Source organism: Streptomyces roseoviridis (assembly GCF_039535235.1).
GTDB lineage: Bacteria > Actinomycetota > Actinomycetes > Streptomycetales > Streptomycetaceae > Streptomyces > Streptomyces roseoviridis.
This window is the reverse complement of sequence record NZ_BAAAWU010000001.1, coordinates 6,578,262-6,805,353: the sequence shown is the minus strand read 5'-3', so window position 1 is coordinate 6,805,353 and position 227,092 is coordinate 6,578,262. Positions and strand designations below refer to the sequence as shown.

Genomic DNA, 227,092 nt, shown 5'->3' with positions numbered 1-227,092 from the left:
GCCGTCGAACGCGTCACCGGTCACGTGCGGCCCGTGGCCGTCGCTCCCGCCGGCCCCGGCCCGGCCGGGCACGAACTGTTCCTCGCCCTGGAGTTCCTCCAGCACACGGGGTCCTTCAAGGCGCGCGGCGCGTGGAACTTCCTCCAGGGTCACCTGCGGTCCGGCGCCCTGCCGGCCGCCGGGGTGACCATCGCCTCCGGCGGCAACGCGGGGCTCGCCTGCGCCTGGGCCGCACGGGAGCAGGGTGTACCGGCCACGGTGTTCCTGCCGGTGACGGCGCCCGGGGTGAAGGTGGACCGGCTCCTCGGCTACGGCGCCGACGTCCGGCTCGTCGGCTCGGAGTACGCCGAGGCGCTGGCCGCCTGCGAGGCGTTCGCGGCGGAGAGCGGGGCGCTGGCCTCGCACGCGTACGACCATCCCCTCATCGCCGCCGGAGCCGGCACCCTCCTGGAGGAGATCCGCGCGCGGATCCCGGACCTCGACACGGTGGTCGTCTCGGTCGGCGGGGGCGGCCTGTTCGCGGGGGTCGCCACGGCGGCGCGGCACCACGGGATCCGTACCGTCGCCGTCGAGCCGGAACGCTGCCGGGCGCTCAACGCCGCCCTGGAGGCCGGAGCTCCGGTCGACGTGCCGGTCGACTCGGTCGCCGCGGACGCCCTCGGCGCGCGGCGCGCCTCCGCCACGGCCCTGCACGCCGCGCTCCAGGACGGCGTCCGCTCGGTCCTGGTACCGGACGACGAGATCGTCCGTGCCCGCCGGACCCTGTGGGACGACCATCGTCTCGTCGTCGAACACGCCGCCGCCACCGCCCTCGCGGCCCTCCCCCACGCCTACCGCCCGTCCCCCGGCGAGAAGGTCTGCGTGGTCCTCTGCGGCGCCAACACCGACCCGACGGACCTGGTGACCACGGGCTGAGGGCAGGCCGCGGGGTCCGGGCACACACCAGGGCGTGGTGGCCGGGCCCGTCTCCGACTCAGGTCACTGGACGGGGGACCCGAACTCGTCGATCTCGACGACGGTCAGGTCCACGTCCTGGGCGAGCCTCAGTCGGTGACGGCCGGGCCACAGGCGGGTGGGGCCGTGGATCCGCTCGCCGTCGACGAAGGTGCCGTTGCTGGAGCGGGTGTCGCGGATGTACAGCTGGCCGGACTCCCAGTACAGCTCGGCGTGTTCGCGGGAGATCTGGTCGAGCCGTTCGAGTCCGCTCACATGCGCGCACTCGGGTGCGTCGCGGCCGAGCCGGGTGGGCGCCTCGCCCTCGCCGCGCAGGGGGACGAGCGTGCCGGCCAGGACGAGGGCGAGCCGCGCCGGTGCGGAACGCACCGTCGGTTCGATCGGGGGCACCCGCCCGGCGCCCTCGGCCTCGCCGCCGCTCCCCCGCCCGGCGGCCCGGGTCGGGGCCTCGGCCGGCCCGCGGTCCCGCGTCGGGCGCCGCTCCAGTCCCGTGCCCTGCCCCTGGGCCTGCGGCGGCGCCGCCTGGTGGCGGCCCGGCTCGGACACGACGCGCTGCACCGCCGTCTCGTCCACCTCGTCGGCCAGGAAGACCCGTGCGGGTACGAGCTGTTCCCGTTCGTGCATGGGGCAGAAGCCGGGGGTCGTCGAGGTGGGGCACTCGTCCGGTGTCACCGGGCAGCGGTAGCGGATCACGGTCGCCATGCGTTCTCCCGAAGGTCACTGCGCGGGAGGCCGACTCCCGTTGCGCCGATCCTAGTTCGACACGGGTGGCCGCGATGGTCTGCCGGCCGCCGGGTCGATGACCGGCTGCGCTCCGGCCTCGACCGGCGGGACGACCGGGTCGTCCGCCTCCGCCGGCCCGGCGGGGATCAGCCGCCCGGCGCCCGGCGGTGTGAGACGAGGATGCTGAGCGCGTTCGCCGTGACGACGGCCCCGATCGCGGCCCCGTCGGCCCAGCCGAGGCGCTGGCCGAGGCCGAGCCAGCCGACGAGGGCGGCGAGGACGGGGTTGACGCTCATGAAGAGCCCGAAGGCAGCCGGCGGGACGTGACGCAGGGTGAAGAGGTCCACGAGGTACGGGACGGCGGAGGCCAGTACGCCGGCGGCGACGGCGTACCCGAGGGAGGCGGCGGTCGGCGGATGGCGCAGTGCGACGACGACGCCGACGGGCAGGAAGGTCAGCGCGGAGAGGGCCGCCGCGGCCGCGCTGCCCTGGGCGCCGGGGATACGGCTGCCGACGGTGCGGTTGAGCAGGATGTAGGCGGCCCAGCAGACGGCGCCGAGGAGGCCGAAGCCCATGCCGAGGTAGTCGGTGGTGGGCTGGGGGCGCATGAGGGTGACGACTCCGGCCGCGGCGAGGACCGCGCAGCAGGCGTCCACGCGGCGGCGGGTGGCGGCGAGGGCGATGGCGAGGGGGCCGAGGAACTCCAGGGTGACGGCGAGTCCGAGGCCGACGCGGTCGATGGCCGTGTAGAGGGAGAGGTTCATGGTGCCGAACACGACGGCGAGCAGGATCACCGGCTGCCACTGGCGGCGGGTGAAGTCGCGCACGCGGGGCCGGGCCATGGCGAGCAGGACGATCGCGGCCACGTACTGGCGGACAGCGACGACTCCGACGGGGCCGAGGACGGGGAAGGCGAGGGAGCCGGTCGCGGCGCCGATCTGGTTGGACAGACCGCTGCCGAGCATGGCGGCCACTCCGGCCGGGGAGGTGCGGTGCGGGATGTCGGCGAGGGGGGCCGGGGCGGCTTCGGCGGGGGCTGCGGACATGGGCCGATCGTCCTCGGCGCACCCGGTTGCGCAAAATGCATGGGCGTACGCGATCCATACGATTGGCGTATGGATGTGGAACTGCGGCAGCTGCGGTGTCTCGTCGCGATCGTCGACGAGGGCACCTTCACGGACGCTGCGCTCGCACTCGGCGTCTCCCAGGCCGCGGTCTCACGGACCCTGGCCTCGCTCGAACGCGCCCTGGGGGTGCGGTTGTTGCGCCGCACCTCCCGCTCGGTGACGCCGACGGGCGCCGGGATGCGGGTGGTCGGGCACGCCCGGCGGGTGCTGGCGGAGGCGGACGAGCTGGTGCGTGAGGCGATGTCCGGGGAGCGGGTCCTGCGGATCGGGTACGCGTGGTCCGCGCTCGGGCGGCACACGCCGGCGTTCCAGCGCCGCTGGGCCGCCGCCCACCCGGGTACGGAGCTGCGGCTGGTCCGCGTGAACTCGCCGAGCGCGGGGCTCGCGGAGGGCTCGTGCGATCTGGCCGTGCTGCGCAGGCCCCCCGCCGACCGGCGCTTCGATTCGGCGATCGTGGGGCTGGAGCGGCGGCTGTGCGCCATGGCCGCGGACGATCCGCTGGCCCGACGCCGTTCGGTGCGGCTCGCGGATCTGAGCGGGCACACACTGCTGGTCGACCGGCGCACGGGGACGACGACGCCCGAGCTGTGGCCGCCCGACTCCCGGCCGGCGACGGAGGAGACGTACGACGTGGACGACTGGCTCACGGCAATCTCGACGGGCCGCCGGATCGGGATGAGCGCGGAGGCCACGGCCAGTCAGTACCGCCGGCCCGGGGTCGTCTACCGGCCGGTGCGCGACGCCGAGCCGGTCGCGGTGCGGCTGGCCTGGTGGCGGGACGACCCGCATCCCGCCGCGCAGTCGGTGATCGAGCTGCTCACCGCGCTCTACCGGGGTCAGGACGGGGTCAGATGACGTTCCCCGCGCGCAGGGCGTCGACGTCCGCCGGCCCGTAGCCCAGCTCGGTGAGGATGCCGGCGGTGTGCTCGCCGACGGCGGGGACGGCGTCCATGCGCGGGCTGGTGCCGGACAGGTCGGCCGGCGGCAGCAGGGCCGGGACGTGGTGGCCGCCGGGTATGCGGACGTCCCGCCAGCGCTCGCGGGCGTCGAGGACGGGGTGGGCCAGGAACTCCGTCATGTCGTTGACGCCCGCGTTGGCGATGCCGGCGTCGTCGAGGAGCTTGCCCGCCGTCGCGCTGTCGACGCGGGTGAACCGCTCGGCCACCAGGGCGTCGAGCTCCTCGCGGTGGGCGACGCGGTCGGAGCCGGTGGCGAACCGGGGGTCGGTGGCCAGCTCGGGCCGCTCCAGGAACCGCTCGCACAGGGCGACCCACTCGCGCTCGTTCTGGATGGAGAACAGCACGTCCCTGCCGTCGGCCGCGGTGAAGGCGCCGTAGGGGGCGATGGTGGCGTGGCGGGTGCCGATGCGCGGGGGCTGGGTGCCGCCGTAGCGGGTGTAGTAGGCGGGCTGGTGCATCCACTCGGCGAGCGCCTCGAACAGGGAGACCTCGACGGCACGCGCGACGCCGGTGGTGGCGCGCGTGAACAGGGCGGTCAGGATGCCGCTGTAGAGGTACATGCCGGCGGCGATGTCGGCGACGGAGACGCCGGCACGGGCGGTGCCGTGCTCGTTGCCGGTGAGCGAGACCAGGCCGGTCTGGCACTGGACGAGGAGGTCGTACGCCTTGCGGTCGGCCCACGGCCCGCTCGTCCCGTACCCGGAGAGACCGGCCGCGATCAACGAGGGGAAGCGCTCGGCGAGGGCCTCGGGGGCGAGGCCCAGTCGCGCGGCGGCGCCGGGCGCCAGGTTCTGCACGAACACGTCCGCCTCGCCGAGCAGCCGCTCCAGCACCTCGCGGCCCGCGTCGCTCTTCAGGTCGAGGGTGATCGACTCCTTGGACCGGTTGAGCCACACGAAGTAGCTCGACTCGCCGTGCACGGTGGTGTCGTACCGGCGCGCGAAGTCGCCGTCGCCCGGCCGCTCGACCTTGATCACCCGGGCGCCGAGGTCGGCCAGCTGGCGGGTGGCGAAGGGAGCGGCGACCGCCTGCTCGACGCTGACGACGGTGATGCCGGCGAGCGGCAGGTCTGCGGGACGACCGGACATCGGGCGACCTCCTGGGCCTCGGTTTCGGCGGTGCGGGACGGATCGGGCGGACCGTCCCGGGGCGGGCTGCTCGGCGTGGGCGGTCGGCCGGGGCCCCGGTCAGCGTATGACGGCGTCCGAGAGGGCGTGCAGGCGGAGGGCGAGCTGGATCTCCAGGGCGCGGGCCGGGGACTGCCAGTCGGGGCCGAGGAGCCGGCCTATCCGCTCGATGCGCTGGGCGACGGTGTTGACGTGGACGTGGAGGTCGTCCTTGGTACGGGCGGGGCTCATCCCGCTGGCGAAGTAGGCGGCCATGGTGCGGACCAGGTCCGTGCCGCGCCGGCGGTCGTAGGCGATGACCTGGCCGATGGTGCGCTCGACGAAGCCCTCGATGTCGCGGGTGTCGGCGAGCAGCAGGCCGAGGAAGCCGAGGTCCTCGGCGGCGGCGCCCTCGCCCTGCCGGTGCAGGAGCCGCAGGGCCTCCAGGCAGCGGCGCGCCTCCTGGTAGGCGGGGGCCACCCGGTCGGGGTGGGCGAGGGGTGCGGCGACGGGGGCGGAGGCACCGACGGTGACGGGCTCGCGCAGGGCGCCGCCGAGGTGTTTCGCGGTCTGCCGGGCCACTTCGGCCGCGCTCTCGCCGGGTCCGAGGGGCAGGAGCAGGACCGTGCCGCCGTCGCGGGCGGAGGCCAGGCCGTGGCGGGTGGCGGCCAGGTGGGAGGCGGCCGAGCGCAGTCGTTGGCGGTCCGCGCTCTCCCGGCCGCCCGGGTCGGGGTCGGGCCCGGCGTCGGGCCGGTCGATGCGGGCGGCGAGCACCACGTGGGGGGCGTCGGTGTCGGTGTGGAGCCGGGCGGCGCGCTCGCGCAGCAGGCGCCGGTCGCGGTCCGGTGCGTCGAGCAGGTCGTCGAGGAGTTCGCCGCGGACGCGCTGCTCGGCCTCGCCGGCGGAGCGGCGGGCGAGCAGCAGCAGGGAGGTGACGAGGGCGGCCCGCTCGAGGGTGCGCAGGTCGACGGGGTCGAGGTCGGGCCGTTCGCGCAGGACGAGGGCGCCGAAGGTCTCCCCGCCGGCGGAGACGGCGGCGATCCAGTCGTCGCCGTCCCGGGTGGCGTGGCCTTCGGAGATCCTGGCGGGCCCGGGTCGCTCCTCGACGAACTCGACGGTCCCGCCGAGGACTTCGGAGACGGCGGCGGCCACGTGGTGGACTCCGCCGCCGCGCAGGACGAGTTCGGTGAGCCGGTCGTGGACCTCGGAGGCCCGCTCGATGACGCCGCTGTGCTCGCGGATGATGTCGTTGGCCCGCTCCAGCTCGGCGAGGGCGGAGCGGGTCTCGGCGAGCAGGTTGGCGGTGTCGATGGCGACGGCGGCGTGGGCGGCGAAGGAGCCGAGGAGGGCCACCTGCTCCCGTTCGAAGACCCGGGCCCTGCGGTCGGCGGCGAAGAGGACTCCGATGACCTGGCTGCCGAGGGTGAGGGGCACGCCGAGGATGGCGACCAGGCCCTCGTCGCCGACGGCGCTGTCGATGGCCTCGGTGTGCTGGAAGCGTTCGTCGCGGAAGTAGTCGTCGGTGACGTAGGGCCGGGCGGTCTGGGCGACGAGCCCTCCGAGGCCCTCCCCCATGCCGAGCCGGACCTGCTGGAACCGGGCCGAGACCGAGCCCTCGGTGACCCGCATGTACGTGTCGCCGCGCACCGGGTCGTTGAGACTGAGGTAGGCCACCTCGGTGCCGAGCAGGGAGCGGGCGCGCTGGACGATGGCGCGGAGCACGTCGTCGAGGTCGCGCAGGCCGGCGAGGTCGTGGGCGGTCTCGAACAGGGCCGAGAGCTCGGCCTCGCGGCGTCTGCGGCCCTCCAGCTCGGCCCGCACCCGCAGTGCGAGCTGCTTGGCCTGCTCCAGGCCGGCCAGCTCCTCGGGCCCCGCGCCGCTCGCGCGGGCGAGCAGCACGGGGCGGTCGTACGCCTCGGGTGCGGCGCCGCGGGCGAGGAGCTCCAGGTAGACGGCCTGTTCGTGGGTCATGGTCACAGGGATACCTGCCGTACGGGGGCTCGCACCAGCCCTGTGGAAAACCGTCTGTGTGGACAAGCGGCGCGGGCGCGTCGGCGCTCAGTGGGCCGTCCAGCCGCCGTCGAGGGTGAGCGAGGCGCCGGTGACGAAGGACGCCTGCGGGGTGCAGAGGTAGAGGACCGCCTCGGCGACCTCCTCGGGTTCGAGCAGGCGCTTGAGCGCGGAGTCCTTCAGGAGGACTTCGGACAGGACCCGTTCGGCGGGGATGCCGTGGGCGGCGGCCTGGTCGGCGATCTGGCGCTCGACGAGGGGCGTGCGCACATAGCCGGGGTTGACGCAGTTGCAGGTGACGCCGTGCGGGGCGCCTTCGAGGGCCGCGGTCTTGGACAGGCCCTCCAGGCCGTGTTTGGCGGCCACATAGGCGGACTTGTAGGGGGAGGCGCGCAGCCCGTGGACGGAGGAGATGTTCACGATGCGGCCCCAGCCGCGTGCGTACATCTCCGGCAGGGCGCCCCGGATGAGCCGGAACGGTGCCTCCAGCATCACGGTGAGGACCGTGTGGAAGACGTCCGGCGGGAAGTCCTCGATGGGGCGGACCAGTTGGAGGCCGGCGTTGTTCACGAGGATGTCGGCGCCCGCCGCGGCCGCCTCGGCGGCGTCCAGGTCGGTGAGGTCGAGCAGCCGGGCCTCGACCGGTCCGGGCAGGCCGTGCGCGGCGCGGGTCAGGGCGTCGAGTCCTTCGGCGGCCCGGTCGACCGCTCTGACCCGGGCTCCGGCGGCGGCGAGCCGCAGGGCGCAGGCGCGGCCGATGCCGCCGGCCGCGCCGGTGACGAGCGCGGTGCGCCCGGAGAGGTCGAGGGTGACGGACCCGGGTGCGGGCCGGGGCTCGGGGGCCGGGGCCGGGAGGGGCCCTGATGTGGTGGGGGCGCTCATGCTCCGCACCTTATGAAGCACCCCATCCCCGACCGATGTGTGCCGGGCACACAGTTCAGCCCAGGGGCGTGGTGTCGAACCATGTGGGTTCGTCGGCGAGCGCCCGCTCGATGCGGAAGTGCGAGAAACGCTTCATGTCCGGCAGCGCGTCCAGCTCGAACCAGCCGACCTCCGTCGACTCGTCGTCGTTCACCCGCGCCTCGCCCCCGACGGCCCGGCAGCGGAACGACACGTCCATGAACTGGCACTGGTCCCCGTTGGGGTACACGATCGGCTTGCGCAGCGTCTGGACGAGCACGACCCGCTCCACCTCGCAGCGCACGCCCGTCTCCTCGTACACCTCGCGCACGGCGCAGGCGGCCGGCTGCTCGCCCGGCTCGACGATGCCGCCGACGATCGCCCACATCCCGGTGTCGGCCCGCCGGCCGAGCAGGACGCGCCCGCGGTCGTCGAAGACGACGGCGGACACACCCGGCAGGAACAGCAGCTGGTGGCCGGCGGTGGCGCGGAGGTCGCGGATGAAGTCAGGGGTGCCCATGCCTCGACCCTAGATGATCATCCGCGGGCGCCCGGCGGGGCCTCGGACCGCGAACGGCCCGCCGCCGGCGCTCAGGCCCCTCGGGCCCGGCGGGCACGCAGGGCGCGTGCCGCCGACCAGCCGAGGCCGGCCGCGGCGACGGCGACGAGCAGCGCCTCGGGCAGCGTGCCCATGCGGGTGGCCGGGGTCAGCGAGGAGCGCAGCGGCACCTTCTCCACCAGCACGTCCGGGGTGAAGAGCTTCGTCTGCGCCGTGATCGTGCCGTCCGGCCGGATGACCGCGCTGACACCGCTGGTGACCGGCACGACCACGCTGCGGCTGTGCTCGACGGCACGCACCCGGGACATGGCGAGCTGCTGGTAGGTCATCTCGCTGCGGCCGAAGGTGGCGTTGTTGCTGGGCACGCTGATCAGCTGGGCGCCGTGCGTGACCGTGTCCCGCACCGCCCAGTCGAAGGCCGCCTCGTAACAGGTGGCCAGGCCCACCTTCGTACCGGCGAGCTCGAAGACGCCGACCTCGGTGCCCGCGCCGAAGTCACGGCGGACCCGGTCGACGTCGCTGTTGAAGATGCGCACGAACGACCGCATCGGGATGTACTCGCCGAAGGGCTGGACGTGCCGCTTGTCGTACTCGGCGACCGGGCCCCTGCCCGGCTCCCACTCGATCAGGGTGTTGCGCAGCTTGCCCGTCTCGGGGGCGATGACGGCGCCGATGACGGTCGGCGCGTTCACGTCCCGTACCGCCTGGTCGATGACCCGGTAGGCGTCGGGGTTGGCGTACGGGTCGATGTCGGAGGAGTTCTCCGGCCACAGGACGAGGTCGGGCCGCGGCGCGCGGCCCGCCCTCACGTCGGCGGCCAGCTCCCTGGTGCGGTTGGCGTGGTTGTCGAGGACCGCGCGCCGCTGGGCGTTGAAGTCGAGGCCGAGCCGGGGCACGTTGCCCTGCACCGCGGCGACGGTCGCCGTGCCGTCCTCGGGGGCGTCGGACACCAGCGGCAGCGCGGCGAGCGCTCCCGCGACGGGCATGAGCGCGGTGAGGCCGGCGGCGACCAGCGGGCCGGTCCGGCCGTCGCCGGCGCGGCGGGCGCGGAGCCGGCGCAGCAGCTCGTACAGGCCGAAGCCGCAGAGCACGACGGCGAAGCCGACCACCGGGGTGCCGCCGACCGCGGCGAGCGGCAGGAAGAGGCCGTCCGCCTGCCCGAAGGCGATCTTGCCCCAGGGGAATCCGCCGAACGGCACGCGCGCGCGTGCCGCCTCGCCGAGGATCCACACGGCGGCCGCGAACACCGGCCAGGCCGGCAGCCGGGACGCGGCGCTGACGCCGAGGCCGACGGCCGCCACGAACAGCGCCTCCACGGCGGCCAGGGCCAGCCACGGCACCGGGCCGACCTCCTCGCCGGTCCACACGAGCAGCGGCAGCAGGAAGCCGAGACCGGCCAGGTACCCGAGGCCGAATCCGGCCCGCGGCCGGCGGCCCCGCAGGGTCCAGCCGAGCAGCGCGAAGGCGGGCACGGCGAGCCACCACAGCGGCCTCGGCGGAAAGCTGAGGAAGAGCAGCACCCCGGCGAGCACGGCCGCGGCGGGCCGCGCGGGCCAGCGGGGCCGACGGCCCCGCTCCGGTACGGCGGGGGTGTCGGGCACGTCGGCGGGGGCGATGGTGGTGCTCACGTGCGGGAGTCTACGGCGCGCGGGGGACGGCGCAGCAGTACGGGCCGGGCCATCGGGGCGCCGCCCCGACCGGCTCCGGCCGCGGCCTTCGCACGGCCGCGGGCGGCGCGGACGGGCTGCCCGCGGGTGCGACCCGTACGTTCCCCCTGCTCGGGGTCCGGGTCCGGGCACGGGTGCGGAACGCCCCGGCAGGGCGGACCTCGGCGAGCCGCCCCGGTCCGTCGCTCACAGCCCGCCCGGCGACCCCGTCGGCGTCGCCGGTGGCGTGCGGTGGAGGAGGAGGGTGCGGATGGCGTGGACGGCGGACTCGGCGTCGTCGACGGTCACCGTGAAGGTGCGGCCGTCACCGAGGCGCAGGACGACGCCCTCTCCGCGGCGGACGACGACCGCCGTGCCCATCTCCGGGCGCCAGCGGTAGCCCCAGCCGCCCCACTGGCGGGGGGTGACGAAGGGGGCGAAGTCGGCGCCGACGACGTGGGAGAGCGGGATGCGGCGGCGGGGGACGCCGATGTGGCCGCAGCGCACCTCCATGGCGCGGTGGTCGACGCGCACGGCGACGTGGACGAAGGCGAGCGTGCCGAAGAGCACCAGGAGGCCGGCGGCGACGCAGCCGATCACGGCCATCAGGAGCGGGGCGATGCCGGAGGTCCAGGGGGAGGCGACGGCGAGCGTGACGCCGAGCGCCATGCAGGCGAGCCCGCCGATGGCCGGCAGCCATTGCATCCGGTTGGTCGCGCGACCGGTCCAGACCGGGGATGCGGGTCCCTCGGGACCCTGGTTCTGGGATTGGTCCCTCATGGTGGCAGCCTACGCACGTTCGGTGGCGACGGCTCTCCGAGAGGAGCGGGCCGGTGACGTTCAGTGCGCGGCGGCCGCCGCCGTCAGCAGGCGCCCTTCGGCGTAGCCGAGCGCGGCGTGCGGGAGCTCGCCCTCGCGGCCGCTCAGGAGCACGGTCAGGGCGCCCGTCGGGGCCGCCGCGGGGTCGGTCTCGGCGCCGATCCGCCGGAACGCCTGTGCGGCGACTGCCCCGGCGGAGCCGTGCAAAACGACCGGCGGCCCGTCGGTGCGGTGCAGGGCCGACCGGATGAGTCCGGCAACGAGCTCGTAGTGGGTGCAGCCGAGGACGACGGCGCGTACGTCCGGGGGCGTCAGCGCGGCCGCGGCGGCGACGGCCCGGCGCACGGCCTCGGTGTCGGCGTGCTCGACGGCGTCGGCGAGGCCGGGGCAGGGCACCTCGGTGACGTCCGCGCCGTCCGCGAAGTCGCGGATGAGTCCGCGCTGGTAGGGGCTGCCGGTGGTGGCGGGGGTGGCCCAGATGGCGACCTTGCCGCCGCCGACCGCCGCGGGCTTGATCGCGGGGACGGTGCCGATCACGGGGATGCGGGGCTCGAGCTCGGCGCGGAGCGCCGGGAGGGCGTGGACGGTCGCGGTGTTGCAGCCGACGATCAGGGCGTCCGGCCGGTGCGCGGCGGCGGCCCGGGCGACGGCGAGGGCACGCTCGGTGAGGTCCTCGGGGGTGCGCGGACCCCACGGCATGCCGTCGGGGTCGGAGGAGAGCACCAGATCCGCGTCGGGCCGCATGCGGCGGACGGCCACCGCTGCCGGGAGAAGGCCGATTCCGGAGTCCATGAGGGCGATCTTCACCCGGTCACCCTAGCCGACCACCCTTGATTCCCCGGCAATCTGGGGCAGACTGCGGCGAATGAGCCCGCTTGCCTGGATCGCGTTCGCGTCGCTGGCCGCCTGGGGTTGGCTGCTCCTGGGCCAGGGATTCTACTGGCGCACGGACCAGCGCCTGCCCGCCCGGGCCGGTGGCGCCGGCGGGCGGCCGGACGGTTCCGCCGGCCCGGACGACGCCCGCGGCCGCCCGGACGGTGCGGCGGGGAGCTCCCCCCGGGTCGTGGTGGTCGTGCCCGCCCGCGACGAGGCCGAGGTGCTGCCGGTCAGCCTGCCGTCGCTGCTCGCTCAGGACTATCCGGGCCCCGCGGAGGTGATCCTCGTGGACGACGGCAGCACCGACGGGACCGGCCGGCTGGCCGGGGAGCTCGCGGCCAAGTACGGCGGGCTACCGCTGACGGTGGTCTCGCCGGGCGAGCCGGAGCCCGGCTGGACGGGCAAGCTGTGGGCCCTGCGCCACGGGATGGCCCTGGCACGCGCGCGCGGGCCCGAGTTCCTGCTCCTGACGGACGCGGACATCGCGCACGAGCCGGACAGCCTGCGGCTGCTGGTCGCCGCCGCGACGGGGCACCGCCTCGACCTGGTGTCGCAGATGGCGCGCCTGAGGGTGGCGAGCGGCTGGGAGCGCCTGATCGTGCCGGCGTTCGTCTACTTCTTCTGCCAGCTGTATCCCTTCCGCTGGATCAACCGGCCGCGCCCGCTGGCGACGGCGGCGGCGGGCGGGTGCGTGCTGCTGCGGGCGAAGACGGCGGAGCGGGCCCGGGTGCCGGAGGTGATCCGGCAGGCGGTGATCGACGACGTGTCGCTGGCCCGAGCGGTGCGGCGGGCGGGGGGCCGGGTGTGGCTGGGGCTGGCCGAGCGGGTGGACAGCGTCCGCCCGTACCGGGGACTGGGCGAGCTGTGGAGGATGGTCTCGCGGAGCGCGTACGCGCAACTGCGGCACCGTCCGCTGGTGCTCGCGGGCACGGTCGCGGGCCTCGCCCTGGTCTATCTGGCGCCGCCCGCGGCCCTGGTGGCCGGTCTCGCGGGCGGGGACGGCCCGGCGGCGTGGGCCGGGGGGCTGGCCTGGGCGGTGATGGCGGGCACGTACCTGCCGATGCTGCGCTACTACCGTCAGCCGCCCTGGCTCGCTCCGCTGCTGCCGTTCACGGCGCTGCTCTATCTGCTGATGACGGTGGACTCGGCCGTCCAGCACTACCGGGGCCGGGGCGCCGCCTGGAAGGGGCGGACCTATGCCCGCCCGGAGGCGGCGCCCGACCGGTGAGGGGCCTGCGGGAGGAACCGGCCGGCCCGTCCCGGTCGGCTCAGCCCTGCGGGAGGGCGAGGCGGCCCATCCACCAGTTGCCGGGCGCTTCCGGGTCCGGGCTGGACCAGAACTGGACGACCGCCTCGGTGAACTCGGCGGGTGACAGCGACCCGTCGCCGTCGGTGTCGAGGTGCCTGAACGCCTCGGCCGCCTCCTCCTCGGCGAACCGGGGGAAGTGTCCGCGCTGGAAGGCAAGGAACTCGTCCGGGCTGATCCGGCCGTCCTGGTCGATGTCGGCGATCTTCAGGTAGGTCTCGGCGAGCCGGCCGAGGGTCGCCCTCGCGACCTCGGGGTGCTCCGCCAGCGTCAGGGTCGAGGCCACGAAGCGGCTCTTGGGGATGCCCTGGCCGCCGGCCGGGACGAACGGCAGATGCACCTCGCGCCAGATGGCCGTGTAGGCGTCGACGATCCGCTCGGCCTCCGGGGAGTCCTCGGCGTGCCCCAGTGAGGACGCCACCCGGCGGCCCATCTCCACGTGGTCGTCCTCGGTGAGCACGCCGTTGCCGTTCACGTCGAGCTGGTCGAATCCCTGCTCGATCTTCGCCGTCAGAAAGTCCTTGTCCACCATGACCGCTCCTCGCAGCTGTCCGCACACCATGACGGGACGTCGCGTCCGCCCCGCCCGGGGAACGACGCGGGTGATCGGATGGAAACGGTCTCGTCGTACGGACGACGGGAAGTGTCCGGAACCGATCCGCCGGGGGTTCCGTCCTGAGCGGCGAGGTCGGGCGGAGGAGGCCATGGTGGGCGGAGCGGCGGTCCGGGGGGCGCGACGACGGTCCGCGCGCCCCGAGGCGGGCGGGGGCACGAAGCGGGACCGGCGCGGCCGGCCCCCCTGGCGGAGGGGACGGGTGCTCGCCGTCCTCGCGGTGCTGACGGCCGGGCTCATGGCCTTCCCCGGGGCGGTGCCGAACTCCGTGGGGCGTCTGGGCAGTCTGCTGGAGACCTTCCTCCCGTGGCTCGGTCTGGTGACCGTGGTGCTGTTCCTCCTGGCCCTGAGGCGCCGTCCGGTGATCGCGCTGGTGGCGCTCCCGCTGCCGGCCGTGGCCTGGACACTTCTCTTCGCCGGGCTGCTCGGGTCGGATCCCGGCCGGGCCGACCTGGTCGTGACGCAGCACAACGTCAGCGACGAGAACGCCGACCCGGCGGGCACGGCCCGGGCACTGGCCCGCGCCGAGCCCGATCTCATCGCGCTGGAGGAACTCGTCTCCCCGGCGCTGCCGGTGTACGCGCGGACGCTGGCGGCGACCCACCCGCACCACGCGGTCCGGGGGACGGTCGGGCTCTGGTCCCGGCATCCGCTGAGTGATGTCCGGACGGTGGACATCAAGCCCCGGGGGATCACGGAGGGCTGGAGTCGCGGGCTGCGCGCCGTGGCCCGGACGCCGCACGGCGACGTCGCCGTCTACGTGGCGCACCTGCCCTCCGTGCGCGTGGGGGCGAGCGGCCTCGCGTCCTCGTGGCGGGACGAGAGCGCGGAACTGCTGGGCAGGGCGATCGCCGCCGAGGGGCGGAGCACGGTCCTGCTGCTGGGCGACCTCAACGGAACCGTCGACGACCGTGGGCTGGCTCCGCTGACCTCGCGGTTGAACACGCCGGAGCGGGGCTTCGCGTTCAGCTTCCCCGCCTCCTTCCCGGTGGCCCGCATCGACCAGGTCATGGCTCGCGCGGCGACGGTCGGCCACATCCGCACGCTGCCCGCGACGGGCAGCGACCACCTGCCGGTGAGCGCCGGGATCACGCTGGACCGGGAGCCGGCCGAGGCCGGCTCCGCACGGCGGCCGTAGCCGGGACCGGGGGCCCACGGACACGCGATTGGGAATGGGATCCATTTTCATATAGCCTCCCCACGTCACGCACCGGACCGAGGAGTCTCACGATGGCCGTTCCCAAGCGGAAGATGTCCCGCAGCAACACCCGCCACCGCCGCGCCCAGTGGAAGGCGACCACGCCCCAGCTGGTGGCGGTCACCGTCGACGGCGTCGTCCACCAGGTCCCGCAGCGGCTGGTGAAGGCGTACGAGCGCGGCCTGATCCGACCGGAGGGCTGAGCGCCCGTGACACGCGCCGACCGGCTGCCCGTGACCGTGCTCTCCGGGTTCCTCGGAGCCGGGAAGACCACGCTGCTCAACCATGTGCTGGGGAACCGCGCAGGACTGCGGGTCGCGGTCATCGTCAACGACATGAGCGAGGTCAACATCGACGCCGCGCTCGTGCGCGGCGGCGGGGCGGCCCTGTCCCGCACGGAGGAACGCCTGGTCGAGATGACCAACGGGTGCATCTGCTGCACCCTGCGCGACGACCTCCTGGAGGAGGTCGACCGGCTCGCCCGAGAAGGCCGCTTCGACCACCTGCTCATCGAGTCCAGCGGCATCTCCGAACCCCTGCCGGTCGCGGCGACCTTCTCCTTCCCCCGGGACGACGGCGCCACCCTCGGCGACCTCGCCCGCCTGGACACGATGGTGACCGTCGTGGACGCCGCGAACTTCCTGGCCGAGCTCGACGCCGGCGACGAACTCGCCGCACGCGGCCTCGCCCCGTACGAGGACGACGAACGGACCGTCAGCGACCTCCTCGTGGACCAGGTCGAGTTCGCGGACGTCATCGTGCTCAACAAGCTCGATCTGGTCGGGCCCGAGGAGGCGGGCCGGCTGCGTGCCGCGCTGTCCCGGCTCAACCCGGAGGCGCGGATCGTGCCCTCGGTACGCGGGCAGGTCCCCCTGGAGCACGTCCTCGGCACCGGTCTGTTCGACGTGGAGAAGGCGCAGCAGGCCCCGGGCTGGGTCAGGGAGCTCAACGGCGACCACGTGCCGGAGACGGAGGAGTACGGCATCTCCTCGCTGGTGTTCCGCTCCGACCGGCCGTTCCACCCCGGACGGCTGTGGGCGTTCGTCACCAAGGGCCTCGACAGCGGGACGTTCGGGCGGGTCCTGCGTTCCAAGGGATTCTTCTGGCTCGCCTCCCGGCCCCGGGTGACCGGTCTGTGGTCCCAGGCCGGTGCGGTCGCGCGCTTCGAACCGTCGGGCGCCCGCGACGGGGACACCGCGCAGGGTCAGGAGCTGGTCTTCATCGGCACCGGTCTGCGTGCCGACGCCCTCCGCGCGGCCCTGGACGCCTGCCTGCTCGCGCCCGGCGAGCCGGTTCCCGTCGACGACGACTTCCCCGCCTGGGAGACGTACGGCGTCGCGGACGCCTGCGAGCACGAGCAGGCGGCCTGAGAACCGGCCTCTCGCTCCGGGCCGGACGGTGGTCGCAGCCACGGCACCGTCCGGCCCGGCCCCTTTTCCCGACGCCTTTTCAAAAGAGGCGGAGCGGTCGGCCGATCCCCGGAAAAGGGCCGCCCATTACCATCCGTCCACTTCTCGTTGCCGTGAGGCACTCCCGCGGGAATCCACACCCCGCCGACAACGGCCTCCTGAACCGCGTTTTGGCAGGTCAGCGGGAGAAAACCTGTCCAAAACGGATGACCCCGAGATTGGGTCTCCCCAACCAGCACATCGTGGGCTTAACTTATGGCCATGACCTCCCCGCGCTCCACCTACGGAGGCGGTTACTACACCGCGCCGTCGTTCCCCGACACCCCGATCTACGACTCCCTCGTCGCAGAACGGGGCACGCCTCAGATCGCCCCGATCCGAGTGCCCTCCGCGTACGACACCCCCGGCGGCTTCTCTGGAAGCGGCAGCCACCTGCCGGCGCTGCCCGCAGCCCTGCCCGCCCTCCCGGCGGCGCCCAGCCCGCAGCCCGCCCCGGCCTACGCCGGGCACGGCGGCGGATACGGCTACCCGCAGGCCGCACCCCAGATGGCCCCGGCCGCGCACATGCCGCCCCTGCCGCTGCAGCACACCGGGCCCACCCCGTACATCCCGCAGCAGCCCACCGCCCCGCGCGGCTACCCGGGCCCGCAGGCGCCGCAGCCGCCGCGCCCGATGGCCGGCGGGTACGAGGCGATGCGCCCCGCGGCCCCGCGGCCGACCCCCGCGCCCTCGGGCGCGCCGTACGACGACCCGTACAACCAGCCGTACCAGAGCCGGGGGTACTGACCCCCGGGGGCGGCGGCGCGGCTGGCAGGATGAGGGCATGCCGATTCCTGTCTTGCGCTCCGTCCATGTCCACCCGGTCAAGGCACTGCGCGGGTTCGCCCCCGCCGAGGCGGAGGTCCAGCCATGGGGACTGGCCGGTGACCGCCGCTGGACCGTGGTGGACACCGAGGGCAAGGTCGTGACCCAACGCCAGCACGCACGGCTGGCGTTGGCCTCGGCCGCGCTCCTTCCGGGCGGCGGGGTCATGCTGACCGGGCCCGGCCGCGAGCCGCTCGCCGTCGAGGTGCCGCGCCCTTCCGGCGCGGACGGCACGATCGCGGTGGACGTCTTCGGCACGAGGGTGGAGGCCGTCCCGGCCGGTCCCGCCGCCGACGCGTGGTTCAGCGGCTACCTGGACAGCGAGGTGCGGCTCGTCCACATGGACGACCCGGCCCGGCGCAGGCCCGTCGACCCCGCGTACGCGCTGCCCGGCGAGACCGTCAGCTTCGCCGACGGCTACCCGCTGCTCCTCACCACCACGTCCTCCCTCGACGCCCTCAACTCCCTGATCGCCCAAGGCGACCACGCCGACGAGGGTCCGCTGCCGATGAACCGCTTCCGGCCCAACGTCGTCGTCGACGGCACCGCACCCTGGGCCGAGGACGACTGGCGGCGGCTGTCCATCGGCGACGTCGCGTTCCGGGTGGCCAAGTCCTCCGGCCGGTGCGTGGTCACCACCACCGACCAGCTGACGGGCGAACGCGGCAAGGAGCCGCTGCGCACCCTGGCCCGGCACCGCAAGGACGGCAGCCGGCTGATCTTCGGCCAGAACCTGGTGCCCGAACACCCCGGCGTCATCCGGGTCGGCGACCCGGTGAAGATCCTCGACTGACGACGGCGCGCGCCTCGCCGCCTTCCGGTGTCCCGGTGCCCCTTCCGTGGCCGTTCCGTGGCTGCTCCGGCGCCCCTTCCGTGGCCGTTCCGGCGACCCTTCCGTCGGCCTCGTGTCCGCCGATTCTCTCCGACAGGCGAGGAAACCACCCCGGGGGCACACTCGTTGGGAGAGCGGAAACCGTCGACGGCTCCCGGCTTACCGTCGGCGAGACGAGGGGGTGCGGAGCGTGCGCGCGGCCATCGGACTCTGGCGCTGGCGGCACAACCCCTTGTGCCGGACCACCGACCTGATCGAGGCGTGGGTGGCTCTCGCGGCCGTCCTGCTGCTGTGTCTGGCCGTGCCGTCGGCCGGCTGGGCCGCGGGCACCTGGGCGAACGCCTCGCTGCAGCGCTCCGTGCACGCCCAGGAGCGGGAACGCGTCGCGACCGTCGCCCGGGTGGTGCGGGCCGCCGACACCGGCGAGGCCGGGCCGGCCGGGCAGCGGGCCGTCGAGACCGCCGGGGAGCGGCGGCTGAGGCCCGCCGTCGTGGCCACCTGGACCGCCCCCGACGGCACCCCGCGGACCGGCACCGTCACCACCCGGCGGGAGCTCGCCGACCCCGGCGACCGCTTCCCGCTGTGGACGGACCGGGCCGGGCGGGCCGTGGCGCCGCCGATGCGCCCGGAGACGGCCCGGGCCCATGCGCTGATCGCCGGGATCACCGTGGCCCTGTTCTCCGGATTCCTGGTCGAGTCCGCCAGGCGGGCGGTCGTCCACCGGCTGGCGCGGCGGCGGTACGCGCGGCTCGACCGCGCCTGGGCGCAGGTCGGTCCGGACTGGGGTCGTACGGGCACGGGCAGCTGAGGGCGTGACGGAAGGGCTGCGGATCCGTCAATCCGGCGGCGCCGCGCGCGCTACGGTGGGGCATCGGATCCAGGATCCAGGATCCAAGGTCGCGGATCTGTGGATCCGGGATACGGGATACGGGATCCGGGATCCGGGACCGCGGTTCAGCGGATCGGATCCGATATCCAGGATGTTGGATCCACTTCCTGGATCCGGGTTTCAGCGTCGACGCACGAGGCGGGGGCAGAGCACACCCATGGCACAGGGCACGGTCCAGGTGACGCACACCGGCACGTCGCGGTGGCGGCGCCGCACGGGCGAGTACGCCTCCCTCGCCGCCGCCCTGGAGGCCGCGGGCGACGGAGACGTCCTCACCGTGGCCCCCGGCACCTACCGGGAGAACCTCGTCGTCCAGCGGGCCATCACCCTGCGGGGCGGCGACGGCCCGGTGCGGATCGCGCCCGCCGACGGCGTGCCGCTGACGGTACGGGCCTCGGCGACCCTGCAGGACCTGCACATCGAGGGGCAGGACGCGGCGGCTCCCGCGCTCCTCGTCGAGGACGGCACGCCCGAACTGCTCGACGTGCGGATCGTGACCCGCTCGGCCGCCGGCCTGGAGGTGCGCGGCGCGGCACGGCCCACCGTCCGCCGCTGCACGGTCGACAACCCGGCCGGAGTCGGGATCGCCGTACTCGACGGGGCGGGCGGGGTGTTCGAGGAGTGCGAGGTCGTGGCCGCCGGCCAGTCCGGGATCTCGGTGCGCGGCGGGGCGCACCCGCGTCTGGAGCGCTGCCGGGTGCACCACGCCTCCGGCGCCGGGATCACCGTCAACGGCGAGGGCAGCGGTCTGGAGGGCATCGGCTGCGAGGTGTACGAGATCAAGGGCTCCGGTCTGCAGATCGCCGCGCGGGCCACCGCCCACCTCAGCGACTCCACCGTCCACCGCACCTCGGCCGACGGCATCACGCTCGACACGGACGCGGTGCTCACGCTCTCCGACTGCGACATCCACGACATCCCCGAGAACGCCGTCGACCTGCGCTCCCGGTCGGTGCTCACGCTGACCCGTTCGACGGTCCGGCGGTTCGGACGCAACGGTCTGTCCGTGTGGGACCCGGGGACCAGGGTGGACGCCAACCAGTGCGAGATCCACGACAGCACCGGCGACTACCCGGCCGTCTGGGTGAGCGACGGGGCGACCGCCGTGCTGGACTCCTGCCGGGTGCACGACGTGCCCGACGCCCTCTTCGTGCTCGACCGCGGCTCGCGCGCCGACGTCGTCGACAGCGATCTGTGGCAGGTGCGCAACACGGCCGTGTCGGTGAGCGACGGGGCGACCGCACAGCTGGACGACTGCCGGATCCGGGAGGCGTCCACCGGCGCCTGGTTCCGTGACCACGGCAGCGGCGGCACCCTCGGCGGCTGCACCATCGACGCCGTGCAGACCGGTGTCATCGTCACCAAGGGCGCCGACCCGACGATCGAGCGGTGCACCGTCACCTCCCCGGCCGAGGCCGGGTTCTACGTGTCGGCGGAGGGCCGCGGATCCTTCCACGGCTGCCGGGTCACGGGCAGCGGCGGCTACGGCTTCCACGTGATGGACGGCTGCCGGACGACCCTGCGCACGTGCCGTACGGAGCGGTGCGCGCGCGGCGGTTACGAGTTCCCCGAGGAGGGGCCGGTCGCCGAGGACTGCACCAGCGACGAGAGCCAGGTGCGGGTCCCGGGTCCGCAGAGCTCGGTGCTGACGGCCACGCAGCCGGGCGGGCTGCTCGGCGCCGTCCCCGTGCCCCGCTCCCCCGCCGTGACGCCGGCCGCGGCGGCGCCGGTCCCGGTGCCCGAGCCGCCGGCCGCACGCTCCTCGCAGGAGGTGCTCGGCGAACTGGACGCGCTGGTGGGCCTGGAGAGCGTCAAGCACGAGGTGCGCACGCTCACCAACATGATCGAGGTGGGCCGTCGGCGTCAGGAGGCCGGGCTCAAGGCCGTGTCCGCCCGGCGCCATCTGGTCTTCACCGGCAACCCGGGGACCGGCAAAACGACGGTGGCCCGGCTGTACGGGGAGATCCTCGCGTCCCTCGGCGTGCTGGAGCGCGGCCATCTGGTGGAGGTGTCCCGGGTCGACCTGGTCGGTGAGCACATCGGCTCGACGGCCCTCCGCACCCAGGAGGCCTTCGACCGGGCGCGCGGCGGCGTGCTGTTCGTGGACGAGGCGTACGCGCTGTCCCCGGAGGACTCCGGGCGGGACTTCGGCCGGGAGGCCATCGACACGCTCGTGAAGCTGATGGAGGACCACCGGGACGCGGTCGTGGTGATCGCGGCCGGCTACACGGCGGAGATGGAGCGCTTCCTGACCGTCAACCCGGGTGTGGCGTCCCGCTTCTCCCGGACCATCTCCTTCTCGGACTACGTGCCGGAGGAGCTGTTGCGGATCGTGGAACAGCAGGCCGAGGAGCACGAGTACCGGCTGGCTCCCGGCACCGCCGAGGCGCTGGTGAAGTACTTCACGGAGCTGCCGAAGGGCCCCACGTTCGGCAACGGGCGCACCGCGCGGCAGACGTTCGAGTCGATGGTGGAGCGGCACGCGGGCCGGGTCGCCGCGCTCGCCGAGCCGAGCACGGACGACCTGACCCTGCTCCATCCGGAGGACCTGCCCGAGCTGCCCTGAAACGGGCCTCGCCGAAGGGCGCCCGCCGGAACGGGGTTCTCGAAGCGGGGTCTGAAGCGGGGCCTGAAGCGGGGTCTGAAGCAGGTCTCCCGGAGCGACGCCTACTGAAGCGGGGCTTCCCGGAACGGGGCTTCCCCGAACGCGATTTCCTGGTGCGGGGTCTCCTGGCGCGGTATGTCCGGGAGCCGCGGCTCGTCGTCGCGCTGCAGCGGCAGGGCGGGCGGGAGCCGGTCGAGGAGTGCCGAGCGGGCTTCGGCGAAGGCCGGGTCGGCCTGGTAGTCGGAGTGGCCCAGGATCGGTTCGGGCAGCGGGTGCTGCCGGGTGCGGCCGTACGCGACGGGGTCGAGGAGCTCGTCCCGGTCGACGGCCGGGCGGGCGCCCTCGGCCGGAACCCGTACGGGGCCGCCGATGGGGTCGGTGGAGCGGTACAGGTTGCTCCAGCAGTGCACGGTCCGGTGCAGGTCGCGCAGCGAGGCGGGGCCGAAGTAGGCGGGGAACCAGCGCCCGTAGAGGCGTTCGAGCGGCGAGCCGTACGTGAGCAGCGCGACCCGGCCCCGGGTGACGGGCGGCAGCTGCCAGACCGCCGCGGCGGCGAGGACGCTGCCCTGGGAGTGGCCGGAGATGACCAGGCGCCCGCCGGTCTCGCGGGTCCAGGAGCTCATCCGCCAGGTGAGGTCGGGCACGGCCCGCTCGGCGTAGCAGGGCGGGGCGAAGGGGTGGGCGGCGCGCGGCCAGAAGGTGCCGACGTCCCACAGGATGCCGATGGTGCGGCGCGCGGAGGCGTCCTTGTACGCGCGGCGGCCCCAGGTGACGAAGAGCAGGAAGCCGAAGCCGATCATCCACGAGCCGAGGGCCTGGGCGGCGGTGGCGGCCGAGGCGATCGCCGGGTGGGCGCCGTCGAAGGCACGCCCGGGGACGTTGTCGCTGGCCCAGGCGCCGGCGACGGAGGCGGCGCCGAGGAGCAGGGTGGCGCCGGAGACGACGCCGACGAGGACGGGTGCCGCGTCGGTGAGCCCGGCGCGGGCCCGGCTCGCCGCGATCTGGGCGGTGCGCAACCGGTCGGGGTCCTCGGTGCCGTAGTCGGCGTCGACGACCGGTCGCAGACGGCGCGCGCGGAGGACGGTGCGGGCGAGGAGCAGGGCGCTCGGCAGGAGGAGGAGCAGGAGGAGGACCGGGATCACGGAAGCCTGCCAGCTGAGCAGCACGGGCGGTCCGATGATGAGTCCGTCGCCGGTGCCGGGGGTCCCGGGGCCGTCGAGCCAGTCCGCGACCCGCTGGGCGACGCCGCCGGACATGACGCCGCCGAGGGCGCAGGCCAGCATGGCGACGGCGGGGCCTCCGAGCCCGTACAGGACGGTGCGGGAGTGGCGGCGCGGGCGGTGCAGGAGCAGGGCGACCACGCCGAGCGCGACGACCAGGCCGCCCTGGGCGAGGGTGAGGAGGCCGAAGACGGTGTCGCCCGGCAGGGTGTCCGCGGAGCGCCAGCCGGGGCGGGCCCAGGCGGTGTGGACGGCGGTGAGCGCGAGCAGCAGCAGGGCGGTGGCGGGCAGCCAGGAGACGAGGGCGCGTTCGATCCTGAGGTCCAGCCGGTGCTCGCTGCGGCCGCGGCGGCAGATCACCCAGAGGACGACGACGGCGAGCACCCCGATGCCGCCCTGGACGGTCCAGCCGATGGTCTCGCGCGCCGACCCCGCGAGGGCCCGCTGGTCGTGTCCGGCGGTCGCCCGGGCGAGGGCGGCGGCGACCGTGAGGAACCCGGCGGCGGTGTGCGCGGCGCGCAGCCGGGCGACGAGCCGGCGCCCGTACCAGAAGCCGGGCCTGCCGAGCGCGGGCCTCAGCTCGGTGGGTGTCCCGCTGTCGGCGGCCTCGGTGTCGGAGGTCGCGATGTCTGAGGTCGCGGTGCCGGAGGTCGCGATGTCGGCGGCCTCGGTGTCGGCGGCCTCGGTGTCGGAGGTCGCGGAGCCGGTCACCTCCGTGCCGGCCGACCCGGCGTCCTCGGTCGCGGTGCCGGGCGCCGCCGGGTCCGTCTCGGCACCGGTGGGCGGGCGCTGGGCCTCGTAGGCGCTCCAGGTGCGGTTCGACAGGTACCAGAGGAGTCCGACGAGGGCGGTGGGGACCAGGGCGGCGAGTGCGAGGCGGCGGCCGGGCTGCGACCACCAGCCGGCGCGTTCGGCGGACAGGAACCCGAGCCAGGACCGCTGTCCGGCGCAGGGCCCGGAGCCCGCGCACTGCCAGGCCGTCAGGTCGAGCGCGACCTCGCAGGCCGCCGCGGTGAGCAGGACGGTGAGGCTGAGCGCGACGAGCCGGACGAGGACGCCGTAGAGCCGTACGAGACCGGCGCGGCCCTCGGTGGGCGGGCGCATCCAGTGGGCGAGGTTGGCGACCATGAAGGGCAGGAGCAGCAGCCACAGGGCGCGGGTGCCGTTGCCGGAGGTCAGGTTGGACCAGCAGTACGCCTCGGGGACCGGCCGGCCGGCGTACCGCTCGGGGTGGGCCTCGGCGTCGACGTCGTCCCTGCGGCGGTGCACCGCGGCGGTCCGGTCGCCGGTGACCCGTACCGTGCGCGGGTCGTCCAGCATGTCGGCCGCGGTGGCTCCGCCTACGCCGTGGACGAGCAGTTCGAGCGCCGCACCCCCGCTGGGCGGGTCGGGTGTGGCAGGGGACACTTCGGGGACTCGCTCTCTGGGTGGGAGGATGCGACGGCGGGCACCAGGATCGCGGACGGCCGCGCCGCACGGCACGGCCCTCACCGAATCCGACGTCCCTCTACGCCTTTACCCCTTCCTCCAGTTCCTCAGTTCCCCAGTTCCCCTTCGGAAAGGACCGGCCCCGGCGGTGAGTGACAATCAGAACCTCCTCGCGGAACAGCGGCGCGCCCTGATTCTCGACGAGGTGCGCCGGCGCGGTGGTGTACGGGTCAACGAGCTGACGCGCCGTCTCAAGGTTTCCGACATGACGGTGCGCCGGGACCTGGACGCGCTCGCGCGGCAGGGCGTCGTGGCCAAGGTGCACGGCGGTGCGGTGCCGGTCGCCGAGCCGAGCACGCACGAGCCGGGCTTCGAGGCGAAGTCGGCGCTGGCGCTGGGCGCCAAGGAGGAGATCGCCCGGGCGGCCGCCGCGATGGTCCGGCCGGGGACGGCCATCGCCCTTTCGGGTGGCACGACGACGTACGCGCTGGCCCGGCACCTGCTGGACGTGCCGGACCTGACGGTGGTGACGAACTCGGTGCGGGTCGCGGACGTCTTCTACGAGGCGCAGTACGCGGGCGCCGGCGGCGAGGCCCGGCCGGGGGCGGCGACGGTGGTGCTCACGGGCGGCGTGCGGACCCCGTCGGACGCGCTGGTGGGCCCGGTGGCCGATCAGGCGATCCGCTCGCTGCACTTCGACGCGCTGTTCCTCGGCGTGCACGGCGTCTCGGTGGAGGCCGGGTTGTCGACGCCGAACCTGGCGGAGGCCGAGACCAACCGGCGGCTCGTGCGTTCGGCCCGCCGGGTGGTGGTGGTCGCGGACCACACCAAGTGGGGGACGGTGGGCCTGAGTTCGTTCGCGAAGCTGGAGGAGGTGGACGCGCTGGTGACGGACGCCGGCCTGTCGCCACGGGTGCGCGAGGAGATGGCGGAGCACTTGCCGGGCCTGGTGGTGGCGGGCGAGGAACCGGCCGAGGGCGAGGAGAGCCCGGAGGAGCCGGGCGGTGGCGCCGGGGCACGGGGGGCGTGGGAGGCGGGGGCGCAATGAGCCGGTTCCGGATCGAGCGGACGGTGCCGCTGCCGCCCGCCGAGGTGTGGCGGCGGATCACGGACTGGCCGGCGCACGGCGCGCGCATCCCGTTCACCCGGACCACCGTGCTCACGGACGGGCCGAACGCGGTGGGGACGCTCTTCACGGCGCGGACGGGCCTCGGCCGGCTCGCCTTCGACGACCCGATGGAGGTGGTGCGCTTCGATCCGCCCGCGGCGGGCCGGCCGGGTGTGTGCCGGCTGGTGAAGCGGGGGCGGGCGGTGCGCGGTTCGGCCGTCTTCGAGGTGACGGGCGAAGAGGCCGGCGGGGCCGGCTCCCGGAGCCGCGTGGTGTGGGTGGAGGAGCTACGGCTTCGCGGTGTGCCGGCCGTCTTCGACCCCGTACTGGCTGCGGCGGGACGGTTGTTGTTCGGCCGCGCGCTCGACGGACTCCTGGGCAAGGACACGGCCGTCGGCTAGGGTGTGCGCTTCGCTCAGCCCGTCCCCACGGATCCCCCGAGTCCCCACGGAGTCCCCCGAGTCCTCACGGAGGTACGGTCCATGGCACGCCGACTGAGGCCGGTGGAGCTCGACTTCCTCGCGTCCGCTCCCGTCCGCCTGACGTTCACAGTGGAGGTGGCCGCCCCGCCCGCCGCCGTCTACCGCTCGCTCGCGGTGGAGGTGGGCAGCTGGCCCGCCTGGTTCTCGGCGGTCAGGTCCGCCGTCTCGCGGGGCGAGGGCGCGGGGCGGACGATCCGGCTCCGCGGCGGGGTCTTCTTCGAGGAGACGGTCATGGCGGCCGACCCGGAGGCGCGCTACGCCTACCGGGTCGACGCGACCAACGCGCCGGGCGTCACGGCCCTGCTCGAGGAGTGGTCCCTCTCCCCCGCCGCGGGCGGCACCCGGGTGCGGTGGACGATGGCGGCCGACGGCAGCCGCTCCTTCGCCGTGGGGCTGCGGCTGGCGCGGCCCGGGATGGGCCTGTCCTTCCGCGACGCGGTCCGCCGCCTGGACCGGCGGCTCACTCCGGCCAGACACCCGTCGCCAGGAACCGGTCGATAGCGGCGGTGTAGGGCTCGATGTCGAGGCCCTGGGAGGCCAGCCAGTCGTCCGAGTAGTACTTGTCGAGGTAGCGCTCGCCCGGGTCGCAGATCAGGGTGACGACGCTTCCGGTGCGGCCTTCGGCGACCATCTCGGCGACGATCTTCAGCGCGCTCCACAGTCCGGTGCCGGTGGATCCGCCGGCCTTGCGGCCGATCGCGGTCTCCAGGGCGCGGACGGCGGCCATGCTCGCCGCGTCGGGCACCTTCATCATGCGGTCGATGGCGCCGGGGACGAAGCTCGGCTCCATCCGGGGCCGGCCGATGCCCTCGATGCGGGAGCCGCGGTCGGAGGTGGCGTGCGGGTCGTCGTGCGTCCAGCCGTCGAAGAAGCAGGAGTTCTCCGGGTCGGCGACGCAGATACGGGTGTCGTGCTGCATGTAGTGCACGTAGCGGGCGATGGTCGCCGAGGTGCCGCCGGTGCCGGCCGTGGCCACGATCCAGGCGGGCTCCGGGTAGCGCTCCAGCTTCAGCTGCTGGTACATCGACTCGGCGATGTTGTTGTTGCCGCGCCAGTCGGTGGCCCGCTCGGCGTAGGTGAACTGGTCCATGTAGTGGCCCCCGGTGCGCCGGGCGAGCGCGGCGGCCTCCTCGTACATGGTGCGCGAGTCGTCGACGAAGTGGCACTGGCCGCCGTGGAACTGGATGAGCCGGCACTTCTCCGGGCTGGTGGTGCGGGGCATGACGGCGATGAAGGGGACGCCGATCAGCTTGGCGAAGTACGCCTCGGAGACCGCGGTCGAGCCGCTGGACGCCTCGATGACGGGCGCGCCGGGCCGGATCCAGCCGTTGCACAGGCCGTAGAGGAAGAGCGAGCGGGCGAGCCGGTGCTTGAGGCTGCCGGTGGGGTGGGTCGACTCGTCCTTGAGGTAGAGGTCGATCCCCCAGCTCTCGGGGAGCGGGAAGCGCAGCAGGTGGGTGTCGGCCGAGCGGTTGGCGTCGGCCTGGACCTTGCGGACGGCCTCCTTGAGCCAGGCCCGGTAGGCGGGGTCGCTGCGGTCGACGTCGACGGTGGCCATGGGGCTGTCGATGGTGGTCATGCGTGCGTGCCTCTTCTCATGGTGGCCACGGGGTGGCCCGCCGCCGGGGTTCCCACTGACCGACGATACCCCTCTCACCTGGGCAAACGTTCTCTTTGAGGGTCCATAGGAGTGCCTTGCACCCGGCCCTTCTGGTGCCGGGGGCGGGCGCCCGGCACACTGGGGAGAGGCAGTCTGCGCGAAGGGGGCGGAGTCCATGTCGGAGGCCATGTCGGAGCCGTTGCCAGAGACCGTGCCGGAACCCGTTCCCGAGCCCGACTTCATGGCGACGGGGGTACGGATCGACCGCTGGCCCCGGTCGCTGACCAGGGCGGGCGAGGTCCGCATCGAGGACGGTCGGCTGTCGCTGCTGACGAGTTACGGCAGTGAGATCGACAGCGCCCCGCTGGGGGCGGTCCGGGCGGGCCGGCCGTGGTTCGCGAAGCCGGACGAGGCGGTGGCGACGGTGAACGGCACGCGCTATCGGATCTCGGGCTCCGGCCGGCTCCTCGAAGCGCTCCAGAAGGCGACCGACGGGCACTGATTCCGGCCCGGACGTCGTCCCGGGCACCGGATCCGCCAGCGGTGCGGCACCACGCGCCACGGCCGACGGCTGCGGCGCGGGCGTTCCCGTCCGCGACACTCCGCTGACCTGCGGCGGGTCGCCGCGAGTTGCGGGGCGGTCACGACTGGTTCACGCTGGAACCACCTCACCGAGGGTTGACCGGCGGTGACGCTGTGATCGCAGCCCGCCGCCCTGCCACACCGTATGACAGATCCGAACCTCCGTCTTCCGGACCTACTTCGGGGAGTCGCAGCCGTGATCAGTGAGCCCAGCAGGTACTGCACGGTGGAGCTCCAGGCCCTGCCGTCGCGGATCGGACAGGTCCGCAGAATCGTTTCGGCGCACTTGCGTCACTGGCAGGTCGAGGCGTTGATCGACCATGCCACGCTCGGTGTCACCGAGCTCCTGACGAATGTGCACCGCCACGCCCAGCCCGACAAGACGTGCACGGTGGAGGTCGAGCTGCTGCTCGACCGGCTGACCGTCTCCGTCCGGGACAACGACCCGCGACTTCCGGACCTGTGCGAACCGCACGGGGAAAGCGAGGAGTTCGCCACCTCGGGACGCGGCCTCACCATCATCCAGGCGATGAGCGAGAGCTGGGGAGCCCGCCCGCACGGCGACTCGGGCAAGGTCGTCTGGTTCACCCTCCAGGCCCCGGCCTCCTCCGTCGCCCCGCCCCCGCGCGAGCTCGCCGTCTACGGCGCCACCACCACGGGCCCCTTCACCGAGCGCCCGCTGGAGACGATTCCCTTCGGCGTCCCGGACGAGCCCCTGCGCGCGCCGGCGGTGGCCCGCTCGGCGCTCACGCGCTGAGGCAGACGCGCTGCCGCTCTGACCGGCGCGGTACGAGGCGGTGCCCGGCCGGCGCGGGCGCGGCGTCACCGCCGTTCGAGGTGGCGCGGCCGTCGGGCTGGTCCAGAGGGCCAGGCACTGTCTCTGAATGAGGCGACCGACGGGTGCGTGGAAGGCTCTGGGACACTCGGCCAGTGGATGAAGCGACTGCTCTCGAACTGATCCTCCTGGCCGATGGAGACCAGGTCGTCAGCGTCAGGCTTGCCGATCGTATGCCGGCGTGGGGTCCGGACTACTACGCTGCCGACATCGTCGTCACCAGCGACTTCGTGAACGCTCAGCTTCGGATCCTGGTGACGCTTGAGGACCTGGATCATTGGACCGGAGCCCTGGACCTCATCGAGGCCGACGAGCTCCGAGCTGCCGGAGGGGACCTACTCAGCGTCGACTGGCCCCCCGCAGGCAATGACGGTTATCTGCGCTTCATCGCTGACGACCCCTATGTGGTGGAAGTCCATGACCAGCCGCAGACGCGGATCTCAGTGAGGGTCCCGCTCGACATGGACGAGGGGTGGATCGCAGAGGCGCGTCAACGGCTCCGGGCCGTGCAGACGCTTCTCGTTCCGAGCGAGTGACCTCAATAGGGCCGGGCCCGCTGGGTGTGTCGATCCGCTCCGCGATCGCCGCGGCGATCCCCGGCGCCGGAGAAGGCCCCCCAGGGCCCCTTTTTTCGGGCCCCGGCCGCGTGCTGATGTGCCCGGACCGTGGTCGAGTCGGCGCAGACGGCCGGTCAGTCCGCCTGCCCGGCGGCGTCGGAGTGCTGCTGGATGCGGTCCGGCAGCCGATCCCCAGGTGCCGTCGGCGGACCCTTGCCGGAAACGTTCGTGGACCGTCTTCCACGGCCCGTCCCACGACTCATCCGTCAGTTCGAGGCTACGCGGCTACGCACCACGAACGGAGCAACGACCGTCCACCTGACGGACACGCCCAGGAGCCGACGAAGGCCGGGACCACGCCGTGCTCCGGAAGAGGGCTTCGTCGTGCGCCCCGCACCGCGACGACCCCGGTGTGCGGCGATGGGTCCTTCCGACTGTCAGTGGCCGTGCCGGAGTCGGCGTCACCGCCCCGGGCGGTGACGCCGACTCGACGGGGCCGACCCTCAACGGGCCGTGGTCACCCGCCGATCCACGCGTTGCGGATGGACAGCGTGGAGGTGTTGCCCTGCCGGTCCGTGACCTCGGCGGCGAGCGAGATCCCCGCGCCCTTCGCCGGGTTCTTCACGACGATCCGGCCGCCGAGCACCGGCACCGCCTGCCACGTCTTCGCGTCGTCGTAACTGACCTTCACTGCCAGCGACTTGAGGTTCTGTCCGGCCGCCGAGCCCTGCACGGTCACCGGGACCGAGGCCCACGTCCGCTCCGGGGCCCGCGTCTCGAGGTCCACCGGCGCCGCGAAGCGGACCGTGGACACCGGCAGCGCCGTGGTCGCCGCGACCTGCTGCGACCGGAACGCGAACGAGGTCTCGATCCGGGTGGACGCCCCGGCGACCTCCGCCGGCCGCTCCGCCGAGGTGACGAGGCGGTACGCGGCGTCGGCGCCGTGGACCACGAAGGGCTCCGAGCCGCTCAGCGGGTCCTCGTTCGACGCGACCTTCTGGCCGTCGCGGTACAGCGTCGTCGTGGCCGAGGAGTACCGGGTGGAGCCCACGTGGCCCCGGCCGTCGGCCCACAGGGGCACCGCGCCGACGAGCCGCTGCTCGCCGGTCACCGGGTCGGGCGCCGTACGGAAGACTCCCATGCCCTCGCCCAGGAGCGGGCCGAAGACGCCGGAGTTGAACCGCTCGCCGTACGTCCGCCCCGCCTCGTACCGCTTCGGCGCGGCCGTCTCGTAGCTGCCCTCCAGGGCCGGGTAGCCCCACTCGTCGGGCGCGCCCAGCTGGTTGAACCGGGTCAGCCAGCGAACGCCGTCCGCCGTGGAGACGTGGAAGGTGCGGGTGCCGGGCGCCGGCTGCGGGGCGGAGAAGCCGTTGCCTTCGGGCGCCCCCGGCAGGTGGGCGTACGGGGAGGCGAGCGCGGACTTGCCGGGCGCGGAGGCGCCGAGCTCCACCTTCAGGGTGGCGAACTCCTCCGCCTTCACGTGCCGGGTGTAACCGGTCGCGACCGTCTCCGCCTTCCCGCCGAAGGCCACCGCGTACTGGCTGGTGGCGTCCTTGAGGAAGTGCGCGTCCCAGGTCTGGAGCAGCGAGCCGTCGGTGACGGCCGGACCCTGGTGGGCGGTCCGGAAGCCGGCGAAGCCGCGCAGCACCCAGCCGTTGCCGACCCGCCCGATCTCGGTGTCCCGCTCGTAGTAGGTGCCCGCGTAATCCGCCCGGTCGATCCCCGGCACGGTCAGGTTCACGGGCTTGGTCGTGCGCGCGTCGACCGTGACCGTGGTGTCACCGACGACGTCGAGCCTCGGCTGCGCGATCCAGTCGGTGCCCTTGGTGTAGTCCGAGGGGTCCTCGTAGACGGCCGTGTTGAGGGTGTACGACCCCTTGGGCACGCGCAGCGTGTGGCTGCCCGGCTCGTTGTCGATCCGGGTCTGGAAGCCGGCCGCCGGTCCGGCGACGCCGGTCAGGGTGTTGGCGAAGTCCCGGGCGTCGGCGCCGTCACGGCCCAGCGTGCGGACGGTGAGGTCGTACGACTCCGCCTCCCGCACGGCGACCGCGGCCGTACGCACCGACAGGCCCGCACCGGTGGCGGTGACGTACCCGGTGAAGGTGCCGTCGGTCCCGCCCACGCGGGTGTCGGCGGTGAGCTCGACCTCCGCCGTGCCGCCGGCCGGCACGGTGACCCGGGAGGCGCCGAGCGTGAAGAAGCCCTCGGGGCGGGCTTGCCCGCGGGGTCCAGGCCGGAGACCGACAGGTCGAGGGTGACGTCGGTCGTCCCGAGGTTGCGGTAGCCGACCTTCCGGGTGACCGGCTCGTCGTCGGCGTGCGGCCACCGGGCCGTGCCGAAGTTCAGCGACACCGGCCCCGGGATCACGGTCCCGGCCAGCGCCCGGTCCACCTGGACGCGGCCGGTGCCCTGCTGGAAGGCGGTGAGGCCGGCGCCGCCCTCGGCGGATCCGGTGAGGGCGCCCTTGAGTTCGGCGGCCGACCAGCCGGGGTTCCGCTGCTTCAGGAGCGCGGCCGCGCCCGCCACGTGCGGGGTCGCCATCGAGGTGCCGTCGATCTGGAGGTAGCCCGGCGCCGGGTGCGGGGTGCCGGGGCGGGTGTCGATCGCGCTGCCGGGCGCGGCGGCGGCGGTGATGGCGACGCCGGGCGCGGTCACGTCGGGCTTGACGGCGCCGTCGCCGAGGCGCGGGCCGGTGCCGGAGAAGGGGGCGAGCCGGTCGTCGTGGTCGACGGCGCCGACGGTCAGCGCGGCGTCCGCGCTGCCGGGCGAGCCGACCGTCGAGGCGCCGGCCTCGCCGTCGTTGCCGGCGGCGACGGCGAAGAGGATGCCCTTCTCGGCGGAGAGCCGGTCGATCGCGGCCTCCAGCGGGTCGACGCCGGGTCTGTCCGGGCTGCCGAGGCTCAGGTTGACCACGTCGGCGCCCTCGGCGGCGGCCCACTCCATGCCCGCGAGGACGGCGGAGTCGTCGCCGTACCCCTCGTCGTCGAGGACCTTCCCACTGATCACCTCGGCGCCCGGCGCCACGCCCTTGAACCGGCCGCCCGACCGCGCGCCGGTGCCGGCGGCGATCGAGGCGACGTGGGTGCCGTGGCCGACGCGGTCCACCGCGTCGGGGGAGGCGGAGAAGTTCTTCTCGCCGACGACCCGGGTACGCAGGTCCTCGTGGGTCTTGTCGACACCGGTGTCGAGGACCGCGATCCGCACGCCGGTGCCGTCGAAGCCGGACTCCCAGGCCCGGTCGGCGCCGATCTGCCGGACGCTGCGGTCGAGGCTCGCGCCCCGCACCCCGTCCAGCCAGACCGTGCCGATGCCGGCGGCGGCGGCCCGGACGCCGCTTGCCCGCCGGTCGGTCAGCGCCTCCCACACCCGGGCCAGGTCGTCCTGGGAGGCGAGCAGGGCGTCGGCGCCGAGCGTCGGGAAGGTGCGGCGCACCTCGGTGTCCCCGGCAGCGCGGAGCGACGCCCGCGCGGAGGCGGCGTTCCCGTCGTACCGGACGATCAGTTTCAGCCCGGAGCGGTGGCTCGCCCGCAGCCGGGGTTCGGTGAGCACGGAGAGGTCGAAGAGCCGCTGGTCGAGCCGGCCGTCCGCGACGAGGGGCCGCGCGTCGGCGGGCACCACGAGGGTGCGGTCGCCGGTGCGCCGCACCTCGACGGGTATGCGCTCGCGGCCGGGAGCGGCCTCGAACCGCACCATCCGGCCCTCGGCGTCCACCACCACCCGGTCGCCGGTGACGAGCGGGATCCGCTGGTCACCGCCGATCCGGGCCGGGTGCGGAGCCGAGGCGTCCGAGGTGCGCGGGGTGGTCGGGGTGGTCGCGATGGCCGGGCCCGTCATGCCCGCCACGAGGGCCACCGAGGTGGCCGCCGCGATCGTGAAGGCGCGTGCTTTCTGCACGGGTGCGCGCAAGTCTCCCCCAGGAGCTTGGGATGAGGTCGAGTGGTCGAATCCGGCCAGCGGCGCGAACGGCGCCCGCGGTCGGTCAGCGCAGTATCGGAGGTCACCGGCGTGGTGATCAACGACGGTGGAGGCGCGGGGCGTTGGAGCACATGGTTTCCGGCCACGCCGGAGGGTGTGAGTTCGATGGGGCCACGACGGGTGTGTGACGAGCGTGTGACACCCGTGCGATGCCTGTGCGACAGCGGCGCCGGACGGAGCGTCGTCGTCCCAGGTGCGGGGGCGTTTTCCGGTTGCGGCGCCGACGCGGGCGGAACCTCCCTCTCCGATTGGCCGTATTCGGGCCGCGGGCGGGCCGCGGGAGCCCGGTCCTGTCCGAGCCGTCGACGTCCCCGCGGTCCGGCCGCGAGCATGTCCGCCGCCGGGCCCGGAAGCGCTCCCCAGGCACGTCGAGATCCCTGCGGGCCCGAGGAGACTCCAGACACCGGCGCCGCGGGCCCGCCCCGCGAACAGACGGCGCTGCTTTCCGGCCTGCTTTCCGGCCTGCTTTCCGGCCTGCTTTCCGGACACCCCTAGGGCCGGCCCCCTCGGGCCGCCGCGGCAGGACGCCAACCGGGCAAAGCCGCACGTGACGGGCGGCTCCCCGGGATCGCCGCCCGCCACGGAGCCGGCCGGCCGCCCCGGCACCTCACCCACCACGGCCGGACGACCAACGGCACGCCGAAACCGCTCCCCTTCTGTACCTACTGGTATGTACAGTGGGTGCATGAGCGCCAACGCGTCCGAGCGACTGATCGAGGCCACCCGCTCCCTGCTGTGGGAACGGGGCTACGTCGGCACCAGCCCCAAGGCGATCCAGCAGGCGGCCGGGGCCGGGCAGGGCAGCATGTACCACCACTTCACCGGCAAGCCGGACCTCGCCCTCGCCGCGATCCGGCGGACCGCCGAGGAGATGCGGGCCGCCGCGGAGCGAGTGCTCGGCGCGCAGGGGCCGGCGTACGCGCGGATCGAGGCGTATCTGCTGCGCGAGCGCGACGTGCTGCGCGGCTGTCCGGTGGGGCGGCTCACGATGGACCCCGAGGTCATCGCGGACGACGAGCTGCGCGCACCGGTGGACGAGACGCTGGACTGGCTGCGCGGCCGGCTCACCGGGATCGTCCAGGAGGGCCTGGACAACGGGGAGTTCAGCGGCCCGATGCGCCCGGAGGAGATCGCCTCCACCGTCGTCGCGACCGTCCAGGGCGGCTATGTCCTCGCCCGTGCCTCGGGCTCCCCCGCCGCCTTCGACACCGCCGTCCGCGGCCTGCTCGCCCTTCTGTCCCCGCGCACCCCCTGACCCGAGGAGCCCGGCCGTGCACGCCATGCAGTACGAGATCACCCTGCCCGCCGACTACGACATGGGGATCATCCGCGCGCGGGTGGCGGCCCGCGGCCATCTCCTCGACGACTTCCCGGGACTCGGCCTCAAGGCGTATCTGGTGCGGGAACGGGGGGACGGCTCGCCGGTCAACCAGTACGCGCCGTTCTATCTGTGGGCCGACCCGGCGGGCATGAACGCGTTCCTGTGGGGTCCCGGATTCCAGGGCGTCGTCCGCGATTTCGGCCGGCCCGTCGTACAGCACTGGACGGCGCTCGCGTACGACGAGGGCCCGGCGGCCTCCTCGGTACCCCGGGCGGCGACCCGTCGCCGGTGGCCGCTGCCCGAAGGGGCCGAGCCGGGCGACGCGGTCGCGGAGGCGCTGGACCGCCACTCCCGCCGGGCGACGGCGGACGGAGTCGTGGCGAGCGCCCTCGCCGTCGACCCGCGCCACTGGGAGCTGCTGTCGTTCACCCTGTGGGCGGCTCCGGAAGCGCCGGACGAGGGCGAGCACTTCCAGGTCCTGCACCTGTCGGCGCCGGGACGCGGACGGCTGGGAGCGGGGCGGCTGTGGTGAGCCGGACAGCGGACGGCCGGGAGGGCGGGGGGACTGTCGCGGAGCCGGGACAGCGGACGGCCGGGAGGGCGGGGGGACTGTGGTGAGCCGGTTCAGCGGACGACGCGGGCGGCGATGAGGCGGGCGCACTCCAGCGATTCGGTACGGGTGGTGTCGACCTCCAGGTCGTAGACGACGCCCTGGTGGACGAGGTCCGCCTGCTGGGCGGCCATGCCGGGAGTGCGGTCGCCACGGGCGATCTCCCGTCCGGAGGCGACCGCGCTGTCACACCGGACGCCGACCCACAGCACGTCCGCGTCAAGGTCGCCGAGGGCCTTGCGCCACCGCTGCTGCGAGGCGGCACCGCCGAGGAAGACGTCGTCGACGACGATCCGGGCGCCGGCCCGGGCCATCGTCACGATGCCCTCCGTCCAGGCGGCCTCCAGCGTCCGGAAGTCCTCACCCACGCTCACCCCGCCGTCCTCCTCGAACACGATCCCCTCCTCCGAGGCGCGCATGGCGGCGGGCAGCGCGTCCACGAACGAGTCGCAGCCGAAGGCCAGCCAGGGGTCGGGGAGCACGGCTTGCAGACACCGTACGATCCCCGACTTGCCCGCGCTGGAACCGCCGTTGAGGATGATCATCTTGGTGGTCATCGCGTCACCGTAGGCGGCCGGCGGGGGCTCATCAACCGCTTTTCAGCCGACCGGCACCAAGGTGAGGTAGGCGATGCCGAGGACCTGGCGGTAGCCCAGCCAGGCCGCGCGCTGACGGTCGACGCGGGCGCGGGTCTCGGCGGCGAGCGGATGGTCCGGGTGGGCGGCGAGCCAGACCTCGGTGGCGTGGCGGTAGCCGGACTCGAACTCCTCCCACTCCTCCTGACTCGCCGTCTCCGTCCAGGCGGGCCGGAACCCGGCCTCGATCGCGAGGTCCACGAGGGCGTCCAGCGGAAGGTGGTCGCCGGTGTGGGCGCCGGGCCACATCCGGGCGAGCTCCTCGTTGGTGGGGGTGCGCTGCCAGAAGCCCTCGCCGAGCAGGACACGGCCGCCGGGCCGTACCAGGCGGCGCAGTTCGCGCAGCACGACGGCCGGATCGTAGGGGCCCTCCGGGTCGCACAGCGCCTGGCCCGAGCCGAGGCACAGGACGGTGTCGGCAGGTCCGTGGGTCGTGGCGAGCGCGGACTCCTCGGCGTACTCGACGCGTTCGGCCAGGCCCCGTGCGGCGGCCAGGCGGCGGCCGAGGGCGAGGTCGTCACCGTTGATGTCGATGCCGACGCCCCGGGCGCCGGGGACGGCGGCCAGGAGACGAAGCAGCAGTTCGCCCCAGCCGCAGCCGATGTCGAGGAACGTGCCGGGAGAGGCGGCGGCGAGGCGGGCGACGAACCGGCCGGCCCGGGCCTCGGACAGCGGGCCGTGGAAGGTGAGTCCGGCGCCGAGGCGCGGCGGCGGGGTGGCGGCCTCGGCGGCGGTGGCCGCGCCGGAGGCGGGGACGGTGCTCGGATCGATCATGTGACCGGACCCTACTCGGCGTCGGCCGTGCCGCCCAGCGCTTTGAGGGGGTCGTCCAGGACCGGCTGCCAGGCGAGCTCGGCGGCGCCGACCAGGCTGTTGTGGTCGAGGGTGCAGGGCAGGATCGGCACACCGCCGCTGCGGCCCCACAGGCTGCGGTCGGCGACCACGGCCCGCAGCCGGTCGGGGTCGGCGCCCAGGAGCTCGCGGTGCAGGCCGCCCAGGATGATCCGGTCCGGGTTGAGGATGTTCACGAGGCCGGCCAGACCGAGGCCGAGCCGGTCGATCAACTCCTCGGTCGCGGCCCGCACCCCCGGGTCGTCGGGATGGTCGCGCAGCAGGTCACGGGCCTGCTGGAGGAGGGAGACCTCGGGGCCGGGCGCGCGACCTGCGACGGTGAGGAAGGCGAGCGGGTCGGTCTCGACGTCGAGGCAGCCGCGCGAGCCGCAGTGGCAGGGGCGGCCCTCGGGGTTGACGGTGAGGTGCCCCACCTCCAGGGCCAGGCCCGAACTGCCGGTGTGCAGACGGCCGTCCAGGACGAGCGCGCCGCCGACGCCGCGGTGGCCGGTGGCGACGCAGAGCAGGTCCTTCGCGCCGCGTCCGGCGCCGTGCCGGTGCTCCGCGAGGGCGGCGAGGTTGACGTCGTTGCCGGTGAAGGCGGGGCCCTCGATACCGGCGGCACGGACCTGTTCGGCGAAGATCTCGCGCACCGGCGCGCCGGCGGGCCAGGCGAGGTGGAGCGGGTTGAGGGCGGTGCCCTCGGGCTCGGCGACGGCGGAGGGCGCGGCGAGCCCGGCGCCGACGCAACGGCGTCCGCTGGCGCGCAGGAGCGCGGCGCCGGCCTCGACGACGGCGCCGAGGACCTGCGCGGGGTCGGCGGAAACGGTGACGCAGCCGGGGGCGGTGGCCTCGATGGTGCCGCCGAGGCCCACGAGGGCGGCGCGGAAGCCGTCGGCGTGGACCTGGGCGGCGAGCGCGACGGGGCCCTTCTCGGCGACCGCGAGTCGGTGCGAGGGCCGGCCCTGGGAACCGGCCGCGGCACCGGGGTTGGAGTCGACGCGGATGAGGCCGAGGGCCTCCAGTTCGGCGGCGACGGCTCCGGCGGTGGCACGGGTCACGCCGAGCTCGGCGGTGAGCACCGCGCGGGTGGGCGCCCTGCCCGTGTGCACCAGTTCCAGCGCGGGGCCGAGAGCGCTGCGCCCCCTGTCCAGCCGTGTCCGCGTCGCCGTCGTCGCCTTGCCGTTCATGGGGCCGAGTCTCCCATGATCGCCCGGTCCCGGGTCGCCCGCGTACCGCTTCGGCCGGTTCCGGCCCCCGTCGTCCGGATCGGGGCGGCACGCGGGCCGCCCGCGGTCGTACGGGCCGACGACGGGTTGAAACCGCCCGGCGGAGACCCCTATCCTGAGTTTGTGCCGCTACTAAACAAAGTACGGACGGCCGCATCGGGGGAATCCCGCGGAGACACCGCGTCCCTTCCCCTGTCCCGCCTCCGCCTCGCCCTGACCCTGTTCTTCGCGCTCGACGGCTTCCTCTTCGCCGGCTGGGTGGTCCGCATCCCCGCCATCAAGCAGCAGACGGGCGCCACCGCCGGCGACCTCGGACTCGCCCTGCTCGGTGTCTCCGCCGGCGCCGTCGTCACCATGACGCTCACCGGCCGCCTCTGCCGCCACTACGGCAGCCACCCCGTCACCGTCGCCACGGCCGTCCTGCTCTCCCTCTCCCTGGCCCTGCCGCCGCTCACCCGCTCCCCGCTCACCCTGGGGCTCGTCCTGCTGGTCTTCGGCGCCGCCTACGGCGGCATCAACGTGGCGATGAACAGCGCCGCCGTCGACCTCGTCACCGCCCTGCGCCGACCCGTGATGCCGAGCTTCCACGCGGCCTTCAGCCTCGGCGGCATGCTCGGCGCCGGACTCGGCGGCCTGGTGGCCGGAAGCCTGTCGCCCACGGCGCACCTGCTCGGCCTCACCGCGGCCGGACTCCTCCTGACGGCGGTCGCCGGACCCGTGCTCCTGCGCCACCCCTCCCCCGCCCCGCCCGAGTCGCTCCCCGCGAAAACGGCCGGCCCGGCGGCCGGCCCGGCGGACCCCGCCGCCGCGCCGTCCGCCGGCTCACGCCGTACGGTGCTCCTCTTCGGCGTGATCGCACTCTGCACGGCGTACGGGGAAGGCGCGCTGGCCGACTGGGGCGCCCTGCACCTCGCACAGGACCTGCACGCCCACCCCGGCGTGGCGGCCGCCGGATACTCGCTGTTCGCCCTGACCATGACCGCGGGACGGCTCTCGGGCACCGCCCTGCTCGAACGGCTCGGCCAGACCCGCACCCTGGTCGCGGGCGGCCTCACCGCCGCCGCCGGAATGCTGCTCGGGGCCCTCGCCCCGACCGTCTGGGCCGCCCTGCTCGGTTTCGCCGTAACCGGCCTCGGCCTCGCCAATATCTTCCCGGTCGCCGTCGCCCGCGCGGGCGCCCTCGCCGGACCGGGCGGTGTCGCGACCGCCTCCACCCTCGGCTACGGCGGCATGCTGCTCGGGCCGCCGTCCATCGGCTTCCTCGCCGACTGGTTCTCGCTGCCGGTGGCCCTCACGACCGTCGCCGTCCTCGCCGCCGGCGCCGCCGTCATGGGCTACACCGCCCGTAACGCCCGGGGGTGAGTGCGGGCCGAGACCCGGTCGGTCACCCCGTGGCCCCAAGTCGGCGTCGGGGCACGATAATCCGGGTCATGGACACCCTGAGAACCGACGCCCACATCGACGCGCTCGACACCGCCGGCAAGGCACTCCTGGACGCCGCGGCGACGGCCGGGCCCGACGCCGAGGTCCCCACCTGCCCGGGCTGGCGGGTCCGCGACCTGCTGCGGCACACCACGATGGTCCACCGCTGGGCCACCGCCTTCGTCGCCGAGGGGCACACCTCCTACCACCCCGACGGCGGCGAGCCCGACCTCGACGGCGACGCGCTCCTGTCGTACGTACGCGACGGGCACGCCCGTCTGGTCTCCGCCTTGCGGGAGGCGCCCGCGGACCTGGAGTGCTGGACCTTCCTGCCGGCGCCGTCGCCGCTCGCGTTCTGGGCGCGGCGCCAGGCGCACGAGACGACCGTCCACCGGGCCGACGCCGAGTCGGCGCTGGCCGCCGGACCGGGCCCGGTGGACCCGCGGCTCGCCGCCGACGGCATCAACGAACTGCTGCGCGCCATGCACGGCCGCGACCGCAGCCGGGTCCGCACGCCCGAGCCGCGCACGCTGCGCGTGCGCGCCACCAACACCGGTGACGTGTGGACCGTACGCCTCTCACCCGAGGCGCCCCGCACCCGCACGGACGACGAGGGTCCGGCGGACTGCGAGCTGAGCGGCCCGGCCGACCTGCTCTATCTGACGCTGTGGAACCGGCTGCCGCAGGAGGCCGTGACCGTGACCGGCGACGCGTCCCTGGCCCGGCTGTGGCGGGAGAACTCCGCGATCACCTGGTCGTAGGACCGGACGCGCACGGGCGGGGGCTCGGCCGGGCGGGGCCGGGCCGGGCGGACGGGGAGCGGGGCGTGCGGGACCGGGGGTTCGGCCCGGGCGGGGCTCCGCTGGGCGGGCGCCGGGAGCCAGGACGGGCTTGCGGTCAGGGCCGAGTCGGGCCGATTCGAGGGCCGGGGCGGCGGGGGGCAGGGCCGGGTCGGGCCGGGCCGGGCGGCGGGGAGCGGGGCGGGCGGGGCAGGGGCTCAGCCGGGTGGGGCTCCGCCGGGCGGGCGCCAGGAGCCAGGACGGGCTTGCGGTCAGGGCCGGGTCGGGGCCGATTCGAGGGCAGGGGTGGCCGCGGGGTCAGGCCCGGGTGGGGTCGGCCGGGGGCAAGGGCGGCCCGGAGTCAGGGTCCGCCCCGAGTCCGAGCCGGGTCAGGGGCAGGGCCGGGTCAGGGCAGAGGCAGCCCCCGGAGTCAGGGCCGCGGGATGAGACCGGCCTCGCGGCCGAGGCGTTCGGCGGCGGTGGTGAAGAAGGCGTCGCGGTCCTCGACGATCCGGTTGAACTGGCCGAAGACCTCGAAGGAGATCAGCCCGAAGAGCTGGGCCCAGGCGAAGACGAGGGCGACGGCGAGGGCCGGCGGGAGGTCGGGGGCGAGGTCGGCGGCGAGCCGTTCGGCCTCGGGATGCAGCGTGGCGGGGAGCTTCGGCAGGGCGACACCCCGGCCGCGGTAGGCGGCGCGGGCGATGGAGACGAGGAGGAGGCCGACGCGAGAGGCGGGGGCGACGGTGTCGTGGGGTGCGGTGTAGCCGGGGACCGGGGAGCCGTAGATGAGGGCGTACTCGTGGGGGTGCTCGACGGCCCAGGCGCGGACGGCGCGGCAGACGGCGGTCCAGTGGGCGAGGTGGTCGTCGGGGGCCGTGGCCTCGGCGTCGGTGTGGGCCCGTTCGGCTGCGGCGCCGACGGCGTCGTAGGCGTCGATGATGAGCGCGGTCAGGAGGTCGTCGCGGCTCGGGAAGTAGCGGTAGAGCGCGGAGGAGACCATGCCCAGTTCGCGGGCGACGGCGCGCAGGGAGAGTTTGGCGGCGCCCTCGGCGGCGAGCTGACGGCGAGCCTCGTCCTTGATGGCGGCGGTGATCTCGATCCGGGCGCGGGCGCGGGCCCCTTGAACGCTGGTCATGCTGAGCAGTGTGCCAGGCCCAGGATCAGCGCACTAAAACGAGAGCGATGCTCCCACTAAAGGGGGACGGGCACCCGCCTCGCCGTGAGAGCACTGCTCTCGCCGGGACACCTCGGGCACCTCACTCTGACGCGCGAGCACCGCCCGCACCGAGAGCACCACTCACGCCAGGAAGCACCGCTCGCGCTCCGTGAGCGCCGCTCCCGCCCTGCCGGAGCCCCGCCGGCCCGCCCGCGAGCACCGCTCACCATCACGAGCACCACTCGCAGATGGGAGCCCCCATCCCGCCCGAAGCGTCGCCTCGGAAGCGCCCGCGAGCACCGCTCACGCGCTGGAGCACCGATGCCGCACTCACGGAACATCGCTCCACTTTGTGAGCACTGCTCTTGCCTGAGAGCGGTGATACGGGCACACTGATCCGGAGCGAGATCAGTGCTCACCCTTCGGAGCAGCGCTCCGCTCTGCTCCCCTTCCTTCTGGAGGCATGATGTCCGCCGCCACTACCCCGCAGCAGCCCACCAGTTCCTCCAGCCCCACAAACCCTGGTCGCCCCACTCGCCCCCCCACTTCCCCTGACCGCACCGCGCCCACCGCCACCACCGCCGCCGCCACCACCACCGCCGCCACCACCACCTCCACCGCCGCCGCCTCCACCACCCCCGCCGCCCCCTCCCACGTCCTCAAGCCCGGCTGGTTCACGATCAACGTCGTCAACCGCGCGGTGGCCTGGGTGACCCGCAGGGGCATCAGCGTCTGGGGCTCGCGGATCCTCGCCGTACGCGGCCGCAAGAGCGGCGAATGGCGTCGCACCCCCGTCAACGTGCTCACGGTGGACGGCGCCCAGTACCTGATCGCTCCGCGCGGCCACGTCCAGTGGACCCACAACATGCGGGCGGCGGGCGGCGGTGAGCTGCACCTCGGCAGGCATGTGGAGCCGTTCACGGCCGTGGAGGTCGCGGACGACGACAAGCCGGTACTGCTCCGCGCCTATCTCAAGCGCTGGAAGGCCGAGGTCGGAGTCTTCTTCCAGGGCGTCGGACCGGACTCCACCGACGCGGAGCTGCGCGCCATCGCACCCCGGCACCCCGTCTTCCGGATCAGCGCGACCTCGGCCCCCGACGCCTGAGGGCGGTACGGAGATCCCCCGCACCGCCCCCGAAAGGCACACCTCTGCCCGATTCCACACGCCTCGACACACCTCGGCCGCTTCGACACGCCTCAACGCGTGTCACGCGCGTCCACACGCCTCGCGGCACCTCAAGACGCCTCAGGACACCTCAAAGACACCTCAGGACGCCTCGGGCACCTGCGGCCCGGCCGCATCGGCACCGGTGCTCCCGCCCGTGGTCGTCGTCGCACCAGGGGTCTCATCGGCGCCCGCACCGTCGTCCTTGCGCGGCGGCACGCCCCGCCCCACCGGTCCCACGCCCGCCGAGGTGTCGATTCGGCGGTCGAGCAGGTCGAGGGCGCGGTGGGCGAGGCCGTTGCCGCGGACCAGGCCGGCCAGGGTCGTCGCACCGCGCGTGATGTCCGTGAACGCCCGCCACGCGGGCCGGAGTCCGGTGATCGCCGCGTGCAGGAGACCGGGCCGCCGCTCGAACACGGCGAGCATCCGGCGGCCCACGGCCATCTCCACGCCGAGCCCGGCCTTGATGGCGAAGGCGTAGTTGAGCGCCTGGCGGCGCGCGTCCACCGCGTCACCGGCCTCGGCGATCCGGACCGCCCATTCGCCCGCGAGCCGCCCGGAGCGCAGGGCGAAGGAGATGCCCTCGCGCGTCCACGGCTCCAGCAGTCCCGCCGCGTCGCCGCAGACCAGAACCCGGCCGCGGGAGAGCGGGGAGTCGTCGGTGCGACAACGGGTCAGATGACCGGACGAGATCGCCGGTTCGAAGCCCGCGAGACCGAGCCGGGCGATGAAGTCCTCCAGATAGCGCTTGGTGGCGGCTCCCTCGCCGCGCGCCGAGATGACGCCGACGGTCAGCGTGTCGCCCTTGGGGAACACCCAGCCGTAACTGCCCGGCATCGGACCCCAGTCGATGAGGACCCGGCCCTTCCAGTCCTCGGCCACCGACGGCGGCACCGGGATCTCCGCCTCCAGACCGAGGTCGACCTGGCCGAGCTTGACGCCGACGTGCGCGCCTATCCGGCTCGCGCTGCCGTCGGCGCCGACCACGGCGCGGGCCAGCACGGTCTCGCCGTCGGCGAGGACGACGGCGACGGTCCGGCGGTCCGGCACGGCCGGTCCGTGCTGCTCGACCCGCGAGACGGTGACTCCGGTGCGCAGCTCGGCGCCCGCCTTCTGGGCGTGGTCGACGAGCTGGGCGTCGAACTCGGGCCGGTTGATGAGGCCGAACAGCATGCGCCGGGAACGGCGGGTGCGCGCGAAGCGGCCCTGGTGGGAGAAGGTGACGGCGTGGACCCGGTCCTGCAGGGGCAGTTCGAAGCCGGGCGGCAGCGCGTCGCGCGACGGGCCGATGATCCCTCCGCCGCAGGTCTTGTAGCGGGGCAGCTCGGCCTTCTCCAGGAGCAGGACCCGGCGTCCGGCGACGGCCGCCGCGTACGCCGCGGAGGCGCCGGCGGGCCCGGCGCCCACCACGACCACGTCCCAGACGGTGCTCCCGTCCGGGCCCGTCGCCCCCGATCCGGCCTCTGCGGACCCTTCGGTCCCTTCGGCCTCTGCCGCCCCGGCGTCTGCGTTCTCGCTGCTCACGATGTGCTTCTGCTCCTGATCCGACCGGTCGTTCCTGCTCTGCACGCATCCTACGGCTCGGTAGCGGGGCCCGGCCGAGTCGCCCCGCGCCGTAGGATCGGCCATGCGTTCGCCGTACAACCGAACACGGCGTCGTCCTGACAACGTCGCACCCACCAGGAGCGTGCCCATGACCGCGAATCCGATCGCCGAGACCGTCGCATCCCTGATGCCCCGCGCCAAGGCGGAGCTGACGGAGCTGGTGGCCTTCCAGTCGGTCGCGGACGAGGCCGTCGCCCCGCGCAGCGAGTGCGAGGCCGCGGCGAACTGGGTGGCGGACGCGCTGCGCGCAGAGGGCTTCGAGGACGTGGCGCTGCTCGACACCCCGGACGGTTCGCAGTCGGTGTACGGCGTGCTGCCCGGCCCGGCCGGCGCGCCGACCGTGCTGCTGTACGCGCACTACGACGTGCAGCCGATGCTGGTCGAGACGGCGTGGGTGACGCCGCCGTTCCAGCTGACCGAGCGGGAGGACGGCCGCTGGTACGGGCGCGGCGCGGCCGACTGCAAGGGCGGCTTCATCATGCACCTGCTCGCGCTGCGCGCCCTGAAGGCGAACGGCGGGGTGCCGGTCACGGTCAAGATGATCGTGGAGGGCTCGGAGGAGCAGGGCACCGGCGGTCTGGAGCGTTACGCGGAGGCGCACCCCGAGCTTCTCGCGGCGGACGCGATCGTCATCGGCGACGCGGGCAACTTCCGGGTCGGGCTGCCGACCGTGACGGCGACGCTGCGCGGCATGACGATGATCCGGGTCACCATCGACACGCTGCAGGGCAACCTGCACTCGGGTCAGTTCGGCGGGGCTGCGCCGGACGCGCTGGCGGCGCTGATCCGCGTACTGGACTCGCTGCGGGCGGAGGACGGTTCGACCGTCATCGACGGGCTGCCGGCGGACGCGGTGTGGGAGGGCCTGCAGTACCCGGAGGCCGACTTCCGCAGGGACGCGAAGGTGCTCGACGGGGTGGAGCTGCCGGGCAACGGCACGGTCGCCGACCGCGTCTGGGCGCGGCCCGCCGTGACGGTCATCGGCATCGACGCCCACCCGGTGGCGGGGGCGACGCCGTCGATCCCGGCGACGGCCCGCGCGCAGATCAGCCTTCGCGTGCCGCCCGGCCAGGACGCGGCGAAGGCCACGGAGCTGCTGTACGCGCACATCGAGAAGCACACGCCGTGGAACGCGCGGGTCAGCCTGGAGCAGGTGGGCCAGGGGCAGGCGTTCCAGGCGGACACGTCGAGCCCGGCGTACGTGTCGATGGCGGAGGCGATGAAGGTCGCGTACCCGGGTGAGGAGATGCAGACGGCGGGCATGGGCGGCTCGATCCCGCTGTGCAACACGCTGGCCACGCTCTACCCGGAGGCGGAGATCCTGCTGATCGGCCTGAGCGAGCCGGACGCGCAGATCCACGCGGTGAACGAGTCGGTGTCGCCGCAGGAGCTGGAGCGGCTGTCGGTGGCGGAGGCGCACTTCCTGCTGAACTACGCGCGCTCGAAGGCCTGATGGGATCGCGGTCACGCTCTGGGCGGAACTCGCCCAGAGCGTAGACCGGGGCCGGGGGCGGTGCCGTGGACGTAGGTTCGCGGCATGGACCTCGTGGAGATCACACCCCGCCTGCACATGCTGCGCTTCCCCATCGGCCAGGCCTATCTGTGGCGCGACGGCTCCGGGGACGACCCGGAGCTGACCCTGATCGACGCCGGCTGGGCGGGTGCGGCCGACGAGATCGTGTCGGGGCTGAGCGGGGCGGGACTCGATCCGTCCCGCATCCGGCGGATCGTGCTGACCCACTGCCACCGCGACCACGTGGGCGCGGCAGGGCAGCTCGCGGAGCGCTTCGGCGCCGAGATCCTGGCGCACGCCCTGGATGCCCCGGTGATCCGGGGTGAACTCCCGGTCCCCGAGCCGGATCTGCTCGACTGGGAGCTGCCGCTGTACGCGCACGGGCTCACCGTCCCGGAGGCGCCGCCGACCCGGGTGGACCGGGAGGTCGCGGACGGCGAGCCGCTCGGTTTCGGCGACGGCGCCGTGGCCCTGCACACCCCCGGCCACACGCCCGGTTCGCTCGCGGTCCATCTCCCGCGTCACGGGGTGCTGTTCACCGGCGACACGGTGGCCTCGGTGCCGGACGTGATGTTCGGCGTCTTCCACGTGGACCGCGCCGAGGCCCTGTCCTCGATGCGCCGGCTGGCCGCACTGCGTCCGTCGGTGCTGTGCTGCGGGCACGGCGAGCCGGTGACCGCCGACACGGCCGAACGGCTGGCGAAGGCGGCGGGTTGAGGACCTGAGGGCTCGGCGCACGGGACCCCGGCCGGCGCCGGACTTCCTCCCGCGCGCCCGGGTCGCCGGCGACCTGAGCGTCGGCGGCAGGCCCGACCGGTCGCGGTCGACGACGCGGGCCGACCGGGGCTGTACCCGGGGCGGGGCTCCGGCGCCTTCGGCTCGTACCTCCTGATCGGTACGGGCGGCTGGGCGGGAGCCTCGGTCACCCACCGCGGGGGCCGGACCGGGGACGGCCGGGAGGACGTGGTCGCCCGCGTCGGCGGAGAACCGCGCGTCTCCCCCGACCGCGGCGGCGGGGTCCTCGCCGCGCCGGTCGTCGGCGTCGACGACCGACCACACCCGCGACGGCCACCCGGACCTCGTGGTCTCGTGCGACGACCGGCTGTGGCGGTGCGCGGGGGTGCGCGGCGCGGTCCCAGACGTGGCCGCACCCGTGCGGGTCGGCACGTCCGGGTGGAACGTGATGACGCTGATCTCGCGCGGTGACGCCGACCGCGACGCCCGTACCGACCTGCTGGCCCGTGACATCCGGAACGGTGACCGGTGGCTCTACCGGGGTTCCGACGACGGCGGTTCGACGCGCGTACCCTCCACGGCCGCGGACACGGGCACGGCCACCGGCCACCACGGCTACGGCTACGGCTACGGCTACGGCACGCTCGACCGCCTGCTGTTCCCCGGCCGCGCGGGCGCCGACCGCAACGGCGTGGCGGACCTGGGGCCACCACCGACGGACGCGGACGACGGTCGGTCCGGGCAGCTGGAAGACGATCCGTTGGATCGGCTGGCGACAGCGGATCCGAGGGCTCGGAGTCCGAGGGTCCGGGGGCCGAAGTGACCGGCTGCTGAGCGCCGCTCGTTTTCGCGGGCGGCGCTCAGGACGTGCCGTACCAGCCGGAGAACGCGGCCGGGAACCAGCCCCGGGATCAGCCCCCCGGGATCGGCCGGAGAGGGCGGCCCGGGGGCAGCTCGGACGGACGGCCGGGGATCGGCGGAAGAAGAGGGCCGGGGATCAGCCCACCGGGACGCCCGCCTCCAGGTTCAGGACGGTGCCGCGTTCGCGGGCGCGGAGGGCCCAGCGGAGACGGCGGTAGCGGACCGGGGGCAGCAGGTCGGCGGCCTCCTCCTCGGTGACGAAGCGCCAGGCGCGGAGTTCGGCGCCGGGCAGCAGGAGGCGGTCGGCGTCGGCGGCCTCCAGCCGGCCGCCGTCGAAGAGGAGGCGCAGCCCGCCGTGACCGGGAGGCTGCGGCCGCTCCCAGTCGACGAGGAGGAGGCGGGGGACGGCGTCGAGTTCGAGGCCGATCTCCTCGGCCACTTCCCGCATCCCGGCGCGGGCGGGCGGCTCGCCGCGCTCGACGACGCCGCCGGGGAACTCCCAGCCGGGCTTGTAGGTGGGGTCGACGAGCAGGAAACGGTCCTGTTCGTCGAAGAGGAGCACGCCCGCCGCCAGGGTCTCGCCGGTCGGTTCCGGGGTCTGGACGATGCCACAGGGTGCGGCGCGCCCGGCGGCTACGGCGTCGGCGACGGCCCGGGCGGTCTCGGCAGCGGTCAGCGCGGAGTTGTCGACGGCGTAGGCGTCGGCGGAGAGCCAGCCGTCGAGCGCGGCGTGGAAGGGGTCGATGTGGTCGAGGCACCAGCGGCGGGCACGGGCGACGGCCTCGGCGGCGCTCTCGCCGCCGTGCGGGGTCCCGGCACCGGTCTCGTCGGGGTCCGCGTCGTCCGCGAAGGCGGCCCGGCTGTCGATCCGGCCACGCAGGATCGTTTCGTCGGGGGTGAGCACCACGTGCCGCACGTCGATCCGCCGGGCGGCGAGCCCGCCGAAGATCTCGTCCCGGTAGTCCTGCCGGAGCAGGGTCATCGGTACGACGAGGACGCCGCCCATCTCTGCGAGCAGCGCGGCGGCGGTGTCCACGACCATGCGGCGCCAGATCGGCAGGTCCTGGAAGTCGGTCACCTCCGCGAGGCGCTTGCGCGGGAGCATCCGGGCGATGGTGCCGCCGGTGAGCTCCGGGTCGTACAGCGTGCTGTTCGGGATCAGATCGACCAGCTCGCGCGCGGTACTGGACTTCCCCGCGCCGAACGCACCGTTGATCCAGACGATCACGATTCCCCCTCTTCGGTCGGCCCCAGCGAGCCCCCAGTGGACTGCCCGCACCACCCTGCCACGGAAACCCCCCGGGGGAACCGGGCTCCCCCGCCACGGCGTAACACTTCACGAGGCGCCGTCGTTGGAAACGGCGAGCACGAGGGGGTGCGGAGATGGACCGGACGGTACTGGAGCGTTTTCCGGCGGGCGGGCCGCGGGGCAGCTGGCCCGCGGAGGAGTTCGCCAACGCGCGCCGCGAGGAGGGCCTGCCCGCGCGCGTGGTCATGGATCTGGAGTCGGATACCTTCCTGGTGATCGTGGAACAGCGCTCCCCGGAGTCGGTAGGGGCCTGAGGCCGCGGCGAACGCCAGGCCGGGGCCAGGGCCAGGCCGGGGCCAGGGCTGAGCCGGCCGGGGCCGAAACCGGTCAGGGCCAGGGCCAGGCCGGGCCATGGCCGAGCCGGCCGGGGCCGAAACCGGCCAGGGCCAGGGCCAGGCCGGGCCATGGCCGAGCCGGCCGGGGCCGAAACCGGCCAGGGCCAGGGCCAGGCCGGGCCATGGCCGAGCCGGCCGGGGCCGAAACCGGCCAGGGCCAGGGCCAGGCCGGACCGGGCCGGGGGCGTGCGACCCTGAGGCCGGTCGGAGGGCACGGCCCGCGAGGCCGGTCGGCGAGCACGGCCCCTCGGGTGGCGGTCCCGGTGGGCGACGCCTGGGAGCGGTCCGGGTGAGCGGCCCCCGCGGTCGGGCGGATGGACGGTTGCCGGGGGCGGGTGGGGGTGTTCGGTCTGCGGGGGCGTACGCCCGGCTCAGTGGACGGTGCCCCGCGGCAGCGCCGCGGCGGCGGCGCCCAGCAGACCGGCGTCCGTGCCGGTGAGGGCGGGGACCACGGTGAGTCCCCGCACGAAGGAGAGCGTGGCGTAGGAGCGGAGGCTGCGCCGCAGCGGCGCGAAGAGGACCTCGCCCGCGCCGGCCACTCCCCCGCCGATCACCGCAATGTCGACCTCGACGAGGGTGGCGGTCGCGGCGATCCCGGCCGCGAGGGCCCGGGCGGCTCGTTCGAAGGAGGCGACGGCCACGGGGTCGCCCGCCCGGGCGGCGGCGGCCACGGCGGCGGCCGAGGAGTCGCCGTCGGGTCCGGGCCGCCAGCCGTCGGCCAGGGCGCGGCGGGCGATGTGGGGGCCGCTGGCGATCCGTTCGACGCAGCCGCGTCCACCGCAGGCGCACGGGTCGCCGTCGAGGTCGACGCTGATGTGGCCGATGTGACCGGCGTTGCCGGTGGGGCCGGGGTGGAGGCGGCCGTCGAGGACGAGTCCGCCGCCGACGCCCGTGGAGACGACGAGGCACAGCGCGTTGTCGTGGCCGCGCGCCGCGCCCTGCCAGTGCTCGGCGGCGGTCATGGCGACGCCGTCGCCGACGAGGGTGACGGGCCGTCCGCCGGTGGCCCGGTGGACCCGTTCGACGAGCGGGAAGCCGCGCCAGCCGGGGACGTTGACCGGGCTGACGGTGCCGGCCGAGGCGTCGACCGGGCCTGCGCTGCCGATGCCGACGGCTCCCGCCGACGCCCACAGCGGCGAGCCGGAGAGTGCGTCGAGCACGTCCGCCACCGCGCCCATCACCGTCTCGCCGTCCTCCCGCGCGGGCGTGGGCCGCTGGGCCCGCACCCGGATCCGGCCCCCGGCGTCGACCAGCGCTCCGGCGATCTTGGTGCCGCCGATGTCGAGGGCGACGACGAGGTCAGTGCGCATGGGCTCCGTGTCTCTGTGGGGACGGTGGATGTGACGTACAGTCTTCCCGCCTCTGACAACGTTGTCCAGGCCCTATGCTCGACAGCAACGAGATCGAGACCGGGACCGGTGCGCGAGGACCTGGGCCGGGACGGACCCTGCCCGGATACCCCGCCGCGGCCGGCACCGACACCCCGCACACGACGGAGGAACCGCGCACCGTGGCCGACATCGCCCGCCGCCCCGAGCACCGTTACGGCAATCGGCCCACGATGAAGGACGTCGCCGCGCGGGCCGGCGTCGGCCTCAAGACCGTCTCGCGGGTCGTCAACGGCGAGGCGGGCGTCACGCCGGACACCGAACGCCGGGTCCAGGAGGCCATCGACGCGCTGGGCTTCCGCCGCAACGACAGTGCGCGGGTGCTGCGCAAGGGACGCACGGCGTCGGTCGGGCTGGTCCTTGAGGACCTGGCCGACCCCTTCTACGGGCCGCTCAGCCGCGCCGTCGAGGAGGTGGCCCGGGCGCACGGGGCGCTGCTCATCAACGGTTCCAGCGCGGAGGACCCGGAGCGCGAGCGGGAACTGGCGCTCGCGCTGTGCGCGCGGCGCGTGGACGGACTGATCGTCATCCCGGCGGGCGCGGACCACCGTTACCTGGAGCCGGAGATCCGGGCCGGTGTGGCCACCGTCTTCGTGGACCGCCCCGCGGGCGGGATCGACGCGGACGTGGTCCTCTCGGACAGCTTCGGCGGCGCCCGGGCGGGCGTGGCGCACCTGATCGCGCACGGCCACCGCCGGATCGGCTTCATCGGTGACCGGCCCCGCATCCACACCGCGACGGAGCGGCTGCGCGGTTACCGGGCGGCGATGGAGGACGCGGGCCTCGCGGTGGCCGACGGGTGGGTGTCGCTCGGGCCGACCGATCCGGAGCGGGTGACGGCGGCGGTCGGCGCGATGCTGTCCGGCCCGGAGCCGGTGACGGCGCTGTTCGCGGGCAACAACCGGGTGACGGTGACCGCGGTGCGGGTCCTGGCGGCGCGGGAACGGCCGGTGGCCCTCGTCGGATTCGACGACATCGAGCTCGCCGACCTGCTCGGGATCACGGTCATCGCCCAGGACGCGGCGGCCCTGGGCCGGACGGCGGCGGAACGCCTCTTCCGGCGCCTGGACGGTGGCGAGGAGGCGCCGGCGACGGTCGTCCTGGAGACGGCGCTCCTGGCCCGCGGTTCGGGCGAGATCCCGCCCCCGGCGGACGGCTGACGCCGGACCGGCGGGGACCGGCGCCCTTCCTCTCGGGGCGGGGCGAGCCGCTGGAAGCCGACCGGCCGGACAGGCCGGTCAGGCCGGTCAGGCCGACGCACCGCCGCGCCACCCGGCCGGTGGCCCGCGCCGCCGCAGCGGTGCTCGACGCGTGCCCCAAGCCGCCCGACCGCCGGGCCGCGAGGTCCACCGGCGCCTTCGCGACCGTCCACCCCGCCTGGCCGCCCGTCGCCGCCCTGCCCCGCCTCAGCAGACCGGCAGGCCCGGCAGCGGCTGGTCGTTGTCGCCGCCCTTGAGGTAGACGACGCTGAAGTACACGTTGGTGTTGCCGCTGTCGTCGTCGGTCCTGGCCCACCAGACGTTGGTCCACTGGCCGTACGTCTCGCGGCGGCCGAGGTTCGCCTGGCAGTAGAAGTAGTTCGTGCCGGCGTTGAGGACGCCCATCTGGCCGCCTCCGTGGCTGTAGGTCTTCTCGGTGCGCCACACCTGGCAGTCGTACTTCCCGTCGCCCCGCGAGAAGCAGACCGGCGCGGGGGGCGGCGCCGCCCCGCCTCCTCCGCCACCGCCGGTCGTGGTCGAGCCGCCGGTCGCCCCGCCGGTGCCGCCGCTGCCGCCGGTGCTCCCGCCCGTCGTGCCGCCGGACGTGCCGCCCGGAAGGGGCGCCTTGGAGGTCTTGGCGGAGGGCGAGGGGGAGGCGGACTTCGTGGCGTCCTTCGACGGCGAGGCGGACGCGGACGGGCTCCCGCTGCCGGTGGCCTTCCCGGCCGTTCCCGGGGCGCCGGGGTCGAGCACGCGGCCCTCGTCGGCGCCGGGGCCGGCCGGTGCCTGCCCGTCGGCGAGCTGCTCCCGCTCCGTACCGCCGCCGCCCGGTCCGACGAGGGCGTACGTGACGCCGCCGCCGACCAGCAGGACGGCGGCCACCGCGGCGGCGACCAGCGCCCCGGAACGGCGCCGCCCGGTCCGGCCGGCTCGTCGGCTCGGGACGGTGGCCCCGGCCGGGACGCCGTGCGGTGCGGCTCCGCCGGCCGCCGCGGCCGTCGCCTCGGCGGGCGCCGGAGGCCACGGACCGGGGGCCGCGGGACCCTGCGGACCGCCTCCCGTCGGCACCGTGCCCTGGCCGCCGGTCCCGTCGTGAGGGACCGGCCCGCCGAAACCGAAGCCGGACGCGGCGCCCGGGCCGGCGGCCGGGCCGGCGGCCGGACCGCCCGCCGTGCCGTACGGGTGCGGTCCCCCGAACCCGTAGGCGCCCGCCGGACCGGTGGCGCCGGCCGCCGCATGACCCGCACCGGCCCCGGGAGGCGGCGGTACGGCGGCGGGCTCGGTCGGCACCCACAGGTGCGGGGCCCCGCCGTGCCCGGCGGACGGGCCGGACGGGCCGGACGGGCCGGCGGTGACCGTGCCCGCGCCGTCCGTCAGAGGAGCCGCGGGGTCCTGGCCGTCGGCCACGGCCGTCAGCAGACGGGCCGCCGTACGGGCGTCGGGGCGCTGGGCCGGGTCCTTGTGCAGGAGCTGCCGCAGGGCCTCGGTGAGCGGTCCCGCGTTGCGGGGCTCGGGCAGGGGCTCGACGACGATGGCGTTGAGCGTGGACCAGGTGGAGGTGCGGCGGAACGGCGAGGCGCCCTCGACCGCCGCGTACAGGGTGGCGCCGAGCGCCCAGACGTCCGAGGCGGGACCGGGCTGCTGCCCCTGGGCGCGCTCGGGCGCCAGGTAGTCCAGGGAGCCGACGATCTCGCCGCTGCGCGTGAGATGGGTGGCGGACCCGTCGCCGGGGTCGTCCATGGCGGCGATGCCGAAGTCGGTGAGGACGATGCGGCCCGACCGGTCGAGCAGGACGTTGCCGGGCTTGACGTCGCGGTGGAGGACGCCGACGTCGTGGGCGGCGGCCAGGGCCTCGAGGACGGCGGCGCCGATCCGCGCGGCCTCGCGCGGTGGCAGGGTGCCGCGCTCGCCGAGGACTCCGTCGAGCGAGGGCCCGTCGACGAGCTCCATGACGATGACGGGGCGGCCCTGGTGCTCGGTGACGTCGTGGACGGCGACGACTCCGGGGTGGCGGACCCGGGCCGCGGCCCGCGCCTCGCGCTGCATGCGCAGGCGCAGGTCGTCGAGCTCGGGGCCCGAGGCGTCGTTGTAGGTGCGCAGTTCCTTGACGGCCACCTCGCGGCCGAGGACCTCGTCGACCGCGCGCCAGACGATTCCCATGCCGCCGCGCCCGAGCTGCCGCACGACGCGGTAGCGGCCGGCGAGCCGTTCGTTCTCCCCCGAAGACACCCGTGCCCCGTTCCCTGTTCGGCTGTGATGAACGCGTACAGGGTACGGGGCGGGTGTGACGGCCCCGCGCGGGGCTTCGCGCTACGGGGTCCGGCCGCTACTGGTTCGTCGCCGTCAGGTCGCCGCGGCGCGGGGCGGCGAAGCGGGCGAGGTCGGCGCGGGTGAGGCCGGTGAGGGCGTCGACCTCGGCGGTGTCGAGGGCGCCGCAGTCGATGCCGCGCAGCAGGTAGGAGCTGAGGGCCTTGGCGGTGGCGGGCTCGTCCATGACGTCGCCGCCGGCGTGGTTGGCGTAGGCGGACAGGCGCTTGGCGGCGGTCTCGAACCCCTCGCGGTAGAAGGCGAAGACGGCGGCGTAGCGGGTGGGGATGTGGCCGGGGTGCATGTCCCAGCCCTGGTAGTAGGCGCGGGCCAGGGCACGGCGGGTGAGGCCGTAGTGGAGCTTCCACGCCTCGTGGACGTGGGTGGTGGGGCCCACGGGCAGGACGTTGGTGGAACCGTCGGAGACGCGTACGCCGGTGCCGGCGGCGGCGACCTGCATGATCGCCTTGGCGTGGTCGGCGGCGGGGTGGTCGCTGGCCTGGTAGGCGGCGGAGACGCCGAGGCAGGCGCTGTAGTCGAAGGTGCCGTAGTGCAGGCCGGTGGCGCGGCCCTCGGCGGCGTCGATCATGCGGGCGACGGTGGCGGTGCCGTCGGCGGCGAGGATGGCCTGGCTGGTCTCGATCTGGATCTCGAAGCCGAGGCGGCCGGTGTCGAGGCCGTGGGCCTTCTCGAAGGCTTCGAGGAGGCGGACGAAGGCGGTGACCTGCTCGGGGTAGGTGACCTTGGGGAGGGTGAGGACGAGGCCGTCGGGCAGGCCGCCGTTCTCCATGAGGCCGGTCAGGAAGACGTCGGTGGTGCGGATGCCGCGGTCGCGTACGGCGGCCTCCATGCACTTCATGCGGATGCCCATGTACGGGGCGGCGCTGAGGTCGGCGTAGGCGTCGGTGATGATCCGGGCGGCGCGGGCGGCGTCGTGGTCCTCGTCCGTCCCCGCGTAGCCGTCCTCGAAGTCGACCCGGAGGTCCTCGATGGGCTCGCGCTCCAGCTTGGCGCGGACGCGGCCGTAGACGTCCTCGGCGAGGTCGTCGGCGAGGCCGAGGACGGCGGCGAAGGTGGCGGCGTCGGGGGCGTGCTCGTCGAGGGCGGCGAGGGCCTGGTCGCCCCAGGAGCGGATGGTGCCCGCGTCGAAGGCGTTGCCGGGGACGTAGACGGTGTGGACGGGCTGGCGGGTGCCGGGGTCTCCCGGGTAGCGGCGGTCCAGCTCGGCGTCCACGGCGGCGAGGGAGGCGCTGATGTCCTCGCTGACCGCGCCCGCGAGGCTCGTCGACACCTTCTCCTGCTGACCCATCCCACATCCTCCTGTTTTCCGCTGCACGGAATCAACAATCCGTATAGCGAAGTTAGTAGTCCGCCGGGACCTGCGTCAATGGTTGTCCGAAACGGCCCGGGGCCGCACGGCGAGAGTTCGCCGTGCGGCCCCGGGGACCGAAAGAACCGCTGGTCATCAGCCCTTGCGGGTCTTGACCTCTTCGGTGAGGGTCGGCACGACCTCGAAGAGGTCGCCCACCACGCCGTAGTCGACGAGGTCGAAGATCGGCGCCTCGGCGTCCTTGTTGATGGCGACGATGGTCTTGGAGGTCTGCATGCCGGCGCGGTGCTGGATGGCACCGGAGATGCCCGCGGCGATGTAGAGCTGCGGGGAGACCGACTTGCCGGTCTGGCCGACCTGGTTGGAGTGCGGGTACCAGCCGGCGTCGACGGCGGCGCGGGAGGCGCCGACGGCCGCGCCGAGGGAGTCGGCGAGCGCCTCGATGATCGCGAAGTTCTCGGCACCGTTGACGCCACGGCCGCCGGAGACCACGATCGCGGCCTCGGTCAGCTCCGGGCGGCCGGTGGACTCGCGCGGGGTGCGGGCGGTGATCTTGGTGCCGGTGGCCTTCTCCGAGAAGGAGACGGACAGCGCCTCGACGGTGCCGGCGGCCGGGGCGGCCTCGACGGGGGCCGAGTTCGGCTTGACCGTGATGACCGGGGTGCCCTTGGAGACGCGGGACTTGGTGGTGTACGAGGCGGCGAACGCGGACTGCGTCGCGACCGGGCCCTCGGCACCGGCCTCCAGGTCCACGGCGTCGGTGATGATGCCGGAGCCGATGCGGACCGCGAGGCGGGCGGCGACCTCCTTGCCCTCGGCGGAGGACGGGACGAGCACGGCGGCCGGGGACACGGCCTCGTACGCGGCCTGGAGGGCGTCGACCTTCGGGACGACGAGGTAGTCGGCGAACTCGGGGGCGTCGGCGGTGAGGACCTTGACGGCACCGTGCTCGGCGAGGGCGGCGGCGGTGTCGGCGGCACCGTTGCCGAGGGCGACGGCGACCGGCTCGCCCAGGCGGCGGGCCAGCGTCAGCAGCTCCAGGGTGGGCTTGCGGACGGCTCCGTCGACGTGGTCGACGTAGACGAGAATCTCAGCCATGGGACTTCAATCTCCTGCGAACGAAAAGGGGGCGGTCTGGTGGCTCTGCGCGAGCCCGCCGGTCCCGGGGCCGCGCCCCGGGAGTGCGGCTAGATGAACTTCTGGCTCGCGAGGAACTCGGCCAGCTGCTTGCCGCCCTCGCCCTCGTCCTTGACGATCGTGCCCGCGGTGCGCGCCGGGCGCTCGTCGGCCGAGTCGACCTTGGTCCAGGCGCCCTCCAGGCCGACCTCGTCGGCCTCGATGTCGAGGTCGGAGAGGTCCAGGGACTCCACCGGCTTCTTCTTGGCCGCCATGATGCCCTTGAAGGACGGGTAACGGGCCTCGCCCGACTGGTCCGTCACGGAGACGACGGCCGGAAGCGAGGCCTCCAGCTGCTCGGAGGCGGTGTCGCCGTCACGGCGGCCCTTCACGACGCCGTCCTCGAGGGAGACCTCGGAGAGCAGGGTGACCTGCGGGACGCCCAGGCGCTCGGCGAGGATGGCCGGGAGCACGCCCATGGTGCCGTCGGTGGAGGCCATGCCGGTGATGACCAGGTCGTAGCCGGTCTTCTCGATCGCCTTGGCGAGCACCAGCGAGGTGCCCATGACGTCGGTGCCGTGCAGGTCGTCGTCCTCGACGTGGACGGCCTTGTCGGCGCCCATGGACAGCGCCTTGCGCAGGGCGTCCTTGGCGTCCTCCGGGCCGACCGTGAGCACGGTGACCTCGGCGTCGTCCGCCTCTTCGGCGATCTGCAGCGCCTGCTCGACCGCGTACTCGTCGAGCTCCGAAAGGAGGCCGTCGACGTCGTCGCGGTCGACCGTCAGGTCATCGGCGAACTTCCGGTCGCCAGTGGCGTCCGGCACGTACTTCACACAGACAACGATCCTCAAGCTCACGCCGGCTCTCCTACTGCATCGTCATAACTGGGCTGCGTTGCTGCTCGCAGCATAGGCGCCTGAAGGGCGGGTTTCCGGTCGGGGCCTCCGTAGCCCCGGCCGGAAATATTACTCGTCAGTACACCCAGTTCGTTACCGGTGAGCAAGCGCTCAGCCATGTGACCTTGCCAACGCCGCCGCGAGCGCCCGTACGGGAACTCTCAGTCGCGCAGCGCGTTGAAGCGTCCCTGGTGGTACAGCAGCGGACGGCCCGGCGCTCCGGGGGCGCCGTCGCCGGGGCCGGCGGGATCGCCGGCGACGACCTCGGCTATGACGATCCGGTGGTCCCCGGCCGGGACCCGGGCCACCACCCGGCCGACGAGCCAGGCGAGGACGCCGTCGAGGACGGGAACGCCCTCCGGGCCCGGGCTCCAGCGGGTGGGCTCGGCGAAGCGGTCGGCGCCGCTGCGGGCGAAGGTGCCGGCCAGCTCCTGCTGGTGCTCGCCGAGTATGTGGACGCCGACGTGCTCGGCCTCGGCGAGCACCGGCCAGCTGGAGGAGCCGGTGCCCACGCCGAAGGAGAGCAGCGGAGGGTCGGCGGCCACGGAGTTGAGGGAGGTGGCGGTGAAGCCGACCGGACGTTCGCCGTGCGCGGTGATCACCGCGACTCCGGCGGCGTGCTGCCGGAAGACGGAGCGGAGCAGGTCGGGAGAGCCGGGGTGGGGTGCGCCGGCCGCGGGGGTGTCGGCGGGGCGGGGAATCGTCGGGAGCGTGCGGAGCTCGGGCGAGACCGTCATGGAGTCGTCCTTCAGCGGGGGCGGCGGGAGGTGGGTCGCGGGTTCCTCAGACACCCGGACAGCGCGCGCTCGCGTTGCGGGCGAGGTCCACGTGGGCCCGGCCGTGGAGAAGGAGTTCTGGCACCATTGCGCCAGCCTGACGATCGTTGACGTGTGCAGTCAAGTGCGCACGGTCGGATGGGAGGAGGGTCACCACGTCAGACCGCGCGCCCGAGGGCGGCGATGACGTCGGCCTTGCGGGGCTGCCCGGCGGCCCTGCGGACGATCCGGCCGGACCGGTCGAGGACCAGCACCGTGGGTGTGCGGACGATGCCCAGGTCCCGTACGAGATCGAGGCGCTCCTCGGCGTCGATCTCGACGTGCCCGACGCCCTCGACCATGGCGGCCACCTCGGCGAGGGTCCGGCGGGTGGCCCGGCAGGGCTGGCAGAAGGCGGTCGAGAACTGGACCAGGGTGGCCCGCTCCCCCAGCTCGGCGCCCAGCTCCGCCGCGCCCAGCACCTCGGTCATCCGTCCGCCTCCTCGATTCGTGGTCTCCCTCGTCTGAAGCGTCCCACGGGGCCGTCCGATTCCCGCCACGGCGACCGCGAGTGACGAGAATCTCCCCCTTCGAAGCCTTCAGGACTGGTTATGAGCCCCCGCATGGGGCACGATCTGCCCAAAGCCGAAAACCTACGGCCGCGTAACTTCGCCGGGAGAACCCTCCCCAGGCACAGACGAAGGGTTTCCCTCCAGATGGCAGAGCTTGTCTATCGACCGGTCATCGGCGCCGCCCTCACGATGTTCAAGGCGCTGGACCTGAAGATCGACACTCAGGGTTCGCAGCACATCCCCCGCCAGGGCGGGGCGGTCATCGTGAGCAACCACATCAGCTATCTGGACTTCATCTTCACCGGTCTCGCCGCGCTGCCGCAGAAGCGGCTGGTCCGGTTCATGGCGAAGGACGCGGTGTTCCGGCACAAGGTGTCCGGGCCGCTGATGCGGGCGATGAAGCACATCCCGGTGGACCGGGCGCAGGGCGAGCACGCCTACGAGCACGCACTGAGCGCGCTGCGGGCGGGCGAGATCGTCGGCGTCTTCCCCGAGGCGACCATCTCGCAGTCCTTCACGCTGAAGAGCTTCAAGTCCGGTGCGGCGCGCCTCGCGCAGGAGGCCGGCGTGCCGCTGATCCCGATGGCGCTGTGGGGCACCCAGCGCATCTGGACCAAGGGCCGGCCGCGCAATTTCCGGCGCAGCCACATTCCGGTCACCATCCGCGTCGGCGAGCCGGTGGAGGCGCCGGCCGACCAGTTCGCGGGGGCGATCACCCGGCGGCTGCGCGGGCGGGTCCAGGAGCTCCTGGAGGCGGCGCAGCGCGCGTACCCGGTGCGCCCCAAGGACGCGGGTGACACGTGGTGGGTGCCCGCGCACCTCGGGGGCACGGCGCCGACGCCGGAGGAGCTCAAGGCCGCCGAGCGCGGCGACGGCATCCAGTAGGGCCCGTCGGTCACTCCGGGTCGCGTACGGTGATCCGGGCTCCGGGGCTGACCTTCTGGAGCAGTTCGGCGAGTTCCTCGCCGGCGGTGCGCAGTTCGCCGGGGGTCATCGGCTCCAGGGACTCCAGCAGGAAGAGCGCGTCGGTGGTGTCGTCGTCGATGCGGGTGCGGGGGCCCTGGCGCCAGTTCCAGCGGCGGCAGGTGACGCCCGCCTCGTCGCACCAGACGACCTCGCCGGGCTCCGGGTGCTCGACGGTCTCCTCGCCCCCGGCGACGGTGACGAACTCCTCCCGGCCGGTGGCGCGGACGAGGCGCATGCCGCCCCTGATCCTGTTCAGGTCCTCGCCGCCGACGGGGACGAGATGGGCGACGCTGATCGCGTTGTAGGCGTCGACGAGCCGGTTGATCCGCGGCAGGCCGCCGTCGGCGAGGGCGCGTCGGGCGAGCGCCTCGGCGGAGTTGCGGGTGCGGGAGGGCTTGGCGCCGAAGGCGGAGTACGCGGCGCGCCAGGCGGCGACGTGCGGGTCCTGGTCCGGGGTCCGGCCGGCCAGGCGCTCGGCGAGCCGGCGGGCCGCCTCGTCGAGCAGGGCCGAACTGGTCGCGTCGCTGGGCCCGTTGACGAGCCCGTGGGCCTCGACGGCGAGGTGGGTGAAGCCGGGCACGAGGGTGCGCACCTCGTCGGAGACGGTGAGGGTCAGGGTCATGGTCCGCCGTTCAGAGTTCGCCGGGAAGCATCGTCCACAGGTGGGGCCGGTCCGGTGCGGTCCGCAGGGCGCCGAGCACGGCCGGATGCGGTTCATCATAGAGCACCGGATAGTCCACTTCATTGGACCCCGGTCGTACGGGCCGGGCCGGCCGCTCCTCGTCGGGCGGGAACCTCACGGACGTCGCGGCGCCCGTGGTCGACGGCCGCACTTGTCGTCGGGCAGGCACAGGCGTCCGGGTTCCACCGGATGAGTTCCGTGATCGGGCACACAGGAAAGCGGCCGGACGGAAGCCCATGGCTTCCATCCGACCGCATCCCCTGCATGCCTGGAGCCGGCCGCTAGCGCGCCATCTCCTCCTTCAGCGCCTGGAGGAACGCGTCCACGTCGTCCTCCGACGTGTCGAAGGAGCACATCCAGCGCACGTCACCGGCCGCCTCGTCCCAGAAGTAGAAGCGGAAGCGCTCCTGGAGGCGGCGGCTGACGTCGTGCGGGAGCCGCGCGAAGACGGCGTTCGCCTGGACCGGGTAGAGGATCTCCACCCCGTCCACGCCCCGCACGCCCTCCGCGAGGCGCTGGGCCATCGCGTTGGCGTGCCGGGCGTTGCGCAGCCACAGGTCCTTGGCGAGCAGCGCCTCCAGCTGGACCGACACGAAGCGCATCTTGGAGGCGAGCTGCATGGACAGCTTGCGCAGGTGCTTCATGTGGCTGACCGCGTCCGGGTTGAGGACGACCACGGCCTCGCCGAACAGCATGCCGTTCTTGGTGCCGCCGTACGAGATGACGTCGACGCCGACCGCGTTGGTGAACGCCCGCATGGGCACGTTCAGGGACGCGGCCGCGTTGGCTATGCGGGCGCCGTCGAGGTGGACCTTCATGCCCTTGGAGTGGGCGTGCTCGACGATGGCGCGGATCTCGTCGACCGTGTAGACGGTGCCGAGCTCGGTGTTCTGGGTGATCGAGACGACTTGGGGCATCGCCCGGTGCTCGTCCTCCCAGCCCCAGGCCTGCCGGTCGATGAGCTCGGGGGTGAGCTTGCCGTCCGGCGTGGGGACGGTGAGCAGCTTCAGACCGCCCATCCGCTCCGGCGCGCCGCCCTCGTCCACGTTGATGTGCGCGGACTCGGCGCAGATGACCGCGCCCCAGCGGTCGGTGAGCGCCTGCAGGGCGGTCACGTTGGCCCCGGTCCCGTTGAAGACCGGGAAGGCTTCGGCCGAGGGGCCGAAGTGGCTGTGCATGATCCGCTGCAGGTGGTCGGTGTACTGGTCCTCGCCGTAGGCGACCTGGTGGCCGCCGTTGGCGAGGGCGATGGCCGCGAGGACCTCCGGGTGGGCGCCGGCGTAGTTGTCGCTGGCGAAGCCCCGGACCGACGGGTCGTGGTGACGACGGGCGTCGGTCCTGGAGCCCAGGGCCGTGGTCACGGCTTGGGGGTCAGCCACAGGCGCTGTCCATTCACTTCCTCGGCGGGCCTGTCCCACAGTCCGGCGATGGCGTCGGCCAGGTCCGTGACGTCGGTGAAGCCCGCGAACTTCGCATTCGGGCGCTCGGCGCGCATGGCGTCGTGCACCAGTGCCTTGATCACCAGGATCGCAGCAGCCGCCTGCGGGCCGTCCTCGCCCCCCGCCTTGCGGAAGGAGTCCGCGAGGGCGAGCGTCCACGCCTCGGCGGCGGCCTTGCCCGCGTTGTACGCGGCGTTGCCCGCGACCGGCTTGTGCGCGCCGACCTGGCTGATCAGGGCGTAGCGGCCGCGGCCGCCGCTGCGCAGCAGACCGTCGTGGAACGCCAGCGAGGTGTGCTGGACCGTGCGCACCAGGAGCTTCTCCAGGAAGTCCCAGTCCTTCAGGTCGGTCTCCGGGAAGGAGGGGCTGCCGCGCCAGCCGCCGACGAGGTGGACCAGACCGTCGATCCGGCCGAACTCCTTCTCGGTCTTGTCGGCCCACTCGCGGGTGGCGTCCAGGTCGAGCAGGTCGACGGTGTCGCCGGTGACGGTGGCGCCGCCGTGGGCGTAGCGGGCGGCGTCGACCGCTTCGGCGAGCCGCGCCGGGTCGGCGTCGGAGGCGACGACGGTCGCCCCCGCCTCGGCGAGGCGCAGGAGCGCCGCGCGGCCCGCGGGTCCGGCCGCGCCGGCGACCGCCACGACGGCTCCGTCCAGCGCTCCGCCGTTTCCGTTGCCGATCATGGTCGTCGCCTCCTGCTCCGTCGCCTGGGTGGGCCCTGCGGACCCGTCCTTCGCCCGTGCCGCCTCGGTCACGTCGGTCACGCGGCGACCTGCTCGGTGCGCGCGGCCTTCGCGGCGGTGATGCCCTTGGTGGAGGCGATCACGCCCTTGAGCTTCTTGGCAAGGGCCTCATAGAACATGCTGAGCGGAAACTCGTCCGGAAGCACGTCGTCCACGAGCTTGCGCGGCGGCTGGGTCAGGTCCAGGGCGTCGGGGCCCTTGGCCCAGGTGGAGCCCGGGTGCGGCGCGAGGTAGGTGGAGACCAGCTCGTACGCCTTGAACCAGTGGACGAGCTTGGGGCGGTCGATGCCGTCGCGGTACAGCTGCTCGATCTCGCCGCAGAGCTGGTTGGTGACCTCGGGGGCCCGCTGCCAGTCGATCTTCAGCGTGTTGTCGGTCCAGCGCACCACGTCGTGCTTGTGGAGGTACGCGAAGAGCAGCTGGCCGCCGAGACCGTCGTAGTTGCGGTTGCGGTCGCCGGAGACGGGGAAGCGGAACATCCGGTCGAAGAGCACCGCGTACTGCACGTCACGGCCGTGCGCGTTGCCCTCGGCCTCCAGCTTCACGGCCTCCTTGAAGGCGGTGAGGTCGCAGCGCAGCTCCTCCAGGCCGTACATCCAGAACGGCTGGCGCTGCTTGATCATGAACGGGTCGAAGGGCAGGTCGCCGTGGCTGTGGGTGCGGTCGTGGACCATGTCCCACAGGACGAACGCCTTCTCGCAGCGCTCCTGGTCCTCGACCATGGCGGCGATGTCCTCGGGCAGGTCGATGCCGAGGATGTCGACGGCCGCGCCGGTGACCTTGCGGAAGCGGGCCGCCTCGCGGTCGCAGAAGATGCCGCCCCAGCTGAAGCGGGCCGGGGCCTCGCGCACGGCGATGGTCTCGGGGAAGAGGACGGCCGAGTGGGTGTCGTAGCCGGCCGTGAAGTCCTCGAAGGTGATGCCGCAGAACAGCGGGTTGTCGTAGCGGGTGGCCTCCAGCTCGGAGAGCCACTGCGGCCACACCATGCGCAGCACGACCGCTTCGAGGTTGCGGTCCGGGTTGCCGTTCTGGGTGTACATGGGGAAGACGACGAGGTGCTGGAGCCCGTCCACGCGGTTCGCGGCCGGCTGGAAGGCGAGCAGCGCGTCCAGGAAGTCGGGGACCTCGAAGCCGCCCTCGGCCCACTTGCGCAGGTCGGCGACGAGCGCCTCGTGGTAGGCGGCGTCGTGCGGGAGCAGCGGGGAGAGCCGCTCGACCGCGGCGACGATGCGCTCGACGGTCTGCTCGGCGTGGGCACGGGTCGGCGCGCCCTCCGCCGCGAAGTCGATGGAGCCGTCCGCGCTCTGCCAGGGGCGGAGCTCCTCCACGGCATTCTTGAGCTCGGGCCATGCAGGGTGGTCGATCACCGGAGCGTCGGTGGAAGTCCCCCCACCGGTCACGTCCTGCACAAGAATTTCCGTCATGCCTCTTCCTCCACAGGAGAACCTTGCGTCAAGACACCGTATGCATCCATGGTTCTTCCCCGCAAGAGGGGGTAAGAGAAATTATCCTGCGCCACCCCCCTCCTCGCCGCGAATTTTCCTGTCGAGCGGGCCCGCATGACGAGAAAAGCGGGCTTCCGCGCCAAAGCCTTCCGTTTTGCCCCCGTCCACTAGGCTGCGCCCCGAGCCGCCCCGAGCCGCGCCCGGACCGGAACAGCCGCGGCCGGCCCCCGACGGAAGCGAGAAGATCTTGAGTTTCCTCACCATCGGTCATCGCGGAGTCATGGGCGTCGAGCCCGAGAACACCCTGCGCTCCTTCGTCCACGCCGAGCAGGCCGGCATGGACGCCATCGAGCTCGACCTCCACCTCAGCAAGGACGGCGCCCTGGTCGTCATGCACGACGCCGACGTCGACCGCACCACCGACGGCACCGGGCCGATCGCCGCCAAGACCCTCGCGGAGCTGCGCGAGCTGGACGCGGGCTAAGGGGAACGCGTCCCCGTCTTCGAGGAGGTCCTGGAAGCGGTCCGGGCCCCGATCCAGGCCGAGATCAAGGACGTGGCCGCGGCACGGGCCCTGGCCGAGGTCATCAACGAGCGCGCCCTCACCCCGCGGGTGGAGGTCCTCTCCTTCCACGACGAGGCGCTCGCGGAGATCAGGGGCCTCGTCCCCGGCGTGCGCACCGCGCTCGTCGCCGACCATCAGCAGGCCGACGTGGTGGAGCGCGCCCTCGCCGTGCGCGCGGGCGCGCTCGTCCTGAACATCCGGCACCTCACCCTGGACACCGTCGACCGGGCGCACGCGGCGGGCCTGCGGGTGATCGGCTGGGTCGTGAACACCCAGGACGACCTGCGGCTCGCCCGGGCCCTCGGACTCGACGGCGCCACGACGGACCGGCCGGAGATCCGGCGCACGGGCCGCTTCACCGCCTGAGCGGCCGCCCCGGCCGGCGCTGCCCCGGTGCGCCGGGGGTCAGACCAGTTCCTTCACGAGGAGCTCGAACTCCAGGTCGTCGCGCTGCGGCACGCCGAACCGCTCGTCGCCGTACGGGAAGGGGCTCGTCCGGCCCGTACGGCGGTAGCCCCGGCGCTCGTACCAGGCGATCAGCTCCTCGCGCACCGAGATCACCGTCATGTGCATCTCGCGCACGTCCCACAGCTCCCGCACCCGGCGCTCGGCCTCGGCGATGATCCGCCGGCCGAGACCGGCGCCCTGGAGCTCCGGGCGGACCGCGAACATGCCGAAGTAGGCGGCCTCGCCGCGGTGTTCCAGCTGGCAGCAGGCGACGATCCCGCCGTCCCGCTCCACCACCATCAGCCGGCTGCCGGGCGTGGTGATGACGGCCTCGACACCCGCCGCGTCCGTCCGCTGCCCCTGGAGGATGTCCGCCTCCGTCGTCCAGCCCGCCCTGCTGGAGTCGCCCCGGTAGGCGGACTCGACGAGCGGCACGAGCACGGGGACGTCGTCCAGGACGGCGTCCCGGTAGGTGAGGAGGTCGGTGTGCCGGGGCGCGGCGGTGTCCATGGTGTGCGGGTCTCCCCTCGGGCGCTGACGATCGGCGGACGCGATCGCCCCGAGCCTAACGCGCGCCCCACGCTCCCCCTCGTACGCCTGTGCGCGTCCCTGCGCCCGCGTGGGTGCGGCGGTCGCCGGGCATGCAGTCGGTGGGACCGAGGGGAGGGGGGTGTCCGGCGTGCACGGACCGGCTCTGTCCGGCTGGCTGCTGGTGGTGCTGTGCGCGGCCAGCGGGGCGTACTGCCTGTGGCGGACGCGCGGCAGCGCCGGCGAGGACCGCGTGGCGGCCGTGAGCGAGGCCGTGATGGGCTTCGGCATGGCGGCGATGGCCCTGCCCGCGGCGGTGCTGAGCCCACCGGAGTGGGCCTGGGCGCTGTACGCGGCGGTGTTCGGAGCCGCGGCGCTGCACGGACTGGCCGGGGCGTTCCGGCGGGGGCGTCACCATCTGCACCATCTGGTCGGCTCGCTCGCGATGGTCTACATGGCCGTGGCGATGGCCGCAGCACCCGGCGGCGGGCACGGGGCGCACGGAGCGGGGCACGGCGGCCCGGCCGCCGGCTCCGGCATACCCCTGCTGACGGGCGCGCTGATCGTCTACTACGGGGTGTACGTGCTGCGTTCGGGCGCGCGGCTGGTCCCGGTGGCCGCGCCGGCGGCGGACGCGCCCGGGGCGGCGGGCGGCGTGAGCGGGCGGGGTGGGGTGCTCGCGGCGGGCGGCGTGGCCGCGCCGGGCGGAGCGGAGCTGACGCTGGTGTGCCGGCTGTCCATGGCGCTCGCGATGCTGGCGATGCTCCTCACGCTCTGAGGTGCCGGTGCGACGGGATGAAACCGTGGCGTACGTCACTTGATCTCCAAGCCCATACCCCTGTCCGTACCGCGCTCGTAGGGTGGCGCCATGCTGGTCTCCCTCGCCCTCCTCGCGCTCGGCGTCCTGACCGCCGTCGGCGCCCCGCGGCTGCTGTCCCGGGCGGACTGGGTGGAACGGGAGCCCGTGGTGGCGCTGTGGGTGTGGCAGTGCGTCGTCGCGGCGACGCTGCTGAGTTTCGCGCTGTCGATGACCTTCAGCGCGGCGGCCGCCTGGCAGGTCGTGCGGGGCCCGGTCTTCGGGTCCGCGCCGAGCGCGGTGATCGAGGCGTACGAGCTCGGCACCCACGGGCCCTGGTCGGCGGCGCTGGCCGTGCTGCTCGCTGCCGGCGGCCTGTGGAGCGGGGCGATGCTGGGCCGCGAGATCGGCCGGGCCCGGGCCCGCCGCCGCCAGCGGCGCCGGGAACTGCTGGTGCGCGCGCCCGTGTTGCCCGGCGAGGAGCCCGCCGACAGCGAGCGCCTGGTGGTCCTGGAGGAGGAACGCCCGGGTGCCTGGTGGCTGCCCGGCGGGACACCGCGCCTGGTCATCACCACCGCCGCGCTGCGCCGCCTCAAGGGCCGTCAGCTCGACGCCGTCCTCGCGCACGAGCAGGGACACGCCCGGGCGCGCCACGACTGGCTGCTGCACTGCGCGACGGCCCTCGCGACCGGCTTCCCGGGCGTCCCGGTGTTCGCCGCCTTCCGGGGCGAGATGCACCGGCTGGTGGAGCTGGCGGCGGACGACGTGGCCTCCCGCCGCTTCGGGCGGCTGACGATCGCCCTGGCCCTGGTCGAACTCAACGAGGACCGGGGCGTGTTCGGCCCGGGTCAGACCCCGGACGCCGACCTCCCGCAGCGCGTCAACCGCCTGCTGACGGCCACGCCGCGCCTCACCGCGGGCCGTCGGCTGCGCCTGACGGCCGCAGCGGCCCTGGTCCCGGTCGTCCCGATCCTGGTGGCGTTCGTCCCCGCGCTGACGGCGCTGGGATAGGGGGCTCTCCCGGCGAAGGGCCCGACCGGCCCCACGGGGCCGGCTGGCCGGGCCACGGAACGCCGGCCCGGCGGCGCGCGGGAAGGGGGCCGGGCCGCCGGGATACGGGCCGGGGTCGCCGGACGGGCGTCAGACCACAGGCGTCGCCGGACGGGCGCACACGTCAGACCACCGGGGTCGCCGGAGGGGCGCACACGTCCGACCGCCGCTGTCGCCGGACGGGCGCACACGTCCGACCACCGGCGTCGCCGGACGGGCGCACACCTTCGACAGACCCGCCGCGCGGACACGTGGAAACGCGCTGGTGGGGCAGGATCGGCCCATGCGCATCTCCGCCCTCGTCACCGGTGCCCTGGCCGTCCTGCTGCTCGTCGGGGTGGCCGTCGGGTGGTCCCCGCTGCTGTCGCTGGACCGGGACGTGAGCGGCGCGCTGCACCGCAGTGCGGTCGCCGAGCCGGGATTCACCCGGCTCAACCAGGTGCTGTCGGACTGGGTGTGGGATCCGTGGACCATGCGCACGCTCGCCGCCGCGACCGCCCTCGCGCTGTGGTGGCGCCGGGAGCGCCGGCTCGCGCTGTGGGTGGCGGTCACCAGCGTCCTGGCGTGGGCCCTCCAGCACGGTCTGAAGGTCGCGGTGGGGCGCACGAGGCCGAGCTGGCCCGATCCGGTGGACTCGGCGCACTTCCCGGCCTTCCCGTCCGGCCACGCCATGGCGGCGATGGTGAGCTGCGGACTGCTGCTGTGGGTGCTGGCGCTGCACTGGCGCGAGGGCCACAGGGGCTGGGGCGCGCTCACCGGCCTCGCGGTGGTGTCGGTGGCCGGAGTCGGCTGGACCAGGGTCTACCTGGGCGTCCACTGGCCGTCGGACGTGCTCGGCGGCTGGCTCCTGGGCTGGTGCTGCGTGGCCGTGGCCGTCGTCACGTACCGGCGCCGCGACGTCCGCAGACCGCCGACCACCGGACCCGACAAGGGGAGCAGAATGGGAGAAACACGATGAAGCCGCCTGTTCTGGACGATCCCCCGCGTCGCCCAGAACAGACGGCATGCCCCACCACCGGCCACGAGGGCACGACGGCAGGTCGCGCTGAGTATATTGGCTGCGAGCCAGTCAACGCAGGAGTCCAGCATGTCCCCGCGTAGCGCATCGGTCAATGAAGAGCTCCGGCGGCGTTCGCGCGAGCGGATCCTGACGGCCACCGTGGAGCTGGTCTCGGAGCGGGGTTACGAGGCCACGACGCTCGGCGACATCGCCGGCCGGGCCGGCTCGGCACGGGGGCTGATCTCGTACTACTTCCCGGGGAAGCGGCAGCTGCTGCAGTCCGCCGTGCACCGGCTGATGCACCTCACGCTGGAGGAGGCGCTGGAGCGCGAGCCGCGCACCGAGGACGGCCGGGAACTGCTCGCGCGGGCCATCGACGCCATCCTGGGGCTCGCCGAGGACCGGCCGGTGCTCATGCGCACGCACATGGCCGGCATCCTGCAGGCGGAGGGCTTCGTGCAGTGTCCGGAGCAGCAGCGGCTGGCCGCGCTGCTGCGCGAGACCGTGGCCCGCTACGGCACCGACGACGTCGACCGGGACTACCCGCTGCTGCGGGCCCTGCTCATGGGCGCGGTGTTCGCGGTGCTGCTGCCCGGCGCGCCGATGCCGATGCCCCGGCTGCGGGCGGAGCTGTTCCAGCGGTACGGGCTGGACTGGGAGCAGGGCGTGCCGCCGGGCGGAGGTCCGCCCGACGGCACGCAGGTGGTGCACCCGGTGTTACGCGGCCGTCCGGCCCGGGTGCCGGTCCAGCTGGGCCCGCGGGCGGTCCGGGTGCCGGACCGGCCGTGCGAGCCGGAGTGGCCGGCGGAGCAGGCCGGGCCCCCCGGACCGGATCAGTCGTCCGCGCCGGAGGCCCGGTCGAAGTCGCGGAAGTAGTCCGGCTGCGTCTGGGCGTTGAGCTCGTGCATCCGGACCCGCTGCGCCTTGTCGGTGCGCTTGTCCGAGAGCTTCAGGACGTCGAAGCCCTTGGCGATGTCGTTCGAGTAGATGTGGCCGTTGTAGTAGTAGGCGGACCAGGAGCCGCCGCCGACGGGCGTGGTCGTCGAGATCGGGCCGCGCTCGAAGTAGGCGATCTCCTTCGGCCGGCGGGAGTCGGTGAAGTCCCAGACGGAGACGCCGCCCTGGTACCAGGACTGGACCATGATGTCCTTGCCCCGGACCGGGATCAGCGAGCCGTTGTGGGCGACGCAGTTCTCGGTGTCGGCCTGGTGGCGGGAGATCTTGAAGTAGCTGCGGAAGACGAGCTTGCGCCCGTCGCCCTTGCCGACGATGTCGTAGATGCCGTTGGCGCCGCGGTTGGGGCCCACCTCCGCGTTGCAGGTGGCCGCGCCGCCTCCGCCGAGCTCGTCGGCGAAGACGACCTTGTCGGCCTTCTGGTTGAAGGTGGCGGAGTGCCAGAAGGCGAAGTTGACGTTGTCCTGGACCTGGTCGATGACCCTGGGCCTGACCGGGTCCCTGACGTCGAAGAGGATGCCGTCGCCCATGCAGGCTCCGGCGGCGAGGTCCTCCCCGGGGAGCACGGTGATGTCGTGGCAGCCGGTGGTCTTGGAGACTCCGGGGTTGGTGGGGGCGCCGGGGTTGCCGCCGCCGTCCGGGCCCTCACCGGGGAAGAGGACGGGGAACGAGACGACCGCGGCCCGCTCGGGCGCCTCGCGCGGCACCTTGATGACCGAGATGCCGTCGTGCGGCGGCCGGCAGTCCGGGAAGGCCGCGTTGGGCGCGTACGAGGAGACGTACACGTACACGTCGTCCCGCTTCGGCAGCAGGGTGTGGGTGTGCGATCCGCAGGCGGTCTCGACGGCTGCGACGTACCGCGGGTTGGAGATGTCGCTGATGTCGAAGATCTTCATGCCCTCCCACGATTCCTTGACCGTGGCGGGCTGGGAGACGCTGGCGCAGGAGTCGTCGCTGCGGGAGGAGTCGGTGGAGAGGAACAGGAGGTTGCCGGAGACGGAGATGTCGTTCTGGGATCCCGGACACAGCACCTGGGCCACGGTCTTCGGTGAGCTCGGCTCGCTGATGTCGAAGATCCGGAAGCCGTCGTAGTTGCCGGCGAAGGCGTACCGGCCCTGGAAGGCCAGGTCGGAGTTGGTGCCCTTGAGGGCGTCCTTGGGGATGTTGGCGAGGTGTTCGATGTTGGGGGTGTGGACGATCTCGTCCACACCGGGTATCTCACCGCTCGCGACGGCGGCCCGGGCGCTCGCCGCACGCTCCGCGCTGACGGTGTCCGGTACGGGGAGGTCACCCGGGCCGGGTGTGGCGGCCGCGGGTCCTGCGGCGAGCAGGCTGACCAGCATTCCGGCGGCGGCGGTAGCCACACCCAGGCTTCTGATCCGTCTGCGCGGGGTACTCGTGGTACGCAACGAAGTCACTCCGTCCTCTCTGGGACTTCCGTTCACAGCTGAACGACGGATGGACCTCGGCAGTATGGTCCTTGGCGTGCACATCTCAACAGATGGCAACACGAACGTCATGAAGTTCCGCCGCACGCTCCGACAGTCCCGAGTGACCCGTGTGACCCGAGTTGCAGCCGTTCCCGTGGAGGTCGCCTTGCCGAACCGCCGTGTCCGCCGCACCGTCGCCGTGCTGGTCAGCGCCACCGCCGTACTCGCCCTCGGCGCCTGCGAGTCGGCGCCCGGCACGGACAAGGGCGCGGGACCTTCCGGGAGTTCGGGCGGGCCGATGGTCGTGGCGCCGGGCAGGCCGGGCGAGCCGGCCCGACGCGTCTCGCCGGAGGAGGCGGCCCGGATGCTGCCGGACGAGCGGCCCAACAGCGCCGACTTCCGTTACGTCCAGATGATGATCGAGCACCACCGGCAGGCGCTCACGATGACCGCGCTGGCACCGAAGCGGGCGGGGTCGCCGCAGGTGAGGAAGGTCGCGGAGCGGATCGCCGCCGCTCAGGGTCCCGAGATCGGAGCCATGGAGGGCTGGCTGACGGCCAACGGCGGCCGGCGGCCGCTGCCCGGCCACGACCACCACACCATGCCCGGCATAGCCACCGAGGCCCAGCTCGCCGAACTGAGGGCCGCCGAGGGACGGGCCTTCGACACCCTCTTCCTGAAGCTGATGATCACCCACCACGAGGGCGCGGTGACGATGGCCGCGGAGGTACTCGGACAGGGCAACAACGTCCTGGTGGAGGAGATGGCCAATGACGTGATCGCCCAGCAGGCGGTGGAGATCGACCGGATGCGGTCGCTGTAGAGGGGGCGCTGCGGGCGGCGTTACGGGGGTGGGGCCGCGCATGGGCCCGGGTAGCGCTGCGGGAGCGGGGCCGCGGGTGGGCCCGGGTGCGAGCGGGTGGCGGAGGCGGGCGAGCTGCGGGGGCGGGGAGACGGGCGGGCGAGCTGCGGGGCCGGGCGCGGTGGGGCGAGGCGGGGTGAGAGTCGGAGGCGGACGCGGGCCGGGACGCGCGGACCGTCAGCCGAGAGCCGTCCGGGCAGGCGACGTCCACGCGGCGGCGCCCGCGCCGTGCCGGCGGAGCGGCCCGTACGCCCGCGTGCGGGCAGGATGCCTCCGCCGAGGGGTCCTGCCAGTGGGTCCGCACGGCGATCCTGCCGTCCGCCACGACCAGCGGGCAGTCCGCCTCCTCGGTGCGCAGGGCGTCCCGGGCCCCGTACGCGGCGTGGCCGGCGAGGAGGAGTCGCGGCCCGCACCGCCGGGCCGGGGACGGACGCGACGGTGCCGCAACACGCCTCCCACCTGGGGCCGAGGCGTCTCCGAGGGCCGTTGTCAGTGGTCGGGTGCAGACTGGCCCGTATCCGCGACAACGGCGTCATGGAGGTGTCGGCATGACCGACGTGCTACTGACCGTAGGCACCCGCAAGGGTCTGTTCATCGGCCGCGGGCGAGACGGCCGGTGGGAGTTCGACGACCCGCACTTCAACGCGCAGGCGATCTATTCGCTCGGGATCGATACGCGCCGCGCCACTCCCAGGATCCTCGTCGGCGGCGACAGCTCGCACTGGGGGCCCTCCGTCTTCCACTCCGACGACCTCGGTGCGAGCTGGACCGAGCCGGCCCGTCCGGCGGTCAGGTTTCCCGAGGACACGGGGGCTTCGCTGGAGCGGGTGTGGCAGCTGCACCCCGCGCCCGGCCACTCCCCCGACGTCGTGTACGCGGGGACGGAGCCGGCCGCGCTGTTCAGATCCGCCGACGGCGGGGAGTCCTTCGAGCTCGTGCGCCCGCTGTGGGAGCACCCCACCCGCGACCGGTGGGTGCCGGGCGGAGGCGGCGAGGCGGTGCACACGGTCGTCACCGACCCGCGCGACCCGGACGCGGTGACGGTGGCGGTGTCGACCGCCGGGGTCTTCCGGTCCAAGGACGGCGGCGCGAGCTGGGCGCCCTCGAACGAGGGCGTGTCGGCGGTGTTCCTGCCCGACCCGCACCCGGAGTTCGGCCAGTGCGTGCACAAGATCGCCCAGGACGCGGGCGATCCGGACCGGCTCTACCTCCAGAACCACTGGGGCGTGTTCCGCAGCGACGACGGCGGGGGCCGGTGGACGGACATCGGCGGCGGACTGCCGTCCGATTTCGGCTTCGCCGTCGCCGCCCACCCCCACCGGCCGGACACCGCCTACGTGTTCCCCATCAACGCCGACGCCGACCGCGTCCCCGCCGAACGGCGCTGCCGCGTCTACCGCACGACCGACGCCGGCAAGACCTGGGAGCCCCTCACCACGGGCCTTCCCGAGGGCGACCACTACGGCACGGTGCTGCGCGACGCCCTGTGCACGGACGGCGGCGATCCGGCGGGCGTGTACTTCGGCAACCGCAACGGGGAGGTGTACGCGAGCGCGGACGACGGCGACAGCTGGCGGCTGCTCGCCGACCACCTGCCCGACGTCCTGTGCGTACGGGCGGCGGTGATCGGCTGAGCGGCGGGCCGGTGGGGCGGTGCCGTCGGTGAGGTGGTGTGCAGCCGGCGAGGCGGAGACGTCGGTGAGGCGGTGCAGCCGGTCGGGAGCCGCGTCGCCGGGTGCGGCTAGGGAAGGCTCCAGTCGACGGGCTGGGCGCCCTGGCGCAGCAGGAGTTCGTTGGTACGGCTGAAGGGACGGGAGCCGAAGAAGCCGCGGTCCGCCGACATGGGGGACGGGTGGGCCGACTCGACCGCCGGCAGGTCGCCGAGCAGCGGGCGCGCATTGCGGGCGTCGCGGCCCCACAGGATCGACACGAGCGGCTTTCCGCGTGCCGCCAGCGCGCGGATGGCCTGCTCGGTGACGGCCTCCCAGCCGGCGCCGCGGTGCGCGCCCGGCTTGCGGGGAGCGGTGGTGAGGGCCCGGTTGAGGAGCAGCACGCCCTGCCGGGTCCAGGGGGTCAGATCGCCGTTGGAGGGGCGCGGAAGGCCGAGGTCCGTGTTCAGCTCGCGGAAGATGTTCTCGAGGCTGCCGGGCAGGGAGCGGACCTCGGGGGCGACGGCGAAGCTGAGGCCGATGGCCATGCCGGGCGTGGGATAGGGATCCTGTCCCACGATCAGCACCCGCACGTCGTCGAACGGCTGCTGGAAGGCGCGCAGGACGTGCTGTCCCGCCGGGAGGTAGGTCCGGCCCGCGGCGATCTCCGCGCGCAGGAAGTCTCCCATCTGGGCGATGCGCCCCGCGACGGGCGCAAGTGCCTGGGCCCAGCCGGGCTCTACGAGTTCACTCAACGGTCGTGCTGTCACGGGCAGTCACCCTACCGGCCCACACCGACAATCCGATCGGCGCGAGCCGGTCCTGACCGGCGAGGCACCCCCTAGGCTTCGGACCGAGGTCCGTCGCCGTGTCCGGGGAGTCGAGCCATGAGGTCATCCAGCGCGTCCGAGCCCGTGCCCGCGCCCGCGTCCCTGCCCGAGTCCGTGTCCACGTCCGCGCCCGTGTCCCTGCCCGAGCCCGAGTCCGTGCCCGTGTCCGCCTGTGGGGGCGGCCTCGTCGTCGGGGTGGATTCCGGCGGTTCGGGGCTGCGGGTCGCGCTCGCCCGGGCGGGCGCCGGGGAGGCGGAGCCGGGCGGGCGGGTGCTGGAGACGGTGACGTCGAGGGAGCCGGTGCGCACGGGCGCGGGCGGGATCGACGCGGGGCACCTGCTGGCGCAGGTGCTTCCGGCGGTCGAGGCGATGGCGGGGCGGGCCACCGGGGCCGGGGGGCGGGGTGGGGCCGGGCGGATCGTGGCGGTCGCCGTCGGGGCGGCCGGGATGGCCACGCTCGGCGACCGGCTGCGGGCCGAGCTGCCGGCCGCGCTCGAACGGGCCTGGGGCGTGCGGCGCCTCGCGCTCGCGGCCGATGCCGTCACCGCGTACGCAGGGGCGCTCGGCCAGCGTCCGGGCGCGGTCGTGGCGGGCGGCACGGGTCTGATCGCGCTCGGCACGGACCTGTCCGGCTGGCGCCGGGCGGACGGGTGGGGCCATCTCCTGGGCGACTGCGGCAGCGGTGCCTGGATCGGCCGGGCCGGTCTCGAGGCGGCGATGCGGGCGTACGACGGGCGGCGCGGTGGCTCCGCCGCGCTCCTCGCCCGCGCCGAGCGGCGGTTCGGCCCGGCCGCCGGTCTGCCGGCGGCGCTCTATCCGCGTACGGACCGCCCGGCCGTACTCGCCTCGTTCGCACCGGACGTGGCCGGCTGTGCCGTCGACGGCGACCCGGTGGCCGCGGGCATCCTGGAGCGCGCCGCCGGCCATGTCGCGGAGGCCGCCGCGGCCGTCTGTCCGGCCGGGCCTGCGGGCGCGGGCGAAGTGGCCCTGGCGGGCGGGCTGTTCCGGCTGGGAGAGCCGTTGCTCGGTCCGCTGCGGGCCGAACTGGGCGCGCTGCTGCCCGGCGCGCGCGTGGTCGCCGCGGCGGGCGATCCGCTGTCCGGGGCGGTGACGATCGCCGCCGCGCTCGCGCGGGGCGAGGTCCGGCTGCCGGAGGACCCGCGCCTGCTGCAACTCACCCGATAACCACCCCTTCCCTGCCACTTCGGACATAGGCGGGCAGAACTCTCGGGGCCGCACCTCAGCGAACCGGGCCGTGGGCAAAACCAGTAGCATGCGGCGCCATGAGCTCCCCCACTGGGCCCACTCCCGGGCTGCCTGTACGAATGCCGCGACCCCGCCAGTCCGGGCGGCACCGTCGCCCTGAACCCGTGGCGGCGCCCGAGGGCGCTCCCGCGCTGGTTCTCGCCGTCCCCGGTGCGCCGTCGGCCGCCATACGCTCGCTCGCCGACGAGGTCGTGAGCATCGCCCGCTCGGAGCTGCCCGGCCTCGAGGCCGTGATCGGCTACCTGGACGGCGACGACGCCGAGTTCCCGACCCTCACCACCGTCCTCACCCGGGTCGCCGCCCTGCGCACGGAGCGCTACGAGATCGCCGTGGCCGCGGGCCGCGAGGTCGCCGCTCCCGAGGGCCCCGCGGCGGTCGTGGTGCCGCTGCTCGCCGGCCCCGACAGCGCCCTGACCCGGCGGATCCGCCAGGCCGTGATGGACGCCGGCAACAACGCCGAGCTGACCGATGTGCTCGGCCCGCACCCGCTGCTCGCCGAGGCCCTGCACGTGCGGCTGTCCGAGGCCGGTCTGGCCCGCGCCGACCGCGCCCGGCTGTTCACGGTCGCCACGGCGGCCGACGGCATCATCCTGGCCACGGTCGGCGGCGAGGAGGCCGTGCAGGCCGCCGGGATCACCGGCATGCTGCTCGCGGCCCGTCTCGCGGTGCCGGTGATGGCGGCGGCCCTCGACCAGGAGGGCTCGATCGCGTCGATCGCCGAGCAGCTGCGCGCCGCCGGCTCGGAGCAGCTCGCGCTCGCGCCGTACCTGATCGGCCCCGAGCTGGCCGAGGGGCTGCTCGACGCGGCGGCGAAGGAGGCGGGCTGCGCGTCCGCCGAGGCGCTGGGCGCGTACCCGGCGATCGGGCGGCTGGTGCTCTCGCAGTACATGGTGGCGCTGGGGATCCCGCCGCAGCAGGCCTCGCCGGTGCACTGACACCGGTCCGACGTCGCGCGTCCGCCGTACCGGTCATGACCGGCCGGCGCTTAGCGCCCACGTCGTGCGCCGACCGTAACGGGAAGGGCCCGCACCGGATGCTTCCGGTGCGGGCCCTTCCCGTGTCCCGTCCTGCGCCTCAGCCGAAGACCACGCAGGAGGCGGCGGGGGCCGGGAGCGATCCTGCGGGGGCGGGCACGCCGGACTCCGGGTCGAGGGTGAACCAGGTGACGTCGCCGGAACGCTCGTTCGCCGCGTACAGGTGCCGCCCCGAGGGGCCGAGGGTCAGATCGCGCGGCCAGTGGCCGCCGCACGGCACGGAGGCGACCAGCCGGGCGCCGGAACCGTCCGCGTCGAGGGCGAGGACGGCGACGGTGTCGGTGCCGCGTACGGCGGCCCAGAGGAAGCGGCCGTCGGGGGCCACGACGAGCTCGGAGGGATAGGCGGGTGCGGTGCCCTCGGGGACGAGGCGGGTCTCGCCGAGGGGGGTGAGGACGCCCGTCCCGGCGTCCCAGCGGCAGACGGTCAGGGTGGGTTCGAGCTCGTTCAGGACGTAGGCGTGGGTGCCCGCCGGATGGAAGGCGAGGTGCCGGGGGCCGGTCCCGGGGCGCAGGGGGGTCAGGCCGTGCGGGGACAGGGTGCCGGTGGCCGGGTCGAGGACCGTGATGACGACGGAGTCGGTGCCCAGGTCCACGGCCAGCACCCAGCGTCCGCTCGGGTCGGGCAGCACCTGGTGCGCGTGCGGCCCGGCCTGCCGGTCGGCGACGGGGCCGGAACCCTCGTGCCGGACCTGCCCGGTGACCGGCCCGAGCGTGCCGTCGGCGGCGCGGGGCAGGGAGCTGACGCTCCCGGAGGTGTAGTTCGCGGTGAGGACGTGTCCGGCGGCCAGGGCGAGGTGGGTCGGCCCGCAGGCGTTCACGGGCACGGGCGCGCCGAGCGGCCGGGGCGCGGGACCCGTGACGTCGAAGGCCGCGACGGCGCCGGCGTCGATCTCCGACACGGCGTACAGCACGTCCCCGTCGAGGGCGAGGAACGACGGGTCGGCGACGGCGTCACTGGCCCCGGTGGGCGTCAGCGCGCCACTCCCCTCGTCCACCTCGACGGCCAGCACACCCGGCCCACCGGCCCCCGTGAACGACCCCACGAACCCCCGCACCCGGCGCTCCCCGCCGCCCCGCCCCACGTGTGTGCCACCCACGGCGCCTCCCCTTCCTGGGACGGCCGGGACCGACCGGCCGTCGTCGTCTCGTCGTCGTGGGGGCGACGGTAGCAGGCGGTCTAGACCAAGGGGGCGAGTACGGGGAGCGGGGCCGGAAGGGGCTCCGGCGAGCACGCGTCGCGGGGCGCGGTCGGGCGGCGGCACCGGAGCACCCAGGTCCGGCGCACAGGCCCGTTCCGGAAGGTGCGGGGCGGCGCTCCGCCCTCCTCGTCCGGCTCCCCCGGCGCCGGGTGCGGCGGCGGGTGGCCCGGGGCCCTCGCGTCGGCGCGGCGCCAGGAGACCGCCCACGGCTCCACGCGGCCCTCACGCCGACGGGCAGAGGGCGGCATGGCGCGCCTTCAGGCGACGCGGACGGATGCGGACGGATGCGGACGGGCGCGGGCGGGTCCGGACGGCGGCTCGGTGATCGGCCGGAACCGGCGCACCGGCGGCACCGGGCAGGGTCCGCACCGCACGCACGACGACGCCGCCGCCGCCGCAGGGGGCCAACGGCACCCACGGCGCGGCGTGCAGGCAGCGACAACGCCGGAGCCGCCCCGACCCGCACACCACGAGGGCCCGGCTAGGCCCGCACCGCACCCACGCCCCCGACACCCGGTCCCGGCAGCACCCACAGCGCGCCGACAGGCAGCGACAGCACCGGAGCCGCCCCGACCCGCGCACCACCAGGGCCCGACAGGGCCCGCACCGCACCCACGCCCCCGACACCCGGTCCCGGCAGCACCCACAGCGCGCCGACAGGCGGAGACAGCACCGGAGCCGCCCCCGGCTCCCGCGCGCCGTGAGGGCCCGGCAGGGCCCGCACCGCGCGCAGGGGCGCCGAGGCGAGGGCCCGGCGGGTGCGCGGGGGCTCCGTCCACGTTCGCCGAGCGCGGCGCGTCCCCGTGGCGCGCTCGTCCGCACCGTGACGGGCACGGACACGGGCGCGGGCAAGCCCTGCACGGGCCGCCGCAGCGGGCGGGTCGCTGCCCGCCGGGGCGGGGTGGTCAGGCCGCCGGGGCCAGAGGGGAGCGGGGGGAGGTGCGGAGAGGAGTGGCCAGGGCCGTGAGGGTGCGTTCGAGGTTGTGGAGGTGGGTCAGGGCGGCCTCGGCGCCCGGGTGGTGGGCGGGGAGGGCCGGTGCGGCGGGGCGGGCGGCGGTCGTGGCGGCAGGCCCGGACGGGACCAGGGCGTGGACGGCGGCCTCGACGCGCCAGGCCGCCGCCGCCAGGCGGGCGTCGTGGGAGGCGTCGGGGTCGGCGGCGACCGCGGCGAGGCCGCGGATCTCCCGGGCGCAGTCGTCGAGCAGCGCGAGGACCCGGCGGGCGCGGGCCTTGCGGGCGCGCAGCGGGCTCATCGGGTGGACGAGGGGCGCCAGGGTGAGGCGGGCGCGGGCGAGGAGCAGGTCGAGTTCGGCGGCGTGCGCGGCCGGGTCGGCGTCCGGGTCGCCCGCGAGGCGGCGGGCGGCGGCGGTGGTGCAGGCGTGCACGCAGGTCACGGCCCGCTGGATCCAGGCGTTGGTGGCCGCGTGCGTGGTGACCGGCAGCAGCGCGACGCCGACGGCCGCGGCGAGCGCGCCGACCGCGGTCTCCTCGAAGCGGAGCAGCAGCAGCCCCGGGTGCAGGACGCCGAGGAGCCCGTAGAGGAGGCCCGCCATGACGGTGACGAAGAACATCATCCAGCTGTAGGAGAGCGGCGCGGTGTAGAAGATGCCGAAGACGCAGACGGCGACCAGGGCGGCCGTGGGCGCGGGGGCGCCGCCCAGCGGGATCGCGATGAGCAGCCCGGCCGCGATGCCGGTGACGGTGCCGACGACCCGGCGGAAGCCCCGTACCAGCGTCTCGCCGCGCGAAGCGGTGTTGACGAAGATCCACCAGGCGGTGCCGACGGCCCAGTACCAGCGTTCCTGGGAGAGGAGCTGGCCGGCGGCGAGGGCGATGGCGCAGGCCGCCGTCGCCTGGAAGGCCTGTCGGGTGGTGGGCCGGTGGAGGCCCGTGCCGGGCAGCGGCGCGGGCGCCGCGGGCGGCGGGACCCGCCGCTCGATGCACCAGGCGACGAAGCGCACTCCGCCGGCCGCCGCGAGCGCGAGCAGCACGGCGGCGAACAGCTCGGGCAGCTGAGCGGGCACGGCGTGGAGGAACTGGGTCACGAAGAACTGCATGAAGGCGAAGATGCCCAGCGCGTGCCCGCGCGGTCCCCACCGGCGCGCGTACACCCCGGCGAAGACGACGAGGAGCCACACGGTGTCCCGCAGCAGCGGCACGCCGTGCAGGGCGGTGGCGAGCGCGAGGACGGGGAAGCCGACGAGCGGGAGGAGGGCGGTGGTGACCACCTGGCGGCGCACGGTGGGGTCGCCGACGGTGAACAGCGCGAGCAGCGCGGCGAGGCCCGCCGTGATGGAGGCGGTCAAAGAGAGACCGGCCAGTTCGGCCGCGGCGACGGCGAGAGCGACGCCGAGGACGGCGCGGCTCGCGACCCGCAGTCGTACCTTGCCCGGATCGGGAGCCACGCACGTCCGGCGCAGCACCCTGCCCACGACCACCAGGCCCCGCTTCCCCTTCTTCATGACGGTCGTCCCGCCCCCGCTTCCGTACACACACCCTCTTCACGCACACGCACGTACACATGACGAAGGCGCCGCGGGTCCGGGGGCCGGCCACCTCGCCGGTCCGGCGCGTGCGCGGCGCCAACTGTCCAACTCTTCCGAAAGGAAAGCACCCGCCCACCCAGTGGCTCAACCGGCGGCTCGCGGACTGCGCCATTGGTACAGTGGAAACAGAGGGAGTACGGCCAGAAGGGAGCCAACGGACCATGGCGGTGGACGAGCTCGACACCCGCATCCTCCGGCTGCTCATCGAGCAGCCGCGCACCAGCGTGCGGGAGTACGCGCGGATCCTCGGCGTGGCCCGGGGCACGGTGCAGGCCCGGATCGACCGGCTGGAGCGGGACGGCGTGATCACGGCCACCGGTCCCGTGCTCTCCCCCGCGGCGCTCGGTCACCCGGTGCTCGCCTTCGTCCACATCGAGGTGACCCAGGGGCACCTGGACGAGGTGGGGGACGCGCTCGCCTCCGTCCCCGAGATCGTGGAGGCGTTCTCGATCACGGGTGGCGGGGACCTGCTGACCCGGGTGGTGGCGCGCGACGCGGGGCACCTGGAGGACGTCATCCAGCGGTTGATCCAGTTGCCCGGCGTGGTCCGCACCCGCACCGAGATCGCCCTGCGCGAGCGGGTGCCGCACCGGCTGCTGCCGCTGGTCGAGGCCATGGGACGAAAGACCCTCTGATCCGGCCGGCTCCTCTGGAAGGCTGGACGCATGGACACCGCGCGCACCTCCGTCATCTTCGACCTCGACGGCACGCTCGTGGACAGCGAGCCCAACTACTACGAGGCGACCCTGCGGACGCTCGGCGCGTACGGCGTCACCCGCGAGGACTTCGGCTGGGAGCAGCACACCCGGTTCATCGGGATCGGCACCCGCGAGTCCCTGGAGATCCTCGCCGGGCACTACGGCGTCGACGCGCCGCTCGACGCGCTCCTGGCGGCGACGAACGGTCACTATCTGGAGCTGGCGCGGGCCTCGACGCCCGTCTTCCCGGAGATGCGGGCGTTCGTGCAGCGGCTGTACGCGGACGGGGTGCCGATGGCGGTGGCCTCGGGCTCCTCTCGGTCGGCCATCGAAGCGGTGCTCGCGGGAACCGGACTGGACGCGTACCTGGCCACGCTGGTCTCGGCCGAGGAGGTGCCGCGCGGCAAGCCGGCGCCGGACGTGTTCCTGGAGGCGGCCCGCCGGCTCGGGGCCGTACCGGAGCGGTGCGTGGTCCTGGAGGACGCGCCGCCGGGCGCGGCGGCGGCGCGTGCGGCGGGCATGCGGTGCCTGGCGCTGCCGTACGTGGCGGGGACGGCGGACGATCCGGCCTTCGCCGACGCCGACCGGCTCCTGCGTGGCGGGCAGGCGGACTTCACGGCCGGGGCGGCGCTGCGGTGGCTGGCCGAGGACTGACGGCGCGGACCTCGCGGATGGTCGCGGCTGCGAGGGTAGCGCCTGAGATTTGCTTGCAGACGCGAGGATCGGCCTCCTAGGCTGGCGCCCATGCACTTCTACACCATCGGGCAGGCGGCCCGCCTGCTCGGCGTGAGTCCGGACACCGCCCGTCGCTGGGCCGACGCCGGCCGGGTCGCCACGCGTCGGGACGAGAGCGGCCGACGGCTCATCGACGGCCGCGACCTGGCCGCGTTCTCCGTCGAGCTGGCGCGGGGCGACTCGGGGAACGAGGAGGAGCCGTACACCTCGGCGCGCAACGCGTTCCCCGGCATCGTGACGGCGGTCAAGCTCGGCGACGTCGCCGCGCAGGTGGAGATCCAGGCGGGCCCGCACCGGCTCGTCTCGCTCCTGACCCGCGAGGCGGTCGAGGAACTGGGGCTGGAAGTCGGCATGCAGGCCACGGCACGGGTGAAGTCGACCAGCGTGCACATCGACCGCGCCTGACCGGGGCGCCGCCGCCGGCCCCCACCGGTGCCTCCTCGGCAGGAGCCGAAAAGGTGTGGCCCGGGTGAGTCCCCTGTGCCAGGGTTCGGGACGCACGTGCCCCTCTCCCCTGGAGCGTTCGATGACGATCCCGCCCCGCCTCGTGCCCCTCCTCGAGCAGTTCGACTTCGCCCGCGAACGGCTCGTCGCCCGGCTCACGGGTCCGGTGATGGACAGCGGCAACGGGACGGACGTCGCGGTGGGACCGGTCACCGACGACGAGTACCTGTGGGAGCCGGTCGCGGACTGCTGGTCGGTGCGCCGCCGCACGGACGGCCCCGGGCCGCGCGCCACCGAGCTGGCGGGCACCGGCGCGTGGGGACGGGACACCGCCCCGCCGCCGCACCCCGAGCCGGCCCCGTTCACCACGCTCGCCTGGCGGCTCAGCCACCTCGTCGAGATGTTCGTGCTGCGCACCGACCACACGGTCGGCACCCACGCTCTGACCCGGGACGACTTCCGCAGCCGCGGCGACGCGGCCTCGGCCGTCGCCGACTTCGAGGCGGCCACGGACGGCTGGCGCAAGGCCCTGCTGTCGGCGACCGACGCCGACCTGGACACCGTCGGGCACAGCACGTACCCGCACGGCAGCGACGCCGAGGACCCGTTCCTGGACATCGTCTGGTGGATGAACCAGGAACTCCTCCACCACGGCGCGGAGATCGCCCTGCTCAGGGACCTGTACCGGGCGCACGGCGGCGGTCGCTGAGCCTGTGCCGAGCGGCCCGCGCGTGGGACGATGGGGACAGATCCGTTCCTCGCGCAGGCAAGGAGGCGACATGTCCAGGATCAACGCCTCCATCGACATCTCCCGTCCCCCCGAGGAGGTGTTCTCGTACGTCACCGATCCCTCGCACCTGCCCGAGTGGCAGGAGAGCGCGGTACGGGTGCGCCAGACCGGCGGCGGTCCCGGCAGGTCCGGCCGGCAGGTCACCGTCACCCGGCACGTGGGGCGCCGTGACGTCGACATGAACGTGGAACTCACCGAGCTGGACCCGCCCCGGAGCTGGCACGTCCACGGCGTGGACGGCCGGGTGCGCCCCGACGTGCGGGGCACCATCGAGCCGCTCGACGACGGGCGGCGCTCGCGGGTGAGGTTCTCCGTCGACTTCGAGGGCCACGGCATCGGCAAGGCCCTCGTCCCGCTCGTCGTGAAACCGCGCGCCCGCAAGGAGATGCCGCGGGACGAGCAGAAGCTGAAGGAGATCCTGGAGCGCGGCGCCCGGTGACCCGGGCCCGAACCGCCACGCGCGGCCGGCGCCGCGACCCGGGACCGCGCCACGACGCGGGAACGAGCCACGACGCGGGACCGAGCCAGGGCGCGGCGCTGAACGACGTGCGGCTGAACGACGTGGGGCTCCGGGTCAGCCCCCGGTCGCGGGGCGGTCCCGCGTCGTCCGGGCGATCAGCATCGCCACGTCGTCCTGTGCCGGCCCCTCGGGGAGGCCGGCCAGGATCTCGTCGCACAGCTCGTCGAGCGGCCGGTCCATGTGCCGCAGCGACCGGGCGAGCCGGGTCATGCCCTGGTCGAGGTCGCGGTCCCGGGCCTCGATGAGGCCGTCGGTGTAGAGGACGAGCAGGCCGCCCGCGTGCAGGGTGACCTCCTCGGTGCCGAACTCATGGGCTCCGGTGCCCAGGGGGGTGCCGGGCGGGCCGTCCAGGAAGGTGACGGCGCCGTCCGGGGTGACCACGGCGGGCGGCGGGTGCCCGGCCCGGGCGACGGTCCACACGGCGGTGGCCGGGTCGTGGACGGCGTACACACAGGTGGCCATCTCGTCCTCGCCCAGGTCGGCGATGACGGCGTCCAGGGAGCTCAGCATGCGCGCGGGCGGGATGTCGTGGCGGGCCAGGGTGCGGACGGCGGTGCGCAGCTGGCCCATGACGGCGGCCGCGTGGATGCCGTGGCCCATGACGTCGCCGATGACGAGGCCGGTCCGCCCGGCGGGCAGCGCGACCACGTCGAACCAGTCGCCGCCGACGTCGTGGTCGCTGGCCGGGAGGTAGCGGCCGGTGAGCTCCAGGTCGGGAACGTCGGGCAGGGCGTTGTTGGTGAGGCTGCGCTGGAGGGTGAGGGCGGCCTGGCGCTGGGTCGTGTAGAGGCGGGCGTTGTCGATGTTGAGGGCGGCGCGGGCCACCACCTCGTCCATGAGGACCCGGTCCTCGTCGTCGAAGGGTTCGCGGGTGCGGAGCCGGGTCACGGAGACGGTGCCGAGCACCTTGCCGCGGGCGACCAGGGGAATCAGCCGGGCGGAGCCGATACGGGCGGAGAGGTAGCGGCGCAGGGCTTCGAGCCGCGGGTCCTTGATGAGGGCGGGGACGTCGGCGTGGGTGAGATCCATGGCGCGGGCCTCGGTGATGACCTCCTCGTAGACGGAGTCGAGCGGGATCTGGAACGTCTGCCCGACGGCGAGGAGGGCGGTGGGCGCGGTGGGGTCGGGGAAACCGGCGGCGAGCCGGCGCAGCACTCCCCGGGTGGCGGCGGTGGACTCGTCGGGGTCGAGGACGGCTTCGAGGAGCTGGACGTCGGCGGAGTCTGCCAGCTGGGGCACGAGGAAGGAGACCACCTCCTCCGCGGTCTGCCGCAGGTCGAGGGTGGTGCCGATGCGTTCCCCCGCCTCGGCGAGCAGGGCGAAGCGGTGGCGGGCGCGTTCGACCTCGATGTGGGCCTGCTGGCTCTCGGTGATGTCGATGAGGGAGGCGATGACGCCGAGGGGCCGGCCGGCGTGGTCGAGGAGCGGGGCGTAGGAGTTGGACCAGATGTGGTCGTGGTCGGGGTCGGCGGCGGTGCGGCCGGCCCTGCGGGCGTCCACGACGGCGGTGCCGGTGTCGAGGACCCGGCGCATCAGCGCTTCGAGTGCGGCGGCGTTGACGCCGGGCACGACCTCGGTGAGCCGGCGGCCCACGTGCTCGGCGGGCGGGACGCCGTTCATGCGGGCGAGGGCGTCGTTGACGCGGACGAAGCGCAGGTCGGGGCCGAGGGTGGCGAGGCCGATGGGCGACTGGGTGAACAGCGATTCGAGGGCGGCGAGGGAGTCGCGCATCTTGAGGACCTGGGAGGTCTCGAAGGCGATCAGCATGGCGCCGGGCCGCCCGTCCGGGTCGGCGGCGGGCACGATCCACATCTCCATGGCGACCTGGTGGCCGTCGCGGTGCCGTACGGGAAGGGTGCCGACGACGGTCTCGCCGGCCTGGACCTGGCGGGTCAGCCGGTCGGCGAGCTCGCGGTTGCCGTCTGGCACGAGGAGGGGGGCGGCGGGCCGGCCGATGATGTCCTCGGGGCGGTATCCGAGCAGGTCCTGGGCGGCGAGCGACCACTCGACGATCCGGCCCCGCGCGTCCTCGCGCCACAGCGCGATGGGCAGCAGGTCGTTGAGCACGCCCGCGTAGCCGACGGCCGCCCGCGGCGGCTGCGGAACCCTGCTCGGCGACTGGTGAGTGTCCAACGCATCGACCTACGCATCGGCCGGGCCCCGTGGGGCGTCATCCCGCGATCTCTACCGAATCACCCTATCCGAGACGTCTCCGGCAGGCGTGGCGCAGAGGGGCCGAGCGCACCCGCTCCCGGCTCCACCCGGCTCCACCCGGCCGCACCCGGCCGCACCCGGCAGGGCCCGGGGAGGGGTCCTCCTCGGCGTTTCGGCGTATACTCAACTTTATGAATAATCTACGCGGTGAATGAGGGAGCGGCGCGTGTATCTGCGGTACGTCGCCCTCGGCGACAGTCAGACGGAAGGCGTCGGGGACGGCGACGACGCCCGCGGGCTGCGCGGCTGGGCCGACCGGCTCGCCGAACTCACCGCCCGTTCCAGCCCCGGGCTGCGGTACGCCAACCTGGCCGTACGGGGCCGGCTGGCGGGCCAGGTGCGGGCGGAGCAGCTCGGGCCCGCGCTGGCACTGGAGCCGGACCTCGCCACGGTGGTGGCCGGGGTCAACGACCTGCTGCGCCCCCGCTTCGACGCCGACGAGGTGGCCGGTCACCTGGAGGCGATGTTCGCCGCCCTCACCGCGCGGGGCGCCCGGGTCGCCACCCTCACCTTCCCCGACCTCACCCGGATGATCCCGGCGGCCCGGCCGGTCGCGCCGCGGATCAGCGCCCTCAACGACCGCATCCGGCAGGCCGCGCGGGCGCACGGCGTCGCCCTCGTCGAAACCGGCCGTCACCCGGTCGCCGCCGATGCCCGCCTGTGGAGCCGCGACCGCCTCCACGCCGCTCCCCTCGGGCACGCCCGGATCGCCGCCGCCTTCGCCGAGACGCTCGGTCTGCCGGGCAGTGACGACGCCTGGACCCGGCCACTGCCTCCGCCCGCCGTACGGCCGCCCGGCGGTCTGCGCGCGGCCGGGGCGGAAGTCGCCTGGGCGGCCGGCTTCCTCGGGCCCTGGCTGGGCCGCCGCCTGCGCGGCCGCTCCTCCGGCGACGGCCGGACGGCCAAGCGCCCCGAGCTGCTCCCCGTGACCTCCGCCTGAGCGGGCGCGACCGGGCGCGGGGCCGTACCCGGGCTCGGGGTGCTGCCGGGGCAGGCGTCCGGGCAGCGCACGCCAGCGCCGTGCCGGGCGGCCCGCCCCGCCGGCCCGTCCGGTGCGGGCGCGGCCGGCACGTGTACCGCGTGGGCGGTGAGCGGGTGCCGTCGTCCCGACGACCGCGTACGCGACGTGCTTGATGACGTCGACGCGCTCGGTGACGTCGACGTGCTCGGTGACGTCGACGTGCTCGATGACGTCGACGTGCTCGATGACGTCGACGACCTCCATGGCCGCGGCGTCCGATCCGTCCGCTTCCCCCGCAGGCCGCGCGGGGCGCACCGGCTACCCGAGCGGGCGCGCACCCCGCGCGGTTCCGCGCGGTCCGGTCACGGAAGCTCCCGGCCGGGGGCAACCGACCCGCACCCCATCCCGCGAGGGCCCGGCACGAAAAGCGGATGCGCCTCTCCGCGGCGCTTGTTACCGTCGGCCGTATGGGTTCGTACTACTTCTTTCTCTGATTCCGGCCCCGGACAGGGCCTGAGCCGCTGACGCGCGCCCGCGTCCCGGCAAGCCCGGCGCTGTCCGTCCGCGCGCCCGTGGCGGCGCACCGACCGGATCAGACGAACCCACCTCAGGGACATCACCATGCGCGACCGCGCCCAGCTCACCCTGCACCACGTCTCCAAGTCCTACGGCGACCGTCAGGTCCTCGACCGGGTCTCCTTCACCGTCCGGCCCGGGGAGCGGGCCGCCGTCGTCGGGGAGAACGGATCCGGGAAGTCCACGCTCCTGCGGCTGATCGCCGGAGCGGAGGCGCCGGACTCCGGTGAGCTCACCGTCCGGTTCCCCGGCTCCGTCGCCCGGCTCGCCCAGACGCTCGCCGACACCTTGGCCGTCGGTCCACGGGACACCGTCCAGGACGCCGTGGACGCCGCGCTGGCGGAACTCCGCGCCATGGAGGCCGAGTTGCGCGACGCGGAGGAACGGCTGGCCGAGGCCGGCCCCGAGGAGCTCGCCGCGTACGGGGCGCTGCTCGAACGCTTCGAGGAGCGGGGCGGCTACCGGGCCGACGCCGAGGTGGCGGCCGCGCTGCACGGCCTCGGCCTGGCCCACGTGACGTACGGCCGGCGCATCGGCAGTCTCTCCGGCGGCGAGCAGTCCCGGCTCGCGCTGGCCTGCGTCCTCGCCTCCGGCGCCGAGCTGTTGCTGCTCGACGAGCCGACCAACCACCTCGACCGTGCGGCCGTCCGCTGGCTGCGGGACCGGCTGCGCGCCCATCGCGGCACCGTCGTCGCGGTCACCCACGACCGGGACTTCCTGGAGGCGACGGCCACCACCGTCCTGGAGGTGGACCGGGACACCCGTACCGTGACCCGCTACGGCGACGGCTGGGACGGATACCGTACGGCCAAGGCCGCCGCCCGCCGACGGCAGGCACAGGAGCACCAGGAGTGGCGGGACGAACTGGCCCGCACCGAGGAGCTGGTGGCCAGGGCCGGGCAGCGGCTCGCCACCACCGGCCGGGACCCGCGCCAGGGCTTCGGCAAGCACCGGCGCTCCAGCGAGAACAAGCTCTCGGGGCAGGTCAGGGCGGCCCGGACCCGGCTGGAGGAGCTGCGGGCCCGTCCCGTACCGCCGCCGCCGGAACCCCTGCGCTTCCAGGCCCGGTTCACCGGGGACGCGGAGCCGGACCCCACGCTCGCGGCCGCCGAACTCAGCGGGATCACGGTCGGCGACCGGCTGGCCCTGGACGGGCTGAGCCTCGGCCCCGGCGACCGTCTGCTCGTCTCCGGGCCCAACGGGGCCGGGAAGACCACGCTGCTCAGGGTGCTGGCCGGTGAACTCGCCCCCGACACCGGGACGGTGCGGCTCCCCGCCCGGGTGGGGCACCTGGCCCAGGAGCTGCCCGCCACGGCCTCCCCCGAGCCGCTGCTCACCGCCTACGCGCAGGGCCGCCCCGGGCTGCCGGAGGAACACGCGGAGGAGTTGCTCGCCCTCGGCCTGTTCCGCGAGGAGGACCTCGTCGTCCCGGTGCGCGCCCTATCGGTGGGGCAGCGCCGCCGGCTGGAGCTGGCCCGCCTGGTGACCCGCCCGGCCGACCTGCTGGTCCTCGACGAACCGACCAACCATCTGGCGCTGTCCCTGGTCGAGGAACTGGAGGAAGCGCTGGCCGGCTTCACGGGCGCGGTGGTCGCCGTCTCGCACGACGAGCGCTTCCGCGCGTCCTTCGGCGGCAGCCGTCTGGAGCTCCGCGCGGGCCGTCCGGTGCCGGCCCACGGCTGAGCGGCCATCGGCTGAGCGGTGTCGGGCGAGCGGTGTCGGGCGAGCAGTATCGGTTGAGCCGTATTGGTCGAGCCGTATCGGGTGAGCCGTATCGGGTGATGGCCCATGTCGAGCGGCCATCACCTGCGCGGCCACCGTCTGTGCGGTCGGCGCCGGAGAACCACCGGGTGCCCGGGCCCCGGCCGGCCGTGGCGGCAGGGCGACGGCGGATACCGGCTCCGGTCGTGAGGGGCGGGGGCTGTTCAGGCGCCGTAGTCATCCATCAGGTCCCCGAGGAGCGCCAGCAACGCGTCGGCCCGCCGGCGGTCCTCCGTCCGGGTTCGCAGCGCCCGGTCGGTGTCGCGGAGGCGGGTGACGGCGGCGGGATCGCCGTCCATCAGGTCCTCGATGCCCGCGGGGCCGACGACGTCCAGGCACGCGGTGAGCAGCCGGCGGGTGGCGGGGGCGGGCGGCGCGGGGTCGGGGGCCGAGCCGGCGGCGGCCAGGTGCCGGACCGGGTCGTTCAGCCGCCAGCCGACGACCGCGCCGTGCCGGACGAGCAGGGCCACGTCCGGTGCGATGCCGATCGCCGCCTCCAGCGGCCCGGCGAGCACGTCGTGGTCGCGCAGGCAGGTGAGCGCCGTGTCGCCGGGCTCGCGGCACAGCACCCGGCACGTCTCCAGCCGGAAGTCCCGTACCTCGTCGGCGAGCAGTCCGGCCGGGCGCACCACGGGCACGGCCGGGGCCCCGGCGACGGTCTCGGCTTGGCCGGAGACGTACGGCATCCGGAACTCGGCCCCGGCGAGGCGTCGGTTGCCGGGGTCGAACCGCAGCAGGTCGGGCGTGTCCCAGAGCCAGTCCCGGCTGCCGAACGTGGCCGCCAGGAACCGCTCCCGTTCCGCCGGGCCCGCGCAGCCGGTGAGGTCCACGGCGTTGCCAGTGAACCGGGGGGCGGGGGCGGCGGGTTCGCCCGTCACCGTCGCGGACCAGTCGCCGCCGATGGTCAGTCTCATGTCGCTCCCCTCGTGCCGGGCGTCCCGCACATGGTGCCCGCCGACGGACGCCGGCCCGGGGGTGGGGGGCGTCGCCGGGCGCGCGTTCAGGTCCCGTACACGCGCACGCCGCCCACGAAGGTCTGCTCGACACGGGCCTCGGCGATCTCCTCCGGCGGGGCGGTGAGGATGTCGCGGTCGAGGACCACGAGGTCCGCGAGGTGGCCGGGGCGCAGGCTGCCCGCGTCGTCGTGGCCGCCGGCGTGGGCGGAGCCGGCCGTGTAGGCGGCGAGGGCGGTGGTGAGGTCGAGGCGTTGTTCGGGGAGGAAGATCCGGCCGTCGGTGGCGCCTGGTTCGGCGCGGTTGACGGCGACGTGCAGCCCGGCGAGCGGGTCGGGGCTGCTGACCGGCCAGTCGCTGCCGGCGACGAGCGTGGCCCCGGCCCGCACGAGATCGCCGAAGGGGTACTGCCAGGCGGCCCGTTCGGGTCCGAGGAAGGGGATGGTGAGCTCGTCCATCTGCGGTTCGTGCGCGGCCCACAGGGGCTGGATGTTGGCGAGCGCCCCGAGCCGGGCGAAGCGCGGGATGTCGTCGGGGTGCACGACCTGGAGGTGGGCGAGGTGGTGGCGGTTGCCGCGGCGGCCGTTGGCGGTGACGGCCGCTTCGACGGCGTCCAGTGCCTCGCGCACCGCCCGGTCGCCGAGCGCGTGGAAGTGCACCTGGAAGTCGAGGGCGTCCAGCGCGGTGACGTGGCCGCGGAGGGCCTCGGGGTCGACGAAGCTCATGCCGGTGTTGGTGGTGGCGCAGCCGCAGCCGTCGAGGTAGGGGCTGGTCATGGCGGCGGTGAAGTTCTCGGCGATGCCGTCCTGCATGATCTTCACCGAACCGGCGCGGAACCGGCCGTGGGTCAAGGACTCGCGGCGGGCGACGAGTTCGGGGATCTGTTCGGCGCCGCGCGTCCGGTCCCACCACAGGGCGCCGGTGACGCGGGCGGTGAGGCTGCCGTCCCGTGCGGCGGTCAGGTAGGCGTCGGAGGGGTCGGGCCGGCCGCTGAACGCGCCGAGCAGGGCGTCCTGCCAGCCGGTGATGCCGAGCGAGTGCAGCAGGGCCTGGGCGCGCAGCAGCCCGGCGAGCCGGTCGGCGGCGGTGCCGGGCGGGACGAGCCGGGAGACGAGGTCGGACGCTCCTTCCTGGAGGACGCCGGTGGGGACGCCGTCCGCGTCGCGTTCGATCCGCCCGTCGGCCGGGTCGGGGGTGTCGGCGGTGATCCCGGCGAGCTCCAGGGCCAGGGAGTTGGCCCAGGAGCCGTGGTGGTCGCGGTTGACCAGGAGGACGGGCCGGTCGGCGACGACCGAGTCGAGCGACTGCCGGGTCGGCAGGCCGCCCGCGAAGCTCTCCATGGACCAGCCGCCGCCGGTGATCCACGCGTGCTCGGGGTGGGCGGCGGCGAACTCCCCGACGATGCGGAGGTACGCGTCGGCTCCGGTGGTGCCGCTCAGGTCGCACTCGGCGAGCTCCATGCCTCCGAAGACCGCGTGCACATGGGCGTCCTGGAAGCCGGGGACGAGCAGCTTGCCCGCGAGGTCGACGACTTCGGTGCGCGGGCCGACGAGGTCGCGTATCCCGTCGTGGCCGACGGCCGTGATCCGCCCGCCCGTGACGGCGAGCGAGGTGGCCCGGGTGCGGGCGGGATCGCCGGTGAAGACGGGGCCACCGGTGAAGACCAGGTCGGCCGTGCTCATGTCGGTACTCCTGGAGGTGAGGGGACCGGCGCGGAGCCGGTGCGGGGGCGCCATGCAACCCGGCGGGCCGACAACAGGTCAAGGGTGTTGTCATAAGGGGGTCCCGGGTAGGGTCCGGCCATGGCCGAACGAGTGGTTCCGGAGGACCGGCGACGGCGGCGTCGTCCCACCAAGCAGGGCGTCGTGCTCTCCGAGCGGCTGATCGTCGAGACCGCGCTCCGGCTCGTCGCCGGGCACGGTGCCGACGCGCTGTCCGTACGGCGTCTGGGGGCCGCCCTGGGCGCCGATCCCAGCGCGGTCTACCGCTACTTCCGCAACGCCGACGACCTGCTGCTCGCCCTCGCCGACGAGATGGTCGGCCGGGCGCAGGCCGGCTGGCGGGCCACCGGGGACTGGCGGGCCGACCTGCGGGAGATCGCGCGGCGCATCCACGCCGCCTATCTCGCGCACCCGCAGGTCGCGGCCCTCGCGGCGCACCGCACGACGGGCCGCGCCCACGAGACCCGGGCGGTCGAGGCGATCCTCGGGGTGCTGCGCGGAGCGGGGTTCCCGGATCGGGAGGCGGTCCGGATCTATCACGCGCTCGCGGACCAGGCGCTGGCCTTCGCCGCCCTGGACGCCGCCGCGCTCGCCCTTCCGGAACCGGCCCGGGAGCACGACGAGCGGGTCTGGCACGCCGCGTACGGCCGGCTCCCCGCCGCCACCCACCCCAACGTGGCGGCCACGTATCCGCTGCTCGCCGCCGACATGCGGGACAGCGGCCACCCGTTCGCGCTGGAGCTGCTCCTCGACGCGGTGGGGGCACGGCTGGCCTCGTACGGCCGACGCCAGGCCCCCTGAGGAAGTCCCGCCTGCCCCGGGCGACCGGCCGTCCCCCGGCCGGTGGTTCATCGCGGCTTCACCCGCCGACCCCCGCCGCTTGGGGGCGTGTTGGTGCGCGCGTCACGGCTCCGGTGTGCGGTGGGCGGCATGCGCGGGGGACGGCGGGCCGGGTGGCGGCGACGGGGGTACGCGGCGGCGGTGGCGGGTCTGGTCGTGGCGGCCGTGGCGGCGGACGGGCCACGGGAGCACGGGCCCGGCCGTGGAGGGACGGTGCACGGCGCCTGCCGGTCCTCCGTGCCGTTCGTGTCCGGCACCGGCGGCTACGCGGCCTACCGCATCCCCGCGGTGGTCCGCACCCCGGCCGGCACCCTGCTGGCCTTCGCGGAGGGGCGGGTGCACGGCACCGGGGACGCGGGCGCCGTGGACATCGTGCTGCGGCGGTCGGCCGACGGCGGCTGCAACTGGGGGCCGCGGCGGTGGTCGCGGCCGGGGACGGGGACACCCGGGGCAATCCGGCGCCCGTGGTCGACCCGCGCAGCGGTGACGTGGTCCTGGTGAGCGCGGGCAACGACGGGGCGGTGACCGAGGGCACGGTGCTGCGCGGCCGGGCCACCGCCGCCGGGGGCCGACGGGTGTACGTGCAGCGCAGCACGGACGACGGACGCAGCTTCTCCGCACCCCGGGACATCACCTCCTCGGTGACGAAGGACGGGTGGCGCTGGTACGCGACGGGGCCGGGCCACGCCCTCGCGCTCGCCCACGGCCGGTACGCCGGCCGGCTCGTCGTCCCCGCCAACCACTCGGCCGCTCCCCCGCCGGGCTCCCCCGACACCGGTCGCGAGCCGCGCTACTACGGGGCGCACGCGCTGCTGAGCGACGACGGCGGGCACAGCTGGCGGCTCGGCTACACCGACGAGGCGTACGAGGGCACGGTCAACGCCAACGAGTCGACGGCCGCCGAACTCCCCGACGGCACGCTCTACGTCAGCACCCGCGACCAGCACGGCACCGGCCCCGGCCACCGCGCCGACAGCCGTTCCCGCGACGGCGGCGCCACCCTGGAGCGCCCTTTCGCGCCGCACCCCGGACTGGAGGAGGTGCCGGTCGTCCAGGGCAGTGTGCTGTACGTGGCGGGGCCGCCGGGCCTGCTGGTCCTCTCCGCGCCCTCGGTCCCGACCGCCCGCACGGCCCTCGCCCTGTGGACCAGCGCGGACGGCGGCCGCACCATCGGCCGCGCGCTCACCCTCTCGCACCGGCCGGCGGCCTATTCGGACCTGGTCCGGATCGACGGGCGGACGATCGGCGTGCTGTACGAGACGGGGGCGCGCGACCCGTACGAGACCGTCGTCTTCCGCCGCGTACCGCTCGCCGCGCTCACGCCTCCGGCGCGGTGACGGCGGGTGCGGTGACGGCGGGTGCGGTGACGGCGGGTGCCGGGTGCCGGGTGCCGGGTGCAGGTCGGCCGGGGTGCGCGACGAGGGCGACCCGCGCCGGTCCCCTCCGCTCAGGGGCGCAGGTCCTTCGCCTCGAAGCGGCCCTCGCCGAGGACCAGGACGAAGGACACCTGCTGGCCTTCCGAGAGGGGGTGGCCGTCCTCGACGTCATCGACGCGGAAGTAGACCGGTTCCTCCGAGTTCAGGGGGAGGACGAAGCCGTAGCCGGCCGTGCGGTCGAAGGACGTGACGAAGCCGACGCTCCTGCCTGTCTCCATGGGGAGGGCTCCCTTCCGTCGCGGGGGTACCTGTTGTCGATACCCCCCGCGACGTCGGGGATCCCACCGCTCGAGCCGCTAGATGCCGGGGATCTCGCGGGCCCGGAACGCGGTGCGCACGGCGTCCGCCGCGTCCTTGCCGTACATGCGCTGCGCCGTGTCGACCGTCTGCGCCGCCGCGGCCGCGAAGGAGGTGTCGGGGGCGAAGCCGAACTGGGCGTTGACGATGATCCGGTCGGCGGTCCGGGCGCCGAGCACGCCGCGGACGTCCCACAGCGCGCGGGACCAGATCTGGCCGTCCGCGTGGACCTGGCCCGTGCGGTCGGCGTAGGTCTTGTCGCCGTCGATCCGGCGCAGGCAGTGCGGGGCGGGGCTGTAGGACGCGGCGTCCCAGTCGGCCACGCAGGCGAGGTCGGCCCTCACCGGCCAGCCGTACCGCTCGGCGGCGTGCGCGCCGACCGTGACGGCCAGGTAGTCGCCGAACGCCTCGCCGATCGCGCCGGCCTCCGGGGAGGTGCCGAAGCCGGGTACCTGGGCATGGTGCACGGCGTGCCCGTACTCGTGGACGATCACCTCCGCGTCCTCGGCGTCGTCGACGCCGCCCTTGCCGAAGCGGATCTCGGCCTTCTTGTCGGTGAAGAAGGAGTTGTCCGAGCCCCACTGGTTGATGCGCACGGGCTGCGGCCGGTCGTTGGCGCCGGGCAGCTCGCTGCCGAAGCCGAGGCCCTGGAGGTACTCCTGGGCCTCGTTGACCCAGAAGTACGCCATGACCTGCTCGAACCGGTCGTCGTCGCGGCTGTACGAGGCGGCGTCGGCGGTCTTCGCGGAGGCGCCGGTGTCGGAGCGGACGGTCACCCAGCGTCCGGACAGTCCGCCGCTGCCGTCCAGGCCGCGCAGGGCGGCGGTGGCGTAGGCGGAGGCGGGGACCGCGCCGGCGGCGTCCTTGGCGTCGGTGAGCGTCTGGTCCCCCGAGGACTGCACGGGGTTGACCATGAAGACGCGGGCCTGCGGTCCGGTCGTGCCGGGGGCCGGGCCGGAGGCCGCGGCCGAGGCGGCACCGGCGGGGGCGAGCAGCGCCGCGGTGGCGGTGGCCGCGGCTATCAGGCCGCGGGATGTGCGGCGAACCATGGAGGTCCTCCCGTTGGGGGGTGTGCGGTGAGGGGGTGGCGTGGTGCGGGCGTGATCATGGCGCAGGACCGGGCCCCGCGTCGAGGGGCCCGGCGGCATCGAGGAGTTGCCGGCGAGGTTCTTGGCGGCGTTTACGGCGGCGCCAGGTCGTCACGTGTCCGGACCGGCGTCACAGCGGCGGACCGGCGTCACAGGGCCGGACCGGCGTCACAGGGCCGGACCGGCGTCACAGGGCCGGACCGGCGTCACAGGGCCGGGCGGGCGTCACGGCGCCGGGCGGGCGTCACAGGGCGGGGCGGGCGTTGCGGGCGAGGGTGTGGGCGAGGTCCGGCCACCAGGCGCCGGCGGGCGGGTCGACGATCCCGTACACCGGGTCCACCGTGCCGCCGGTGCCGCGGGTGCAGGAGCCGTCGGACTCGCCGATCGTCTTCACGTACAGGTACGCGTCGACGAGCGGGACGCCGGTGGCGGCGGTCGGGCGCTCCCCCATGCCGCGGCCGGGCGGGTTGCACCAGGTCTCGGGGTCGGTGTACGCGCCGGGGGCGGGCTGCCAGGGGCCGAGACCGTTGCGGCTGGTGTCGACGACGAAGTGGAGCAGTTCGTCCGTGGACGGGCTGCCGACGCTCCGGTCGTACCAGGCGTCGGTCCAGTGCCAGGTGGTCGGGTCCTCGGCGAGGACCGCGTTGCCCGGCCGGCCGTCGTTGGGGGCGGCCGAGGAGTAGTACTGGTCGGCGCACCAGTCGGTGTGGCCGCGCGCCCAGTCGGGCCCCTCGGTGGCGAACCAGACGCACTTGGCGACCCAGGTGCCGTACTGGTTGCTCTGGCCGGTGGGCTGGAAGTTGGAGACGTTCAGGGCGAAGCCGTCGGCGCGGGCGGCTCCGGCGTCGATGAGCCGCTGGGCGATGTCGCCGACGGACTTCCACTTGCTGTTGCCGGCGTCGAGGTAGACGGCGGTGCCGGGCCGGGCCTTGAGCGTGGAGACGGCGAAGCCGAGGTCGGCGAGGCGTTCGGCGGTGCGCGTGCCGTCCGGGTCGACCGATCCCGCGCAGTCCTTCGGGAGTGCGGCGAGGCCGTCGGGCTCCAGGACCACCACGGCGGGGCCGTCGCCGATGCCTTCGGCGAGAGCGGCGATCCACGCGCGGTACGCGGCGGAGGACGCGGCGCCTCCGCTGGAGTAGAGGCCGCAGTCACGGCCCGGAACGTTGTAGGCGACGGCCACGGGCACCTGGCCCGTGGCCTTGGCCGCGGCGACCAGTCCGGCGGCGTCCGCGCGGACCTCGGCGGGGGTGCCGCCGGTGAACCAGGCGGCCTGCGGGAGGCCGGCGAGCGCCCTCATGTTCGCCGCGTTCTCCTGGTCGTCGGCGGCGGCGTCGACGACGGCCTGCCGTGCGGCGCCGTTGTCCGGGTCCACGTAGAAGCGGGCGGATGCGGTGAGCGGACCCGCGGCGGGTGCCGGATCGGTGACGGCGGACTCGGCGGCGGATTCCGTGGCCGAGGATGCCGTGGCCGCGGATGCCGTGGCGGCCGGCTCCGTGGCGGCCGGTTCGCCGGCGCGGGCAGCCGGGGTGACGGCGAGCCAGGCGGCGCAGGCGGCGGCCGCCGCGGCCAGGGCGGCTGAGCGCCGCCCTCGCATCCGGTACGTCATGACAGGACCTCCCTTGGCGTGATCACGTGCAGCGTAGGACGCGTGATCATCCGCCGGGCGAGAACGGAAGGATCCGCCGGAACGCACGGCGCACGGGCGGCGCACGGGACGCCGGCCGGGGTGAAGGGCGCGTACGGCGGGAGACCGACGAGCGCGCCGAGCGCACGGAGGCGCACGGCGGACTGAGCCCCGGTCACTGAGCGCGGGGCGCACGGCCGACTCGACCCCGGTGACTGAGGGCGGGGCGCACGGCCGACTCGGCCGGGGTGACTGAGTGCGAGGCGCACGGCCGACTCCGTACCGACGGCTCAGCGCGGGGCGCACGGCCGACTGAGCCCCGGTCACTGAGCGCGAGGCGCACGACCGGACTCCGTACCGACGGCTCAGCGCGCGGCGCACGACCGGACTGCGCACCGACGGCAAGGGAGGGGCGAACGCCGAGCCCCGCACCGACGGCTGAGAGCGGGCCCACGGCAGCTCCGTTCCGAGGACTGAGAGCGGGGCCCACGGCGGGCTCGGCCCGGTGGCTGCGTGCGGGGTGCGCGGAGCGCTCAGTCCCGGCGGCTGCTCTCGTCCCTGAGCCAGGTCGCGAAGTCGCCCGACCGGACCGCCCTGCGCGCGCCCCGGCGCGCGACGAGCGCCGCCGTGAGGAAGACGACGAGGGCGGGCAGCAGGGTGGGGTCGGCGCGCAGGAGGGCGGCGAGGTCGCCGAGGCCGGTGCGGGCGGAGGGGGGCGCCGGGGTGCCGGCGGGGGCGGAACGGTCCTGGTGGGCCTCCAGCTGGGCCGTCGAGGTGGCCGCGCGGACCCGGCGGCGGATGAGGTCCGGCCAGGTGCGGGGCGGGCGGACGACGACCCGGGCGGAGGGCACCACCGTCCGTTCGGCCGGGGCGAAGGCGAGGGAGGCGGCCAGGTCGTCGGCCATCAGGGGCGGCAGGGCGGCGAGCCGGGCATGGCCCTCGCCGGACACGGCGATCACTCCGCGCCCGAACAGGCCGTCGCGTACGGCGGGCAGCCGCTGCCAGACGCGGTAGTAGGCCCGCACGGGCCAGGAGCAGCCGGTCATCGGCAGCTCCCGATCGGGTGCGGCGGCGAGGACGGCGCCGGGGCCGCGCAGCGCCGCGGTCAGGGCGCGGGCGTCGGCGGCGCCCAGTTCCACGTCGGCGTCGACGTAGATCCGGGGGAAGCCGTGGGCGTGCGCGTCGCCGAGCCGCAGGGCCTCGTGCTTGGAGGGGACGGGGGTCTCGACGACGCGGACGCGCGGGCCGTAGGAGGCGGCGACGCGTGCGGTGCCGTCCGTGCAGCCGTTGCACACGACCACGAGGTCGAACTCCCCTTCCGCCGGCCCGTCCGGGAGGTCCGCGAGGAGTCCGTCCAGGAGCCGGCCGAGGGTGCGTTCCTCGTTGTGCGCGGGGATCACGATGCTGGGACCGTCGGGCATGCGGCCAGTATGACCCTCGCGTCCGACTCTCACAGTTCCTTCGACTATCGGTAGGAGTTTCACACAACTCCTGGCTGGCCTGCCCCAGTTGGTCTAGATTGAGCGCTGCCGGATCCGCTCGGTCACGAACACACTCGTCCCGGGCGGATTCTGCGTCCTGTGCGGACCCGGCCGTGGCTGGGGAGACTTGCGACCTCGGTCCGCACCGTTCGGTCAGGCGGAAGAGCCGCGTACCCTCGTCGACCGTCGCCGCCCTTCCCCTGCCCGTGTGCCGTCGTGGTCGCGGGCGAATGGGGGGAAGGCCGCGGAGACTCGGGCGGGGTGCGCGTGAAGCGCCCTTGGGGGGAATGGATGACCGTCCTGCCGGTCACGCATGAGCGGCATCGTGTCGAATCCACACATTTCGACGTTCATCGCCTGTGGTGGCGAAGGAGACACCAGATCGTCCTGCTGGCCGCGGACACCGCCGCGGCGGTCGTCGCCGCGCTGCTCGTGCTGCGGGCGGGCGGCCACTGGCCGGTCGTCCTCGGCCTGCCGCCGGCCTGGGTGGCCGTGCTGTCCGCGCACCGCGCCCATGCCCGGGGCCCCCTCGGTTCCGGCGGTGAGGTCTACCGGCGCGTGCTGCGCGGTGCGCTGGTGCTGCCGGCCCTGGCGGCGGCCGCCGGCTGGGGGGTCGCGGGGGACCTCGGCGTGGCGCACGAGATGATGCTCGCCGCCCCGGCGGCCGCCGCGCTGTCGCTGGCCGCCCGGTTCGTGGTCCGGCGCCGGCTGCGCCGCGGCTGGGCGCGGGGCAGGAACCGTACGACCGCCGTCCTGGTGGGCCCGGCCGGCGGGGTCGCCGAGCTGCTCACCGCGCTGCTGCGCGACGGGAGGGCCGGTGCCCCGGCGGGGTCGGCGCTCCAGGGCATGGACATCGCCGGGGTCTGCCTGACCGATCCGCGAAACGCCCGGGAGGTCGACGCGTTCGGGGTTCCGGTGCTCGGCGGGGTCGACGAAGTGCCGGGCGCGATCAGGGCGTTCGGCGGCGGGACCGCCGTGGTGGTGCTGCCGGCGCCGGAGATCGAGGCGTCCCTGCTGCGTCGGCTGGCGTGGAGCACGGCCGCGGCCGGGGGCGACTTCCTGCTGGCGCCCGCGCTCGGCGACGTGGCGGCCGCCCGGCTTGAGGTCCGGCCGGTCGGCGGCGTCCCGCTGCTGCACGTCCGGGCGCCCCGGCTCTCCCGGCTCGCCCGGCTTCCGAAGGAGGTGGCCGAGCGGCTGATCGCCGCCGTGCTGCTCCTGTTGCTGTCCCCGCTGATGTGCGCGGTCGCGCTGACCGTGCGGCTCGGCAGCCGGGGCCCGGCGCTCTTCCGGCAGGTGCGGGTGGGGCTGCACGGCAAGCAGTTCACCATGCTGAAGTTCCGTACGATGCGGCCCGACGCGGAGGCCCGCAGGGCGGAGCTCGCGCACGCCAACCACAACAGCGACGGGCTGCTGTTCAAGGTCCGCGACGATCCGCGGGTGACCCGGGTCGGCGCCACGCTCCGCCGCTACTCGCTGGACGAACTGCCCCAGCTGATCAACGTCCTCGGCGGGCACATGTCGCTGATCGGGCCGCGCCCGCCGCTGCCCGAGGAGGTCGCCGGCTACAGCCACGAGGTCCGGCGCCGGCTGCTGGTCAAACCGGGGCTCACCGGCCTGTGGCAGGTCAGCGGCCGTTCCGACCTGCCGTGGGAGGAGGCCGTGCGGCTGGACCTGGCGTACGTGGACAACTGGTCGCTCGGCCTCGACGCGGTGATCCTGCTGCGCACCGGCCCGGCGGTCCTGCGCGGAACGGGCGCGTACTGAGGTGCGCGCCGTCATCACACCGACCTGGGGGGACACACGTTGAACGACGCCGACCGAGCCGACGAACGGCCGGGGCAGACCGCGCCGAGACAGCCCCTGGGGGTCGCCGTCATCGGCGCCGGCTACTGGGGGCCGAACCTCGTGCGCAACTTCCAGGCCGGTGACCGGTTCCGGCTGCGCTGGCTGTGCGACCTCGACGTCACGCGGGCCCAGCGGGTCCTCGGCGGCTACTCCACGGTCCAGGCGACGGCCGACTACGCGGCGGTGCTCGCCGACCCGGCCGTGGACGCGGTCGCGGTCGCCACCCCGGCCGGCACCCACCTGGACGTGGCGCTGGCCGCCCTGCGCGCGGGCAAGCACGTCCTCGTCGAGAAGCCGCTCGCCACCACCTACGCCGACGGGGCGCGCCTGGTCGCCGAGGCGGAGGAACGCGGCCTGACCCTGATGTGCGACCACACCTACTGCTACACCCCGGCCGTGGCGAAGATCCGGGAGCTGGTGCACGAGGGGGCGCTCGGGGACATCCACTACGTGGACTCGGTGCGGATCAACCTGGGTCTGGTGCAGAAGGACATCGACGTGCTGTGGGACCTGGCCCCGCACGACCTGTCCATCCTCGACTTCATCCTGCCCGAGCACGTGGAGCCGGTCGCCGTCGCCGCGCACGGCGCGGATCCGATCGGCGCGGGCCAGGACTGCATCACGTACCTCACGCTCCAGCTCAACACCGGTGCCATCGCCCACGTGCACGTGAACTGGCTCTCGCCCACCAAGGTCCGCACCACCATGGTCGGCGGCTCCAAGCGCACGCTGGTCTGGGACGACCTCAATCCGGCGCAGCGCGTGGCGGTGTTCGACCGCGGGGTGGACCTGGCGGCGCCCCAGGACCTGGGCGCCGACGAGCGCCGGGAGGCCCTGATCTCGTACCGGAGCGGCGACATGATCGCGCCGGCGCTCGGGGAGCGGGAGGCGCTGCGCGGCATGGTCGACGAGTTCGCCGCGGCGATCGCGGAGCGGCGGGCGCCGCTGACCGACGGGCGGGCGGGCCTGAGGGTCCTCGACATCCTGGAGGCGGCCTCGCGGAGCCTTGCCTTCCGTGGTGCGGTGGTCGGCCTGCGGACCGGCGGCGACCGGTCCCTGCGGAACGCGGACGCGAACACGAACGCGAACGGAACGGCGGGAGAACGGCGTTGAGCGACATTCGGGGCAAGCGGATCCTGGTCACCGGCGGCGCCGGCACCATCGGCTCCCATGTGACGGACCTCCTGGTCGAGGGCGGGGCGCGCGAGGTCGTCGTGCTCGACAACCTGGTGCGCGGGCGGCGGGCCAATCTGGCCGGGGCGCTGGGCAGCGGGGTCGTGGAGCTCGTGGAGGGCGACATCCGGGACGCGGCGACGGTCCGGAAGGTGACCGCGGGCGCGGATCTGGTCTTCCACCTGGCGGCGATCCGCATCACCCAGTGCGCGGAGGAGCCGCGGCTCGCCAACGAGGTGATGGTCGACGGCACGTTCAACGTGCTGGAGGCCGCCGCGGCGGCGGGCGTGGAGAAGGTGATCGCCTCGTCGTCCGCCTCCGTGTACGGCCTTGCCGAGTCCTTCCCCACCGGCGAGCGCCACCACCCGTACAACAACGACACCTTCTACGGGGCGGCCAAGGCCTTCAACGAGGGCATGCTGCGCAGCTTCCACGCCATGTACGGGCTGGACTACGTGGCCCTGCGCTACTTCAACGTGTACGGGCCGAGGATGGACATCCACGGCCTGTACACCGAGGTGCTGATCCGCTGGATGGAGCGGATCGAGGCGGGCGAGCCGCCGCTGATCCTCGGCGACGGGACGCAGACGATGGACTTCGTCGACGTCCGGGACATCGCCCGCGCCAACGTCCTGGCCGCCCGCGCGGACGTCACCGACGAGGTGTTCAACGTGGCGAGCGCCACCGAGACGTCCCTGCGCGAGCTCGCCGACGCCCTGCTCGACGTGATGGGCTCCGGCCTGGAGCCGGTGCACGGTCCGGCGCGCGCGGTCAACGGGGTGACCCGGCGGCTCGCCGACACCCGGCTCGCCGAGGAACGGCTCGGCTTCAAGGCGGAGATCGACCTGCGGACCGGGCTGAAGGACCTGGTGGCCTGGTGGCGGGCCGAGAAGGGCGCGACGGCGACGGACGCCGACAGGGCCGCCGAAGCGCCCGCGCGGATCCCGGTGATGGTGCCGTGGCTCGGCGAGGAGGAGGCGAGGGCGGCCTCGGAGACGGTGCTGTCCGGCTGGGTGGCGCAGGGCCCGCGGGTCGCCGCTTTCGAGCGGGCCTTCGCGGAGCGGGTCGGCGCCCGGCACGGCGTGGCCGTCAGCTCCTGCACGACGGCGCTGCACCTGGCGCTGCTCGCGCTCGGGCTCGGCCCCGGCGACGAGGTCGTGGTCCCGTCGCTGTCCTTCATCGCCACCGCCAACGCCGTGCGGTACACGGGCGCGGTGCCGGTCTTCGCGGACGTGGACCTCGCCACGGGCAATCTCACGGCGGCCGGTGTGGACGCCGTGCGCACCGGGCGCACCAAGGCGGTGCTCCTGGTCCACCAGGGCGGGGTGCCCGCGGACGTGTCCGCGCTGCGGGCCGCCTGCGCGGGCTGGGGCCTGCCGCTGGTGGAGGACGCGGCGTGCGCGATCGGCTCCGTCGTCGACGGCGCGCCGGTCGGCAAGGGCGCGCTGCTCGCCGCCTGGTCGTTCCATCCGCGCAAGCTGCTGACCACCGGCGAGGGCGGGATGGTCACCACCGACGACGACCAGTGGGCGGCGCGGCTGCGCCGGCTGCGGGAGCACGGGATGAACGTGTCGGCGGCCGAGCGGCACGCGAGCGGCACCCCGGTCCTGGAGAGCTATCTGGAGACCGGGTTCAACTACCGGATGACCGACATCCAGGCCGCGGTGGGGCTCGCCCAGCTGGAGAAGCTCGACGCGATGGTGGCGCGGCGCCGCGAACTGGCCGCTCGCTACGCGGCGTCGCTGGCAGATGTGCCGGGCCTGGAGCCGGTGCGGGACCCGGCGTACGGGCGGAGCAACTTCCAGTCGTACTGGGTGCTGCTGGCCGAGGACTTCCCGGTGGGGCGTGACGCGCTCCTCGGGATCCTCGCGGAGGCCGGGGTCTCGGCCCGCCGGGGCATCATGGCGAGCCATCTGGAACCCGCCTACGCGGGGCACCCGGCCGGGCCGCTGCCGGTCACGGAGCGGATCAGCCGTGACTCGCTGATCCTGCCGCTGTTCCACACGATGACCGAGGCGCAGCAGGACCGGGTGGTCGCGGTGCTGCGGGAAGCGGCAGCCCGGGAAGGGGCCGCGCGGAACGCGGCCGGGCCGGAAGCCGCCGGGCCGGAAGCGGCGGCGCGTCCGTGACCGACCGGCTGGTGATCATCGGCGCGGGCGGCTTCGCGCGGGAGACCGCGCAGGCCGCCCTGGCCGCCGGCCTGCCGCTCGCGGGCCATCTCGACGACGACCCGGCCCTGCACGGCGTCGCGCTCGACGGGGTGCCCGTGCTCGGCGGCACCGAGCGGGTGCGCAAGCTGCACGGCGCGTCCTTCGTGGTCTGCGTGGGCAACCCGCGCGACCACGCCTCCCGCGCCCGCCTGGTGCGCCGCCTCGGGCTGCCCGAGCACCGCTACGCCACGGTGGTGCACCCGACGGCCGTGGTGTCGGCGAGTTCTGCGGTCGGCCCCGGCACGGTGCTGCTCGCGCACACGGTGCTGACGGCGTCCGTGCGGGTGGGGCGCCACGTGGCGGTCATGCCGCAGACGGTCCTCACCCATGACGACGAGGTCGGGGACCTCGCGACCCTCGCCTCGGGGGTACGGCTCGGCGGCGGCGCCCGGATCGGCCGTGGCGCCTACGTCGGGGCGGGCGCGCTGGTCCGGGAGGGCGTGACGGTCGGGGACTGGTCCCTGGTCGGCATGGGCTCCGTGGTCCTGGCCGACGTGCCGCCGGGCGAGGTGTGGGCCGGCTCCCCGGCCCGCCGGCTGCGCGCCGCGGCCGCCCCGGCGCTCGAACAGCTCACGGCGGACGACGCCGCCACGATCCCGGTACGAGGAGTGAACGGCTGATGGACCAGATACCCCTGGTGGACCTGCGGGCCGCCCACGCGGAGGTCGCCGAGGAGATACGCGACGGCTTCGACCGGGTCCTCGCCCGGACCGCGTTCATCGGCGGCGAGGAGGTCGGGGAGTTCGAGCGGGAGTACGCGGAGTTCGGCGGGGTCCGCCACTGCGTGGGCGTCGCCAACGGCACCGACGCCCTGGAGCTGGCCCTACGGGCGAGCGGGGTGGGGGCGGGCGACGAGGTGGTGCTGCCCGCCAACACGTTCATCGCCACCGCGGGCGCGGTCGCCCGGACCGGGGCGCGGGCGGTCCTGGTCGACTGCGAGCCCGACACCCTGCTCATCGACCCCGTGGCGGCGCTGGCCGCGGTCGGCGCGGCCACTCGTGCGGTGGTGCCGGTCCACCTGTACGGGCAGTGCGCCGACGTCGCCGCGCTCGCCGGGGGCCTGCCCGGGCACGTGCGGATCGTCGAGGACGCGGCCCAGAGCCAGGGCGCGAGCCGGCACGGCCGTACGCCGGGCAGCGGAGGGATCGCCGCCACCAGCTTCTACCCCGGCAAGAACCTGGGCGCCTACGGGGACGCGGGCGCGGTGCTCACCGACGACGCCGAGGCCGCCGCCCTGGTGCGGGCGGTCGCCAACCACGGCGGGGTGCACAAGTACCGGCACGACGTGCCCGGTTTCAACAGCCGCCTCGACGGCCTCCAGGCCGTGGTGCTGCGGGCGAAGCTGCGCCGGCTCGCCGCGGGGAACGCGGCCCGGCGGGCGGCGGCGGCCCGCTACGACGAGCTGCTCGCCCCGCTCGCCGCGGCCGGCCGGGTGGTCCGGCCCACGACGGCCGACGGCAACGTCCACGTGTGGCACCTGTACGTGGTGCGGGTGCCCGGGACGGACCGCGACGAGGTGGTCGGCAAGCTGAACGCGGGCGGCGTCGGGGCGGGCGTGCACTATCCGTCCCCCGTGCACCTGACGCCCGCGTACCGCCATCTCGGCTACGAGCGCGGGGACTTCCCGCACGCCGAGCGCGCGGCCGGCGAGATCCTGTCGCTGCCGCTCTTCCCGCAGATCACCCACGACCAGCAGCGCCGGGTCGTGGACGTGCTGGTGAACGCCCTCGGCTGAGGGCCCGCTCCCCCACCCGGCCGCGGGCCGGGTCCTGTACTGCCCGTGAAAGGTCCAGCGATGCCCCACCACCACCGTCGTCGGGTCAGAGGCGCCGTGTTCGCCCTGGCCGCGGCGCTTGCCGCGATATTCCTGCCGCCCGCCGGGAACGCGACCGCGCTCGCCGATCCCTGCGGCCCGGACGGCAACCCGATCGTCTGCGAGAACTCCAAGCCGGGCACGCCGATGCCCGACTGGTTCGCCGGCAGCTCCTGGGGCGACATCGCGGGGTTCCCCACCAAGATGAGCCTCCAGGCCGGGGAGACCCTGCCGTTCAAGGTGCAGTCACCGGCCCCGTACCACGTGAAGATCTACCGGCTCGGCTGGTACGGCGGTGACGGCGCGCGGCTGATGTCGACGCCGGCGCAGGCCGCGCAGACCTATCCGGCCACCTACGGCACGCAGCGGCCGGCCTGTCTCAAGGACCAGCCGACGGGTCTGATGGACTGCGGCAACTGGCCCACGACGGCCAGCTGGACGGTGCCCGCCGACGCGGTCTCGGGCCTGTACATCGCCAACTTCGACCAGGCCGACGGCAACGGCCTGATGCCGTACCCGTTCGTGGTGCGCAACGACGCCAGCCGCTCCGACATCGTGGTGCAGACCTCCGACCAGACCTGGCAGGCGTACAACGACTGGGGCGGCACCAACCTCTACGACGGCCAGGGCCCTGCGCCCGACGGGCGGGCGTACAAGGTCAGTTACAACCGGCCGATGGACATCGGCGGCGAGAACGGCATCTACGGCTCCGAGTACATGATGATCGCCTGGCTGGAGCGCAACGGCTACGACCTGAGCTACATCTCGGGTCTGGACACCGCCACCCGGGGCGCCGCCCTGCTCGCGAACCACAGGATGTTCATGTCGCAGGGGCACGACGAGTACTGGACGCAGGAGCAGTTCACCAACGTCCTCAACGCGCGCAAGGCGGGCCAGCACCAGACGTACTTCGCGGGCAACGAGATCTTCTGGAAGACCCGTCTGGAGCCGAGCATCGACGGCAGCAACACGGCGAACCGGACGCTGGTCTGCTACAAGGAGACCAAGCTCAAGTTCCCGACGCCGAACGGCGTGCCGGACCCGAGCACGGTGTGGACGGGGACCTGGATGGACCCGGACAGCACGAAGGAGGGCGAGCCGTACCGTCCGCAGAACATGCTCACCGGCTCGCTGTTCCAGGTCAACGGGCCGCGCAACGACGCCATCACCGTCCCGGCGGCGTTCGCGAGGATGCGGCTGTGGCGGAACACCTCGGTCGCGGGCCTGACCGGCAACCAGGTCGCCACGTTCCCGGCCGGCACCCTCGGCTACGAGTGGAACAGCGACATCGAGAACGCGAGCCGTCCGGCGGGCCAGATCCGGCTGTCGTCGACCACGCTCGACATCACCGACGGCAACTACCTGCTCGACTGGGGCAACAACTACGGCAACGGCACCGCCACCCACAGTCTCGTCGCCTTCCGCGACCAGACGTCGAAGGCGCTGGTCTTCGGCACCGGCACCGTGCAGTGGTCGTGGGGTCTGACGAACGTGCCGACGGCCGATCCGGCCGGCGGGGTCGTCACCGAGGACAAGCGGATGCAGCAGGCCACCGTGAACGTCCTCGCCGACATGGGGCTCCAGCCGAAGACCCTTCAGTCCGGTCTCGTCCCGGCCTCGGCCTCCACCGACACCACCGGTCCGGCCGTCACGGTCACCAGCCCCGCGCCGAACGCCTCCGTCCCGGCGCAGCGGCAGATCACCGTCACCGGCACCGCCGCCGACACCGGCGGCGGCGTGGTGGCGCGGGTGGAGGTCTCCACCGACGGCGGCACCACCTGGCGGGCCGCCGAGGGCACCGGCTCCTGGAGCCACACCTGGACGCCGATGACCCAGGGCCCGGTGCAGCTGAAGGTCCGCGCGGTCGACGACAGCGTCAACATCGGCGCCGTGACCACCGTGCCGCTGACCGTGGCCGACCAGCAGTGCCCGTGCACGGTGTGGCCCGCCTCGGCCGCGCCGGCCAAGCCCAACGGCGGTGACGGCAGCTCCGTCGAACTGGGCGTGAAGGTCCGCAGCTCGGTCCCCGGCACCATCACCGGCGTCCGGTTCTACAAGAGCGCCGCCAACACCGGGACCCACAAGGGCAGTCTGTGGTCCGCCTCCGGTCAGCTCCTGGCCACCGGCACCTTCACGAACGAGACCGCGTCCGGCTGGCAGGAGCTGACCTTCGCCACCCCGGTGCCGGTGAAGGCGAACACCACCTACGTCGCCTCGTACTTCGCGCCCAACGGCGGATACGCCTTCGACGCCCACTACTTCACCGACAAGGGCGCGGGCCTCGCCCCGCTGACGGCGCTGCAGTCGGGCACCGACGGCGGCAACGGCGTCTACCGGTACGGTGCGACCAGCGGGTTCCCCTCGCAGGGCTCCTCCGGCAGCAACTACTGGGTGGACGCCGTCCTGGAGACCGGGTCCGCGAGCACCACACCGCCCGTCGTCACCGCCCGCACCCCGGCCCCGGGCGCGACCGGCGTGTCGATCACCGCCCCGCTGTCCGCGACCTTCGACCGGACCGTGGACAGCGGCACCCTGGTGTTCACGGTGAAGGGCCCCGGCGGCACCGCCGTCCCCGGCCGGGCCACCCTCGACGGCGACGGGAAGACCGCCGCCTTCACCCTCAGCAGCCAGCTCGCCCTCGACACCGCGTACACGGTGTCCGTGCAGGCCGCCGACCTGTGGGGCAACGCGATGGCCGCACCGGTGGCCTGGACCTTCACCACCAGCGCGACCCCGCCGCCGGCCGCCTGCCCCTGCACCCTGTGGAGCGCGCAGACCGTGCCGGCGAAGGCCGCCGAGACCGGCGACGCCAACTCCCTGGAGCTGGGCACCCGCTTCCGGTCGTCGCTGCCCGGGAAGGTCACCGGCGTCACCTTCTACAAGGGGGCGACGAACACCGGCACCCACACGGGCAGCCTGTGGACCGACGACGGGACCCTGCTGGCGACCGGCACCTTCACCGACGAGACCGCCACCGGCTGGCAGCGGCTGACCTTCGCCGCTCCCGTCGCCATCACGGCGGGCACCACCTACGTGGTGTCGTACCACGCGCCGAACGGCAACTACGCGGCCGACGGCGGGTACTTCGCGGGCGCCCACCTCAACTACCCCCTGTCCGCCCCGGCGGACGCGACGGGAAGCCGCAACGGCCTCTACCGGTACGGCGCTTCGACCGTCTTCCCCCACAGCTCCTACAACTCGACGAACTACTGGGTCGGCCCGGTCTTCACGACCGGCTGACCCCGACCGGAACCGGGGACCGCAGCACATGAGCTCTGTCAGTGTCGTCATCCCCTGCTACAGGTACGGCCACTTCCTGGCCGACTGCGTACGCAGCGTGCTCGACGAACAGCCCGGCCTCGACGTGCGGGTGCTGATCATCGACGACGCCTCGCCCGACGACTCGGCGGAGGTGGCCGCGAAGCTGGCCGCCTCCGACCCGAGGATCGAGGTACGGGTCCACGCCGCCAACAAGGGCCACATCGCCACGTACAACGAGGGCCTGCTGGAGTGGGCGGACGGCGACTACGTCGTCCTGCTGTCCGCCGACGACCGGCTGGTCCCGGGGGCGCTGGTGCGGGCCGTCGCCCTGCTCGACGCCCATCCGGAGGCGGGCTTCTGCTACGGCAGGCCGCTGCGCTTCCGGCACGGCGGGCCGCTCCCGGCGGCCCGCACCCGCAGCACCGGTTCGGTGGTCTATCCCGGCCACTGGTGGCTGGAGCGGCGTTTTCGCGAAGGCACGGGCTGCATCACCTCGCCCGAGGTGGTGGTCCGCACCAGCCTCCAGCGGAAGGTCGGCGGCTACGACCCGCGGCTGCCGCACGCCGGCGACATCGAGATGTGGATGCGGCTCGCCGCCCACGCGGACGTCGGCTACGTGCGCGGGGCCGACCAGGCGTACTACCGGGTGCACGGCGACAACATGTCCACGACCGACTTCGGCGGGCAGCTCGACGACATCCGGCAGCGGCGGGCCGCCTTCGCCGCGGTCCTCGACAAGTGCGGCGACCGGCTGCCGCAGGCCGACCGGCTGGCCGCCCTGGTCGACACCCGCCTGGCCCGCCAGGCGCTGCGGCGGGCGTACCGGGCGTACGACCGGGGGCGCACGGACGTCGTGCCGGTCGACGAGCTCGTGGCCTTCGCCCGTGAGTGCCGGCCCGACGCCGAGTCGCTGCCGGAGTACCGGGCGCTGCGACTGCGGCGCCGGATCGGCGCGCGGACCATGCCCTACCTCCAGCCGCTGGTGCTCTCGGCGGTGGCCGACCGGGCCCGCGAGTGGCTGTGGTGGCAGTCGTGGAAGCGCCGTGGGCTCTGAGCACCCCTCCCCCTCCCGTACCCGACGAGGAAAGGCACACCAGTGAACCACCGGATCCAGCCCACCGCCCAGGTCGACGAGAAGGCCGTCGTCGGTGCCGGCAGCAGCGTGTGGGAGCTCGCCCAGATCCGCGAGGACGCCCGCCTCGGCGAGAACTGCGTGGTGGGCCGGGGCGCCTATGTCGGCCCCGGCGTGGTCATCGGGGACAACTGCAAGCTGCAGAACCACGCCCTGGTGTACGAGCCCGCGGTGCTCGGCGACGGCGTGTTCATCGGCCCCGCGGCGGTCCTGACCAACGACCACAACCCGCGGGCCGTGTCCCCCGACGGGAGGCTGAAGCGGGGCGGTGACTGGGAACCGGTCGCCGTGCGGATCGGGGACGGCGCAGCGGTCGGCGCCCGCGCGGTGTGCGTGGCGCCGGTGACCGTCGGCCGCTGGGCGCTGGTCGCGGCCGGTGCGGTGGTGACCGCCGACGTGCCCGACTTCGCCCTGGTGATGGGGGTGCCGGCGCGGCGGACGGGCTGGGTCGGCAAGGCGGGCGCCCGGCTGACCGCGCACGCGGAGCGGCCCGGGGTGTGGGAGTGTCCGCAGACCGGCGCGTGGTACGAGGAGCGGGACGGGCGTCTCACGGAGTACGGTGCGGCGCACTGACCTCGTGGCCGGGGCGGCGACGGCGGCGCGCCGTGGCGTACCGCTCCGTCCACAGTGCCGCGAGGACGCCCGTGAGGGTGCCGAGCAGCCCCACCCCGGCGAGCGCCCGGGTCCGGTTGGGGGGCAGGGCGACGGTGCCGGGGCGGTTGACCAGGTCGACGGTGAGGAGGGTGGCGGCCGGCACGCCCTGTTCGCGCTGGAGGGCGTGCAGATGGCGGCCGTAGACGGCGATGATCGTCTGCACCACGCGGTCGGCGTCCGCCGGAGCCGGCTGCTCCGCCTCGACCTGGAGGGTGGGGATGGAGTAGTAGGGGGTGGCGCTGGTGCCGCTGTTGCGGGGGGTGAGCCGGTAGGTGCCGTGGACGCCGGCCGCGCGCAGCTCCGCGCGCCCGGCCGGGGACTGGAGCCGCTGGACGACCGCGTAGGACACCATGGCGAGCGAGGGCTGGAGGTTGGTCAGCTGGTTGGGCTGGTTGTCGGTCCGCGGCGGCTTCACCACGAGCACCGCGGAGCTCTGGTAGCGCGGCGCGGGCCGCAGCGCCGGATAGCAGGCGGCCGCGGTGACGAGCGCGGCGAGGACCAGGACGTACCAGCGGCGCAGCAGCGCGCGGGCGAGTCCCTCGGGAGTCAGCGCGTCGTGGTCCGGGGCGGCGGTCAGCGGTTGCATCAGCACCGATACTGGCAGCTCCGACGGGAACCGGGGGAGGGTTCGTGAGCATCGCCGAGATCTTCCGTGTGCTGGCCAGGCGTTGGTACGTGATGGTGCCGCTGACCCTGGTCGGTCTGGTCGCGGGCGGCTACCTCTACCGGACCGTTCCCGTGACGTACGAGTCGCAGAGCCAGCTGGCGCTGCTCAACTCCAGCCGGGTGGCCCGGCCGGCGCCCAGTTACGGCAACCCGCTGGCGTACGCGAGCGGTTCGCTGATCGGCACGGCGGACGTGCTGATCCGGGCGTTGCAGTCGCCGGAGACGGTGGTGGTGCTGCGCGGTCACGGCGTCACCGACGAGTACACGGTCGACTTCGCCGCGCAGGCGGAGGGACCGCTGCTGACCCTGACGGTCAAGGGCGAGGACCGGGCCAAGGTCCTGGAGGAGACCCGCAGGATCACCCGGTACGCCGAGGAGCAGCTCCAGGCCCTGCAGGAGCAGGCCCGCGTGCCCGAGGGGTACTACGTGCGGTCGGCGCACATCGTGCCGCCGCAGAAGCCGGTCTCGCAGCCCAAGTCCCGCTACCAGAAGGTGGCCGCCGTCGTCGTCCTCGGGGTGACCGCCGCCTTCGTGCTGTCCTTCGTGGTGGAGACCTGGTCGGGGGCGCGCCGTAGGGCCCGCGGCCTGCCGGGCCGTCACGCCACTCCCCCGGTGCCGCGGCCCGGGGCGGGCCGGGTGCGCCGGCTGCTGACCCGGCCGCTGGACGCCACGGCGGTCCTCACCGGCTATCTGGCGCTCGCCCTGTTCCTGCCGTCGAACCTGGCCCTGCCCGCGCTCGGCGGCGCCGGCACCCCGGCCAACGTCTTCGCGCTCCTGGGCCTGTTCTGGTACCTGGCGACCTGGTGCACGGGCCGGATCGCCCCGGCGCCCGGCACCCGCACGATGCGGAACGTGGTCCTGGTGCTCGCCGTCACCGTGCTGATGTCGTACGTGGCGAACCAGGACCGGATCAGCTCGCAGAAGGAGATCCTGGCGGCCGACCGGGGGCTGATCGTGCTTCTGGTGTGGGTGTCGCTGATCGTGCTGACGACGGCCGGCATCCAGGACCGGGGGCGGCTGGACGTGCTGCTGCGCCGGCTGGTCGTGATGGGTTCGGTGGTGGCCGCGCTGGGCCTGTACGACTTCGCGACCGGCACCAACATCGCCGACTGGCTGCGCGTCCCCGGACTGAACTCCAGCGTGGCGAGCGTCGCGGTCCTGGACCGCGGCTCCTTCACCCGGCCCCGTTCGCTCACCGCCCATCCGCTGGAGTTCAGCGGCATGCTGGCGATCCTGCTGCCGTTCGCCGTCTGGTACGCCTTCGACCCGGCGCGCCGGCACCTCGGCAAGCTCAGGCGGTGGGCGCCGGTGGTGCTGCTCGGCGGCGGGCTGCCGCTGACGGTGTCGCGGACCTCGATCATCGGCATCCTGGTCGTCGTCCTGGTGATGGTGCCCCGCTGGAAGCCGGAGCGGCGCTGGGCGGCCATCGGGATCCTGTTCGGGGCGGTGGCGCTGTTCAAGGTCCTGGTGCCGGGCCTGATCGGGACGATCACGGGGCTCTTCTCGGGCAGTCTCAACAACGCCGACAGCAGCACCCAGGCCAGGACCGTCAAGTACCCGAAGATCTACGAGTACTTCGTGCAGGATCCGCTCCTCGGGCGGAGCTTCGGCACGTTCACCCCGGAGCGCTACTTCTTCACCGACAACCAGTACCTGCTCACCCTCGCCGAGCTGGGCGCGCTCGGCGCCGCCTGTCTGCTGCTGCTCGGGCTCTCCGGCGTGCACAACGGGGGCGCGATCCGGCGGCTGGCCCGCAGTGAGTCCGACCGGGAGCTGGGGCAGGCGTTCTTCGCCTCGGCGATGGTCGCGCTGGTGGTCGGCGCCACCTTCGACACGCTGAGCTTCCCGATGTTCGCCGGGGTGTTCTTCCTGCTCCTCGGGGCCGGCGGGAGCTGCCTCGGCTTCGTACGGCGCGAGGCGGCCGGGAGGTCCGCGGGCGGCGGACCCGCGCCCGCGGCGCCCCCGTCGATCCCCGCCCGTACGCCCGATTCCCCTCGTCTCGTGGAGATCTGATGTCCCGCCCCGTCCTCGATGCCGCCGGTCCGGTGGTCGTGCTCGTCGTCACCTGGAACAGCGCCCCGGTGCTGCCGGGCTTCCTCGACGCCCTCCCGGCGGGGATGAAGGGCCTCGACTGGCGGCTCGTCGTCGCCGACAACGCCTCATCGGACGACACCGTGGCCGTGGTCCGCGCGCACGCGCCCGAGGCCACCGTCGTGGAGACCGGCCGCAACGGCGGCTATGCCTTCGGCGTCAACGCGGCCCTGCGCGCCGCGGCGCCGGAGGAGGGCGGCTACCGGGCCGTCCTGGTGTGCAACCCGGACGTCCGGATGGCCGAGGGCTGCGCGGCGGCCCTGGTGGAGGCCCTCGGCGCGCCGCTGCCGGACGGCAGCCGGGTCGGTGTCTCGGTGCCCCTGCTCTACGAGGAGGACGGCTCCCTCGTCCATTCGCTGCGCCGCAAGCCGAGCCTGACCCGGGCGCTGGGCGAGGCGGTCGTCGGCAACCGCAGGGCCGGGCGGTTCCTGCGCTGGAGCGAGCTGGTCACGACCCCTGCGGCGTACACCGGGCGGACGTGCGCCGACTGGGCGACCGGGGCGCTGATGGCGCTGTCCCGGGAGTGCGTGGACGCCTGCGGGCCGTGGGACGAGTCCTTCTTCCTGTACTCGGAGGAGACGGAGTACTGCCTGCGGGCCCGGGACCTGGGCTTCGCGACCCGGCTGGAGCCGGCGGCGCGGGCCACCCATCTCGGCGGCGACTCCCGGGTCTCGCCGCGTCTGTGGTCGCTGCTCGTCGCGAACCGGGTGCGGCTCTATCGGCGCCGTCACGGCCTGGCCGCCACCGCGGCCTTCCGCGGGGCGGTGCTGCTGCGGGAGCTGTCGCGGGCGGCGCTCGGCCGTGAGCCGGCGCGGGCCGCGGTGGGGGCGCTGCTGCGGGGGCCTCAGTCGCCCCACGAGGTGTAGAAGCTCGCGGGGTTCACCAGATAGCGGACCGTGGGCCGGGGCAGGTGGACCACGCGGTGGGTGCGGGCGTAGCGGCGGATCAGCTCCCAGTCCTCGCGGGGCAGCACCTCGGGGGTGCGCCGCAGTCTGCTGAAGCGCAGGGCGGGGGCACGTCGGGCGACGAAGGCGTTGGTGTCGAGGAAGGCGGCGTGGGCGGCCCGGCGCCGGTCGAAGGGCACCGACAGGACGTCCAGGTCGGTGCCGTCGGGCCGGATCCGCCGCAGGGCCGTGTACACGCCGTCGGGGCCGCCCGGTGCCTCCAGGACGGCCAGTGCCTCCTGGAGGTGGTCGGGTTCCCAGAGGTTGTCGTCGTCGAGGAAGGCGACGTACGCCGATGCGGTCAGCCGGATGCCGATGTTGCGCACGACGCCGGCCACGCCGGTGTTGCGGGCCAGCGACACGGCGAAGAGACGGGGGTCGTCGGGGAGTACGGGGAGCCCCGCGCCGTCGTCCACGACGATGACGACGTGGTCGCGGACGGTCTGCCCCAGGGCCGAGCGCACGGCTCGCAGCAGTGCCTCGGGGCGGCGGTGGGTGGCGATGACGGTGACGACCCCGGCCGAGGGACGGTGGCCGAGCCGGCGGGCGAGCCGGGCGGTCTCGGCGTCCTCGAAGCGGCGCAGCCGCAGGGCGCCGGGGGCGAGCAGGACCTTGTTGCGCAGCTCGTACAGCACGAGCCAGCCGAAGCGCCGCTTCAGCAGCTCCCAGGTGCCCCTGAGCGGGCTACGCACGCGGCGTGGCGCGCACGGCCGTCAGCGACTTGGTGAGTCCGGCGACCCGCTCGCTGAGGATCACGGAGTGGGGGAAGAGGTAGCGCATCTCGGCGCGGGTGAGCAGTTCGATGTTGATGACCGCGTCCATGCCTTCCTCCGGGGTGGCGGGCCGGCTGTGGGTGAGCGGCCAGTGCCGGACCAGCTTGGCCTGGGCGGCCAGCGGGAGGAACTGGAAGCCCGGCGCGAGGAAGTGGGGCTCCACCGGGAAGTAGCGGTAGGGCGTCTGCACCCAGTGCAGCGGGGCCAGTTGCTCGATGGCGGCGACGAAGCGGCGCCGCTGGCTGGGGCCGCCCACGTGCTCGATGGTGGAGTTCGACACCACCAGGTCGAACGTGCCGAGCTTTTTGGGGATCTCCGGGTCCGTGACGTCGGCGGTCTCCGCGGTGATCCAGTCGGGCAGCTCGGCCGGGTGCGCCTCCAGGTTGACCAGGTGGACGTGCCGGGGGCGCAGCGGGGAGCGCAGCCAGTTCTCGGCCGTGCCGCCGAGGTCCACCACCCGCATGCCGTCGATGCGGGGGAAGCAGGACCGGAAGCGCTCCCAGCGGGCCGCGCGGAACCGTTCGCCGAGGGAGTCGGGCGCGTCGACGAAACGATCGCGGAGGGCACGGATGCCGGACATCGCATCAACCACCTGGGGTTCGAAGGAGGCGGGGTGGGTGGGTCGCGGTCAACCGTAGTGGTGCGGTGGGGATTTATCAGCCGATCACATGAAATCGGGGCCGGCTTCGCGGGGCGTGGCCCGGCTCAGGGCTGGGCGGGAACCACCGGTGTCCCGTCCGCCATCCGGTTGCCGCGCCAGACGTTGCCCTCGCCGTCGGGGTTCCAGTAGGCGACGGCTCCGTACTTGCCGCCGGCCGGGTAGTACTGGGGCGAGAAGACGTTGTCGGTGACCTCGATACCGGTCGAGCCCTTGCCTCCGGCGTAGAGCGTGTAGGCCCCGCCCGCCAGCCAGTTGTCGTCGACGACGGTGTGCGTGACGGGCGCGCTGTCGGCGAAGAGGCCGATGGCGGCGGAGGCGCCCTTCTCGACGGGGGTCGGGTTGAGCAGCGTGTTGTGACGGATGATCAGTTTGCCCTTGCCGCCGCCGTTGCTGATGACGGCGTTGGTGTGCTGCCACTCCCCGTCGAGGTTCTTGTACGGGCTGATGTCGTGGACGTAGTTGTCGTGCAGGTTGCCCTGCCCCATCGAGAGGGCGTCGCCGAAGACGGAGATGTCGCAGTGGCCGACCTCGACCGAGCTGGTGCTCATGTTGGAGACCGCGTAGTCCGAGCCGCCGTTGTTGGGACCCTTGCCGGGCACGGCGGTGATGGTGGTGTGCAGCACGCGCAGTCCGGAGTAGCCGGGGCGCAGGTTGATGCCCCACCAGTTGGTGGAGGTGATGCGGCTGTCGATGACGGTGACGTCGTTGGCGTAGATGTCGAGGGAGCCGGTGATGTCCCAGCCCCGGATGACGGTGCCGTCGGTGCGGATGGCGGCGTTGCCGGTGTTCTGCGGGGTCAGGGTGGCGATCCGCGGGCCGGTGGTGGTGTCGTCCGGGTAGCCGCAGTCGCGCGGTCTCGCGCAGCCCTTGGGGGCGGGCGGTTTGCCGTCCGCGGTGCCGGGGCCGGACGGCGGCGGGGCGGTGGTGCCGGGCGCGGTGATGGCGCGGGAGTCGCACAGGGCGGCGCCGCCGAGGCAGAGCGCCTTCTGTCCGAGTCCGGTGAAGGTGAACAGGGAGAAGAGCAGGACGGCGCTCAGCAGTGCCGCTCCGAGGACCTTGCGGCGGCCGGGTCGGGTCAGGGGACTCACCTCATCGCTCGTGGGCCGGGCCGGCCGGCCGCTTCCGCGCCGGTACGGAGGGAACGGTGGACGCACCGTCCGCCACGGACGCACCGTCCGCCGCGGAGGCCGCGTCGGCCCCGTCGGACGGGTCCGCCGCCGGCGCGACCGCCCGGCCCCGGCTGCGCCGGGCGAGTGCGCCGCGCACCAGTCTGCGGCCGGGCAGCACGCACAGGCCGTGACACGCGAGCCCGATGACACTCGTGGCGCACAGGGCGGCCGGTCCCTCCCCCAGGCGCTGCCGCAGCAGGACCACGGCGGTGGCCATGAGGACGCCGCCGAGCACCGGCCGCACACAGACCCGGGCGAGCGCCCGGACCGCGATGCCGCCGTGCCGCAGGGCCAGGAGGAAGGCGGGCAGGACGACCGCTCCGGCGACGGCGACGTGCCCGGCGCCGACGGTCGCGATGCCTCCGGCGCGGGCCGCCAGGATCAGCACCGGGACGAGGGTGACCAGCCACAGGCCCTGGATGAGCAGGAGCGAGCGGCGCCGGCCGACGGCGACGAGGCAGTCGTACGTGAGCTCGGCGGCGATCCGGGCGAGGCCGAGGGCCATCAGCCAGGGCAGCGCCTCGGCGGCGGGCCGCCACTTCGCCCCGTACACCAGCTCCACGAGGGGGCCGGCGAGTCCGCCGAGCAGTACGCAGGCCGGGACGGTGGCGGTCATGAGGACGCCGAGGGCCCGCGCGAAGCCCGCGGAGAGGGCCTCGGGGGTGCCGGCGAGGCGGGAGAAGCCGGCGAAGGCGACCCGGCGGGCGGTCTCGGAGATGACGCGGACCGGCCAGCCGGCCATGTTGAAGGCGAGCATGTAGTAGCCGAGGGCGATGTTGCCGAGGACCGCTCCGACGATCATCGCGTCCGCGTTGACCACGGCGAGGGAGAGCAGGCTGGCTCCGGCGAGCGGCAGGCCGAACCGGAGCAGGGCCCTGGCCTGTGCGGCGTCCCAGCCGAAGCGCAGCATGCCGGGGGCGGCGAGCGCGCAGCCCGCGAGGGCCACCACGTTGCCGGCCACGGCGCCGCAGGCGAAGCTCATGGCGCCCCAGCCCTGGAGGGCGAGGACCAGGGTGACCGTGGTGCTGACGACGAAGTTCAGGGCGTCGACGACCATCCGGCGGCCCTGGCGGAACTCACGGGTCAGGACACCGGCGGGCACCTGGGAGAGTCCGTCGAGCACCAGGCACAGGCACATCACCCGCAGCACGGCGGTGGCCTCGGAGGAGCCGAGGAGGGCGGCGACGGCCGGGGCACAGGCGAACAGGAGGAGGTAGAGCAGGCCGCTGGAGAGGGCGCCGAGGGTGAGGACGGTGGGCGCGAACCGCCGTACGTCGCCCTCCCAGCGGACGATGGCGAGGGTGACGCCGAGTTCGTTGGCGGCGAGCAGCACCATGAGGACGGTCTGGGCGACGCCGTACACGCCCCAGGCGGCCGGGTCGAGGACGTAGCGGACCAGGACGATGCCGGTGGCGAAGTTGCCGAGCCGCATCACCATGGTGTTGATCAGGCTCCACCGGGTGGCCGAGCGGACCTTGGTCCCCAGGGACGCCTGGCCGTCGTCAGCGGCGGGGGCGGCGGCGGGCGCGGGGGCGCTGGTCTCCACGGGCGGGGTCCTCGTCACTTCACCCAGGACGGCGGACGCTTGGCGGGGCGCCGCTCGGCCACGGGCAGGACGGGCAGCTGGACGGTGGGCTGGTCGGGCTGCCGCTCCGGGGCGGCGTCGTCGTCGGCCGGGTCGCCGGGCGCTTCGGCCGCCGGGTCGTCGGCCGGGTCGTCGGCCGGGTCGCCGGTCCGCCCGTCCGTGCCCCGCAGGAGCCCGTCCGAGAGGTCACCTCCCAGGTCGGCGGGGCGGGCGGGTGCGGTCGCCCCGGGAGCCGGCCGGGAGTCCGGCACGCGGTCGGGCTCCTGGCGGTGCTTCCTCGGGGTGCGGCCGCGGCGGCGGGCCTCCGCGAAGAAGGTGGCCACCAGGCTCAGGACGATGCCGAGTCCGGCGGCCATGACCAGGTTCTGGATCTTGGACTTGAGCTGGGCCTCGGGGTTCTGCGGCGGGACGATGGTGGTGATCCGGATCATGGCGTCGGCGGGCACCGACTGCTCGGCCTGGAGGTGTTCGAGCCGCTGGGCGGTGAAGGCCATCAGCGTCGTGTTGCCCTTCAGGACGGCCGCCCTGTCCTCACCGGTCACGGTGAGCCAGAGCAGCGGCCCCTGGGCGTTGTCGGCGATCTTGGCCTCGTACTTCAGGGTGAGGCCCCGTTCCTTCAGCTCGGCCTTGGACGCGTCGGAGTTGACGTTGCGGGCGAGGCTGTCGGCCATGCCGGTCAGCGAGGGCTCCATGCTGAGGAAGGGGTTGCCGTCCGCCGCCGCGCCCTTGCGGGAGTTGAGCATGGCGACGGTGCTCTGCGACTCGTACGAGACGGGCACGAGCAGCCACGCCCCGACCGTGAGGCCGGCGGTGAGCAGCAGTCCGGGCACGAGGACGTACCACCGCCGGCACATGACCCGGAAGATCTCTGCGAGGTCCATGGCGTTCCCCCTTGCGCGCCCCGTGTGGCGGCAGCTCAACTGCCGTCCCGCAGATGAGGATAGGTGGGATCGCGTCGGGTTGTGAGCCCTTCGCGATCACCCACGTGTGCGGTTCAGCGGTGGTCGGTGGGCCGGGGGCGGGTGCCGGCGGTGCCTCCCTCCAGCAGGACCTCCGCGATGCGTTCGCCCGCCTTCCCGTCCCAGAGTCCGGGGCGGCGCGGCGGCGGCGGGTCGTCGAGGAGCCGGACGGCGGTGGCGAGGATGCGGGCGGGGTCGCGGCCGGCCAGCACGTTGGTGCCCTGCTCGACGGTGATCGGGCGTTCGGTGTTGTCCCGGAGGGTGACGCAGGGGACGCCGAGGGCGGTGGTCTCCTCCTGGACGCCGCCCGAGTCGGTGAGGACGATCCGTGCGCCGGCCTGGAGGGCGATGAAGTCGAGGTAGCCGGCGGGCGGGACGAGCCGGATGCCGCCGGGGACGCCGAGCGCGTGCAGTTTCCCCGCGGCGCGGGGGTGCACCGGCAGGACGAGGGGGCAGTGGGCGGCGACCTCGCCGAGGCCCTTGAGGAGGCCGGCGAGGATGTCGGGGTCGTCGACGTTGGCCGGGCGGTGCAGGGTGACGAGTCCGTACTCGCCCTCCGATACGCCCAGTTCGGCCAGGGCACCGGACTGCCTCGCCCGTTCCCGGTTGGCGAACAGCGTGTCGATCATGACGTTGCCGACGACGTGGATCTGGTCGTCCCGGTACCCCTCGGCGCGCAGGTTGTCGGCGGCGTCGTCGGAGGGCGCGAGGAGGTAGTCGCTGACCCGGTCGGTGGCGACCCGGTTGACCTCCTCGGGCATGGACCAGTCGCGGCTGCGCAGGCCGGCCTCGACATGGGCGAGCAGCGGGCCGGCCTTGGCCGTGACGAGGGCGCAGGCGAGGGTGGAGTTGACGTCGCCGACCACGACGACGAGGTCGGGGGCGATCTCCTCGACGAGCGGTTCGAAGGCGGTCATGACGCGGCCGGTCTGGGCGGCGTGGCTCCCGGAGCCGACGCCGAGGAAGCGGTCGGGCGGGCGCAGGCCGAGGTCGTGGAAGAAGACGTCGTTCATGGCCGGGTCGTAGTGCTGTCCGGTGTGGACGAGGAGCACCTCGGCGCCCCGGGCCTCCAGGGCGTCCATCACCGGTTTGATCTTCATGTAGTTGGGGCGCGCGCCCGCGACGCAGATGATCCGCATGGGGTCAGAGCACCTCGATCCTGGGACCGCTCAGCCGGCGCCGGCAGTCGAGCACATAGGCGGCGTGGGCCTCGACGAGTGCGTAGTCGAAGGCGTCGTGGTCGGTGAGCAGCACCACCGCGTCGGCCGCGGCGAGCTCCTCCTGGGTGAGGTCGACGCGGACGAGCCGCTGGTCGACCCGGTGGCCCTCGACCACGTGCGGGTCGGTGGCCCGGACCTCCGCGCCCATGTCCAGGAGGAGTTGGGAGATGCGCACGGCGGGCGACTCGCGGGCGTCGCCGGTGTTCTTCTTGTAGGCGAGGCCGAGGAGGAGGATCCGGGAGCCGTTGACGGCCCGCTTGCGGGTGTTGAAGGCGTTGACCAGGCGCCGGGTGACGTAGTCGGGCATGTGGTTGTTGATGTCGTTGGCGAGCTCGACGAAGCGGAAGCTCTGGCCGAGTTCGCGCTGCACCCGCCAGGACAGGTACGAGGGGTCGATGGGCAGGCAGTGTCCGCCGACGCCCGGCCCGGGGGTGAAGCGCATGAAGCCGAAGGGCTTGCTGGAGGCGGCGTCGATGGCCTGCCACACGTCGATGTCGAGGTGGCGGGCGAACATCGCTATCTCGTTGACGAGGGCGATGTTGACGTGACGGAAGGTGTTCTCCAGGAGTTTGGCGAGCTCGGCCTCCTTGGGCGAGTCGACCGGGACGGTGGTGTCGACCAGTCCGTCGTAGAAGTCCTGGACGGCCTTGAGGGAGGCCGCGTCCACGCCGGAGACGACCTTGGGGGTCTGCTCGAAGCCCCACACCGGGTTGCCGGGGTCGATCCGCTCGGGGCTGTAGCCGAGGTGGAAGTCGGCCCCGGCGACGAGCCCGGAGCCCTCTTCGAGGAGGGGGCCGAACAGTTCCTGGGTGGTGCCGGGGTAGGTGGTGGACTCCAGGATCACGGTGGCACCGGGACGCAGATAGCGGGCGAGGGCGCGGGCCGACTCCTCGATGTAGCGCAGGTCGGGGGTGCCCTCGTGCAGCGGGGTCGGCACGGTGACGACGGCGACGTCGAAGCCGCCGCAGTCCCGCACGGAGTCGCTGGCCCGGTAGGTGCCGGCCTCGGTGGCGGCGCGGATGCGGTCCGAGGAGACGTCCTCGACGTACGACTCCCCGGCGGTGAGGCTCTTGACCCGTTCGGCGTCCACGTCGTAGCCGATGACCTCGTGTCCGGCCTCGGCGGCCCGGACGGCGAGCGGCAGGCCGACGTATCCCTGTCCCACGACGACGACGCGCATCAGGATTCCCCCCTTGTCACGGTGCTGGCGGTGCCGACGGTCGGCACGGGGCGGAGCAGCTCCCGTGCCGTCATGAGGGCGAAGGAGACGTTGGTGGTGAGGTAGCGGCGGCCGAGGCGGCGCGGCTCCTGGAGGGCGCGGTAGAGCCATTCGAGGCCGAGCCGCTGCCAGCGTTCGGGGGCGCGCCGGGTGACGCCGGCGAGGATGTCGAAGGATCCGCCGACTCCGTGGACGAGGGCCACCCGGGTGCGCTCGCCGTAACCGGCGGTGAAGATCTCCTTCTTGGGCGAGGTCATGCCGAGGAACAGCATGTGGGCGCCGCTGGCGGCGATGGCGTCGGCGATCTCGGGCTGCCGGTCGTCGTCGAAGTAGCCGTTGCGGCTGCCGGCGACGCGCAGACCGGGGAAGCGGGTGGCGACCTGGCGGAGCATCTTCTCCAGGACGTCCTGGCGGGCGCCGAGGAAGTAGACGGAGAGTCCTTCGCGCTCGGCTTCGGCGAGCAGCCGCATGAACAGGTCGATGCCGGCGACGCGTTCGGGCAGCGGCCGGCGCAGCAGCCGGCCGGCCCACACGACGGCCTGCCCGTCGGCGAGCACGAGGTCGCAGCCGGAGACGGCGCGGGCGAGGGCGGGGTCGCGGCGCATGTTGACCAGCTTGGCGGCGTTGACGACGCCGATCTCGAGGCGTTCGCCGGTGCGTACGGCGTCGAGGCAGCGGGTCACGGTCTGGTCCATGGTGAGGGCGTCGAGGGTGACGCCGAACAGGTTCTGTCGTGTGGTCATCTCTGGCCGCCCTTCGGGGTGGTGCCACGGTCGCCGTCGTCGTGGACGCCGTCGTCGTGGAGGCGGGTCTGTCGGTCGCCCTCGTCGTGGACGCCGCCGTCGTGGAGGCGGGTCGGTCGGGCGCCGCCGTCGTGGACGCCGCCGTCGTGGGCGCCGCCGTCGCCGAGGCCGCCCAGCCAGGCGAAGAGCATCCAGCCGAACTCGTACGGGCGGCACTCGCGGTCCACCGCGGTGGGACGGAACACGGCGTCGAGCGGGCCGAGCCGGGCGCCGGGCAGCACGCGCGTGGTGAGACCGCGGGCGGCGCGCACCGCCTTCTTCGGGTCGCCGCGGTGGACCTTGCGCCAGGTGACGCCGAGGTCGTCATGGATCATCGGCTCGGCCGCGCCGGCGCCGGCGAGTTCGGGGACCTCGGTCATCCAGCGCAGGCCGCGGCGGACGGGCGCGGCGAAGTCGGTGCCGCCGGCCTCGGCGAGGTCGAGCAGGGCGGTGGGGGCCATCGCGTGCTGGTGGACGCTGTAGACCGGGTAGCCCTCGACGACGGTGCCGCGCCGGGCGTCGTAGTGCCACCACCACTGGCCGCCGTCGCCCTGGAGGGCGCAGATGCGGGTGGCGCAGGCGTCGGCGGCGGCCAGGGCCTCGGGGTCGTCGCCGCCGGCGTGGGCGCGGGCGAGGGCCTGGATCGGGTAGGTCTGGTCGGCGAAGCAGCCGATGTGGGCGCGGTACCAGGGGGTGAGGCCGGGCCCGGTGGCGTGCGGGAAGAGCGGGCCGCCGTCGATCCGGGCGCGCAGCAGCCGGTCCCGGGCACTCCTGAGGCGGTCCTCCACGTCGAGCGTGGCGCGGGCGGCGGCGAGCGCGGAGAGCACCCAGGCGGCCTCGACCGTGTAGCGGGGCCGGCCGGGCGGGTCGAGGGCGGTGACCCGGTCGAGGGCGTCGGACAGTTTGGGGTGGCCGGTCTCGGCGGCGGCCCAGGCGACGAGGGCGGCGTCGCCGAGGTTGCGCACCGCGGGCAGCCGCTCGATCAGCAGGCCGGTGAACTCCTCGGCGGTGCGGCCGCCGAGGACGGCGCGCTGCCGTTCGGCGGGCAGGAAGCGGGCGCCGAGCGCGGTGATGGCGGCGTAGCGGGTGCTGGTGCCGCGCTGCTCCAGGCTCCAGGAGCCGTCGCCGGTGCGGCGGGCGGCCCGGGTGAAGACGAAGCCGGTCCCCTCCGGCAGGAGCATCCGCGGGAGTCCCCGCTCGGCCACCGCGAGCAGGCGGGTGGCGAGGTCGTGCAGCGGACGGTCGGCTCGGGCGAGCTCCGTCATCCGTGAACTGCGTGGATCTTCGGGTGTGTTGGCAGGACGAACGGACACACCCACCCCCCTCGGGTCGGTCCGGGCCAGAGCGGCTGGTCCGGGTCACTGACGGAACGACTGACTGATCTACCGGCCGACCGGTTGAGTTGACGGGTCGGCCGGCTGTGGTGGAAGGGCGCTGGGCGCTCCGCGGCGTGACACGGTGCGGCACGGCACGGCGCGGCGCGGTGCGGCACAGGACGGCGCAGGGCGCGCGGGACGCAAGCGCGGCACCCTGCGGGGAGCCGCCCCGCGTGCCGGCGCGTCTATCCGGCCGACGCCCGGGGCTCGGGCGGGCCGGTGTGCGGTAGGGCCCGGGCCCCACGACCCCGGGCGCGACGAGCATGATGAGAAGGACAGTCGGCGTCGAAGCGTCGGCGCTTCGGCCTCCTGCCGGTGGAACCCCCCACGGACACCCCCTGCGCACAGCGCGAACGTTGTGCTCAACTCGCAGCGTACAACGGGAAGATAGGCGCACAACACGGTGACGATGAGGCCTTTCGCGGAATTGGTGGCAAGCGGTCGCGAAGCCGCACCGATCGCGCCGTCGCGGCGGACGTCCGGCGTTACAGTGGGCGCGCGTTCACCCGTTCACGGCAGTGGGGGTCCTTGACTGTGTACCTGGCCGATCGCTCCGCACCGCGCGGGTCGACCTCCGCGCCGGACCGCGTCCGCGGCACGGTCCGGGCGGTCTCCCCGACCGTCCTGGCGCTCGGTACGGTCAGCCTGGTCACGGACGTCTCCACCGAGATGGTCACCGCCGTGCTGCCCCTGTACCTGGTGGTGGGCCTCGGACTGAGCCCGCTGGGCTTCGGCGTGCTGGACGGGGTGCAGAACGGGGTGAGCGCCCTCGTGCAGCTCACCGGCGGTCATCTGGCGGACCGGGTGCGCGACCACAAGCTGGTGGCGGGGATCGGTTACGGCCTGTCGGCGCTGTGCAAGCCGCTGCTGCTGGTGCCGCACCTGGGCGCGCTGGGCGCGGCCCTCGCGCTCGACCGTACGGGCAAGGGCCTGCGCACCGCTCCACGGGACGCGCTGATCTCGCTGTCCGCGCCGCCGGAGCACCAGGGCCGGGCCTTCGGCGTGCACCGCGCCATGGACACGACGGGGGCGCTGCTCGGCCCGATCGTCGCGTTCCTCGTCCTCGGTGCGGCGGCGGGGGGTTACGACGCGGTGTTCGCCGTGAGCGGGTGCGTGGCCGCGCTCGGCGTGCTGGTCCTGGTGCTGTTCGTACCGAGCGGGAAGAAGTCCGCGGGCGGTGGCGGGAAGGCGGCGGAAGTCCCCGCGGCCGGGGCGCCCCGGGAGGAAGGGACCGACCTGCGGGCCGCGTTCGGGCTGCTGCGGTCCCGGCGGCTGCGGGCGCTGTTCGGCTGCGCCGTGCTCCTCGGCCTGACCACGGTCAGCGACGCCTTCCTCTATCTGCTGGTGCAGCGCCGTACGGGGATCGACGAGCAACTGTTCCCGCTGCTGCCGCTCGGTACGGCGGCGGTCTTCCTGCTGCTCGCCCTGCCGGCCGGGCGGCTCGCCGACCGGGTGGGGCGGCGTGCGGTCTTCCTCGCGGGGCACGCCGGACTGCTGCTCGCGTACGCGCTGTTGCTCTGGGCGCCGGCCACGCCCGCGCTGCCGTATCTGGTCCTGGTGCTCCACGGACTGTTCTACGCCGCCACCGACGGCGTGCTGCCGGCGGCGGTCGCCGCCGTGGTGCCCGAGCGGCTGCGGGCCAGTGGCATCGCCCTGGTCGGCACCGGTCAGGCGCTGGCCCGCTTCTGCTGTTCCCTGGCCTTCGGCGCCGCGTGGGCCGCGTGGGGCGACGGCCCGGCGCTCGCCGCGGCGGCCGCGGGCCTCGCCTGCTGCGCGGCCGCCGCCGGCGTCGCCCTGCGCCCCGCTCGCCCCGCGCGCCCGGCGCGCCTCACGGGAGATCCGCGATGACCCTCACTCCGCTGCGCCGCCTGCTGATCCTCGCCGCCGGGGTCCTGCTGCTCGCCGGCGTCGGCACCTGGTCGGTGCTGTCGGCGGCCGGCCGGGCCGCCGAGGACGACCGGCCCCGGCCGGGCGGCCCGGCCTTCACGAGCGGGCGGATCGCCCTGGACGAGCCGGGCCGCCTGGTCTTCCGCAACACGGCGGCGGGCCCGCACCGCGACCGGCTGGTCTCGGTCCCGGCCGACGCCCCGGCCGGCGCGACCCGTACGACCTCGGACGTGAGCTGTCTGCGCTTCCACGCGGCCGCCGGCACCGGGGTCTGCCTCCAGGCGACCACCCTTCTCGGCCGCCCGTCCTACCGTGCGGTGATCCTGGACGAGCGGCTGGGCACCCTCCGGACGTATCCGCTGGCCGGCATCCCGAGCCGCGCCCGTGTCTCCCCCAGCGGCCGGCTGGCCGCGTGGACGGTGTTCGTGAAGGGCGAGTCGTACGGGACGGCCTTCTTCTCCACCCGCACCGCGATCCTCGACACCCGAGGCTGGCGGCTCAGCCCGAACCTGGAGGAGTTCACGGTGGTCCTGGACGGCCGCCCGTACCGCAACCGGGACGTCAACTTCTGGGGCGTCACCTTCGCGGCCGACGACGACACCTTCTACGCCACCCTGAGCACCCGCGACCAGACCCACCTGGTCCGCGGCTCCCTCAGGGCCCGTACGGTCACCGCCCTGACCCGCAACGTCGAGTGCCCCTCGCTCTCGCCCGACGGCACCCGCGTCGCGTACAAGAAGCGCGTCCTCGGCACGGCCGCCCTCTGGCGGGAGCACGTCCTCGACCTGCGCACGATGAAGTCCACGCCGCTCGCCGAGCGCCGCAGCGTGGACGACCAGGCCGTCTGGCTCGACGACGCCACGCTCGCCTACGCGCTTCCGGCGGACACCGGCGCGCGCACCGACGACGTGTGGACGGTCCCGGCCGACGGCAGCGGAAGCCCCCGCCTCCTCCTGAAGAGCGCCCTGGCACCACCGGCCCCGGCGGCTGGACACGCCGGGTAGAGGGGCCATCGCGCGCCGCGTCCGTCGCCGGGGCGACGCGCGGAGAACGACGGGCCGGCGGGGGGACCAGCCTCGCCAGTCGACCGTGAAGCGCCACTGGGACGGGGTCGCCGGCCCACCGCTTATAGGCGTCATCCACCCAGGCGACGGCGTCGGCAGACGGATATCACATCGGAATGTCGCAGTTCAGGCCGGAGACTCACGCGACCGTGGGACTCCTTGGCCAGCCACATACGTAAGGACATCGGCAAAAGTTCTCGAAGAAGTAGCCATCCCCTTCTCCGATCCACCAGAAGTGCACGGTGGGGCTCATGTTGCCCATAAAAACGGCGACACTAGTGTCCTCATTCAGCGCCACGGGCATCAACCTCACGCTCGCATCGATCCCCGCATCATCCAGAAGACCGATATCACGGAAGTCCTTCAAGAGCCCCAAAGCAGCTTCAGCCAATCCCCCGGAGACCAATCCTTAACCCCCAGGAACACCAACTGTAGTCCGCTCATACCATCAGTGATCGAGAGGAAGTCCCGATAGCCGTCGTCCCAAACCGACCCGAGGCGACCTTCCAGTTCCTGCCGTGCCGCAGCACGGGCAGGGTTATACAGAGCCGGTGCCGGAGTGAAACCGATGGGCGACATCGAGAAATACTCCGAGGTGCAATCCATGAAGACCCGGTAGACAATATCCTTAATCCTCACAAAAGCTCCTTCTTGTCGTCCAACTGAGGGGCGACGCTGCAGGTCCCTCATCGGAAAGGCTCCCCAGACGCAGGCTTGTGACCTCGCCGACCACCGCTGGCCTCGGCCGAGGTATCACCGGCGGAGGAACGACGGGACGCCCCGTCAGGAGAAGCCCACCGCTGCTCGGGCGCATCCTCCACCATTGCAGAGGACACACCGAGCGGCTGCACGACAGCGGCCCCTCCTACCCAGGCAAGTCCCGTCCACACGAATGCGGCAGCAACGGCAACACCGTCTACACCGGACCACGGTCAGAGCTGCGGTCCATACTGCTACGGAAGGCCGTCTGGGCGCTGTTCCCACCACAGAACCCCCTGGCAGGCAGCTCACGTATGCCTAAGGGATGTCCCGTATAAGGACGTGAGCTGGGGGTTCGCCTGACAGTACGGTCGACGCGTGGAGTCGAAGGTAGTGAGCGAGTGCCCGTTGCACGGGGTCGGTGTGCGTCCTGACCTCCTGGTGGGACGCCGTCTTGAGCAAGTAGCCGCCTCGTGGCACCTGTACGACTCAGAGGCTCCGTCCGGCCCACTGGACGTGTGGCTGATCGACAGCGAAGCAGTCTCCACGCGCATCACGACCGGTTCGGATTGGTGCCTGATCGTGGAGACATCGGCCCCCCTTCGCGGGGTACGACATGGCGGAGTCAGGCCGCGTCGAGGTGGCGCCTGTCAGCGGCGAGACCCCATTCGCAGATCACCTCGGCGAGACGGTGCTGGCAGTCAGCGAAGAGAGCATCCCGGACAGTGGGCGGATCGCCCTGGAGATCACCTTCGACTCCGGCCGTGTCCGATGTGAAACCTGGTCCGGCGACCTCCGCCTGTCCAGCAAGTGATTAACGCACCAGCCACGGCGAGAACCGTGTGAGGCTCCCGCCGTGGCTAGTGTGATCACGGCGTCGCAGCCGTCCTGGATAGCCCCGTTCACCGAGTTGAGCCCCCGCTGTTTCGGCACGTTGGTGGCACAACTGCGGCACGAGGGGGCTGACGCGGTTCGCAGAGGCCGGCCGTGGAGCCTGCCGCTGGAGGATCGGGTTCTGCTGGTCACGGCCTACTGGCGTACCAACTTGACGTTGCGGCAACTCGCCCCGCTGTTCGGCGTCTCGAAGTCCGCGGCCAACCGCATCGTCAGCCACCTCGGCCCTCTGCTCGCGCTCAAGCCGCGCAGGCGATTCCGCAAGAGCACCGTCCTCATCGTGGACGGCACCTTGGTCCCCACTCGCGACCATACGGTGGCCGAGCGATCGAAGAACTACCGGTACTCCACCAACCACCAGGTCGTCATCGATGCCGACACACGGCGCGTTGTCGTGGTCGGCCGGCCGTTGCCCGGCAACCGCAACGACTGCAAGGCATGGGCACTGTCCGGCGCCAAGAACGCCGTCGGCAACGCCACCGTGATCGCCGACGGCGGCTACGGGGGCACCGGCCTGGTCATCCCGCACCGCCGCGAGGACGGGCAGAGCGAACTGCCGGCCTGGAAGGAAGAGCACAACGCTTCCCACCGCCAGGTCCGCGCCCGTGTCGAGCACGCCTTCGCCCGCATGAAGACCTGGAAGATCCTGCGAGACTGCCGGTTGAAGGGCGACGGCGCCCATCACGCGATGAGAGGCATCGCCCGCCTGCACAACCTCGCACTCAGCCGGCAGGCGCGCGGTAGATGAGGAGGACCTACCCTGCCCAGATTTCCGGCCCCTGCTTGACGATGACGAGTCCGTACGTCCGGTCGGAGGGCCAGAGATCCACCTGGTACAGGAAGTGGTCACCAGGACCGCCACCAGGGTCGACCGGTGGTGGTTCGGCCGGGATGTAGGAGACGCGAGCACGGAGCAATCCAGCGGGAACAGCCAGGCTCGGCCCGTCGACAGGATCGGTCCCGGGGCTGGACATGGTGAGCTGACCCGTGGGGGCGTCAAGGTCGGTCTCCACGATGTGCTCGGCCGCCGGGTCCGTCGTGGGCGCGGACGCGTGAACAGTGATGAGCGACTCGACCATGTCGTCCCGAGCCGTGCCGACAGAGATCGAGTGCGGTTCCACACCTATGCGGTGGACGTAGACCGCTTCGTCCGTCCAGCCGGCGGGTGCCAGGTCCCGGTCCATAGCGTGCTCGGCGATCCACGCGTCATAGGGATCAAGGTCTTGGACGTAGAACTGCCCGTGATCGGCATCGATCATGAATCTCAGTGAAGCGTCAGCCACTAGCGCAGACTATCGAAGCCGGTGTGGGCTACTGAGGCAGGTGTAATCCAGCTGGTCAGCTCAGGGCAGACGAGACCAGGTGGCCACTGAAACCCCACCTCGATCGCTCAGTGGACCACGTGTTCCAGAGCGGCACCAGACTCGTTTGCGGGACAGCCCTTAGAGGACATCTCATTTGGTTGCCCCCAGTGGGGAATATTGCTGGTAGGAGCGTCGCGGTCGCTGTTGAATGCCCCGATGAGCGACTACTGGACACCAGCCCACTTTGCGGTCGAGCACGAGGATGCGGAAACCCTGGCCCGCCTGCTCGCCCACGGCGCCGACCCCGATGAGGTCTTCAGCAACATGACGCTGCTGACGCACGCGATCGACACCGAGGGGGATGGCGCCCTGCAGAGCGGCCAGCCGTTGACGGTGCACACCACTGCCGTGCTGCTGGCGTTCGGCGCGGATCCTGAACTCGCTGATCCAGACGGTCACACTCCCCTGGACCTGGCCACTTCCTACGATCATGACCTGGCCATACAGCTGCTGCGGGACCACATCAGCAAGCGCGCCGGCGGTAGCAGATGAGGACGCAGGCGATGGTGGTGAAGGCAAGGAAGTGATCGGCTTTGCGTTCGTAGCGTCGGTGGAGCCGGCGGCAGCCGGCGAGCCAGGCCATGGTGCGTTCGACGGTCCAGCGATGACGGCCCAGCCGCTGCGAGGACTCGACGCCCCTGCGGGCGATGCGGTGGGTGATACCACGTCCGCGTAACCATCGCCGCAGGTGAGAGTAGTCATATCCCTTGTCGGCGTGAAGCTTGCCCGGCCTGCGCCGCCGGGGCCCGCGGCGGGAGCGGATCGGCGGTATGCCCTTGACCATTGGGATCAGGGCCTGGCTGTCGTGCAGGTTGGCTGCCGAGATTCCGACAGAAAGGGGCAGACCGGTCCGCTCGGTGACCAGGTGGATCTTCGAGCCGTACTTGCCCCGATCGACAGGATTCGGACCTGTCAGGTCCCCCTTTTCATGGCCCGCATGTTCACCGAGTCGATCGCGCAGCGAGACCAGTCCAGCTCGCCTCGCGAGCCGAGATCGTGAGGACCAGGCGGTAGAGCTTGGCCCACACTCTGGCCTTCGTCCACTCAGAGAAGCGTCGGTGGGCTGTCGCTCCCGACGGCCCGAACGACGCGGACGGCAACTGCTGCCACGTGCAGCCCGAAGTCGCCACAAAGACGATCGCGGCCAACACCTCCCGGTCCCCATGCCGGCGCCGGCCGCCGCCCTGAGGGCGCGATGGAGCCTCCGGCACCACTCGCTGGAACAGTTCCCACAACTCGTCCGGCACCAGCCGCTCAACAATCCCCACCACGAGCCCGCACCCTACCGGCTAGCCAAATGAGATGACCTCTTAGGTGATCGGTCCGGTGCGGACGAAACCATTTGACGGCATCGAGAGAATGCCAGGCATGGGTACAGACATGAGCGGCTTCCTCGAGTACCGGGCGCCGCAGGACGATCAGGAGCCGATCTGGTACTGCGCACACGACCTCAGGTCTCTCAACGACGTCCGTAACTACGACGCGTTCGGGTTTCTCTTCGGGGTCCGCAACCACGCGAACTTCCGCCCCGTGGCCGCAGGCCGAGGTTTTCCCGCCGACGCCTCGGCCACTGTGAGCGCGCGATTCGCACAGCTGACCGAGTGGTACGGCAAGGACGGCTTTCACGGCACCACGTGGATCACGTGGGCCGAGGTGAAGGCCGTCGACTGGGACGAGCCCGCAGAGAAGCCCGACAGCCGGCTGCACCAATACCGCCAGACGCCGAACGGGCTCCGAATGACGGGCAAGGCCTTCTGGAGTGGCCTAAAAGCTGTCCCGTAAATGATCTCCGGATCCTCCTGGGCAGGATCAGTCGCGGTGTGACCGCCGGTCTACCCCGCGAGGACGAGGTTGTGCATCCGGGCGATGCCGAGCATCGCGTGGTGGACACCGTCGCCTTTGAGGCGGCAGTCGCGGAGGATCTTCCAGGTCTTCATGCGGGCGAAGACGTGCTCGACGCGTGCGCGGACCTGCTTGTGGGACTTGTTGTGCGCCTGCTTCCACTCAGGTAGGTCTTCGCCCGCGCGTCGGCGGTGGGGCATGACGAGTCCGGTGCCTGGGTAGCCGCCGTCGGCGATGGTGAGCGTCTTGCCGACGGCGGCCTTGGCGCCGGATTCCTCCCACGCCTTGCAGTCGTTGCGGTTCCCGGCAAGCGGCCGACCGACCACGACGACCAAGCGGGTGCCGGCGTCGATGACGACCTGGTGGTTGGTCGAGTACCGGTAGTTCTTCGACCGCTCGGCGATCGTGTGGTCGCGGGTGGGGACCAGGGTGCCGTCCACGATGAGCACGGTGTCCTTGGAGAACCGCTTGCGTGGCCGGAGCGCGAGCATCGGTCCAAGGTGGTCGATGATGCGGTCCGCCGCCGACTTCGACACCCCGAACAGCGGGGCGAGCTGGCGCATGGTGAGGTTCGTGCGCCAGTACGCGGTGACCAGCAAGGTCCGGTCTTCCAGTGGAAGGCTCCACGGCCGGCCCTTGCGGGCTGTGTCCGCACCTGCGCGACGCAGCACCGTCACCAGCTTCCCGAACTGCCTTGGGCTCAGCCCGGTGAACGGGGCTATCCAGGACGGTTCCGACGCCGTGATCACACAAGACACAACAAGATCATCTCAGTTGCCGAGGTTGCCCCATGTCCTTGATCCTGTGTATTCGGCAAGCGGGGAGGGCACATGGGGCTGGTTCTTTTCCCGGGCGACGGAGACAACAACAGTCCGGATGTCGCTTGGTCCTACAGCGGCTTTGCCGTGTTCCGGCGGCGTCTGGCCGAGGCCGAGGGGTTCGCCCTCTCCGAGATGCGGGGCTTCGGCGGCGAGCGCCCGTGGAGCGAGGTGTCCACCGCTCTGGCGCCACTCCTCGATCATCCGGATGCCGGCGGTGAGGACCCCTCACCTACCGAGTGCGCGTCGGTCCTGGTCCGGCTGGAGGCGATCACCGACCAGTGGGCACGGGAGAGCGGCGATCAGCTCCACCAGCAGCACATCGAGGATGCCCGCCAGCTGGCGGGCATCCTGCGGCTCTGCATCGAGAAGGACGTCCCGCTGGCCTTCCTCTGAGGCCCACCGACCACAGAACCACTTACGGGACAGCTCTTAGTCGCCGCGGCTGTCGGTCTCGAAGCCGGTGAGGTTCGGGAGTGGCCCGAAGGAAGTGAGTGGCTCGTCGGGGACACGCTCTACAGATCCGTCACCATCCGCCGCAGAGATGCCGTCACCGAAAGCGGCGAGTGGCAACCCGTCTGGAAAGCCATGAAAGAACTCGCGGCACAGCACGGTGACGACAACGTGCGCCTTGTTGTGTGGTTCGACGACTGAGCGGGCCTCCCACGCTCCAGCGCCCTCCCGCGTGCCGGGACCGCCGTTGGGCCAGCGAACCAGCAGCTCCCCAGTGAGATGCGCCTCCACATCGTCCGGACGCAGCGACGACAGAGCGTGATGCCGGTCGGTCGAGGGGACGTCAGTGGGGCTTGTATTCGTCCCAGTAGGAACCGGTCCGGCGCTTTTCGTACGAGGCTTCAGCCCTCGCCATCCAGGCGTCGATGTCGGCGACCATCGTGGGGAACTTCTCCTTGAGGGGTTCGGCCAGTTCGACCAGCTCCTCCCAGGAGTCGGCCAGATAGGTCAGATTCTCCAGTCCGATCGCGACCTCGACCCGGAACGGGTCGTCCGACTTCAGCCACTCCTTCCCGGTCTGGAATATCTGCGCCCCGTCCTTGGGATCGATGATCCAGGAAATGGAGAGCAGCTGCTCCGCGACATAGCCAGGGGTGACATTCGGAGCTCTGTGGTCGACGAGGAAGCTCATGACGTCCCCAATGTTCACTGATCTAAAACCTCCGGTACATGCGCCACGCGAACGCGCCCTCGTGCGGTGTGATGACTCGGCCGTCGGTGTACTTCATCGTCCCCAACATCTGGGACGGGCGGACCCCCGGCCCCCTCGTCGATCAGTTCGAAGCCTGCCGCGCCCACCTCCTCCGCTGTGGCCTTCCCGAAACTTGTTGCGCTGTGCGGCCGAGACGATCGGCAGACCACCTCGCTCCATGACTCGGGCCGTCTCCGCGTTGACCGGGTTGAATCCGAACGGATTGACAGCGTGGACCGTCCTCAAGGTTCCGTCTTCGAACGGCAGGTCGCTGTGGCTGCCCTGAATGACATCGGGGTGTCGCCTGTCCTTGTCCGTGTTCGTCGCGCCGGGCATCGCGTTGGCACCCCCCGTCGGACGGTTTCACTTCATGCATCCGCCGATTCTTGACGCCGACGCTGCGTCGCACCATCGGATTCCGTGGAACGTCGTCCAGAGCTACCTCACCACAGAGGATGATCTTGATGTGGCTGGCGTGATCACGGCGTCGGAGCAGGCTTGAACAGCCCCTTTCACCGGGCGGAGCCCGCGGCAGTTCGGGAAGCCGGCGACGGTGCTGCGGCATGAGGGTGCGGACGCGGTCCGCAAGGGCCGGCCGTGGAGCCTTCCCCTGGAGGACAGGGCTCTGTTGGTCCCGGCGTACTGGCGCACGAACCTGGCATGCGCCAGCTCGCCCCCCTGTTCGGGGTGTCCAAGTCGGCGGCAGACCGGATCATCGACCACCTTGGGCCCATGCTTGCGCTTCAGCCCCGCAAGCGGTTTGCCAGGGACGCCGTGCTCATCGTGGACGGCACGCTGGTGCCCACCCGAGATCACACCATCGCCGAGCGGTCGACGAACTACCGGTACTCGACTGATCACCAAATCGTCATCGACGCCGACACCTGCGGCCGACACCCGGGACAGGCATGGCTACGGCAGTCGGAGATCATGTACGGGACAACTCTTTAGCGGATCACTGGAGCCACTCAGCACCTGGCGGCCGACGCGACTCCGATGGATACAGCGACGCATCATCACGCCCGGCGGCACCAGTGGTCGCCGCGTCGCCGCTCGTGACAGACGCGAGCGACGAAGCGGCGGCTCCGGTCCAGGGGTTGACCGGAGCCGCCGCGAGTGCACCGCGCTGAGCGCGGCGCGTGCCGTTCACACAGGAGGGCCGTCTGAGGAGGAGGGGGCGGCCCTGACGTGTTCTGTGCGGCCCGTGGGGGCGCACTCAGTAAATATACTTACTGGCGAGAAAGCAAGAGAATGAAAATTTTCATGCATCTCCGGGATCTTCGCGCCCTTCTCCGCATGCGGAGCGCGACCCTCCGACCTCAGTCGTCCAGGAAGAAGTCGTGCTGCTCGGCGGCCTGCTCGTACTTCTCCAGGCGGGTCTGCGTCCGCTCCGGGTCCGCGTCCGCCATCGCCTGGAGGATCGCCGCGGACAGCACGCCGGGCGCGGCGTAGGAGTCGAAGACGAGCCGCGACCCGGTGCCGGCGGTGAAGACCACGTCGGCCTCGTCGACGAGCGGCCCGAACGCCAGGTCGCAGATGAGCGCGACTCGCAGTCCGGCGGCGCGGGCGGCGCGGACGACGGCGAGGGTCTCCTTCGCGTGCCGCGGCATGGCGAAGGCCAGCACCCACGTACCGCCGGCCTCGCGGGCCTGGAGGAGGCCGTCGTAGGCGACGCTGCCGCCGCGCGTCACCACTCGCACGTCCGGGTGGATGCGCCGCGCGGCATAGGCGAAGTACTCGGCGAGGGAGACCGAGATGCGCAGGCCGAGGACCGTGAGGGGCACGGACCGGGCCAGCTCGCGGCCGATGTCGAGGATCCGGTCCGGGTCCGCGAAGACGCCGCGCCGCAGGGCGGTGAGGTTCTCGATCTCGGCGTCGACGGCGGACTGGAGCTCGTTGCGCAGCCGCCCCTGGCCCTCTCCCTCGCCCGGCGCGCCGGCGACCGCGCTCAGCGCGATGGGCTGGAGCGCCTCGCGCAGCGCCGGGTAGCCGCTGAATCCCAGCGACGAGGCGAAACGGGTCACGGACGGCTGGCTGACGCCCACCCGCTCCGCGAGCTCGGTGATCGACAGGAAGGCGGCCTCGGTGAGGTGGTCGATCAGGAACTGGGCGATGCGCCGCTGCCCGGGCGAGAGGCGGTGTCCGCCGAACAGCGCCCGCACCCGCTCGGCCGGAGAACCCGTCTCCGGCTGCACCTGCGCGTCCGCGTCCGCCGAGCGCCTGCCCGGTGTGATCGCGGCCGCCTGTGCGCGCTCCTGCTGCCCAGATGGCACGGGGTGCCTCCCTCTCGTCTCGCTGCCGCCCAAGATAGTTCACGGGGCGGGGCACTCCGGGCCCGAGACGCGGGCGGACGGGATGCGCGGGGGCCGGGCCCCACGGCCCGGCCCCGCGCTCCCCTCACCGGCGGTCGGGCGCCCCCTGTCCCGGGGCCTCGAAGCGGGTGAAGGCGCTGCGCTTGGGCAGCCGGTAGACCTCGCGGCCGGTGATCGCGTTGAGGATGGTGGCGTTGCGCACGGCACCGATGTCGAGGTTCGGGGACGAGACCCCGTACGCGTGGATCTCGGCGTTGGCGACGAAGATCCGCCCGGTGACGCCCTCGGCGAGCCCGACGGAGTGGTCGGCGTGGATCAGGGGCCGCCCCCGCCCGTCGCGGTCGATCAGCTCCTCGACCGGGCCCAGGAAGGACGGCGGGCGGTTGCGGTAGCCGGTGGCCGCGACGACCAGGTCCGTGACGTGCTCGAAGCGCTGTCCGGTGTCCAGGTGGCGGCAGGTCAGCACGGTCTGCCCGTCGGAGCCGACGGCCGCGTCCTCGACGGCGATGCCGAAGCGCAGCTCGACGTCGGCGAGGCCGTGCTCCAGCTGGCGGCGGTAGAGGAGTTCGTGGATCTCCTCCAGGGTGTCGGTGGAGACGCCCTTGTAGAACTGCCACTGCTCGCCGACCAGCCGGTCGCGCACCTCCTGGGGCAGGGAGTGGAAGTAGCGCATGTACGCCGGAGTGGTCAGCTCCAGGTTCATCTTGGTGTAGTCGAGCGGCGCCCAGGAGCCGGTGCGGGTCAGCCAGCTCACCGCGGGGCCGCCGTCGAGGTTGCGGGTCAGGAGGTCGACGGCGACCTCCGCGCCCGACTGGCCGGACCCGACGACGGTGACCTTGCCGGCGCGCTCGACGTCGCGGGCCCGGAAGAGGTAGTCGGAGGTGTGCAGCAGCCGGTCCTCCGGGAGCCCGGCCAGGGCCTCGGGCACGTGGGGCGCGGTGCCGATCCCGATGACGAGGTGACGGGTCCGCAGCCGCAGCCGCGTGCCGTCGCCGCGGGCCACGGCCACGTCGAAGCGCTCCTCGTCGCCGTCCCAGCGGACCTCCTCAACGCGGTGGGAGAACCGCACGCCGGGCAGCCGCGCGGCGGCCCAGCGCAGGTAGTCCTCGTACTCCCGGCGGGAGGGGAAGAAGTTCTCCCGCACGGTGAAGGCGTAGAGGCGGTCCATGTCGTGCAGGTACGCCAGGAAGGACAGCGGGTGCCAGGGGGCGACCAGGGTCACCAGGTCGGCGAGGAAGTTCACCTGCATCGAGGCGTCGCCGAACATCATGCCGCGGTGCCAGGTGAACTCGGGCCGCTCCTCCAGGACGACCAGGTCGAGTTCGTCCACGGTCGAGGCGAGGGCGGCGAGCCCCAGGTTGAAGGGGCCGCAGCCGATCGCGACGACGTCGTGCTCGGCGGTGGTCTCGGTCATGTGGGCAGGTCCTCCTCGCGGCGGGGACGGACGAGCAGCGCGGCGGTCTTGTCCGGGAGCGTGATCTCGCCCACGGTGCTGAAGCCGGCGGCGGCGAACGCCCTGAGCGAGGGCGCGTTGGTGACGTCCGGCTCGGCGACGACCCGGGTGCAGCGCGGGTCGGCGGCGAGCAGGCCGTCGGCGAGGACGCGCAGCAGGGTCCGGCCGAGGCCGCGGCCGGTGCGCGCCGGGTCGCCGATGGCGATGTGGACGCCGAGATCGTGCGGGAGATGGGCGTAGTGCGGGGCGAGCCGGTCGCGGGTCACGCGGTACACCTCGACGTACGCGACGGGCTCGTCGTCGAGGAAGACCAGCACCGGCAGGACGGCGTCGCCGGCGAGGTGCCCGGCGATCTCCTCGTACCAGCGTTCGCGCGGCCATGCCTGATGCCAGAAGGCGTCGACGTGCGGGGCCCGCATCCAGCCGTGCACCAGGTCGAGGTCGGCCCCCTCGGCCCCGGCCGCCCGGGCCGACCAGCGTCCCTCCAGGAGGGGCAGCGGCGGGCCGGGGACGGTGCGGGCGTCCTCGGGGTGTAACGAGGTCATGCGGTGGCCTCCTGGAGCGGGTTGGGCGCGTCGAGGTAGACGGACTGGGCGTCGAGCGGGGCGAGGACCTCGTCGATGCCGTGCAGGCGGGTGAGCAGGTTGCCCTTGCAGGGCAGGGTGTCGGCCGCCAGCCAGCGGCGGGCCAGGCGGTCGCCGTCGGGCCCGGCCTCGGCCAGGGCGGGCAGCGCGGCCCGCAGCCGGCCGGCGAGGACGGCGAGCAGGTCGCGCTCGTCGGCGAGTCCGTCGACGGCGAGGCAGCCGACGACGGACAGCGCCTGGTTGCGCAGCAGGTAGTAGGAGAGCCGGTCGTCGACGATCGCGTCGTCCACGACGGCCAGGGTGGAGGAGTCGGCGCCGCTCAGCTTGAGCAGCTCGGGCAGGTGGGAGGCGGCCAGGTAGTAGCCCTGGTTGTCGCGGAAGACGGCGCCGGTGACCCGGCCCCGGGCGTCCAGGCGGACCAGGGTGTTCTGCTGGTGGGCCTCCAGGCCGATGCCGGTGGCGGCGTACAGGTGGAGCATGGGCACGAGGACCCGGTCGGTGTAGTCGGCCACCCAGCGCGCGGCCGCGTCGGCTCCGCCGAGCCCGGCGACCAGGTCGCCGAGGGCGCTGCGGCCGAGGCCGGGGCGGGGTGCGACGAGGCCGACCAGGCAGCGCAGGGCGTCGATGCCGTCGGGGACCTCGCGGACGGCGACGTCGAGGCCGGTGACGGCGGGGCCCTCGGGGCGGCCCGGTTCGTCGACGGCCAGCCAGGCGGGGTCGCGGGTGATGGCGAAGCCGGGGTGGGCGCGGAAGGTGCTGCCGGCGTATCCGGCGTCGAGCAGCCGGTTGATCTCCAGGCCGCGCTTGAGTTCCGTACGGGTGGACTCGCGCCGGGAGTTGGTGAGCCGCAGGCCGAGGGAGAGCTTGAGCATGACGGGGGCGCCGGGCCGGTAGACGGTGCGCAGGCTGGAGGTGGGCCACCAGGCGGGGCCGCGTTCGCCGAGCGGTTCGAGGGCTCCGGAGGCGATCAGCGCGGCCACCCGGGGGCGGTGCAGCACGTCGCGGGCCTGCCACGGGTGGGCGGGGACGAGGATCCGGCCGTCGTCGAGGCGGTGCTCGGCGAGGTCGGACAGGAGGGCGACGGTGTCCCGTCCGGCGAGGGAGGGCGCGCCGGCGACGGCGTCGTGCGAGACGACCGCCGGGTCGGCGGCGAACCAGTGCAGCCGGAAGGAGCCGCGCAGTTCGGGTGAGAAGGCGGCCGCGTCGTGGTCGGAGATGCCGTCGCGGCTCTTGGGCGCCGGGTGGTGCAGGTGGCCGAGGATCAGGGCCTGTTCGGCGTCGAGGAAGCCGTCGGCGGCGGGCTCGGGGCGGGTGCGCCGGTGGCCGATGAAGGCGGTGACGCGGCGGACGGACTCGGCGGTGCGCTCGACCAGGTCGGCGATCTCGCCGGCCGGTACGCCGCCGGGCCGGCTGCCGCCGCGTACGGCCGCCTCGGTGGAGAGCAGGGCGACGGCCGTGACGGGGTCGGCGGTGGCGCCGAGGGGGCCGCCGGGGCCTTCCAGGCGCACGGGGCCGAAGCGGTGCCAGCCGGTGGGCGAGCGGTGGGTGACCTCGGTGAGCAGGGTGAGGCCGGCGGTCGGCAGGGTGATCCGCAGCGGTCCTGCGGTGACCTCGGTGTGGGTCTCGCGCAGCCAGCAGCGCAGCAGGGCTTCGAGGTGGGCGTGTTCGGCGGCGCCCCGGGCGTCGCGTCGGTGCAGGGGGTCGTCGTCGAGGAGGGTGTGGGGGGCGGGTGCGGGGGTGGGGTGGGTCATGCGGCGCCTTCCTCGGCGAGTCGCTCGCAGGTGCGGCCGGCCTCGATCACGGTGTCGAGGAGGCCGTCGATGTCGGTGGTGGTGGCGGTGGGGTTGAGCAGGGTGAGTTTGAGGCAGACCCGCTGCGGCGAGCCGGGGCCCGCGGTGGCGTCCTCGGTGCGTCCGACGAGTGCGGTGCCGGTCTCCAGGAGCCGGCGGCGCAGGGCGCCGTTGATCTCGTCGGCCGCGGCGGGGTCGGCCGTCCGGTAGCGGAAGACGACGGTGGTCAGCTCGGCGGGGGCGACGAGTTCCAGGGCGGGTTCGGCGCGGACGCGCCGTTCGGCGTGGCGAGCCAGGGCGTGGCAGGCGTCGACCATGCGGCCCAGGCCCTCGCGGCCGTGGGCGAGGAGGGTGGCGGCGGCCTTGACGGCGTCGGGGCGCCGGGTGGTCTGGAGGCTCCGGCCGAGGAGGCCGTCGTAGCCGGCGTCGGCGTCGTCGGCCGGGTTGAGGTAGGCGACGTGGCGGTCGAGGGCGGTGAAGGCCGTGGTGTCGGAGACGAGCAGGACGCCGCAGGCGGCCGGCTGCCAGCCGATCTTGTGCAGGTCGAGGGTGACGGAGTCGGCGAGTTCCAGGCCGGTCAGCCGGTCGGCGAGCCGGTCGGAGAAGAGGGCGCCGAAGCCGTACGCGGCGTCGACGTGGGTCCAGACGCCGTGCTCGGCCGCGATCTCCGCGATCTCGGGCAGGGGGTCGACGGAGCCGTAGTCGGTGGTTCCGGCGGTGGCGACGACGGCGACGGGGGTGTGCTCGGGGCCGAGGGAGCCGAGGGCCTGCCGGAGCGCGTCGGGGCGCATGCGCCGGTGGGCGTCGACGGGCAGCGGGCGCACGGCCGCTTCGCCGAGGCCGAGGGCGGCGCAGGCCCGGTGGGTGGAGAAGTGGGCGAGCTCGGAGCAGAAGACGACGGGCCCCGGCAGGGCGGCGATCCCGTGCCGGCGGGCGTCGATGCCGCGCCGGTGGGCGGCGGCGTCGCGGGCGAGGAGCAGGGCGAGCAGGTTGGACAGGGAGCCGCCGGGGGTGAGGACCCCGTCGGCGCGTTCGCCGAAGCGGGCGAGGCGGGTGAGGACGCCGATGAGCCAGCGTTCGACGGCGATGGCGGAGGGGCCGGAGTCGTAGGTGTCGAGGGAGGCGTTGGTGACGCCGGCGAGGGTGTCCGCGGCGACGGCGACGGCGAGCGCGGGCGGCTGCAGGTGGGCGGCGGCCCGGGGGTGGGAGAGGTCGATGCCGTACTCGACGAGGACCGTGGTCAGCAGCTCGAGGGCGGCCCGGGTGCCGAGGCCCTCGGTGGGCAGCTCCTGGGCGCCGAGGGCGTCGGCAGCGGCCTTGAGGACGTCCTCGGGGCGCCCCGCGGGTATCGGCCCGGTGGGTCGGCGGGCGGCCAGCGCGGTGTCCACGGCCCCGGCGAGTGCGGCGGTGACGTCGGCGAGGCCCTGGCGCGAGGCGGCGAGCTGTGAGGCGGGCAGGGGCGGGGCGGTGGGGGGTGCTTCCGTCAGCGGTGTCACGGTTCAGCCTTCCGCCAGCGGGTTGGGGTGGGTGCCGTTCGGGTAGAGGGCGTGCCGCAGCGCGCGGTCGCCGTAGCGGGTGACGACGAGCCGGTCCCGGTTCAGGCCGTAGCGGGGGATCTCGGGGGTGAGCAGGTCGTACTCGGCGTAGCGCTCGGCGAGTTCGGGGAAGCGCCGCTGGAAGTCCAGGATGGTCTGCCGCACCAGCTGCCAGAACCGCTTCTCGTCCACGCCCAGTTGGTCGGCGCACAGCGGCGCCAGGTAGCGGAAGTGGCCGACGAAGACCTGGTCCATGACGTGCTGGCGGATGATCGAGGGGTGCTTGCGCGGCAGGACGTGGTCGTGGCCGTCGGGCTCGGGGCCGCGCTCGGGGACATCGGTGAAGGACACGCAGACGTCGTCGACGAAGTCCTTCAGGTAGAGGCGGACCGGGACGTCGTTCCGGTCGTAGCCGATGAGGGTGTTCTGGCCGTGCGGGTTGAAGGTGACGCCGTAGCGGTTGAGTACGTGCAGGACCGGCACGAGCAGGGTGTCGAAGAGCCGGCGCAGCCACTCCTCGGGCTCCAGGCCGGAGGAGCGGACGAGTTCGGCGACGAACGCGTCGCCGGCGGAGTCGACGTGCAGCAGGGAGGCGAAGGTGCGGACCCGCTCGTCCGGGTCCTTGCGGGCGGAGACCGATTCGCGCCAGATGCAGCCCAGGGTCTCCAGGTGCTGGTAGGGGGCGTCAGGCAGCTTGGAGAGGTAGGGGTGGCGCACGGTCACGGAGGCGACCTCGCCGAGGAAGACGGTGCGGCACTCCTCGGTCAGGAACGCGTCGCGCTCCACCAGGCCGCGCAGCCACTGGGTGACCACGGGCGCGCCCATGGTGCAGTGCGGGGGTATGCCGCGCCAGACCAGGGTGTTGAGGATCTTCAGGGGCAGTTTGACGTCGTACCGCTCGGGGGCGGTGACGTTGGCCATCGTCCGGATGGACTGGCCGGGCAGGTAGGCGTCGGGGCTCTCGCCGAGCGGAACGATCCGGTTCTGCGCCACGTCGGCGGCGTGCAGCACCTGGACGGCGTGGTCCCACTGCCAGGGGTGCACGGGCATCCAGACGTACGCGTCGGGGTCGACGCCGGTCTCCTCCAGGACGGCGGTGAAACGGGCCCGGGTGTCCTGGTCCAGCTCGCGGGTGAGTATCTCGGTCTCGGAGAGCTCCGAGGTGCCGCGGAACTCGGCGAGGCCGCGGTGCACGGCGATCCACAGCAGCCGGACCTGCTGGGCCGCTTCGGGGGCGTAGGCGCGCACGTCGGTGGCGGAGAAGCCGATCCGGCCCTTGTTGGCGACGAGCAGGTTGTGTCCGGTCATCCGGCACTCCAGCTCGGAGTGGCCGAGGGCGCGCAGTTCGGCGACGGTCTCTCCGCCGTGGGTGAGGCGGGCGGCGTCGACGGCGAGGGTGGCCGAGAGCTCGGTGAAGTAGGTGGCGACGGTGGAGGGGTCGGTGCCGAGGGTGGACGCGGCTTCGAGGAGGAACTGCTGGGCGTCCCAGGCGGGTTCGGCGATGGAGTTGCCCAGCATGCCGGTCGCGGTGCGGGTGATCGACGCCGGGTCGACGCGGAGCCATCCGAAGGCGCCGGGCGTGGCCCGGAACGCGTAGGTCGTGCCGCTGTCGAGGTCGACGCGGTAGCTGCCGTCGCCGTCGTCGGCCGCCTTGAGCATGTCCTCGAAGACCCACTCGCCGATCGCCTTGGCGAGCAGGCGGCGGTTGGCCTCGCGCCAGGCGCCGGGAGTGACGTCGGCCAGCTCGGGCACGGGATGGTGGGAGGGGAAGGGCATCAGGCAGCTCCGCGTGTCTGTCCGGGACCAGGACTCGGCCGTGCGACCGAACCGCCGCCACCTTAGGTAAGGCTTACCTCACCGACAAGGTCAACTTCCAGCCACGGCCGGTATATGACTTACCGTCAGAAAGTTACTTAGGTTAGCCTCACCATGTCTATCCCGTGTGACTCCCCCGGCCGCCGCCGGGGCGACCCGTGTGTCCGAGGTGACCGCCGGTGTACTCCTCCCCCCGCCGCACGCCCTCCTCCCCCCGCTCCCCTCGCTGGACCTTCGCCCTGGTCAGCGCGGGTGGCGTGATGATGACGCTCGACGTCACCGTGGTGAACATCGCGCTCGCCGACATCGCCGCGGACCTCGACGCCGGACTCGCCCGGATGCAGTGGACCGTGTCCGCCTACTCCCTGGCCTTCGGCGCCCTCATCCTCACCGCCGGGGCGCTCTCCGACCGGCTGGGACGGCGCGCCGTCTTCACCGCGGGCATGGTCCTCTTCACCCTGGCTTCGGCCGGATGTGGTCTTGCGCCGGACGCCGCGACCCTCATCGCGGCGCGCGCGGCCCAGGGGCTCGGCGGCGCCATGGTGTTCGCGCCCACGCTCGCCCTGATCGCGGCCGCGTACGAGGGCACCCGCCGCCGGACCGCGATAGCGGCGTACGCGGTCACCGCCTCGGCCGCCGGTGCCGTCGGACCCGTCGTCGGCGGACTCCTCGTGGACGGCCTCGGCTGGCGGTGGATCTTCCTCGTCAACGTCCCGATCGGCGTGCTCGTCGTGGCCGGCGCGCTCACTCGCATGCCCGGCTCGGCGGCGCCCCCCTCCTCCTGCCGACTCGACCTGACCGGCGCGGCACTCGCCGTCGCGACGCTGCTCACCCTGCACTACCCGCTGGTGACCGGGCCGCAGTCCGGCTGGACGGCCCCCGACGTGCTGGGCAGCGCCGCCGCGTGCCTGGTGTGCGCGACGGCGCTGGTGATCAGCCAGCGGCGCGGCGACGGCCTCATCGACCCGCGGCTGCTGCGGATCCGCGCCTTCTCGGGGGCGGCGGTGCTCGGCTTCCTGGCGCGGATGGCGAACCTCGGCGTCCTGGCCTTCCTCACCCTGTGGCTGACGACCGCCCACGGGTACTCCCCGTCCGAGGCCGGGCTGCGGCTGCTGCCGCTCACCGGCAGCCTGCTGGTGGCCGGTCTGTTCACCGCCCGGCTGCAGCGGCTCCTCTCCCCCGCCGCCCTGGTCGCCGGCGGCTTCGCGGCCCAGGGCGGGGGCCTGTTGTGCCTGGCCGTCGCGGGGGCGGGCATGGACACGGGGGCGGGCATGGACACGGGGCCGGGCGTGGACGCGGGGGCGGGCGCCGGCCAAGTCGCCCTGGTCCTCGGTCTGGTGCTGCTCGGGGCCGGCGGGGCGGTCGTCTTCCCGCCCCTGATGGGCGTGGCCGTGGCGGCGGTGCCGACGGAGCGGGCCGGCATGGCCTCCGGGCTCACCAACGCCTGCTACCCGCTCGGCACCGCCACCGGAGTCGCCCTCTTCGGCGCCCTGTTCTCGGCCCACCTCGCCTCCGGCCTCGGCGACACCACGCCCGCCGCCCGGACGGCCGCCGAGACCGGCCGCTTCGACCTCCTCGACCCGGCCCTGCGCCCCGTGGCCCACCAGACCTTCTCCGACGCCTTCACCCTCGTCTGCCTGGCCGCCGCGGCGGTCTGCGCGCTCGGCCTGCTCACCGCCCGCACGCTGCGGGCCACCCCACCGGAACCGACGGCGGGGCTCCGACAGCCGGCGCCGGCACGGGCGTCGTGACGGAGGGGGCCGGAAACCCTCGGGCGCCTCGGGGCCGGAGACCCGGGGGCCCGCCCGGGCCCGGTCCGGGGGTCACAGCTCCTTCGTGCGGCGCAGCAGCCAGACCAGGTACGGCGCGCCGACCAGGGCCGTGACGATGCCGACGGGGATCTCGGTCGGGGCGAGGAGCCAGCGGCCGAGGGCGTCGGAGACAACCACCAGGACCGCGCCGAGGACGGCGGCCATGGGGACCACGCGGCGGGTGTCGTTGCCGACGACGCGGCGGGCCAGGTGGGGGGCGACGAGGCCGACGAAGCCGACCGCGCCGACGGCGGCCGCGGTGCCGGAGGCCATGAGGGCGCCGGCGGCGAGGACGAGCAGCCGGGCGCGGCCCAGTTCGAGGCCGAGGGCGCGGGGCAGTTCGTCGCCGAGCGCGAGCAGGTTCACCGGCCGCGCCACCGCGACCAGCACGGCCGCCACCAGCGCGGGCACGACGAGCCAGCCGAGCGCGTCGAAGCCGCGGGCGTAGGTGCTGCCCGCGAGCCAGCTGAGCGCCGCGGAGATGTTCATCTGCGAGCTGACCACCATGATGTTCACCAGCGCCATCGCCGTGGCGCCCGCGCCCAGTCCGACCAGCACCACCCGGGTCGGGTCGAGCCCGCCCCGTACACCGTGGCGCCGTCCGCCGGCGATGGCGACGACCAGGGCGAGCATGAGGACGCCGCCGACGCCCGCGGCGATCGGCAGGGCGACCAGCGGAGCGGACGGCACGGCGATGATGATCAGCATGGCGCCCAGGGAGGCACCGCCGGTCACGCCGACGAGACCGGGTTCGGCCAGCGGATTGCGCACGACCGCCTGCACGGCCGTGCCCGCCACCGCGAGACACGCGCCCGCCACGGCCGCCACCAGGATCCGCGGCAGCCGGTACGACACCACGGCCTCGGTGATCTGCTCGGCGGAACCGAACAGCGCCGCGCCCAGCTGGCCCCAGCTCACCTCGACGTCACCGACGCGCAGCGACAGCGCCATGGCCACGACGAGGGCGACGAGGCCGCCGCCGATGGCGACCGCGTAGACGGGTGCGCGGCGGCGGTCGGAGACCACGACGGCCGCGCCGGTGTCGGCGTCGCCCGTGCTCACCCGGCGGGCCAGCACCATGAAGAAGGGACCGCCGATGAGCGCGGTGACCACGCCGACCGGGATCTCGGAGGTGTACACCGCGGACGGCGGCACGGCGAGCTGGGCCGCCGCGTCCGCCGCGAGCAGCACGGCGGCGGCGGTCAGGGCGGCCGCCGGGATCAGCAGCGCGTGGGTGCGCAGGCCCAACTGGCGTACGATCACGGGCGCGATGAGCCCGATGAAGCCGATCGGACCGGCCAGCGACACGGCCGCAGCGGCGAGCAGCACCGCGACGAGGAACGCGGCGGGGCGGATCCGTTCCACCCGTACGCCCATCGCCTGGGCCGTCTCGTCACCGAGCGCCAGCAGGTCCAGGGGCCGGGCGAGGAGCCACGCGGGCACGGCGACGACGGCCACGAACACGCCGAGGGCGAGCGGCCGGTCGAGGCCGCTCTGCATCAGGGTGCCGTTGCCCCAGAAGAACAGCCCGCGGGTCGCCTGTACGTCCAGCATCTGCAGGAACTCGGCCCCCGCGGTGCACGCGAGCGCGACGGTCGCGCCGGCGAGCAGCACGCGGCCGGGCGCCGACACCCCTCCCCTGCTCAGCAGGTGGACGACGGCGATCGCGAGGAGGCCGCCGAGGAAGGCGGCGCCGCCGGCGGGGACCGGGCCGAGGCTGACGCCGGTGAAGGCGACGAGGACCACGGCGAGGTACGCGCCGGCGTTCACGCCGAGCGTGTCGGGGGCCGCGAGCGGGTTGCGGGTCGCTCCCTGGACGAGCACGCCGGAGACGCCGAGCGCGACGCCGACGACGAGACCGGTGAGGGTACGGGGCAGCCGGGCGCCCAGGAGCACGTCCTTGGTGTGGGACTCCCCGTGGCCCGCGAGCAGGTCCGCGATGTCCCCGAGGCCCACTCCGGACGCGCCGATGCCGAGGTGGAGCACACCGACCAGACACAGCAGCAGCGACAGGGCGCCGCCCACGAGCACGGCTCGTGAGCGGCGCCCCGGCAGCGCGACGGCGACCGCCATCAGACCTTCAGGGCCTTGCCGGTCTCGTCCAGGATCTGCACGGCGGACAGCGGTCCGCCGAACAGCCAGGTGCCGGGGTCGAGCGCCAGGGCCCGGTCCTGCTTCACGAAGTCGAGGCCCTTCCAGACCGGGTTGCCGGCGAGGGAGCCGGTGAACGGGTTGTCCGCGTCGGCGGCCACGTACAGGAAGGTGGAGCCCTTCTCGACCTTGGTGAGTCCTTCGACGCCGACCGTGGTCATGCCCCACGCGTCGGGCTGGCCCTTCCAGCCGTTCTTCAGACCCGCGAGGCCGAGCACCTGCCCGGCGAGGGAGTCGTCGGTGAGCATCCGGATGGAGGCGGAGCCGCCGGCGGTGAAGCCCTGCGCGAGCGCGTACGTGAGGCCGCCCTTGCCGGCCTTGTCGAGGCGGCCCTTGAGCTCGGCGGCCTTGGCGTCGATCTTCCCGAGGACGCCGGCGGCGGCGTCCTCCTTGCCCACCGCCTTCGCCAGCTGGGTGAAGTTCTTCTTCAGCGTCTGCATCTGCGGCTTGGTGGTGTACACGAAGGAGAGCACCGGGGCGATCTCGCCGAGCGCCTTGAGGTTGGCCTTCGATCGGTCGTCGTCGACGACGATGAGGTCGGGCTGGAGGGCCTTGATCTTCTCCAGGCTGGGCTCGTTGCGGTTGCCCACGTCGGTGACGCCCGCCGGGAGGGCCGCCCCCTCGGCGGTGATCCACGTGCCGTACCCCTTGTTGTCGGCGTTGCCGACCGGGGTGACGCCGAGCGCGACGAGCTCCTCGGTGTACGTCCACTCCAGCGCGACGACCTTCTTCGCCGGCCCCGGCAGGGACACCGTGCCCCGGGCGGTCTCGACGGAGATCGCTCCGCCGGTGCCGGCCTTCTTGCCGCCGGTCTTCTCCCCGGTCTCGCCGACCGTGCCGGATCCGCAGGCAGCGGTCAGGGCCAGGGCGACGGCCGTGCCGCCGATGGCGAGGGCGCGCAGCATTCTCCGCATGAACAGACTCTCCTTCGTGCTGTGAAAGGTGGTGCGTGGGGGCCGAGGGCCGGTCCGGGGGTCAGGAGGCGGACGCCCCGGACTGCTGCGGGAAGCAGGCGAGGTAGCCGGTCGACGGATCGCGGACGACGCTGACCCGCAGGCCGAAGGCGTCCTCGATGACGTCGGGGGTCAGCACTTCCTGGGGTGCGCCGGCGGCGGCGATCCGGCCGTCGGCGACGACCACGACCTGGTCGGCGTAGGCCGCGGCCTGCGTCAGGTCGTGCAGGACGACACCGCAGGCGATCCCGTGGTCGCGCGCCAGGCGCCGGACCACGTCGAGCACCTCGAACTGGTGCCGCAGGTCGAGGTAGGTGGTGGGTTCGTCGAGCAGCAGGACGCCCGCGCGCTGGGCCAGGACCATGGCGAGCCAGGCGCGTTGGCGCTCTCCGCCGGAGATCTCGTCGAGCCGCCGCTCGACGAGGGGGGCCGCGTCCGTGACCTGAAGCGCCCACTCGATGGCCTCGACGTCGTCGGCGGTGTGCCGGGCGAGGGCGCCCCGGTGGGCGTAGCGGCCGTGTCGTACGAGCTCGCGGACCGTGACGCCGGCGGGGGTCAGGGAGGTCTGCGGGAGGAACGCCAGCCGCTGGGAGAGGGTCCGGCGTCCGAGGGAGGCGAGCGGGGCGTCGTCGATGCGGACGTCGCCGCCGATCGGCGTCAGGAGTCCCGCCACCGTTCGCAGCAGGGTCGACTTGCCGCAGCCGTTGGGGCCCACCAGGACGGTGATCTCCCCGGCGCGCAGGGTGAGTTCCACGTCCCGGAGCACCGGACGGCCCGCGTGCCCGACGTCGAGACTCTTCGCCACCAAGCGAACGTCGCCTAAGAGCACCGCATACCTCCCACCGTCCGGGGCCGACCGCCGCCACGATACTGGTGAGGTTAGGCAATCCTAAGAGGATTGGTCTCGTTTCTGATCGTCGTAATCATGTCGAGACCTCGTGCGCGCCCCCGCGCCCCTCCTCAACTCCCTTGCGCCTGCCGGGATTCGGCGTTCACGGGTGCAGCAGCGGCAGGTCCACCCCGGCCCACAGGGAGCGCGGGACGGTGGGCTTGTCGTCCTGGTCTCCCTCCTCCGTACGCCAGACGTGGGCCGGCAGGCCGGGGCCCCCTCCGTCCACCGCCGGCCAGCCGGGGTCGCCCGTCGCGGCGAAGTCGGCCCAGGCGCGCACCATGCGGTCGGCCAGGCGGTGGTCCTCGGCGGTGGGAGCCCCGCCGATGAGGAAGGCCAGGCGCTCGTCGCCGAGGTTGCCGAAGGCGAACGGGATGTCCGCGCAGTGCCAGGCGCGTACGACTCCCCCGGGGCCGGTGCGCCGGCGGTCGAAACGCGACAGGAAGGCACGGCCGCCGGCCGCGGCGTGGCGTTCGGCGAGCCGGTTGCCGTACTCGCCGAACAGCAGGTCGCCGTAGAGGGCGAGATAGACGTCGAGGACGGGGGCGCCGGGCATCGCGGCGCGATAGCCGGCGACCAGGTCGCCGGGGAGGCCGAAGTCCGCGGAGAACCGGGCGAGTCGGTCGTCGGTGTCGACCTTGGCGCTGCTGCCGACGGCGTCGAGCAGCCAGTACTCCTCGGTGGTGTGGCAGACCAGCAGGTCGATGCCCTGGCCGGCACCGGTGTCCAGGGCCGTGAGCGGGTCGGCGGGCAGGACGTCGCCGTCCAGCACCGGGGCGTAGAGGGAGGGGTCGTAGTGGCGGGATCCGGAGGCCGGGTCGCGCCGGTAGCGGTCGACCACCCGGTCGGAGGCGCCGACCAGCTGCCCCGGAGTCAGGGAGGTCAGGCCCTCGGCCGTGGCGGGGCACCCGGCCGCCTCGGCGACCTCGCGGGTGGTCGCCGCGGCGGTGTCCGGGGTGTAGCAGGGGCTGGCCGGGCTGTGGAGGACGGCACGGTGGAAGAGGCCGCGGGCCCGCTCCATCGCCATCAGGCAGGCGGCCGAAGCGGCCCCGGAGGACTGGCCGGCGACGGTGACGTTTCCGGGGTCGCCGCCGAACGCGGCGATGTTCCCGCGCACCCAGCGCAGGGCGGCGACCTGGTCGAGCAGGCCGCGGTTCTCCGGGTACGCGTCCCCCTCCCCGGCCGGGACGTGCCCGGAGCCCTCGAATCCGAGCCGGTAGTTGAGCGTGACCACGACGAGCCCGGCGCGGGCCAGGACGGTGCCGTCGAAGTCGGGCTGGGCGGACGAGCCGAAGGCGTAGGCGCCGCCGTGGATCCACACCAGGACCGGCAGCCGGCCGCCGTCCGGGGCCGGGGTCCAGACGTTGAGGGTGAGGACGTCCTCGTCGCCCGGCGACCACCGGGGCGCACCGGGCAGCTCCGCCGACTGCGGGGCCACCGGCCCGAACGCCGTGCACTCCCGCACTCCGCTCCACGCGGCCGGGGGCCGGGGCTCGCGGAACCGGTCGGCGCCGAAGGGCGGTGCGGCATAGGGGATGCCGAGGACGGCCACGACGTCGGCGGAGGTCCTGAACCCCCGTATTGAGCCGCTCTCCGTCTCGAAGACCTCCATGTGACCGCCTCTCCCTCGCGTGCCGAACCGCCTGGTCAGGCGCCGGACTTCAGCTTCGCATCGCACGGGTCGGGGAGGCCAACACCAAGATCGTCGCGATTCACGCACCGGTGATGTCGATCCTCGGCTCGGGCCCGCCCCTCCGCCTCTGCGCCCTTCCACCGGCGGCGGCCCGCATCCGTGCCGCCCCGGAGACACGAAGACAGGAGAGAGCCCAGGAGTACGGGGAGACCGGTCCGGCGGGCGATGCGCTGGACCAGGACGACAAGGAGGTGCGCCGTGGGGACGTCGGAGGCCGGGCGGTACGACGTGGTGGTCGTCGGGGCCGGGGCGGCCGGGCTCGCCTGTGCGGGCGACCTGTGCGCGGCCGGTCTTCGCGTACGGCTGGTGGAGGCGGACGACACGGTGGGCGGCCGCATGCGCACCGACCGGATGGCGGGCTTCGTCGTCGACCGCGGCTTCCAGGTCTTCAACACCGCCTATCCGCAGGTCCGGCGGCGCCTGGACCTGAAGGCGCTCAGACTGCGGCCGTTCAGCCCGGGCGTGGTCGTCCACACCGAGGACGGCCCGCGCCGGTTCACGGACCCCACGCGTGGTCTCCGCCACGGTCGCGACCTGCTTCCCGGCCGGCTGGCGTCCGCACGGGACCTGGCGGCGGTCACCGCGCTGACGGCCCGGGACATGCTGGCACCGGCCCGGGTGCTGCGGCGGGGCCGTGACGGGACCACCCGCACCGCCCTGGCCGAGGCCGGAGTGTCACCCGAACTGGTGGAGACGTTCTTCCGCCCCTTCCTGTCCGGGGTCTTCCTGGAGGACGAGCTGGAGACCTCGGCGCGCTTCTTCCACCTGGTCTGGCGGAGCATGATGCGCGGCACCCTCTCCCTGCCGGCCGAGGGGATCGGGGCCGTTCCGGCCCAGCTCGCCTCGCGGCTGCCCCCGGGGGTGCTGCGGACCGGCAGCCCCGTCACGGCCGTCGCGGCCGACGGTGTCACCCTCGCGGGCAAGGAGGAACTGCGCGCGCGGGCTGTCGTCGTCGCGACCGGTCAGCGCGTGGCCGCGGGGCTGCTGCCGGGGCTGTCGGTGCCGGAAGGGCGGACGGTCACGACCCTCTACCACGCCGCCGCCGAACCGCCGACGACGGAACCCGTCCTGCACGTCGACGCCCGGCGCAGGTTCCTGAACACCTGCGTCCTCACCGCCCTCCAGCCCCGGTTCTCGGCCGACGGCCGGGCACTGGTGGCCACCTCGGTGCTCGGCGCCCCGGACGCGGCGCGCGCGGCGACGGTCCTGCGTGCCCTGGGCGAGGTGTACGGAACGGACACGCGGACCTGGGAGCCCGTCCACCGGGTCACGGTCCGCGACGCCCTGCCCGCCATGCCCGGCCCCGCGCCGCTGTCCCGGCGTACCCGCTTCGCCCCGGGCCGGTACGTGTGCGGCGACCACCGGGCCACCGCTTCGTTGCAGGGCGCCCTGGCCTCCGGAGCGCGCGCGGCGCGTGAGGTGACCGCCGACCTGCGGGACGGTCGCATCGGGTGAGAGCCGGCCACCGCGCCGCCGTTCAGCCAGCGCGCGCGAGGTCGCATCGTTTCCGCATCGTAAGGTGGACGCATGTCCGACACGGCTCACGGCATCACGACGGGCGCGGTCGCCCGGCGGCTCGGAGTGTCACCCACGACGGTGCGCTCGTGGGACCAGCGGTACGGCATCGGTCCGGCCGTGCGGGCGGACGGGCGGCACCGGCGCTGGAGCCCTGCGGACATCGCGATGCTGGAGGAGATGTGCCGGCTCACGGCGTCGGGCGTCCCACCCGCCGAAGCGGCGCGGGCGGCCCGGCAGGCACGGCCTGACGCGGACCCCGGCGAGCACCCCCCGGCCGGGGCCCCGGCGCCGACCGGACGGGAGGCCGCCACCGGGGCGGAGGCGGGGACGGATGCGGAGTCGGGCGCAGAGGCGGAGACCGGTGCGAGGGCGGAGTCGCGTGCAGGGGCGGAGTCCGGCACGAAAGCGGGGTCGCGCGCGGGGGCGGAGGCGGGCACGGGTGCGGAGTCGGGCACGGGCGTCGGCGATCCCGTCACGGCCTCCCCCGCACCGCTCACGGAGCGTCCCGTCCCGGGCCGGGGCCAGTCCTCGCAGGACGCCCGCGCCGGGGCCGGACGCCAGGGCCCCGGCAGCGGGCTGCCGCTGGGCGATGTGCGACCGGAATGCCGGGGCCTCGCCCGGGCCGCCGTACGCCTCGACGGTCCTGCCATGGAGGGGCTGCTCCAGGAAGTGCTGGCCACCTACGGGCTGCTCACCGCCTGGGAAGAGATCATGGTGCCGACGCTGCACGCGGTGGGCCGGAAGTGGGAGTCGTCCGGTGACCGGTACGTGGAGGTGGAGCACCTGCTGTCGTGGCACGTTTCCACGGCGCTGCGGCGGGCCGCCGTCACCGGTCGGGCGGCGGTGGCCCCCGGCGCTCCGGTCGTCCTGGCCTGCGTCCCGGGCGAGCAGCACACGCTTCCCCTGGAGGCGCTCGCGGCGGGGCTGAGCGAACGGGGAGTGCCGATCCGGATGTACGGGGCGGCCGTCCCCGCGGAGGCCCTCGACGCGGCGGTGCGGCGGTCGGGGCCCGCCGCCGTCGCCCTGTGGTCCCAGGCGCGCTCCACCGCGAACCACTCCCTGGCCCGGCACGTGGCGGGTACGGCGTTCGGGGTGCGGGGCGCACGCACGACCCCCCTGGTGCTCCTCGCCGGTCCTGGATGGCTCGGCCGGGCGGCCGGTCCCGGCATGGTGCGCCCCGCCGGACTGCGGGAGGCCGTCGCGGCCATCGCCCGCCTGTACGGGCCGGCGGCCGACGGCTCCGGACGCTGACGCCGGGCGCTGACGCCGGGGCAGGCGGTACGCGGGCGGGGACGCACGGCGGGAGGACGGAGAGACGGTCGGAGAACGGAAGAGACGGCCGGAGGACGGAGGAGACGGCCGGAGGACGGCGAGACGGCCGGAGAACGGAAGAGACGGCCGCAAGCCGGCGAGACGGCCGGGAGTGCTCGACCCCGCGCCGCCGCCTGGAAGCACGGCCGGCACTGCCCCGCGTCCGGCCCCCGAGCCGTGCCGATGTGGATGCTCGACCTGGGAGCCGGGCGCGTGAGCGGTCGGAGCCCGGGCGAATGGCGGCTGCGGGCGCGTGAGCGGTCGGAGCCGGGACGAGTGCCGGCTGTACGGTTCCGCCTGCCCGGCTGCCGCGCCCCGGGCGGAGGGGGTCGCCCCGGCGCGGAGCGGGATCGGCTCACCCGGCTGTCGCGGCGAGGGTGAGATTCTGGCGCATGCGCTGGAGGCCCCGGCGGGCGTGGCTCTTGACCGTGCCGAGCGGCATGCCGGTGCGGTCGGCGATCTGCGTCTGGGTCAGGTCGGCGAAGTACGCGAGTTCCAGGACGTCACGCTGGACGACGGGCAGCCGGGCGAGTGCCTCGGTGACGACGAGCCGGTCGAGGACCCGCTCGGGCTCCTGCTCCGCGCGCTCCCCGCTTCCCACCGTGGCGCCCAGGGCGGCCGTCAGCTCGTTGCGCCGGGTGCGGGCGGACAGCGCGTCCGCGATCTTCCGGCGGGTGATGCCGGTGAGCCACGCCGGCAGTGTGCCGCGGTCCGGGCGGAAGGTGGCCCGGCCCCGCCAGGCGGCGACGAACACCTGCTGGGTGACGTCCTCCGCCTCGCGGGGATCGCCCAGGGCCCGGGCCGCGAGGGAGTGCACGAGCCGGGCCCAGCGGTGATATGCCGCGTCCAGGCAGCGCTCGTCGCCGGCGACGAGTCCCCTGGCGATCCGGTCGTCGTCGGCGGCGTCGCCCGGCGCGCGGGACGAGCGCGGCACCGCGGGGGCGGCGAGGTGGTCGGTCATCCGGTGCACGGTCATGACGGTTCCTCCTCCGGGCGGGTGGCACGGGCGGCCACCGGATCGGACACCGCCGTTCCCGGAGCGACGGTGCGGCGGAACCTCGTCGATTCCGTGCCCCCACGTTCCGCCGGGGAGCTTCCGCCCCTCAACACGCATCGATTGCGCATCGAAATGCCGCATCGGTTCGTTCGTCGTCACCGCCGGATCCGCGCGCCTCCACCCCGCAGTGGTCCACCCGGTGGGGGACGTCTCAGACGAGCCCCCGGCCGCGACGGAAGCGCTGCAGCCCTTCGGAGAGGCCGATCACGGGCTCCGGGTAGTTCAGAGCCGTCCTGCCGGGCCCGGTGACGCGCCACGGCTCGTGCAGCTCGGGCATCCCGAGCCCGGCGAGCTCCGGGACCCACCTCCGTACGTACGCGCCTTCGGGGTCGTACCGCTTGCCCTGGAGCAGCGGGTTGAGCGCCCGGTTGGGCCGGGTGTCCGTCCCCGTGCCGGCCACCCACTGCCAGTTGAGCTGGTTGTTGGCCACGTCGCCGTCCACCAGCAGGTCGAGGAAGTGGCGGGCTCCCTCCCGCCAGTCCACGTACAGCGTCTTGACGAGGAAGGACGCGGTGATCAGCCGTCCCCGATTGTGCATCCAGCCCTCGTGGGCGAGTTGCCGCATCGCCGCGTCCACGACCGGGTAGCCGGTCCGGCCCTCGCGCCAGGCCGCCAGGTCCGCCTCGGCCTCCGGCCCCCGCCGCCACCGGTCGTGCCGGGGACGGTAGTCCTCGGTCGCCGCGGCCGGGCGGGCGGCCAGCACCTGGCGGTGGAAGTCCCGCCAGCACAGCTGCCGTACGAACGCCTCCGCACCGGCCCCGCCCCGCCGCCGCGCCCGGTGCACCGCCTCGACGGCCGAGACGGTGCCGAAGTGCAGATGGGGCGAGAGCCGCGAGGTGGCGTCGCCCGCGAGGTCGTCCTGCCCCTGCTCGTAGGAGTCGCCCTCCCCCGCCAGCCAGGAAGCGAGCCGTCGGCGGCCCTCGCTCTCGCCGCCCCGGGCGAGGCCCGGCGACACGTCCGCGACGGAGGAGCGCCGGGGCATCGGCTCCGACCGGACGTCCGCCGGCACGCGGACCGCCCCGGGAGCACGCAGCGGAGTCCGCACGGGCTCGCCGGACCAGCGCCGGTGGTAGGGCGTGAAGACCGCGAAGTGGTCCGAGCCCTGCGGGGTGACGTCCCCGGGGGCCACCACGTCCACCACCCCGTCGTGCACGTACAGCCGGCGGCCGTCCTCCTCCAGCGCGCGGCGCAGCCGCTCCTGCCTCGCGCGGGCGAAGGCCGTCGCGCCTCCCGCCATGTGCACCTCGTCGGCCTCGGCCTGTCGCACCAGCGCCCGCACCTCGGCCACCGTGTCGCCCTGCCGCAGCACGAGGCGGCCGCCCCGTTCCCGAAGCGCCCGGTCGAGGTCCACCAGACAGTCCGCGAGGAAGGCGAGCCGGTTGGGCGCCGCGAAGCCGGCCCGGTCCACGGCCGGATCGCGGACGAACACCGGCAGCACCTCGTGTGCCCCTTCCAGCGCGGCCCGCAGCGGCGGATGGTCGTGCACCCGCAGGTCGGCGGTGTACAGGACGACGGAGACGGTCATCGGGCTCTCCCTGCTCGGCCGCCGGCGCTCACCCGCCGGCGAACTGGTCTCGCACGCACTCCTACGTCCGCGGTTCCCCGGTGCCACGGATGTCGGATGCGCCCGAGGAGCCGGTCGCGCCGGTCGCGCCGGACGCGCCGGACGCGCCGGACGCGCCGGACAGCTCGCACGCGTCCGGAGAGGAGAGGTGGCGGGTCCTCACCGGTCGCTCTCCTCTCCCCGCGTCCCGGTGGCGGACCGGCCGAGTGCCGCCTCTTCCATGCGGCCGCCGTGACCGAGCAGTCCGGTCTGGTCGAACGCGTGCTCCCGCATGAGGCGTGGCAGCTCGCGCCGCGACAGGAGATCCACGGCATAGGGGTAGAACGGACGGCCGGCCTGGGCGATCCTGAGCCACGGCGGGGCGTAGACGGAGGACGAGCGGCGCTCCGCACCGCGGGCGATCCACCCCGCGACACGGTCGACGGGGTACACCCGGCGGGCCGGTGCGGGCATGTGGCCGCGCAGTTCCCGCAGGACGGCGTGACGGTCGACGTCGCGGACCATGTCGGTGTCCGTCCAGTGCAGGTAGGCCACGCCGACGGCGACGCCGAGGTGGGCCGTTTCCGCGCGCAGGGACCGGGCGAAGGCTTCGGCTCCGGCCTTGGAGGCGCAGTAGGCGCTCATCATCGGTGCCGCGCCGAAGGCCGCGGTCGAGGCGATCTGTAGGAAGTATCCGCGGGTGGCCCGCAGTCCGGGGAGGAAGGAACGCGCGGTGGCGGCGCTTCCGACGAGGTTGACCTCGACGACCCGGCGCCAGGTCGCCGGGTCGGACGTCTCGAAGGGACCGCCCTCGGCCACGCCGGCGTTCGCGACCACGACCGAGGGGTGGCCCAGATGCCGGGTCACGTCGTCCGACGCCCGGCGCATGGCGTCGTCGTCGGTGACGTCGACCTCGACGACATGGCTGCGCGTGGGAAGGGTCCTGGCGACCGCTTCCAGGGTGGCGGCCTCCCTGCCCAGCAGGGCCACCGTCATCCCCCGGTCCGCGAGGCGGTGGGCCAGGCCCGCCCCGAGGCCGCGCGCGGCCCCCGTGACGACGGCGGTTCTTCCGTTCAGGTCCCAGGAGCGGGTCACATCGGCCTCCGTGAGGGTGGGGGGGCGGCGGGTGCGTCGACGGGGGGCGGGCCCGGCGTCCGGCCGGGCCGGCAGCGGGCCCGCCCGCTCTCACTTCGGCATCAGCACGGTGTCGATGACGTGCACGGTGGCGTTGGACGTGCGCACGTCGCCGCAGAGGATGGTGGCGCTGTCGTCGACCTTGTACGTGTCCCCCGACCCGGCGGTGGTGAGCGTGCCGCCCTGCAGGGTCTTGAAGGAACCGTCGGCGAGGTCTCCCTTCTTCACGGGCTCGTCGGCCACGTGATAGGTCAGGATCTTGGTGAGCGTGGCCTTGTCGGCGAGGACCTTGTCCAGGTCCGCCTTCGGGATCTTGGCGAAGGCCTCGTTCGTCGGGGCGAACACCGTGATGTCCTTCGCCTTGTTCAGGGTGTCGACCAGTCCCGCCTTCTGCACGGCGGTGACCAGGGTCGACAGGTCCGGGTTCTTCGCCGCGGCGGTCGCCACCGGGTCGTCGGCGAGGTCGGCGAGCGAGCCGGTCCCCTGCTTCGGCACCGAGGCGCACCCCGGGCCGAACGGGGCGCCGCCGTCCTCGGCGGACGCCTGGGGGGCGAGGGCTCCGAGCGAGACCGCGAGGGCCGCGGCGGCCAGCGCCGCCGGGACACGGCGTCGGGTGAGCGTGCGGTTCATGAGGTGCTCCTCCCACCGGCCGGACACCGAGGGGTCACGGCCGTGGATCGGTTGTGCTCTCACCCTTTCTTCGCTCGGCAACGGCCGTTCGGATGGGGCCGACGGGATTTTTCCCGGTGTTTTCCGCCCGACCTCGCCGAGGGCGGCCCTCGGGCCGGCGGTGCCCGCCGTGGCCCGCCGAGATGCGCCGCCGTCCACGATCCCGGGCCCTCTCGGTCACCCCAGGAAGCTCAGCCGCACCTGCCGCTCCGGGTTGTCCTTGTTCGTGTCCACCAGGCACACCGACTGCCAGGTGCCGAGGACCAGGTGGCCGGCGACGACCGGGAGAGTGGCGTGCGGGGGGACCAGGGCCGGCAGGACGTGGTCGCGGCCGTGGCCCGGGGAGCCGTGGCGGTGCTGCCAGCGGTCGTCGGCGGGGAGCAGGCGGTGGAGGGCGGTGAGGAGGTCGTCGTCGCTGCCGGAGCCCGTCTCCAGGACGGCGAGGCCGGCGGTGGCGTGCGGGACGAAGAGGTTGAGGAGGCCGTCGCGGCCCTGGGCACTTTCGGCGAGGAAGTCCTCGCAGTGGCGGGTGAGGTCCGTGACGGTCTCGGTGGACCCCGTGGTCAGGCGGAGGATCGTCGTGCTGAACGGCATGGGCCTATCCTGCCGCGACCTGGCCGCCCGGCGCAGCCGGGAAGAACCCCGCCCCGCCCACCGTTGGTGGAATCGTGAACGATTTCGGGGTAGAGGAAGCAGGCGGCCGCCCGGCGCGCGAGGTGGACGTCGTGGTCGTCGGCGCCGGCCAGGCGGGGCTGTCCGCCGCCTACCACCTGCGGCGTACGGGCTTCGCACCCGACCGGGACTTCGTCGTGCTCGACCACGCCCCGCGCCCGGGCGGTGCCTGGCAGTTCCGGTGGCCCTCGCTCACGTACGGCAAGGTGCACGGCATGCACGCGCTGCCCGGGAAGGAGCTGACCGGTGCCGATCCGGGGCGGCCGTCGTCCGAGGTGGTCGGCGGCTACTTCGCCGACTACGAGGATACCTTCGACCTGCGGGTGCACCGGCCCGTCGACGTGCGCGCCGTCCGGGAGGGCGAGGGCGGGCGGCTGCTCGTGGAGACCTCGGAGGGCGACTACGCCACCCGGGCGCTGATCAACGCGACCGGCACCTGGGACCGTCCCTTCTGGCCGCGCTACCCGGGTCAGGAGACGTTCCGGGGCCGGCAGCTGCACACGGCCCAGTACCCGGGCCCCGAGTCCTTCGCCGGTCTGCGGGTGATCGTGGTCGGCGGCGGGGCGTCCGGGACGCAGCACCTGATGGAGATCGCCGAGGTCGCCGCCGGGACCACCTGGGTCACCCGGCGCGAGCCGGTCTGGCGCGAGGGCCCCTTCGGGGAGGCCGAGGGCCGGACCGCCGTCGCGCTGGTGGAGGAGCGGGTGCGGCGGGGGCTGCCGCCGCGGAGCGTGGTGTCGGTCACCGGTCTGCCGCTGACCGACGCCGTCCGCGCCGCACGCGAGCGGGGCGTCCTGGACCGCCGGCCGATGTTCGACCGGATCACCCCGACCGGGGTGGCCTGGGACGACGGGCGGACCGCCGACGCGGACGTGATCCTGTGGGCGACCGGCTTCCGGCCCGCGATCGACCATCTCGCTCCGCTGCGGCTGCGCGAGCCCGGTGGCGGCATCCGCGTCGAGGGCACCCGGGCGGTACGGGACCCCCGCGTCCATCTCGTCGGCTACGGCCCCTCGGCGTCGACGATCGGTGCCAACCGGGCGGGCCGTGCGGCGGTCGCCGGGATCCGGGAGCTGCTCAGGAGCCCGCAGAGCTCGCGGCAGCCCGTCGCCGTTCGTTGAACTCGGCGACGTTGTCCAGGTGTTCGGCGTAGCCTGCGGTGAAGCGGGTGTCGCCGGGCCGGACGGTGACGAAGTAGAGCCAGTCCCCCCGCGCCGGGTCGACGGCCGCGTTCATGGCCTGCTCCCCGGGGTTGCCGATGGGTGACGGGGGCAGCCCCCGGCGCTCGTAGGTGTTGTAGGGGCTGTCGATCCGGGTGTCCTCGTGGGTGGTGTCCACGGTGTCGCGCCCGAGTGCGTAGTTGATGGTCGAGTCCATCTGGAGGGGCATGCCCTGGGCGAGCCGGTTGTAGACGACCCTGGCCACCTTGCCCATGTCGTCGGCCGTGTCGGCCTCCGCCTGGACGATGCTGGCGACGATGACCAGCTCGTGGACGCTGAGCCCGTGCCGTCGCGCGCCCTCCGCGATGCGCGGGGTGCCGAAGCGTTTCCTCGCGGTGTCGACCATGTAGCGCAGCAGGCCCTCGGGGGTGGTGGCCCTGCTCACCGGGTAGGTCGCGGGGAAGAGGTAGCCCTCGGGGTTGCCGCGGGCGGCGGCCGGGAGGGCGAGGGCGGTGGCCGGCGCCTCGGCGGCCTTGCGGGTCGTACCGGCCGCGAGCCCGAGGGAGCGGTCGACGGCCGCGTACACCTCGCCGCCGCGCCGGCCTTCTGTGATGAGGAGGGTGCGCTGCTTCTCGGGTGCGGGGCGCTCGGGTCCGCCGCTGAGCAGGAGCAGGGGAACGGTGATCGCGGCGGCGAGGGCGAGGACGCCGCCGAGGATGAGGACGAGCCTGCCGCGCCGGGTGAGCCGTGCGCGGCGGCGCCGGTGTTCGGGCTGCCAGGACCGGAACGTCATGGGCGCACGCTAACCCGGTCCGGCCGCGAATCCGGGGACCCGCGGGGGTGTCTCGCCGGCCGGTCCCCTCCGCGCGGCGGCGCCGCCGGTCCCCTGGGACGGGGGGCCGACGGCGCCGCTTTCCTGCTGTGGCGTGAGGGTCAGACGAGCCAGCCCAGGAAGTGGAGGACGCCGGCGAGCAGGTTGGTGATGACGTTCATGTCGGTGCTTTCTCCTTGTGCGGAACTGCTGTGGGACTGCGCAGTCACGGTCTGCAGCCCGTCGCTTGCGCACCTTCATCCTCAACCGTCACAGGGGAGTTGGGGGCCGGAAGGTGGGACGATCACACGTTCTGGGGAACATCCGATCCCACGTTCGTGCGTTCGTCGCGGCGGACCAGTGCCGCGTATCTGCCGTCGAGGGCGAGCAGTTCCTCATGGGTGCCGCGCTCGGCTATCCGGCCCGCCTCCAGGACGACGATCTGGTCGGCGTCGCGGACGGTGGAGAGCCGGTGGGCGATGGTGATGGTGGTGCGTCCGGCGGAGAGCGCGTCGATGGCCTGCTGCACGGCGTGTTCGGTACGGGTGTCGAGGGCGCTGGTCGCCTCGTCGAGGATCAGCACGGGCGGGTCGCGCAGGATGGTGCGGGCGATGGCGAGGCGTTGCTTCTCACCGCCCGAGAAGCGGTAGCCCCGCTCGCCGACGAGGGTGTCGTAGCCGTCGGGGAGGGAGGCGATGTGGTCGTGGATCTGGGCGGTGCGGGCGGCGGCCTCGATCTCCTCGTCGGTGGCGTCGGGCTTGGCGAAGCGCAGGTTGTCGGCGACGGAGGCGTGGAAGAGGTACGTCTCCTGTGAGACGACGCCGACGGCGCGGGCGAGGGTGTCGAAGTCCAGGTCGCGCACGTCGACCCCGTCGAGGGTGACCCGGCCGTCGGTGACGTCGTACAGCCGGGGCACGAGGTAGCTCAGGGTGGACTTGCCCGAACCGGTGGGGCCGACCACCGCGAGGCTGCCGCCCGCCGGAACGGTGAGGTCGATGCCGTCGAGGGTGGGACGGCCGCCGCCCTCGGACTCGTACCGGAAGCCGACCTTCTCGAAGGCGACCTCGCCGGAGACCTTCGGCAGGCGCACGGGCTCGGCCGGTTCGGTGATCTCGACCGGCAGGTCCAGGTACTCGAAGATCCGCTGGAAGAGGGCGAGCGAGGTCTGGATCTGCACACCGGTGGAGAGCAGGCTGACGGCGGGCCGGAACAGTCCCTGCTGGAGCGAGACGAAGGCGACGAGCGTGCCGAGGGAGACGGTCGGGCCGCCGGCCTGGAGCGCGAGGCCCGCCGCCCAGTAGATCAGCGCGGGCATGGCGGCCATGACGATGCCGATGGTGGACATCCGCCACCGTCCCGCCATGGAGGAGCGCACCTCGAGGTCGACCAGACGCTCGGACTCCGCCTCGAAGGACTTCGTCAGGGAGTCGGCGCGGCCCATCGTGCGGCCGAGCAGGATGCCGCTGACGGAGAGGGACTCGGTGACGGTGGCGGCCATGGCGGCCATCTGCTTCTGCCGCCGGGTGGTGATGCGCTTGCGCTCGCGGCCGACCCGGCGGCTGATCCAGACGAAGACGGGCAGCAGGAGCAGCGAGACGAGGGTGAGCCGCCAGTCGAGCGCGAGCATGGCGGCGACGGTGGCGACGACGGCGGTCAGGTTGGAGACGAGGGAGGTGGCGGTCGAGGTGACCGTCGCCTGCATGCCGCCGATGTCGTTGGCGATCCGGGACTGGACCTCGCCGGTGCGGGTGCGCGTGAAGAAGGCCAGCGGCATCTTCTGGAGCCGGCCGTAGACCGCGGTGCGCAGGTCGTGCATGACGCGCTGCCCGACGGTGGTCGAGATCAGGGTCTGGAGCACGCCGAAGACGCCGGAGGTCACCGCGGTGAGGATCATGCCGAGGGCGAGCAGGCTGAGCAGCCCGGTGCGGCCCTGCGGGATGGCGGTGTCCAGGATCTCCTTCAGGAGGAAGGGCGAGGCGACCGTGACCAGCGACGAGGCGCCGACGAGCAGACCGACGACGGCGAGTCGGCCCCGGTAGGGACGGAAGAGCCGCAGGATGCGCCGCAGCTGGGCGGGCTCCTCGGGCTGCCGGGGATCACGGGCGGGCGGCGTCCAGGTGGACTCGTCGTGCGGATGCATGGGCTCCTGCGCGGGTGGGAGAGATCGGCCGATGAGAGCATAGCTCATTGTTACCTATACTCACAATGAACACGGTCCTGATATTGTTCCCGCATGACCACCCCCGATGCCGACGGCCTCCTCGCCGAGCAGCTGCTCCGCCTCACCCGCCGGCTGCACCGCATCCAGAAGCTGTACCTGGAGCCGCTCGGCATCACGCCCGCGCAGTCCCGTCTGCTGCGCACGGTCGCGCACTACGAGAAGCCGCCGCGGATGGCCGACCTCGCCGCCCGGCTGGAGGTCGTCCCGCGCGCCGTGACCACGCTCGTGGACGGTCTGGAGGCGGCCGGCCGGGTGCGCCGGGTGCCCGATCCGACGAACCGCCGGGTGGTCCGGATCGAGCTCACCGACGCCGGCCGCGACACGCTGAGGGAGCTGCGCAGCGCGCGCCGGGGCGCCGCAGAGGACATGCTGGCCCCACTGACCGTCGAACAGCGCGAGGTGCTCGGAGGTCTGCTGTCCGCCCTCGTCGACCGCGACCCGGAGCGGGTCTGCTGACACCGGGGCAGCCGGGACGAGGGCAGCCGGGCCCGGGGCACGGTCGCGCCGGAGGGGAGCGCTGGCCATGCCCGTACTGGAGCCGAACCCGCGGGCCCTGCGAGCCGGTACGAAGCGGCGGGCGGCGCCCGACCGGGTGCCGGACCTCCAGTCCCGGGGTACTCCCAAGCACCTGAGGGAGGAGCTGGTCGCCCTCCTCGGCCCTGACCGGGTGCTGTGGACGATCTCGGACCTGGTGAAGTACGCCTCCGACGCGAGCCCTTACCGCTTCGTCCCCCAGGTCGTGGTGGTGGCCCAGGACGTCGACGACGTCTCCGCCGTCCTCTCCTACGCGCACGGCAAGGGCCGAGAGGTGGTCTTCCGGGCCGCCGGGACGAGCCTCAACGGGCAGGCGCAGGGCGAGGACATCCTGGTCGACGTGCGCCGTCACTGGGTGGGCGTCGAGGTCCTGGACGGCGGCGCCCGGGCGCGGATCCTGCCCGGGACCACCGTCGTCCGCGCGAACGCCGCCCTCGCGCCGTACGGCCGGGTCCTCGGTCCCGACCCGGCGAGCGCGATCGCCTGCACCGTCGGCGGAGTGGTCGCCAACAACGCCTCCGGCATGACCGCGGGCACCACGCGCGACTCCTACCGCACGGTCTCCTCGCTGACCTTCGTGCTGCCGAGCGGCACCGTCGTCGACACCGCCGATCCGGCCGCCGACGAGGAACTGGCGCGCGCCGAGCCGCGGCTGTGCGCGGGGCTGCTCGCGCTGAAGGCGGAGATCGAGGCGGACGCGGAGCTCACGGCCCGGATCCGCGCCAAGTACGCCATCAAGAACACCAACGGCTACCGTCTCGACGCCTTCCTCGACGGTGCCACGCCGGTGGAGATCCTGCGCGGTCTGATGGTGGGCTCCGAGGGCACCTTCGGCTTCATCTCCGAGGTCGTCTTCGACACCGTTCCCCTCGACCGCATGGTCTCCACGGCGCTGCTCTTCTTCCCGTCCCTGACGGCCGCCGCGGCCGCCGTCCCCCGCTTCGACGAGGCCGGGGCCCTCGCCGTGGAGCTGATGGACGGCAACACGCTCCGCGCCTCGGTGCGCGTGGCCGGCGTGCCCGCCGACTGGGCCGAGCTGCCCGGGGACACGACCGCGCTCCTCGTGGAGTTCCGGGCACCCGACGCACGCACCCTGGCGGCGTACGAGGAGGCGGCGGCCCGGGTCGTGGCGGACCTCGAGCTCGTCGCCCCGGTCGCCTCCGTCGCGGACGCCTGCAACGTCTTCACCCGGGACGCGGGGACCGTCGCCGGCTACTGGAAGGCCCGCAGGGCCTTCGTGGCCGCGGTCGGCGGCTCCCGCCCCTCCGGCACGACGCTGATCACCGAGGACTTCGCCGTGCCGCCCGCCCGGCTCGCCGAGGCGTGCGCGGAGCTGCTCGACCTCCAGGCCCGGCACGGCTTCGACGGCGCCGTCGCCGGTCACGCGGCCCACGGCAACCTGCACTTCCTGCTGGCCTTCGACGCGGCCGACCCCTCCGACGTCGAGCGGTACGCCGCCTTCATGGACGAGTTCTGCAAGCTCACCGTGGAGCGCTTCGACGGCTCCCTCAAGGCCGAGCACGCCACCGGCCGCAACATCGCCCCCTTCCTGGAGCTGGAATGGGGACCCAGGGCGACCGAGCTGATGTGGCGGACCAAGGAGCTCATCGACCCCGACGGCGTCCTCGCCCCCCGCGTCGTCCTCGACCGTGACCCGCAGGGCCATCTGCGGGGCCTGAAGACGATCCCCACCGTGGAGGCGGTCGCCGACCCGTGCATCGAGTGCGGCTTCTGCGAACCGACCTGCCCGAGCGCTGATCTGACGACCAGTCCGCGCCAGCGGATCGCGCTGCGGCGGGAGATGATGCGGCAGGCGGACGGCTCCCCGGTCGAGACCGGTCTGCTGGAGTCGTTCGGCTACGACGCGGTCGACACCTGTGCCGGGGACTCCACCTGCAAGCTGGCCTGCCCCGTCGGCATCGACACCGGCGCCCTGATGAGGGGCTTCCGCCACGCCCGGCACTCCCCGCGCGAGGAGCGGGCCGCGGCGCTGGCCGCGCGGAACTTCCGTTCCGTGGAGGCCACCGCACGGCTCGCGGTCGCCGCCGCGGAACGGATCGGGGACCGGGTCCTGGAGAGGGCGACCGGCCTCGCGCGCCGGGCGGTGCGCCCCGACCTCGTCCCGGAGTGGCTGCCCGAGATCCCGGGAGCCGCGGCCCGCCGGCTGCCCCGCACCCACCGGCCGGCGGCCGTCGCCGTCTACTACCCGGCCTGTGTGAACCGGATCTTCGGCGACCCGGAGGGCCACCCGGGGCCGTCGCTGCCCGAGGCGGTGGTGGCGCTGTCCGCACGCGCCGGCAGGCCGGTGTGGGTCCCCGACGACGTCGCCGGCACGTGCTGCGCGACGATCTGGCACTCCAAGGGGTACGAGCGCGGCACCGAGGTGATGGCGAACCGGATCGTGGCGGCCGCCTGGGGCTGGACGGCCGGCGGCCGGCTGCCGCTGGTCGTCGACGCCTCCTCCTGCACGCTGGGCATCGCGCGCGAGGTCGTCCCGTACCTCACCGAGGAGAACCGGACGTTGCACGCCGGGCTGACGGTGACCGACTCGCTGGTGTGGGCGGCGGACGAGCTGCTGCCCCGGCTCGACGTCCGACGGCGCGTGGCCTCGGCGGTGGTCCACCCGACCTGTTCCATGCGGCATCTGGGCGACGAGGACCGGCTGACCGCGCTCGCGCGGGCCTGCGCGGAGGAGGTGGTGGTCCCGGTCGACGCGGGCTGCTGCGCCTTCGCCGGCGACCGGGGCATGCTGCACCCGGAGCTGACCGCGTCCGCCACCGCGCGGGAGGCGGCCGAGGTCACCTCGCGGCCGTTCGACGCGCACCTGTGCGCCAACCGCATGTGCGAGATCGGCATGGACCGGGCGACCGGCCGCACCTACCACTCGGCCCTGATCGAGCTGGAGCGCGCGACCCGCCCGTGAGCGCCGCCGCGGCGGCAAAAATCCGGAGGAGAAGAGTCCAACCACCGGTCCGCACAAGTCCAAACGGCGCCCTTGCACATCAGGAGCAACAGCGGCCAAGGTCCTGTTCGGGATTCATGAACCCACCCTGCACTCACCGCAACCGGAGGTTCGATGAACGACAGCACTCCCCCGCGTCCCAGCCGCCGCTCCGTGCTCAGGACCACCGGTGCGGCCGGCGCGGGACTCGGGCTCGGTGCCCTGGGGACGGGTTCCGCCGAGGCGGCGCCGGCGTCCGGGGAGACCCTCGCCACTCCGCCCCGCCGGGGCGCGACCATGGCCGGTGTCCCGTTCGAGGGCCGCTCCACCGTCCGGGTGGCCCTGGTCGGCCTCGGCAACCGCGGCGGCAGCATGATCGACCTCTATCTGGCCCTGCCCGGCGTCCGGGTGGTCGCGGTCTGCGACCCGGTGAAGGCGAAGGCCGAGCGGGCCGCCGCCAAGGTGGTCGCCGCCGGGCAGCCCTCCCCCGCCGTCTACGCCAGCGGCCCCGAGGACTACCTGAAGCTGTACGAGCGCACGGACGTCGACTTCGTCCACGTGGCCACTCCCTGGGACCTCCACTTCGAGCAGGCGAAGCAGGCGATGCTGCACGGCAAGCACGTCGGCGTCGAGTGCCCGGTGGCGATGCGCCTCGACCACCTCTGGGAGCTCGTCGACCTGTCCGAGCAGACCCGGCGGCACTGCATGCAGCTGGAGAACTGCTGTTACGGGCGCAACGAGATGCGGGTGCTGCGCATGGCGCACGCCGGGAAGTTCGGCGAACTCCTGCACGGCGCCGGGGCGTACAACCACGACCTGCGCGAGCTGATGTTCTCGCCGACGTACTACGAGGGGCCGTGGCGCCGGCTGTGGCACACCCGGCTGCGCGGCGACCTGTATCCGAACCACGGCTTCGGCCCGGTCGCCAACTACATGGACGTCAACCGCGGCGACCGGGCCGTCAGCATCAGCAGCCTCGGCACGCCCGCGCTGGGCCTCGCCGAGTACCGGGCGGCGAACGTGCCGAAGGGCGACCCCAGTTGGAAGGAGTCGTACATCGAGAGCGACCGGACGATCAGTCTGGTCAAGACGGCGAAGGGCCGGGTGATCCGGCTGGAGCACGACGTGTCGACGCCGCACCCCTACAGCCGGATCAACAGCCTGGGCGGCACCAAGGGCGTCTTCGAGGACTATCCGGCCCGGATCTATCTGGAGCCGGACCACAAGGGCCACCAGTGGGGCGACTTCGGCGCCTACGCGGCCGAGTTCGACCACTGGCTGTGGAAGGAGCACGCCAATCCGCCGGGCGGGCACGGCGGCATGGACTACATCATGGTGTACCGGCTGACGCAGTGCATGCGGCTGGGGCTCGTGCCGGACTTCGACGTGTACGACGCGGCGACCTGGACGGCGCCCGTGCCGCTGAGCCACGCCTCGATCAAGGCGAACGGCGCGCCGCAGCCCATCCCGGACTTCACGCGCGGCGAGTGGCGCAGGGCCCGCTCCGGCGTGGACTCGGCCAGGCCCGCCTGATCGGCCGGGCCTGAGCCCCGGCCCGCAGGGTGTCCGGGCCCCGCGCGGGGCCCGGACACGACGGGTTCAGCAGCGCCGCAGGTCCTCGACCAGGGTGCCCTGGACGGTCTTCAGGGAGCGGTCGTAGCAGCCGTCGGAGCCGTACAGGCGGTAGCGCTCGGCGCTGGTGCCGACGGCGTGGCGCTGGTCGCGCGGGACGCCCGTGGTGTAGGTGGCGTCGCCGCGGTAGGTGTCGTCGAGCACGGACCACGACAGGGTGCGGCCGCCCCGGACGACGCTGGTGCGGGCCCGGTCGCCGAGGGTGAGCACGGTCCGCAGCCGGTCGCCGGCGCCGACGGTGGTCTCGCCGTCCATGGTGTACGTGCGGTGGACGCGGGTGGTGGTCCGGCCGGTGGTGACGGTCTGGTCGTCGGTCCAGGTCGCGGTGAGCGCGTCGGGGTTCTCGCCCTCGCCCCAGCGGTGCGCGGAGCGGTGGTCGAGCACGCGGGTGACGGTGGTCTCGACGCGGCCGTGCGAGGTGTTCAGGTGGCCGGCGACGGTCAGCCGGTGACCGCCCTCGGTGTCCAGCCGGTCGGGTGAACCGGGCGTGTAGGACGTGGTGTTGCGCGGCGCGGACTCCTCGTGCCGGTCGAGGCCGCCGGTGACCACGGCGCGGCCCTCGTCCTGCCAGAGCAGGATGTTGGCGGGGGTGCTCCAGCCGGTCTGCCCGGCGGGGACGCCGGCGACGCTCACCTCGACGCGGTGCGGTCGCCCGTCGTTGAGGAGCGCGGCGAAGGGGGTGAGGTCGTAGACGACGGGCTGGACGTCGAAGGCGCGCGGCGCGGGGGTCACGTACCAGAGGAAGGGGTTGGACCAGCCGCCGGTCCAGACGGTCGGGAAGGGCGCGGCGATGCCCGCGAGCCGTCCGTCGACGGAGATCCGCACCTCGCGGTAGGGGCCTTCGGCGGCCTTGCAGGAGTACGGGGCGGCGTCGGGGACGGTGAGGTACCAGTACTCCTCGCAGCCGCCGCCCGAGCCGGTGGCGTACACCTCGGCGAGGAGGCGTTCGGTGTTGCGCGGGGTGGTCAGGGTGCCGGCGGTGAGCGGCAGGACGCGGTCGGGGGTGCCCGCGGCGGGTTTCACCCGGCCCTGCGCCGTGTGGAAGGTGAGGGTGACGCGGACGTCGATGACGCCGGTGTAGGTCTCGTTGACGACGTTGCCGATGAGCATCTCGACCGGCTGGGGGCGGCGGAGGACGTCGCGGTAGGCGGTGACGTCCTTCTCGACGGACCAGGCGATGCCGTCGGGCGAGGGCTGGGGCGTGGAGGTGCGGAAGATCTCGACGCCGCCGACCGCGAGGTGGCCGAGCCGGTCGTACTGACGGCCCTTCACCGTCCCGTCCAGGCGCAGCACCACCTTGTTCCAGCGGGTGTCGTCGCACTCCTCGGGCGGGGCGTAGCTCCCCCGGTAGGGGGTGAAGTCCCGGAATTGGGCCTCGGCGAGGGTCACTTCGCAGGTGGGAGTGCCCGGTGTGGTGACCGGTGGCGCGGCGGTGACCGGGTCGTGCCAGTCGGTGGTGAACTCGGCCGGCGGGGTGGCGGGGGCCTCGTCCGCGTGGGCCGTGGGGGCGGTGAGCAGGAGTCCGGCGGCCAGGGTGAGGCCGCTGATCATGCTCATGATCTTCCGTTGTCTCATGGGTCGTGAGTGAAGCGCGGGCCCGCGGGCGCGGTCCAGAGGGCATCGGCCCGGCTTGGCCGGATGTGGTGCGCGTTGCCGGAAAATCGTTTGCCGGGGCGGGCCCGGCGGAGCGAGCCTTGACCGGTCGGAGTCGTCACCGCGTTCATCAGCGGTCATCACAGGACCGGTCCGCCGCCGTCGGCACGGCATCGGTCGAAAGCGCTTGGGGCGCCATGCAGATTCGTGACCTACCGTATGCCGACCCGGGGGAACCGGACGTCCGTTCGGGCTCCCGCTTCCTCCTCTGGCTCGGTCGGCGCCAGCTCGGCGGGCAGCTGAGCTGTCTGCTGTGGGGGCTGCTGCTGCACCTCGGCATCGCCGGGCTGCCGCTCGGCGTCGGCATCGCCGTGCAGGCGGTCGTGGACCGCGACGGCGGCCGCCTCGGTCTCGGGATCGGACTGCTCGTCGCGTTCGGCCTGGCCATCGCGGCCGGCGACACCATGGTGCACCGGGTGGCCGTCACCAACTGGATCACGGCCGCCGCGCGGGTCCAGCAGCTGCTGTCGCGCAAGACCGCCGAGCTCGGCGCGATGCTGACCCGGCGGGTCGCCGCGGGCGAGGTCGTGGCCGTCTCGACCGGTGACGTGGAGAAGATCGGCTGGTTCGTCGAGGCGGTCTCCCGCTTCGCGTCCGCCGCCCTGGCGCTGGTCCTCGTCTGCGTCGGGCTCGTGCTCTACCAGCCGGACCTCGGCCTGGTGGTGGCGCTCGCCGTGCCCGTCCTCGCGCTCGCCGCGCTGCCGTTGCTGCCCCGCGCCACCCGCCGGGCCGACGAACAGCGCGAGAAGGCCGGCCGGGCCACCGAACTGGCCTCCGACACCGTCGCCGGACTGCGCGTCCTGCGCGGCATCGGCGGCGAGGAGCTGTTCCTCGGCCGCTACCGGGCCGCCTCGCAGGAGGTCCGCCGGGCCGCCGTGCGCAGCGCCCGCATGTGGGCCCTGATCGCGGCGATCCAGGTGCTGCTGCCGGGCCTGTTGCTCGTCGGCGTCGTCGTGTACGGAGCGGTGCTCGCACTCGACGGCAGGGTCACGGTCGGCCAACTCGTCACCGTGTACGGGGCGGTGGCGCTCACCCACCATCCGCTGCGCACCTTCGAGGAGATCGCCATGGCGTACTCCTTCTCCCGGCCCTCCGCCACGCGCGCCGCCCGGGTGCTCGCCCTGTCCCGTACGGCCACCACCCCGAGCGGACCCCTGCCGGCGGCCGTCGCTCCTCAAGCGGCGCCGGGCAGTGACCTGTACGACCCGGTGACCGGGGTGCTCGCCCCGGCGGGGCGGCTCACGGCGGTGGTGTGCGGCGACCCGGACGCCGCCGGACGGCTCGCGGACCGGCTCGGCGGCCATCCCGCGGAGGGCGGTGGCGAGGGACACGCCTCGGTGCTGCTCGGCGGTGTCCCGCTCGACGAACTGCCGCTCGACGCCGCCCGCCGTGCCGTCCTCGTCCAGGACAAGGACCCGGTGCTGCTGTCGGGGACCCTGGCGGAGCTGCTCGACGTGCCGTCCTCCGGCAGGGTCACGGCGGCCGAGGCCCTGGAGGCCGCCCGGTGCGGGGACGTCCTCGACGCCCTCGCCCAGGTCTCCGTCGACAGTGACGGCGACCCGATGCGGACCCGGATCACCGAGCGCGGCCGGTCGCTCTCCGGCGGCCAGCGCCAGCGGCTCGCCCTGGCCCGCTCCCTGGTCACCGACCCGGAGGTGCTGGTCCTGGACGAGCCGACCTCGGCGGTCGACTCGCACACCGAGGCCCGGGTGGCGGCCGGCGTCAAGCGGCTGCGGGCCGGCCGGACGACGGTGGTCCTGGCCTCCTCGCCGCTGCTGCTCGACCTGGCCGACCGGGTCGTCCTGGTCGACGGCGGCACGGCGGTCGCGGTCGGCACCCACCGCGACCTGCTCGCCCGTGAGCCCCGCTACCGGGCGGTGGTCACCCGCGAGACCGACGGCGATCCGGGGGCCTTCGGCCCGCTCGGCGACGGACTGGCGAAAGAGCCGTCGAAACGGCTGGACGAAGAGCTGCGCGCAGGACTGCGCGAAGAGCTGCAGGACGAACTGGAAGGGGAGTCGGCATGATCGGCCTGGCACCGCCCGCGTACGACCCGGCGACGCCCCGCTCCGCGACGACGCTGCCCGTCGGCACCCCGGCGACGGTGAAGTCGTACGTCCGGGAGCTGCTGCGCCGCCACCGGGGCGCCTTCGTCGCGCTGGTCGCCGTCAACGGCGTCGCCGTGATCGCCTCCATGGCGGGCCCCTACCTCCTCGGCTCGCTCGTCGACGACCTGGCGGCCGGGGCCCGGGAGCTCCCCCTGGAGCGCACCGCCGCGCTGTTCGCCCTCGCGCTCGTGGTCCAGGCCGTGTTCGTCCGCCTGGTACGGCTGCGCGGGGCGATGCTCGGCGAGGAGATGCTGGCCGATCTCCGCGAGGACTTCCTGGTGCGCTCCGTGGGCCTGCCGCCGGGCGTCCTGGAGCGGGCCGGCACCGGCGACCTGCTGTCGAGGATCACCACGGACGTCGACCGGCTGGCCAACGCGATGCGCGAGGCGGTGCCCCAGCTCGTCATCGGCCTGGTATGGGCGGCGCTGCTCGTCGGCGGCATCGCGGTGGTCGCGCCGCCGCTGGCGCTCGCGCTGCTGATCGCCGCGCCCCTGCTGATCGCGGGATGCCGCTGGTACTTCCGGCGCGCCCCCTCGGCGTACCGCTCGGAGGCGGCGGGGTACGCGGCCGTCGCCGCCGCCCTCGCCGAGACCGTGGACGCGGGCCGTACGGTCGAGGCGCACCGCCTCGGCAGGCGCCGGATCGAGCTGTCGGACCGTCGGATCGCCCAATGGACCGCGTGGGAGAGGTACACCCTGTTCCTCCGCTCGGTGCTCTTCCCGGTCATCACCCTCACCCACACGGTCGTGATCACCTCCGTGCTCCTGGTCGGCGGCGTCTTCGTCCTGAAGGGCTGGATGGACGTGGGGCAGCTGACCACGGGCGCGCTGCTCGCGCAGATGCTGGTCGACCCCGTGGGCATCGTGCTGCGGTGGTACGACGAGCTCCAGGTGGCGCAGGTGTCCCTCGGCCGGCTCGTCGGCGTGCGGGAGATTCAGCCCGGGGCCGGTGACCCGGAGCTGAGGCCCGAGGGGCGGACCGTGCGGGCCGACGAGGTCCGCTTCGGCTACCAGGAGGGCGTCGACGTGCTGCACCGGGTGTCGCTGGACGTCGCGCCGGGCACCCGGCTCGCCCTGGTCGGGCCCTCGGGCGCCGGGAAGTCGACGCTGGGCCGGCTGCTCGCCGGCATCTACGCCCCGGGATCCGGCACGGTCACGCTCGGTGCGGCGGAGCTGGCGCGGATGCCGGCGGAGCGGGTGCGCGAGCACGTCGCCCTGGTCAACCAGGAGCACCACGTCTTCGTGGGCTCGCTCCGCGACAACCTGCTGCTCGCCCGGGCGGGTGCCGGGGACACCGAGCTGTGGGCGGCCCTGGCGGCCGTCGACGCCGACGGCTGGGCCCGCGCCCTGGAGGAGGGCCTGGACACCGAGGTCGGCTCGGGCGGCCTGGCCCTCACCCCGGCGCAGGCCCAGCAGGTGGCGCTCGCCCGCCTCGTCCTGGCCGACCCGCACACCCTCGTCCTGGACGAGGCCACCTCGCTCCTCGACCCGCGCGCGGCCCGTCACCTGGAGCGCTCCCTGGCCCGCGTCCTGGACGGCCGCACGGTCGTCGCCATCGCCCACCGCCTGCACACGGCCCACGACGCCGACCTGATCGCCGTCGTCGAGGGCGGCCGGATCAGCGAGCTGGGCAGCCATGACGAACTGGTGGCGGCGGACGGGGCGTACGCGGCGCTGTGGCGTTCCTGGCACGGGTAGCGGAGACGGGGTGGCCGCGGGCACAGCGGCCGCTGCTCCGCATCGGGCACTCCGGCGGCCGGCCCGGCCCGGCGCCGGAGGCTCCGACCCCGGGCAGCGGCCCGCCCTCGCGGGCTCAGGCCCGGTAGTAGGCCTCGATCGGTGCGCGGGCCGCGTCGAACAGGGCCGGGCCGTCCTGCCGCACCGTGGGCCGGGCTCCCGACCCGGGGTTCAGCGCGATGAGTTGAGCGGTGGACAGCGCGTGGACGACGCGGCCGAGACCGGAACGGACGATGGCGCCGGCGCACATGCCGCAGGGTTCGCAGCTGGTGTACATGGTGGTGTCCGCGGCCGTGTCGGGGTCGAGTTCGCGGGCCGCCCACCGGGCCAGCTTCAGTTCGGGGTGGGCGGTGATGTCGTCGTCGCGCCGGACGGTGTTGTGGGCCTCGGCGAGGACGGTGCCGTCGGGCCCGGCCAGCAGGGAGCCGTAGGGCGCGTCGCCCAGGGTGACGGCGTGCGCGGCGATCTCGATCGCGCGGCGCAGCAGCCTCTCGTCGGCAGGGGTGATCACGGTGCTGTCCTCCGGTGGTCGGCCAGGGCGGTGAGAGTCCGCCAGGTCTGCTGGGGTCTGCGGGTCTCGTCCGGGTCGCCGTGGTACGGGTCGAGCACGACGGTGTGGGCGCCGAGCCGGTCGAGCCGGTCGAGGTCGTCCAGGATCTGTTCGAGGGTGCCGACGCCGGCGGGGCGGTCGGGCGCGTCGACCGGTGTGGCGGTCCGCCGCAGGGCGATGCGTGGTGCGAACCCGGGCAGCTCGTACCGGGTCACGACCGAGCGCATCCAGTCGAGCGTGCCCCGCAGCGGGTGCCAGGCGTCGCCGAAGCGGACGGCACGGCGGATGCCCGCCTCGCTGTTGCCGCCCACCCAGATCGGCACCGCGCCCGCCCCGGCGTCCGTCCGCCATGCCTGGCGCAGGGCGCGCAGGGCGTCGTCGGTGAGCCGGCCGCGCGCCGAGAAGGGCACGTCGAGCGCCTCGAACTCCTGGCGGGCCCAGCCGACGCCCACACCGAGCACCAGACGGCCGCCGCTGAGCCGGTCGAGAGTGGCGGCGGTCCGTGCCACGAGCAGCGGATGCCGGTACGGCAGTACCAGGACGGTGGTGCCGAGCCGTATGCGCGTGGTGAGGCCGGCGAGCCAGGAGAGCGTGGTGAACACCTCGTGGAACGGTTCGGGGTACCGCTCGGCGACGTCGGGGGTGACGGCCACGTGGTCCGACACCATGAGCAGGTCGTAGCCGAGCCCCTCCACCGTGAGGGCCCACTCGCGCAGGACGCCGGGGTCCGTCCCGGGGCCGAAGTTCGGTACGTTCACGCCGATTCGCATGACCGGAGGCTATCCCCGTGATCATGACCGAGTGAAGAAGGTCTTCCCTGCGATGGCGGCCGATCGCCGTGACTTTCCCGGTACCGTCGGCACATGACCGTGAATCTCGACGCCGTGGACTGGGCGATCATCGAGCAGTTGCAGCAGGAGGCCCGGATCTCGCTCAGCGAGCTGGGGCGGCGGGTGAGTCTCAGCCCGTCGGCGACCACCGAGCGGGTGCGCCAGTTGGAGGCGGCCGGCGTCATCAGCGGCTACCACGCCGTGGTCGACCTGGCGAAGGTCGGCTATCCGGTGCTCGCCCTCGCCCGGCTCAAGTACCCGGGCAACCGCCACGAGCCGCTCCGGCGCCTGCTCGCCGAGCGCAGGGAGATCCTGGAGTGCCTGCGTACCACCGGCGACGACTGCTACACCCTGAAGGTGGCCGCGACGTCCATGGAGCACCTGGAGACGCTCATGGACGAGCTGGCGGGCTTCGGCAGCACCACGACGAGCGTCGTCTACCGGCAGACGCTGCCGTCGCGCGGACCGGCCCGGCCCGGATCCGCCCCCGGACGGTAGCCGGGAGGCGGGCGTCGGTCCGACGCCCGCGGCAGGGCGGGCCGCCCGGCTGCCGGGCGCGCCGGGTGCCGGCCCGGGGCGGACCTACAGGAAGCCGAGCGCCGAGGCGCCGCCCACGCCGCCGAGGAGCATGAAGGCCGGCATGAGGACCTTCAGCTCCACCCAGCTGCCCGCCCGGAAGCGCATGCCCCTGGGCGGGCCGACGGGATACCAGCGCTTGCGGCCGACCGGGATGGGCCACAGGATCGGGCAGCCGGAGACCGTCAGGGCGTCGCCGATGTCGTGGACGAGGGCGCCGAGGACGACGGGCAGGCCCAGCCACAGGTACTCCTGGCCGGGGCCGGTGAAGAGCCAGTCCGACCCGTTGCCCGGCTGGTCGAGGACGCCCGCGAGGATCCAGGCGCTGGTGGCGCCGAGCAGCCAGACCAGGACGTCGCTGGACATGCGCGCGGCGCGCCACAGCAGGCCCTCGACCGCGAGGACGAGGTGGACGAAGAGGATCGTCAGGACCGCCCAGCGGTCGCCGGTCACGGCGGCCACGGAGCAGCCGGCCCCGATCAGGACCGCCCACAGCCAGGTGTGGGTGAGGGTCCGGTGTCCGCCGGACCTGCGCGGGTCGGCGGCGGAACGGGTGGCCTTGTAGACGGCGTACGACAGCTTGTCGACGATCCCGCACAGGCCCCGCGAGACCGGTCCGAAGGCGCGCGAGATCGTCGCCGACTTGTGGTCGAGGTCGGGCGCGAGGGCCGCGCCCGCGCAGATGAGGGCGCCGACGACGAGGACCGGCCAGGGCATCGGGTGGCCGAAAGCCGCTGCCGCCGCTCCGACGCCCAGCCAGGCCGCCGCTCCGGACAGCGAGTGCGCCGGTCCCATCATGTTCGTTCCCCGCCCCGTTCCACCTGCGCCGGCGTCCACTTGACGGCCGGTCGGGCCACCGTTCGCACCGCCGGCCGACGGGCCAGCCTATCCTCCGTGATCTTGCTGCCGGCGGCCGGTTCCCTCATCCGGGGGGAATCCAGGCAAGATGGGGGCGTGACCCTTATCGATCAGCTGCCGCCGACCGCCGACCCCGATGCCCTTTTCGAGTCCTTCTCCTCATGGGCGGAGGGCCGGGGCATCACGCTCTACCCGGCCCAGGAGGAGGCGCTGATCGAGGTGGTCTCCGGGGCCAACGTGATCCTGTCCACCCCGACCGGTTCGGGAAAGTCGCTGGTCGCGGCGGGTGCGCACTTCACCGCCCTGGCCAATGACCAGGTGACCTTCTACACGGCGCCGATCAAGGCGCTGGTGTCGGAGAAGTTCTTCGACCTGTGCAAGATCTTCGGCACGGAGAACGTCGGCATGCTGACCGGCGACGCCTCCGTGAACGCGGACGCGCCGGTCATCTGCTGCACGGCCGAGGTCCTGGCCTCGATCGCGCTGCGCGACGGCAGGCAGGCCGACATCGGCCAGGTCGTCATGGACGAGTTCCACTTCTACGCGGAGCAGGACCGCGGGTGGGCCTGGCAGATCCCGCTCCTGGAACTCCCGCAGGCCCAGTTCGTCCTGATGTCCGCCACCCTCGGCGACGTGTCGATGTTCGAACAGGACCTCACCCGGCGCACCGGCCGGCCGACGGCGGTGGTCCGCTCGGCGACCCGGCCGGTCCCGCTGTCGTACGAGTACCGGCTCACCCCGATCACCGACACCCTCACCGAGCTGCTGCAGACCAAGCAGGCACCGGTCTACATCGTCCACTTCACGCAGGCGCAGGCCGTGGAACGCGCGCAGTCGCTGATGAGCATCAACATGTGCTCGCGCGAGGAGAAGGACGCCATCGCCGAGATGATCGGCAACTTCCGGTTCACCACCAAGTTCGGCAAGAACCTCTCCCGCTACGTCCGGCACGGCATCGGCGTGCACCACGCGGGCATGCTGCCGAAGTACCGGCGGCTCGTGGAGAAGCTGGCACAGGCGGGCCTGCTGAAGGTGATCTGCGGCACGGACACCCTCGGGGTCGGCGTCAACGTCCCCATCCGTACGGTGCTGTTCACGGCCCTGACGAAGTACGACGGCAACCGGGTGCGCACGCTGCGGGCCCGTGAGTTCCACCAGATCGCGGGCCGGGCGGGCCGGGCCGGCTTCGACACGGCCGGTCTCGTGGTGGCGCAGGCCCCCGAGCACGTCATCGAGAACGAGAAGGCGCTCGCCAAGGCCGGCGACGACCCGAAGAAGCGCCGCAAGGTGGTCAGGAAGAAGGCCCCGGAGGGCTTCGTCGCCTGGTCGGAGAACACCTTCGAGAAGCTGATCGCCTCCGAGCCGGAGCCGCTGACCTCCCGCTTCCGCGTCACCCACACCATGCTGCTCTCGGTGATCGCCCGTCCGGGCAACGCCTTCGAGGCGATGCGCAAGCTCCTGGAGGACAACCACGAGCCGCGCAAGGCGCAGCTGCGGCACATCCGCCGAGCCATCGCGATCTACCGCTCGCTGCTCGACGGCGGGGTCGTGGAGCAGCTGGACGCGCCGGACGCCGAGGGCCGCACGATCCGCCTGACGGTGGACCTCCAGCAGGACTTCGCGCTCAACCAGCCGCTGTCGACGTTCGCGCTCGCGGCCTTCGACCTGCTGGACCCGGAGTCGCCGTCGTACGCCCTGGACATGGTGTCGGTGGTCGAGTCGACCCTCGACGACCCGCGCCAGATCCTGGCCGCGCAGCAGAACAAGGCGCGCGGCGAGGCGGTCGGCGCGATGAAGGCCGACGGCGTCGAGTACGAGGAGCGCATGGAGCGGCTCCAGGAGATCACGTACCCGAAGCCGCTGGAGGAGCTGCTCTGGCACGCGTACAACGTGTACCGGAAGTCGCACCCGTGGGTCGGTGACCACCCGGTGTCGCCGAAGTCCGTCATCCGCGACATGTACGAACGGGCGCTGTCGTTCACGGAGTTCACCTCGTTCTACGAGCTGGCGCGCACCGAGGGCATCGTGCTGCGCTATCTGGCGAGCGCGTACAAGGCGCTGGACCACACGATCCCTGACGACCTGAAGACGGAGGACCTGGAGGACCTGATCGCCTGGCTGGGCGAGATGGTGCGGCAGGTCGACTCCTCGCTGCTCGACGAGTGGGAGCAGCTGGCCAACCCGGAGGTGGAGACCGCCGAGGAGGCCCAGGAGAAGGCCGACCAGGTCAAGCCGGTCACGGCGAACGCGCGCGCCTTCCGGGTCCTGGTGCGCAACGCGATGTTCCGGCGGGTGGAGCTGGCGGCGCTGGACCACGTGGGCGAGCTGGGCGAGCTGGACGCGGAGTCCGGCTGGGACGCCGAGGCGTGGGGCGAGGCGATGGACGCGTACTGGGACGAGTACGACGACCTCGGCACCGGTCCGGACGCGCGCGGCCCGAAGCTGCTGTCGATCGAGGAGGACCCGGCGCACGGTCTGTGGCGCGTCCGGCAGACCTTCGCGGATCCGAACGGCGACCATGACTGGGGCATCAGCGCCGAGGTGGACCTGGCGGCCTCGGACGAGGAGGGCCGGGCCGTCGTCCGCGTGACGTCGGTCGGGCAGCTGTAGAGCACGGCCCCGGCACGGCACGGGGGCGGTGGCACGGGTGTAGTGGGGCGGCTGTCGCCGGGCAGCCGTCGTCAGCACGGGAGGAGCACGAGGTGACCAGTCCCGCCGAGAGGCTTGTGGACCTGCTCGATCTGGAGCGGATCGAGGTGAACATCTTCCGCGGCCGCAGCCCTCAGGAGTCGCTCCAGCGGGTCTTCGGCGGGCAGGTCGCGGGCCAGGCCCTGGTGGCGGCCGGCCGCACCGTGGACGGCGACCGCCCGGTGCACTCCCTGCACGCCTACTTCCTGCGGCCGGGCCGCCCGGGCGTGCCGATCGTCTACCAGGTGGAGCGGGTGCGCGACGGGCGGTCCTTCACCACCCGGCGGGTCACCGCGGTCCAGGAGGGCCGGACGATCTTCAACCTGACGGCCTCCTTCCACCTCCCGGAGGAGGGCGCCTTCGAGCACCAGCTGCCGCCCCGGCACCTCACCGATCCGGAGACCCTGCCGAACCTCGCGGACGAGATCCGCGACCACCTGGGCTCGCTGCCGGAGGCGCTGGAGCGGATGGCCCGCCGCCAGCCCTTCGACATCCGGTACGTGGACCGCCTGCGCTGGACGAAGGAGGAGGTCACGGACGCGGACCCGCGCAGCGCCGTGTGGATGCGGGCGGTCGGGCCGCTGGGCGACGACCCGCTGGTCCACACCTGCGCGCTGACGTACGCCTCCGACATGACCCTGCTCGACGCGGTGCGCATTCCCGTCGAGCCGCTCTGGGGGCCGCGGGGCTTCGACATGGCGTCCCTGGACCACGCGATGTGGTTCCACCGGCCGTTCAGGGCCGACGAGTGGTTCCTGTACGACCAGGAGTCGCCGATCGCGACGGGCGGGCGGGGCCTCGCCCGCGGCCGGATCTACGACCGCGAGGGCCGGCTGCTGGTGTCGGTGGTCCAGGAGGGCCTGTTCCGGAAGCTGTAGCCGGTCTCCCGGCCAGGCCGTCTCGCGACCGGCCATCTCCACGGACCAGGGCGTATCGCGGCCCGGCCGCCTCACAGAGCAGGGCGTCTCACAGACCGGGCAGGGTGTCCTGCGCGACCTCGTGCCGCCGGGTGCGGATGTCCGGGCCCGGCGGGTGGAGCTTGGCGTCGCAGGCGGGGCCGAGGCCGGTGCGGCGGGACTCCGCACCGGTCAGCGGGCGCCCGCACAGCCGGCACCACACACGGTGCGGCCCCTCCCCCGTCTCCGGGGCGGGGCCGATCTCGATTGCCAGCGGTTCGTCACCCATGCTGAGATCAAACCTCATCCCCACGAGGAGCTGTGCATGAGCCTGTACGACATTCCGCTGAAGACCCTCACCGGTGAGCCGCTCTCGCTCGCCGATTTCCGCGACCGGGCCGTCCTCGTCGTGAACGTGGCGTCCAAGTGCGGTCTCACCCCGCAGTACGCCGCTCTCGAACGGCTGCAGAAGGAGTACGGGGAGCGCGGCTTCACCGTCCTCGGCGTGCCGTGCAACCAGTTCGCGGGCCAGGAGCCGGGCAGCGCCGAGGAGATCGGGACCTTCTGCTCGGTGACGTACGGCGTGACGTTCCCGCTCCTGGAGAAGACGGACGTGAACGGCGCCGGACGGCACCCGCTGTACGCGGAGCTGACGCGGGTGGCGGACGCCGACGGCGAGGCGGGGGACGTCCAGTGGAACTTCGAGAAGTTCCTCATCGGCCGTGACGGCGTCGTCACCCGTTTCCGCCCGCGCACCGAGCCCGACGCCCCCGAGGTCGTGGCGGCCATCGAGGCCCAGCTTGTCTGAGCCGGGGGTGGTGGAGCGGCTGCGGGCCGCGGGCTGCGTCTTCGCCGAGGAGGAGGCGGAGCTGCTCGCCCTGGCCGCCGCCGGTCCGGCCGAGCTCGACGCGATGGTCGAGCGGCGGGCCGCGGGCCTGCCGCTGGAACACGTGGTGGGCTGGGCCGAGTTCGCGGGGCTGCGGATCGAGGTGGACGGCGGGGTGTTCGTCCCGCGCCGGCGTACGGAGTTCCTGGTGCGGCAGGCGGTGTCGCTGGCCCGGCCGGGCGCCGTATGCGTCGACCTGTGCTGCGGCTCCGGCGCGGCGGCCGCGGTGCTGCTCGACGCCGTCGAGGGTGCCGAGGTGCACGCGTCCGACATCGAACCGGCCGCGGTCCGCTGCGCCCGCCGCAACGTGGAGCCGCGCGGCGGGCGGGTGCACGAGGGAGACCTCTTCGCCCCGCTGCCGGGCGGGCTGCGCGGCCGGGTCGAGGTCCTGGTCGCCAACGTCCCGTACGTCCCGAGCGGCGACGTCCCCTTCCTGCCGCCCGAGGCCCGCGACCACGAGCCGCTGGTCGCCCTGGACGGCGGATCGGACGGTCTGGACGTGCTGCGCCGCGTCGCCGCCGAGGCGGTCCACTGGCTGGCCCCGGGCGGGCACCTGCTGTCGGAGACCAGCGAGCGCCAGGCCGCCGACGCCCTGGCGGCCGTCACCGCCCAGGGCCTGACCGCCCGGGTCGTCGAGGACGAGGACCTGTACGCGACGGTGATCGTGGCGAGCCGGAATTCCTGACCCGCCTCCTCGCATCCGCCGGCGGATTCCGGGCAGCCGCCACGCGATCCGCCCCGGCGGGAAGAGCGATACGAGAGGAGGCCGGTGATCATGGCCGACGTCAGCCCCATCGACGTGCAGAAGGCGCTGAAGGGCGCGGAGTACCCGGCGAGCGCCGACGACCTGGTGTCCCTGGCGCGGGACAACGGCGCCGGCGACGAGGTGGTGCAGCGGCTGCGCTCGTCCGGGACGAAGCGCTACGACGGACCCGACGACGTCCAGAAGGCCCTGTTCTCCGGCGGCGACGGCGGCTGACCGCCGCCGGGGGGGCTGCTGGTTAGGGTGGGCGGCGTGCGTGTACTGCTGGTCGAGGACGACGAGAACCTCCGGTTCGGGGTGGCCGCCGCGTTGCGGGCCGCCGGTCTCGCCGTCGACGAGGCGGGCGATCTGCCGCAGGCGGACGAGGCGCTGTTCGTCACCGCGTACGACTGCGCCGTCTTCGACCGGATGCTGCCTTCGGGGGACGCCGCCACCTATGTGGAGGGGCTGCGGCGCGGCGGCCGGGGCGTGCCGGTGCTGTTCCTGACCGCGCGCGACACCGTCGCCGACCGGGTGGAGGGTTTCGCGAGCGGCGGCGACGACTACCTGGTCAAGCCGTTCGCGGTGCCCGAGCTGGTCGCCCGGGTGCGGAGCCTGTGCCGCCGTGCCGCGGTGGTCCGTCCTCCGGTGCACCGCGTCGGTGACCTGGAGATCGACACGGCGCGCCGGCTCGTCCGGCGCGCCGGCGTGCTGCTGACCCTCACGGGCCGGGAGTTCGCCGTGCTCGAGGTCCTCGCCGCCCACGCCGACCAGGCGGTCTCCCGCGCGACGCTGATCGAGAGCTGCTGGGACGAGATGGCCGAGCCGCAGTCGAACGTGCTGGAGGTGCTGGTCTCGCAGCTGCGCCGCAAGCTCGGCGATCCGCCACTGATCCACACCGTGCGCGGGGTCGGTTACCGGCTCGCGCCGGACGGGGCGCGGTGAGGCGGGGCCGCGCTCGCCGCCCGGGGGCGCTGACGCCCACGGAGCGGGTGCTGCGGCTGCGCCGGCAGATCAGTCTGCTGTTCGCGCTGACCAGCGCGCTCGGCCTGATCACGATGGCCGTACTCGCGGTGCGCAGCGACAGCGGGCGCTGGCGCGAACAGCTCGATCACGCGATGGACGCGGACACCAGCTGGGCCCTGGGACTGCTGGAGACGGACGCGGACGGGCGGCTCGACACGTCCGTCCTCGTCGACACGATGAACATCGACTGTCCGCCGCTGACGGTGCTCCTGGTGTCCGGCGGGGAGCCCCCGGACGCCGCGGACCCGCCGGGCGCCCCGGACGCCCACGACCCTCCGGACGGATCCCGGGCCCCGGACTCCCCGGGCAGCCCGCTCCCCGAGGCCACCGACGGTCCCGGCCGTCTGACCGTGCGGCACGCCCCGGCCAGGCCGTGTCAGGCCGTGGACCGTGCCGTGGTCCTGGCGGCCGGCCGCGCGGCGGTGGACGCCGAGGACGTACGGGCCTTCGACCGGCGTTCCACGGACGGCTCGCCCGTACGGGTGTTCGCGATGCCGTTCTACGACGCCGAGGCCGCGGCGGACGACGCCCCGCAGGGCGTCCTGGTGACCGTGGCCGACGCGACCGCGCAGCAGGACGACCACCGGCGCCTGGTGTGGCTGGTCACGGGCGGCTGTGCGCTGCTCGTGCTGCTGTCCGCCGCGGTGGGCCACGTGCTGTCGGGGCGGGCGGTCCGCCCGGCCCTGGAGGCCCTGGCCCAGCAGGAGGCGTTCCTCGCGGACGCGGCGCACGACCTGCGGACCCCGGCGGCGTCGCTGCGGACCCTCGCCGAGACGGCCCTGCGCGGCGAGACGGACAGCGCGGACGTGCACCGGCGCACCCTGCGCCTGGCCGAGGGCATGGGCCGGCTGGTCGACGGGCTGCTCACCCGGGCCCGGCTGATGTCCGGCACGGCCGCGCCCGCGCGCCAGCCGCTGCGCCTCGACCAGCTGGTGGAGGCCGTGGTCGAGGAGGCGCCCACCGAGGGCCATCGGGTCCGCGTCGAGACCGAGGACACGGTCGTCGTCGCCGATCCCGACCTGGTGCGCCGGGCCGTGGCCAATCTGCTCGGCAACGCGCTCGCCCACGGCCACGCCCCGGGCCGGCCGGCGGACGTGCGGGTCGCGGTGGCGGCCGACGGGACGGTGACGGTCGAGGACGCGGGGCCCGGCCTGCCGCCCGAGGTGGCGGGCGCGCTGTTCGACCGCTTCCGCAGCGGCTCGGGCTCCACGGGACTCGGTCTGTCCATCGCGTCCTGGGTCGCCCGTGCCCACGGCGGCACGCTCACCGCCGACCGGGGCGCCCTGGGCGGCGCCCGGTTCGTCCTGCGGCTCCCGACGTCCCTCTGACGTGCCGGCCCGACGGCCGGACGGACGGACGGAGGGACGGAGGGACGGAGGGACGGAGGGACGGAGGGCGGACGGCCTCAGGAAAACCTCAGCATGCGCGCGTGATCCTTCGGTGGACCGACCACCCAAGGAGAGTTCCCCGTGATCCGCGCCCACGCCCGCCGCCGTCGTCGTCCGGCTCTCGTCGTCGCCCTCGCCGTCCTCGGCGCCGCCTCCCTGGCCGCGTGCACGGCCGGGCCGGGACCCGAACGGGGTCGGCCGGGACCCGGCGCCGCGTCCGCCGCCGATCCGGCCGAGCGTCCGGACCTGCGGCGCTTCTACGGGCAGGAGCTCGCCTGGCGGGACTGCGGCGAGCTGCTCTGCGCCTCGCTCACCGTGCCGATGGACTACTCCCGTCCCGGCGACGGCCGGACCTTCGTGCTGCCGGTGGCGAAGGCCGCCGCGTCCGCCGCGGGACGCCGGGCCGGGGCGCTCGTCTTCAACCCCGGCGGACCGGGCGAGCGCGGCGTGCAGGCCCTCCGGGACGGGCTCGCCGAGGACCTGGGGCGAGGCGTGCGGGAACGGTTCGACGTCGTGGCGTTCGATCCGCGCGGGGTCGGGGAGAGCCGGCCCGCCCTGACCTGCCGTACGGCCGGGGAGGAGGAGCCGGACGGGGACGGCACGGCCGGCGGCCCGGTCGCGCTCCACCCGCGTACGGCGGCCGAACGGGCCGCCGCCGTCGCCGACGCGCGGGCGACGGCCGCGGCCTGCCGGAAGGCCAGCGGCCCGCTGCTGCCGCACGTGGGGACAGACGACGCGGCCCGGGACCTGGACGTGCTGCGGGCGGCGCTGGGCGAGCGGAGGCTGACGTACGTCGGCTGGTCGTACGGCACGAGCCTGGGCACCTCGTACGCCGAGCAGTTCCCGCGCCGGGTGCGGGCGATGGTCCTGGACGGGGCGGTCGATCCGGCGCTCGACTGGCGGCAGCGCGCGCTGAGCCAGTCCAGGGGCTTCCGGAAGGCCGTCGAGGACTACGCGGTCTCCTGCGCGGACACGGTCGGCGACGGCTGTCCCGGTGCCACGCCCGAGGAGATACGTGCCCTGATCGACCGCCTGGTCGAGCGGACGGAGCGCGCGCCGCTGCCGGTCGACGGCTCCGCCGAGGGTCTCGACGCCTCCGGTGTGGTCGCGGCGCTCGCCCTGTCCATGTACACGCCGGAGGAGCAGTGGGAGGACCTCTCGGCGGCGCTGCGCGCCGCCGACGAGGGGGACGGCACGGCGCTGGCGGCGCTGGCCGCGGAGCCGGAGGAGGGCGAGGAGGACGACGCGGCGGGCGAGGGGGACCCCTCCGGCGGCACCGCGGGGTCCGCCGCACCGGACGGGCCCGGCGGACCCACCGGAACCGCCCGCCCCGCCGAGCCGTCCGAGCCGTCCGAGCCGTCCGAGCCGTCCGAGCCGTCCGAGCCGTCCGAGCCGTCCGAGTCCGACGGGCCCGACGTGCCGGAGGACAACTCCGAAGCGGCGCTGATCGCCGTCAACTGCCTCGACGTGCCCCACCCCCGCGACGAGCGGGCCTACTGGGACGCCCTCGACGCGGCGCACCGGGCGGCCGGTGCGTACGGCACCACCGGCGTGACCGGCGAACTGGTCTGCAAGGACTGGCCGGCCGGGCGCCAGCGGCCGCACCGGGTGAAGGCCGACGGTGTGCCTCCGGTCCTCGTCGTGGGCACGGCCGGCGACCCGGCGACGCCCTACGAGGAGGCGGTGAGCCTGGCGCGGCAGTTCCCCGGCGGCATGCTGCTGTCCTTCGAGGCGGCGGGCCACACCGGCTACGGCCGGAACGCCTGCGTCGACCGCGCGGTCGAGGCGTATCTGGTCGATCTGGTGAAGGTCCGCCCCGGCACCACCTGTTCCGGCTGACGCACCCCGGTCAGGTACGGGCCCTCAGTCGGCAGCGGGCCGGGCCGAGGGCCTGGAGGGTGATCGCGGAGCCCAGCGGGACGTGGGTGTCGACGGCCTCCAGCTCGTAGGACTGGAGGATCATCGCCAGGGCGATCACCGACTCCAGCATCGAGAAGTGCTGGCCGATGCAGGCGCGCGGGCCGCCGCCGAAGGGGAACCAGGCGTAGCGGGGGCGGGCGGCCTCGGCCTCGGGGGTGAAGCGGTCGGGGTCGAAGCGCTCGGGGTCGTCCCAGTAGCGCGGGTGACGGTGGGTCACCCACGGGGAGACGATGACGTCCGCGCCGGCGGGGATCAGGTGGCCGCCGATCTCGGTGGCGGCGACGGCCCGGCGTCCGATGGCCGGGGCGGCCGGGAAGAGCCGCATGGCCTCCTTGAGGACCCGGGTGAGGTGGGGCAGCGCGTCGAGGTCCTCGGCCCCGGGCGTGCGGCCGGCGAGCACCCGGTCGATCTCCTCGTGGGCGCGCTTCTGCTCCTCGGGGTGGCGGGCGAGCAGGTGCAGCGCGAAGCCCATGGAGGTGGCGGTGGTCTCGTGGCCGGCGAGCAGGAACACCAGGACCTGCTCGCGCAGTTCGGCCGCGTCGAAGCCGCCGTCCTCGTCGCTTCCGGCGGCGACCAGGAGGGTCAGCAGGTCCCGTCCCGTCCCGCTCGTCCCGGCCGCCCGCCGCTCGGCGATGATCCGGTCGCAGACGGCGTACAGCTCCTCGTGGGCCGCGGCGGCGCGCCGGTTGCCGGGGGTGGGCCAGTCGCGCGGGAGCTTGCGGGGCGCGAAGCCGCGGCTGGAGACGTAGGCGCCGAGGACCGGGAAGCAGCGCTCGACGATGCCGACGGCCTCCTCGACGTCGGTGCCGAACAGGATGCGGGCGACGGCCCGCAGGGCGAGCCCGGTCATCTCGTGGACGACGTCGACGGTGTCCTCGGCCCGCTCCTGCCAGCCGTCGGTGAGCCGGGTGACCTCGGCGGCGACGGCACCGGCGTAGGTGTCGACGCCGCGGCGGGTGAAGAGCGGTTGGACGAGGCGGCGTTGGCGCAGGTAGTCGTCGTCCTGACTGGTGAGCAGTCCGTTGCCGAAGGACTCGCGGATCTCCTGGTAGAAGGCGTTGTCCTTGCGGAAGTTGGCGGCGTCGCCGGCGAGGACCTGCTGGGCGCCCTCGGCGGAGAACACGCAGTGGACCACGCCCCGCATGCCGGGCGGCCCCGCCGTGATCCGGACGACGTCCCCGTGGTCGCGCCGGGCCTTCAGGAAGGTGCCGAGCGAGTCGTTCCTGAGGTCGAGCAGTGAGCCGAGCAGTGGAAGCCCGGTGAGTTCGGGTATCGCCATCGTCATGTCCCCCTGTGAACGTGCGGCGTGGTGATTGTGCCCCAGGAGGTGACCGGCCGGTAGGCGGCGCGTCGGCCCCCGGGGCGGGAGCGTTGTCAGTGGGGTCTGCGAGGCTGCCCTCATGGACGCACCCGAGATGACCGTGCAGTTGACGGTGGACTGCGCCGAGCCCCGGCGCCTGGTCGCCTTCTGGGCAGAGGCCCTCCACTACGTGCCGGAGCCGCCGCCGGACGGCCACCCGAGCTGGAACGCCTACTGGCGGGCGATCGGCGTGCCCGAGGACGAGCTGGAGGACGGCGCCGGGGAGCTGCCGGAGTCGATCGTGGATCCGAAGGGAGCCGGTCCCCGGGTCTGGTTTCAGCAGGTGCCGGAGCCCAAGACGGTCAAGAACCGGCTGCATCTGGACCTGAAGGTGGGCGGTGGCCGGGGGGTGCCGCTCGCCGTCCGCCGCGCGCGCGTGGACACCGAGGTGGCCCGGCTGACGGAGCTGGGCGCCTCGGTGCTGTGCACGAGGGACGAGCCGGAGGGCATGGACTACTACGCGGTGGTGCTCCAGGACCCCGAGGGCAACGAGTTCTGTGTGGTGTGAGCCCTCCGGCCCGGTCCGTGGTGCGTCAGCGGATCGGCATGCCCGAGAGGGTGCGGGCGATGACGAGGCGCTGGATCTCGCTCGTGCCTTCGAAGATCGTGTAGATCGCGGCGTCGCGGTGCATGCGCTCGACCGGGTACTCACGGGTGTAGCCGTTGCCGCCGAGGATCTGGATGGCCTGGGCGGTGACCTTCTTGGCGACCTCACTCGCGTACAGCTTGGACATCGAGCCCTCGGCGGAGGTGAAGGGCTTGCCGGCGGTCGCCATCCAGGAGGCGCGCCAGACGAGGAGGCGGGCGGCGTCGATCTGGGTGCGCATGTCGGCGAGCTGGAAGGCGACGCCCTGGTTGTCGATGATCGGGCGGCCGAACTGCTCGCGGGTCTTGGCGTAGTCGAGGGCGACCTCGTAGGCGGCGCGGGCGGTGCCGACGGCCATGGCGCCGACGGCGGGCCGGGAGGCCTCGAAGGTGGCCATGGCGGCGTTCTTGACCCTGTCCCCGCTCTTCGCCTTCTCGCGGGCGCGGGCGAGGCGCTCGTCGAGCTTTTCCTTGCCGCCGAGCAGGCAGTGGCCGGGGACGCGGACGTCCTCCAGGACGACCTCGGCGGTGTGGGAGGCGCGGATGCCGTGCTTCTGGAACTTCTGGCCCTGGGAGAGACCGGGGGTGTTCGGCGGCACGATGAAGGAGGCGTGGCCCTTGGAGCCGAGCTCGGGGTCGACGACGGCGACGACGACGTGGACGTTCGCGATGCCGCCGTTGGTCGCCCAGGTCTTGGTGCCGTTGAGCACCCACTCGTCCTTGGCCTCGTCGTAGACGGCGCGGGTGCGCATGGAGGCGACGTCGGAGCCGGCGTCGGGCTCGGAGGAGCAGAAGGCGGCGACCTTGACGTCGTCGGCGTCGCCGTACATCTGGGGGACCCAGGTGCCGATCTGCTCCTCGGTGCCGTTGGCGAGGACGCCGACGGCGGCGAGGCCGGTGCCGACGATGGACAGGGCGATTCCGGCGTCGCCCCAGAAGAGCTCCTCCATGGTCATCGGGATGCCGAGGCCGGTGGGGTCGAAGAACGCTTGCGCGTAGAAGTCGAGGGAGTAGATTCCGAGCTTGGCGGCTTCCTGGATGATCGGCCAGGGCGTCTCCTCGCGCTCGTCCCACTCGGCGGCCGCGGGGCGCATCACGTCGGCCGCGAAGCCGTGGAGCCAGTCGCGCACCTGCTTCTGGTCGTCGTTGAGCTCGAGCGTGAACTCGGCCATGGTCCCTCCCAGCGATATGTTACTTGCGGTAACAGCAGTCTGTTACCGGTGGGTAGAGGCTGTCAACCAGCACCGGAGCGCTTCCTGCCGGGCGACGGCCGGACGGCACGGGGTGCCGCCCGGGTGTTACGTTGCGACAAGCCTCAGGAATTCGTACGGGCGGGGAGACACGCTTATGGACACCACACACCGGACCACCACCGACCAGCAGAAGCCGGCCGACCAACGGCGTCGCGAGCTGCTGGAGGCGGCGGACCGCGTGGTGCTCCGGGACGGCCCCAAGGCCTCCATGAACGCGATCGCCGCCGAGGCGGGCATCACCAAGCCGATCCTGTACCGCCACTTCGGCGACAAGGGCGGGCTCTACCGCGCCCTCGCCACCCGGCACACCGACGCCCTGCTCTCGGCGCTCCGGGCCGCGCTCGACGCGCCCGCCGACCGGCGGCAGCGGGTGGAGGCCACCCTCGACACCTATCTGGCCTCCATCGAGGCCATGCCGCAGGTCTACCGCTTCCTCATGCACCCCGCCGAGGAGTCCCACCAGTCCGAGCAGGGCTTCGACGTCGGCCGCCACTCCGCCCCGCTGCTGCGCCGCATGGGCGAGGAGCTCGGCCAGGTCATCGCCGAGCGCATCGACCTGGGACCGGGCGGCGAGGCGCAGGCGCGGATCTGGGGGCACGGGATCGTCGGCATGATGCACGCCGCCGGTGACTGGTGGCTCGGCGAACGCCCCTGCTCGCGCGCGGAGTTGGTGCGCGCCCTGGCGGACGTCCTGTGGGGCCGGCTGGCCGGCGCCCAGGACCGCGCGGACGGCCCCGGCTTCTGACGTCTTTCCGGCCTCCCTCGCCTCAGGGGGCTTCGAGCCGGGCTCGCGACCGCGACCGTGCTCGGCCCCCTCGCGCCTCGTGGGCCTCCGCGCGCCCGAAGCCGTTCCCCCGGCGCCCCCGTCGGCTCGCCCGGCGACGTCCCGGCCGGGCCGCCGTCGCGGGCGCCGTCCCCGGCTCACCCCTCCAGCACTCCCGCGCCGCTCCCCCACGGCTCCTTCCGGATCGCCCGGAGCAGCCGGCGCCGGGCCCGGCCGGTGACGTGGTCGGCGTAGACCCCGCCCCGCAGGTGGTCGCACTCGTGCTGGAGGCAGCGGGCGAAGAAGCCGGTGCCCTCGATCCGGACCGGAGTGCCGTCCGTGCGGACGCCCTCGACGACCGCGCGGTCGAAGCGCGGGGTCGGGGCCTCGAGACCGGGCAGCGACAGACAGCCCTCCGGGCCGCTGAAGAGGTCCCCGTCCGCCGCCACCAGGCGCGGATTGACCACGTGGCCCAGGTGCCGGACGTCCTCGTCGTCCGGGCAGTCGTAGACGAAGACCCGCAGCCCCACGCCCACCTGGTTGGCGGCCAGGCCCACGCCGTTCGCCGCGTACATCGTCGCGAACATGTCCTCGACCAGCCGGGCCAGCTCCGGTCCGAAGTCGGTGACGGTCTCGCAGGGGGTGTGCAGCACCGGTTCGCCGAGCAGGGTCATCGCTCGGACGTGGCCGGAAGTGCCGGGGATCAGGCGGTTTCGCATGGGCGCAAGGGTACGTTCAGGGGTCAGCCCGGTCGTGGCGCGGTGCCGTGGTTCGGGCTGCTGGCCGGATCTCGATAGGCTGAGCCCGGACCGACGCAAGGAGGAACAAGGACGATGTCAGGCAGCAACTCGGAGCCGCTGTCGCCGCGCGCCAAGCTGGCCGTGACGGCGGGCAAGGCCGCCGCCGCGGTGTCGCGGGCAGCGGGACGCGGCAGCGGATCGGTGATCGGCGGCCGGGTCGCGCTGAAGCTCGACCCCGATCTGCTGGGGCGGCTCGCGCAGCATCTGGACGTCGTGCTCGTGTCGGCGACCAACGGAAAGACCACCACGACCCGACTGATCGCCGAGGCGCTGCGCGCCAGCGGCCCGGTCGTGTCGAACGCGCTCGGCGCCAACATGCCCGCCGGCATCACCTCCGCCCTGGCCGGCGGCTCGGACGCCCGCTACGGCGTCATCGAGGTCGACGAGAAGTACCTCGCCGGCGTCGCCCGGGACACCACGCCCAAGGCGATCGCGCTGCTCAACCTCTCCCGCGACCAGCTCGACCGCGCCGCGGAGACCCGGATGCTGGCCGAGAAGTGGCGCGAGGGCCTCAACGGCACCAAGGCCGTCGTGATCGCCAACGCCGACGACCCGCTGATCGTGTGGGCCGCCTCCTCCTCCCCCAACGTGGTGTGGGTCGCCGTCGGCCAGGAGTGGAAGGACGACGCCTGGTCCTGCCCCGCCTGCGGCGGTGTGCTCCAGCGCCCCGGCGACGACTGGTTCTGCGGCGAGTGCGGCTTCCGCCGTCCCGCGCCGAGCTGGGCGCTCAGCGGCGACCACGTGCTCGACCCGCACGGTTCGGCCTGGCCGATCCACCTCCAGCTGCCCGGCCGCGCCAACAAGGCCAACGCCGCCACCTCCGCCGCGGTCGCCGCGGTCTTCGGGGTGCCGCCGCAGGTCGCCCTGGAGCGCATGTACCAGGTGCAGGCCGTCGCCGGCCGCTACGACGTGGTCTCCTTCCAGGGCCGTGAGCTGCGGCTGCTGCTCGCGAAGAACCCGGCCGGCTGGCTCGAAACGTTTTCCCTGATCGACCAGCCGCCGACCCCGGTGATCCTGTCCGTCAACGCGCGCGGCGCCGACGGCACGGACACCTCCTGGCTGTGGGACGTGGACTACGGACGCCTGGCCGGCCACCCGATCATGGTGATCGGCGACCGAAAGCTGGACCTCGCGGTCCGCCTGGAGGTCGCGGGCGTGGACTTCCGCGTGTGCGAGACGCTCGACGAGGCCGTCACGGTGGCGCCGCCCGGCCAGATCGAGCTGATCGCCAACTACACCGCCTTCCAGGACGTCCGCCGCCGCGTCGGCAACTGACCCGACTCGACCTTCGCAAAGGGACTCGCAGCATGACTGACAGCAGCCTGCGTCTGGTCTGGGTCTACCCGGACCTGCTCAGCACCTACGGCGACCAGGGCAACGTCCTCGTCGTCGAGCGCCGTGCCCGCCAGCGCGGCCTCAGCGTCGAGCGCGTCGACGTGCGCAGCGACCAGCCGGTGCCCACCTCCGGCGACATCTACCTGATCGGCGGCGGCGAGGACCGCCCGCAGCGCCTGGCGGCGGAGCGGCTGCTCCGCGACGGCGGCCTGAGCCGGGCCGCCGCCAACGGCGCGATCATCTTCTCGGTGTGCGCCGGCTACCAGATCCTGGGCCACGAGTTCGTCAACGACGTCGGCGAGCGCCAGGCCGGCCTCGGCCTGCTCGACGTGACCACGGTCCGCGGCGAGGGCGCCCGCTGCGTCGGCGACGTGCTGGGCGACATCGACCCGCAGCTGGGCCTGCCCCAGCTCACCGGCTTCGAGAACCACCAGGGCGTCACCCACCTCGGCCCGACCGCCCGCCCGTTCGCCCGGACCGTGTTCGGCAAGGGCAACGGCACCGGCGACGGCACGGAGGGCGCGTACAACGACACCGTCTTCGGCACGTACATGCACGGCCCGGTCATGGCGCGGAACCCGCAGATCGCGGACCTGCTCCTGAAGCTGGCGCTCGACGTGAACGCGCTGCCGCCGACGGACGACCGCTGGTACGAGGCGCTGCGCGCCGAGCGCATCGCGGCGGCCACGCAGCCCGCCTGACGGCCCGTCGCACCGCCGGACGCCCGGCCACGCGCCGCACGTCTGAGCGCCTATACGCACAGGAGATGCGCAAGTAAAGACGGTGTCCAATCCGCGGACATCCGGTTCGGCCCCGCCACCCGGCACCGATAGGGTGGCGGGGATCCAGCCGGACGACGTGGTCCGGGAGTCGGCCCACGTTGCAAAGGTTTTTGGGCTATGCGCATTGGTGTGCTCACCTCCGGCGGAGACTGCCCCGGTCTGAACGCCGTCATCCGTTCCGTCGTGCACCGCGCCGTCGTCGACCACGGTGACGAGGTCATCGGCTTCCACGACGGCTGGAAGGGCCTGCTGGAGGCGGACTACCGCAGGCTGGACCTCGACGCGGTGAACGGCATCCTCGCCCGCGGCGGCACCATCCTCGGCTCCTCCCGCGTGCAGCCCGCCCATCTGGTCGACGGCGTCGAGCGGGCCAAGGGCCACGTCGCCGACCTGGGCATCGACGCGATCATCCCGATCGGCGGCGAGGGCACCCTGAAGGCGGCGAACCTGCTCTCCGAGGCCGGTCTGCCGATCGTCGGAGTGCCGAAGACCATCGACAACGACATCGCCTCGACCGACGTCACCTTCGGCTTCGACACCGCCGTCACCGTGGCGACCGAGGCCCTGGACCGGCTGAAGACCACCGCCGAGTCCCACCAGCGCGTGCTGATCGTCGAGGTCATGGGCCGCCACACCGGCTGGATCGCGCTGCACTCCGGCATGGCCGCCGGCGCCCACGCCATCGTGGTGCCCGAGCGCCCCTTCGACATCGACGAGCTGACCGCCCGGGTCGGTGCCCGTTTCGAGGACGGCAAGCGCTTCGCGATCGTCGTGGTCGCCGAGGGCGCGAAGCCCCGCGAGGGCTCCTCCATGGACTTCAAGACCGCCGGCAAGGACATCTACGGCCACGAGCGCTTCACCGGGGTGGCCAACCAGCTCTCCGTCGAGCTGGAGCGGCGCCTCGGCAAGGAGGCCCGGCCGGTGATCCTCGGCCACGTGCAGCGCGGCGGCACCCCGACCGCGTACGACCGCGTCCTCGCGACCCGCTTCGGCTGGCACGCGGTGGAGGCGGCGCACCGCGGCGACTTCGGCATGCTGACGGCGCTGCGCGGCACCGACATCGAGCTGGTCCCGCTGGCGGCGGCCGTGGAGAGCCTGAAGACGGTCCCGGCCGAGCGCTACGACGAGGCCGAGACCGTGCTCTGAGCGGTCCTCCGACGCGTGTGAACCGCCCCCGGTCGCCGACGCGGCCGGGGGCGGTTCTAGTCTGGTGCGGACAACAAGCGCGAATCGGGCTCCAGGAGTAGACAGATGGATCACGGCGGACACGGCATGACCATGGATCTGCCGCCGTTCACGCTGGGGCGGGCCCTGGAGTTCTCCCCCGACCTGTTCTTCCTGGTCGGGTGCCTGGCCGCGCTCGGTCTGTACGGGTGGGGCGTGGCGCGGCTGCGGGGGCGCGGGGACGCCTGGCCGGTGAGCCGGACGGTGTTCTTCGCGGTGGGCGTGCTGTCGATCGCCCTGGTGATGTGCACGAAGCTCAACGACTACGGCATGGTCATGTTCAGCGTGCACATGGTGCAGCACATGGTGATCTCCATGCTGTCGCCGATCCTGCTGCTGCTCGGCGCGCCGGTGACGCTCGCGCTGCGGGCGCTGCCGGTGGCCGGCCGGGGCTCGACGGGGCCGCGCGAACTGCTGCTCAAGCTGCTGCACAGCCGGTACATGCGGATCATCACGCACCCGGCGTTCACGATCCCGATGTTCATCGCGAGCCTGTACGGGCTGTACTTCACGCCGCTGTTCGACTTCCTCATGGAGTCCAAGCCGGGCCACATCGGGATGATGGTCCACTTCCTCATGGTGGGCCTGGTCTTCTTCTGGCCGATCATGGGCGTCGACCCGGGCCCGCACCGGCCGGGCTATGTGATGCGGATGCTGGAACTGTTCGCGGGCATGCCCTTCCACGCCTTCTTCGGCATCGCGCTGATGATGGCCAGCGAGCCGATGGTGCGGGCCTACGAGAACCCGCCGGCCTCGCTCGGCATCGACGCCCTGGCCGACCAGCACGCGGCCGGCGGCATCGCGTGGGCGTTCAGCGAGATCCCGTCCGTGCTGGTGCTGATCGCGCTGGTCTACCAGTGGTACCACTCCGAGCAGCGGCAGGCGGTCCGCAAGGACCGGGCCGCGGACCGGGACGGCGACAAGGAGCTGGAGGCGTACAACGCGTATCTGGCCTCGCTGCGCACAGGCGGCGGCCGGTAGAGAGCGCCCCCGGGGGCACGGGCGCGCGGGCGCGCGGTCCCAGGGGTGGCGCACGCCCCCGTCCCGGGGTCACCATGGCTTCGAGGAGGGCGGAGCGATGATGTCCGGTCCCACGAAGACCATGACGGTGATCACGTTCGCCGCCCTGGTGCTGATCACCACGTACACGGTGGCGCTCGGCAGCAGCGGCTGGCTCTGGTTCGCCTGGATCGTGCTCGGCGTCGCCACGGTCGGCATGGCGGCGGCCGACAGCGGGGACTCCCCCACCCGCACGCCCCGCCCCGGCCGCCCGAAACCCCAGCCGTGAGGCCCCGGGCCCGGGAGGTCAGCGCCCGCCGGTGAGCACCACCCACACCTGGCCCGGTGCGAAGTTCAGCGGGGCGCCCGACGGGGTGGTGTAGGTGGTGCCCGACTGCGCGTCCGGCCTGTTCCAACGGGCCTCGTGGACCCGGCCGTCGCGCAGGATCCGGGCGGTGCCTGAGCCGGTGGTGACGGTGTACGGGGAGACGGCGCCCGTGAAGTCGTGGAAGCGCGAGGGGCGCACGGTGACGTGCTGGACGACGACGGTGGCCGCCTTCAGGGGCCCGTCGGACCGGCCGTCCATGGTCACGCGCCAGGCCCGGTCGGCGGGGGTCCAGGTGAAGGTGTAGCGGGTGGCCGGGAAGCGCACCGTGCGGCTGTTGACGGGAGTGCCGTCCGCCGGGGCGGGGCCGAAGCGGAAGCCGACGTCCTTGACGTGGCCGGCCTCGGGGGCGGCCGCGAGGGCCCGGGCGGGGCGCAGGTAGAGGTTGTGCGGGGCGGACCGGTCCGTGTCGCGGACGAAGGCGCCGGGGGTGTTCCCCTCCGTGACCAGGTGGAGCGGCGCGGCCCGCAGCAGCGGACCGAGGGCGCTCTGGGCGCCGGAGTAGGCGAGGACCGGCCGGTCGAACTGCCGCAGCAGCTCGATGTCCGACTCACGGGCGCTGCGGACGGGGCCGATCCGGTCGGGGAGCCGGGAGGAGTAGACCGCCATGAGCCGGGTCTGGCCGGATTCGACCTGCTCGACGTAGACGAGGTCGGCGTCGGCGAGACCGGTGTGGGGCCGGGCCGGCGGCACGTTGTCGATCTTGACGGCGAGGACGGGGCCCGCTCGCGCGGGCAGTCCGGTGAGCGGCGAGACGCCGGCGGACGTCGGGGTCGGCCGCGGCTGCGACGGCCCCGGCTCGGCGCAGCCGTACAGACCGGCGGCCGTCACCGCGCACAACAGTGCGGCGGTGGCGACTGCGCCGGGATTCCGGTGTCCGCGCGCGCCTGTCATCCGGTTCGCTCCTCCCCACCAGTGGACCACGGCGACGCCCGCGGTTACAAAGGGCCTGCACGGGCTAGAAAGGGCTTGCACGGGCCTTTTCGGGCGACGAACGGGGATTGCCGGTGTTCTACCAGGTCTTGAAGTACGTGCTCCTCGGGCCGCTGCTGAGGTTGTTGTTCCGGCCGCGGGTGGAGGGCCTGGAGCACGTGCCCGAGGAGGGCGCGGCCATCATCGCCGGGAACCACCTGTCCTTCTCGGACCACTTCCTGATGCCGGTGGTGCTGAGCCGGCGGATCACCTTCCTCGCCAAGCAGGAGTACTTCACCGGCCCCGGTCTCAAGGGCCGGCTGACGGCGGCCTTCTTCCGCAGCGCGGGCCAGATCCCGGTGGACCGATCCGGCAAGGAGGCGGGGCAGGCGGCGATCCGCGAGGGTCTCGGGGTGCTCGCGAAGGGCGAGCTGCTCGGCATCTACCCGGAGGGCACGCGCTCGCACGACGGGCGGCTGTACAAGGGCAAGGTGGGGGTCGCCGTGATGGCGCTGACGGCGGGGGTGCCGGTGATCCCGTGCGCGATGGTGGGGACCTTCGAGATCCAGCCGCCGGGCCGGGTCGTCCCGCGGATCCGGCGGGTCACCATCCGCTTCGGCGAGCCGCTGGACTTCTCCCGCTACGCCGGGATGCAGGGGCAGAAGGCGGCGGTGCGCGCGGTGACCGACGAGATCATGTACGAGATCCTGGCGCTGTCCGGTCAGGAGTACGTGGACGAGTACGCGGCGAAGGTGAAGGACGCGGGATCGGCCGCCCCGCGCCGAAAGTTCCCGCGGCGCTGACGCCGAGGGCGGATCCGCGCACGGCGAAAGGCCCTGGGCGGGGCGCCCCCCGGCCCGTAGCGTCACCGCCATGACCAAGGGAAGCGCGTTCGTGCTGGGAGCGACGGGACAAGTGGGACGGGCGGCCGTGCGGGCGCTCGTCGAGGACGGCTGGGAGGTGACCGCCGCCTCGCGCCGGGGCGGCCGGGACGAGCGGTGGCCGGCGGAGGTCCGGTCAGTGGCGGTGGACCGCGACGCGGACGGGGCGCTGTCGGCGGCGCTCGGCGGGGGCACGGACGTCCTGGTGGACATCGTGGCCTACGACGCCGGGCACGGGCGGCAGTTGACGGGGCTCGCGGACCGGATCGGTTCGGCCGTGGTGATCTCCAGCGGGGCGGTCTACGAGGACGACCGGGGGCGCAGCTTCGACACGCAGGGCGAGCCGGACGGCTTTCCCCGCTATCCGGTGCCGATCCCGGAGGACCTGGCGACGGTCGCGCCCGGGCAGCACAGTTACAGCAGCCGGAAGGTCGCCCTGGAGCGGGAGTTGATGGCGGCGGGCGACCGGCTGCCGACGACCCTGCTGCGGGCCGGCGCCATCCACGGCACGTACTGCCCCGGCCCCCGGGAGCTGTGGTTCGTCAAGCGGGCGCTGGACGGGCGGCCGGTGCGGATCCTCGCGGAGGGCGGCCGCTCCCGCTTCCACCCGGTGCACGTGGACAACCTCGCCGAACTGGTCCGTCTCGCGGCTGCCAGGCCGGGCAGCCGGGTGCTCAACGGCGGTGATCCGACGGCGCCGACGGTCGCGGAGATCGGCGCGGCGATCGACGCGGTGCTGGGGGCGCAGAGCGTGACGGTGCTCATGGAGGGCCCCGCGCAGGGCACGGTGGGGCTGACGCCGTGGACGGGGGCGCATCCGGTCGTCTACGACATGACGGCGGCGGAGCGGGAGCTGGGCTACCGGCCGGTGGTGGCGTACGAGGAGTCGCTGCCGGCGACGGTCGAGTGGCTGGCCGCGCAGGTGGCGGAGCGGGACTGGCGTGAGGTCTTCCCGGGACTGGTGAAGTACGGCGTGGACTTCTTCGACTACGCCGCCGAGGACGCCTGGCTGGCCTCGCGGTGACCCGAGCCGGGGGGCGGGCGCCGGCCGGCGCCCGCCCCCCGGCGTACCGGTGCGGTGTTACGGCTGGGGCGTGGCGTGCGGGGCGCAGGTGACGTCCCGGCTGTCGAGGCTGCCGTGGAGCAGGTAGGCCTCGACCTTGCCGTTGAGGCAGGGGTTGACGAGGTTGGTGACGCCGTGCGAGCCGGCGTCCTTCTCGGTGATCAGGCGCGAGCCCTTGAAGCGCTTGTGCAGTTCGACGGCGCCGGAGTACGGGGTCGCCGCGTCGCGTTCGGCCTGGGTGATGAGCACCGGCGGCAGTCCCTTGCCGGTCTTGACCCGCGTCGGCTGCTGACGCGGGGTGGACCAGGTGGCGCAGGGCAGGTTCATCCAGGCGTTGGCCCAGGTCATGAAGGGGTACTGGGCGTGGAGCCGGCTGTTGTCGCGGTCCCACTTCTTCCAGCTGGTGGGCCAGGGCGCGTCGGCGCACTCGACGGCCGTGTAGACCGCGTTGCCGTTCTCGGCCGCGATGTTGCCGGCGGTGTCGGTGGGGTCGGCGGCGGCCGCGTCGATCAGCGGCTGCGGGTCGCCCGCGGCGTAGGCGCTCCACGCCTCGGCGACCGGGACCCACATGGAGTCGTAGTAGGGGGCGTTCTGGAAGAAGCCGATGAGCTCGGCGGGGCCGACCTTGCCGCCGAGCGGGTCCTTCTTGGCGGCGGCGCGCAGCGTCTCCCACTGCTGCCGGACCTCGGCGTAGGTGTCGCCGAGGTGGAAGGCGGCGTCGTGCCGGGCGACCCAGGTCATCCAGTCCTTCAGGCGGCCCTCGAAGGCGATGTCCTGGTCGAGGTTGGCCTCGTACCAGATCTTGCGGGTGGAGGGGTTGACGACGCTGTCGAGGACCATGCGGCGGACGTGCGTCGGGAACAGGGTGCCGTAGACGGCGCCGAGGTAGGTGCCGTAGGAGACGCCGACGAAGTTGAGCTTCTTCTCGCCGAGGGCGGCCCGGACGACGTCGAGGTCGCGGGCGGTGTTCAGGGTGTTGATGTACGGCAGGACGTCGCCGCTCTTCTCGGCGCAGCCCCGGGCGTACTCGGCGGCGAGCTTGCGCTGGGCGAGCTTGTCCGCCTCGCTGTCGGGGACCGGGTCGGGCTTGGGACCCTTGGCGAACTCGGCCGGGTCGACGCAGGAGATGGGGGCCGAGTGGCCGACGCCGCGCGGGTCGAAGCCGACGAAGTCGTACGCCTTGGCGGTGTTCGCCCAGATCTTGTTGCCGGTGGTGACCCGGCGCGGGAAGCGCAGGCCGGATCCGCCGGGGCCGCCGGGGTTGTAGACGAGGGCGCCCTGGCGCTCGGCGGGGGTGCCGGTGGCGGCGACCCGGTCCACGGCGATCCTGATCTTCTTGCCGTGCGGCTCGGCGTAGTCGAGGGGGACGGTCACCCAGCCGCACTGGATGGGCTTCTCCAGGCCCCAGTCGGTCGGGCAGTCCTGCCAGTCGATGCCGGTGCGGGCCGCCTGGGCGGCGGCGACGGCGACACCGGCGGTCTCCGCGTCGCGTACGTGCCGGCCCGTGTCGGCGTGGGCCGTCGGCGCCGCGAGCGCGCCCACGACCAGCGCCCCGGCTATCAGAGTGCCGGCCGCGCCTCGTACTGCCGTGCTTCTCACACGTCCTCCCCCTGCAGGTGTCGTTCTGTCCGGTGGATCCTTTCGTCCAGGGGGCGCGGGGCGTAAGGGTGTTCGGTTGTTCTTTGCCGAACCCATAACCGGTGACGGTGTACCGCTGAGCGGTGCGACGGCGGCTTCCGCTCAGGCGGGGGCCAGCCTGCGCAGGGCCTCGTCGAGGAGGCGGCGCAGGGCGAGGGCGTCGGGGGCGACGGCGGTGACGAGGGCGGCGGGTCCGGCGAGCGGGACGAGGACGGCGTGCTCGCCGAGGAGCCGGGGTTCGACCGGCTCCTCGGCGAACCCGGGTTCGACGACGAGGAGTTGCCCGACGGCGCGGTGGCCGGCGAGGACCGCGGGGCCGTCCCAGCCGTCCGGGGCGGCGGGGCCGTGGGCGAGCTCCTGGTCGAGCAGGGGGCGTCCGGCGCGGCGCACGGTGAGCCGGCCGAGGAGGCTGCCGGGCTCCTCGCCGTGGCGGCCGAGGATCTGTTCCTCGCGGAGCACGAGTCGCGCGTCGGCGGCGAGGTCGACGGTGGTCCGCGTCCGCAGTCGCGAGCCGGCGGCCGAGACCAGTTGCTCGGGCAGCCAGCGCAGCACGGCGCCGGCGCCGACGGCGAGCGTGACGTCGTACGTGGCGGGGGCGCCGCCGCGGCCGGGCAGGGCGACGGTCGCGGCGGCGGAGTCGACCAGGAGCCGGGCCCCGTCCCGTACCTCGGCCGTGAGGGCGAGCCGGTCGCCGCCGAGGGGGGCGCTCATCGCCCCGACGACGGTGACGCGGGTGTACGGGCCGGGGCCGCGGGTGCGGCGCAGGGCGAGCGGTCCGTCGCTCTCCAGGACGGGGAGGGAACCGTCCGGTGCGGCGACGATCCGGGCGTGGGCGGTGAGCGAACCGGCGGCGGGGGCGAGGGCGGTGGCGCTCATGCGGTCCATTCCGCGAGGCGGGCCCGGACCCACGCGGCGACGGGTGCCACGCCCTCCGCGGAGCGCAGGGAGGTGAAGGCGACGGGCAGGTCGCCGCGCTGCTCCCCGGCGTCGCGGGCCATGCGCTCCAGGTCGGAGCCGACGTGGGGGGCGAGGTCGGTCTTGTTGACGACGAGGAGGTCGGCGGTGGTGACGCCGGGACCGCCCTTGCGGGGGATGTCGTCGCCGCCGGCGACGTCGATGACGAAGATCTGGTGGTCGACGAGGCCCTTGGAGAAGGTGGCGGTGAGGTTGTCGCCGCCGGACTCGACGAGGACGAGGTCGAGCGGGCCGGCCGACTCCTCCAGTTCCTCGACGGCTTCGAGGTTGGCGGAGATGTCGTCGCGGATCGCGGTGTGCGGGCAGGCGCCGGTCTCGACGGCCTGGATGCGCTCGGGCGGCAGGACCGCCTCGCGGAGCAGGAACTCGGCGTCCTCGCGGGTGTAGATGTCGTTGGTGACGACGGCGAGGGAGAGGGTGTCGCGCAGTTCGCGGCAGAGGGCGGCGACGGTGGCGGTCTTGCCGGAGCCGACGGGGCCGCCGAGTCCGATGCGCAGGGCGCGACGGCGGCCGTCGGGCCGGTGGGCGTCGGCGGAGACGGCGGAGGCGTGGCCGTGGTCGTGGTCGAGGTGCATGGAGGACTCCTGTGGGCTGGGCCGGGCTGGGGGCAGGGGGCGGGGCCGGGGCTGGGGCTGGGGCCGGGCTCGTGGCAGGCCCGGGGGCTGCGGGGGACGGCGGACGGGGACGGGAACGGGGCCGGGCTCATGGCGGGCCGGGGGCCGCGGGGGACGGCGGACGGGGACGGGGCCGGGGTCGGGCTCGTGGCAGGCCGGGGGCTGCGGGGGACGGCGGACGGGGACGGGGCCGGGGTCGGGCTCGTGGCAGGCCGGGGGCTGCGGAGGTCGGCGGACGGGGACGGGGCCGGGCTCGTGGGGGGGGCCTGGGGGCTGCGGGGGACAGCGGACGGGGACGGGGCCGAGGTCGGGCTCATGGCGGGCCCAGAGGCTGCGGAGGTCGGCGAACGGGGCCGGGCGGACTGGGCGGATGGAACGGCGTCACGAGGCGAAGAGGCGGACGGGCCAGGACGCGTGCTGTTCGGCGGTGAGGTCGAGCAGCGGGGCCGAGGCGGCGGGCAGGGCGTCGAGGCCCTCGCGGACCGCGACGGCGGCCCGTTCGGCGGCCCGCCCGGCCACCTCGTCCATGGCGGGGGCGAGCCGGGCGAGGACGGCGGTGGCCTGGAAGGGGTCGAGGCCGAGCAGGCGCACGGCGGCGGTCGCGGGGCCGCCGACCGTCTCGTACGCGACGCAGTGGGCGGCGTCCTCGGGGCCGAGCCCCGCGGCCCGGGCGGCGGCGCCGAGGACGACCGGCTGGTGGGCGCCGCGCGGGAACGCGGCGGCCAGCCGGTCGAGCCCGGGGCTCGGCCAGGCGGCGCGGGCGGCCCGCATCATCTGGCGGCCGAGCCTGCGGGCGGCGACGCGCAGGGCGGGTGAGGGGGTGCGGGCGTCGGCGGCCTCGTCGAGGGCGTACGGGTCCGCGCCGAGGGCCGCGGCGGCGGCGAGGCCGGCCGCGGTGAGGCCGGTGGTGTGCAGCCGGCCTCGGCAGAACGCCTCCAGGTCGGCGGCGTCCCTGAGGCGGCCCGCCTTGACGGCCGCCTCGGCACCGCCGGAGTGGGCGTGCCCGCCGGCGGGGAAGCGTCCGTCGGCGAGCACGAGCAGGGCTGAGCGTGTCATCGGTTCGGATCCGGCTTCCGGCTCAGAAGAGGAAGTAGCGCTGGGCCATGGGCAGTTCGGCGGCGGGTGCCGGTTCGACCGGTTCGCCGTCGATGGTCACCGAGAAGGTGTCGGCGTCGACCTCGACCCGGGGCAGGGCGTCGTTCTCGCGCATGTCGGCCTTGGTGACGCGCCGGGTGGAGCCGATGGCGGTGAACTCCTTGTGCAGGCCGAGCCGTTGCGGCAGGTCGTCCTCGATCGCCGCGCGGGCGACGAAGTTGACGGAGCCGGCCGCGGCGGCCCGGCCGAGGGCACCGAACATGGGCCGGGGCAGCACCGGTTGGGGTGTGGGGATGGAGGCGTTGGCGTCGCCCATCTGCGCGTACGCGATCTGGCCGCCCTTGAGGACGAGGAGCGGCTTGACGCCGAAGAAGGCGGGCTCCCACAGCACCAGGTCGGCGAGCTTGCCGGGTTCGACGGAGCCGACGAGGTGGTCCATGCCCTGCGCGACGGCCGGGTTGATCGTGTACTTGGCGACGTAGCGGCGGGCCCGGTGGTTGTCGGCGGTCCCGTCGCCGGGCAGGGCGCCGCGCCGCTTCTTCATGACGTGGGCGGTCTGCCAGGTCCGCATGATCACCTCGCCGACCCGCCCCATGGCCTGGGAGTCGGAGGAGATGATCGAGATGGCGCCGAGGTCGTGCAGGACGTCCTCGGCGGCGATCGTGGAGGGCCGGATGCGGGACTCGGCGAAGGCGAGGTCCTCGGGGACGGCCGGGTTGAGGTGGTGGCAGACCATCAGCATGTCGAGGTGTTCCTCGATGGTGTTGACGGTGTGCGGCCGGGTGGGGTTGGTCGAGCTGGGCAGGACGTGCGGCTCGGAGACGACGGTGATGATGTCCGGCGCGTGCCCGCCGCCCGCGCCTTCGGTGTGGTAGGCGTGGATGGTGCGGCCCGCGATGGCGGCGAGGGTGTCCCCGACGAATCCGGCCTCGTTCAGCGTGTCGGTGTGGATGGCGAGCTGGGCGCCGGTCTCCTCGCAGACGTCCAGGCAGGCGTCGATGACGGCGGGGGTGGCGCCCCAGTCCTCGTGGATCTTGAATCCGAGGGCGCCGCCGCGGAGTTGGGAGTGCATGGCCTGCCGGGACATGGTGTTGCCCTTGCCGAGCAGGCCGATGTTGACGGGGAAGGTGTCCAGGGCCTCGAACATCCGGGCCATGTGCCAGGGGCCGGGGGTGACGGTGGTGGCCTTGGTGCCCTCCGCCGGGCCGGTGCCGCCGCCGACCAGGGTGGTGACGCCGGTGGCGAGGGCCTGTTCGACGACGGTCGGGGAGATGAAGTGGATGTGGGTGTCGACAGCGCCCGCGGTGAGGATGCGGCCGTTGCCGACGATGACCTCGGTCTCGGGGCCGATGACGAGGTCGGGGTGGACGCCGTCCATGGTGTCGGGGTTGCCGGCCTTGCCGAGGGCGGTGATGCGGCCGTCGCGGATGCCGATGTCGGCCTTGACGATCCCCCAGTGGTCGATGACCACCGCTCCGGTGACGACGGTGTCGGGGGCGCCTTCGGCGCGGGTGGTGCCGGACTGGCCCATGGACTCGCGGATGACCTTGCCGCCGCCGAAGACGGCCTCCTCGCCCGCGCGGCCGGGGCCTCCGGAGCGGTCCTCCTCGATCTCGACCAGCAGATCGGTGTCGGCGAGCCGGACGCGGTCGCCGGTGGTGGGGCCGAACAGGTCGGCGTAGACGGAGCGGTGCAGCTCAGGCACGGTCGCCTCCGTCCGGGGCCGTGGCGGCGCGGTCGAGCGGGCCCGCGGTCTCACCGCGCAGGCCGGGCACGATCCGGCGGCCGGCGATCGGCACGAGCTCGACCTCGACGGGAATGCCGGGTTCGAAGCGGACGGCGGTGCCGGCGGCGATGTTCAGGCGCAGGCCGCGCGCGGCGGAGCGGTCGAAGTCGAGACCCGGGTTGGCCTCGGCGAAGTGGTAGTGCGAGCCGACCTGGACGGGCCGGTCGGCGGCGTTGAGGACGGTGAGGCGGGAGACGGGACGGCCCTCGTTGAGGACGACCGGACCGTCACCGTAGAGGATCTCTCCGGGGATCACGGTTGCCGGCCCGCCTTCACACGATCGGATCATGGACGGTGACGAGCTTGGTGCCGTCGGGGAAGGTCGCCTCGACCTGGACGTCGTGGATCATCTCCGCGATGCCGTCCATGACCTCGTCGCGGCTGAGCACCTTGCGGCCGGAGGCCATGAGTTCGGCGACGGTGCGGCCGTCCCGGGCGCCCTCCAGGACGTGGGAGGTGATGAGGGCGACGGCCTCGGGGTGGTTGAGCCGCACTCCGCGCGCCCGGCGCTTCTCGGCCACGTCCGCCGCGACATGGACGAGCAGGCGTTCCTGCTCGTGGGGGCTGAGTTGCACGCTTCCACCTCACTGTCGTCCACCGGGAATCCGTCCCGACAGCAGCGGACCTTAGCGATCTTCGATGCTCCGTCGAGTCGCGCGGAGGGGCCGCCGAGCCAGACATTGCACGTTAGGGCGGAAGTTTTTCCGGCTCGTTAACTGGGGCTTTGCGTCCGCATGGACATGAGCCCGCGGACGCCGTCCTCCAGGAGCTCGACGGTCATGTCGCCGAAGAGCGCCTGCTGTGCGATGCAGCCCTGGGCGACGGCCATGAGGACCCTGGCCATGTGGTCGGCGGAGACATCGGCGCCGACCAGGCCGGCCTCCCGGTAGGCCTCGACGAGACGGGTCCAGACCTCGTGCATGGCGGTGAACCCGCGCTCCAGGGTCGCCGCGAGCCGCTCGTCGCGCAGGGTCTCGCTCCACACCTGGAGGATCAGCCGGGGGAAGGCCACCCGTCCGGCGCCCGGGATCCGCTCGTCCAGGAAGAGGCGCAGGACCGTGCCGAGCAGCACGTCCGGGGTGGGCGGCGGGGTGCTCCGCGACGCCTCCTCGAAGGCGCCGCGGATGCCGGCGAACGCCTCGTCGGCGATGGCGGCGATCAGCTCGTCCTTGCCGCGGAAGTAGCGGTAGACGGCACCGGCGGAGAGGCCCGCCTCGGTGAGGACGTCCTGCATGGAGGTGGCGTGGAAGCCGTTGCGGGCGAAGCAGCGCGCGGCGCCGTCGAGGATCTGGCGGCGGCGGGCGTCGAGGTGTTCCTGCGAGACACGGGCCATGCCGCCAACGTAAAACGAATATTCATTCTTGACAAGCGAGACCCTCGGCAGGACAGTGGCCCCAAGACGTAAAACGAACGATCCTTCTCTTTGACGGCCACCTCCTGAATCGAGCTGGAGCCATGTCTGCCACAGCCACCCGCAAGACCGTCGCGGTGATGCTGCTCATCCCCGCCGTCGTCGCCTTCGCCCTCTGGGCCTTCGCCTGGCCGGCCGCCCGGATCGCCCCCCGCGAGCTGCCGATCGCGATCGCCGGGCCCCCCGCCGCCACCGCGCCCCTGGAGCAGCGGCTCGCCGCACACCCGGACGCCTTCGACGTCCACCGCTACGAGGACGTCGCGGCCGCCCGGGCCGCGATCGAGGACCGGACCGTGTACGGCGCGATCGTCGCCACGCCCACGGGGCCCGAACTGCTGACCGCCACCGCGGCGAGCCCGGTCGTCGCCGGACTGCTTCGCGAGGCCGTCGCCACACAGCTGCCGGCGGGCACCGCGCCCCGGGTCACCGATGTCGTGGCCGCTCCCGCCGCCGACCCGCGCGGTGCCGTCCTCGCCGCGGGCCTGCTGCCCCTGGCCCTGGCCGGAGCCGCCTCCGGCATCGCGGTCACCGTGCTCGGCCTGCGCGGCGCCCGGGCGGCCGCAGCCCTGACCGGCGCCGCCGTCCTCGCCGGCCTGGTGGGCGCCGCCCTCGCGGACAGCTGGCTGGGCGCCTTCGCCGGCTCCTGGTGGGCCGAGGCCGGAGTGCTCGCCCTGACCGTGCTGGCCGTCGGCTCGACGCTCGCGGGACTCGCCGCGCTGCTGGGCAGGCCGGGGCTCGGCCTCGGGGCCGTCCTCATGATCCTGCTCGGGAACCCGTTCTCCGGGATCTCCAGCGCACCCGAGCTGCTGCCGGCCCCTGTCGGCGTGCTCGGCCAGTGGCTCCCGCCGGGCGCGGCCGGCACGGCCCTGCGCTCGGTCGCGTACTTCGACGGCGCGGGCGCGGGGTCCGCGGTGCTCGTCCTCGCGGTGTGGGCGGTGGCGGGCCTGGCCGCCGTCCTGGCCGGGGCGCGGCGGGCGGCGGCCCTGAACGGGGAGGCGGCGGCACGGTCCGCGCTCGCGCCGGCCGTCTGAGCGCGACCGTACGGCAGCGCGGCCCGAAGCCGCGCCGGCCGTGCGCGCCGCGCCGCGGACGTGCCCACCACCGGTGCCTCCGTCCCCGGACGGAGGCATCCGGCTTTCCGGAGGGCGCGGGCTCGCTACGCGCCGGGGGTGCCGGGGTCGCGGTGGTGCGCCGCGATGCCGAAGCGGCTCTGTTCACCCGGAGCGGACGCGATGCCGCGGACGACGGAGACCGAGCTGATCACCTGCTCCTCGACCTCCTCCTGCTCCGCCTCGAGTCGTTCCAGGTCAGCGGCCGACACCAGGGCGACCAGTGGCTTTCCGTGCCGGGTGACGACGACACGCTCATTGCCGTAGACCACGCGGTTGATCAGATCCGCGAGCTCTGCGCGCGCTTGCGTCACCGGAATCTCATAGGCCATGCTCCTCATCTTACGGGCTGTACGTCCTGTACATTTTTTACAGAAGGAGGAGCGTCATGCGGAGCACCATGCGACATGTCCTTCCGGAGTTCACCGAGCGCACCGCCCTCGGCACCCGCACCCTCGACCCGTACTCGAAGCTGCTCTCCGAGCGGATCGTCTTCCTGGGCACGGCGATCGACGAGACCTCCGCCAACGACGTGATCGCGCAGTTCCTGTACCTCGACCACGCCGCCCCGGAGAGCGTCATCAGCCTCTACGTCAACTCCCCCGGCGGCTCGATCAGCGCGATGACCTCGGTGTACGACACGATCCGCACCGTCTCCTGCGAGGTGGAGACCATCTGCCTCGGCCAGGCGGTCGGCCCCGCCGCGGTGCTGCTCGCTGCGGGCACCACCGGGCGGCGGCTCACGCTGCCGGGCGCCCGGATCGTCCTCCAGCAGCCCACGCTGGACGAGCCGTTGCGCGGACAGCCGAGCGATCTCGACATCCACGCACGGGAGTTGCTGCGACAGCGCGCCCTGGTCGCCGGACTGCTCGCCGAGCGCACCGGAAGGGACCGCGAGCGCGTCGACGCCGACATCGACCGGACCACCGTCCTCGACGCGGCGGAAGCGGTGGCGTACGGCCTGGTGGACCACGTCGTCGAGAGCCGCCGCGGGCTCGCGGACGCCGGGAACGAGTGAGGCCGACGTGCTCCCGGAGCTGCCGCCGCTGCCCGCACTGACCCGCGCCGAGGGCGAGTTCGTCGACGCGTACCTCGAAGTAGTCGATCTGCTGGGCCGGATCAATCCATCCAGGACCTCGCATACCTATGGGGCGCTGCGTGCGGCGCAGGCGCTGGTGAGCCGCGCGGCGGCGCTGCGGGACGCGCTGACGCTCATGCACATGCGGGGCGAGAGCGAGGTGCACGCCGACACGCTGGCGCGTGCGCTCAGGACCCTGGACGGAGAGCGGCGCACGGGGCGCGTCACCGTCCCCGGGGACCAGGTGAGTTGACAGGGGGGCGTGTCGTGTCGAGGTCCACTCGGGGCACGGGGACCACGGAATCTCTCCCTCGTTCGGCGTAGTCGACGTATCGACATGTAACTCAGGTGAGTTGCGCAGCGGGTGTACGCATCTGGCGGAATCGGGCGTTCCAGCCCTGGTGAACGGCTCGTCCGGCAAACATCGCTGACCCCGAAACCCGACTGTCCACCCGTATGGATCAGTCGTGAGGAGCCTCACATATCGCCGTTTCAGCTCGGATTTGGGCCAGTGTGTGAGTCAAGATCCCTGTCGACGACAAGCCCCCGCCACCCGAGGCGGGGCGGTCCGGGCGGACGCCGAGTCCTGCCGCCGTCCCGGACGTCTGGTCGACAGGAGTGGATCGGCAGGAGTGGAGGACCCGAGCAATACGGGACGTCTCGCGCAGTGGGGGACGTTCCTCGGGGTGAAGCCGCAGCCGCGGCCGGGCATCTTCGCCTGCCCGAACCCGACAGGTCATCCTTCACAGGCGGCTGACGAAGGGTTGCGCATGACTGCGCAGATTCATGTCCCGTCCCTGCTGTCCCGGGCCGGAGCCGTCTCGGCTCTCACCCTCGCCGCCGTCGGCGGCACGCTGCTCGCCCCAGGAGCCGCGCCGGAGGCCCAGGCCGCGACCTCGTACGCCGGCAAGGCGTTGAACGTCGCGGCCTCGAAGAAGGGATCCCCCTACAAGTACGGCGCCGCGGGCCCCACCCGTTTCGACTGCTCGGGCCTCACGCTCTACTCGTTCAAGAAGGCGGGCAAGACGCTGCCCCGCACCGCGCAGCAGCAGTACAACAAGACCCGGCACATCTCCGCGTCCAGCCGGCAGAAGGGGGACCTCGTCTTCTTCCACTCGGGTGGAAGGGTGTACCACGTCGGTATCTACGCGGGTAACAACAAGATCTGGCACTCGCCCAAGCAGGGCTCCTGGGTGAAGCTCGACCGGATCTGGACGTCGAAGGTCCTCTACGGCCGGGTCCGCTGACGTCAGCCGGGAACCGCCGCCGGCCAGGGCAGGTCGATCCAGACGGTCTTCCCGCCCTCGGCCGTCGGCGTCACCGACAGCCGGCCGCCCGCCTCGGCGGCCAGCCAGCGGATGATGACCATCCCACGGCCGTTGTCCTGCTGGACCGCCGCCGGGAGGCGCTGGGGCCAGCGCGGATGGCTGTCCGTGACCCCGATGCGCAGCAGCTCGTCCCGCTCCAGGCTGACGTCCACCGTGAAGGTGGGCGACTGTCCGAAGGTGTGCTGCACGGCGTTGGTCGCCAGCTCCGAGACGATCAGCCGGACCGAGTCCGCGATGTCGGTGCCGTCGCCGAGGCCCCAGGAGGAGAGGACCTCGGCGACGTACCGCCGGGCGGTCGCGACCGAGGCGGGATCGCTCGGCAGCGTGAGGGTTGCTTCCTGGTGGTCTGCCATGGCGACGCTGTCCCTTTCCCACCGGGCCCCGCCCGGATTGCGCTTCGCGTCAGAGTGCCACCGATCGTGCCGTCCCGAGGGGCGATCCACCGCGATATACGGATGACTGTCGCTCGAAGCAGTGAACCGTCCGACGGGCGAGCGGATCGGCGCCGGGCCCCAGGGGCGACCGGGGCGCGCGAACCGAGCGGACCGGGTGCACGCGAGCCCAGCGGACCGGGTGCACGCCCGACTCGCCATGCCTGCACGGCCGTTGAGCGGGCAGACGGACCGTATGACCGTTTCCAAGACGACCCTCCTCGTCCTCGACAGCAGCGATCCCGAACCCCTCGCCCGCTTCTACGCCGCCCTGCTCGGCGCCACCGTCGAACCGGCCGACGGCGACCCCGACCTGCTCCTGCTCCACTCCTCCGCCGGCCCCGCCCTCGGCATCCGCCGCGACCCCGGCCAGGCGCCGCCGAGCTGGCCGCGCCCGGAGGACTCCCAGCAGGCCCATCTGCACATCCTGGTCGCCGCCGACGCGCTCGACGAGGCCGAGCGGGAGGCGATCTCCCTGGGCGCCCGCCCGGTCGCCGCCGAACGCAACGGCACCCGGCTCGACCGGCGCACCGACGTGCGCCGCTACACGGACCCGGCCGGCCACGCCTTCGTGCTGGCTCCGTCACGGGACGCCGAACGGAGCGTTTCACCCTGATCCGGCGGGGCAGCCGCGTACACACCCGTCCCCCGCATCCAGAGCCCAGGAGGGTGATCATGAGCCACCACGAGCGCCGACGTACGCTGCCCGCCGACCGGCCGCCCCGCACCACCCCGTCCCAGGCCGTCGGGGAGAGCGGCGACGCCGAGGCCCGCAGGGAGGCCGAGGAGGCCGCACGGGGCCGTCTCGGCGACGCCGCGCCCGACGACCACGGCATGGACGCCAAGCGGCAGTCCCCGGGCCTCGGCCGCGAGGAACAGCGCCGCCCGCACGGACGCAGGGGTGAGGCCGGAGAGGGACCCGACGGCTCCGACGAAGGACGCGGTCCCGCCGACACGGGCCACGACCACTGACGGCCGGGCCCCGACCGGGTGGTCCCGCCCACTGACGGCCGGGCCCCGACCGGGTGCCGCTCCCCCCCCTCGCGTTCGGGACCGTCACAGCAGCACCGGTGCCACTGCTGTCACCGGTGTCACTGCTGTCACCGGGTCATTGCTGTCGCCGGTGTCACCGGCGCGCGGGGCCCGTCTCAGGCCGAGACGGGCGTACGGGTCAGGGCCGTGCGCAGCGCGAAGACACCGAGCAGGCCGCCCGCCGCGAAGCGCTGAGCGGTCATCACACGGGGCCGCGCTGCCAGGTAGCCCGACACCCGTGCGGCACCCAGCATGATCAGACCGTTCACCGTGACCCCCACGACGATCTGCACCGCGCCGAGCTGGAGGAGCTGTGCCCAGGCCGGACCCGCCTGCGGGTCCATGAACTGGGGCAGCAGAGCGGCGTACATGAGGGCGATCTTGGGGTTGAGCAGATTGGTCAGGAGCCCCGTCGAGAAGAGGCGGGCGTCGGAGACGGGCGGCAGGTCCCCGGCCGGGGCGAAGGGCGAACGACCACCCGGCCTGAGCATGTCCCAGGCCAGGTAGGCCAGGTAGGCGGCCCCGGCGAGCTTGACCACCGTGAAGGCGAGCGGCACGGCGGCGAACAGCGCGGACAGGCCCGCGGCCGCGGCCAGCAGATAGCAGACGAAGCCCACCGCGGTCCCGCTCAGGCCGACCAGGCCGGCCCTGCGCCCCTGGGTGATGGCGCGGGAGGCGAGGTGGATCATGTTCGGTCCCGGAGTCAGGGCCATGCCCAGCTCGACCAGGGCCACTCCTCCCATCGCGGCCGGGCTGATCACGTGACGGCTCCGATCGTCGGCCGGGTGTTCGGACCCCGGCGTGGACGGCGCCCGGCGGCGTCGGGCGCCGGGCGCGACTCGGCGGTGCCGGCGTCGCCCGCCTCAGAATACGGCGCCGTACGCCGGACCCGGCGGGCGCCTGGCCCCCGTCCGGCCGACGCCCCGACGCCCGGCCCGCGCCCGCGCCGCCGTCCGCGGAACCGGCCCGACGCGCCCTAGGAGACGAAGCCGATGACCCCGAAGCCGGGGCGGGCCGCGGCGTGGCGGAGCCAGCCGATGACGTCCATGACCGCGTCGACCACTTCGGGGTCGAGCGGCGGGGCGTGGCCGTCCCGCTTGGTCTGCTCGAACTGCTCGACGGCGGCCAGGCACTGCTCGTGCGTCCACTCGCCGCAGTTCGGCAGGTCGTAGGTGGGTATCGGGTCCGGCATGGCGTCCCCGTAGCCGAAGTCCGTCAGCGACACCGCGGTGATGCGCAGGGCCTTCAGGCCCTCGTCGACCGTCTCCAGCCAGGCGCCGCGGAACGGGGAGAAGCAGGAGTTGTCGAGGAAGGACCCGGTCAGGGAGCACAGCCGCTTGTAGGCGTAGCCGTACGGGAAGGAGTGCTCCTTCCTTCCCTCGAAGGGGCCGCCGGCGATCACGGCGCGCAGCGCCTCGGAGGCGGTCGGCGCGCCGTCGGCGATCGAGGACGAGAACCAGTCGTCGTCGCGCGCCAGGTCGTCGGCGAACCGTTCGTGGATGATCTGGAGCAACTGCTCGTCGCCCGAACCGACGAGGGCGTGCGTGGCCTTGATGTCGAGCAGGAACGGGCTCAGGGAAAGACTCATGTGATCACCGTAGCCACCGGCACTGACAGCGGGTCAGGCTCCCTCGGGCGCGGTCCTCAGGATGGTGTCGACGGCCCGTTCGATCTGCGCGTCGTCGAGGTCCGCGCGGGCGGTCAGACGCAGCCGGGAGATGCCGTCGGGCACCGACGGCGGGCGGAAACAGCCGACGGCGAGGCCGAGTTCGCGGCAGTCGGCCGCCCACCGCAGCGCCTCGTCGGGGCCCGGGGCACGCACCGAGACCACGGCCGCGTCGGGCCGGGCGGCGGTGAGCCCGGCCTCGGTGAGCAGCCGGTGGAGGGTGGTGGCGACCGTACGGGCCCGGGCGGCGAGGCCCGGTTCGGCCTCGATCAGGCGCAGGCTCGCGAGCGCGCCGGCCGTGGCGGCGGGGGCGAGACCGGTGTCGAAGATGAAGGTGCGGGCCGCGTTGACCAGGTGCTCGATCACCCGGGCCGGTCCGAGCACCGCACCGCCCTGGCTGCCCAGCGACTTGGAGAGGGTGAGGGTCACGACGACGTCCGGGTCGCCCGCGAGGCCCGCCTCGTGCAGGGCGCCGCGCCCGCCGTCACCGAGGACGCCGAAGCCGTGGGCGTCGTCGACGACCAGGCCCGCGCCGTGCTCCCGGCACGCCCGCGCCAGGGCGGGGAGCGGGGCCTTGTCGCCGTCCACGGAGAAGACGGAGTCGCTGACCACCAGCGCGCGGCGGTCCGGATGCGCGCCGAGGGTCTTCGCCACGGCCTCCGGGTCGGTGTGCGCGACCACGGCCGTCTCGGCCCGCGCGAGCCGGCAGCCGTCGACGATCGAGGCGTGGTTGCCCGCGTCGGAGACGATCAGGCCGTCCCGGGCGGACAGGGCGGTGAGCGCGGCCAGGTTCGCGGTGTAGCCGGAGGAGAAGACGAGGGCCGCCTCGAAACCGCAGAAGTCGGCCAGTTCGCGTTCGAGGAGGGCGTGCAGTCGGGTCGATCCGGTGACGAGCCGCGAACCGGTGGAGCCCGCGCCCCAGCGGCGGGCCGCCTCGGCCGCCGCCTCGGTGGTCTCGGGGCGCCGGGTGAGGCCGAGGTAGTCGTTGCTCGCCAGGTCCAGGAGGCCGGACTCGGCCGCCCGGGGGCGCAGGGTCCGCACCAGGCCCGCCGCCGCGCGCTGCCGTGCGGCGGCCTCGGTCCAGTCGAACGCGGCCCGGCGGGGGTCCGTGCGGTCCTCGGCGTACGGCGGCATGGCGATCCTTCGGTAGGCGGCGCACAGACCCTAACGGTCCGGGGCCGGCGACAGGGTGTGGCCATACACACACTTCAAACCGCTCTGTTTGTTCTTCTCTTCCTTGGCCCGGGGGTCTGCCGTAGGTAAGGATCAGCCCTTATGGACCTGCTGAACACGCTGGTGGAGAAGGGGCTGCGGCGCGAGCTGCCGACCCGTGAAGAAGCGCTCGCCGTGCTGGCGACATCCGACGACGACCTGCTCGATGTGGTGGCCGCGGCCGGCAAGGTGCGGCGCCAGTGGTTCGGGCGCCGGGTGAAGCTCAACTATCTCGTCAACCTGAAGTCGGGCCTCTGCCCCGAGGACTGCTCGTACTGCTCCCAGCGGCTCGGCTCGACCGCCGGGATCCTGAAGTACACGTGGCTGAAGCCCGACGAGGCGTCGGCCGCGGCGGCGGCCGGTGTCGCGGGTGGCGCGAAGCGCGTGTGCCTGGTGGCGAGCGGCCGTGGTCCGACGGACCGCGACGTGGAGCGGGTCGGCAGGACCATCGAGGCCATCAAGGAGCAGAACGAGGACGTGGAGGTCTGCGCCTGCCTCGGTCTGCTGTCCGACGGGCAGGCGGAGCGGCTCAAGGAGGCCGGGGCCGACGCGTACAACCACAACCTCAACACGTCCGAGGGGACGTACGGGGAGATCACCACCACCCACACCTACGCGGACCGGGTGGACACCGTGCAGAAGGCCCACGCGGCCGGGCTCTCGGCCTGCTCGGGGCTCATCGCGGGCATGGGCGAGCGCGACGAGGACCTCGTCGACGTGGTGTTCGCGCTGCGGGAGCTGGACTCGGACTCGGTGCCGGTCAACTTCCTCATCCCCTTCGAGGGCACCCCGCTCGCCAAGGAGTGGAACCTCACCCCGCAGCGCTGTCTGCGGATCCTGGCGATGGTGCGGTTCGTCTGCCCCGACGTCGAGGTGCGGATCGCCGGCGGGCGCGAGGTGCACCTGCGCACGATGCAGCCGCTGGCGCTGCACATCGCGAACTCGATCTTCCTCGGCGACTACCTCACCAGCGAGGGCCAGGCCGGCAAGGCCGACCTGGAGATGATCGCCGACGCCGGCTTCGAGGTGGAGGGCGCGGGCACGACCACGCTGCCCCGGCACCGGGTGGACGCCCTCGCGGCGGCCGGTGCCACGGCCGGCGGATGCGGCTCGCAGGCGTCGGCGGGCGGCGGCTGCGGATCGCACGCGGAGACCGGCGGTGGCTGCGGATCGCACGCGGAGACCGGCGGTGGCTGCGGACCGTGCGGAGGTCACGCCGAGGTGCCGGCGGCCGCTGCCGCGGCCAGCCCCTCGGAGGCCAGGACCGATCTGGTGGCCGTGCGCCGTCGCGGTGCCGGTACGGACCTCGCCCCGAACGCGTGACGGTGGCCGTGCGCAACGACGAACTGCTGGCCCTGGACCGGGCGCACGTCTGGCACCCGTACGGCCCCATGCCGGGGCGCACGGATCCGCTGGTCGTCGCGTCCGCGTCCGGGGTGCGGCTCCGGCTGGCCGAACCGGCCGAGGGCCAGGACGAGTTGGTCGACGGCATGTCCTCGTGGTGGTCGGCGATCCACGGCTACAACCACCCGGTGCTGAACGAGGCCGCGCGCGGCCAGCTCGACCGGATGAGTCACGTCATGTTCGGCGGGCTCACCCACGAGCCGGCCGTCCGGCTGGCGGCGCGGCTCGTGGAGATCACGCCCGAGCCGCTGCGGCACGTGTTCCTCAGCGACTCCGGGTCGGTCGCGGTCGAGGTCGCCGCGAAGATGTGCCTGCAGTACTGGCGCTCGGTCGGCCGCCCCGGCAAGCGGCGGCTGCTGACCTGGCGCGGCGGCTACCACGGCGACACCTGGCAGCCGATGTCCGTGTGCGATCCCGACGGGGGCATGCACGAGCTGTGGTCGGGCGTCCTCCAGCGGCAGGTCTTCGTGCCGCCGCCGCCCGTCGCGTACGAGGAGTCGTACGCGGAGCTGCTGCGCGAGGAGATCGGGCGGCACGCGGACGAGCTGGCCGCGGTCATCGTGGAGCCGGTCGTGCAGGGCGCGGGCGGGATGCGCTTCCACGACCCCGCGTATCTGCGGGTCCTGCGGGAGGCGTGCGACGCGCACGACGTGCTGCTGGTCTTCGACGAGATCGCGACCGGGTTCGGACGCACGGGCGCGCTCTTCGCCGCTGACCACGCGGGCGTATCGCCCGATGTGATGTGCGTGGGCAAGGCGCTGACCGGCGGTTATCTGTCCATGGCCGCGACCCTGTGCGCCTCCCGGGTGGCGGACGGCATCTCGCGCGGCGAGGTGCCCGTCCTCGCCCACGGGCCGACCTTCATGGGCAACCCGCTCGCCTCGGCGGTCGCGCTCGCCTCGATCGACCTGCTGCTGTCCCAGGACTGGCAGGTCGAGGTGAAGCGCATCGAGGCGGGACTCCGGGAGGGACTGGCGCCCGTCGCCGGCGTCCCGGGCGTCCGGGACGTCCGCGTCCTCGGTGCGATCGGCGTCGTCCAGCTCGACCACGACGTCGACATGGCGTCGGCGACGCGGGCGGCGGTGGGGGCGGGAGTCTGGCTGCGGCCGTTCCGGGACCTCATCTACACGATGCCGCCGTTCGTGACGCGCGACGAGGACGTGGCCCGCATCTGCCGGGCGGTCCACGCGGCGGCGACCGCGGGCTGAGCCGCCCGGTGCGCGGCCGGGGCGGTCGCGTCCCCGGGCCGGCACGCCGCGCCCGGGGCCTCGCCCCGGAGGAGGGCCTTCGCACGGCGGCTCGCGCCGCGCGGGCGCGGGGTCACGGGCGCGGGCGCGGGGTCGCGGCCCGGGCGGCGCCCCCGTCACCGGGCATCCGGCCCGGACCTATCCACAGAGAGGGACACCAGCATGACCACCATCGTCGTCAGCGGCACCGGGACCGAGATCGGCAAGACCGTCGTCACCGCCGCCCTCGCCGCCGTCGCCACCGCCGCCGGGCGTTCCGTCGCCGTGCTGAAGCCGGCGCAGACCGGGGTCGGGCCCGGGGAGGCGGGGGACGCGGACGAGGTGGTGCGGCTGTCGGGCGCGGCGACCGGGGCGGAGCTGGCCCGGTTCCCGGAGCCGTTGGCGCCGGGAACCGCGGCACGGCGGGCGGGGCTCGCGCCGGTGAGGCCCGCGGAGGTCGCGGAGGCGGCGCGGAAGCTGGCGGCCGAGCACGACCTGGTGCTCGTGGAGGGGGCCGGAGGGCTGCTCGTGCGCTTCGACGAGGAGGGCGGGACGCTCGCGGACGCGGCCCGGCTGCTCGGCGCGCCGGTGCTCGTGGTGGTGCCGGCCGGTCTCGGCACGCTGAACACGACCGCGCTGACCGCGGAGGCCCTGCGGGCGCGCGGCATCGAGCAGCTGGGCGTGGTGGTCGGCAGTTGGCCGGCCGCCCCCGACCTGGCGATGCGCTGCAATCTGACGGACCTGCCGGAGGTGGCCGGGGCGCCGCTGCTCGGCGCGGTGCCGGAGGGCGCGGGCGGTCTCGACGCCGAGGCGTTCCGGGCGGCGGCGGCGAGCTGGCTGGCGCCCGCGCTCGGCGGCGACTGGGACGCGGCGGCGTTCGCCGCGACGGCGGGGGCCTGAACTCCGTACGCTCACCGTATGCGTACCCGAGTGCAGGAGATCGTTTTCGACTGCGCCGATCCGGCCGCGCTCGCGCGGTTCTGGGCGGCGCTCCTCGGCGGGGCTCCGGTCGACCGGAGCCCCGACTGGTCCTATGTGGACCCGCCGGAGTTCGTGCGGGTGGCGTTCCAGAAGGTGCCGGAGGGCAAGGCGGTGAAGAACCGGGTCCATCTGGACCTGGAGGTCGCCGATCCGGCCGCGGCCGCCGAGGAGGCGCTGCCGCTGGGGGCGCGCCGGTCGGGCGGGATCGTGACGGACGAGCAGGGGTCGTTCCAGGTGATGTGCGATCCGGAGGGCAACGAGTTCTGTTTCGTGACGGGCTAGGCAGGCCCGTGGGGACGCCGCCCCGCGCCCCGCCGTCCCGCCCCCGACGCACCCGTCCCGCGTGGTGGAACGCGGTCGACGGGCCGGGGCCGCCGATGGTGGGATGACGGCCATGGACGATCTTCGGATACGGGCCGCGGTGGCGGCCGACATCGACGCCGTGCTCGCCTTCTGGAAGGCGGCGGCCGAGGGCGCCAGCATCAGCGACGACCACGCCGGAGTGGCGACGCTCGTCGAGCGCGACCCGGAGGCCCTGCTGCTCGCGGAGCGGGCGGGCGAGCTGGTCGGGACGGTGATCGCCGGGTTCGACGGGTGGCGCTGTCATCTGTACCGGCTCGCCGTCCACCCGGGGCAGCGGCGGCGCGGCATCGGTGGCGCGTTGCTCGCCGCGGCGGAGGAACGTTTCGTACGGCTCGGGGGCCGGCGCGCGGACGCGATGGTGCTCGACCGCAACGAGCTGGGCCGGACCGCGTGGCGGGCTGCGGCGTACGTGCCCGAGGAGGCGTGGACGCGCTGGGTGAAGCCGCTCGGGGCCCCTGCCGGCTCCTGACCGCCTCTCCACTTTGCCGGTCCTTTACGATGGACGGGCAAGCGATCAGGGTAAGTGATCACCCGGTCGCATTCCGGAACTCCCGAAAGGTGTGAGCGTCCGCCCATGGGCGAGCCTCCCAGTAGCCCCTCCCGCAGCCGACATCGCGCGGTCCTCCCTCCCCTGACTGATCATGGGACACGTCGAGGGACGGAGGTGAACCGATGACCGAGGTACTGCTGCTCCTGGTGGCACTGCTGCTCTCGCTCGCCTGCGGCGCTTTCGTCGCGGCCGAGTTCTCGCTGACCACCGTCGAGCGCTCCGAGCTCGAGAAGGCCGTGGAGCGCGGCGAGCGCGGCGCGGCCGGCGCCCTCAAGGCCGTCAAGTCGCTCACGTTCCAGCTCTCCGGCGCCCAGCTCGGCATCACCGTGACCAACCTGATCGTCGGCATGCTCTCCGAGCCGTCGATCGCCAAGCTGATCCGCGGCCCGCTCACCGACCTCGGGCTGTCCGCCGGCGTCGCCTCCTCCGTGGCCCTGGTGATCGGCACCGCCCTGTCCACCGTCGTCCTGATGGTGGTGGGCGAGCTGGTCCCCAAGAACTGGGCGATCTCCTCGCCGCTGGCGATGGCCAAGGTCGTGGGCACGCCGCAGCGGATCTTCACCGCCGCGTTCAAGCCGCTGATCAGCCACCTCAACAACACCGCGAACCGGATCCTGCGCCGGCTCGGCATGGAGCCGACCGAGGAGCTGGCCTCGGCCCGCTCCCCGCAGGAGCTGGTCGCCCTGGCCCGGCACTCCGCGAAGGAGGGCGCGCTGGAGGCGGACACCGCCGAGCTGTTCGTGCGCACCCTGAACCTGGCCGAGCTGACCGCCGAGAACGTGATGACGCCGCGCGTCCAGGTCACCGCCCTGGAGGTGCAGGCCACCGCGGAGGACGTCGCCAACGCGACCCGCGCGACCGGCCTGAGCCGCTTCCCCGTCTACCGCGGCAGCCTCGACTCGGTCGTCGGCATCGCGCACATCAAGGACGTCCTGGCGATACCGGCCGACGAACGGCGCCGCCGCCGGATCGGCGACATGCTGCGCGAGCCGCTGCTGGTCCCCGAGAGCCTGACCGTGGACAAGCTGCTCGACCGGCTGTCCGGCAAGCAGACGATGGCCGTCGTCATCGACGAGTACGGGGGCACGGCCGGGGTCGCGACCCTGGAGGACATCGTCGAGGAGGTCGTCGGCGAGGTCCGCGACGAGCACGATCCGCACGAGACGCCGGACCTGGCGCCGGCGGGCGAGGACGCCGACGGCCGCGCGCTGTGGTCCGCGGACGGCGCGGCCCGCACCGACCAGCTGGAGACCGTCGGCCTGCGGGTGCCCGAGGGGCCGTACGAGACGCTGGCGGGCGTGCTCGCCACCGAACTCGGCCGGATCCCGGCCGTCGGCGACACCCTGGAGCTGGCGGGCTGGCGCCTGGAAGTGGTGGACGCCTCCGGGCGGCGGGCGGCCCGCGTGCTGATGCACGCCCCGCTCCCCCACCTCGACGACACGGACGAGGAGGCCGGCCGATGACCGCGATCCAACTGCTGATCGGCCTGGCGACCCTGGTCGTCAACGCCTTCTTCGTCGGCGCCGAGTTCGCCCTGATTTCCGTGCGCCGCAGCCAGATCGAGCCGCTCGCCGAGTCCGGTGACCGCCGGGCGCGCAGCGTCATGTGGGGTCTGCAGCACGTCTCGGCGCTGCTCGCCGCCGCCCAGCTCGGCATCACGCTGTGCACCCTGGTCCTCGGCATCGTGGCCGAACCGGCCATCGCGCACCTGCTGGAGCCGGTGTTCGACGCCGTGGGCGTGCCGCACGGCCTGGTGCACCCGATCTCGTTCGTGATCGCCCTGACGGTCGCCACGTATCTGCACATGCTGCTGGGCGAGATGGTGCCGAAGAACATCGCGCTGGCCGAGCCGACCCGCTCGGCGCTGCTCCTCGGCCCGCCGCTGGTGGCCCTCGCGCGGGCGCTGCGTCCGGTGATCTTCGCGATCAACGCGTTCGCCAACGGCATCCTGAAGCTGCTGCGGGTGGAGGCGAAGGACGAGGTCTCGGCGACGTTCTCGGACGACGAGCTGGCCCGGATGGTCACCGACGCGGGTGACGCGGGTCTGCTCGACGACCGTGCGGCCGAGCGGCTGCACGACGCCCTGGAGCTGGGCCGGCGCCCGGTGCGGGACGTCGTGATGCCGGTGGAGAAGGTCGTGTACGCGCGGGTGGAGACGACCCCGGAGGAACTGGAGGCGCTGTCGGCGCGGACCGGGTTCTCCCGCTTCCCGGTGATCGACTCGGGCCGCCGGATCCTCGGTTACCTGCACGTGAAGGACGCCCTGGACGTCACCCCGCGCGACCTGCCGTTCCCGGTGTCGGCGATGCGGCCGATCGCGCGGGTGCGGGCGGCGACGCCGATGGACGACGTGCTGACGGCGATGCGCCGCAGCCGGACCCACCTGGCGGCGGTCGTCGACGAGGACGGCAAGCCGGCCGGTCTGGTGACGATGGAGGACGTGCTGCGCGAACTGGTGGGGCGCCCGTCGGCGCCGTGACGACCGGTCGTACGGAGCGGGGCCCGGGACACCGTGCGTGTCCCGGGCCCCGCTCCGTCGGTCGGTGCGCGTCGCTCTCCGTCGGCGAGCGGCGCATACCGCACGGTACGATCGCTGGGCCATGGAGATCAATGCCACCTACACCAGTCTCGTCGCCCTGGGCGACAGCTTCACCGAGGGCATGTCGGACCTGAACCCGGACGGCTCGTACCGCGGCTGGGCCGACCTCCTCGCGGGACGGCTCGCCGCCCGCACCCCCGGCTTCCGCTACGCCAACCTGGCCGTGCGCGGAAAGCTGATCGGCCAGATCGTCGACGAACAGGTGGACGCGGCGGCGGCCATGAAGGCCGATGTCGTCACGCTGGTCGGCGGACTGAACGACACCCTGCGCCCCAAGTGCGACATGGGCCGGGTGAAGGGCCTGCTCGGCGAGGCCGTCGAACGGCTCGCCCCGTCCTGCGGGCAGCTGGTGCTCATGCGCAGCCCCGGCCGCAACGGCCCGGTCATGGAGCGCTTCCGGCCGCGCATGGAGGAGCTCTTCGCGCACGTGGACGAGCTCGCGGCCCGGCACGGCGCCCTGGTGGTGGACCTGTACGGCGCTCCGGTGCTCGGCGACCCGCGCCTGTGGGACGTGGACCGGCTGCACCTGACGGCGGAGGGTCACCACAGGGTGGCCGAGGCGGTCTGGCAGGCCCTGGGCCTGCCGCCCGAGGAGGACTGGCGCGCCCCGCTCCCGGCGGTGATGCCCCCGGGCTGGGCCACCCGCAGGGTCGCCGACGCCCGGTTCGCCCGGCAGCACCTGGTGCCCTGGATCGGCCGCCGGCTCACCGGCCGTTCCTCGGGCGACGGGCGCGCCCCCAAGCGCCCGGAGCTGCTGCCCTACGAGCCGCTCGCGCGCGAGCCGCGGTGACGCGCGTCTCGTAGCAAGCTCCAGGCCGGACCCTGGCGCTGGCCTGCAGAAATCGCCAGTAAACTCTGGACACGTGACTGCTGCGACTGCGAAGCCCCGCATCCCCAACGTCCTGGCCGGCCGCTACGCCTCCGCGGAGCTCGCCGTCCTCTGGTCCCCCGAGCAGAAGGTGAAGCTGGAGCGCCGGCTGTGGCTCGCCGTGCTGCGTGCCCAGAAGGACCTCGGGATCGAGGTTCCCGACGCGGCGCTCGCCGACTACGAGCGCGTGCTCGACCAGGTCGACCTCGGCTCCATCGCCGAGCGCGAGAAGGTCACCCGGCACGACGTGAAGGCCCGGATCGAGGAGTTCAACGCCCTCGCCGGCCATGAGCACGTCCACAAGGGCATGACCTCGCGCGACCTGACCGAGAACGTCGAGCAGCTCCAGATCCGGCTGTCCCTGGAGCTGATGCGGGACCGCACCGTCGCCGTCCTCGCCCGCCTCGGCAAGCTGTCCGGCGAGTACGCGGAGCTGGTCATGGCCGGCCGCTCCCACAACGTGGCCGCCCAGGCCACCACCCTCGGCAAGCGGTTCGCGACCGCGGCCGACGAGCTGCTCGTGGCCTACGCCCGCCTGGAGGACCTCCTCGGCCGCTACCCGCTGCGCGGCATCAAGGGCCCGGTCGGCACTGCCCAGGACATGCTCGACCTGCTCGGCGGCGACGCCTCGAAGCTGGCGGAGCTGGAGCAGCGGATCGCCGGGCACCTCGGCTTCGCGCACGCCTTCACGTCGGTCGGCCAGGTCTACCCGCGCTCGCTCGACTACGACGTGGTGACGACCCTGGTGCAGCTGGCCGCCGCACCGTCCTCGATCGCCAAGACGATCCGCCTGATGGCGGGCCACGAGCTGGTCACCGAGGGCTTCAAGCCCGGCCAGGTCGGCTCCTCCGCCATGCCGCACAAGATGAACACCCGCTCCTGCGAGCGCGTCAACGGCCTGATGGTGATCCTGCGCGGCTACGCCTCGATGACCGGCGAGCTGGCGGGCGACCAGTGGAACGAGGGCGACGTCTCCTGCTCGGTCGTCCGCCGGGTGGCCCTGCCGGACGCGTTCTTCGCCCTGGACGGCCTCCTCGAGACCTTCCTCACCGTGCTGGACGAGTTCGGTGCCTTCCCGGCGGTCGTCGCCCGCGAGCTCGACCGCTACCTCCCCTTCCTCGCCACCACCAAGGTCCTGATGGGCGCCGTCCGCGCCGGCGTGGGCCGTGAGCTCGCCCACGAGGCCATCAAGGAGAACGCGGTGGCCTCCGCCCTCGCGATGCGCGAGCAGGGAGCCGAGCGCAACGAGCTCCTGGACAAGCTGGCCGCCGACGACCGGATCCCGCTGGACCGTGAGCAGCTGGACGCGCTGATGGCCGACAAGCTCTCCTTCACCGGCGCCGCCGCCGACCAGGTCGCCGCCGTCGTCTCCCGCATCGAGGAGATCGTCAAGCAGCACCCGGAGGCCGCCGGCTACACCCCCGGGGCGATCCTCTGACCGGGAGCACCCGGTTCTCCCCCGCGGAGCTCGAGGCCGCTCGTGACCGCGTCGTCCCCGACGTGGTCACGGGCGGCCTTTCCATCCTCCTGTGCGGGATCAACCCGGGTCTGATGACGGCCGCCACCGGCCACCACTTCGCCCGGCCCGGCAACCGCTTCTGGCCGGTGCTCCACCTGTCCGGCCTCACGCCGCGGCGGCTCGCCCCGGCGGAGCAGTCCGAGCTGCCCTCGTACGGCCTCGGCATCACCAACGTGGTGGCCAGGGCGACCGCGCGGGCGGACGAGCTGACCGCCGAGGAGTACCGGGAGGGCGGGCGGATCCTGACCGAGAAGGTGCGGCAGCTGGCGCCGCGCTGGCTCGCGGTGGTCGGCGTCACCGCGTACCGCACGGCTTTCGGCGAGAAGAAGGCCGTGGTCGGGCCGCAGGAACGGACCGTCGAGGGCCCGCACGGCACGACCCGGATCTGGGTGCTGCCCAATCCGAGCGGCCTGAACGCACACTGGACGGCGGCGACGATGGCGGAGGAGTTCGCCCGCCTCCGGGAGGCGGCCGGACTGCCGGACCGGCGCACCGCCGAGGGAACCTGAGGGGCGTCCCGCCGCTCGGGACCCGGGGTCAGGGCGGGTCGACGGCGGTGACGCAGACGAGTATCCGGTGCGTGTCCTCCGCGGCCCGCACGACTCCGAGCGCTATCCAACGGCCGTCCGCCCGCCACAGCTCGATGTCGGCGGCCGTCTCGCTCAGCAGGTCCCAGGGCGCGGGTATGCGCTCACCGCGCTCGGCGCGCAGCAGCAGCGTGCCGAGGCCGAGGCGGTCCGGCGGCCCCCAGCGGGCAGCGAGCAGCTCGGCGAGCGCCGTCCGCTCCGCCTCCGTCTGCTCCTCGGAGGCGTCGGCGGCGGCTAACTCGGCCAGATGGTGTCCGCCGTCGCGGAACGGGCGTCCGCGCAGCAGGTCGAGGGTGGCGACGTGCCGTGCCAGGGTCATGGTTCCAGTAAAGCGGGCCCTACTGACAGTTGGTGCCCCGTCAGGTGCCCGCCGGCCTCCCGGCCGCCGGTGCGGGGCGCGGGGCGGCCGGGGGGCGCTCGCCGCCCCCGGGCCCATTGAGTAACATCCGGCCAAAGAGGCGCACGAGCTGGGAGGCAACGGTGGGGCGGCTGACCGGCGGGGATCCGTCGCTGCTGCGGCGGATCAACTCCGCGGTGGTACTCCATGCGCTGCGGAGCTCCGACGCGCTCACGCTCACGGATCTGACCCGGATCACCGGCCTGTCCCGGCCGACGGTCGAGGGAGTGACCGAGGGCCTCATCGAGGGCGGTCTGGTCGTCGAGGCGGCGCCCGAGGAGGGCGAGACCCGACGGCAGGGCAGGCCGGCGCGGAGGTTCCGCTTCCGTGCCGAGGCGGGGCATCTGCTGGGCGTCGAGATCGGGCCGCACCGGGTCGCCGCGCTGATCTCCGGCCTGGACGGTCGGATCATCGGCGCGGGTTCGCGCGAGGTCTCGGAGGCCGCGCCGGCGGACGAGCGGCTTGACCGGGTGCGGGCCGTGGTGGCCGACGTGCTGCGCCGGACCGGGGTGCCCCGGGCGAACCTGCGGGCGGTCGGTGTCGGCACGCCAGGCATCGTGGAGGCCGACGGCACGGTCCGTCTGGGCACGGCGCTGCCCGGCTGGACGGGCCTCGCGCTGGGCGAGCGGCTGCGCCGCTCCTTCCGCTGCCCGGTGATCGTGGAGAACGACGCCAACGCGGCGGCGGTCGCGGAGCACTGGAAGGGCGCGGCGACCGACTCCGACGACATCGTGTTCGTGCTCGCCGGTCTGAGCCCGGGGGCCGGGTCGCTGATCGGCGGGCGGCTGCACCGCGGCTACGGAGGCGCGGCCGGTGAGATCGGCGCGCTGCACCTGCTCGGCCGGGGCGTCACCCCGGAGCACCTGCTGTCCACGACGGACGAGCCGCTGCACCCGCTGGACGAGCAGGCGGTGGCGGAGGTCTTCGCGCTGGCGCGGGGCGGTGACGAGCAGGCGCGGGCGGCGGTGGACCGGTTCATCCAGCGACTGGTGCACGACGTGGCGGCGCTGGTCCTCGCGCTCGACCCGGAACTGGTCGTGATCGGCGGCTGGGCGGCGGGCCTGGACGGGGTGCTGCAGCCGCTGCGCGACGAACTGGCCCGCTTCTGCCTGCGTCCGCCACGGGTGGCGCTGTCGCTGCTGGGCGAGGCGGCGGTCGGCACGGGGGCGCTGCGGCTGGCCCTGGACCACGTGGAGGAGCAGCTGTTCGCGGTGGAGGGCACGGTGACGGCCCGCCGCTGAAGGGCGGGCCCGGGGACGGGAACGGCTCCTGGGCACGCGGAAGACCGGTCACGCCGGCGGCCCGTCGCTGGGGCGGGCGGTCACGCCGGAGGCCCGACGCCGGGTCGGCGGTCACGCCGGAGGCCCAACGCCGGGTCGGGCGGTCACGCCGGAGGCCCGCCGCCGGTGCGGGCGCCGGACACGGGGAAGGCCCGTCGCTGAAACGGCCGCCGGGCAGGGGGAAGGCCCGACGCTGAGACGGCCGCCGGGCAGGGGGAAGGCCCGACGCTGAAACGGACGCCGGACATGGGGAAGGCCCCGGGCGGGTGCCCGGGGCCTTCCCCGTTGCCTCGTGCGGCCGTCCGGGTCAGGATGCCATCGCCAGGTCGCCGGAGTCACCGAAGGTGAGCCGGCAGGTGTCGGCGCGGTAGGTGGCCACCGAGACGGCGGCGGTGCGGCCCTCGGAGAGGTAGCGGGTGGTGACGACGAGGACCGGAGCGCCGGGCAGACGGTCCAGCTCCCGGGCGTCGTCGGCGCGGGCGGAGCCCAGTTCGACGGAGCGGTCCTGGCCGTCGAGGGTCAGCTGCCGCAGTTCGCGCAGGACGGCGCGGGCGCGCGCCGGTCCGCCGGACGCGTCGGCCTCGACGAGGCCGGGCACGGATCCGGCGGGCACGTAGAGCAGTTCGGCCGCGACGGGCTGTCCCTCGGTGACGCGCAGCCGGCGCACGACGTGCACGCGCGCGGTGGGCTCGATGTCGAGGAGACGGGCGACGGCTGCGGGGGCGGTGTCGTCGGCGGAGTCGACGGACTGCCAGGTGTCCTCGCCCACGCCGGGCCAGCTGTGCTGGGTGGTGGAGACGTCGACGCCGACGCGGGGCGGGGCGACGGTGGTGCCGACGCCGCGGCGGCGCTGCAGGCGGCCTTCGAGCTCCAGCTGCTCCAGGGCCTGCCGGAGGGTGGCGCGGGCGACGCCGAAACGGGCGGCCAGCTCACGCTCGTTGGGCAGGATCTCCCCGACCGCGAAGTCCGAGTCGAGGGCTTCGCCGATCACGGTCTTGAGGTGCCAGTACTTCGGCTCCGGCACTGTTTCCAGCTGCGTGGTCCCCACCCTGATCCTCCGCCGTTCGCCGTGTCCCGCGGCGTTTTCCGCGCCCTTGTTTATTAAAGGTTCCTGCACTAACTCTGCGACCATAAGGCGCGGCACACCCTTGGTCAAGACCAATCCTTCGTCGAGCGGCCCGGGAAACGCGCCCTCTCGGCCGCGCGGATGCGGCACGGCGCCGGGCAGCGCCCCGCCGGTCCTACGCATCGGCGAGCAGCGGGTCGTAGGGCGTGGTCGCCCGGCGGCCCGACATGAAGGAGAGGAAGTCGCCCACGAAGGCGCTGCGGCCGTAACCGCCGTCGGCGGTGGCCAGGTCCCGGTGGAAGGCGGTGCGGAAGAGCCCCCGGTATTCGTCCGCGTCGATGGTTCCGCTGCCGTCCTTGTCGGTGGCGTCGAAGAGCACCTCGGCGACGCGGATGAGCGCGGGACCGGCGAGGGAGGGCACGGCGGCGGCGTACTCGGCGGCGCTGACGCGGCCGTCGCCGTCCGCGTCGAGGGCCGCCTGCAGTTCGCGCCACCAGGCGGCGAAGGCGTCGTAGAGCCTGGTCTCCTCGGGCTCGTCCAGATCGAGACGGGTGGCCAGTTCGCGTGCCATGGCGGCCAGGTCGGGCCAGTCGAGGTGGCCGTCGCCGGTCTGGTCCAGCACCTGGCGGAAGAACTCCTCCGCCGAGCGCCGGCCCTCCCCCGTCGCCGCCGCCCTGTCCGCCGTGCCCGCCGGGGCGGCCGTGAACGGGTCCGGTCCGGTGTCGCCGGTCAGCGGCGACAGGAGGCGCAGGAGGGCGGAGGCCCGCTTCATGCGGGCGCGCAGGGCGGCCATGGTCCGCGCCCGGGGGTCGTCGCTGTCGGGCGAGAGGGAGAGGGTCTCGATGACGGTTTCGGCGTTGATCCAGCCTTCGGGCAGGAAGCGGGCGAGCCCGGCGGCGAGGTAGGCGCCCTGCATGACGGTCTGGGCGCCGGGCATCTCGGGCAGGCCGGCCCTGCGGCGGTACGGCTCCGGGAGCGAGGCGACGGTGATCGCGCCGAGCAGCGGACCGACGACGGCCCGTCCGGCCGCCCACAGGGCCGGCGCCCCGTCGAGCAGGGCCGGGGCGGGCAGGTGGTCGAAGAGCCGGTAGAGGATGACGCGGGCCGCCTCGGTGTTCTCCAGCTCGTCCTCGACGACCCCGTCGAAGTACCGCCAGAAGGCGTGCACGTCCTCGGGGAGTTCCCCGGCGTCGCCGTCGAGCGCCGCGAGGAACGCGCGGTACTCGGCGTACATGCGCTCCATGGTGTCCTGGTCGAGCGGCTGCCCGCTCAGCCGGCACATGGTGACGGCGCTCTCGAAGAGGGTGGCGACCACCCAGGCGCGGGTCGGTCGGTCCATCGCGTCGTAGGCGCGGCCGCGGGAG

Annotated in this window: 203 protein-coding genes, 5 pseudogenes and 1 riboswitch (2 of these 209 only partly in view); of the genes and pseudogenes, 107 read left to right on the top strand and 101 right to left on the bottom strand. The window is 73.9% G+C overall.

What is annotated here, in order from left to right:
- Positions 1–915, top strand: the 3' portion of a protein-coding gene (locus tag ABD954_RS30785) for a serine/threonine dehydratase (RefSeq protein ID WP_345491011.1). The gene continues 57 nt to the left of window position 1, outside the view; the window shows 915 of its 972 coding nt (coding positions 58–972); its start codon lies off the left edge, out of view; the stop codon is at positions 913–915.
- 63 nt (positions 916–978) lie between these two features.
- Here the strand turns inward: ABD954_RS30785 and ABD954_RS30780 are convergent, their stop codons facing one another.
- A complete protein-coding gene (locus ABD954_RS30780; RefSeq protein ID WP_345491009.1) occupies positions 979–1,656 on the bottom strand; it encodes an FHA domain-containing protein in 678 nt (225 codons plus the stop codon).
- A 167-nt stretch (positions 1,657–1,823) separates the two neighbouring features.
- Positions 1,824–2,723 carry an EamA family transporter gene (locus tag ABD954_RS30775; RefSeq protein ID WP_345491007.1) on the bottom strand — a complete coding sequence of 300 codons (900 nt, stop codon included), beginning with the start codon at positions 2,721–2,723 and terminating at the stop codon, positions 1,824–1,826.
- A gap of 69 nt (positions 2,724–2,792) precedes the next feature.
- Between ABD954_RS30775 and ABD954_RS30770 the strand changes: the two genes are divergently transcribed.
- Complete coding sequence (locus tag ABD954_RS30770) at positions 2,793–3,659, top strand: LysR family transcriptional regulator (RefSeq protein ID WP_345491005.1); 867 nt, start codon at positions 2,793–2,795, stop codon at positions 3,657–3,659.
- On the opposite strand, the gene ABD954_RS30765 is transcribed toward ABD954_RS30770, so the two are convergent.
- The 7 genes from ABD954_RS30765 to ABD954_RS30735 all read right to left on the bottom strand — a co-directional run bounded on the left by ABD954_RS30765 (position 3,652) and on the right by ABD954_RS30735 (position 11,610).
- The gene (locus tag ABD954_RS30765; protein WP_345491003.1) at positions 3,652–4,851 is read right to left on the bottom strand and encodes a CaiB/BaiF CoA transferase family protein; all 1,200 of its coding nucleotides are present in this window, start codon (positions 4,849–4,851) and stop codon (positions 3,652–3,654) included. The two genes, ABD954_RS30770 and ABD954_RS30765, sit on opposite strands and share 8 nt — an antisense overlap.
- A gap of 99 nt (positions 4,852–4,950) precedes the next feature.
- Positions 4,951–6,840: a helix-turn-helix domain-containing protein gene (locus tag ABD954_RS30760; RefSeq protein WP_345491001.1), complete on the bottom strand. Its 1,890-nt coding sequence runs from the start codon at positions 6,838–6,840 to the stop codon at positions 4,951–4,953.
- A gap of 87 nt (positions 6,841–6,927) precedes the next feature.
- Positions 6,928–7,761 (bottom strand): 3-hydroxybutyrate dehydrogenase, encoded by an 834-nt coding sequence (locus tag ABD954_RS30755; protein WP_345490999.1) that lies wholly within the window; start codon positions 7,759–7,761, stop codon positions 6,928–6,930.
- Between the two features lie 55 nt (positions 7,762–7,816).
- Complete coding sequence (locus ABD954_RS30750) at positions 7,817–8,299, bottom strand: NUDIX hydrolase (RefSeq protein ID WP_345490997.1); 483 nt, start codon at positions 8,297–8,299, stop codon at positions 7,817–7,819.
- 71 nt (positions 8,300–8,370) lie between these two features.
- A complete protein-coding gene (lnt, locus tag ABD954_RS30745; RefSeq protein ID WP_345490995.1) occupies positions 8,371–9,966 on the bottom strand; it encodes an apolipoprotein N-acyltransferase in 1,596 nt (531 codons plus the stop codon).
- Between the two features lie 225 nt (positions 9,967–10,191).
- Entirely contained in the window at positions 10,192–10,764 is a 573-nt protein-coding gene (locus ABD954_RS30740) for a hypothetical protein (protein WP_345490993.1), read from the bottom strand.
- A 60-nt stretch (positions 10,765–10,824) separates the two neighbouring features.
- Positions 10,825–11,610 (bottom strand): glutamate racemase, encoded by a 786-nt coding sequence (locus ABD954_RS30735; RefSeq protein WP_345490991.1) that lies wholly within the window; start codon positions 11,608–11,610, stop codon positions 10,825–10,827.
- 58 nt (positions 11,611–11,668) lie between these two features.
- Here ABD954_RS30735 and ABD954_RS30730 point away from each other — a divergent pair, with 58 nt between their 5' ends.
- Entirely contained in the window at positions 11,669–12,907 is a 1,239-nt protein-coding gene (locus ABD954_RS30730) for a glycosyltransferase (protein ID WP_345490989.1), read from the top strand.
- Between the two features lie 40 nt (positions 12,908–12,947).
- Here the strand turns inward: ABD954_RS30730 and ABD954_RS30725 are convergent, their stop codons facing one another.
- A complete protein-coding gene (locus tag ABD954_RS30725) occupies positions 12,948–13,517 on the bottom strand; it encodes an EF-hand domain-containing protein (RefSeq protein ID WP_345490987.1) in 570 nt (189 codons plus the stop codon).
- Positions 13,518–13,689: 172 nt separating this feature from the next.
- On the opposite strand from ABD954_RS30725, the gene ABD954_RS30720 reads away from it, so the two are divergent.
- The 7 genes from ABD954_RS30720 (at position 13,690) to ABD954_RS30690 (ending at position 21,356) form a co-directional block, all read left to right on the top strand.
- Entirely contained in the window at positions 13,690–14,736 is a 1,047-nt protein-coding gene (locus tag ABD954_RS30720; protein ID WP_382745935.1) for an endonuclease/exonuclease/phosphatase family protein, read from the top strand.
- Positions 14,737–14,828: 92 nt separating this feature from the next.
- A complete protein-coding gene (rpmF, locus tag ABD954_RS30715) occupies positions 14,829–14,999 on the top strand; it encodes a 50S ribosomal protein L32 (protein WP_345490983.1) in 171 nt (56 codons plus the stop codon).
- Between the two features lie 6 nt (positions 15,000–15,005).
- Positions 15,006–16,166 carry a GTP-binding protein gene (locus ABD954_RS30710; RefSeq protein WP_345490981.1) on the top strand — a complete coding sequence of 387 codons (1,161 nt, stop codon included), beginning with the start codon at positions 15,006–15,008 and terminating at the stop codon, positions 16,164–16,166.
- Between the two features lie 300 nt (positions 16,167–16,466).
- The gene (locus ABD954_RS30705) at positions 16,467–16,991 is read left to right on the top strand and encodes a DUF6643 family protein (protein WP_345490979.1); all 525 of its coding nucleotides are present in this window, start codon (positions 16,467–16,469) and stop codon (positions 16,989–16,991) included.
- A 37-nt stretch (positions 16,992–17,028) separates the two neighbouring features.
- On the top strand, positions 17,029–17,862 hold the full coding sequence (locus ABD954_RS30700) for an MOSC domain-containing protein (protein ID WP_345490978.1): 834 nt from the start codon (positions 17,029–17,031) through the stop codon (positions 17,860–17,862).
- A gap of 229 nt (positions 17,863–18,091) precedes the next feature.
- Positions 18,092–18,709: an Rv1733c family protein gene (locus ABD954_RS30695; RefSeq protein WP_345490976.1), complete on the top strand. Its 618-nt coding sequence runs from the start codon at positions 18,092–18,094 to the stop codon at positions 18,707–18,709.
- 238 nt (positions 18,710–18,947) lie between these two features.
- Entirely contained in the window at positions 18,948–21,356 is a 2,409-nt protein-coding gene (locus ABD954_RS30690) for a right-handed parallel beta-helix repeat-containing protein (protein WP_345490974.1), read from the top strand.
- 101 nt (positions 21,357–21,457) lie between these two features.
- On the opposite strand, the gene ABD954_RS30685 is transcribed toward ABD954_RS30690, so the two are convergent.
- Complete coding sequence (locus tag ABD954_RS30685; RefSeq protein WP_345490972.1) at positions 21,458–24,022, bottom strand: hypothetical protein; 2,565 nt, start codon at positions 24,020–24,022, stop codon at positions 21,458–21,460.
- A gap of 169 nt (positions 24,023–24,191) precedes the next feature.
- Between ABD954_RS30685 and ABD954_RS30680 the strand changes: the two genes are divergently transcribed.
- The 3 genes from ABD954_RS30680 (at position 24,192) to ABD954_RS30670 (ending at position 26,134) form a co-directional block, all read left to right on the top strand.
- A complete protein-coding gene (locus tag ABD954_RS30680; protein WP_345490971.1) occupies positions 24,192–25,091 on the top strand; it encodes a DeoR/GlpR family DNA-binding transcription regulator in 900 nt (299 codons plus the stop codon).
- Positions 25,088–25,552, top strand: a complete 465-nt coding sequence (locus ABD954_RS30675; RefSeq protein ID WP_345490970.1) for an SRPBCC family protein — start codon at positions 25,088–25,090, stop codon at positions 25,550–25,552. Before ABD954_RS30680 ends, ABD954_RS30675 begins: the two co-directional genes overlap by 4 nt.
- 81 nt (positions 25,553–25,633) lie before the next feature.
- Positions 25,634–26,134: an SRPBCC family protein gene (locus ABD954_RS30670; RefSeq protein ID WP_345490969.1), complete on the top strand. Its 501-nt coding sequence runs from the start codon at positions 25,634–25,636 to the stop codon at positions 26,132–26,134.
- Here ABD954_RS30670 and cds1 read toward each other — a convergent pair.
- Positions 26,094–27,212 (bottom strand): L-cysteine desulfhydrase Cds1, encoded by a 1,119-nt coding sequence (gene cds1, locus ABD954_RS30665; RefSeq protein WP_345490968.1) that lies wholly within the window; start codon positions 27,210–27,212, stop codon positions 26,094–26,096. The two genes, ABD954_RS30670 and cds1, sit on opposite strands and share 41 nt — an antisense overlap.
- Before the next feature lie 196 nt (positions 27,213–27,408).
- Between cds1 and ABD954_RS30660 the strand changes: the two genes are divergently transcribed.
- The 3 genes from ABD954_RS30660 to ABD954_RS30650 all read left to right on the top strand — a co-directional run bounded on the left by ABD954_RS30660 (position 27,409) and on the right by ABD954_RS30650 (position 29,186).
- Positions 27,409–27,735 (top strand): hypothetical protein, encoded by a 327-nt coding sequence (locus ABD954_RS30660; RefSeq protein WP_345490967.1) that lies wholly within the window; start codon positions 27,409–27,411, stop codon positions 27,733–27,735.
- A 276-nt stretch (positions 27,736–28,011) separates the two neighbouring features.
- Positions 28,012–28,572 carry an ATP-binding protein gene (locus tag ABD954_RS30655; RefSeq protein ID WP_345490966.1) on the top strand — a complete coding sequence of 187 codons (561 nt, stop codon included), beginning with the start codon at positions 28,012–28,014 and terminating at the stop codon, positions 28,570–28,572.
- 173 nt (positions 28,573–28,745) lie between these two features.
- Positions 28,746–29,186, top strand: coding sequence for a DUF5959 family protein (locus ABD954_RS30650; RefSeq protein ID WP_345490965.1), 441 nt, complete (start codon positions 28,746–28,748; stop codon positions 29,184–29,186).
- A gap of 47 nt (positions 29,187–29,233) precedes the next feature.
- On the opposite strand, the pseudogene ABD954_RS33705 reads toward ABD954_RS30650, so the two are convergent.
- The 3 genes and pseudogenes from ABD954_RS33705 to ABD954_RS30635 all read right to left on the bottom strand — a co-directional run.
- A pseudogene (locus ABD954_RS33705) lies at positions 29,234–29,326 on the bottom strand (IS5/IS1182 family transposase); the annotation flags it as partial.
- 398 nt (positions 29,327–29,724) lie between these two features.
- On the bottom strand, positions 29,725–31,269 hold the full coding sequence (locus ABD954_RS30640; protein ID WP_345490964.1) for a hypothetical protein: 1,545 nt from the start codon (positions 31,267–31,269) through the stop codon (positions 29,725–29,727).
- Positions 31,164–33,101 carry a S8 family peptidase gene (locus tag ABD954_RS30635; protein ID WP_345490963.1) on the bottom strand — a complete coding sequence of 646 codons (1,938 nt, stop codon included), beginning with the start codon at positions 33,099–33,101 and terminating at the stop codon, positions 31,164–31,166. Before ABD954_RS30635 ends, ABD954_RS30640 begins: the two co-directional genes overlap by 106 nt.
- A gap of 751 nt (positions 33,102–33,852) precedes the next feature.
- On the opposite strand from ABD954_RS30635, the gene ABD954_RS30630 reads away from it, so the two are divergent.
- Together ABD954_RS30630 and ABD954_RS30625 are read left to right on the top strand one after the other, a co-directional pair.
- The gene (locus tag ABD954_RS30630; protein ID WP_345490962.1) at positions 33,853–34,437 is read left to right on the top strand and encodes a TetR/AcrR family transcriptional regulator; all 585 of its coding nucleotides are present in this window, start codon (positions 33,853–33,855) and stop codon (positions 34,435–34,437) included.
- Between the two features lie 16 nt (positions 34,438–34,453).
- Complete coding sequence (locus tag ABD954_RS30625) at positions 34,454–35,035, top strand: DUF4865 family protein (protein WP_345490961.1); 582 nt, start codon at positions 34,454–34,456, stop codon at positions 35,033–35,035.
- A 92-nt stretch (positions 35,036–35,127) separates the two neighbouring features.
- Here the strand turns inward: ABD954_RS30625 and cpt are convergent, their stop codons facing one another.
- Genes cpt through ABD954_RS30610 form a run of 3 tightly spaced genes read right to left on the bottom strand, consistent with a single transcriptional unit; the run spans position 35,128 to position 37,769 of the window.
- Positions 35,128–35,670 carry a chloramphenicol phosphotransferase CPT gene (cpt, locus tag ABD954_RS30620; RefSeq protein WP_345490960.1) on the bottom strand — a complete coding sequence of 181 codons (543 nt, stop codon included), beginning with the start codon at positions 35,668–35,670 and terminating at the stop codon, positions 35,128–35,130.
- Positions 35,671–35,712: 42 nt separating this feature from the next.
- Complete coding sequence (locus ABD954_RS30615; protein ID WP_345490959.1) at positions 35,713–36,522, bottom strand: SAM-dependent methyltransferase; 810 nt, start codon at positions 36,520–36,522, stop codon at positions 35,713–35,715.
- A gap of 11 nt (positions 36,523–36,533) precedes the next feature.
- A complete protein-coding gene (locus ABD954_RS30610) occupies positions 36,534–37,769 on the bottom strand; it encodes an ROK family protein (RefSeq protein WP_345490958.1) in 1,236 nt (411 codons plus the stop codon).
- A 162-nt stretch (positions 37,770–37,931) separates the two neighbouring features.
- Here ABD954_RS30610 and ABD954_RS30605 point away from each other — a divergent pair, with 162 nt between their 5' ends.
- Both ABD954_RS30605 and ABD954_RS30600 read left to right on the top strand, forming a co-directional pair.
- Positions 37,932–39,170: an MFS transporter gene (locus ABD954_RS30605; protein WP_345490957.1), complete on the top strand. Its 1,239-nt coding sequence runs from the start codon at positions 37,932–37,934 to the stop codon at positions 39,168–39,170.
- Positions 39,171–39,247: 77 nt separating this feature from the next.
- On the top strand, positions 39,248–39,991 hold the full coding sequence (locus ABD954_RS30600; RefSeq protein WP_345492570.1) for a maleylpyruvate isomerase family mycothiol-dependent enzyme: 744 nt from the start codon (positions 39,248–39,250) through the stop codon (positions 39,989–39,991).
- A 448-nt stretch (positions 39,992–40,439) separates the two neighbouring features.
- Here ABD954_RS30600 and ABD954_RS30595 read toward each other — a convergent pair whose 3' ends face one another.
- Positions 40,440–41,144 carry a TetR/AcrR family transcriptional regulator gene (locus ABD954_RS30595; RefSeq protein WP_345490956.1) on the bottom strand — a complete coding sequence of 235 codons (705 nt, stop codon included), beginning with the start codon at positions 41,142–41,144 and terminating at the stop codon, positions 40,440–40,442.
- Between the two features lie 700 nt (positions 41,145–41,844).
- Between ABD954_RS30595 and ABD954_RS30590 the strand changes: the two genes are divergently transcribed.
- A complete protein-coding gene (locus tag ABD954_RS30590) occupies positions 41,845–42,270 on the top strand; it encodes a nitroreductase family deazaflavin-dependent oxidoreductase (protein ID WP_345492568.1) in 426 nt (141 codons plus the stop codon).
- Between the two features lie 162 nt (positions 42,271–42,432).
- Here the strand turns inward: ABD954_RS30590 and ABD954_RS30585 are convergent, their stop codons facing one another.
- Positions 42,433–43,854, bottom strand: a complete 1,422-nt coding sequence (locus tag ABD954_RS30585; RefSeq protein ID WP_345490955.1) for a geranylgeranyl reductase family protein — start codon at positions 43,852–43,854, stop codon at positions 42,433–42,435.
- Between the two features lie 169 nt (positions 43,855–44,023).
- Between ABD954_RS30585 and ABD954_RS30580 the strand changes: the two genes are divergently transcribed.
- The 3 genes from ABD954_RS30580 to ABD954_RS30570 all read left to right on the top strand — a co-directional run bounded on the left by ABD954_RS30580 (position 44,024) and on the right by ABD954_RS30570 (position 47,006).
- The gene (locus tag ABD954_RS30580; RefSeq protein WP_345490954.1) at positions 44,024–45,388 is read left to right on the top strand and encodes a dipeptidase; all 1,365 of its coding nucleotides are present in this window, start codon (positions 44,024–44,026) and stop codon (positions 45,386–45,388) included.
- A gap of 84 nt (positions 45,389–45,472) precedes the next feature.
- Positions 45,473–46,165, top strand: coding sequence for an MBL fold metallo-hydrolase (locus tag ABD954_RS30575; RefSeq protein WP_345490953.1), 693 nt, complete (start codon positions 45,473–45,475; stop codon positions 46,163–46,165).
- Between the two features lie 424 nt (positions 46,166–46,589).
- The gene (locus tag ABD954_RS30570; RefSeq protein WP_345490952.1) at positions 46,590–47,006 is read left to right on the top strand and encodes a hypothetical protein; all 417 of its coding nucleotides are present in this window, start codon (positions 46,590–46,592) and stop codon (positions 47,004–47,006) included.
- Between the two features lie 174 nt (positions 47,007–47,180).
- Here the strand turns inward: ABD954_RS30570 and ABD954_RS30565 are convergent, their stop codons facing one another.
- Positions 47,181–48,272 carry an NUDIX hydrolase gene (locus ABD954_RS30565; protein ID WP_345490951.1) on the bottom strand — a complete coding sequence of 364 codons (1,092 nt, stop codon included), beginning with the start codon at positions 48,270–48,272 and terminating at the stop codon, positions 47,181–47,183.
- 155 nt (positions 48,273–48,427) lie between these two features.
- On the opposite strand from ABD954_RS30565, the gene ABD954_RS30560 reads away from it, so the two are divergent.
- Positions 48,428–48,607, top strand: coding sequence for a hypothetical protein (locus tag ABD954_RS30560; RefSeq protein ID WP_345490950.1), 180 nt, complete (start codon positions 48,428–48,430; stop codon positions 48,605–48,607).
- Positions 48,608–49,059: 452 nt separating this feature from the next.
- On the opposite strand, the gene ABD954_RS30555 is transcribed toward ABD954_RS30560, so the two are convergent.
- Positions 49,060–49,998 carry an ROK family protein gene (locus ABD954_RS30555; protein WP_345490949.1) on the bottom strand — a complete coding sequence of 313 codons (939 nt, stop codon included), beginning with the start codon at positions 49,996–49,998 and terminating at the stop codon, positions 49,060–49,062.
- A 200-nt stretch (positions 49,999–50,198) separates the two neighbouring features.
- Here ABD954_RS30555 and ABD954_RS30550 point away from each other — a divergent pair, with 200 nt between their 5' ends.
- Positions 50,199–51,236 carry a LacI family DNA-binding transcriptional regulator gene (locus tag ABD954_RS30550; protein WP_345492566.1) on the top strand — a complete coding sequence of 346 codons (1,038 nt, stop codon included), beginning with the start codon at positions 50,199–50,201 and terminating at the stop codon, positions 51,234–51,236.
- Positions 51,237–51,482: 246 nt separating this feature from the next.
- Here the strand turns inward: ABD954_RS30550 and ABD954_RS30545 are convergent, their stop codons facing one another.
- The 6 genes from ABD954_RS30545 to ABD954_RS30520 form a co-directional block, all read right to left on the bottom strand.
- The gene (locus ABD954_RS30545) at positions 51,483–53,504 is read right to left on the bottom strand and encodes a serine/threonine-protein kinase (RefSeq protein WP_345490948.1); all 2,022 of its coding nucleotides are present in this window, start codon (positions 53,502–53,504) and stop codon (positions 51,483–51,485) included.
- A 97-nt stretch (positions 53,505–53,601) separates the two neighbouring features.
- Positions 53,602–54,891, bottom strand: coding sequence for a DUF6986 family protein (locus tag ABD954_RS30540; RefSeq protein ID WP_345490947.1), 1,290 nt, complete (start codon positions 54,889–54,891; stop codon positions 53,602–53,604).
- 156 nt (positions 54,892–55,047) lie between these two features.
- Positions 55,048–56,010 carry an electron transfer flavoprotein subunit alpha/FixB family protein gene (locus ABD954_RS30535; protein ID WP_345490946.1) on the bottom strand — a complete coding sequence of 321 codons (963 nt, stop codon included), beginning with the start codon at positions 56,008–56,010 and terminating at the stop codon, positions 55,048–55,050.
- An 89-nt stretch (positions 56,011–56,099) separates the two neighbouring features.
- Positions 56,100–56,885, bottom strand: coding sequence for an electron transfer flavoprotein subunit beta/FixA family protein (locus ABD954_RS30530; protein WP_345490945.1), 786 nt, complete (start codon positions 56,883–56,885; stop codon positions 56,100–56,102).
- A 200-nt stretch (positions 56,886–57,085) separates the two neighbouring features.
- Positions 57,086–57,661: a flavin reductase family protein gene (locus ABD954_RS30525; RefSeq protein WP_345492564.1), complete on the bottom strand. Its 576-nt coding sequence runs from the start codon at positions 57,659–57,661 to the stop codon at positions 57,086–57,088.
- A gap of 197 nt (positions 57,662–57,858) precedes the next feature.
- On the bottom strand, positions 57,859–58,170 hold the full coding sequence (locus tag ABD954_RS30520; protein ID WP_345490944.1) for a TlpA family protein disulfide reductase: 312 nt from the start codon (positions 58,168–58,170) through the stop codon (positions 57,859–57,861).
- 225 nt (positions 58,171–58,395) lie between these two features.
- Here ABD954_RS30520 and ABD954_RS30515 point away from each other — a divergent pair, with 225 nt between their 5' ends.
- A complete protein-coding gene (locus ABD954_RS30515; protein ID WP_345490943.1) occupies positions 58,396–59,136 on the top strand; it encodes a lysophospholipid acyltransferase family protein in 741 nt (246 codons plus the stop codon).
- Between the two features lie 10 nt (positions 59,137–59,146).
- Here the strand turns inward: ABD954_RS30515 and ABD954_RS30510 are convergent, their stop codons facing one another.
- From ABD954_RS30510 to ABD954_RS30490, 4 genes are all read right to left on the bottom strand, one after another.
- Positions 59,147–59,839, bottom strand: a complete 693-nt coding sequence (locus ABD954_RS30510) for a B3/B4 domain-containing protein (protein WP_345490942.1) — start codon at positions 59,837–59,839, stop codon at positions 59,147–59,149.
- Between the two features lie 341 nt (positions 59,840–60,180).
- Positions 60,181–61,260 (bottom strand): threonine aldolase family protein, encoded by a 1,080-nt coding sequence (locus ABD954_RS30500; protein WP_345492562.1) that lies wholly within the window; start codon positions 61,258–61,260, stop codon positions 60,181–60,183.
- Positions 61,257–62,018, bottom strand: a complete 762-nt coding sequence (locus tag ABD954_RS30495) for an SDR family NAD(P)-dependent oxidoreductase (protein ID WP_345492560.1) — start codon at positions 62,016–62,018, stop codon at positions 61,257–61,259. The genes ABD954_RS30500 and ABD954_RS30495 overlap by 4 nt, the downstream gene beginning before the upstream one ends.
- Before the next feature lie 77 nt (positions 62,019–62,095).
- A complete protein-coding gene (locus ABD954_RS30490) occupies positions 62,096–63,502 on the bottom strand; it encodes a DUF6421 family protein (RefSeq protein WP_345490940.1) in 1,407 nt (468 codons plus the stop codon).
- Positions 63,503–63,770: 268 nt separating this feature from the next.
- On the opposite strand from ABD954_RS30490, the pseudogene ABD954_RS30485 reads away from it, so the two are divergent.
- Positions 63,771–64,454, top strand: a pseudogene (locus ABD954_RS30485) (glycerophosphodiester phosphodiesterase).
- A 39-nt stretch (positions 64,455–64,493) separates the two neighbouring features.
- On the opposite strand, the gene ABD954_RS30480 reads toward ABD954_RS30485, so the two are convergent.
- Positions 64,494–65,045, bottom strand: a complete 552-nt coding sequence (locus ABD954_RS30480; protein WP_345490938.1) for a GNAT family N-acetyltransferase — start codon at positions 65,043–65,045, stop codon at positions 64,494–64,496.
- Positions 65,046–65,214: 169 nt separating this feature from the next.
- On the opposite strand from ABD954_RS30480, the gene ABD954_RS30475 reads away from it, so the two are divergent.
- The 4 genes from ABD954_RS30475 (at position 65,215) to ABD954_RS30460 (ending at position 68,785) form a co-directional block, all read left to right on the top strand.
- Complete coding sequence (locus ABD954_RS30475) at positions 65,215–65,841, top strand: DUF5134 domain-containing protein (RefSeq protein ID WP_345490936.1); 627 nt, start codon at positions 65,215–65,217, stop codon at positions 65,839–65,841.
- Positions 65,842–65,931: 90 nt separating this feature from the next.
- Entirely contained in the window at positions 65,932–66,870 is a 939-nt protein-coding gene (locus ABD954_RS30470) for a M56 family metallopeptidase (RefSeq protein WP_345490934.1), read from the top strand.
- A 322-nt stretch (positions 66,871–67,192) separates the two neighbouring features.
- Positions 67,193–67,867, top strand: coding sequence for a phosphatase PAP2 family protein (locus tag ABD954_RS30465; RefSeq protein ID WP_345490932.1), 675 nt, complete (start codon positions 67,193–67,195; stop codon positions 67,865–67,867).
- A 129-nt stretch (positions 67,868–67,996) separates the two neighbouring features.
- Positions 67,997–68,785, top strand: a complete 789-nt coding sequence (locus ABD954_RS30460) for a TetR/AcrR family transcriptional regulator (RefSeq protein ID WP_345490930.1) — start codon at positions 67,997–67,999, stop codon at positions 68,783–68,785.
- On the opposite strand, the gene ABD954_RS30455 is transcribed toward ABD954_RS30460, so the two are convergent.
- A complete protein-coding gene (locus tag ABD954_RS30455; RefSeq protein ID WP_382745958.1) occupies positions 68,743–70,206 on the bottom strand; it encodes an LVIVD repeat-containing protein in 1,464 nt (487 codons plus the stop codon). The genes ABD954_RS30460 and ABD954_RS30455 overlap by 43 nt on opposite strands.
- Before the next feature lie 253 nt (positions 70,207–70,459).
- Between ABD954_RS30455 and ABD954_RS30450 the strand changes: the two genes are divergently transcribed.
- Entirely contained in the window at positions 70,460–71,116 is a 657-nt protein-coding gene (locus ABD954_RS30450) for a DUF305 domain-containing protein (protein ID WP_345490926.1), read from the top strand.
- A gap of 587 nt (positions 71,117–71,703) precedes the next feature.
- Positions 71,704–72,789, top strand: coding sequence for a WD40/YVTN/BNR-like repeat-containing protein (locus ABD954_RS30445; RefSeq protein ID WP_345490924.1), 1,086 nt, complete (start codon positions 71,704–71,706; stop codon positions 72,787–72,789).
- Positions 72,790–72,896: 107 nt separating this feature from the next.
- Here the strand turns inward: ABD954_RS30445 and ABD954_RS30440 are convergent, their stop codons facing one another.
- Positions 72,897–73,574, bottom strand: a complete 678-nt coding sequence (locus ABD954_RS30440; RefSeq protein ID WP_345490922.1) for a uracil-DNA glycosylase — start codon at positions 73,572–73,574, stop codon at positions 72,897–72,899.
- Between the two features lie 198 nt (positions 73,575–73,772).
- Between ABD954_RS30440 and ABD954_RS30435 the strand changes: the two genes are divergently transcribed.
- Both ABD954_RS30435 and ABD954_RS30430 read left to right on the top strand, forming a co-directional pair.
- On the top strand, positions 73,773–74,819 hold the full coding sequence (locus ABD954_RS30435) for an N-acetylglucosamine kinase (protein ID WP_382745956.1): 1,047 nt from the start codon (positions 73,773–73,775) through the stop codon (positions 74,817–74,819).
- A 98-nt stretch (positions 74,820–74,917) separates the two neighbouring features.
- Entirely contained in the window at positions 74,918–75,835 is a 918-nt protein-coding gene (locus tag ABD954_RS30430) for a sirohydrochlorin chelatase (protein ID WP_345490919.1), read from the top strand.
- 139 nt (positions 75,836–75,974) lie between these two features.
- Here ABD954_RS30430 and ABD954_RS30425 read toward each other — a convergent pair whose 3' ends face one another.
- Together ABD954_RS30425 and ABD954_RS30420 are read right to left on the bottom strand one after the other, a co-directional pair.
- On the bottom strand, positions 75,975–77,033 hold the full coding sequence (locus ABD954_RS30425) for a lactonase family protein (RefSeq protein WP_345490917.1): 1,059 nt from the start codon (positions 77,031–77,033) through the stop codon (positions 75,975–75,977).
- A 1,007-nt stretch (positions 77,034–78,040) separates the two neighbouring features.
- Complete coding sequence (locus ABD954_RS30420) at positions 78,041–79,597, bottom strand: FUSC family protein (RefSeq protein WP_345490915.1); 1,557 nt, start codon at positions 79,595–79,597, stop codon at positions 78,041–78,043.
- Between the two features lie 245 nt (positions 79,598–79,842).
- Between ABD954_RS30420 and ABD954_RS30415 the strand changes: the two genes are divergently transcribed.
- The 5 genes from ABD954_RS30415 (at position 79,843) to ABD954_RS30395 (ending at position 82,787) form a co-directional block, all read left to right on the top strand.
- Positions 79,843–80,316, top strand: a complete 474-nt coding sequence (locus ABD954_RS30415) for an Lrp/AsnC family transcriptional regulator (protein WP_345490913.1) — start codon at positions 79,843–79,845, stop codon at positions 80,314–80,316.
- A 30-nt stretch (positions 80,317–80,346) separates the two neighbouring features.
- Positions 80,347–81,033, top strand: a complete 687-nt coding sequence (locus ABD954_RS30410) for an HAD family hydrolase (protein ID WP_345490911.1) — start codon at positions 80,347–80,349, stop codon at positions 81,031–81,033.
- A gap of 90 nt (positions 81,034–81,123) precedes the next feature.
- Positions 81,124–81,519 (top strand): TOBE domain-containing protein, encoded by a 396-nt coding sequence (locus ABD954_RS30405; protein ID WP_345490909.1) that lies wholly within the window; start codon positions 81,124–81,126, stop codon positions 81,517–81,519.
- Between the two features lie 121 nt (positions 81,520–81,640).
- Positions 81,641–82,267, top strand: coding sequence for a DinB family protein (locus tag ABD954_RS30400; protein ID WP_345490907.1), 627 nt, complete (start codon positions 81,641–81,643; stop codon positions 82,265–82,267).
- A gap of 70 nt (positions 82,268–82,337) precedes the next feature.
- Entirely contained in the window at positions 82,338–82,787 is a 450-nt protein-coding gene (locus ABD954_RS30395; protein WP_345490905.1) for an SRPBCC family protein, read from the top strand.
- Positions 82,788–82,922: 135 nt separating this feature from the next.
- On the opposite strand, the gene ABD954_RS30390 is transcribed toward ABD954_RS30395, so the two are convergent.
- Positions 82,923–85,001: a SpoIIE family protein phosphatase gene (locus ABD954_RS30390; RefSeq protein ID WP_345490904.1), complete on the bottom strand. Its 2,079-nt coding sequence runs from the start codon at positions 84,999–85,001 to the stop codon at positions 82,923–82,925.
- A 247-nt stretch (positions 85,002–85,248) separates the two neighbouring features.
- Between ABD954_RS30390 and ABD954_RS30385 the strand changes: the two genes are divergently transcribed.
- Together ABD954_RS30385 and abc-f are read left to right on the top strand one after the other, a co-directional pair.
- On the top strand, positions 85,249–86,022 hold the full coding sequence (locus tag ABD954_RS30385; protein WP_345490902.1) for an SGNH/GDSL hydrolase family protein: 774 nt from the start codon (positions 85,249–85,251) through the stop codon (positions 86,020–86,022).
- 642 nt (positions 86,023–86,664) lie between these two features.
- On the top strand, positions 86,665–88,302 hold the full coding sequence (gene abc-f, locus ABD954_RS30380) for a ribosomal protection-like ABC-F family protein (protein ID WP_345490900.1): 1,638 nt from the start codon (positions 86,665–86,667) through the stop codon (positions 88,300–88,302).
- A gap of 242 nt (positions 88,303–88,544) precedes the next feature.
- On the opposite strand, the gene ABD954_RS30375 is transcribed toward abc-f, so the two are convergent.
- Positions 88,545–89,294 carry a hypothetical protein gene (locus tag ABD954_RS30375; protein WP_345490898.1) on the bottom strand — a complete coding sequence of 250 codons (750 nt, stop codon included), beginning with the start codon at positions 89,292–89,294 and terminating at the stop codon, positions 88,545–88,547.
- Positions 89,295–89,380: 86 nt separating this feature from the next.
- A complete protein-coding gene (locus tag ABD954_RS30370) occupies positions 89,381–91,015 on the bottom strand; it encodes an amidohydrolase (protein WP_345490896.1) in 1,635 nt (544 codons plus the stop codon).
- Between the two features lie 120 nt (positions 91,016–91,135).
- Here ABD954_RS30370 and ABD954_RS30365 point away from each other — a divergent pair, with 120 nt between their 5' ends.
- Together ABD954_RS30365 and ABD954_RS30360 are read left to right on the top strand one after the other, a co-directional pair.
- On the top strand, positions 91,136–91,855 hold the full coding sequence (locus ABD954_RS30365; protein ID WP_345490894.1) for a TetR/AcrR family transcriptional regulator: 720 nt from the start codon (positions 91,136–91,138) through the stop codon (positions 91,853–91,855).
- Between the two features lie 129 nt (positions 91,856–91,984).
- A pseudogene (locus ABD954_RS30360) lies at positions 91,985–93,231 on the top strand (sialidase family protein).
- Between the two features lie 110 nt (positions 93,232–93,341).
- Here the strand turns inward: ABD954_RS30360 and ABD954_RS30355 are convergent.
- The 4 genes from ABD954_RS30355 to ABD954_RS30340 all read right to left on the bottom strand — a co-directional run bounded on the left by ABD954_RS30355 (position 93,342) and on the right by ABD954_RS30340 (position 97,760).
- Entirely contained in the window at positions 93,342–93,548 is a 207-nt protein-coding gene (locus ABD954_RS30355) for a cold-shock protein (protein ID WP_345490892.1), read from the bottom strand.
- 78 nt (positions 93,549–93,626) lie between these two features.
- On the bottom strand, positions 93,627–94,676 hold the full coding sequence (locus tag ABD954_RS30350; protein ID WP_345490891.1) for a M4 family metallopeptidase: 1,050 nt from the start codon (positions 94,674–94,676) through the stop codon (positions 93,627–93,629).
- A 283-nt stretch (positions 94,677–94,959) separates the two neighbouring features.
- Positions 94,960–96,321 (bottom strand): glycoside hydrolase family 6 protein, encoded by a 1,362-nt coding sequence (locus ABD954_RS30345; protein ID WP_345490889.1) that lies wholly within the window; start codon positions 96,319–96,321, stop codon positions 94,960–94,962.
- Between the two features lie 551 nt (positions 96,322–96,872).
- Positions 96,873–97,760: a glycosyltransferase family 2 protein gene (locus tag ABD954_RS30340; RefSeq protein ID WP_345490887.1), complete on the bottom strand. Its 888-nt coding sequence runs from the start codon at positions 97,758–97,760 to the stop codon at positions 96,873–96,875.
- Positions 97,761–98,111: 351 nt separating this feature from the next.
- Here ABD954_RS30340 and ABD954_RS30335 point away from each other — a divergent pair, with 351 nt between their 5' ends.
- From ABD954_RS30335 to ABD954_RS30300, 8 genes are read left to right on the top strand one after another with little or no spacing between them, the layout of a single operon-like run.
- Positions 98,112–99,584, top strand: coding sequence for a sugar transferase (locus ABD954_RS30335; RefSeq protein WP_345490885.1), 1,473 nt, complete (start codon positions 98,112–98,114; stop codon positions 99,582–99,584).
- A gap of 39 nt (positions 99,585–99,623) precedes the next feature.
- Positions 99,624–100,778 (top strand): Gfo/Idh/MocA family protein, encoded by a 1,155-nt coding sequence (locus tag ABD954_RS30330; protein ID WP_345490883.1) that lies wholly within the window; start codon positions 99,624–99,626, stop codon positions 100,776–100,778.
- Positions 100,775–102,967: an aminotransferase class I/II-fold pyridoxal phosphate-dependent enzyme gene (locus ABD954_RS30325; RefSeq protein WP_345490881.1), complete on the top strand. Its 2,193-nt coding sequence runs from the start codon at positions 100,775–100,777 to the stop codon at positions 102,965–102,967. The genes ABD954_RS30330 and ABD954_RS30325 overlap by 4 nt, the downstream gene beginning before the upstream one ends.
- On the top strand, positions 102,964–103,668 hold the full coding sequence (locus tag ABD954_RS30320) for a NeuD/PglB/VioB family sugar acetyltransferase (RefSeq protein WP_345490879.1): 705 nt from the start codon (positions 102,964–102,966) through the stop codon (positions 103,666–103,668). Before ABD954_RS30325 ends, ABD954_RS30320 begins: the two co-directional genes overlap by 4 nt.
- A complete protein-coding gene (locus ABD954_RS30315; RefSeq protein WP_345490877.1) occupies positions 103,668–104,783 on the top strand; it encodes a DegT/DnrJ/EryC1/StrS family aminotransferase in 1,116 nt (371 codons plus the stop codon). Before ABD954_RS30320 ends, ABD954_RS30315 begins: the two co-directional genes overlap by 1 nt.
- 60 nt (positions 104,784–104,843) lie before the next feature.
- Positions 104,844–108,101, top strand: coding sequence for a DUF4082 domain-containing protein (locus ABD954_RS30310; RefSeq protein ID WP_345490875.1), 3,258 nt, complete (start codon positions 104,844–104,846; stop codon positions 108,099–108,101).
- Between the two features lie 28 nt (positions 108,102–108,129).
- Positions 108,130–109,176, top strand: coding sequence for a glycosyltransferase family 2 protein (locus ABD954_RS30305; protein WP_345490873.1), 1,047 nt, complete (start codon positions 108,130–108,132; stop codon positions 109,174–109,176).
- 42 nt (positions 109,177–109,218) lie between these two features.
- Positions 109,219–109,827 (top strand): acyltransferase, encoded by a 609-nt coding sequence (locus tag ABD954_RS30300; RefSeq protein WP_345490870.1) that lies wholly within the window; start codon positions 109,219–109,221, stop codon positions 109,825–109,827.
- On the opposite strand, the gene ABD954_RS30295 is transcribed toward ABD954_RS30300, so the two are convergent.
- The gene (locus ABD954_RS30295) at positions 109,802–110,494 is read right to left on the bottom strand and encodes a hypothetical protein (RefSeq protein WP_345490868.1); all 693 of its coding nucleotides are present in this window, start codon (positions 110,492–110,494) and stop codon (positions 109,802–109,804) included. The genes ABD954_RS30300 and ABD954_RS30295 overlap by 26 nt on opposite strands.
- Positions 110,495–110,538: 44 nt before the next feature.
- On the opposite strand from ABD954_RS30295, the gene ABD954_RS30290 reads away from it, so the two are divergent.
- Together ABD954_RS30290 and ABD954_RS30285 are read left to right on the top strand one after the other, a co-directional pair.
- Positions 110,539–112,587, top strand: coding sequence for an O-antigen ligase family protein (locus ABD954_RS30290; protein WP_345490866.1), 2,049 nt, complete (start codon positions 110,539–110,541; stop codon positions 112,585–112,587).
- Positions 112,587–113,531, top strand: coding sequence for a glycosyltransferase family 2 protein (locus ABD954_RS30285; protein ID WP_345490864.1), 945 nt, complete (start codon positions 112,587–112,589; stop codon positions 113,529–113,531). Before ABD954_RS30290 ends, ABD954_RS30285 begins: the two co-directional genes overlap by 1 nt.
- Here ABD954_RS30285 and ABD954_RS30280 read toward each other — a convergent pair.
- The 9 genes from ABD954_RS30280 to ABD954_RS30240 all read right to left on the bottom strand — a co-directional run bounded on the left by ABD954_RS30280 (position 113,510) and on the right by ABD954_RS30240 (position 123,242).
- Positions 113,510–114,301, bottom strand: a complete 792-nt coding sequence (locus ABD954_RS30280) for a glycosyltransferase family 2 protein (protein WP_345490862.1) — start codon at positions 114,299–114,301, stop codon at positions 113,510–113,512. The two genes, ABD954_RS30285 and ABD954_RS30280, sit on opposite strands and share 22 nt — an antisense overlap.
- Positions 114,294–114,962, bottom strand: coding sequence for a methyltransferase domain-containing protein (locus tag ABD954_RS30275; RefSeq protein WP_345490860.1), 669 nt, complete (start codon positions 114,960–114,962; stop codon positions 114,294–114,296). The genes ABD954_RS30280 and ABD954_RS30275 overlap by 8 nt, the downstream gene beginning before the upstream one ends.
- 125 nt (positions 114,963–115,087) lie before the next feature.
- Positions 115,088–116,131: a right-handed parallel beta-helix repeat-containing protein gene (locus ABD954_RS30270; protein WP_345490858.1), complete on the bottom strand. Its 1,044-nt coding sequence runs from the start codon at positions 116,129–116,131 to the stop codon at positions 115,088–115,090.
- Between the two features lies 1 nt (position 116,132).
- Positions 116,133–117,758: an oligosaccharide flippase family protein gene (locus ABD954_RS30265; protein WP_345490857.1), complete on the bottom strand. Its 1,626-nt coding sequence runs from the start codon at positions 117,756–117,758 to the stop codon at positions 116,133–116,135.
- 14 nt (positions 117,759–117,772) lie between these two features.
- The gene (locus ABD954_RS30260; RefSeq protein WP_345490855.1) at positions 117,773–118,678 is read right to left on the bottom strand and encodes a YveK family protein; all 906 of its coding nucleotides are present in this window, start codon (positions 118,676–118,678) and stop codon (positions 117,773–117,775) included.
- Between the two features lie 113 nt (positions 118,679–118,791).
- Positions 118,792–119,895, bottom strand: coding sequence for a non-hydrolyzing UDP-N-acetylglucosamine 2-epimerase (gene wecB, locus ABD954_RS30255; RefSeq protein WP_345490853.1), 1,104 nt, complete (start codon positions 119,893–119,895; stop codon positions 118,792–118,794).
- A 4-nt stretch (positions 119,896–119,899) separates the two neighbouring features.
- Complete coding sequence (locus tag ABD954_RS30250) at positions 119,900–121,156, bottom strand: nucleotide sugar dehydrogenase (protein WP_345490851.1); 1,257 nt, start codon at positions 121,154–121,156, stop codon at positions 119,900–119,902.
- Positions 121,156–121,938, bottom strand: coding sequence for a WecB/TagA/CpsF family glycosyltransferase (locus tag ABD954_RS30245; protein WP_345490849.1), 783 nt, complete (start codon positions 121,936–121,938; stop codon positions 121,156–121,158). Before ABD954_RS30245 ends, ABD954_RS30250 begins: the two co-directional genes overlap by 1 nt.
- Positions 121,935–123,242: a hypothetical protein gene (locus ABD954_RS30240; RefSeq protein ID WP_345490847.1), complete on the bottom strand. Its 1,308-nt coding sequence runs from the start codon at positions 123,240–123,242 to the stop codon at positions 121,935–121,937. The genes ABD954_RS30245 and ABD954_RS30240 overlap by 4 nt, the downstream gene beginning before the upstream one ends.
- A gap of 645 nt (positions 123,243–123,887) precedes the next feature.
- On the opposite strand from ABD954_RS30240, the gene ABD954_RS30235 reads away from it, so the two are divergent.
- Both ABD954_RS30235 and ABD954_RS30230 read left to right on the top strand, forming a co-directional pair.
- The gene (locus tag ABD954_RS30235; protein ID WP_345492558.1) at positions 123,888–125,201 is read left to right on the top strand and encodes an MFS transporter; all 1,314 of its coding nucleotides are present in this window, start codon (positions 123,888–123,890) and stop codon (positions 125,199–125,201) included.
- Positions 125,198–126,244, top strand: a complete 1,047-nt coding sequence (locus ABD954_RS30230; RefSeq protein ID WP_345490845.1) for a TolB-like translocation protein — start codon at positions 125,198–125,200, stop codon at positions 126,242–126,244. The genes ABD954_RS30235 and ABD954_RS30230 overlap by 4 nt, the downstream gene beginning before the upstream one ends.
- 423 nt (positions 126,245–126,667) lie before the next feature.
- On the opposite strand, the gene ABD954_RS30225 is transcribed toward ABD954_RS30230, so the two are convergent.
- Complete coding sequence (locus tag ABD954_RS30225; RefSeq protein WP_345490843.1) at positions 126,668–126,943, bottom strand: hypothetical protein; 276 nt, start codon at positions 126,941–126,943, stop codon at positions 126,668–126,670.
- A 676-nt stretch (positions 126,944–127,619) separates the two neighbouring features.
- Between ABD954_RS30225 and ABD954_RS30220 the strand changes: the two genes are divergently transcribed.
- Positions 127,620–127,817, top strand: coding sequence for a hypothetical protein (locus ABD954_RS30220; RefSeq protein ID WP_345490841.1), 198 nt, complete (start codon positions 127,620–127,622; stop codon positions 127,815–127,817).
- Between the two features lie 42 nt (positions 127,818–127,859).
- Positions 127,860–128,645 carry a transposase gene (locus tag ABD954_RS30215; RefSeq protein ID WP_345490839.1) on the top strand — a complete coding sequence of 262 codons (786 nt, stop codon included), beginning with the start codon at positions 127,860–127,862 and terminating at the stop codon, positions 128,643–128,645.
- A 7-nt stretch (positions 128,646–128,652) separates the two neighbouring features.
- Here ABD954_RS30215 and ABD954_RS30210 read toward each other — a convergent pair whose 3' ends face one another.
- The gene (locus ABD954_RS30210; protein WP_345490837.1) at positions 128,653–129,156 is read right to left on the bottom strand and encodes a hypothetical protein; all 504 of its coding nucleotides are present in this window, start codon (positions 129,154–129,156) and stop codon (positions 128,653–128,655) included.
- 261 nt (positions 129,157–129,417) lie between these two features.
- On the opposite strand from ABD954_RS30210, the gene ABD954_RS30205 reads away from it, so the two are divergent.
- Positions 129,418–129,753 carry an ankyrin repeat domain-containing protein gene (locus ABD954_RS30205; RefSeq protein WP_345490835.1) on the top strand — a complete coding sequence of 112 codons (336 nt, stop codon included), beginning with the start codon at positions 129,418–129,420 and terminating at the stop codon, positions 129,751–129,753.
- On the opposite strand, the pseudogene ABD954_RS30200 reads toward ABD954_RS30205, so the two are convergent.
- Positions 129,725–130,523: pseudogene (locus tag ABD954_RS30200) on the bottom strand (IS5 family transposase). The gene ABD954_RS30205 and the pseudogene ABD954_RS30200 overlap by 29 nt on opposite strands.
- Before the next feature lie 106 nt (positions 130,524–130,629).
- On the opposite strand from ABD954_RS30200, the gene ABD954_RS30195 reads away from it, so the two are divergent.
- Positions 130,630–131,043 (top strand): hypothetical protein, encoded by a 414-nt coding sequence (locus ABD954_RS30195; protein ID WP_345490833.1) that lies wholly within the window; start codon positions 130,630–130,632, stop codon positions 131,041–131,043.
- 50 nt (positions 131,044–131,093) lie between these two features.
- Here ABD954_RS30195 and ABD954_RS30190 read toward each other — a convergent pair whose 3' ends face one another.
- Complete coding sequence (locus tag ABD954_RS30190) at positions 131,094–131,861, bottom strand: transposase (protein ID WP_345490831.1); 768 nt, start codon at positions 131,859–131,861, stop codon at positions 131,094–131,096.
- Positions 131,862–131,933: 72 nt separating this feature from the next.
- On the opposite strand from ABD954_RS30190, the gene ABD954_RS30185 reads away from it, so the two are divergent.
- Positions 131,934–132,317, top strand: coding sequence for a hypothetical protein (locus ABD954_RS30185; RefSeq protein WP_345490829.1), 384 nt, complete (start codon positions 131,934–131,936; stop codon positions 132,315–132,317).
- Positions 132,318–132,717: 400 nt separating this feature from the next.
- Here the strand turns inward: ABD954_RS30185 and ABD954_RS30180 are convergent, their stop codons facing one another.
- On the bottom strand, positions 132,718–133,083 hold the full coding sequence (locus ABD954_RS30180) for a hypothetical protein (protein ID WP_345490827.1): 366 nt from the start codon (positions 133,081–133,083) through the stop codon (positions 132,718–132,720).
- A gap of 508 nt (positions 133,084–133,591) precedes the next feature.
- Here ABD954_RS30180 and ABD954_RS30175 point away from each other — a divergent pair.
- A pseudogene (locus ABD954_RS30175) lies at positions 133,592–134,010 on the top strand (transposase family protein); the annotation flags it as partial.
- Positions 134,011–134,444: 434 nt separating this feature from the next.
- On the opposite strand, the gene ABD954_RS30170 reads toward ABD954_RS30175, so the two are convergent.
- The 6 genes from ABD954_RS30170 to ABD954_RS30145 all read right to left on the bottom strand — a co-directional run bounded on the left by ABD954_RS30170 (position 134,445) and on the right by ABD954_RS30145 (position 142,575).
- On the bottom strand, positions 134,445–135,398 hold the full coding sequence (locus tag ABD954_RS30170) for a MurR/RpiR family transcriptional regulator (RefSeq protein ID WP_345490825.1): 954 nt from the start codon (positions 135,396–135,398) through the stop codon (positions 134,445–134,447).
- Positions 135,399–135,522: 124 nt separating this feature from the next.
- Positions 135,523–136,851: a lysine N(6)-hydroxylase/L-ornithine N(5)-oxygenase family protein gene (locus ABD954_RS30165; RefSeq protein ID WP_345490823.1), complete on the bottom strand. Its 1,329-nt coding sequence runs from the start codon at positions 136,849–136,851 to the stop codon at positions 135,523–135,525.
- Positions 136,848–137,435, bottom strand: a complete 588-nt coding sequence (locus tag ABD954_RS30160) for a GNAT family N-acetyltransferase (RefSeq protein WP_345490821.1) — start codon at positions 137,433–137,435, stop codon at positions 136,848–136,850. Before ABD954_RS30160 ends, ABD954_RS30165 begins: the two co-directional genes overlap by 4 nt.
- A complete protein-coding gene (locus ABD954_RS30155; RefSeq protein ID WP_345490819.1) occupies positions 137,432–139,225 on the bottom strand; it encodes an IucA/IucC family protein in 1,794 nt (597 codons plus the stop codon). The genes ABD954_RS30160 and ABD954_RS30155 overlap by 4 nt, the downstream gene beginning before the upstream one ends.
- Positions 139,222–140,760, bottom strand: a complete 1,539-nt coding sequence (locus ABD954_RS30150) for a pyridoxal phosphate-dependent decarboxylase family protein (RefSeq protein ID WP_345490817.1) — start codon at positions 140,758–140,760, stop codon at positions 139,222–139,224. The genes ABD954_RS30155 and ABD954_RS30150 overlap by 4 nt, the downstream gene beginning before the upstream one ends.
- 3 nt (positions 140,761–140,763) lie before the next feature.
- Entirely contained in the window at positions 140,764–142,575 is a 1,812-nt protein-coding gene (locus tag ABD954_RS30145; protein ID WP_345490815.1) for an IucA/IucC family protein, read from the bottom strand.
- A gap of 218 nt (positions 142,576–142,793) precedes the next feature.
- Between ABD954_RS30145 and ABD954_RS30140 the strand changes: the two genes are divergently transcribed.
- Complete coding sequence (locus ABD954_RS30140; RefSeq protein ID WP_345490813.1) at positions 142,794–144,365, top strand: MFS transporter; 1,572 nt, start codon at positions 142,794–142,796, stop codon at positions 144,363–144,365.
- A gap of 72 nt (positions 144,366–144,437) precedes the next feature.
- Here the strand turns inward: ABD954_RS30140 and ABD954_RS30135 are convergent, their stop codons facing one another.
- From ABD954_RS30135 to ABD954_RS30120, 4 genes are all read right to left on the bottom strand, one after another.
- A complete protein-coding gene (locus ABD954_RS30135) occupies positions 144,438–146,498 on the bottom strand; it encodes an iron ABC transporter permease (protein WP_345490811.1) in 2,061 nt (686 codons plus the stop codon).
- Complete coding sequence (locus ABD954_RS30130; RefSeq protein WP_345490809.1) at positions 146,498–147,490, bottom strand: ABC transporter substrate-binding protein; 993 nt, start codon at positions 147,488–147,490, stop codon at positions 146,498–146,500. Before ABD954_RS30130 ends, ABD954_RS30135 begins: the two co-directional genes overlap by 1 nt.
- A gap of 61 nt (positions 147,491–147,551) precedes the next feature.
- On the bottom strand, positions 147,552–148,334 hold the full coding sequence (locus ABD954_RS30125) for an ABC transporter ATP-binding protein (RefSeq protein ID WP_345490807.1): 783 nt from the start codon (positions 148,332–148,334) through the stop codon (positions 147,552–147,554).
- Between the two features lie 187 nt (positions 148,335–148,521).
- Complete coding sequence (locus ABD954_RS30120) at positions 148,522–150,030, bottom strand: carboxylesterase/lipase family protein (protein WP_345490805.1); 1,509 nt, start codon at positions 150,028–150,030, stop codon at positions 148,522–148,524.
- A 279-nt stretch (positions 150,031–150,309) separates the two neighbouring features.
- On the opposite strand from ABD954_RS30120, the gene ABD954_RS30115 reads away from it, so the two are divergent.
- Both ABD954_RS30115 and ABD954_RS30110 read left to right on the top strand, forming a co-directional pair.
- Entirely contained in the window at positions 150,310–151,566 is a 1,257-nt protein-coding gene (locus ABD954_RS30115) for an NAD(P)/FAD-dependent oxidoreductase (protein WP_345490803.1), read from the top strand.
- A 72-nt stretch (positions 151,567–151,638) separates the two neighbouring features.
- Positions 151,639–152,880: a MerR family transcriptional regulator gene (locus ABD954_RS30110; RefSeq protein ID WP_345490801.1), complete on the top strand. Its 1,242-nt coding sequence runs from the start codon at positions 151,639–151,641 to the stop codon at positions 152,878–152,880.
- A 415-nt stretch (positions 152,881–153,295) separates the two neighbouring features.
- Here the strand turns inward: ABD954_RS30110 and ABD954_RS30105 are convergent, their stop codons facing one another.
- The 5 genes from ABD954_RS30105 to ABD954_RS30085 form a co-directional block, all read right to left on the bottom strand.
- Positions 153,296–153,916: a sigma-70 family RNA polymerase sigma factor gene (locus tag ABD954_RS30105; protein WP_345490799.1), complete on the bottom strand. Its 621-nt coding sequence runs from the start codon at positions 153,914–153,916 to the stop codon at positions 153,296–153,298.
- Between the two features lie 232 nt (positions 153,917–154,148).
- Positions 154,149–155,522, bottom strand: a complete 1,374-nt coding sequence (locus ABD954_RS30100; RefSeq protein WP_345490797.1) for a cryptochrome/photolyase family protein — start codon at positions 155,520–155,522, stop codon at positions 154,149–154,151.
- Between the two features lie 198 nt (positions 155,523–155,720).
- Positions 155,721–156,635, bottom strand: coding sequence for an SDR family oxidoreductase (locus ABD954_RS30095; protein WP_345490795.1), 915 nt, complete (start codon positions 156,633–156,635; stop codon positions 155,721–155,723).
- Between the two features lie 90 nt (positions 156,636–156,725).
- The gene (locus ABD954_RS30090; protein ID WP_345490793.1) at positions 156,726–157,304 is read right to left on the bottom strand and encodes a fasciclin domain-containing protein; all 579 of its coding nucleotides are present in this window, start codon (positions 157,302–157,304) and stop codon (positions 156,726–156,728) included.
- 216 nt (positions 157,305–157,520) lie between these two features.
- The gene (locus tag ABD954_RS30085) at positions 157,521–157,937 is read right to left on the bottom strand and encodes a secondary thiamine-phosphate synthase enzyme YjbQ (RefSeq protein WP_345490791.1); all 417 of its coding nucleotides are present in this window, start codon (positions 157,935–157,937) and stop codon (positions 157,521–157,523) included.
- Between the two features lie 74 nt (positions 157,938–158,011).
- Here ABD954_RS30085 and ABD954_RS30080 point away from each other — a divergent pair, with 74 nt between their 5' ends.
- Positions 158,012–159,136 (top strand): NAD(P)-binding domain-containing protein, encoded by a 1,125-nt coding sequence (locus ABD954_RS30080; RefSeq protein WP_345490789.1) that lies wholly within the window; start codon positions 158,012–158,014, stop codon positions 159,134–159,136.
- On the opposite strand, the gene mltG is transcribed toward ABD954_RS30080, so the two are convergent.
- Both mltG and ABD954_RS30070 read right to left on the bottom strand, forming a co-directional pair.
- Positions 159,093–159,968: an endolytic transglycosylase MltG gene (gene mltG / locus ABD954_RS30075; protein WP_345490787.1), complete on the bottom strand. Its 876-nt coding sequence runs from the start codon at positions 159,966–159,968 to the stop codon at positions 159,093–159,095. The two genes, ABD954_RS30080 and mltG, sit on opposite strands and share 44 nt — an antisense overlap.
- A gap of 322 nt (positions 159,969–160,290) precedes the next feature.
- Positions 160,291–162,126: an ABC transporter ATP-binding protein gene (locus tag ABD954_RS30070; protein WP_345490785.1), complete on the bottom strand. Its 1,836-nt coding sequence runs from the start codon at positions 162,124–162,126 to the stop codon at positions 160,291–160,293.
- Positions 162,127–162,219: 93 nt separating this feature from the next.
- Between ABD954_RS30070 and ABD954_RS30065 the strand changes: the two genes are divergently transcribed.
- The 3 genes from ABD954_RS30065 to ABD954_RS30055 all read left to right on the top strand — a co-directional run bounded on the left by ABD954_RS30065 (position 162,220) and on the right by ABD954_RS30055 (position 167,215).
- Complete coding sequence (locus ABD954_RS30065; protein WP_345490783.1) at positions 162,220–162,663, top strand: MarR family winged helix-turn-helix transcriptional regulator; 444 nt, start codon at positions 162,220–162,222, stop codon at positions 162,661–162,663.
- Between the two features lie 67 nt (positions 162,664–162,730).
- Positions 162,731–165,664 carry an FAD-binding and (Fe-S)-binding domain-containing protein gene (locus ABD954_RS30060; RefSeq protein WP_345490781.1) on the top strand — a complete coding sequence of 978 codons (2,934 nt, stop codon included), beginning with the start codon at positions 162,731–162,733 and terminating at the stop codon, positions 165,662–165,664.
- Positions 165,665–165,817: 153 nt separating this feature from the next.
- Positions 165,818–167,215, top strand: a complete 1,398-nt coding sequence (locus tag ABD954_RS30055) for a Gfo/Idh/MocA family protein (RefSeq protein WP_345490779.1) — start codon at positions 165,818–165,820, stop codon at positions 167,213–167,215.
- A 66-nt stretch (positions 167,216–167,281) separates the two neighbouring features.
- On the opposite strand, the gene ABD954_RS30050 is transcribed toward ABD954_RS30055, so the two are convergent.
- Complete coding sequence (locus ABD954_RS30050) at positions 167,282–168,889, bottom strand: peptide-N4-asparagine amidase (RefSeq protein WP_345490777.1); 1,608 nt, start codon at positions 168,887–168,889, stop codon at positions 167,282–167,284.
- 215 nt (positions 168,890–169,104) lie between these two features.
- On the opposite strand from ABD954_RS30050, the gene ABD954_RS30045 reads away from it, so the two are divergent.
- Both ABD954_RS30045 and ABD954_RS30040 read left to right on the top strand, forming a co-directional pair.
- The gene (locus tag ABD954_RS30045) at positions 169,105–170,994 is read left to right on the top strand and encodes an ABC transporter transmembrane domain-containing protein (protein ID WP_345490776.1); all 1,890 of its coding nucleotides are present in this window, start codon (positions 169,105–169,107) and stop codon (positions 170,992–170,994) included.
- Positions 170,991–172,772 (top strand): ABC transporter ATP-binding protein, encoded by a 1,782-nt coding sequence (locus tag ABD954_RS30040; RefSeq protein WP_345490774.1) that lies wholly within the window; start codon positions 170,991–170,993, stop codon positions 172,770–172,772. Before ABD954_RS30045 ends, ABD954_RS30040 begins: the two co-directional genes overlap by 4 nt.
- A gap of 115 nt (positions 172,773–172,887) precedes the next feature.
- On the opposite strand, the gene ABD954_RS30035 is transcribed toward ABD954_RS30040, so the two are convergent.
- Both ABD954_RS30035 and ABD954_RS30030 read right to left on the bottom strand, forming a co-directional pair.
- Entirely contained in the window at positions 172,888–173,322 is a 435-nt protein-coding gene (locus ABD954_RS30035) for a nucleoside deaminase (protein WP_345490772.1), read from the bottom strand.
- Positions 173,319–174,131 (bottom strand): LLM class flavin-dependent oxidoreductase, encoded by an 813-nt coding sequence (locus ABD954_RS30030; protein WP_345490771.1) that lies wholly within the window; start codon positions 174,129–174,131, stop codon positions 173,319–173,321. Before ABD954_RS30030 ends, ABD954_RS30035 begins: the two co-directional genes overlap by 4 nt.
- Before the next feature lie 93 nt (positions 174,132–174,224).
- Here ABD954_RS30030 and ABD954_RS30025 point away from each other — a divergent pair, with 93 nt between their 5' ends.
- The gene (locus ABD954_RS30025; protein ID WP_345490769.1) at positions 174,225–174,689 is read left to right on the top strand and encodes an Lrp/AsnC family transcriptional regulator; all 465 of its coding nucleotides are present in this window, start codon (positions 174,225–174,227) and stop codon (positions 174,687–174,689) included.
- 84 nt (positions 174,690–174,773) lie between these two features.
- Here ABD954_RS30025 and ABD954_RS30020 read toward each other — a convergent pair whose 3' ends face one another.
- On the bottom strand, positions 174,774–175,565 hold the full coding sequence (locus ABD954_RS30020; RefSeq protein WP_345490767.1) for a metal-dependent hydrolase: 792 nt from the start codon (positions 175,563–175,565) through the stop codon (positions 174,774–174,776).
- 96 nt (positions 175,566–175,661) lie between these two features.
- Here ABD954_RS30020 and ABD954_RS30015 point away from each other — a divergent pair, with 96 nt between their 5' ends.
- Positions 175,662–178,235, top strand: a complete 2,574-nt coding sequence (locus tag ABD954_RS30015; RefSeq protein ID WP_345490765.1) for a DEAD/DEAH box helicase — start codon at positions 175,662–175,664, stop codon at positions 178,233–178,235.
- A 92-nt stretch (positions 178,236–178,327) separates the two neighbouring features.
- Positions 178,328–179,191, top strand: coding sequence for an acyl-CoA thioesterase (locus ABD954_RS30010; RefSeq protein ID WP_345490763.1), 864 nt, complete (start codon positions 178,328–178,330; stop codon positions 179,189–179,191).
- A gap of 88 nt (positions 179,192–179,279) precedes the next feature.
- On the opposite strand, the gene ABD954_RS30005 is transcribed toward ABD954_RS30010, so the two are convergent.
- Positions 179,280–179,498 (bottom strand): DUF6011 domain-containing protein, encoded by a 219-nt coding sequence (locus ABD954_RS30005; RefSeq protein ID WP_345490761.1) that lies wholly within the window; start codon positions 179,496–179,498, stop codon positions 179,280–179,282.
- Positions 179,499–179,534: 36 nt separating this feature from the next.
- Here ABD954_RS30005 and ABD954_RS30000 point away from each other — a divergent pair, with 36 nt between their 5' ends.
- The 6 genes from ABD954_RS30000 to ABD954_RS29975 all read left to right on the top strand — a co-directional run bounded on the left by ABD954_RS30000 (position 179,535) and on the right by ABD954_RS29975 (position 185,090).
- A complete protein-coding gene (locus ABD954_RS30000; protein WP_345490759.1) occupies positions 179,535–180,017 on the top strand; it encodes a glutathione peroxidase in 483 nt (160 codons plus the stop codon).
- Entirely contained in the window at positions 180,010–180,780 is a 771-nt protein-coding gene (locus ABD954_RS29995) for a putative protein N(5)-glutamine methyltransferase (protein WP_345490757.1), read from the top strand. Before ABD954_RS30000 ends, ABD954_RS29995 begins: the two co-directional genes overlap by 8 nt.
- Before the next feature lie 90 nt (positions 180,781–180,870).
- Positions 180,871–181,074: a DUF2795 domain-containing protein gene (locus ABD954_RS29990; RefSeq protein WP_345490755.1), complete on the top strand. Its 204-nt coding sequence runs from the start codon at positions 180,871–180,873 to the stop codon at positions 181,072–181,074.
- A gap of 36 nt (positions 181,075–181,110) precedes the next feature.
- Positions 181,111–181,782 carry a response regulator transcription factor gene (locus ABD954_RS29985; RefSeq protein ID WP_345490753.1) on the top strand — a complete coding sequence of 224 codons (672 nt, stop codon included), beginning with the start codon at positions 181,111–181,113 and terminating at the stop codon, positions 181,780–181,782.
- Positions 181,783–181,829: 47 nt separating this feature from the next.
- Positions 181,830–183,191: a sensor histidine kinase gene (locus ABD954_RS29980; protein WP_345490751.1), complete on the top strand. Its 1,362-nt coding sequence runs from the start codon at positions 181,830–181,832 to the stop codon at positions 183,189–183,191.
- A 141-nt stretch (positions 183,192–183,332) separates the two neighbouring features.
- Positions 183,333–185,090 carry an alpha/beta hydrolase gene (locus tag ABD954_RS29975; protein ID WP_345490749.1) on the top strand — a complete coding sequence of 586 codons (1,758 nt, stop codon included), beginning with the start codon at positions 183,333–183,335 and terminating at the stop codon, positions 185,088–185,090.
- Positions 185,091–185,100: 10 nt separating this feature from the next.
- On the opposite strand, the gene ABD954_RS29970 is transcribed toward ABD954_RS29975, so the two are convergent.
- A complete protein-coding gene (locus ABD954_RS29970; protein ID WP_345490747.1) occupies positions 185,101–186,456 on the bottom strand; it encodes a cytochrome P450 in 1,356 nt (451 codons plus the stop codon).
- Between the two features lie 115 nt (positions 186,457–186,571).
- On the opposite strand from ABD954_RS29970, the gene ABD954_RS29965 reads away from it, so the two are divergent.
- Positions 186,572–187,039: a VOC family protein gene (locus tag ABD954_RS29965; protein WP_345490745.1), complete on the top strand. Its 468-nt coding sequence runs from the start codon at positions 186,572–186,574 to the stop codon at positions 187,037–187,039.
- A 25-nt stretch (positions 187,040–187,064) separates the two neighbouring features.
- On the opposite strand, the gene ABD954_RS29960 is transcribed toward ABD954_RS29965, so the two are convergent.
- Positions 187,065–188,288 (bottom strand): acyl-CoA dehydrogenase family protein, encoded by a 1,224-nt coding sequence (locus tag ABD954_RS29960; protein WP_345490743.1) that lies wholly within the window; start codon positions 188,286–188,288, stop codon positions 187,065–187,067.
- A 175-nt stretch (positions 188,289–188,463) separates the two neighbouring features.
- Between ABD954_RS29960 and ABD954_RS29955 the strand changes: the two genes are divergently transcribed.
- Positions 188,464–189,114 (top strand): TetR/AcrR family transcriptional regulator, encoded by a 651-nt coding sequence (locus ABD954_RS29955; RefSeq protein WP_345490741.1) that lies wholly within the window; start codon positions 188,464–188,466, stop codon positions 189,112–189,114.
- 176 nt (positions 189,115–189,290) lie between these two features.
- Here ABD954_RS29955 and def read toward each other — a convergent pair whose 3' ends face one another.
- Complete coding sequence (def, locus tag ABD954_RS29950) at positions 189,291–189,851, bottom strand: peptide deformylase (protein ID WP_345490739.1); 561 nt, start codon at positions 189,849–189,851, stop codon at positions 189,291–189,293.
- 114 nt (positions 189,852–189,965) lie between these two features.
- On the opposite strand from def, the gene ABD954_RS29945 reads away from it, so the two are divergent.
- From ABD954_RS29945 to ABD954_RS29925, 5 genes are all read left to right on the top strand, one after another.
- Positions 189,966–191,207: a Mur ligase family protein gene (locus ABD954_RS29945; RefSeq protein WP_345490737.1), complete on the top strand. Its 1,242-nt coding sequence runs from the start codon at positions 189,966–189,968 to the stop codon at positions 191,205–191,207.
- Between the two features lie 32 nt (positions 191,208–191,239).
- Positions 191,240–191,968, top strand: coding sequence for a type 1 glutamine amidotransferase (locus ABD954_RS29940; RefSeq protein WP_345490735.1), 729 nt, complete (start codon positions 191,240–191,242; stop codon positions 191,966–191,968).
- Between the two features lie 198 nt (positions 191,969–192,166).
- A complete protein-coding gene (locus ABD954_RS29935) occupies positions 192,167–193,195 on the top strand; it encodes a 6-phosphofructokinase (RefSeq protein WP_345490733.1) in 1,029 nt (342 codons plus the stop codon).
- Positions 193,196–193,300: 105 nt separating this feature from the next.
- Positions 193,301–194,254: a cytochrome c oxidase assembly protein gene (locus ABD954_RS29930; protein ID WP_345490731.1), complete on the top strand. Its 954-nt coding sequence runs from the start codon at positions 193,301–193,303 to the stop codon at positions 194,252–194,254.
- A gap of 97 nt (positions 194,255–194,351) precedes the next feature.
- Positions 194,352–194,561 (top strand): hypothetical protein, encoded by a 210-nt coding sequence (locus ABD954_RS29925; RefSeq protein ID WP_345492656.1) that lies wholly within the window; start codon positions 194,352–194,354, stop codon positions 194,559–194,561.
- Between the two features lie 18 nt (positions 194,562–194,579).
- On the opposite strand, the gene ABD954_RS29920 is transcribed toward ABD954_RS29925, so the two are convergent.
- Positions 194,580–195,551, bottom strand: coding sequence for a DUF3048 domain-containing protein (locus ABD954_RS29920; protein WP_345490729.1), 972 nt, complete (start codon positions 195,549–195,551; stop codon positions 194,580–194,582).
- Positions 195,552–195,664: 113 nt separating this feature from the next.
- On the opposite strand from ABD954_RS29920, the gene ABD954_RS29915 reads away from it, so the two are divergent.
- Together ABD954_RS29915 and ABD954_RS29910 are read left to right on the top strand one after the other, a co-directional pair.
- A complete protein-coding gene (locus ABD954_RS29915) occupies positions 195,665–196,372 on the top strand; it encodes a lysophospholipid acyltransferase family protein (protein WP_345490727.1) in 708 nt (235 codons plus the stop codon).
- Positions 196,373–196,442: 70 nt separating this feature from the next.
- Complete coding sequence (locus ABD954_RS29910; protein WP_345490725.1) at positions 196,443–197,474, top strand: NAD-dependent epimerase/dehydratase family protein; 1,032 nt, start codon at positions 196,443–196,445, stop codon at positions 197,472–197,474.
- Between the two features lie 57 nt (positions 197,475–197,531).
- On the opposite strand, the gene ABD954_RS29905 is transcribed toward ABD954_RS29910, so the two are convergent.
- The 8 genes from ABD954_RS29905 to ABD954_RS29870 all read right to left on the bottom strand — a co-directional run bounded on the left by ABD954_RS29905 (position 197,532) and on the right by ABD954_RS29870 (position 204,954).
- A complete protein-coding gene (locus ABD954_RS29905) occupies positions 197,532–199,112 on the bottom strand; it encodes an alpha/beta hydrolase (RefSeq protein ID WP_345490723.1) in 1,581 nt (526 codons plus the stop codon).
- A 141-nt stretch (positions 199,113–199,253) separates the two neighbouring features.
- A complete protein-coding gene (locus ABD954_RS29900) occupies positions 199,254–200,027 on the bottom strand; it encodes an urease accessory protein UreD (protein WP_382745928.1) in 774 nt (257 codons plus the stop codon).
- Positions 200,024–200,701: an urease accessory protein UreG gene (gene ureG, locus ABD954_RS29895; RefSeq protein ID WP_345490719.1), complete on the bottom strand. Its 678-nt coding sequence runs from the start codon at positions 200,699–200,701 to the stop codon at positions 200,024–200,026. The genes ABD954_RS29900 and ureG overlap by 4 nt, the downstream gene beginning before the upstream one ends.
- Positions 200,702–201,121: 420 nt before the next feature.
- On the bottom strand, positions 201,122–201,796 hold the full coding sequence (locus ABD954_RS29890) for an urease accessory protein UreF (protein WP_345490717.1): 675 nt from the start codon (positions 201,794–201,796) through the stop codon (positions 201,122–201,124).
- 22 nt (positions 201,797–201,818) lie between these two features.
- Positions 201,819–203,540: an urease subunit alpha gene (locus ABD954_RS29885; RefSeq protein ID WP_345490715.1), complete on the bottom strand. Its 1,722-nt coding sequence runs from the start codon at positions 203,538–203,540 to the stop codon at positions 201,819–201,821.
- Complete coding sequence (locus ABD954_RS29880) at positions 203,533–203,877, bottom strand: urease subunit beta (RefSeq protein ID WP_345490713.1); 345 nt, start codon at positions 203,875–203,877, stop codon at positions 203,533–203,535. Before ABD954_RS29880 ends, ABD954_RS29885 begins: the two co-directional genes overlap by 8 nt.
- Positions 203,878–203,893: 16 nt before the next feature.
- Positions 203,894–204,196, bottom strand: a complete 303-nt coding sequence (locus ABD954_RS29875) for an urease subunit gamma (RefSeq protein WP_345490711.1) — start codon at positions 204,194–204,196, stop codon at positions 203,894–203,896.
- A 137-nt stretch (positions 204,197–204,333) separates the two neighbouring features.
- Positions 204,334–204,954 carry a TetR/AcrR family transcriptional regulator gene (locus ABD954_RS29870; RefSeq protein WP_345490709.1) on the bottom strand — a complete coding sequence of 207 codons (621 nt, stop codon included), beginning with the start codon at positions 204,952–204,954 and terminating at the stop codon, positions 204,334–204,336.
- Positions 204,955–205,076: 122 nt separating this feature from the next.
- Here ABD954_RS29870 and ABD954_RS29865 point away from each other — a divergent pair, with 122 nt between their 5' ends.
- The gene (locus tag ABD954_RS29865; RefSeq protein ID WP_345490707.1) at positions 205,077–206,063 is read left to right on the top strand and encodes an ABC transporter permease; all 987 of its coding nucleotides are present in this window, start codon (positions 205,077–205,079) and stop codon (positions 206,061–206,063) included.
- A gap of 125 nt (positions 206,064–206,188) precedes the next feature.
- Here the strand turns inward: ABD954_RS29865 and ABD954_RS29860 are convergent, their stop codons facing one another.
- On the bottom strand, positions 206,189–206,473 hold the full coding sequence (locus ABD954_RS29860) for a type II toxin-antitoxin system Phd/YefM family antitoxin (protein WP_345490705.1): 285 nt from the start codon (positions 206,471–206,473) through the stop codon (positions 206,189–206,191).
- 56 nt (positions 206,474–206,529) lie between these two features.
- Here ABD954_RS29860 and ABD954_RS29855 point away from each other — a divergent pair, with 56 nt between their 5' ends.
- From ABD954_RS29855 to ABD954_RS29845, 3 genes are all read left to right on the top strand, one after another.
- Positions 206,530–207,159: an ATP-dependent Clp protease proteolytic subunit gene (locus ABD954_RS29855; RefSeq protein ID WP_345490703.1), complete on the top strand. Its 630-nt coding sequence runs from the start codon at positions 206,530–206,532 to the stop codon at positions 207,157–207,159.
- Positions 207,160–207,166: 7 nt separating this feature from the next.
- Positions 207,167–207,472: a hypothetical protein gene (locus ABD954_RS29850; protein ID WP_345490702.1), complete on the top strand. Its 306-nt coding sequence runs from the start codon at positions 207,167–207,169 to the stop codon at positions 207,470–207,472.
- 393 nt (positions 207,473–207,865) lie between these two features.
- A riboswitch (cyclic di-AMP (ydaO/yuaA leader) is annotated at positions 207,866–207,986 on the top strand.
- A gap of 3 nt (positions 207,987–207,989) precedes the next feature.
- On the top strand, positions 207,990–208,466 hold the full coding sequence (locus tag ABD954_RS29845) for a C40 family peptidase (RefSeq protein WP_345490700.1): 477 nt from the start codon (positions 207,990–207,992) through the stop codon (positions 208,464–208,466).
- Between the two features lie 2 nt (positions 208,467–208,468).
- On the opposite strand, the gene ABD954_RS29840 is transcribed toward ABD954_RS29845, so the two are convergent.
- Positions 208,469–208,900 carry an ATP-binding protein gene (locus tag ABD954_RS29840; RefSeq protein ID WP_345490698.1) on the bottom strand — a complete coding sequence of 144 codons (432 nt, stop codon included), beginning with the start codon at positions 208,898–208,900 and terminating at the stop codon, positions 208,469–208,471.
- A gap of 274 nt (positions 208,901–209,174) precedes the next feature.
- Here ABD954_RS29840 and ABD954_RS29835 point away from each other — a divergent pair, with 274 nt between their 5' ends.
- Together ABD954_RS29835 and ABD954_RS29830 are read left to right on the top strand one after the other, a co-directional pair.
- Entirely contained in the window at positions 209,175–209,594 is a 420-nt protein-coding gene (locus tag ABD954_RS29835) for a VOC family protein (RefSeq protein ID WP_345490696.1), read from the top strand.
- A gap of 59 nt (positions 209,595–209,653) precedes the next feature.
- On the top strand, positions 209,654–209,950 hold the full coding sequence (locus ABD954_RS29830; protein ID WP_345490694.1) for a hypothetical protein: 297 nt from the start codon (positions 209,654–209,656) through the stop codon (positions 209,948–209,950).
- Positions 209,951–210,126: 176 nt separating this feature from the next.
- Here ABD954_RS29830 and ABD954_RS29825 read toward each other — a convergent pair whose 3' ends face one another.
- The 3 genes from ABD954_RS29825 to ABD954_RS29815 all read right to left on the bottom strand — a co-directional run bounded on the left by ABD954_RS29825 (position 210,127) and on the right by ABD954_RS29815 (position 212,810).
- Positions 210,127–210,771: a LysE family translocator gene (locus ABD954_RS29825; RefSeq protein WP_345490692.1), complete on the bottom strand. Its 645-nt coding sequence runs from the start codon at positions 210,769–210,771 to the stop codon at positions 210,127–210,129.
- Between the two features lie 215 nt (positions 210,772–210,986).
- A complete protein-coding gene (locus tag ABD954_RS29820) occupies positions 210,987–211,598 on the bottom strand; it encodes a DUF7691 family protein (protein ID WP_345490691.1) in 612 nt (203 codons plus the stop codon).
- Between the two features lie 33 nt (positions 211,599–211,631).
- Positions 211,632–212,810, bottom strand: a complete 1,179-nt coding sequence (locus ABD954_RS29815; protein ID WP_345490689.1) for an 8-amino-7-oxononanoate synthase — start codon at positions 212,808–212,810, stop codon at positions 211,632–211,634.
- Between the two features lie 141 nt (positions 212,811–212,951).
- Between ABD954_RS29815 and bioB the strand changes: the two genes are divergently transcribed.
- The 10 genes from bioB to mug all read left to right on the top strand — a co-directional run bounded on the left by bioB (position 212,952) and on the right by mug (position 222,907).
- Positions 212,952–214,211 (top strand): biotin synthase BioB, encoded by a 1,260-nt coding sequence (gene bioB, locus ABD954_RS29810; protein ID WP_345490687.1) that lies wholly within the window; start codon positions 212,952–212,954, stop codon positions 214,209–214,211.
- 68 nt (positions 214,212–214,279) lie between these two features.
- On the top strand, positions 214,280–215,500 hold the full coding sequence (locus tag ABD954_RS29805; protein ID WP_345492556.1) for an adenosylmethionine--8-amino-7-oxononanoate transaminase: 1,221 nt from the start codon (positions 214,280–214,282) through the stop codon (positions 215,498–215,500).
- A 201-nt stretch (positions 215,501–215,701) separates the two neighbouring features.
- Positions 215,702–216,418 carry a dethiobiotin synthase gene (bioD, locus tag ABD954_RS29800; RefSeq protein WP_345490685.1) on the top strand — a complete coding sequence of 239 codons (717 nt, stop codon included), beginning with the start codon at positions 215,702–215,704 and terminating at the stop codon, positions 216,416–216,418.
- Between the two features lie 18 nt (positions 216,419–216,436).
- Entirely contained in the window at positions 216,437–216,781 is a 345-nt protein-coding gene (locus ABD954_RS29795; RefSeq protein ID WP_345490683.1) for a VOC family protein, read from the top strand.
- 103 nt (positions 216,782–216,884) lie between these two features.
- The gene (locus ABD954_RS29790; protein ID WP_345490681.1) at positions 216,885–217,331 is read left to right on the top strand and encodes a GNAT family N-acetyltransferase; all 447 of its coding nucleotides are present in this window, start codon (positions 216,885–216,887) and stop codon (positions 217,329–217,331) included.
- A 203-nt stretch (positions 217,332–217,534) separates the two neighbouring features.
- The gene (locus ABD954_RS29785) at positions 217,535–218,875 is read left to right on the top strand and encodes a hemolysin family protein (RefSeq protein WP_345490679.1); all 1,341 of its coding nucleotides are present in this window, start codon (positions 217,535–217,537) and stop codon (positions 218,873–218,875) included.
- The gene (locus tag ABD954_RS29780) at positions 218,872–219,891 is read left to right on the top strand and encodes a hemolysin family protein (RefSeq protein ID WP_345490677.1); all 1,020 of its coding nucleotides are present in this window, start codon (positions 218,872–218,874) and stop codon (positions 219,889–219,891) included. Before ABD954_RS29785 ends, ABD954_RS29780 begins: the two co-directional genes overlap by 4 nt.
- 121 nt (positions 219,892–220,012) lie before the next feature.
- Positions 220,013–220,801, top strand: a complete 789-nt coding sequence (locus ABD954_RS29775; RefSeq protein ID WP_345490675.1) for an SGNH/GDSL hydrolase family protein — start codon at positions 220,013–220,015, stop codon at positions 220,799–220,801.
- A gap of 73 nt (positions 220,802–220,874) precedes the next feature.
- Positions 220,875–222,317 carry an adenylosuccinate lyase gene (gene purB / locus ABD954_RS29770; RefSeq protein WP_345490673.1) on the top strand — a complete coding sequence of 481 codons (1,443 nt, stop codon included), beginning with the start codon at positions 220,875–220,877 and terminating at the stop codon, positions 222,315–222,317.
- A complete protein-coding gene (gene mug, locus ABD954_RS29765) occupies positions 222,314–222,907 on the top strand; it encodes a G/U mismatch-specific DNA glycosylase (RefSeq protein WP_345492554.1) in 594 nt (197 codons plus the stop codon). Before purB ends, mug begins: the two co-directional genes overlap by 4 nt.
- 28 nt (positions 222,908–222,935) lie before the next feature.
- Here mug and ABD954_RS29760 read toward each other — a convergent pair whose 3' ends face one another.
- Positions 222,936–223,304: a hypothetical protein gene (locus ABD954_RS29760; protein ID WP_345490671.1), complete on the bottom strand. Its 369-nt coding sequence runs from the start codon at positions 223,302–223,304 to the stop codon at positions 222,936–222,938.
- Positions 223,305–223,465: 161 nt separating this feature from the next.
- On the opposite strand from ABD954_RS29760, the gene ABD954_RS29755 reads away from it, so the two are divergent.
- Entirely contained in the window at positions 223,466–224,623 is a 1,158-nt protein-coding gene (locus ABD954_RS29755) for an ROK family transcriptional regulator (protein WP_345490669.1), read from the top strand.
- A gap of 346 nt (positions 224,624–224,969) precedes the next feature.
- On the opposite strand, the gene ABD954_RS29750 is transcribed toward ABD954_RS29755, so the two are convergent.
- Positions 224,970–225,710: a GntR family transcriptional regulator gene (locus tag ABD954_RS29750; RefSeq protein WP_345492552.1), complete on the bottom strand. Its 741-nt coding sequence runs from the start codon at positions 225,708–225,710 to the stop codon at positions 224,970–224,972.
- A 193-nt stretch (positions 225,711–225,903) separates the two neighbouring features.
- Positions 225,904–227,092, bottom strand: partial view of an oxygenase MpaB family protein gene (locus ABD954_RS29745; RefSeq protein ID WP_345490667.1) — the 3' portion only. The gene runs 302 nt beyond the window's last position; only the last 1,189 of its 1,491 coding nucleotides appear in the window; its start codon lies beyond the right edge, outside the window; the stop codon is at positions 225,904–225,906.

Bases quoted from the DNA above. Each gene is read 5' to 3' on its own strand.
- ABD954_RS29785 (WP_345490679.1), top strand. From the start codon at position 217,535: ATGACCGAGGTACTGCTGCTCCTGGTGGCACTGCTGCTCTCGCTCGCC.
- ABD954_RS29925 (WP_345492656.1), top strand. From the start codon at position 194,352: ATGATGTCCGGTCCCACGAAGACCATGACGGTGATCACGTTCGCCGCC.
- ABD954_RS30335 (WP_345490885.1), top strand. From the start codon at position 98,112: ATGACCGTCCTGCCGGTCACGCATGAGCGGCATCGTGTCGAATCCACA.
- ABD954_RS29935 (WP_345490733.1), top strand. From the start codon at position 192,167: ATGCGCATTGGTGTGCTCACCTCCGGCGGAGACTGCCCCGGTCTGAAC.
- ABD954_RS30730 (WP_345490989.1), top strand. From the start codon at position 11,669: ATGAGCCCGCTTGCCTGGATCGCGTTCGCGTCGCTGGCCGCCTGGGGT.
- ABD954_RS29990 (WP_345490755.1), top strand. From the start codon at position 180,871: ATGGCCGACGTCAGCCCCATCGACGTGCAGAAGGCGCTGAAGGGCGCG.
- ABD954_RS29795 (WP_345490683.1), top strand. From the start codon at position 216,437: ATGCGTACCCGAGTGCAGGAGATCGTTTTCGACTGCGCCGATCCGGCC.
- ABD954_RS30210 (WP_345490837.1), bottom strand. From the start codon at position 129,156: ATGATCGATGCCGATCACGGGCAGTTCTACGTCCAAGACCTTGATCCC.
- ABD954_RS29845 (WP_345490700.1), top strand. From the start codon at position 207,990: ATGACTGCGCAGATTCATGTCCCGTCCCTGCTGTCCCGGGCCGGAGCC.
- ABD954_RS29790 (WP_345490681.1), top strand. From the start codon at position 216,885: ATGACGGCCATGGACGATCTTCGGATACGGGCCGCGGTGGCGGCCGAC.
- ABD954_RS30480 (WP_345490938.1), bottom strand. From the start codon at position 65,045: ATGGACACCGCCGCGCCCCGGCACACCGACCTCCTCACCTACCGGGAC.
- ABD954_RS29960 (WP_345490743.1), bottom strand. From the start codon at position 188,288: ATGGCCGAGTTCACGCTCGAGCTCAACGACGACCAGAAGCAGGTGCGC.
- ABD954_RS30105 (WP_345490799.1), bottom strand. From the start codon at position 153,916: ATGACCGTGCACCGGATGACCGACCACCTCGCCGCCCCCGCGGTGCCG.
- ABD954_RS30580 (WP_345490954.1), top strand. From the start codon at position 44,024: ATGACCGCGAATCCGATCGCCGAGACCGTCGCATCCCTGATGCCCCGC.
- ABD954_RS30275 (WP_345490860.1), bottom strand. From the start codon at position 114,962: ATGTCCGGCATCCGTGCCCTCCGCGATCGTTTCGTCGACGCGCCCGAC.
- ABD954_RS30725 (WP_345490987.1), bottom strand. From the start codon at position 13,517: ATGGTGGACAAGGACTTTCTGACGGCGAAGATCGAGCAGGGATTCGAC.
- ABD954_RS30155 (WP_345490819.1), bottom strand. From the start codon at position 139,225: ATGACCCACCCCACCCCCGCACCCGCCCCCCACACCCTCCTCGACGAC.
- ABD954_RS29780 (WP_345490677.1), top strand. From the start codon at position 218,872: ATGACCGCGATCCAACTGCTGATCGGCCTGGCGACCCTGGTCGTCAAC.
- ABD954_RS30070 (WP_345490785.1), bottom strand. From the start codon at position 162,126: ATGCATCCGCACGACGAGTCCACCTGGACGCCGCCCGCCCGTGATCCC.
- ABD954_RS30740 (WP_345490993.1), bottom strand. From the start codon at position 10,764: ATGAGGGACCAATCCCAGAACCAGGGTCCCGAGGGACCCGCATCCCCG.
- ABD954_RS29945 (WP_345490737.1), top strand. From the start codon at position 189,966: ATGTCAGGCAGCAACTCGGAGCCGCTGTCGCCGCGCGCCAAGCTGGCC.
- ABD954_RS30000 (WP_345490759.1), top strand. From the start codon at position 179,535: ATGAGCCTGTACGACATTCCGCTGAAGACCCTCACCGGTGAGCCGCTC.
- ABD954_RS30540 (WP_345490947.1), bottom strand. From the start codon at position 54,891: ATGGGTCAGCAGGAGAAGGTGTCGACGAGCCTCGCGGGCGCGGTCAGC.
- ABD954_RS30240 (WP_345490847.1), bottom strand. From the start codon at position 123,242: ATGACGGAGCTCGCCCGAGCCGACCGTCCGCTGCACGACCTCGCCACC.
- ABD954_RS30370 (WP_345490896.1), bottom strand. From the start codon at position 91,015: ATGAGCACGGCCGACCTGGTCTTCACCGGTGGCCCCGTCTTCACCGGC.
- ABD954_RS30050 (WP_345490777.1), bottom strand. From the start codon at position 168,889: ATGAGACAACGGAAGATCATGAGCATGATCAGCGGCCTCACCCTGGCC.
- ABD954_RS30065 (WP_345490783.1), top strand. From the start codon at position 162,220: ATGACCACCCCCGATGCCGACGGCCTCCTCGCCGAGCAGCTGCTCCGC.
- ABD954_RS29815 (WP_345490689.1), bottom strand. From the start codon at position 212,810: ATGCCGCCGTACGCCGAGGACCGCACGGACCCCCGCCGGGCCGCGTTC.
- bioB (WP_345490687.1), top strand. From the start codon at position 212,952: ATGGACCTGCTGAACACGCTGGTGGAGAAGGGGCTGCGGCGCGAGCTG.
- ABD954_RS29940 (WP_345490735.1), top strand. From the start codon at position 191,240: ATGACTGACAGCAGCCTGCGTCTGGTCTGGGTCTACCCGGACCTGCTC.
- ABD954_RS29865 (WP_345490707.1), top strand. From the start codon at position 205,077: ATGTCTGCCACAGCCACCCGCAAGACCGTCGCGGTGATGCTGCTCATC.
- ABD954_RS30420 (WP_345490915.1), bottom strand. From the start codon at position 79,597: ATGAAGAAGGGGAAGCGGGGCCTGGTGGTCGTGGGCAGGGTGCTGCGC.
- ABD954_RS29835 (WP_345490696.1), top strand. From the start codon at position 209,175: ATGACCGTTTCCAAGACGACCCTCCTCGTCCTCGACAGCAGCGATCCC.
- mltG (WP_345490787.1), bottom strand. From the start codon at position 159,968: ATGACGTTCCGGTCCTGGCAGCCCGAACACCGGCGCCGCCGCGCACGG.
- ABD954_RS30490 (WP_345490940.1), bottom strand. From the start codon at position 63,502: ATGACGGAAATTCTTGTGCAGGACGTGACCGGTGGGGGGACTTCCACC.
- ABD954_RS30355 (WP_345490892.1), bottom strand. From the start codon at position 93,548: ATGGAGACAGGCAGGAGCGTCGGCTTCGTCACGTCCTTCGACCGCACG.
- ABD954_RS29890 (WP_345490717.1), bottom strand. From the start codon at position 201,796: ATGACACGCTCAGCCCTGCTCGTGCTCGCCGACGGACGCTTCCCCGCC.
- ABD954_RS30765 (WP_345491003.1), bottom strand. From the start codon at position 4,851: ATGTCCGGTCGTCCCGCAGACCTGCCGCTCGCCGGCATCACCGTCGTC.
- ABD954_RS30690 (WP_345490974.1), top strand. From the start codon at position 18,948: ATGGCACAGGGCACGGTCCAGGTGACGCACACCGGCACGTCGCGGTGG.
- ABD954_RS30120 (WP_345490805.1), bottom strand. From the start codon at position 150,030: ATGGAGGTCTTCGAGACGGAGAGCGGCTCAATACGGGGGTTCAGGACC.
- ABD954_RS30375 (WP_345490898.1), bottom strand. From the start codon at position 89,294: ATGAGACTGACCATCGGCGGCGACTGGTCCGCGACGGTGACGGGCGAA.
- ABD954_RS30770 (WP_345491005.1), top strand. From the start codon at position 2,793: ATGGATGTGGAACTGCGGCAGCTGCGGTGTCTCGTCGCGATCGTCGAC.
- cpt (WP_345490960.1), bottom strand. From the start codon at position 35,670: ATGACCACCAAGATGATCATCCTCAACGGCGGTTCCAGCGCGGGCAAG.
- ABD954_RS30230 (WP_345490845.1), top strand. From the start codon at position 125,198: ATGACCCTCACTCCGCTGCGCCGCCTGCTGATCCTCGCCGCCGGGGTC.
- ABD954_RS30775 (WP_345491007.1), bottom strand. From the start codon at position 2,723: ATGTCCGCAGCCCCCGCCGAAGCCGCCCCGGCCCCCCTCGCCGACATC.
- ABD954_RS30755 (WP_345490999.1), bottom strand. From the start codon at position 7,761: ATGAGCGCCCCCACCACATCAGGGCCCCTCCCGGCCCCGGCCCCCGAG.
- ABD954_RS30365 (WP_345490894.1), top strand. From the start codon at position 91,136: ATGGCCGAACGAGTGGTTCCGGAGGACCGGCGACGGCGGCGTCGTCCC.
- ABD954_RS30250 (WP_345490851.1), bottom strand. From the start codon at position 121,156: ATGCGCGTCGTCGTCGTGGGACAGGGATACGTCGGCCTGCCGCTCGCC.
- ABD954_RS30060 (WP_345490781.1), top strand. From the start codon at position 162,731: ATGCCCGTACTGGAGCCGAACCCGCGGGCCCTGCGAGCCGGTACGAAG.
- ABD954_RS29870 (WP_345490709.1), bottom strand. From the start codon at position 204,954: ATGGCCCGTGTCTCGCAGGAACACCTCGACGCCCGCCGCCGCCAGATC.
- ABD954_RS30445 (WP_345490924.1), top strand. From the start codon at position 71,704: ATGACCGACGTGCTACTGACCGTAGGCACCCGCAAGGGTCTGTTCATC.
- ABD954_RS30750 (WP_345490997.1), bottom strand. From the start codon at position 8,299: ATGGGCACCCCTGACTTCATCCGCGACCTCCGCGCCACCGCCGGCCAC.
- ABD954_RS30295 (WP_345490868.1), bottom strand. From the start codon at position 110,494: ATGCAACCGCTGACCGCCGCCCCGGACCACGACGCGCTGACTCCCGAG.
- ABD954_RS29840 (WP_345490698.1), bottom strand. From the start codon at position 208,900: ATGGCAGACCACCAGGAAGCAACCCTCACGCTGCCGAGCGATCCCGCC.
- ABD954_RS30130 (WP_345490809.1), bottom strand. From the start codon at position 147,490: ATGCGGAGAATGCTGCGCGCCCTCGCCATCGGCGGCACGGCCGTCGCC.
- ABD954_RS30340 (WP_345490887.1), bottom strand. From the start codon at position 97,760: ATGCCCGACGGTCCCAGCATCGTGATCCCCGCGCACAACGAGGAACGC.
- ABD954_RS30520 (WP_345490944.1), bottom strand. From the start codon at position 58,170: ATGACCGAGGTGCTGGGCGCGGCGGAGCTGGGCGCCGAGCTGGGGGAG.
- ABD954_RS30305 (WP_345490873.1), top strand. From the start codon at position 108,130: ATGAGCTCTGTCAGTGTCGTCATCCCCTGCTACAGGTACGGCCACTTC.
- wecB (WP_345490853.1), bottom strand. From the start codon at position 119,895: ATGCGGATCATCTGCGTCGCGGGCGCGCGCCCCAACTACATGAAGATC.
- ABD954_RS30135 (WP_345490811.1), bottom strand. From the start codon at position 146,498: ATGGCGGTCGCCGTCGCGCTGCCGGGGCGCCGCTCACGAGCCGTGCTC.
- ABD954_RS29970 (WP_345490747.1), bottom strand. From the start codon at position 186,456: ATGACGATGGCGATACCCGAACTCACCGGGCTTCCACTGCTCGGCTCA.
- ABD954_RS30020 (WP_345490767.1), bottom strand. From the start codon at position 175,565: ATGATGGGACCGGCGCACTCGCTGTCCGGAGCGGCGGCCTGGCTGGGC.
- ABD954_RS29760 (WP_345490671.1), bottom strand. From the start codon at position 223,304: ATGACCCTGGCACGGCACGTCGCCACCCTCGACCTGCTGCGCGGACGC.
- ABD954_RS29860 (WP_345490705.1), bottom strand. From the start codon at position 206,473: ATGGCCTATGAGATTCCGGTGACGCAAGCGCGCGCAGAGCTCGCGGAT.
- ABD954_RS29910 (WP_345490725.1), top strand. From the start codon at position 196,443: ATGACCAAGGGAAGCGCGTTCGTGCTGGGAGCGACGGGACAAGTGGGA.
- ABD954_RS30110 (WP_345490801.1), top strand. From the start codon at position 151,639: ATGTCCGACACGGCTCACGGCATCACGACGGGCGCGGTCGCCCGGCGG.
- ABD954_RS30560 (WP_345490950.1), top strand. From the start codon at position 48,428: ATGGACCGGACGGTACTGGAGCGTTTTCCGGCGGGCGGGCCGCGGGGC.
- ABD954_RS30400 (WP_345490907.1), top strand. From the start codon at position 81,641: ATGACGATCCCGCCCCGCCTCGTGCCCCTCCTCGAGCAGTTCGACTTC.
- ureG (WP_345490719.1), bottom strand. From the start codon at position 200,701: ATGCACCTCGACCACGACCACGGCCACGCCTCCGCCGTCTCCGCCGAC.
- ABD954_RS30315 (WP_345490877.1), top strand. From the start codon at position 103,668: ATGGACCAGATACCCCTGGTGGACCTGCGGGCCGCCCACGCGGAGGTC.
- ABD954_RS29820 (WP_345490691.1), bottom strand. From the start codon at position 211,598: ATGAGTCTTTCCCTGAGCCCGTTCCTGCTCGACATCAAGGCCACGCAC.
- ABD954_RS30495 (WP_345492560.1), bottom strand. From the start codon at position 62,018: ATGATCGGCAACGGAAACGGCGGAGCGCTGGACGGAGCCGTCGTGGCG.
- ABD954_RS30535 (WP_345490946.1), bottom strand. From the start codon at position 56,010: ATGGCTGAGATTCTCGTCTACGTCGACCACGTCGACGGAGCCGTCCGC.
- ABD954_RS30040 (WP_345490774.1), top strand. From the start codon at position 170,991: ATGATCGGCCTGGCACCGCCCGCGTACGACCCGGCGACGCCCCGCTCC.
- ABD954_RS30310 (WP_345490875.1), top strand. From the start codon at position 104,844: ATGCCCCACCACCACCGTCGTCGGGTCAGAGGCGCCGTGTTCGCCCTG.
- ABD954_RS30145 (WP_345490815.1), bottom strand. From the start codon at position 142,575: ATGCCCTTCCCCTCCCACCATCCCGTGCCCGAGCTGGCCGACGTCACT.
- ABD954_RS29775 (WP_345490675.1), top strand. From the start codon at position 220,013: ATGGAGATCAATGCCACCTACACCAGTCTCGTCGCCCTGGGCGACAGC.
- def (WP_345490739.1), bottom strand. From the start codon at position 189,851: ATGCGAAACCGCCTGATCCCCGGCACTTCCGGCCACGTCCGAGCGATG.
- ABD954_RS29830 (WP_345490694.1), top strand. From the start codon at position 209,654: ATGAGCCACCACGAGCGCCGACGTACGCTGCCCGCCGACCGGCCGCCC.
- ABD954_RS30415 (WP_345490913.1), top strand. From the start codon at position 79,843: ATGGCGGTGGACGAGCTCGACACCCGCATCCTCCGGCTGCTCATCGAG.
- ABD954_RS30185 (WP_345490829.1), top strand. From the start codon at position 131,934: ATGGGGCTGGTTCTTTTCCCGGGCGACGGAGACAACAACAGTCCGGAT.
- ABD954_RS30465 (WP_345490932.1), top strand. From the start codon at position 67,193: ATGCGCATCTCCGCCCTCGTCACCGGTGCCCTGGCCGTCCTGCTGCTC.
- ABD954_RS30630 (WP_345490962.1), top strand. From the start codon at position 33,853: ATGTACAGTGGGTGCATGAGCGCCAACGCGTCCGAGCGACTGATCGAG.
- ABD954_RS30405 (WP_345490909.1), top strand. From the start codon at position 81,124: ATGCACTTCTACACCATCGGGCAGGCGGCCCGCCTGCTCGGCGTGAGT.
- ABD954_RS30285 (WP_345490864.1), top strand. From the start codon at position 112,587: ATGTCCCGCCCCGTCCTCGATGCCGCCGGTCCGGTGGTCGTGCTCGTC.
- ABD954_RS29955 (WP_345490741.1), top strand. From the start codon at position 188,464: ATGGACACCACACACCGGACCACCACCGACCAGCAGAAGCCGGCCGAC.
- ABD954_RS30700 (WP_345490978.1), top strand. From the start codon at position 17,029: ATGCCGATTCCTGTCTTGCGCTCCGTCCATGTCCACCCGGTCAAGGCA.
- ABD954_RS29855 (WP_345490703.1), top strand. From the start codon at position 206,530: ATGCGGAGCACCATGCGACATGTCCTTCCGGAGTTCACCGAGCGCACC.
- ABD954_RS30455 (WP_382745958.1), bottom strand. From the start codon at position 70,206: ATGCTGGTCAGCCTGCTCGCCGCAGGACCCGCGGCCGCCACACCCGGC.
- abc-f (WP_345490900.1), top strand. From the start codon at position 86,665: ATGCGCGACCGCGCCCAGCTCACCCTGCACCACGTCTCCAAGTCCTAC.
- cds1 (WP_345490968.1), bottom strand. From the start codon at position 27,212: ATGACCACCATCGACAGCCCCATGGCCACCGTCGACGTCGACCGCAGC.
- ABD954_RS30045 (WP_345490776.1), top strand. From the start codon at position 169,105: ATGCAGATTCGTGACCTACCGTATGCCGACCCGGGGGAACCGGACGTC.
- ABD954_RS30030 (WP_345490771.1), bottom strand. From the start codon at position 174,131: ATGCGAATCGGCGTGAACGTACCGAACTTCGGCCCCGGGACGGACCCC.
- bioD (WP_345490685.1), top strand. From the start codon at position 215,702: ATGACCACCATCGTCGTCAGCGGCACCGGGACCGAGATCGGCAAGACC.
- ABD954_RS29930 (WP_345490731.1), top strand. From the start codon at position 193,301: ATGGATCACGGCGGACACGGCATGACCATGGATCTGCCGCCGTTCACG.
- ABD954_RS30260 (WP_345490855.1), bottom strand. From the start codon at position 118,678: ATGGACCTCGCAGAGATCTTCCGGGTCATGTGCCGGCGGTGGTACGTC.
- ABD954_RS30670 (WP_345490969.1), top strand. From the start codon at position 25,634: ATGGCACGCCGACTGAGGCCGGTGGAGCTCGACTTCCTCGCGTCCGCT.
- ABD954_RS30610 (WP_345490958.1), bottom strand. From the start codon at position 37,769: ATGAACGGCAAGGCGACGACGGCGACGCGGACACGGCTGGACAGGGGG.
- ABD954_RS29965 (WP_345490745.1), top strand. From the start codon at position 186,572: ATGGACGCACCCGAGATGACCGTGCAGTTGACGGTGGACTGCGCCGAG.
- ABD954_RS30525 (WP_345492564.1), bottom strand. From the start codon at position 57,661: ATGACGGTCTCGCCCGAGCTCCGCACGCTCCCGACGATTCCCCGCCCC.
- ABD954_RS30780 (WP_345491009.1), bottom strand. From the start codon at position 1,656: ATGGCGACCGTGATCCGCTACCGCTGCCCGGTGACACCGGACGAGTGC.
- ABD954_RS30720 (WP_382745935.1), top strand. From the start codon at position 13,690: ATGGTGGGCGGAGCGGCGGTCCGGGGGGCGCGACGACGGTCCGCGCGC.
- ABD954_RS30220 (WP_345490841.1), top strand. From the start codon at position 127,620: ATGGCGGAGTCAGGCCGCGTCGAGGTGGCGCCTGTCAGCGGCGAGACC.
- ABD954_RS30090 (WP_345490793.1), bottom strand. From the start codon at position 157,304: ATGAACCGCACGCTCACCCGACGCCGTGTCCCGGCGGCGCTGGCCGCC.
- ABD954_RS30595 (WP_345490956.1), bottom strand. From the start codon at position 41,144: ATGACCAGCGTTCAAGGGGCCCGCGCCCGCGCCCGGATCGAGATCACC.
- ABD954_RS30100 (WP_345490797.1), bottom strand. From the start codon at position 155,522: ATGACCGTCTCCGTCGTCCTGTACACCGCCGACCTGCGGGTGCACGAC.
- ABD954_RS30160 (WP_345490821.1), bottom strand. From the start codon at position 137,435: ATGACCTCGTTACACCCCGAGGACGCCCGCACCGTCCCCGGCCCGCCG.
- ABD954_RS30205 (WP_345490835.1), top strand. From the start codon at position 129,418: ATGAGCGACTACTGGACACCAGCCCACTTTGCGGTCGAGCACGAGGAT.
- ABD954_RS30085 (WP_345490791.1), bottom strand. From the start codon at position 157,937: ATGCCGTTCAGCACGACGATCCTCCGCCTGACCACGGGGTCCACCGAG.
- ABD954_RS30005 (WP_345490761.1), bottom strand. From the start codon at position 179,498: ATGGGTGACGAACCGCTGGCAATCGAGATCGGCCCCGCCCCGGAGACG.
- ABD954_RS30705 (WP_345490979.1), top strand. From the start codon at position 16,467: ATGACCTCCCCGCGCTCCACCTACGGAGGCGGTTACTACACCGCGCCG.
- ABD954_RS30195 (WP_345490833.1), top strand. From the start codon at position 130,630: ATGGGTACAGACATGAGCGGCTTCCTCGAGTACCGGGCGCCGCAGGAC.
- ABD954_RS30460 (WP_345490930.1), top strand. From the start codon at position 67,997: ATGTCCCCGCGTAGCGCATCGGTCAATGAAGAGCTCCGGCGGCGTTCG.
- ABD954_RS30345 (WP_345490889.1), bottom strand. From the start codon at position 96,321: ATGACGTACCGGATGCGAGGGCGGCGCTCAGCCGCCCTGGCCGCGGCG.
- ABD954_RS30675 (WP_345490970.1), top strand. From the start codon at position 25,088: ATGAGCCGGTTCCGGATCGAGCGGACGGTGCCGCTGCCGCCCGCCGAG.
- ABD954_RS30025 (WP_345490769.1), top strand. From the start codon at position 174,225: ATGACCGTGAATCTCGACGCCGTGGACTGGGCGATCATCGAGCAGTTG.
- ABD954_RS30350 (WP_345490891.1), bottom strand. From the start codon at position 94,676: ATGGTTCGCCGCACATCCCGCGGCCTGATAGCCGCGGCCACCGCCACC.
- ABD954_RS30410 (WP_345490911.1), top strand. From the start codon at position 80,347: ATGGACACCGCGCGCACCTCCGTCATCTTCGACCTCGACGGCACGCTC.
- ABD954_RS30245 (WP_345490849.1), bottom strand. From the start codon at position 121,938: ATGACCACACGACAGAACCTGTTCGGCGTCACCCTCGACGCCCTCACC.
- ABD954_RS30055 (WP_345490779.1), top strand. From the start codon at position 165,818: ATGAACGACAGCACTCCCCCGCGTCCCAGCCGCCGCTCCGTGCTCAGG.
- ABD954_RS30575 (WP_345490953.1), top strand. From the start codon at position 45,473: ATGGACCTCGTGGAGATCACACCCCGCCTGCACATGCTGCGCTTCCCC.
- ABD954_RS30615 (WP_345490959.1), bottom strand. From the start codon at position 36,522: ATGATCGATCCGAGCACCGTCCCCGCCTCCGGCGCGGCCACCGCCGCC.
- ABD954_RS30165 (WP_345490823.1), bottom strand. From the start codon at position 136,851: ATGACCGAGACCACCGCCGAGCACGACGTCGTCGCGATCGGCTGCGGC.
- ABD954_RS30470 (WP_345490934.1), top strand. From the start codon at position 65,932: ATGCTGGTCTCCCTCGCCCTCCTCGCGCTCGGCGTCCTGACCGCCGTC.
- ABD954_RS30760 (WP_345491001.1), bottom strand. From the start codon at position 6,840: ATGACCCACGAACAGGCCGTCTACCTGGAGCTCCTCGCCCGCGGCGCC.
- ABD954_RS30510 (WP_345490942.1), bottom strand. From the start codon at position 59,839: ATGACCCTGACCCTCACCGTCTCCGACGAGGTGCGCACCCTCGTGCCC.
- ABD954_RS30660 (WP_345490967.1), top strand. From the start codon at position 27,409: ATGTCGGAGGCCATGTCGGAGCCGTTGCCAGAGACCGTGCCGGAACCC.
- ABD954_RS29920 (WP_345490729.1), bottom strand. From the start codon at position 195,551: ATGACAGGCGCGCGCGGACACCGGAATCCCGGCGCAGTCGCCACCGCC.
- ABD954_RS30555 (WP_345490949.1), bottom strand. From the start codon at position 49,998: ATGCGCACTGACCTCGTCGTCGCCCTCGACATCGGCGGCACCAAGATC.
- ABD954_RS30430 (WP_345490919.1), top strand. From the start codon at position 74,918: ATGAGCTCCCCCACTGGGCCCACTCCCGGGCTGCCTGTACGAATGCCG.
- ABD954_RS30515 (WP_345490943.1), top strand. From the start codon at position 58,396: ATGGCAGAGCTTGTCTATCGACCGGTCATCGGCGCCGCCCTCACGATG.
- rpmF (WP_345490983.1), top strand. From the start codon at position 14,829: ATGGCCGTTCCCAAGCGGAAGATGTCCCGCAGCAACACCCGCCACCGC.
- ABD954_RS29805 (WP_345492556.1), top strand. From the start codon at position 214,280: ATGCCGGGGCGCACGGATCCGCTGGTCGTCGCGTCCGCGTCCGGGGTG.
- ABD954_RS30395 (WP_345490905.1), top strand. From the start codon at position 82,338: ATGTCCAGGATCAACGCCTCCATCGACATCTCCCGTCCCCCCGAGGAG.
- ABD954_RS29900 (WP_382745928.1), bottom strand. From the start codon at position 200,027: ATGAGCGCCACCGCCCTCGCCCCCGCCGCCGGTTCGCTCACCGCCCAC.